General features: G+C 67.6%; 185 protein-coding genes, 2 tRNA genes and 2 riboswitches (1 of these 189 running past the window's edge). Of the genes, 101 read left to right on the forward strand and 86 right to left on the reverse strand.

Annotated elements, in window-relative coordinates; genetic code table 11:
• From RVX_RS06140 to RVX_RS06160, 5 genes are all read left to right on the forward strand, one after another.
• On the forward strand, positions 1-132 hold the full coding sequence (locus tag RVX_RS06140; protein ID WP_268914465.1) for a hypothetical protein: 132 nt from the start codon (positions 1-3) through the stop codon (positions 130-132).
• Positions 133-380: 248 nt separating this feature from the next.
• The gene (locus tag RVX_RS06145; protein ID WP_116305153.1) at positions 381-1,589 is read left to right on the forward strand and encodes an ammonium transporter; all 1,209 of its coding nucleotides are present in this window, start codon (positions 381-383) and stop codon (positions 1,587-1,589) included.
• Positions 1,590-1,673: 84 nt separating this feature from the next.
• The gene (locus tag RVX_RS06150) at positions 1,674-2,012 is read left to right on the forward strand and encodes a P-II family nitrogen regulator (RefSeq protein WP_116306402.1); all 339 of its coding nucleotides are present in this window, start codon (positions 1,674-1,676) and stop codon (positions 2,010-2,012) included.
• A gap of 66 nt (positions 2,013-2,078) precedes the next feature.
• Complete coding sequence (locus RVX_RS06155; RefSeq protein WP_116305154.1) at positions 2,079-5,015, forward strand: bifunctional uridylyltransferase/uridylyl-removing protein GlnD; 2,937 nt, start codon at positions 2,079-2,081, stop codon at positions 5,013-5,015.
• Positions 5,016-5,306: 291 nt separating this feature from the next.
• A complete protein-coding gene (locus RVX_RS06160) occupies positions 5,307-5,975 on the forward strand; it encodes a hypothetical protein (RefSeq protein WP_116305155.1) in 669 nt (222 codons plus the stop codon).
• Positions 5,976-6,340: 365 nt separating this feature from the next.
• On the opposite strand, the gene RVX_RS06165 is transcribed toward RVX_RS06160, so the two are convergent.
• The 5 genes from RVX_RS06165 to RVX_RS06185 all read right to left on the reverse strand — a co-directional run bounded on the left by RVX_RS06165 (position 6,341) and on the right by RVX_RS06185 (position 9,982).
• The gene (locus tag RVX_RS06165) at positions 6,341-7,087 is read right to left on the reverse strand and encodes an amino acid ABC transporter ATP-binding protein (protein WP_116305156.1); all 747 of its coding nucleotides are present in this window, start codon (positions 7,085-7,087) and stop codon (positions 6,341-6,343) included.
• Positions 7,074-7,865 carry an amino acid ABC transporter permease gene (locus RVX_RS06170; protein ID WP_116305157.1) on the reverse strand — a complete coding sequence of 264 codons (792 nt, stop codon included), beginning with the start codon at positions 7,863-7,865 and terminating at the stop codon, positions 7,074-7,076. The genes RVX_RS06165 and RVX_RS06170 overlap by 14 nt, the downstream gene beginning before the upstream one ends.
• Before the next feature lie 90 nt (positions 7,866-7,955).
• The gene (locus RVX_RS06175; RefSeq protein ID WP_116305158.1) at positions 7,956-8,696 is read right to left on the reverse strand and encodes a basic amino acid ABC transporter substrate-binding protein; all 741 of its coding nucleotides are present in this window, start codon (positions 8,694-8,696) and stop codon (positions 7,956-7,958) included.
• Between the two features lie 319 nt (positions 8,697-9,015).
• Positions 9,016-9,621, reverse strand: coding sequence for a lysine exporter LysO family protein (locus RVX_RS06180; RefSeq protein WP_116305159.1), 606 nt, complete (start codon positions 9,619-9,621; stop codon positions 9,016-9,018).
• Positions 9,611-9,982: a LysO family transporter gene (locus RVX_RS06185; RefSeq protein ID WP_116305160.1), complete on the reverse strand. Its 372-nt coding sequence runs from the start codon at positions 9,980-9,982 to the stop codon at positions 9,611-9,613. Before RVX_RS06185 ends, RVX_RS06180 begins: the two co-directional genes overlap by 11 nt.
• A 345-nt stretch (positions 9,983-10,327) precedes the next feature.
• Between RVX_RS06185 and RVX_RS06190 the strand changes: the two genes are divergently transcribed.
• A complete protein-coding gene (locus RVX_RS06190) occupies positions 10,328-10,645 on the forward strand; it encodes a cupin domain-containing protein (protein WP_116305161.1) in 318 nt (105 codons plus the stop codon).
• 254 nt (positions 10,646-10,899) lie between these two features.
• On the opposite strand, the gene RVX_RS06195 is transcribed toward RVX_RS06190, so the two are convergent.
• The 8 genes from RVX_RS06195 to RVX_RS06230 form a co-directional block, all read right to left on the reverse strand.
• Complete coding sequence (locus tag RVX_RS06195; RefSeq protein WP_230404433.1) at positions 10,900-11,685, reverse strand: VacJ family lipoprotein; 786 nt, start codon at positions 11,683-11,685, stop codon at positions 10,900-10,902.
• Between the two features lie 86 nt (positions 11,686-11,771).
• Entirely contained in the window at positions 11,772-12,467 is a 696-nt protein-coding gene (locus tag RVX_RS06200; RefSeq protein WP_116305162.1) for an ABC transporter substrate-binding protein, read from the reverse strand.
• A 2-nt stretch (positions 12,468-12,469) separates the two neighbouring features.
• Positions 12,470-12,916, reverse strand: coding sequence for an outer membrane lipid asymmetry maintenance protein MlaD (gene mlaD, locus RVX_RS06205; protein WP_116305163.1), 447 nt, complete (start codon positions 12,914-12,916; stop codon positions 12,470-12,472).
• A gap of 40 nt (positions 12,917-12,956) precedes the next feature.
• On the reverse strand, positions 12,957-13,778 hold the full coding sequence (locus RVX_RS06210; RefSeq protein ID WP_116306406.1) for an ABC transporter ATP-binding protein: 822 nt from the start codon (positions 13,776-13,778) through the stop codon (positions 12,957-12,959).
• Between the two features lie 15 nt (positions 13,779-13,793).
• The gene (locus RVX_RS06215) at positions 13,794-14,597 is read right to left on the reverse strand and encodes an MlaE family ABC transporter permease (protein WP_116305164.1); all 804 of its coding nucleotides are present in this window, start codon (positions 14,595-14,597) and stop codon (positions 13,794-13,796) included.
• A gap of 115 nt (positions 14,598-14,712) precedes the next feature.
• Positions 14,713-15,549 carry an SPOR domain-containing protein gene (locus RVX_RS06220; RefSeq protein WP_116305165.1) on the reverse strand — a complete coding sequence of 279 codons (837 nt, stop codon included), beginning with the start codon at positions 15,547-15,549 and terminating at the stop codon, positions 14,713-14,715.
• Between the two features lie 24 nt (positions 15,550-15,573).
• Positions 15,574-17,229, reverse strand: coding sequence for an arginine--tRNA ligase (gene argS, locus RVX_RS06225; protein WP_116305166.1), 1,656 nt, complete (start codon positions 17,227-17,229; stop codon positions 15,574-15,576).
• Between the two features lie 441 nt (positions 17,230-17,670).
• Entirely contained in the window at positions 17,671-18,633 is a 963-nt protein-coding gene (locus RVX_RS06230; RefSeq protein ID WP_116305167.1) for an ACP S-malonyltransferase, read from the reverse strand.
• A 345-nt stretch (positions 18,634-18,978) separates the two neighbouring features.
• On the opposite strand from RVX_RS06230, the gene RVX_RS06235 reads away from it, so the two are divergent.
• Complete coding sequence (locus tag RVX_RS06235) at positions 18,979-19,713, forward strand: 16S rRNA (guanine(527)-N(7))-methyltransferase RsmG (protein ID WP_116305168.1); 735 nt, start codon at positions 18,979-18,981, stop codon at positions 19,711-19,713.
• Positions 19,714-19,767: 54 nt separating this feature from the next.
• On the opposite strand, the gene RVX_RS06240 is transcribed toward RVX_RS06235, so the two are convergent.
• Entirely contained in the window at positions 19,768-19,986 is a 219-nt protein-coding gene (locus RVX_RS06240) for a hypothetical protein (RefSeq protein WP_116305169.1), read from the reverse strand.
• A 362-nt stretch (positions 19,987-20,348) separates the two neighbouring features.
• On the opposite strand from RVX_RS06240, the gene RVX_RS06245 reads away from it, so the two are divergent.
• On the forward strand, positions 20,349-22,646 hold the full coding sequence (locus RVX_RS06245) for an STT3 domain-containing protein (RefSeq protein WP_230404435.1): 2,298 nt from the start codon (positions 20,349-20,351) through the stop codon (positions 22,644-22,646).
• Between the two features lie 96 nt (positions 22,647-22,742).
• Here RVX_RS06245 and RVX_RS06250 read toward each other — a convergent pair whose 3' ends face one another.
• Positions 22,743-23,210, reverse strand: coding sequence for a 23S rRNA (pseudouridine(1915)-N(3))-methyltransferase RlmH (locus tag RVX_RS06250; protein ID WP_007522683.1), 468 nt, complete (start codon positions 23,208-23,210; stop codon positions 22,743-22,745).
• Between the two features lie 139 nt (positions 23,211-23,349).
• Between RVX_RS06250 and RVX_RS06255 the strand changes: the two genes are divergently transcribed.
• Complete coding sequence (locus tag RVX_RS06255; protein ID WP_116305171.1) at positions 23,350-23,979, forward strand: L-threonylcarbamoyladenylate synthase; 630 nt, start codon at positions 23,350-23,352, stop codon at positions 23,977-23,979.
• A 385-nt stretch (positions 23,980-24,364) separates the two neighbouring features.
• Here the strand turns inward: RVX_RS06255 and RVX_RS06260 are convergent, their stop codons facing one another.
• Positions 24,365-25,492 (reverse strand): glycosyltransferase family 9 protein, encoded by a 1,128-nt coding sequence (locus tag RVX_RS06260; protein WP_172596533.1) that lies wholly within the window; start codon positions 25,490-25,492, stop codon positions 24,365-24,367.
• Between the two features lie 151 nt (positions 25,493-25,643).
• Between RVX_RS06260 and RVX_RS06265 the strand changes: the two genes are divergently transcribed.
• From RVX_RS06265 to RVX_RS06305, 9 genes are all read left to right on the forward strand, one after another.
• Positions 25,644-26,138, forward strand: coding sequence for an NUDIX domain-containing protein (locus tag RVX_RS06265; RefSeq protein ID WP_172596534.1), 495 nt, complete (start codon positions 25,644-25,646; stop codon positions 26,136-26,138).
• Between the two features lie 145 nt (positions 26,139-26,283).
• Positions 26,284-27,750 carry a glycogen synthase GlgA gene (glgA, locus tag RVX_RS06270; protein WP_116306412.1) on the forward strand — a complete coding sequence of 489 codons (1,467 nt, stop codon included), beginning with the start codon at positions 26,284-26,286 and terminating at the stop codon, positions 27,748-27,750.
• Positions 27,751-27,825: 75 nt separating this feature from the next.
• On the forward strand, positions 27,826-29,754 hold the full coding sequence (gene glgB, locus RVX_RS06275) for a 1,4-alpha-glucan branching protein GlgB (protein ID WP_116305172.1): 1,929 nt from the start codon (positions 27,826-27,828) through the stop codon (positions 29,752-29,754).
• Between the two features lie 553 nt (positions 29,755-30,307).
• Positions 30,308-31,279, forward strand: a complete 972-nt coding sequence (locus RVX_RS06280) for an isoaspartyl peptidase/L-asparaginase family protein (protein WP_116305173.1) — start codon at positions 30,308-30,310, stop codon at positions 31,277-31,279.
• Between the two features lie 171 nt (positions 31,280-31,450).
• Positions 31,451-32,491, forward strand: a complete 1,041-nt coding sequence (pdxA, locus tag RVX_RS06285) for a 4-hydroxythreonine-4-phosphate dehydrogenase PdxA (protein ID WP_116305174.1) — start codon at positions 31,451-31,453, stop codon at positions 32,489-32,491.
• 3 nt (positions 32,492-32,494) lie between these two features.
• Positions 32,495-34,234 (forward strand): hydantoinase/oxoprolinase family protein, encoded by a 1,740-nt coding sequence (locus tag RVX_RS06290; RefSeq protein ID WP_116305175.1) that lies wholly within the window; start codon positions 32,495-32,497, stop codon positions 34,232-34,234.
• Complete coding sequence (locus RVX_RS06295; protein ID WP_116305176.1) at positions 34,231-35,910, forward strand: glycoside hydrolase family 3 protein; 1,680 nt, start codon at positions 34,231-34,233, stop codon at positions 35,908-35,910. Before RVX_RS06290 ends, RVX_RS06295 begins: the two co-directional genes overlap by 4 nt.
• A 158-nt stretch (positions 35,911-36,068) precedes the next feature.
• The gene (locus RVX_RS06300) at positions 36,069-36,527 is read left to right on the forward strand and encodes a tRNA (cytidine(34)-2'-O)-methyltransferase (protein WP_116305177.1); all 459 of its coding nucleotides are present in this window, start codon (positions 36,069-36,071) and stop codon (positions 36,525-36,527) included.
• Entirely contained in the window at positions 36,527-37,615 is a 1,089-nt protein-coding gene (locus RVX_RS06305) for a CobD/CbiB family cobalamin biosynthesis protein (protein ID WP_116305178.1), read from the forward strand. The genes RVX_RS06300 and RVX_RS06305 overlap by 1 nt, the downstream gene beginning before the upstream one ends.
• 142 nt (positions 37,616-37,757) lie before the next feature.
• Here the strand turns inward: RVX_RS06305 and RVX_RS06310 are convergent, their stop codons facing one another.
• From RVX_RS06310 to RVX_RS06320, 3 genes are all read right to left on the reverse strand, one after another.
• Entirely contained in the window at positions 37,758-38,024 is a 267-nt protein-coding gene (locus RVX_RS06310) for a DksA/TraR family C4-type zinc finger protein (RefSeq protein WP_116305179.1), read from the reverse strand.
• A gap of 153 nt (positions 38,025-38,177) precedes the next feature.
• A complete protein-coding gene (locus RVX_RS06315; RefSeq protein WP_116305180.1) occupies positions 38,178-39,563 on the reverse strand; it encodes a hemolysin family protein in 1,386 nt (461 codons plus the stop codon).
• 296 nt (positions 39,564-39,859) lie between these two features.
• Positions 39,860-41,128, reverse strand: a complete 1,269-nt coding sequence (locus RVX_RS06320; protein WP_116305181.1) for an NAD(P)/FAD-dependent oxidoreductase — start codon at positions 41,126-41,128, stop codon at positions 39,860-39,862.
• 284 nt (positions 41,129-41,412) lie between these two features.
• Here RVX_RS06320 and RVX_RS06325 point away from each other — a divergent pair, with 284 nt between their 5' ends.
• Positions 41,413-42,408 (forward strand): YheT family hydrolase, encoded by a 996-nt coding sequence (locus tag RVX_RS06325; protein WP_116305182.1) that lies wholly within the window; start codon positions 41,413-41,415, stop codon positions 42,406-42,408.
• A gap of 227 nt (positions 42,409-42,635) precedes the next feature.
• Here RVX_RS06325 and RVX_RS06330 read toward each other — a convergent pair whose 3' ends face one another.
• The 9 genes from RVX_RS06330 to RVX_RS06370 form a co-directional block, all read right to left on the reverse strand.
• On the reverse strand, positions 42,636-43,001 hold the full coding sequence (locus RVX_RS06330; RefSeq protein WP_116305183.1) for a hypothetical protein: 366 nt from the start codon (positions 42,999-43,001) through the stop codon (positions 42,636-42,638).
• Positions 43,002-43,304: 303 nt separating this feature from the next.
• Complete coding sequence (gene typA, locus RVX_RS06335; protein WP_116305184.1) at positions 43,305-45,143, reverse strand: translational GTPase TypA; 1,839 nt, start codon at positions 45,141-45,143, stop codon at positions 43,305-43,307.
• A 291-nt stretch (positions 45,144-45,434) separates the two neighbouring features.
• Positions 45,435-46,736: a permease gene (locus RVX_RS06340; RefSeq protein WP_116305185.1), complete on the reverse strand. Its 1,302-nt coding sequence runs from the start codon at positions 46,734-46,736 to the stop codon at positions 45,435-45,437.
• 35 nt (positions 46,737-46,771) lie between these two features.
• Complete coding sequence (locus RVX_RS06345; RefSeq protein WP_116306414.1) at positions 46,772-47,482, reverse strand: cytochrome c biogenesis CcdA family protein; 711 nt, start codon at positions 47,480-47,482, stop codon at positions 46,772-46,774.
• Positions 47,483-47,505: 23 nt separating this feature from the next.
• The gene (locus RVX_RS06350; RefSeq protein WP_371682095.1) at positions 47,506-47,775 is read right to left on the reverse strand and encodes a thioredoxin family protein; all 270 of its coding nucleotides are present in this window, start codon (positions 47,773-47,775) and stop codon (positions 47,506-47,508) included.
• A gap of 219 nt (positions 47,776-47,994) precedes the next feature.
• Positions 47,995-48,417 carry a DUF2703 domain-containing protein gene (locus tag RVX_RS06355; protein ID WP_116305187.1) on the reverse strand — a complete coding sequence of 141 codons (423 nt, stop codon included), beginning with the start codon at positions 48,415-48,417 and terminating at the stop codon, positions 47,995-47,997.
• Positions 48,414-48,818, reverse strand: coding sequence for a putative zinc-binding protein (locus RVX_RS06360; protein ID WP_116305188.1), 405 nt, complete (start codon positions 48,816-48,818; stop codon positions 48,414-48,416). Before RVX_RS06360 ends, RVX_RS06355 begins: the two co-directional genes overlap by 4 nt.
• 9 nt (positions 48,819-48,827) lie before the next feature.
• On the reverse strand, positions 48,828-49,061 hold the full coding sequence (locus RVX_RS06365; protein ID WP_007522637.1) for a thioredoxin family protein: 234 nt from the start codon (positions 49,059-49,061) through the stop codon (positions 48,828-48,830).
• An 813-nt stretch (positions 49,062-49,874) separates the two neighbouring features.
• Positions 49,875-50,732 carry a purine-nucleoside phosphorylase gene (locus tag RVX_RS06370; RefSeq protein ID WP_116305189.1) on the reverse strand — a complete coding sequence of 286 codons (858 nt, stop codon included), beginning with the start codon at positions 50,730-50,732 and terminating at the stop codon, positions 49,875-49,877.
• A gap of 138 nt (positions 50,733-50,870) precedes the next feature.
• Here RVX_RS06370 and RVX_RS06375 point away from each other — a divergent pair, with 138 nt between their 5' ends.
• The 12 genes from RVX_RS06375 (at position 50,871) to glpK (ending at position 64,580) form a co-directional block, all read left to right on the forward strand.
• On the forward strand, positions 50,871-51,626 hold the full coding sequence (locus RVX_RS06375; RefSeq protein WP_116305190.1) for a motility protein A: 756 nt from the start codon (positions 50,871-50,873) through the stop codon (positions 51,624-51,626).
• Entirely contained in the window at positions 51,616-52,350 is a 735-nt protein-coding gene (locus tag RVX_RS06380) for an OmpA/MotB family protein (RefSeq protein ID WP_116305191.1), read from the forward strand. Before RVX_RS06375 ends, RVX_RS06380 begins: the two co-directional genes overlap by 11 nt.
• Positions 52,351-52,393: 43 nt before the next feature.
• A complete protein-coding gene (locus RVX_RS06385) occupies positions 52,394-52,909 on the forward strand; it encodes a PilZ domain-containing protein (RefSeq protein ID WP_116305192.1) in 516 nt (171 codons plus the stop codon).
• Positions 52,910-53,018: 109 nt separating this feature from the next.
• Positions 53,019-54,437, forward strand: a complete 1,419-nt coding sequence (locus RVX_RS06390; RefSeq protein WP_007522629.1) for a biotin carboxylase N-terminal domain-containing protein — start codon at positions 53,019-53,021, stop codon at positions 54,435-54,437.
• 186 nt (positions 54,438-54,623) lie between these two features.
• Positions 54,624-56,888, forward strand: coding sequence for an acetyl-CoA carboxylase carboxyl transferase subunit alpha/beta (locus RVX_RS06395; protein ID WP_116305193.1), 2,265 nt, complete (start codon positions 54,624-54,626; stop codon positions 56,886-56,888).
• Between the two features lie 36 nt (positions 56,889-56,924).
• A complete protein-coding gene (locus RVX_RS06400; RefSeq protein WP_116306416.1) occupies positions 56,925-57,575 on the forward strand; it encodes a biotin attachment protein in 651 nt (216 codons plus the stop codon).
• 3 nt (positions 57,576-57,578) lie between these two features.
• A complete protein-coding gene (locus RVX_RS06405; protein ID WP_116305194.1) occupies positions 57,579-57,953 on the forward strand; it encodes a hypothetical protein in 375 nt (124 codons plus the stop codon).
• 311 nt (positions 57,954-58,264) lie between these two features.
• On the forward strand, positions 58,265-58,789 hold the full coding sequence (locus RVX_RS06410; RefSeq protein WP_116305195.1) for a single-stranded DNA-binding protein: 525 nt from the start codon (positions 58,265-58,267) through the stop codon (positions 58,787-58,789).
• Between the two features lie 400 nt (positions 58,790-59,189).
• A complete protein-coding gene (locus RVX_RS06415; protein ID WP_116305196.1) occupies positions 59,190-60,152 on the forward strand; it encodes a sugar-binding transcriptional regulator in 963 nt (320 codons plus the stop codon).
• Positions 60,149-61,777 carry a glycerol-3-phosphate dehydrogenase/oxidase gene (locus tag RVX_RS06420; protein ID WP_116305197.1) on the forward strand — a complete coding sequence of 543 codons (1,629 nt, stop codon included), beginning with the start codon at positions 60,149-60,151 and terminating at the stop codon, positions 61,775-61,777. Before RVX_RS06415 ends, RVX_RS06420 begins: the two co-directional genes overlap by 4 nt.
• Positions 61,778-62,163: 386 nt before the next feature.
• Positions 62,164-62,922 carry an MIP/aquaporin family protein gene (locus RVX_RS06425; protein WP_116305198.1) on the forward strand — a complete coding sequence of 253 codons (759 nt, stop codon included), beginning with the start codon at positions 62,164-62,166 and terminating at the stop codon, positions 62,920-62,922.
• A 164-nt stretch (positions 62,923-63,086) separates the two neighbouring features.
• Positions 63,087-64,580 carry a glycerol kinase GlpK gene (gene glpK, locus RVX_RS06430; protein WP_116305199.1) on the forward strand — a complete coding sequence of 498 codons (1,494 nt, stop codon included), beginning with the start codon at positions 63,087-63,089 and terminating at the stop codon, positions 64,578-64,580.
• A 151-nt stretch (positions 64,581-64,731) separates the two neighbouring features.
• Here the strand turns inward: glpK and RVX_RS06435 are convergent, their stop codons facing one another.
• On the reverse strand, positions 64,732-65,526 hold the full coding sequence (locus RVX_RS06435) for an AraC family transcriptional regulator (protein WP_116305200.1): 795 nt from the start codon (positions 65,524-65,526) through the stop codon (positions 64,732-64,734).
• Positions 65,527-65,759: 233 nt separating this feature from the next.
• On the opposite strand from RVX_RS06435, the gene RVX_RS06440 reads away from it, so the two are divergent.
• From RVX_RS06440 to thiE, 9 genes are all read left to right on the forward strand, one after another.
• A complete protein-coding gene (locus RVX_RS06440; RefSeq protein WP_116305201.1) occupies positions 65,760-66,836 on the forward strand; it encodes a bile acid:sodium symporter family protein in 1,077 nt (358 codons plus the stop codon).
• A gap of 289 nt (positions 66,837-67,125) precedes the next feature.
• On the forward strand, positions 67,126-68,226 hold the full coding sequence (locus RVX_RS06445) for an AraC family transcriptional regulator (RefSeq protein ID WP_116305202.1): 1,101 nt from the start codon (positions 67,126-67,128) through the stop codon (positions 68,224-68,226).
• Positions 68,227-68,368: 142 nt separating this feature from the next.
• Complete coding sequence (locus RVX_RS06450; protein ID WP_371682096.1) at positions 68,369-69,316, forward strand: DMT family transporter; 948 nt, start codon at positions 68,369-68,371, stop codon at positions 69,314-69,316.
• A gap of 380 nt (positions 69,317-69,696) precedes the next feature.
• Positions 69,697-70,113, forward strand: a complete 417-nt coding sequence (locus RVX_RS06455; protein ID WP_116305203.1) for a universal stress protein — start codon at positions 69,697-69,699, stop codon at positions 70,111-70,113.
• Between the two features lie 251 nt (positions 70,114-70,364).
• Positions 70,365-70,468: riboswitch (TPP riboswitch) on the forward strand.
• 97 nt (positions 70,469-70,565) lie between these two features.
• Positions 70,566-70,671: riboswitch (TPP riboswitch) on the forward strand.
• Positions 70,672-70,746: 75 nt separating this feature from the next.
• Positions 70,747-70,947: a sulfur carrier protein ThiS gene (thiS, locus tag RVX_RS06460; protein WP_043608334.1), complete on the forward strand. Its 201-nt coding sequence runs from the start codon at positions 70,747-70,749 to the stop codon at positions 70,945-70,947.
• Complete coding sequence (locus RVX_RS06465; RefSeq protein ID WP_116305204.1) at positions 70,947-71,747, forward strand: thiazole synthase; 801 nt, start codon at positions 70,947-70,949, stop codon at positions 71,745-71,747. The genes thiS and RVX_RS06465 overlap by 1 nt, the downstream gene beginning before the upstream one ends.
• Positions 71,748-71,866: 119 nt before the next feature.
• Complete coding sequence (thiH, locus tag RVX_RS06470) at positions 71,867-73,183, forward strand: 2-iminoacetate synthase ThiH (RefSeq protein ID WP_230404436.1); 1,317 nt, start codon at positions 71,867-71,869, stop codon at positions 73,181-73,183.
• 121 nt (positions 73,184-73,304) lie between these two features.
• Positions 73,305-73,925, forward strand: coding sequence for a sulfur carrier protein ThiS adenylyltransferase ThiF (gene thiF / locus RVX_RS06475; protein ID WP_116305205.1), 621 nt, complete (start codon positions 73,305-73,307; stop codon positions 73,923-73,925).
• A 246-nt stretch (positions 73,926-74,171) separates the two neighbouring features.
• Complete coding sequence (gene thiE / locus RVX_RS06480; protein WP_116305206.1) at positions 74,172-74,825, forward strand: thiamine phosphate synthase; 654 nt, start codon at positions 74,172-74,174, stop codon at positions 74,823-74,825.
• A gap of 196 nt (positions 74,826-75,021) precedes the next feature.
• Here thiE and RVX_RS06485 read toward each other — a convergent pair whose 3' ends face one another.
• The 3 genes from RVX_RS06485 to RVX_RS06495 all read right to left on the reverse strand — a co-directional run bounded on the left by RVX_RS06485 (position 75,022) and on the right by RVX_RS06495 (position 80,989).
• Positions 75,022-76,002, reverse strand: coding sequence for an EF-hand domain-containing protein (locus tag RVX_RS06485; protein WP_116305207.1), 981 nt, complete (start codon positions 76,000-76,002; stop codon positions 75,022-75,024).
• Positions 76,003-76,331: 329 nt separating this feature from the next.
• A complete protein-coding gene (locus RVX_RS06490; RefSeq protein WP_116305208.1) occupies positions 76,332-77,507 on the reverse strand; it encodes a calcium-binding protein in 1,176 nt (391 codons plus the stop codon).
• Between the two features lie 272 nt (positions 77,508-77,779).
• Complete coding sequence (locus RVX_RS06495) at positions 77,780-80,989, reverse strand: DEAD/DEAH box helicase (RefSeq protein WP_007522572.1); 3,210 nt, start codon at positions 80,987-80,989, stop codon at positions 77,780-77,782.
• Between the two features lie 278 nt (positions 80,990-81,267).
• Here RVX_RS06495 and RVX_RS06500 point away from each other — a divergent pair, with 278 nt between their 5' ends.
• Together RVX_RS06500 and RVX_RS06505 are read left to right on the forward strand one after the other, a co-directional pair.
• Positions 81,268-82,998: a peptide-binding protein gene (locus RVX_RS06500; protein ID WP_116305209.1), complete on the forward strand. Its 1,731-nt coding sequence runs from the start codon at positions 81,268-81,270 to the stop codon at positions 82,996-82,998.
• A 193-nt stretch (positions 82,999-83,191) separates the two neighbouring features.
• On the forward strand, positions 83,192-85,360 hold the full coding sequence (locus tag RVX_RS06505) for a RelA/SpoT family protein (RefSeq protein WP_116305210.1): 2,169 nt from the start codon (positions 83,192-83,194) through the stop codon (positions 85,358-85,360).
• 229 nt (positions 85,361-85,589) lie between these two features.
• Here the strand turns inward: RVX_RS06505 and RVX_RS06510 are convergent, their stop codons facing one another.
• The 6 genes from RVX_RS06510 to RVX_RS06535 all read right to left on the reverse strand — a co-directional run bounded on the left by RVX_RS06510 (position 85,590) and on the right by RVX_RS06535 (position 90,032).
• Complete coding sequence (locus RVX_RS06510; protein WP_116305211.1) at positions 85,590-86,477, reverse strand: flagellin; 888 nt, start codon at positions 86,475-86,477, stop codon at positions 85,590-85,592.
• A gap of 467 nt (positions 86,478-86,944) precedes the next feature.
• Positions 86,945-87,421, reverse strand: a complete 477-nt coding sequence (locus RVX_RS06515) for a hypothetical protein (RefSeq protein WP_230404437.1) — start codon at positions 87,419-87,421, stop codon at positions 86,945-86,947.
• Between the two features lie 161 nt (positions 87,422-87,582).
• Positions 87,583-87,786, reverse strand: a complete 204-nt coding sequence (locus RVX_RS06520) for a hypothetical protein (RefSeq protein ID WP_116305213.1) — start codon at positions 87,784-87,786, stop codon at positions 87,583-87,585.
• Positions 87,787-88,049: 263 nt separating this feature from the next.
• Entirely contained in the window at positions 88,050-88,598 is a 549-nt protein-coding gene (locus RVX_RS06525) for a GNAT family N-acetyltransferase (protein WP_007522556.1), read from the reverse strand.
• 272 nt (positions 88,599-88,870) lie between these two features.
• On the reverse strand, positions 88,871-89,656 hold the full coding sequence (locus RVX_RS06530) for a C40 family peptidase (RefSeq protein WP_116305214.1): 786 nt from the start codon (positions 89,654-89,656) through the stop codon (positions 88,871-88,873).
• A 298-nt stretch (positions 89,657-89,954) separates the two neighbouring features.
• Positions 89,955-90,032: transfer RNA gene (locus tag RVX_RS06535), tRNA-Pro, on the reverse strand.
• 298 nt (positions 90,033-90,330) lie between these two features.
• On the opposite strand from RVX_RS06535, the gene RVX_RS06540 reads away from it, so the two are divergent.
• The 7 genes from RVX_RS06540 to RVX_RS06570 all read left to right on the forward strand — a co-directional run bounded on the left by RVX_RS06540 (position 90,331) and on the right by RVX_RS06570 (position 99,681).
• Entirely contained in the window at positions 90,331-91,443 is a 1,113-nt protein-coding gene (locus tag RVX_RS06540) for a protein-glutamate methylesterase/protein-glutamine glutaminase (protein ID WP_116305215.1), read from the forward strand.
• A gap of 226 nt (positions 91,444-91,669) precedes the next feature.
• Positions 91,670-93,595 (forward strand): HEAT repeat domain-containing protein, encoded by a 1,926-nt coding sequence (locus RVX_RS06545; protein ID WP_116305216.1) that lies wholly within the window; start codon positions 91,670-91,672, stop codon positions 93,593-93,595.
• Positions 93,595-94,473, forward strand: a complete 879-nt coding sequence (locus tag RVX_RS06550) for a CheR family methyltransferase (protein ID WP_116305217.1) — start codon at positions 93,595-93,597, stop codon at positions 94,471-94,473. The genes RVX_RS06545 and RVX_RS06550 overlap by 1 nt, the downstream gene beginning before the upstream one ends.
• A 108-nt stretch (positions 94,474-94,581) precedes the next feature.
• Positions 94,582-95,355 carry a ParA family protein gene (locus RVX_RS06555; protein ID WP_116305218.1) on the forward strand — a complete coding sequence of 258 codons (774 nt, stop codon included), beginning with the start codon at positions 94,582-94,584 and terminating at the stop codon, positions 95,353-95,355.
• Complete coding sequence (locus tag RVX_RS06560) at positions 95,352-96,053, forward strand: chemotaxis protein CheW (protein WP_116305219.1); 702 nt, start codon at positions 95,352-95,354, stop codon at positions 96,051-96,053. The genes RVX_RS06555 and RVX_RS06560 overlap by 4 nt, the downstream gene beginning before the upstream one ends.
• A 10-nt stretch (positions 96,054-96,063) precedes the next feature.
• The gene (locus RVX_RS06565; RefSeq protein ID WP_012611924.1) at positions 96,064-96,432 is read left to right on the forward strand and encodes a response regulator; all 369 of its coding nucleotides are present in this window, start codon (positions 96,064-96,066) and stop codon (positions 96,430-96,432) included.
• A gap of 159 nt (positions 96,433-96,591) precedes the next feature.
• Positions 96,592-99,681: a chemotaxis protein CheA gene (locus RVX_RS06570; RefSeq protein WP_116305220.1), complete on the forward strand. Its 3,090-nt coding sequence runs from the start codon at positions 96,592-96,594 to the stop codon at positions 99,679-99,681.
• Positions 99,682-99,768: 87 nt separating this feature from the next.
• Here the strand turns inward: RVX_RS06570 and RVX_RS06575 are convergent, their stop codons facing one another.
• Positions 99,769-100,725, reverse strand: a complete 957-nt coding sequence (locus RVX_RS06575; RefSeq protein ID WP_116305221.1) for a hypothetical protein — start codon at positions 100,723-100,725, stop codon at positions 99,769-99,771.
• Between the two features lie 428 nt (positions 100,726-101,153).
• On the opposite strand from RVX_RS06575, the gene ybgF reads away from it, so the two are divergent.
• The 6 genes from ybgF to RVX_RS06605 all read left to right on the forward strand — a co-directional run bounded on the left by ybgF (position 101,154) and on the right by RVX_RS06605 (position 107,517).
• A complete protein-coding gene (gene ybgF, locus RVX_RS06580; RefSeq protein WP_116306420.1) occupies positions 101,154-102,017 on the forward strand; it encodes a tol-pal system protein YbgF in 864 nt (287 codons plus the stop codon).
• A gap of 58 nt (positions 102,018-102,075) precedes the next feature.
• Positions 102,076-103,743: a DNA-processing protein DprA gene (gene dprA / locus RVX_RS06585; protein WP_116305222.1), complete on the forward strand. Its 1,668-nt coding sequence runs from the start codon at positions 102,076-102,078 to the stop codon at positions 103,741-103,743.
• Between the two features lie 56 nt (positions 103,744-103,799).
• Positions 103,800-104,294 carry a hypothetical protein gene (locus RVX_RS06590; protein ID WP_116305223.1) on the forward strand — a complete coding sequence of 165 codons (495 nt, stop codon included), beginning with the start codon at positions 103,800-103,802 and terminating at the stop codon, positions 104,292-104,294.
• Positions 104,291-105,130, forward strand: coding sequence for an HDOD domain-containing protein (locus RVX_RS06595; RefSeq protein ID WP_007522525.1), 840 nt, complete (start codon positions 104,291-104,293; stop codon positions 105,128-105,130). The genes RVX_RS06590 and RVX_RS06595 overlap by 4 nt, the downstream gene beginning before the upstream one ends.
• Positions 105,131-105,224: 94 nt before the next feature.
• Positions 105,225-106,277 carry a diguanylate cyclase gene (locus tag RVX_RS06600; RefSeq protein WP_116305224.1) on the forward strand — a complete coding sequence of 351 codons (1,053 nt, stop codon included), beginning with the start codon at positions 105,225-105,227 and terminating at the stop codon, positions 106,275-106,277.
• Between the two features lie 133 nt (positions 106,278-106,410).
• The gene (locus RVX_RS06605; protein ID WP_172596535.1) at positions 106,411-107,517 is read left to right on the forward strand and encodes a tyrosine recombinase XerC; all 1,107 of its coding nucleotides are present in this window, start codon (positions 106,411-106,413) and stop codon (positions 107,515-107,517) included.
• Between the two features lie 213 nt (positions 107,518-107,730).
• Here the strand turns inward: RVX_RS06605 and RVX_RS06610 are convergent, their stop codons facing one another.
• The 6 genes from RVX_RS06610 to RVX_RS06635 all read right to left on the reverse strand — a co-directional run bounded on the left by RVX_RS06610 (position 107,731) and on the right by RVX_RS06635 (position 119,597).
• Positions 107,731-108,852 carry an NAD(P)H-dependent flavin oxidoreductase gene (locus RVX_RS06610; protein ID WP_116305226.1) on the reverse strand — a complete coding sequence of 374 codons (1,122 nt, stop codon included), beginning with the start codon at positions 108,850-108,852 and terminating at the stop codon, positions 107,731-107,733.
• A gap of 345 nt (positions 108,853-109,197) precedes the next feature.
• A complete protein-coding gene (locus RVX_RS06615) occupies positions 109,198-112,482 on the reverse strand; it encodes a PD-(D/E)XK nuclease family protein (protein ID WP_116305227.1) in 3,285 nt (1,094 codons plus the stop codon).
• On the reverse strand, positions 112,479-115,922 hold the full coding sequence (locus RVX_RS06620; protein ID WP_116305228.1) for a UvrD-helicase domain-containing protein: 3,444 nt from the start codon (positions 115,920-115,922) through the stop codon (positions 112,479-112,481). Before RVX_RS06620 ends, RVX_RS06615 begins: the two co-directional genes overlap by 4 nt.
• A 205-nt stretch (positions 115,923-116,127) precedes the next feature.
• Positions 116,128-117,474: an ATP-dependent 6-phosphofructokinase gene (locus RVX_RS06625; protein WP_116305229.1), complete on the reverse strand. Its 1,347-nt coding sequence runs from the start codon at positions 117,472-117,474 to the stop codon at positions 116,128-116,130.
• Between the two features lie 398 nt (positions 117,475-117,872).
• A complete protein-coding gene (locus tag RVX_RS06630) occupies positions 117,873-118,868 on the reverse strand; it encodes a glycosyltransferase family 2 protein (RefSeq protein WP_116305230.1) in 996 nt (331 codons plus the stop codon).
• A 171-nt stretch (positions 118,869-119,039) separates the two neighbouring features.
• Positions 119,040-119,597: an HD domain-containing protein gene (locus tag RVX_RS06635; RefSeq protein WP_116305231.1), complete on the reverse strand. Its 558-nt coding sequence runs from the start codon at positions 119,595-119,597 to the stop codon at positions 119,040-119,042.
• A 302-nt stretch (positions 119,598-119,899) separates the two neighbouring features.
• Here RVX_RS06635 and ricT point away from each other — a divergent pair, with 302 nt between their 5' ends.
• The gene (ricT, locus tag RVX_RS06640; protein ID WP_116305232.1) at positions 119,900-121,543 is read left to right on the forward strand and encodes a PSP1 domain-containing protein; all 1,644 of its coding nucleotides are present in this window, start codon (positions 119,900-119,902) and stop codon (positions 121,541-121,543) included.
• 151 nt (positions 121,544-121,694) lie between these two features.
• Positions 121,695-123,677 carry a methionine--tRNA ligase gene (gene metG / locus RVX_RS06645; RefSeq protein WP_116305233.1) on the forward strand — a complete coding sequence of 661 codons (1,983 nt, stop codon included), beginning with the start codon at positions 121,695-121,697 and terminating at the stop codon, positions 123,675-123,677.
• A 147-nt stretch (positions 123,678-123,824) separates the two neighbouring features.
• On the opposite strand, the gene RVX_RS06650 is transcribed toward metG, so the two are convergent.
• The 3 genes from RVX_RS06650 to RVX_RS06660 all read right to left on the reverse strand — a co-directional run bounded on the left by RVX_RS06650 (position 123,825) and on the right by RVX_RS06660 (position 125,890).
• Positions 123,825-124,559: a TVP38/TMEM64 family protein gene (locus RVX_RS06650; RefSeq protein WP_116305234.1), complete on the reverse strand. Its 735-nt coding sequence runs from the start codon at positions 124,557-124,559 to the stop codon at positions 123,825-123,827.
• A gap of 192 nt (positions 124,560-124,751) precedes the next feature.
• Complete coding sequence (locus tag RVX_RS06655) at positions 124,752-125,096, reverse strand: hypothetical protein (protein ID WP_116305235.1); 345 nt, start codon at positions 125,094-125,096, stop codon at positions 124,752-124,754.
• Between the two features lie 71 nt (positions 125,097-125,167).
• Complete coding sequence (locus tag RVX_RS06660; RefSeq protein ID WP_116305236.1) at positions 125,168-125,890, reverse strand: glycosyltransferase family 2 protein; 723 nt, start codon at positions 125,888-125,890, stop codon at positions 125,168-125,170.
• 111 nt (positions 125,891-126,001) lie between these two features.
• Here RVX_RS06660 and RVX_RS06665 point away from each other — a divergent pair.
• Positions 126,002-126,078: transfer RNA gene (locus RVX_RS06665), tRNA-Met, on the forward strand.
• Between the two features lie 133 nt (positions 126,079-126,211).
• Here the strand turns inward: RVX_RS06665 and RVX_RS06670 are convergent.
• The 9 genes from RVX_RS06670 to RVX_RS06710 form a co-directional block, all read right to left on the reverse strand.
• The gene (locus tag RVX_RS06670) at positions 126,212-127,081 is read right to left on the reverse strand and encodes a hypothetical protein (RefSeq protein ID WP_116305237.1); all 870 of its coding nucleotides are present in this window, start codon (positions 127,079-127,081) and stop codon (positions 126,212-126,214) included.
• A gap of 45 nt (positions 127,082-127,126) precedes the next feature.
• Positions 127,127-127,960 carry a carbohydrate ABC transporter permease gene (locus RVX_RS06675; RefSeq protein WP_007522509.1) on the reverse strand — a complete coding sequence of 278 codons (834 nt, stop codon included), beginning with the start codon at positions 127,958-127,960 and terminating at the stop codon, positions 127,127-127,129.
• Complete coding sequence (locus RVX_RS06680) at positions 127,957-128,820, reverse strand: carbohydrate ABC transporter permease (RefSeq protein WP_007522508.1); 864 nt, start codon at positions 128,818-128,820, stop codon at positions 127,957-127,959. Before RVX_RS06680 ends, RVX_RS06675 begins: the two co-directional genes overlap by 4 nt.
• Positions 128,821-129,017: 197 nt before the next feature.
• Positions 129,018-130,313 (reverse strand): ABC transporter substrate-binding protein, encoded by a 1,296-nt coding sequence (locus RVX_RS06685; protein WP_116305238.1) that lies wholly within the window; start codon positions 130,311-130,313, stop codon positions 129,018-129,020.
• A 95-nt stretch (positions 130,314-130,408) separates the two neighbouring features.
• On the reverse strand, positions 130,409-131,461 hold the full coding sequence (locus tag RVX_RS06690) for an ABC transporter ATP-binding protein (protein ID WP_007522506.1): 1,053 nt from the start codon (positions 131,459-131,461) through the stop codon (positions 130,409-130,411).
• 381 nt (positions 131,462-131,842) lie between these two features.
• Positions 131,843-132,817: a formate dehydrogenase accessory protein FdhE gene (locus tag RVX_RS06695; protein ID WP_116305239.1), complete on the reverse strand. Its 975-nt coding sequence runs from the start codon at positions 132,815-132,817 to the stop codon at positions 131,843-131,845.
• A gap of 78 nt (positions 132,818-132,895) precedes the next feature.
• Entirely contained in the window at positions 132,896-133,621 is a 726-nt protein-coding gene (locus tag RVX_RS06700; RefSeq protein WP_116305240.1) for a 4Fe-4S dicluster domain-containing protein, read from the reverse strand.
• 79 nt (positions 133,622-133,700) lie between these two features.
• Positions 133,701-136,733 carry a formate dehydrogenase-N subunit alpha gene (fdnG, locus tag RVX_RS06705; protein WP_116305241.1) on the reverse strand — a complete coding sequence of 1,011 codons (3,033 nt, stop codon included), beginning with the start codon at positions 136,731-136,733 and terminating at the stop codon, positions 133,701-133,703.
• Between the two features lie 461 nt (positions 136,734-137,194).
• Positions 137,195-137,614, reverse strand: a complete 420-nt coding sequence (locus RVX_RS06710; protein ID WP_116305242.1) for a winged helix-turn-helix domain-containing protein — start codon at positions 137,612-137,614, stop codon at positions 137,195-137,197.
• A gap of 410 nt (positions 137,615-138,024) precedes the next feature.
• Between RVX_RS06710 and RVX_RS06715 the strand changes: the two genes are divergently transcribed.
• Positions 138,025-138,861, forward strand: a complete 837-nt coding sequence (locus RVX_RS06715; RefSeq protein WP_172596536.1) for a transposase — start codon at positions 138,025-138,027, stop codon at positions 138,859-138,861.
• A gap of 71 nt (positions 138,862-138,932) precedes the next feature.
• On the opposite strand, the gene RVX_RS06720 is transcribed toward RVX_RS06715, so the two are convergent.
• A complete protein-coding gene (locus RVX_RS06720) occupies positions 138,933-140,552 on the reverse strand; it encodes an amidohydrolase (RefSeq protein WP_116305244.1) in 1,620 nt (539 codons plus the stop codon).
• Between the two features lie 2 nt (positions 140,553-140,554).
• Complete coding sequence (gene aguB, locus RVX_RS06725; protein ID WP_116305245.1) at positions 140,555-141,496, reverse strand: N-carbamoylputrescine amidase; 942 nt, start codon at positions 141,494-141,496, stop codon at positions 140,555-140,557.
• A 445-nt stretch (positions 141,497-141,941) separates the two neighbouring features.
• Between aguB and RVX_RS06730 the strand changes: the two genes are divergently transcribed.
• The 10 genes from RVX_RS06730 to RVX_RS06775 all read left to right on the forward strand — a co-directional run bounded on the left by RVX_RS06730 (position 141,942) and on the right by RVX_RS06775 (position 154,868).
• The gene (locus RVX_RS06730) at positions 141,942-143,444 is read left to right on the forward strand and encodes a sigma-54 interaction domain-containing protein (protein ID WP_230404441.1); all 1,503 of its coding nucleotides are present in this window, start codon (positions 141,942-141,944) and stop codon (positions 143,442-143,444) included.
• A gap of 499 nt (positions 143,445-143,943) precedes the next feature.
• Complete coding sequence (gene gabT / locus RVX_RS06735) at positions 143,944-145,266, forward strand: 4-aminobutyrate--2-oxoglutarate transaminase (protein ID WP_116305246.1); 1,323 nt, start codon at positions 143,944-143,946, stop codon at positions 145,264-145,266.
• Entirely contained in the window at positions 145,263-146,639 is a 1,377-nt protein-coding gene (locus RVX_RS06740; protein ID WP_116305247.1) for an NAD-dependent succinate-semialdehyde dehydrogenase, read from the forward strand. The genes gabT and RVX_RS06740 overlap by 4 nt, the downstream gene beginning before the upstream one ends.
• A 21-nt stretch (positions 146,640-146,660) precedes the next feature.
• Positions 146,661-147,683: an ABC transporter ATP-binding protein gene (locus RVX_RS06745; RefSeq protein WP_116305248.1), complete on the forward strand. Its 1,023-nt coding sequence runs from the start codon at positions 146,661-146,663 to the stop codon at positions 147,681-147,683.
• Positions 147,676-148,587, forward strand: a complete 912-nt coding sequence (locus tag RVX_RS06750) for an ABC transporter permease (protein WP_116305249.1) — start codon at positions 147,676-147,678, stop codon at positions 148,585-148,587. Before RVX_RS06745 ends, RVX_RS06750 begins: the two co-directional genes overlap by 8 nt.
• On the forward strand, positions 148,584-149,384 hold the full coding sequence (locus tag RVX_RS06755; RefSeq protein ID WP_116305250.1) for an ABC transporter permease: 801 nt from the start codon (positions 148,584-148,586) through the stop codon (positions 149,382-149,384). The genes RVX_RS06750 and RVX_RS06755 overlap by 4 nt, the downstream gene beginning before the upstream one ends.
• Positions 149,385-149,387: 3 nt before the next feature.
• Complete coding sequence (locus RVX_RS06760) at positions 149,388-150,431, forward strand: polyamine ABC transporter substrate-binding protein (RefSeq protein WP_116305251.1); 1,044 nt, start codon at positions 149,388-149,390, stop codon at positions 150,429-150,431.
• Between the two features lie 301 nt (positions 150,432-150,732).
• Positions 150,733-152,085 carry a putrescine aminotransferase gene (locus tag RVX_RS06765; RefSeq protein ID WP_116305252.1) on the forward strand — a complete coding sequence of 451 codons (1,353 nt, stop codon included), beginning with the start codon at positions 150,733-150,735 and terminating at the stop codon, positions 152,083-152,085.
• 224 nt (positions 152,086-152,309) lie between these two features.
• Positions 152,310-153,746 (forward strand): aminobutyraldehyde dehydrogenase, encoded by a 1,437-nt coding sequence (locus RVX_RS06770; protein WP_116305253.1) that lies wholly within the window; start codon positions 152,310-152,312, stop codon positions 153,744-153,746.
• Between the two features lie 30 nt (positions 153,747-153,776).
• Complete coding sequence (locus RVX_RS06775) at positions 153,777-154,868, forward strand: agmatine deiminase family protein (protein WP_116306424.1); 1,092 nt, start codon at positions 153,777-153,779, stop codon at positions 154,866-154,868.
• Positions 154,869-155,031: 163 nt separating this feature from the next.
• On the opposite strand, the gene RVX_RS06780 is transcribed toward RVX_RS06775, so the two are convergent.
• The 6 genes from RVX_RS06780 to fdnG (RVX_RS06805) all read right to left on the reverse strand — a co-directional run bounded on the left by RVX_RS06780 (position 155,032) and on the right by fdnG (RVX_RS06805) (position 162,606).
• Positions 155,032-156,327 carry a DUF697 domain-containing protein gene (locus tag RVX_RS06780; RefSeq protein WP_116305254.1) on the reverse strand — a complete coding sequence of 432 codons (1,296 nt, stop codon included), beginning with the start codon at positions 156,325-156,327 and terminating at the stop codon, positions 155,032-155,034.
• Positions 156,328-156,625: 298 nt separating this feature from the next.
• Positions 156,626-157,060, reverse strand: a complete 435-nt coding sequence (locus tag RVX_RS06785; protein ID WP_230404442.1) for a winged helix-turn-helix domain-containing protein — start codon at positions 157,058-157,060, stop codon at positions 156,626-156,628.
• Between the two features lie 301 nt (positions 157,061-157,361).
• Positions 157,362-157,796: a cytochrome c3 family protein gene (locus RVX_RS06790; RefSeq protein WP_116305256.1), complete on the reverse strand. Its 435-nt coding sequence runs from the start codon at positions 157,794-157,796 to the stop codon at positions 157,362-157,364.
• Positions 157,797-157,810: 14 nt separating this feature from the next.
• Positions 157,811-158,776, reverse strand: coding sequence for a formate dehydrogenase accessory protein FdhE (locus RVX_RS06795; protein ID WP_116305257.1), 966 nt, complete (start codon positions 158,774-158,776; stop codon positions 157,811-157,813).
• 75 nt (positions 158,777-158,851) lie between these two features.
• Positions 158,852-159,511: a 4Fe-4S dicluster domain-containing protein gene (locus RVX_RS06800; RefSeq protein ID WP_116305258.1), complete on the reverse strand. Its 660-nt coding sequence runs from the start codon at positions 159,509-159,511 to the stop codon at positions 158,852-158,854.
• Positions 159,512-159,564: 53 nt separating this feature from the next.
• The gene (gene fdnG, locus RVX_RS06805; RefSeq protein WP_116305259.1) at positions 159,565-162,606 is read right to left on the reverse strand and encodes a formate dehydrogenase-N subunit alpha; all 3,042 of its coding nucleotides are present in this window, start codon (positions 162,604-162,606) and stop codon (positions 159,565-159,567) included.
• Between the two features lie 780 nt (positions 162,607-163,386).
• Between fdnG (RVX_RS06805) and RVX_RS06810 the strand changes: the two genes are divergently transcribed.
• From RVX_RS06810 to RVX_RS06855, 10 genes are all read left to right on the forward strand, one after another.
• Complete coding sequence (locus tag RVX_RS06810; RefSeq protein ID WP_116305260.1) at positions 163,387-164,430, forward strand: molybdopterin-binding protein; 1,044 nt, start codon at positions 163,387-163,389, stop codon at positions 164,428-164,430.
• 137 nt (positions 164,431-164,567) lie between these two features.
• The gene (locus RVX_RS06815; protein ID WP_116305261.1) at positions 164,568-167,285 is read left to right on the forward strand and encodes a molybdopterin-dependent aldehyde oxidoreductase; all 2,718 of its coding nucleotides are present in this window, start codon (positions 164,568-164,570) and stop codon (positions 167,283-167,285) included.
• Between the two features lie 113 nt (positions 167,286-167,398).
• On the forward strand, positions 167,399-170,071 hold the full coding sequence (locus RVX_RS06820) for a pyridine nucleotide-disulfide oxidoreductase/dicluster-binding protein (protein WP_116305262.1): 2,673 nt from the start codon (positions 167,399-167,401) through the stop codon (positions 170,069-170,071).
• Between the two features lie 2 nt (positions 170,072-170,073).
• Positions 170,074-171,033, forward strand: a complete 960-nt coding sequence (gene trsM, locus RVX_RS06825) for a DVU_1556 family methyltransferase (RefSeq protein ID WP_420192424.1) — start codon at positions 170,074-170,076, stop codon at positions 171,031-171,033.
• Positions 171,030-171,485: a DVU_1555 family C-GCAxxG-C-C protein gene (locus RVX_RS06830; RefSeq protein WP_116305264.1), complete on the forward strand. Its 456-nt coding sequence runs from the start codon at positions 171,030-171,032 to the stop codon at positions 171,483-171,485. Before trsM ends, RVX_RS06830 begins: the two co-directional genes overlap by 4 nt.
• A gap of 5 nt (positions 171,486-171,490) precedes the next feature.
• On the forward strand, positions 171,491-173,146 hold the full coding sequence (locus RVX_RS06835) for a radical SAM protein (RefSeq protein ID WP_116305265.1): 1,656 nt from the start codon (positions 171,491-171,493) through the stop codon (positions 173,144-173,146).
• The gene (locus RVX_RS06840) at positions 173,143-174,303 is read left to right on the forward strand and encodes a DVU_1553 family AMP-dependent CoA ligase (RefSeq protein WP_116305266.1); all 1,161 of its coding nucleotides are present in this window, start codon (positions 173,143-173,145) and stop codon (positions 174,301-174,303) included. The genes RVX_RS06835 and RVX_RS06840 overlap by 4 nt, the downstream gene beginning before the upstream one ends.
• Positions 174,300-175,418, forward strand: coding sequence for an XdhC family aldehyde oxidoreductase maturation factor (locus tag RVX_RS06845; RefSeq protein ID WP_116305267.1), 1,119 nt, complete (start codon positions 174,300-174,302; stop codon positions 175,416-175,418). Before RVX_RS06840 ends, RVX_RS06845 begins: the two co-directional genes overlap by 4 nt.
• 63 nt (positions 175,419-175,481) lie before the next feature.
• Complete coding sequence (locus RVX_RS06850; protein ID WP_230404448.1) at positions 175,482-176,927, forward strand: DVU_1551 family NTP transferase; 1,446 nt, start codon at positions 175,482-175,484, stop codon at positions 176,925-176,927.
• Positions 176,924-177,694, forward strand: a complete 771-nt coding sequence (locus RVX_RS06855; RefSeq protein WP_172596537.1) for a histidine phosphatase family protein — start codon at positions 176,924-176,926, stop codon at positions 177,692-177,694. The genes RVX_RS06850 and RVX_RS06855 overlap by 4 nt, the downstream gene beginning before the upstream one ends.
• Before the next feature lie 19 nt (positions 177,695-177,713).
• Here RVX_RS06855 and RVX_RS06860 read toward each other — a convergent pair whose 3' ends face one another.
• Positions 177,714-177,893: a hypothetical protein gene (locus RVX_RS06860; RefSeq protein ID WP_230404449.1), complete on the reverse strand. Its 180-nt coding sequence runs from the start codon at positions 177,891-177,893 to the stop codon at positions 177,714-177,716.
• 499 nt (positions 177,894-178,392) lie between these two features.
• Between RVX_RS06860 and RVX_RS06865 the strand changes: the two genes are divergently transcribed.
• From RVX_RS06865 to RVX_RS06885, 5 genes are all read left to right on the forward strand, one after another.
• Positions 178,393-179,679: an efflux RND transporter periplasmic adaptor subunit gene (locus RVX_RS06865; protein ID WP_116305270.1), complete on the forward strand. Its 1,287-nt coding sequence runs from the start codon at positions 178,393-178,395 to the stop codon at positions 179,677-179,679.
• Positions 179,676-180,503 (forward strand): ABC transporter ATP-binding protein, encoded by an 828-nt coding sequence (locus RVX_RS06870; RefSeq protein ID WP_230404450.1) that lies wholly within the window; start codon positions 179,676-179,678, stop codon positions 180,501-180,503. Before RVX_RS06865 ends, RVX_RS06870 begins: the two co-directional genes overlap by 4 nt.
• Positions 180,490-181,641, forward strand: a complete 1,152-nt coding sequence (locus RVX_RS06875; RefSeq protein WP_116305272.1) for an ABC transporter permease — start codon at positions 180,490-180,492, stop codon at positions 181,639-181,641. Before RVX_RS06870 ends, RVX_RS06875 begins: the two co-directional genes overlap by 14 nt.
• Positions 181,642-181,650: 9 nt before the next feature.
• Positions 181,651-182,826: an ABC transporter permease gene (locus tag RVX_RS06880; RefSeq protein ID WP_116305273.1), complete on the forward strand. Its 1,176-nt coding sequence runs from the start codon at positions 181,651-181,653 to the stop codon at positions 182,824-182,826.
• Positions 182,827-183,444: 618 nt separating this feature from the next.
• Complete coding sequence (locus RVX_RS06885) at positions 183,445-184,131, forward strand: tetratricopeptide repeat protein (RefSeq protein ID WP_116305274.1); 687 nt, start codon at positions 183,445-183,447, stop codon at positions 184,129-184,131.
• Positions 184,132-184,565: 434 nt separating this feature from the next.
• Here RVX_RS06885 and RVX_RS06890 read toward each other — a convergent pair whose 3' ends face one another.
• The 4 genes from RVX_RS06890 to RVX_RS06905 all read right to left on the reverse strand — a co-directional run bounded on the left by RVX_RS06890 (position 184,566) and on the right by RVX_RS06905 (position 187,700).
• Positions 184,566-184,952, reverse strand: coding sequence for a response regulator (locus RVX_RS06890; RefSeq protein WP_116305275.1), 387 nt, complete (start codon positions 184,950-184,952; stop codon positions 184,566-184,568).
• Positions 184,953-185,029: 77 nt separating this feature from the next.
• Entirely contained in the window at positions 185,030-185,731 is a 702-nt protein-coding gene (locus RVX_RS06895) for a DUF1641 domain-containing protein (RefSeq protein ID WP_116305276.1), read from the reverse strand.
• Positions 185,732-185,744: 13 nt separating this feature from the next.
• Positions 185,745-186,986 carry an NAD(P)/FAD-dependent oxidoreductase gene (locus RVX_RS06900; RefSeq protein ID WP_007522476.1) on the reverse strand — a complete coding sequence of 414 codons (1,242 nt, stop codon included), beginning with the start codon at positions 186,984-186,986 and terminating at the stop codon, positions 185,745-185,747.
• Positions 186,987-187,004: 18 nt separating this feature from the next.
• Entirely contained in the window at positions 187,005-187,700 is a 696-nt protein-coding gene (locus RVX_RS06905) for an RrF2 family transcriptional regulator (protein ID WP_420192430.1), read from the reverse strand.
• A 633-nt stretch (positions 187,701-188,333) separates the two neighbouring features.
• On the opposite strand from RVX_RS06905, the gene RVX_RS06910 reads away from it, so the two are divergent.
• The 4 genes from RVX_RS06910 (at position 188,334) to RVX_RS06925 (ending at position 194,707) form a co-directional block, all read left to right on the forward strand.
• Positions 188,334-188,858 (forward strand): RrF2 family transcriptional regulator, encoded by a 525-nt coding sequence (locus tag RVX_RS06910; RefSeq protein ID WP_116305278.1) that lies wholly within the window; start codon positions 188,334-188,336, stop codon positions 188,856-188,858.
• A 582-nt stretch (positions 188,859-189,440) separates the two neighbouring features.
• Positions 189,441-191,591, forward strand: coding sequence for a methyl-accepting chemotaxis protein (locus tag RVX_RS06915; protein ID WP_116306428.1), 2,151 nt, complete (start codon positions 189,441-189,443; stop codon positions 191,589-191,591).
• A gap of 36 nt (positions 191,592-191,627) precedes the next feature.
• On the forward strand, positions 191,628-192,338 hold the full coding sequence (locus RVX_RS06920; protein WP_230404453.1) for a chemotaxis protein CheW: 711 nt from the start codon (positions 191,628-191,630) through the stop codon (positions 192,336-192,338).
• Positions 192,335-194,707 (forward strand): chemotaxis protein CheA, encoded by a 2,373-nt coding sequence (locus RVX_RS06925; protein ID WP_116305279.1) that lies wholly within the window; start codon positions 192,335-192,337, stop codon positions 194,705-194,707. Before RVX_RS06920 ends, RVX_RS06925 begins: the two co-directional genes overlap by 4 nt.
• On the opposite strand, the gene RVX_RS06930 is transcribed toward RVX_RS06925, so the two are convergent.
• Positions 194,708-195,814: a LysR family transcriptional regulator gene (locus RVX_RS06930; protein ID WP_116305280.1), complete on the reverse strand. Its 1,107-nt coding sequence runs from the start codon at positions 195,812-195,814 to the stop codon at positions 194,708-194,710.
• Between the two features lie 230 nt (positions 195,815-196,044).
• On the opposite strand from RVX_RS06930, the gene RVX_RS06935 reads away from it, so the two are divergent.
• On the forward strand, positions 196,045-197,676 hold the full coding sequence (locus tag RVX_RS06935; RefSeq protein WP_116305281.1) for an L-lactate permease: 1,632 nt from the start codon (positions 196,045-196,047) through the stop codon (positions 197,674-197,676).
• A 208-nt stretch (positions 197,677-197,884) separates the two neighbouring features.
• Here RVX_RS06935 and RVX_RS06940 read toward each other — a convergent pair whose 3' ends face one another.
• Positions 197,885-200,314 carry a GGDEF domain-containing protein gene (locus tag RVX_RS06940; RefSeq protein WP_116305282.1) on the reverse strand — a complete coding sequence of 810 codons (2,430 nt, stop codon included), beginning with the start codon at positions 200,312-200,314 and terminating at the stop codon, positions 197,885-197,887.
• Between the two features lie 452 nt (positions 200,315-200,766).
• Positions 200,767-203,505, reverse strand: coding sequence for a PAS domain S-box protein (locus tag RVX_RS06945; RefSeq protein ID WP_116305283.1), 2,739 nt, complete (start codon positions 203,503-203,505; stop codon positions 200,767-200,769).
• Between the two features lie 395 nt (positions 203,506-203,900).
• Here RVX_RS06945 and RVX_RS06950 point away from each other — a divergent pair, with 395 nt between their 5' ends.
• Complete coding sequence (locus RVX_RS06950; RefSeq protein ID WP_116305284.1) at positions 203,901-205,079, forward strand: glycosyltransferase family 9 protein; 1,179 nt, start codon at positions 203,901-203,903, stop codon at positions 205,077-205,079.
• A 110-nt stretch (positions 205,080-205,189) separates the two neighbouring features.
• Here RVX_RS06950 and RVX_RS06955 read toward each other — a convergent pair whose 3' ends face one another.
• The 3 genes from RVX_RS06955 to RVX_RS06965 form a co-directional block, all read right to left on the reverse strand.
• Complete coding sequence (locus tag RVX_RS06955; protein ID WP_116305285.1) at positions 205,190-206,005, reverse strand: tetratricopeptide repeat protein; 816 nt, start codon at positions 206,003-206,005, stop codon at positions 205,190-205,192.
• Positions 205,996-206,796 (reverse strand): nicotinate (nicotinamide) nucleotide adenylyltransferase, encoded by an 801-nt coding sequence (gene nadD, locus RVX_RS06960; protein WP_116305286.1) that lies wholly within the window; start codon positions 206,794-206,796, stop codon positions 205,996-205,998. The genes RVX_RS06955 and nadD overlap by 10 nt, the downstream gene beginning before the upstream one ends.
• Before the next feature lie 116 nt (positions 206,797-206,912).
• Positions 206,913-208,226, reverse strand: a complete 1,314-nt coding sequence (locus RVX_RS06965; RefSeq protein ID WP_116305287.1) for a glutamate-5-semialdehyde dehydrogenase — start codon at positions 208,224-208,226, stop codon at positions 206,913-206,915.
• A 413-nt stretch (positions 208,227-208,639) separates the two neighbouring features.
• Here RVX_RS06965 and RVX_RS06970 point away from each other — a divergent pair, with 413 nt between their 5' ends.
• The 4 genes from RVX_RS06970 to RVX_RS06985 are packed head-to-tail and all read left to right on the forward strand — an operon-like array spanning position 208,640 to position 213,407.
• Positions 208,640-209,335 carry a tetratricopeptide repeat protein gene (locus tag RVX_RS06970; protein WP_116305288.1) on the forward strand — a complete coding sequence of 232 codons (696 nt, stop codon included), beginning with the start codon at positions 208,640-208,642 and terminating at the stop codon, positions 209,333-209,335.
• A gap of 4 nt (positions 209,336-209,339) precedes the next feature.
• Entirely contained in the window at positions 209,340-211,217 is a 1,878-nt protein-coding gene (iorA, locus tag RVX_RS06975) for an indolepyruvate ferredoxin oxidoreductase subunit alpha (protein WP_116305289.1), read from the forward strand.
• Positions 211,214-211,819, forward strand: a complete 606-nt coding sequence (locus tag RVX_RS06980; RefSeq protein ID WP_116305290.1) for an indolepyruvate oxidoreductase subunit beta — start codon at positions 211,214-211,216, stop codon at positions 211,817-211,819. The genes iorA and RVX_RS06980 overlap by 4 nt, the downstream gene beginning before the upstream one ends.
• A gap of 4 nt (positions 211,820-211,823) precedes the next feature.
• A complete protein-coding gene (locus RVX_RS06985; protein ID WP_116305291.1) occupies positions 211,824-213,407 on the forward strand; it encodes a sigma-54-dependent Fis family transcriptional regulator in 1,584 nt (527 codons plus the stop codon).
• A gap of 201 nt (positions 213,408-213,608) precedes the next feature.
• On the opposite strand, the gene RVX_RS06990 is transcribed toward RVX_RS06985, so the two are convergent.
• The 7 genes from RVX_RS06990 to RVX_RS07020 form a co-directional block, all read right to left on the reverse strand.
• The gene (locus RVX_RS06990) at positions 213,609-213,905 is read right to left on the reverse strand and encodes a hypothetical protein (protein ID WP_116305292.1); all 297 of its coding nucleotides are present in this window, start codon (positions 213,903-213,905) and stop codon (positions 213,609-213,611) included.
• Between the two features lie 214 nt (positions 213,906-214,119).
• Positions 214,120-214,743, reverse strand: a complete 624-nt coding sequence (locus RVX_RS06995) for a 2-oxoacid:acceptor oxidoreductase family protein (RefSeq protein ID WP_007522439.1) — start codon at positions 214,741-214,743, stop codon at positions 214,120-214,122.
• The gene (locus RVX_RS07000; RefSeq protein ID WP_116305293.1) at positions 214,740-215,573 is read right to left on the reverse strand and encodes a 2-oxoacid:ferredoxin oxidoreductase subunit beta; all 834 of its coding nucleotides are present in this window, start codon (positions 215,571-215,573) and stop codon (positions 214,740-214,742) included. The genes RVX_RS06995 and RVX_RS07000 overlap by 4 nt, the downstream gene beginning before the upstream one ends.
• 7 nt (positions 215,574-215,580) lie before the next feature.
• Positions 215,581-216,729: a 2-oxoacid:acceptor oxidoreductase subunit alpha gene (locus RVX_RS07005; protein ID WP_116305294.1), complete on the reverse strand. Its 1,149-nt coding sequence runs from the start codon at positions 216,727-216,729 to the stop codon at positions 215,581-215,583.
• A gap of 4 nt (positions 216,730-216,733) precedes the next feature.
• Positions 216,734-217,060, reverse strand: a complete 327-nt coding sequence (locus RVX_RS07010) for a 4Fe-4S dicluster domain-containing protein (protein WP_007522432.1) — start codon at positions 217,058-217,060, stop codon at positions 216,734-216,736.
• 485 nt (positions 217,061-217,545) lie between these two features.
• Positions 217,546-217,779, reverse strand: coding sequence for a hypothetical protein (locus tag RVX_RS07015; protein WP_116305295.1), 234 nt, complete (start codon positions 217,777-217,779; stop codon positions 217,546-217,548).
• Between the two features lie 348 nt (positions 217,780-218,127).
• Entirely contained in the window at positions 218,128-220,086 is a 1,959-nt protein-coding gene (locus RVX_RS07020; protein WP_116305296.1) for a DegV family protein, read from the reverse strand.
• 518 nt (positions 220,087-220,604) lie between these two features.
• On the opposite strand from RVX_RS07020, the gene RVX_RS07025 reads away from it, so the two are divergent.
• The 6 genes from RVX_RS07025 to RVX_RS07050 all read left to right on the forward strand — a co-directional run bounded on the left by RVX_RS07025 (position 220,605) and on the right by RVX_RS07050 (position 226,058).
• Complete coding sequence (locus tag RVX_RS07025) at positions 220,605-221,372, forward strand: HAD-IIA family hydrolase (protein ID WP_116305297.1); 768 nt, start codon at positions 220,605-220,607, stop codon at positions 221,370-221,372.
• Positions 221,373-221,619: 247 nt separating this feature from the next.
• A complete protein-coding gene (phnD, locus tag RVX_RS07030; RefSeq protein WP_116305298.1) occupies positions 221,620-222,675 on the forward strand; it encodes a phosphate/phosphite/phosphonate ABC transporter substrate-binding protein in 1,056 nt (351 codons plus the stop codon).
• 381 nt (positions 222,676-223,056) lie between these two features.
• The gene (gene phnC / locus RVX_RS07035) at positions 223,057-223,863 is read left to right on the forward strand and encodes a phosphonate ABC transporter ATP-binding protein (protein WP_116305299.1); all 807 of its coding nucleotides are present in this window, start codon (positions 223,057-223,059) and stop codon (positions 223,861-223,863) included.
• Positions 223,860-224,648 carry a phosphonate ABC transporter, permease protein PhnE gene (gene phnE / locus RVX_RS07040; RefSeq protein WP_007522417.1) on the forward strand — a complete coding sequence of 263 codons (789 nt, stop codon included), beginning with the start codon at positions 223,860-223,862 and terminating at the stop codon, positions 224,646-224,648. The genes phnC and phnE (RVX_RS07040) overlap by 4 nt, the downstream gene beginning before the upstream one ends.
• Positions 224,645-225,439, forward strand: a complete 795-nt coding sequence (phnE, locus tag RVX_RS07045) for a phosphonate ABC transporter, permease protein PhnE (protein WP_116305300.1) — start codon at positions 224,645-224,647, stop codon at positions 225,437-225,439. Before phnE (RVX_RS07040) ends, phnE (RVX_RS07045) begins: the two co-directional genes overlap by 4 nt.
• Positions 225,440-225,533: 94 nt before the next feature.
• Entirely contained in the window at positions 225,534-226,058 is a 525-nt protein-coding gene (locus tag RVX_RS07050; protein WP_116305301.1) for a type 1 glutamine amidotransferase domain-containing protein, read from the forward strand.
• A gap of 154 nt (positions 226,059-226,212) precedes the next feature.
• Here RVX_RS07050 and RVX_RS07055 read toward each other — a convergent pair whose 3' ends face one another.
• Together RVX_RS07055 and RVX_RS07060 are read right to left on the reverse strand one after the other, a co-directional pair.
• Complete coding sequence (locus tag RVX_RS07055; protein WP_116306432.1) at positions 226,213-227,364, reverse strand: DUF362 domain-containing protein; 1,152 nt, start codon at positions 227,362-227,364, stop codon at positions 226,213-226,215.
• 481 nt (positions 227,365-227,845) lie between these two features.
• Positions 227,846-228,997 (reverse strand): MFS transporter, encoded by a 1,152-nt coding sequence (locus tag RVX_RS07060; RefSeq protein WP_116305302.1) that lies wholly within the window; start codon positions 228,995-228,997, stop codon positions 227,846-227,848.
• 246 nt (positions 228,998-229,243) lie between these two features.
• Here RVX_RS07060 and RVX_RS07065 point away from each other — a divergent pair, with 246 nt between their 5' ends.
• On the forward strand, positions 229,244-229,507 hold the full coding sequence (locus RVX_RS07065; protein WP_420192425.1) for a hypothetical protein: 264 nt from the start codon (positions 229,244-229,246) through the stop codon (positions 229,505-229,507).
• A 294-nt stretch (positions 229,508-229,801) separates the two neighbouring features.
• Here RVX_RS07065 and RVX_RS07070 read toward each other — a convergent pair whose 3' ends face one another.
• On the reverse strand, positions 229,802-230,686 hold the 3' portion of the coding sequence (locus RVX_RS07070; protein ID WP_116305304.1) for a Lon protease family protein. The gene runs 1,551 nt beyond the window's last position; the window shows 885 of its 2,436 coding nt (coding positions 1,552-2,436); its start codon lies off the right edge, out of view; the stop codon is at positions 229,802-229,804.

The raw sequence follows: 230,686 nt of genomic DNA on the forward strand, positions 1-230,686 counted from the left end.
ATGGGCGAGGAGCCTTGGCGTTCCGCCACGGCGGAGCCGGGCGGCGGCTGCGTGCCCACGCGCCTGCGGCTGGCGGCGGGGCACGGCGGTTTCATCAAGGCATACCACAATGGCGCGGGCATGGAAACCTGAGTGGGATGAATTTCCGCTCCATACTGCAAAAATGTCTGTTTTTACAAAAAAGGAACCGTGTCTGTTTTTAGTGTTACCAAAATGGAAAATTGCGTGAATATCCGGTTTTTGCAACAGGCTGAATTCATTGGGGCAGACCATTTTGTAGGCAGTGGCACGCTCCTTGCCTTTACAGGGGCATGGTTCGGGTTTGCCCCTGTCCGTTCGGTCCGGCAGGGGGTGTACGTCAACTTTTCGAGGAGGTTCACATGAACGCGGCGGATACCGCCTTCATCCTGGTCTGCTCCGCTCTGGTCATGTTCATGACCCCGGGGCTCGCCCTGTTCTACGGGGGGCTCGTGCGTGCGCGCAACGTGCTTTCCACCACCATGCACAGTTTCATTCTCGTGGGCGTGGCCAGCATCGTCTGGGCGGTCATCGGCTACACGCTGGCGTTCGGCCCCGACATCGGCGGGGTCATCGGCGGGCTCGATTTCGCCTTCCTGAACGGCGTGGGCATGGAACCCAGCGAGACGGTCACCAACATCCCGCACCTGCTGTTCATGGTGTTCCAGTGCATGTTTGCGGTGATCACCCCCGCGCTCATTTCCGGCGCCTACGCCGAACGCATCCGCTTCCGCGCCATGCTGCTGTTCTCCGTGCTGTGGCTGGTGGTGGTGTACGCCCCCATGGCCCACTGGGTGTGGGGCGGCGGCTGGATGTTCGGCATTGGCGCGCTTGACTTCGCTGGCGGCGCCGTGGTGCACATGAGCTCCGCCGCCGCCGCCCTGGCCGCCGCCCACGTGCTGGGCCGCCGCCACGGCTACGGCCGCGAGCCCTTCGTGCCCCACAACCTGCCCATGACCGTGCTTGGCGCGGGCATCCTGTGGTTCGGCTGGTTCGGCTTCAACGCGGGCAGCGCCCTTGCCGCCAACGGCCTTGCCGCCAACGCCTTCGTCACCACCCACCTGTGCGCCGCTGCCGCCGCCGTCAGCTGGATGGCCGCCGAATGGCTGCACAGCGGCAAGCCCACCACCCTTGGCGCGGCTTCCGGCGCGGTGGCCGGTCTTGTGGTCATCACCCCGGCCGCCGGGTTCGTGGCCCCCATGCCCGCCATCATCATGGGTCTCATCGGCGGCGCCCTGTGCTACGGCGGCGTGCTGATGAAGCATGTCTTCAAGTACGACGACGCCCTTGACGTGGTGGGCGTGCATGGCGTGGGCGGCACCTTCGGCGCGCTGGCCACCGGCATCTTTGCCTCCAGTGCCGTGAACACGGCCTCCGGCCTGCTCGAAGGCAACCCCTCGCAGCTCTGGATCCAGTTCATCTCCGTGGTCGCCACCTGGCTGTTCTGCTACGTGGCCAGCCGTATCCTGTTCCATGTCGTTGATGCCCTCGTGGGCCTGCGCGCGGACGTGGAATCGGAAGTGGCGGGCCTCGACGTCAGCGAGCACAACGAAACGGGCTACCAGCTCTAGGCTTGCCGCTGCCGCCGTTGTCGCCTAAAAGGCGGAAGGGGTTATCCCTTCCCTGAACACGAACCGAGCTTCAGGATGGACATCATGAAGAAACTTGAGATCATCATTCGCCCGTTCAAGCTGGACGAGGTGAAGGAGACGCTGGCCGGACTCGACGTGAAGGGCATGACCGTCACGGAAGTGAAGGGCTTCGGCCGCCAGCGCGGCCACAAGGAAGTGTACCGGGGCGCGGAATACCAGGTGGATTTCATGCCCAAGGTCAAGATCGAGGTGGTGGTGGATGACGGACAGGTGAAGGCCGTCACCGACGCCGTGGTCAAGGCCGCCCGCACCGGCAAGGTGGGCGACGGCAAGATCTTCATCTCCCCGGTCGAAGACGTGCTGCGCATCCGCACCGGCGAAACCGGCGTGGACGCCATCTAGCCCCCGCAGACAGCAATCAACGGGCGGCGCCCCGGCAACGGGGCGCCGCCACTCCATACCCACCCCATGATGCAGGCTCACGCGCCTTCAGCCACCTCTCCCGCCGGTGTTTCCGGCACGCCGCGCGATGCCGCCACGGTCCTGAAGGAAGGGCGCGCCGCGCTGCTCGCGCGTCTGGACGCCCCTTCCGCGCCGCCAGACAGTTTGCCCGCCGTCACCGACGCTCCCTCCGCCGTCACCGACGTGGCCGTGGGGGCCGTCTCCGTTTCCGGGGGCGACGCCTGCGGGCCCCGCCCCGACGCGCTGTGCCGCGCCACCGCGCCCGCGCCCACGGGGGCGTCGCGCTTCGAGCGGGCCTACAGCCGCCTGCTCGACGACTATTTTCGCCTTCGCTTCGCCGAACTGCGCGGCGGCCACGACAGGGTGGCCCTGGTGGCCGTGGGCGGCTACGGCCGCGAGGAATTGTGCCTGGGGTCGGACATCGACATCCTGATCCTGTGCGGCCGCTCCATTCCGCCGCAGGCCATCGACCTTGCCCAGCCGCTGTTTCTGCCGCTGTGGGACGCGGGCTACACTCTGGGGCACGGGTTCCGCACCATCGGCGACTGCGTGAAGCTGGCCGCCAAGGACCACAAGGTGTTGGCCAGCCTGCTGGACGCCCGGCTGATCACCGGCAACGAGGCCCTGTTCCGCGAACTGGTGGACCGCCTGAACGACAAGGTGCTGCCCCGCCGGGGGGCTTCGTTCCTGTCCTGGAACGACGAGGAGCACGAGCGCAGGCGCTCCGCCCACGGTGACGGCGCGGTGCTGTTGGAGCCCAACCTGAAGGAAGGGCTCGGCGGCCTGCGCGACTACCATCGCATCTTGTGGATCGGCCGCATCCGCAACGAGGCGGGCACGGTGGAGGAAATCCTGGCCCAGGCAGGTTTTTCCGCGTCCGACGCGGCCCTGCTGCGCGAAAGCGTGGGCTTTCTGCATGACGTGCGCAACCTGCTGCACCACCTGTCGCACCGCAAGAACGACCAGCTTTTTCTGGACCTGCAACCGGAAATCGCCGCGCGCCTAGGCTTTCGCGAATGCGGCAACCTGCTGGCCGTGGAATGCTTTCTGGGCCGCCTGCACCGGTGCATGTCGCACATCAAGGCGCTGTCCGCCGCCTTCCGGGGCATACCCGGCGGCCCGGTGCACCCGGACCAGCCCTGCCCCGAAGTGGAAGGGCCGGTGGTCATGGCCAATGGCACCCTGCACATCTGCCTGCCCGACCCCGAGGCCGTCACCCCGGCCCTGGCCCTGTCCGCCTTCGTGCGCGCCGCCGAATGGCCGGGCAGCGAGGCCCCCGCGCCGGACTGGAACACCCGCAAGGCCATGGAGCAGGTGCTGTTGCAGTCCCTGTCCGGCGAGGCCGGGGCGCTTTCCGGCGCGGACGTGGGCGCGGCCCTGATGCGCATTCTGGCATCGGGCAAGGCGTTTCCCGTGCTCGGGCACATGGACGAGACGGGGCTTCTGCCCGCCATCCTGCCCGCCTACGCCGCCGCGCGCGACCGGGTGCAGTTCGACGGGTTCCACACCTACCCCGTGGGCATGCACACCCTGTTCGTGATCCGCCAGTTGGAGGCGCTGGCCACGGACGACGTGGACCCGTTCTCCGCCCTCTGGCGGGGCGGGTGCCTTGGCATGTGCGAGGGAAGCGCCACGGCCTCTCCGTCCGCGTGCGCCCAGGCGGAAGACGCCGCGCGCGACCGGCTGTGCCTGCTGCTGGCCGCGCTGCTGCACGACCTTGGCAAGGGCGGGGCCGACGCCTCGCACCATTCCGAGGTGGGGGCCGAGATGGCCATGCAGTTGCTGGCAGAATGGGGCGCGCCGCCGGAGATCGTCGACGATGTGGTCTTCCTGGTGCTGCACCACTTGCTGCTCATCCGCACCGCCCAGCGCCGCGACCTCAACGACGAATCCGTGGTGGCCCAGTGCGCGGGCACCGTGGGCAGCCTGCGCCGCCTGAACATGCTCTACCTGCTCACCCATGCCGATTCCATGGCCACCGGCCACAAGGCCTGGAACCGCTGGACCGCCAGCCTGCTGTACGAACTGCACGGCAAGGTGGCCAACATGCTGCGCGACGGGCAGCTTGCGGGCACCCAGACCGCGCAGGCCATCGTGCGCACGCGCGACATGGTGCGCGCGCTGGTGCGCGAGCGGCAGTCGTCGCTGCACTACACGCCGGAGACGGCGGGGCTGTTCTTGGACGCCATGCCCTCGCGCTATCTGCTGGCCATGCCCCCGGAAGACATCGTGCGGCACATGTCGCTGGTCTACCAGTTGAACCGCGACGTGGCCGAATCGCGCCGCCGCCTGCCCGAGAACCGGGCGGAGCGGGGCGTCGTGGTGCTGGAGGGCAGGCCGCTGCACGGCGGGCGCGACAGCGAGCTGTGGGAGGTGCTGGTGGCCGCGCGCGACCAGGCCGGGCTGTTCGCCACCATCGCCGGGGTGCTTTCGCTGCACGGGCTGAACGTGTTCGGGGCCGATGCCTATGTGTGGAGCGATGGCACGGTGCTGGACGTCTTTCACGTCACCGCGCCGCCGGACCCGCTGTATGCCAGGGATTTCTGGGGCAAGGTGCGCGGGGCCATCCATTTCGCCCTGACGGGCAAGCTCTCACTGGATTACCGGCTGGAGCAGGCGCGGGCGTCCAACGCGCTGAAGCACAAGGTGCCCAGCGTGTTGCTGGATGCGGTGCGCCGCCCGCCGGAGGTGCGCATCGACAACGAGTTGTCGGATTTCCATACCGTGGTCGAGGTGTTCACGCCGGACCGGCCCGCGTTGCTGTATGACGTTGCGCGGGTGTTGCAGGCGTTGCAGTTGGACATCCTGTTCGCCAAGATCGCCACCCTGGGCAACCGCACGTCGGACAGTTTTTCGGTGCGCACGGTGTATGGCCAGAAGATTACCGACGAGCAGCAGATGGACGAGGTGCGCGCGGCCCTGCTGCATGTGGTGTCGCAGTAGCGGCTGCGGTTCTTCCTGCGGTGTGGCTGCTCCGCCGGGCGAACACCGGTCCCCTTCGTTTTTTGCAAGCCTCCGGCGGGCAGGGGGCCTTGCCCCCTGCACCCCCTTTTTCGTGCGTTCCGGATGCCGGTGCATCCCTTGGGAACGCACGTTTTTTTTGTTATCCAGCGTGGGCGACGCGACAATGCGGGGCAGGGCGAAGGTGCAATGCCCCGCGAACAGGTTTGCGCGGTGGTCGCGCGGATGGGGCCAGGGCCGGTCGGGCAAGTTTTCACGGCACACGGAGGCAGCATGTTCGAGCGGTATGCCGCGCAGGTGGATGCATGGCGCGACATTCATTCCGGGGTGGACTTCATCAACAGCCGCAAACAGGGCGAGACCGAGGCGCGCGCGCTGTTGGACGCGGCCTTTGGGGCGGGCGGCGGCGGGTCCATGTCCGCCGACGACTTTCGGGCCCTGTGCAGGGCCGTGAACCGTGAATGCATCGAGGGCAGCGTGCCCAAGCGCATCACCTGCACCCGGTTCGGGGCGGGATTTGCCAGTCTGCTGCGGCTTGCCCCGCGCGTGGGCGAGCTTGGGACGTGGCTGGCGGGCCTGTGGGCGCTGCCGGTTGCCGGTGCCCAGAACGCGATGCTGACCGGGGCCTTTCGCCTGCACGAGGCGCGCAAGGCTGTGGGCGCGGGCATCTTCGCGTTGTCGCTGCTGTTATACCTGAAGTCCGGCGCGGATACCGACGCCGACGACGCGGATTTCTTTCTGCCGTGCTCCCCGGCCTTGTGGCGCGGGCTGGCCTTCCTGAAGGGGCAGGCGGTGCGTGACGGCTCCGGCCCGCGCACGCAGGCCGATTACCGGCGCTTTTTGCACGACGCCCATGCCCTGCGCGAGCGGTTCTGCCTGCTGCCGCTGGAGGTGGACTATATCCTGTCGCAAGGGGAACGGTTGCGCATCTCCGGGAACTGAACACATTCAAGTAGCGAGTCCGGAACATGCCGTCTGGCGAAGCGTCTGCTTCCGCCCGGCGGCATGTTTTCGTATGCGGGTGGTTTTCTTTGTAGCGGCGTAGCCTTTCTGTTTGAAACATGGCTGTTGCCTTTTCCCGAATCTACGCGCCAGAAGGTGTCCATAAGGATATATCAAGAAAGGGTATCCAGGGGGGTAGCCGCTCTGCGATCGCCATCCGTAATGCTCGAAACTCGCATAACGGCTGCCGTCCCTGGCCGCCGGAGGCGTTCCCTACCCCCCAACGCGCAAAAACGGGCCGCCCCTTGCGGAGCGGCCCGTATGCATTCGTGCCATGGCCCATGGCCCGTGGCGAGGCGGGCGCGCTACAGGATCTGGTTCAGGAACTTCTGCAGGCGGGGGTGCTTGGGCGCGCCAAAGAAGTCCTGCGGCGCGTTTTCTTCCAGCACCTGGCCGTGGTCCATGAAGATGATGCGGTCGGCCACCTCGCGGGCAAAGCCCATTTCGTGGGTCACGCAGACCATGGTCATGCCTTCGCGGGCCAGGGTCACCATGACGTCCAGCACTTCGCCGATCATTTCCGGGTCGAGCGCGCTGGTGGGCTCGTCGAACAGCATGATCTTGGGGTTCATGGCCAGCGCGCGGGCAATGGCCACGCGCTGCTGCTGCCCGCCAGAGAGCATGGCCGGAAAGACGTTGGCCTTGTCGCTGATGCCCACCTTCTTCAGCAGTTCCAGCGCCCGGCCTTCCGCCTCGGCGCGCGGGGTCTTGCGCAGCCGCATGGGGGCCATGGTCAGGTTCTGCAGCACGGTCTTGTGCGGAAAGAGGTTGAAGCTCTGGAAGACCATGCCCAGTTCCTGGCGGATCTTGTTGATGTCGTTGTCGGGCGAGTTCACGTCCAGCCCGTCCACGATGATGGAGCCCTTGTCCACCGTTTCCAGGCGGTTGATGGAGCGCAGCAGGGTGGACTTGCCGGAACCGGACGGCCCGCAGATGACCACCTTTTCGCCGGGCATCACGTCGAGGCTGACGTCGTTGAGGGCCGTCAGCTCGCCGAAGAATTTCCAGGCGTTGCGGATGCTGATGATGGGTGCGGCGCTAGCGGCGGTCATAGTAGTTCAACCTCGATTCCATGATGCTGACGCCCTTGGACAGGAACAGCGTGATCAGAAGATAGATGAGGGCGATCATGGTGTATGTCTCGAAGTACAGGAAGCTCTCCGAGGCGAATTCGCGCCCGCGCCGCAGGATGTCCGCCACGGCGATGATGGACACCAGCGAGGTGTCCTTCAGCATGGCGATGAATTCGTTGCCCACCGGCGGCAGGATGGTGCGCCACGCCTGCGGCAGGATGACCATGAACATGGTCTCGGCCCGGTTGAAGCCCAGCGAGCGCGCCGCCTCGGTCTGCCCCTTGGAGATGGAGTCGATGCCCGCGCGGAACACCTCGCCCATGTAGGCGCCGTAGCACACGCTGAGCGCGATGATGGCGGCCAGCAGGTCCGGCACCTTCAGGAACCGGCCCAGGGCGTAGTAGATGTAGAACAGCTGCACCAGCAGGGGAATGCCCCGCACGACCTCGACATAGGTGGAGGCCACGAGGTTGATCAGCCGGTTGCGCGACAGGCGGCCGAGCCCAGTGACGAGGCCGATGGGGATGGAGCACAGGATGGACAATACGGTCACCTTGAAGGTGACGGCAATGCCGTCCGGCAGGAACTGGAGCAACCGCCAGTAGGGTTCGGGCCGGCTCGTGCACAGGTAGACGAGCGCGGCCAGCGCGCCCACGAAGGAGATGGACCATGCGGTTATGATCCGCCGCTCCTTCGGGTCCGGTATGATCGCGCCGTCGGTGATGACGATGCGGACGTTCTGGGGTTCGGTGGTCATGGCGTTCCGGATGCTTTGACGTTGTAAAAACGGGGGACCGGCGTCATATCGCCAGTCCCCCCTGATACGCAAGCGTCTAGTGGCGCAAGGCTAGCGGCCGATCCACTTGGCGCGGAGCTGCTTGTCGATGCCCTTGGCCTGCACGGCGGCGATGCCCTTGTTCAGAAGGTCCAGGACTTCCTTGTTCCCCTTCTTCACGGCGATGCCGTAGAATTCCTTTTCCTGGGTCTCGATGACGAAGGCGATCTTCATCTTGGCGGCGTACTGTTCCTGCTGCAGGGCGTAGTTGGCGGCAACGGGGTCGTCGCACACCACGCCGTCGATGCGGCCGTTGAACAGGTCTTCCATGGCCAGGCCGATTTCGTCGTACGACTTGGCGGTGACGCCAGCGGTCTTCTTGATGGTGAAGTAGCCGGTGGTGCTGATCTGGCCGCCCAGGGTCTTGCCCTTCATTTCGTCCAGCTTGGTGACGTTGGTGGCCTTGGGCACCACGAGGGCCTGGCGCACTTCGTAGTAGGGGGTGCTGAAGTCCATGGCCTTCTTGCGTTCGTCGGTGATGGACACCGAGGAAACGATGGCGTCGTAGCTGCCCGCTTCGAGACCGGCGAAGATGCCGTCCCAGGCCACGTTCTTGTGCACGACCTTGAAGCCGGCTTCCTTGGCCATGGCGTCGGTGTAGTCAACGGCGAAGCCGACGATGTTCTTGTTCGCGTCAACGAATTCCATGGGCGGCCAGGTGGCGTCGTGGGCGACGACGATGGTCTTCTCGGCAAAGGCCACGTTGGCGGTGACCAGCAGGGCCGCAAGGGTGAGGACGATCTTCTTCAGCATCCCGGATACTCCTCTGGACATGTGGTTGGTGTGACGGACGGACTCCCTTTTGTGGAGCATAAGTGGGCAGATTGTCAATGAATGAGTGAGAAAACGCCAGACCCCTGCGGCATGATTGACACATTTGTCATCACTTCGCGGGGCGGTCCCGAAGGGGGTGTGCGCTCACTCTGGGCCGTTCCCGCGCGCGTCGCGCGGCCCGCCATGCAGTCTGCCAGCCTCACCGCCGGAATACGCACCGGATAGCCGCCCTGTCCCTCTGTCCGCCGCGCGCCAGCAAAGGGGCGGGCGCTTCTGGCGCACGGATGGTGGCGCGTCCCTACATCCAGGTGAAGATGGCCGTCACCAGAATGGGCACGGCCACTGTAAGCACCATGCCGCTGAACACGGCGATGATGCCGTACCGTTCACCGGCGAAGCGCGCGATGACCGGCAGGCTGGTGTCCATGCTGGTGGCCCCGCCCGCCATGACCGGGGCCAGCCCGCCGAACAGGCGCACCAGCAGCGGCGCGGCCAGCAGGGTGGCCAGTTCGCGCGAGATGTTGGCGATGAGCGCCATGGACCCCAGGGCCGCGTCGCCCATTTTGGTGATCATGATGCTGGAAAGGCTGTAGTAGCCAAAGCCCGCGCCCACGCCCAGCACGTCGCGCAGGGGCATGTCGCCCAAGAGCGCCCATGCCGCCAGCGAACCGCCCATTGTGCCGATGCCCACGAACAGCGGCACCAGCGCCACCTTCACGTGCAGTTCGCGCAGGATGCGGAACGAGCGGGTGTCGAACCCGATGCCCATGCCCACCACGAACAGCAGCATGTACAGCGCCCACGAGGCCAGGTTGCCCGCCTCGGCGGCGCGGGGGATGATGTCCAGCCTACCCAGCAGCACGCCGGACAGGAAGAAGCCGAGGATGACCAGGCTACCCTTCATGCCGCGCCTCCCCGGCGTTTGCGGCGGGATCGGCGGGTACGGCGGCCATCGCGGGGCGCGCGTCCTTGCCGGGGGCGGTGGGGCCGTCCAGCGCGCCGCGCAGCAGCACGTGCTGCAACAGCCATCCGGCGGCCACGCTGCCCGCCAGCGAAGCCATGCTGATGACCACGGCCCGCAGGCCGATGTCCCCGGCCTGGGCCACCAGCCCGTCGTCCGAGCCCAGCGACAGGCCCAGCAGGAACAGCAGCGCATAGATGGACCACGTGGTCAGGCGGTCCACCGCGCCGACCACGGCCGGGCGCGTGCGCAACAGGTAGCCTGCGGGCACGCCCACGGCGATGCAGGCGATTTCGACGATCATGAAAACCTCGGCGCGGCGTTGCCCTGGGAGTGGTTCCGGAAAGGGGGCTGCCGATCGTGCGCGGCAACGGGCCGCCGTTTTTGGGAAAGGCCAAGCGGTAGCCCGCCCCGCCGCGCGCTGTCAACCCGCGCGGGGCACCGATGGACCCACCGACGGCAGGCGCGCGGCGCACGGGGTGCGCAACGCGGCCCCCCGGCAAGAAAAAAGCGCGCGCCCGTGATGCGCGTCACGCACGCATCGCGCGGCGGACCTATTGTATGGTCGAGGGCGGCGGAAACCACCCCCCGCATCAGTCGACAACACACCAGGGCGGCGCGGCCGCCGGGAAAGCAAAAGGAGACCATCATGCGCCACATCCGTCTAGACGACATGCGTACCTTCAAGGATGCCGGGTTCGCCATGAACCTGGTGCACGATTCGGAAAACTTCAAGATCATCAATTTCAACTTCAAGGCTGGCCAGGAACTGCCCGTGCATAGCCACGACATCGACGGGGAACTGGCCATCACCGTCATCGAGGGCGAGGGCGAATTCCTGGGCGCGGACGGCGCGGCCATCCCCGCGACGCAAGGCGACATGCTGGTCTCGGAAATCCGCGTGCCGCATGGCGTGCGGGCGAAGACCGAGATGCGGGTTGTTGTCGTTATCGCCCCTCCCATCTAGGGGCCGTTTCTAAATTGTCTTTTCGCCCGTTGGCTTCGGCAAACTTCGCCTGCCATGTCGGTCAAATACGATAAGAGTATATTCCCTCATGGCAGGCTCGTTTTCCTCGCCAACGAACGAAAATCCTACTTTAGAAACAGCCCCTACGGGCAAACAGCACACTGCCGGTCGGACAGCACCCCCCGACGATAAAAGGGAGGCCCCGCATAGGGCCTCCCTTTGTCGTTTGCTGGTCCGGCAACGCATCCGCCTGGCTACTTGGCCACCTTGGAGCGGCGCAGCTGGATGTAGGCGTTGCGCACAGAGGTGTACGGCTCCACCGCGCTCTTGGTCACGGCTTCGTAGCCCGCGATGGCTTCATCCGCCTTGTTGAATTCGCCGTAGGCGCGCGCGCCCAGATAGACGGTCTGGTCGTCCACCATGTAGCCGAACGGCTCGGCCAGGTAGTGGCCCGCAAGACCCACGCTGTCGCGCAGGGTGCTGGGGCCGATCAGCGGCCAGACGATGTAGAAGCCTTCTCCCGCGCCCCAGACGCCGAGCGTCTGTCCGAAGTCTTCCTTGTCCGGCTCCACGATGGGCTTGTCTTTCTTGGCCACGTCGATGAGCCCGGCCATGCCCACGGTGGAGTTGATGATGAACCGGCCCATCTCCACCCCGGCCTCGCTGGGCTTGCCCTGCAACAGACAGTTCAGGAAGCGCAGCGGAAAGCCCAGGTTGTGGAAGAAGTTGCGCACCCCGCTGCGCAGTTCGTCGGGGGTCACGGCCACGTACCCCTGGTGCACGGGCTTGATGACCTTCAGCAGCAGCACGTCGTTGACGGCGAACCACATGCGGTTCCAGCCTTCCAGCGGGTCGGCCACCATGTCTTCATTGCTGGTGTCGTAGTCGTCAAGGTCCGCCGCCAGCGTGGGCGGGGCATGGGGCGCGCCTTCGGCGGGCGTGTCGGCGAACGCGGCGCCGGGGGCCAGCAGCAGGGCGCAGGCAAGGCAGGCCGCGTACAACAGCGGGGCGATTCTGATGCGGGACAAGCCTTCGGTCATGGAAACCCCCTTGGGAGCGGATGCATGTGGCGACGCACCGGCCCCGGGGGCGCGGTTCCTCGCGGTCCCGGGTCGCGCGGTTCTGGCTACTTGCCCACCTGGGCCGGTTGGGCCGGTTGGGCAGGTTGGGCGGGCTGCTTGCGCACTTCCTCGGCCTTGGCCTTCACCCGGTCGATGAGCTGGTCGGCCGTGCCCTTCTCCAGCAGGTCCTGGAACTGGGTGCGGTAGTTCTTCACCAGGCTCACGCCTTCCACGATGACGTCGTACACCACCCAGTCCTGCTTCTGGAGCATGCGGTAGGCCACGGGCACCTGCTTGTCCTTGACCACCACGGTGGTCTGGACTTCGACCTTGTCGCCCTTGCCGCTGACCAGTTCGCCGGTGAACAGGACCTGCTGGCCGGTGTAGCCGTCGAACTTTTCCAGATAGGTGGCCCGCAGCAGCGAGGCGAACGCCTCGGCGAAGCGTTCCTGCTGGTCCGGGGTGAACGAGCGCCAGTTGGCCCCCACGGTGCGGGCCGAGAACTCGCGGAAGTCGAAAATGCGGCGGATCTCGGACTCCACCTTGTCCATGAGGGCGGGGCGCTGCGCGGCGTCGGTGAATTCCGGACGCTTGATGATGTCCATGATGCGGTCCACGGACGCCTTCAGCGTCTCGCGGGCCGCCCCCGCGTTGTCCGTGCTGCCCGCGGCGGCCGCCATGGCCGCGCCGGTCCAGCAGGAAAGGGTGATGGCGAGCAGCGCGGCAAGAAATGCGCCGCGCAGGATGTTGTGAATGGACATGGTTAGACTCCCCCGAACACGTACTTGCTGATCAGCGATTCGATGTCGATGGCCGATTCGGTTTCCGTGATCTCGTCGCCCTCGCCCAGGGCGTCTTCGGAGCCGCCGGGAGAGAGCTTGATGTACTTGTCGCCTATGAGGCCGCTGGTCTTTACCGAGGCGATGACGTCGTCGGTCAGCTGTACGCCTTCCTTCATGCGCAGGCTGACCACCGCCACCGGCTTGTCCGGGGCAAGGGCGATGCCCGCCACGCGCCCCACGGGCACGCCCGCTATCTCCACTTCAGCGCCCACACGCAGGCCGGTGATGGAACTGAACCGGGCGTGCACGGTGTAGCCCTTGTCGGACAGAAGTTCCATGCGCCCCAGCTTCACCGTGAGGTAGCCAACGCACAGCAGCCCGATGAGGACGAAGATGCCGACCGATGTTTCTCGCGAATACTTCTTCATGATGCCCTTCCCGTATCCGTTGGGGGCTGTTGCAAACCGTTCAGCGGTCCAGCCAGGCGTCCAGAGCCTGCTGCACCTCGGGGGCAAGCGACACGTCCGTCCGTTCGCCCTCGTCGGCCCGCCGGTCCAGAAAACTGCGCACGTACGGGTCGCGCGATGCACGCAACTCGTCCACCGGTCCCGCGAAGGCGGCCGTGCCGTCGTGCAGCATGAGCACGTAGTCGGCGATGGCGTCCAGGCTGCGCAGGTCATGGCTGACCACGACGATGGTCATGCCGGGAAAGTTGGCCCGCATGTCCAGCAGCAGGTGGTCCATGCGCGCGGCGTTGACCGGGTCAAGGCCCGATGTCGGCTCGTCGCACAGCAGGATGGGCGGGTCCATGACGATGGCCCGCGCCAGGCCCGCGCGCTTGCGCATGCCGCCGGAAAGCTGGTTGGGGTAGTAGTCCGCGTAGTCGGCCAGGCCCACCAGGGCCAGCTTGTGCAGCACGATCTGGCGGATGGTGGCCTTGGGCAGCCCGGTGTGTTCGCGCAGGGGCAGGGCCACGTTGTCGCCCAGCGTCAGCGAACCCAGCAGCGCGCCGTCCTGGAACAGCACGCCCATGCGCCGCCGCACCTTGCGAAAGTCGCGCCCGGGCAGGGCGAACAGGTCGCGCCCGCCCACCGAAAGGGTGCCCGACATGGGGCGTTGCAGGCCCAGCACGTGGCGCAGCAGGGTGGACTTGCCGCAGCCCGAGCCGCCGATGATCATGGAGATTTCGCCGGCGGGCAAGAGCGCGTTCACGTCGCGCAGCACCACGTGGTCGCCGTAGCCCACCGTGAGGCCGTCAAGCCGTATGTCCCAACCCGATGTCGCGCGCATGGCCATGGTCTCTTGTTACAGCAGGAACGAGGTCAGCACGTAGTCGGCCACCAGCACGAACACGCACGAAAGGACCACTGCCGAGGTGGTGGAGTTGCTGACGCCCTCGGGCCCCACGCCGTCGCGGCGCATGTGGGTGAAATAGCCCTGGTAGCAGCTTACCGTGGCCACGATGACCGCGAACAGCAGCGACTTCATGAAGCCGCCGGTGATGTCTGCCATCTCGACGCTGGTCTGGATGCGGTAGAAATACACGCCCTCGTTGATGCCGAGCAGGGTGACGCCGGTGACGTACCCGCCAAGGATGCCCACCACGTCGAACACCGCCGTCAGCAGCGGAAACGAGATGAGCGAGGCGGCGATGCGCGGGGCCACCAGGTAGGCCATGGGGTTGATGTCCATGACGTCCAGCGCGTCGATCTGGTCGGTGATGCGCATGACCCCGATCTCGGCGGCCATGGACGACCCGGCCCGGCCCGTGACCATGATGGCCGTGAGCACCGGCCCCAGTTCGCGGATCAGCGAAAGGGCCACGGCCGCGCCCAGCAGCCCTTCGGACCCGAACTTGACCAGCGTGTAGTAGCCCTGCAACCCCAGCACCATGCCGGTGAACACCCCGATGAGCAGGATGACGAACAGCGACTTGGAGCCGATGACGAACACCTGGTTCAGTATCTTGGGTATCTGCTTGGGCGAGGCGAAGATGAGGCGCAGGCCGTCCGCCAGGAACAGGAACATGGCCCCCAGTTCGCCCAGCAGGCGCAAGGTGGCCGCGCCAAGGGCGGTGACGGGGACGAGTATGTTCGGGCCTGTGCTCATGGTGTTCTCTCCCGGCGGGGCGGGCGGCGGAAACGGGGCCTGCCTGGGCAAACCGTTTCCGGCGTTTTTACATCTTTACATGCTAGCCCCGTCGCAACATGCCGTCAAGGCAGCGCTATCGGGAAACCGGCGTCTTGCTGCGCAGGATGACCTTGTCGATGCCGTGCTTGGAAAGCGCGGCGCGCAACTGGCGCGTGTCTTCCGGCGTGCCGCGGAACAGGGCGTTCAGCCGGTACCACGACACGCCGTTTTCCACCGAAGTGTCCAGGCGCACCTTGATGCCGGATGCCTCCAGCCTGGCCTTCAGGGCGTTGGCGGGGTCCGCCGCCTTGTAGGCCGCCACCTGGTACACGTAGTCGAACCGGTCGCCGTCGGCGGGCGGGGCCTCCGCCGCCTTGGCGTCCCTGGAAGCGGGCGCGGCGGCCTTCTTGTCGTCCTTTCTCGGTTCGGGCTTCTGGGCGGCCTTGGAATCCGACTTGGAATCCGTTTTGGCGTCGGGTTTCTTGTCCGCCGCCTTGGCGTCTGCCCTGGCGTCCTTTTTCGCGTCGGCTTTCGGATCGGGCTTCTGGTCCTTCTTGCCGTTCTTGAGCACGATTTCGGTGGCGTTCACCGACACGCCCGCGTTGCCCGATACCGGGGCGGGCTTGGCCCGCAGGGAATCCATGAACTGGAGATCCTCGGGCTTGATGACCCCGCCGGGCATGGGGGTTGGTTGCGAGGCGTTCACGGCGGGCTTGGGCATGATGCGCTCGATGCCCAGGCGTTCTTCCGGATTGTAGCCCCGCCCCACGATGACGCCGAGCACGAATACCCATCCGAAGCCGATGATGGCCACGATGCCCGCCGAAATGAGCGAGGGCAGGGTGACGTGGATAGTGTAGACGCCTTTCTTGCGTCCGCCATCCTTCTGCCCCTGTCCCCCTCCGGGTTGCCCTTGTCTGGGTGCTGCCATGCCTGGTTTCCGCGCCTTGGCGCGCTACATGGCCTCGGGCGCTTCGACGCCGAGCAGGTTCAGGCCGTTGGCCACGGCCCTGCCCACGGCGCGCAGCAGCGCAAGCCGGGCCACGATGGTTTCCGGGGTGTCGGCGTTCAGCACCGGCACCTTGGCGTAGTAGCTGTGCAGCGCGCCCGCCACTTCCATCAGGTAGAAGCTGACGTGGTGCGGGGCCAGCCCTTCGGCGGCGGCGGACAGGGTGTCGGGCATGCGGTCCACCAGGCGCAGCAGGTCCAGTTCCTCCGGCAGGGTCAGGGGGGCCAGCGCCGCCGCGTCCATGCGCGCGGGCGGCACTATGCCGCGTTCGGCGGCCTTGCGCAGCACCGCGCACACGCGGGCGTGAGCGTACTGCACGTAGTACACCGGGTTGTCCATGGAGCGCTGCTTCACCAGTTCCAGGTCGAAGTCGAGGTGGCTGTCGCTCTTGCGCGAAAGGAACATGAACCGCGCGGCGTCGGCGCCCACTTCCTTGACCACGTCGTGCAGGGTTTCGAACTGCCCGGCGCGCGTGGACATGGCGATCTGCTCGCCGCCCTGCAAGAGGTTCACGAGCTGGACGAGAATCACGTCGAACTGCTCGGGCCGCTTGCCAAGGGCCGCCACGGCGGCGCGCATGCGCGGCACGTAGCCGTGATGGTCCGCGCCCCAGATGTCCACGACGAGGTCGAAGCCACGGTCATACTTGTTGTCGTGGTAGGCGATGTCCGAGGCGAAGTAGGTCAGGGTGCCGTCGGACTTGCGCAGCACGCGGTCCTTGTCGTCGCCGAGGGTGGTGGTGCGGAACCACAGCGCGCCGTCCTGCTCGAAGGCGAGCCCGGCGGCCTTCAGCCGCTCGAAGGTCTTTTCCACCGCGCCTTCGCGCACCAGGGAAAGTTCGGAGAACCACACCTGGTGCTCCACGCGGAAGTCGATGAGGTCCTGCTTGATGCCGTCCATGATGGAATGCATGGCGTACTCGAAGCAGCGGTCCTGCCCTTCGGCCTCGGGCAGGTCCACCAGACCGGGGTCTTTGGCCAGCATCTCGGCCGCGATGTCCTTGATGTAGTCGCCGCGATAGAAATCTTCGGGCAGGGTGAACGGGCGGCCGGAAAGCTCCAGCGCGCGCAGCCACACCGAAAGGCCCAGCAGGCGCATCTGCCGCCCGGCGTCGTTGATGTAGTATTCGGTGGTCACGTCGTACCCGGCGAAACGCAGCACCCGCGCCAGGCAGTCGCCCAGCGCCGCGCCGCGCCCGTGGCCGATGTGCAGCGGCCCGGTGGGGTTGGCGGACACGTATTCCACCTGCGCCTTGCGGCCCGCGCCCACGGTGGTGGCGCCGTAGCGTTCGCCCGCCGCTTCCACGTGCAGCACGGTCTCGCGCCAGAAGTCGGGAGAGTAGGTGACGTTCAGGAAGCCCGGCCCGGCGATTTCCACGGCGTCGATGGCCGGATCGGAGTCGCGCAGGGCGCCCGCCAGGCGCGATGCCAGTTCGCGCGGGGGCACGCCCGCGTCCTTGGCGAGCACCAGGGCGATGTTGGCGGCAAGGTCGCCGAACGACTTGTCGCGGGGCGGCTCCAGAGTGGCCTTTTCGGGCCAGGAAAGCCCCATGTCCTTCACGATGGCCTGAAGGGAGGCCAGCAACTGCTGACGTGCGCGCATGGATGTATCTGTGTCCTGTTTTCTTTGGGATGTGATGGCTGCGTGGGCGGTGTCGGCGCGCCCCGAAGGGGGCCGCGCGGACGGAAATCCGCAATCCGGGCGCGGCACGGCCGTCCGGCCCTGGGGGGCGGGCGCGATGCCGCGGCGGCGGGGTGCTTGTCCGAAGTGGGTCGTGTACCAGAAATCGGGGCGACTGCAAAGCCGCATGGGCGTCCGGCGTCAGCGGGCAATTGCCGGAGGGCGGACGCCGGGGCCGGGCAGGTGCGCAGTCCGTTTGAGATCGGCCTGTTCCCGGCCACGGCGCGGGGGCGGCCCGCGCGCGGGACGCACAAGGCCGGGTGCGCAAGCGCACACCCGGCCCGGCGTCATGAAAGGGAATGCGGCGGCCCAGGCGGGTCAGACGGCCCAGGCGGCCCAGGCGGGCCAGGCGGGCCAGGCGGCCTAAATCGTCAGGGCGTCGGCCGCCCCGAGGCTGCCAGCCCCCTCGGCGGCCCATCCGCCTTCCTCGGCGGCGGGCACGCCCGAAGCCGCAAGGATGGGGCCCACCATCTTGGTCAGCACGCCCTTGGGACCGGCCTCCACCCAGCGGCGCACGCCGTCGTTCCACTGGTTGGTCACGGTGGATATCCACTGCACGGACGAAGTCATCTGTTTGGTCATGGCCTCGTGCAGCGATTCGCCGTCGGTGACGGCCCGGCCGGTGACGTTGCAGTACACGGCAAAGCGCGGGCGCGCCCAGGTGGCCGAGCGCATGGCCCTGGCCAGTTCCTTCGCGGCCTCGTCCATGAGCGGGCTGTGAAAGGCCCCGCTGACGGGCAGCACGAGGGCGCGGCCCTTGCGCTCCTTGACCCTGGCGGCGGCGTCGGCGATGGCGTCGCGGGTGCCGGACAGCACCAGTTGTCCCGGCGTGTTGTAGTTGGCGATGCGGATCATCTGGCCGGTGGCCTCGGCGGCCTCGCGCACCACGTCCTCCACGTCGGCCAGCGCCAGCTTGAGCACGGCGGCCATGGCCCCCTTGCCGTCGGGGTCGGCCTCGGCCATCAGCTGGCCGCGCAGGGACACCAGTTCCAGGGTGCGGTCCACCGAAAGCGCGCCGGAAGCGGCGGCGGCGGCGTACTCGCCAAGGCTGTGCCCGGCGGCGCAGGCCGGGGCAACGCGCCCGGCAAGGCGCAGCCACAGGGAAAGATTGACCACGGTCAGCGCGGGCTGAAGGTTGCGGGTGTCGGCCATGGCCTTGTCGTCGCCGCCGTCCCAGTAAATTTCGCGCAGGGGCAGGCCGCTTGCGCGTTCGGCCTTCTTCCACAGGTCCATGGCCTCGGGCATGGCGTCGGCCACGTCACGGCCCATGCCGGGTTCCTGCGAGCCCTGGCCGGGGAACAGTATGGCGAGGTCGGTACGGTTCATTCGGTGTCGCTCCAGAATGTGGGATTTCGCCGGGTGTGTCCCGGTCGATGGATGTGCGGTATCGTGTGTCGGGCGCACGCGGGGCCGTCCCCCTCAGGACGGGTGCGCCAGCTTTGCCGCGCGCGGCGCGTCGCCCGTTCGCTGCATAGTCAAACACGCGCGCCGATGCAAGTGGTGCTGTCGTTTGCGGCCGCGCGGGGCCGTGCCGCAAGGGACGGGAGGGCGCATCGCCGCGCGCGCATCCGCTGGCGGGCCGGTGCTTGCCACCGCCCGCCGGGGCGGCTACAAGGCCGCCAGTTCCCGTGTCCGGCCCGTGCGGACCGGACCCTTTTCCAGGAGATGCCCATGCCCCCCGCTGAAGTCCATGTATCCACGAAGGAACTGGCCCGGCTGTGCGCCGAGGCCGGTTTTGGCCCGGAATCCGTGCCCGATGCCGCGCTGGCCGCGCTGGCGGGCTATCTGGAACTGCTGATGAAGTGGAACCGGGTCATGAACCTGGTGGGCACGCGCACCTGGCAGGCCACCTTCCGCACCCTGATCGTGGACAGCCTGCATCTGGCGCGCTTTCTGCGCACGCTGCCCCTGCCGGAAGCGCCGGAAACGTGGGACCTGGGGGCGGGAGCGGGGCTGCCGGGCATTCCCTTGCGCGCGGTGTGGCAGGCGGGCGCCTATCATCTGGTGGACGCCCGCGAAAAGCGCACCCTGTTCCTGTCCAACGTGCTGGCCCGCCATCCCCTGCCGGGCACCGTGGTGTTCCGGGGCAGGGTGGAGGAATTCATGCCCACCCGCCCCAAGGCGCACTGCGTGGTGAGCCGGGCCTTTCTGCCGTGGCCCGAAGTGCTGGAACTGGTTCGGGGCCACGTGGCCCCGGACGGCCTGGTGGTGTTTCTGGCCAATGAAGGCCCGCCCGCGCAACTGTCCCCCAGCTGGCGGGTGGCGGCACGGGCGGAATACACGGTGCAGGCCCCGCCGGCCCACGGCACGGGGGGCACGGGCGGCACGGGCGGCAAGGCGGTGGGCAGGGGAAGCGTGGAACCCGAATCCACGGTGCGCCACCTGTGGGCGCTGGCCCAGGCGTGACGCGGAACCTGCGGGGGCGTTCCGGCGCGGTGGCTGGACCGACCCGTGGCGGGGTTATTTTTCGGGCGGGGTGCCCATCAGCGCGCCAAGCTGCGATTTGCGGAAGATGAGCTTGGTGGCGGCGGCGTCGGCCTTGTCCGCCACGTCCATGAGGCGTTCGAGGAATTCGAGGATTTCGTGCCGGCGTTCCTCGGGCGAATATTCGAATTCGTCCTCCAGGCGTTCCGACGTAAGGTATTCCTCAAGTTCGTCGAGATACTTCATGTTCAGCATGGCGGCGTCTCCATGGGCCGGAGGGGGCGTCCCTGCCGGAGCGGTGTGGTGGCGGCGTCCCGCGCTGGGCGGGCCGGTTCGCCGCACGGGGCGGCGCTGGTGTCCGGTTCGCGGAAGGCTCTACCCCATTTCGCGCCGCAGGTGAAGCGGCGACTCGCCCCCGCTGCGCGTGCGGCTTCGCATTGTCCCGGCAGCGCCCCGGCGCGGCCGTCCGGCCCGCCCCGCGCGGAAAGGCGTCATGGCCCAACCGTTCCCGCACGTCCCGCCAGCGCGTTCCGGCCCCGCTGGCGATGCGCCGCCGTTTCGCGTATATCCCCCCTGCGCGGCCCGTGGGCCGCAGCCCTTTTTCACGGCAGGAAGCCATGAGCGTGCACGCGTCCGAAACATCCCCCATAGCCGCCTCTTGCGGTGCCCCCCAGAACACCGAAGGCAGCGGCGAATCCGCCTCCCCGCGGGACGGCCGCCGACTCCTTGCCGCTGTGCTGCGCAGCGTCGCAGCCTGGCTGTGTTCGCCGGGCGGGCGCGCCGTGCTGCTGGCCCTGCTGGCCTTCGGCGTGGCCTTCGCCATGCGCATGCTGGAATACCCGGCCTGGCAGACCCCGGAATACCAACTGGACGGTGAATACCTGCTGGCCACCCACGACGCCTACCACTGGACGGCGGGGGCCGACGGCTTCGAATTCGGCACTGGGCACCCCATGTCCGAACTGGTGCGCTACGTGGCCCTGCTTACCGGGGCCACGTCCGGGGCGGTGGGCTTCTGGCTGCCGCCGGTCATGGGCAGCCTGCTGGCGGTGGCGGTGTTCGCCTGGGCGGCGGCGCTGGGCGGCATGGAGGCCGGGCTGTGCGCCGGGGTGCTGGCCTCGCTCGCGCCGGGCTTTCTGGCCCGCACCCTGCTTGGCTACTGCGACACCGACCTCGTGACCCTGCTGTTCGCCCTGGTGTCCGGGCTGGGACCGGGGCTGTGGCTGGCCCCCCGCCTGCACACCCTGCCGGAACTGGCCGTGGCGCTGTACCGGCGGCTGCGGCGCGGCCGCCCGCTTTCCGCATCAGCCCCGCCGGAGACTCCTGATGTGACGGGCGCGGCCGACGATCCCCTGTCCCCCCGCTGGATGGTGGTGCTGCTGTGCAGCGGCCTGCTGGGCTGGTGGTCGCAGGAATGGCATTCCATGTTTCCGTATCTGGTGCGCTACTACGCGCTGCTGGTGCCGGGGCTGGTGGTGGTGTTCGGCATGCGCGGCCGCCGGGCCGACCTGCTGGTGGGCGGGCTGCTGTACGCCCTGCCCGCGCTGGGCGGCTGGCCGGGCTTCGCCGGGGCGGCGCTGCTGGCCGTGGGGCTGCGCGGGCCATGGCCTTTCCTGCGCGCGCTGGCCGAGCGGCGGGTGGTGCACGGGCTGCTGTGGCTGGTGGTGCTGTGGCTGGTGGCCGACGCCGAGGTGTTCCAGACCATGCTGCGCTCGGCCCAGAGCTACGTCAAGCGGGCGGGCGATGCCGTGGCCCAGCCCGACGGCGACGTGCTGGTCTACCCCTCGGTGGCCCAGAGCATCATCGAGGTTCAGGACCTTTCGCTGGCAGAGGTGCTGGCCTACTTCCATCCGTGGATGCCCGCCGCGCTGGCCGGGCTGGCCGGGTTCGGCGTGGCGCTCGTCGCGCGTCCGGCGGCGCTGTTCCACCTGCCGCTGGCGGTGCTGGCCTTTTTGTCCATCAAGCTGGGCGGGCGCATGGTGATGTTCGGCGCGCCGGTGATGGCGCTGGGCATCTGCATGCCGGTGCACTGGCTGGCGGGCCTTGTGCTGCGCGACAACTTCTACCGCACCGCCGGACGGCTGCTGGTTTCCGCCGTGCTGCTCACGGTGCTGGGCGCGCCGTACCTGGAAGTGATTCCGGCCATGACCCAGGGGCCCATCCTGAACAAGCGGCACGCGGCGGCCCTGAAGTTTCTGCGCACCAACACCCCGGAAGATTCCATGATCTGGAACTGGTGGGACTGGGGCTATGCCACCCACCATTTCGCGCACCGCTCGACCATCGCCGACGGCGCGAGCCACGGCGGGCCTTCGCTGTTCGTGCCCGCCGCCGTGTACGCCTCGGACAATCCGCGCTTCGCCCGGCAGCTCATCAAGTACGCGGCCAGCAAGGGCAACATTCCCGGCAACGTCTTCGAGGGCATGAACAACCACGACGCCGACGACCTGATGCGCAAGCTGGCGGCCCGAAAGGAACCGCTGGTGGCCGCGCAGGGCAGGCAGTACCTTGTGGTCAGCTTTGACATGCTGCGACTGGGCTTCTGGATAACCACCTATGGCCGTTGGGACTTCCTGGCCAGGGAAGGGCGCGGCTACCAGATCGCCTCCATCAGCAAGCCGTTGCAGTTCAGCATGGAGAACGGCGTGGTGCTGGTGCAGAACATGGACCCGGTGTACGCCGAATCCATCGACGTGCTGGACGATACCGGTCTGAACCGCCAGATGTATTTCCGCTTCAACGGGCGGCACTTCCTCTTCAACCGCACCACGGGCGACAAACTGGTCATCGACGACGACATGTACAACACGCTGATGGTGCAACTGCTGCTGTCGTCACCGGAAGACCCGCGTTTCACGCCGTACTTCAAGCTGGTGTTCGACAACGTGCATACGCGCGTCTACGAAGTGCTATGACCCGCACCCACCCGCCAACGTGTTCTATTCTTATGATGGGGCGCGCTGGCCGCTAGCGTGTGGGTGCCGGAGTTGCGGCGAAAGCACCCTTCGCGGCTAATGGTGGTAGGGTGAACCGCGCAGTATGCAATCCGCGCGGTACAGCTGTTCCAGCAGCACAACGCGGGCCATCTCGTGGGGAAAGGTCATGGGGCCAAGCGACACGCGCAGGGCGGCCCGCTTGAGCACCTCGCCGTCCAGGCCGTAGGCCCCTCCGATGACGAAGCAGGGCGCGGCCGTGGCGTTTTCCGTCAGTCGGGCGAGCAGGGCGGCGAACTCTGGCGATGTGTGGGCCTTGCCCCGCTCGTCCATGCACACCACGATGTCGGAGGGGCCAAGGGCGGCCAGCAGGCGCGCGCCCTCGTCGGCGTTGCGTTTGGCGGGCGGCAGGGCGGCGTCGCCGTCGCGGACCAGGGTTTCGGTGACGCGCCAGGTGTGGCGCAATCGTTCCAGATAGTGCGCGGCGGCCTGCTGCCAGAACGGCGTCTTCAGCTTGCCCACCGCCAGAAGGCGCAGTGACTTCACGAAACCTCCGGGTGCGTGTGTTTCCGGCCAAGGTCTATCCCGGAGCGGGACGGGCGGCAAGCCGTTGCCGCGCGGGCGGCGCGCTGCCCGGCGATATCGTGTTCCCTTTGCAACATCACGTCCAACAACGGATTCGGGTATGCTGAATATGGAGGCCGCGGCCGCGCTGCTGCGCGCGGGACGGGTGGTGGTGTTCCCCACCGAGACCTTTTTCGGGGTGGGGTGCCTGGCCACCCATGCCGCTGCCGTGGACGAGGTGTACCGGGTGAAGCGCCGCGCCCACCGGCTGGCCCTGCCTGTCATCGTGGGGCACGTGGATCAGTTGGCGCAGGTGGCGGCCCGCATTTGCCCGGTGGCGGAAGATCTGGCCCGGCGGTTCTGGCCGGGGCCGCTGTCCGTGCTGCTGCCCGCCGCGCCCGGCGTGCCCGTGCCGCTTACCGGCGGCACAGGGCGGGTGGCCGTGCGTCTGACCCCGCACCCCGTGGCCCGCGAACTGTGCCTGCTGGCCGGTGGTCCGCTGGTGGCCAGCAGCGCCAACATCAGCGGCCGCCCGGCCGTGACCCGTGCCGCAGAGCTTGACCCGGAACTGACCGCCGAGGTGGCCGGGGTGCTGGACCTTCCGCCCGCCCCACCCGGCGGGTTGCCCTCTACCCTGGTGGAGGTGCTGGAAGGGGATGGGGACGATGAGGGCTCGCCGCGCCTGCGGGTGCTGCGGGCCGGGGCCGTGACGGTGCAGGCGCTGCGCGATGCCGGGTACGCGGTAGCGTGAGCGATTGGGGGTATTCCCTACCTGTGGTACAAAAAATTGCAGGCGGCGCGGGGCACGGGGGCGCGGCGGGACAAAAAAGTTGAACTGATTGGCTGAACGGTTCAGCGGGTCGCCCGGCTGTGGGGTGAAGGTGAAATGTCTTGTACTTCGCTGGGATGTCAATGTTTTTTTCATTCTGAACGGGCGCGAATGCCTGCATTCTAGTACTGGCACGCCGTTTGCTATACCCAGATTACCTTCTTTTCTTTGCAGAGAGCCGGTCCTACAGGGGTGTGGGGCCGGTTTTTCTTTTGTGGTTCGCTTGCCGCCGCCTGCCGTGCCTCTGGCGGCCCCGTTCGCGTGAGGCCGCGCGGGTACGCCTGCGTGCACGCTGACGGGCGTGTGTTCAGGCGCTGCGTTCCAGCAGATCCCATATCGCTTCCAGCACGGCGTCCACCTCGATGCCCGCCATGCAGGGGGCCGCGCCAAGCGCGGCATCCACGCCGCCGCAGCCAAGGCTGCGCAAGGTGGCGGAGCAGGGCGCGCAGGCAAGCGGGCTGGCCAGCGCCACGGCCCCGTGCGGCCTCCACGCGGCGGCGGGCGCGGGACCGAACAAGGCCAGCACCGGCGTGCCGTGCAGCGCGGCAAGGTGCAGCGGGCCGGAATCGTTGCCCACGATCAGCCGCGCGCGGCGCAGTAGTTGCGCCAGTTCGTCGTGGTCGGCGGGGGTGATCACGGCCGCTTTCAGGTCGGGGGGCAGCAGTGCGGTGCGGTCCAGCCCGCGCTCCAGTTCCGCCGGGCCCAGCACGTACAACGGATTGTACCCGGCTCGCGCCAGCGCGTCCGCCACGGCGGCGAATCGTCGGGGCGGCCACTGCTTGGCCCGGTGCCCAGCGCCGGGCACCAGCACCACGGTGCGCGAAGCCGCGCCCTCCCAGCCGCCGAAGAGGCGTCGCCATGCGGCGGGCCAATCCGCGTCCCAACGGGGAGGCCAGGGAAGGCTGGCCGGGGCCGCGCGTTCAAGGTAACCCCGCAGCGCGTTGGTGACGTGCTGCCCGTGGCAGGATTCCCGCGCTGTGGCGTCCTGCCTGTCCGTGTCCTGCCCCCCTGTCAGGCAGGGCAGGGGAACGATGCGCGGGTGCGGGGCCGCCGCAACCCGGTCGAGGCAGAACCACGCCACCGTTGCCCCAGCCAAGGGTTGCGGCCACTCCGTGGCGTTGTGTGCACCATCTTCGCCGCAACCTTCACGCCCGCAGCCGTACAATTCTTCCAGCGCCCGGCGCATGGCCGGGGGGCAGGGCGCGTACCCCAGCGGGGCCAGCCAGGGCAGGCGCTCGGCGCTGCCCGCGAACAGCAGGCGCGGGGTGTCGTCCTGGCTGGCCTCGGCCCGTTCGGGGGGCACGGCCGCACCGGACCCGGCCGTGCTGGATTCGCCCGCTGCCATGCCTCGCGCCAGGGCCAGCAGGGCGGGCCACGCGCACAGGAAGTCGCCCAGCGCGCCGTTGTGCACGGCTATCAACTTGTCACTTTTCATCTCTGCGCGTACTCTGTGAAAGTGGTGTCGTATCCTCGCCGCCTACCGGGACAGTGCGTTCCGGTCCGCGGGGGCGGGGCGACGACCCGGCGACGGCCGGGACATCCCCCGCAACCCCATTCCGGAACCGGCAAGAACGGATTCGCCCGCCATGGAACATCGCGTCCCCTGCCCGCACTGCGGCGGCCCGGTGGTCATGTACCGCAACCCGGCGCCCACCGTCGACATCCTCATCCACGAGCCGGGGCGAGGCATCGTGCTCATCCGGCGGCGCAACGAGCCGCCCGGCTGGGCGTTGCCCGGCGGGTTCATCGACTACGGCGAATCGGCCGAGGCGGCGGCGCTGCGCGAGGCCCGCGAGGAAACCGGGCTGAACGTGGAACTCACCGGGCTTGTGGGGGTGTATTCCGAACCGGGGCGCGACCCGCGCCACCACACCCTCAGCGTGGTCTATGCCGCGCGGGTGCGGGGCGGGGCCGCAGCCATACCGGCGGCGGGGCCGGTGGCCGGAGACGACGCGGCGGACGCGCGGTTCTTTGCGCCGGACGACCTGCCGCACCCCATGGCCTTCGACCATGCAACGATCATCGCCGACTGGCTGCGCGGCCGGGCCGTCTGCCCGGAGCGCGTGGGGGAAGGGAATTGAGGGCGGCGCACCACGGGGCTTTCAGGGCGTGAACGGTTGCTGCCGGGCCGCCTCGCGGCGCAGGCATTTTCGGGACGCACGCGCCTGACGGCGCGCAACGCATCGCGCGGCCATGCCGCGCGCGCAAGGGGAGGAACGCGCGATCATGCGACGTGAGGTCGTTTTCGTCACCTCGGAAATGTATCCCTTCTCCAAAAGCGGGGGCCTTGGCGACGTGCTGGGCGCGCAGCCTCTGGCCCTGCACCGCATGGGCGTGCCCACGTCGGTGATCACGCCGTTCTATGGCCGCCTGCGCACGGCGGACTACGGCATCCACCTGACCATTTCCGACTGCCACGTGGGCTACCCGTGGGGGCCCATCACCTGTGAGGTGTACGAGGCCGACTACCACGGCATGAAGGTGTACTTCGTGCACCGTGGGGAATACTTTGACCGCCGCTATTACTATAACGACCACAAGGGCGACTATTTCGACAACTGCGAGCGGTTCATCTTCTTCTGCCGCGCCGCCCTGTCGCTGCTGCGCCGCCTGGGCACGCCGCCCGCCGTGCTGCACGCCAACGACTGGCAGACCGCGCTGGTGCCCGCCTACCTGCACTTCTGGCGGCAGACGGACCCGTTCTGGGCCGACACCCGCAGTGTCATGACCATCCACAACCTGGCCTTTCAGGGGCGGTTCGCCTCGCGCCTGTTCACGGGCTGCGGGCTGCCGCCGCAGGCATGGGCCATGGACGGGGTGGAATTCTGGGGCGACTTCAACCTGCTGAAGGCGGGCATCGCCTACGCCGACATGGTCACCACGGTCAGCCCCAGCTACGCGCGCGAAATACTGGGCCCGGCCTACGGCAGCGGGCTCGACGGCATCCTGCGCGCCCGCCAGCGCTCGCTGCACGGCATTCTCAACGGGGCGGACTACGGCATCTGGAACCCGGCGCAGGACAAGTTTCTGCCGTGCCGCTACGGTCCGGACGACCCGCAGGGCTTTGCGGGCAAGCAGCGCTGCAAGACGGCCCTTCTGGATGAACTGGGCCTTGATCCGGCACTGGCCCACCGGCCGGTGCTGGGCTTCATCGGGCGGCTGCGCGGGCAGAAGGGCATAGACCTGCTGCTGGACATCGTGCCCCGGCTCATGGAGCACAACGTGGGCGTGATCATCCTGGGCGAGGGCAACCTTGCGCACGAGGCCCGCGCGCTGGACCTGATGGAAACCTACCGGGGCAGGCTGTGCGCCATCGTGGGCTACACGGAAGATCTCGCCCACCGCATCCAGGCGGGCAGCGACATCTTTCTCATGCCTTCGCGCTACGAGCCCTGCGGCCTGACCCAGATGTACGCCCTGCGCTACGGCACCCCGCCCGTGGCCACGGCCGTGGGGGGGCTGCGCGACACCATCGTGCCGTGGCCGTCGCCCGAATCCACGGGCTTCACCTTCGGGCGGCCCGAGCCGCAACTGTTCCTGGAGGCCATTCTCGACGCCGTGCACTACTGGGAGCACGACAGCGAGGGCTGGCGCGCCATGATGACCCGTGCCATGCGCCAGGACTTTTCGTGGGAGCGGGCCGGGCGCAGCTACGTCAACCTGTACCGGCAACTGGGCTTCGACTTTTCCTGATTTCGGCCTGCCGCTGCCGCAAACCGCCCGTCTCCTTCCGAACCGGTTGACTCCAAGCCACTGGACGCACACGCCATGCAGCTTACCCACCCCGCCTTCATCGAGCCCTTCGACCTGTACATGTTCGGCAAGGGCGAACACTGGGACCTCTACCGGGTACTCGGGGCGCACCCCATGGCGCAGGACGGCGCGGAAGGTTACCGGGTGGCCGTGTGGGCCCCTTCCGCCCGCGAGGTGCACCTGGTGGGCGACTTCAACGACTGGCGCTGGGGCGAGTACCCGCTCTATCCCGTGGGCGTTTCCGGCGTGTGGGCGGCCTTCGTGCCCGGCATGCGCAAGGGCGCGCTGTACAAGTTCGGTATCCGCACCGGTGACGGCGACAACGGCGGCGGGCGCATCGTCTACAAGACCGACCCCTTCGCCCTGTATGCCGAAATGCGCCCCGGCGTGGCCGCCGTGGCCTGGGACATCGACAACCACCAGTGGGCCGACGGCGACTGGATGCAGCGCCGTGCCGAGGCGGGGCCGCCGCTCCGGCAGGCCGTGTCCATCTACGAGGTGCACGCGGGCTCGTGGCAGCGCAAGACCGACGGCTCGGGCGTGGGCGGCCATCCCTTTCTGTCGTGGGACGAACTGGGCGACGGGCTGATCCCGCACGTGCAGAACCTGGGCTTCACCCACATCGAACTGCTGCCCGTGGCGGAACACCCGCTGGACCAGTCGTGGGGCTACCAGACCGGGCACTATTATGCGCCCACCTCGCGCCACGGAACGCCGGAAGACTTCAAGCGCTTCGTGGACCGCTGCCATCAGGCGGGCATAGGGGTCATTCTCGATTGGGTGCCCGCGCACTTTCCCAAGGACGATTGGAGCCTTGGCCGCTTCGACGGCACGGCCCTGTTCGAGCACCTGGACCCGCGCCGGGGCGAGCACCCGGACTGGGGCACCTTCATCTTCAACTACGGCCGGCACGAGGTACGCAACTTTCTGCTGGCCAACGCCCTGTACTGGCTGCGCGAATTCCACATCGACGGCCTGCGCATGGACGCCGTGGCCTCCATGCTCTACCTCGACTATTCGCGCGAGGACGGCGACTGGCTGCCCAACGAGCACGGCGGGCGCGAGAACCTGGATGCCGTGGAATTCCTGCGCCAGCTGAACGTGGTGGTGCACGGGCAGTTCCCCGGGGCCATGACCATCGCGGAAGAATCCACGGCCTGGGCGGGGGTGTCGCGCCCGGTGTATACCGGCGGGCTTGGCTTCACCTTCAAGTGGAACATGGGCTGGATGCACGACACGCTGGACTACTTCCGGCACGAGCCGGTGCACCGCGCCTACCACCACAACGCGCTCACCTTTTCGCTGCTGTACGCCTTCACCGAGAATTTCGTGCTGCCGCTCTCGCACGATGAAGTCGTGCACGGCAAGGGCGCGCTGCTGTCCAAGATGCCCGGCGATGCGTGGCAGCAACAGGCCAGCCTGCGTGCGCTGTATGCCTACATGTGGGCGCATCCGGGAAAGAAGCTGCTGTTCATGGGCGGCGAGTTCGGCCAGTGGAACGAATGGGACGAAAGCAGGGCCCTGGATTGGTGCCTGTACCAGTTCCCCGCGCACGGCGGCATCCACGCCCTGCTGCGCGACCTGAACGGAATCCTGCGGCGCGAACCCGCCCTGCACGCGCACGACCATGACTGGACCGGCTTTCGCTGGATGGACTTTTCCGACTGGGGCGGCTCGGTGATCAGCTTCGTGCGGCAGTGTGACGGCGCCCCGCCCGTGCTGTGGGTGTTCAATTTCACCCCCGTGGTGCGCCAGTACTACCGGGTGCCCGCGCCCAGGGGCGGCACGTGGCGCGAGGTGCTGAACACCGACAGCGAGTATTACGGCGGCTCCAACGTGGGCAACGGCGGCGAATTGCAGGCCCGCACCGACGAGTGGAGCGGGGGGCACCATCTTGTGCTTACCCTGCCGCCGCTGGCGGGGGTGGCGTTGATGCCGGGGTAGTTCGAACGCAGCGTCGGAGGCGTAGCGACAGACTGCTGGCAAATCCAGATTCTTGCGGGGGAGGGACCCTTTTGACGCGCTGCGGTCGCCATCTGTAAGCCTCACGCTTCGCGTTCGGCTACATCTGCCGCAAAAGGGTCTCCTCCCCCGCACCCCCGCTTTGCTGTCTTTATCCGTAATGCTCGAAGACTCGCATAACGGCTAAAGCTCCCCCAAAAACTTTCATTTGTGTTTCCTGCGTATTACGAGAATACAGAATGTGGGGTTCCAAGGGGCGGCAGCCGCTCTGCGATCGCCATCCGTAAGGCTCGCAAGCTCGTCTAACGGCTGCCGTCCTTGGCCACCGGAGGCTCACAAGAACAGATTTTGTCAACAACCTGAGCGATTCGTGTAGTGCACAAAGGGGCCACTTCGTCCCTGAATATCCGCGCGTCCTGTCTTCCTTCCCCGTTCTTTCCCCCTGCCTTTCCGCTTCACCTTCGGGCCGCAATTGCGTAGATTCCGCCCGCCCGCGCACAATGCGCGGGCGCATTCCGGAACCGCAGAGACACACATGACCGAACCGAGAATCATCGTGCACGGCGGCGCGTGGACCATCCCCGCCGACCGGCGGAAGGCCCACATCGACGGTTGCCGCGCCGCGGTGGACGCCGTGTGGGGCGAACTGCAACGCGGCATGCCCGCGCTGGAGGCCGTGCGCCTGGCCGTCAACGTGTTGGAGGCCGACCCCACCTATGACGCGGGGCGCGGAGCCGTGCTGAACGCCGACGGCCAGATCGAGTTGGACGCCGCCATCATGGACGGAGCCACACTGAACTTCGGGGCCGTGGCGGCGGTGCGCAGCTTTCTGCACCCCGTGGACATCGCCCGCAAGGTCATGGACACGGAATTCTGCTTCCTGGTGGGCGAAGGGGCGGAACGCTTCGCCCGCGAGTCGGGCATTGCCGCCATCGACCCCGCCGAACTGGTGGTGGAGCGTGAAGTGCGCCTGTTCAACGAACTGCGCGCCCGCGCGGGCTTTTCCACCCACGACGCCTTCCGGCCCCAGGCCGTGACGGCGGACGGCACTGCGTGCAACTGCCCGGTGGGGCCGGAACCGGCCATGCCCAAGGGCACCGTGGGCGCGGTGGCGCTGGACGCGGCGGGCAACATCGCCGCCGCCACCTCCACCGGCGGCACCCCCATGAAGCGGCCGGGCCGGGTGGGCGATTCGCCCCTGTGCGGCGCGGGCACTTACGCGGACAACGAAACCGGCGGGGCATCGGCCACCGGTTTCGGCGAAGGCATCATCCGGGTGCTGATGACCCGCTCCGCCTGCGATTTCCTGCGCGATGGGGGTGCATCCCCCGATGAGGCCGCCCGCAAGGCCATCGACCTGCTGCACCGCCGCGTGTCCGGCCACGCCGGGCTGATCATGCTGGACCGGCAGGGGCGCTACGGCGTGCACTGCAACACCGAACACATCGCCCATGCCTATGCCCTGCCGGGCGGCGGCATCCACGCGGACGTGGACGTGCGGCGCTGACGGCGCAATGCAAAAGCGAAACTGCATGCGGGCGGCGGCGGACTTTGGTCCGTCGCCGCCTTTCGCGTGCAGCCGCCAAGCCTGCCAACCCCCGCCAGGCCCGCCGTCCGGGCAGGGGGCGCGTCCATACGCATATGGACAGCCCGCGCGATTGCGCATAGCCTGTGCGGCATGCGTGCGGAACCGTTGCTGATAACCCTTGGCGACGCCAACGGCCTCGGGCCGGAGCTGGCCTGCCGCCTGCTGTCCGGTCCACAGGCCGCCCCTCTACCCGCTCATTTGATGGGCAGGGCGCTGCTGCTGCTGGGGGCGGAAGCCTCCTTGCGGGCGCATCTTTCCTTTGCCGGGGGCACTCCCTTCTGGACCCGGGTGGACGACCCGGCGCGGGCGCTGGCGGCTGACGCAGCCCCCGGCGTGTACCTGTACGAGCCGCCGGGGCTTGCCGACATCCGCGTGCAGGTGGGCCAGGCCACCCCGGACGGCGGCAGGGCGGCGGGCGTGGCCCTTGCCACGGCCTGCGACCTGCTGCTGGCCCCTGCGCCTGCTGGTGCTCGGTTCCCTCGTGCTCTCGTCACCCTGCCGCTGCACAAGGCCATGCTGCATGCGGCTGGCTACGACGTGCCCGGCCACACCGAGTATCTTGCCCGGCGCGCGGGCCTTGGCGACGACGAGGTGTGCATGCACCTTGGCGGCGACGTGCTGCGCGTCAGCCTGGTGACCACCCACCCGCCGCTGCGCGAGGTGCCCGGCCTGATCACCCGGCAGCGGGTGCTGCACTGCCTGCGCCTGACGGCGGCCCATGCGCGGGCCATCGGCGCCGATGGCCCGGTGGCGGTGTGCGGGCTGAACCCCCACGCCGGGGAATCGGGCCGCATCGGCCGCGAGGAGATCGAGGTCATCGCCCCGGCCGTGGCCGACGCCGTGGCCGAGGGGTTTCAGGTCATCGGGCCGCTGCCCGCCGACACGCTGTTCGTCAAGGCGGCGCGCGGGGCCTATGCCGCCGTGCTGGCCATGTACCACGACCAGGGGCTGGCCCCCCTGAAGATGCTGCATTTCTCCGACGCCGTGAACGTGACCCTGGGGTTGCCCTTCGTGCGCACCTCGGTGGACCACGGCACGGGCTTCGACATCGCCGGAACCGGCGCGGCGGATCTCGGCAGCTTTGCCGCCGCGCTGCGCCTTGCCTGCACCCTCTGCGACGGGAAGGACTGAGCCATGTACCTGGGAATCGACGTCGGCGGCACGCATACCGATGCCGTGGTCATGGATGGCCGCACCATAGCGGCCAGCGCCAAGGTGCCCACGAACCACCACGACCTGCTGGCCTCGGTGCGCGCGGCCATGCAGGGCCTGTTGCGGGTGGTGGAACCGGGCCGCATCACCCGCATGAACCTCAGCACCACCCTGTCCACCAACGCCATCGTGGAAGGCAAGACCGAGGACGTGGCGGTGGTGGTGTCCGCCGGGCCGGGCATCGACCCGGAGCACTTCCGCGTGGGGCGGTTCTACTTTCCCGTGGGCGGGTCCATCGACCACCGGGGCGAAGAGATTGCTCCCCTCGACCCGGCGGAGATGGGCCGGGTGGCCACCGCCTGCTGCGATGCGGGTGTGCGCTTGTTCGCGGCGGTGGGCAAGTTTTCCACCCGCAACCCCGCGCACGAGACGGCCATGGGCGAGGCCCTGGGCGCACGCGGCGGCGGCAGCCCCGCACGCTGCGGCTGCGGCGACTTCGTCTCGCTGGGGCACCGCCTGTCGGGCCAGCTGAACTTTCCGCGCCGGGTGGCCACGGCCTACTACAATTCGGCCGTGTGGCGGGTGTACAACCGCTTTGCCGACGCCATAGAGCAGTCGGCCCGCGAATTCGGCATCACCGCACCCATCCACATCCTGAAGGCCGACGGCGGCACCATGCCGCTGGCCGTTTCGCGCGAGCTGCCGGTGGAATCCATTCTGTCCGGCCCGGCGGCCAGCGTCATGGGCATCATCGCCCTGTGCGACATCCGCGAGGACTGCGTGATCCTGGACATCGGCGGCACCACCACGGACATCGCCGTGTTCGCCTGCGGGTCGCCGGTCATCGAGAAGGACGGCATAGAGGTGGGCAGCTATCCCACACTGGTGCGCGCGCTGAAGACGCGCTCCATCGGGGTGGGCGGCGATTCTCGCCTGCACGTGGCCGCCGGGGCGGTGCGCGTGGGGCCGGAGCGGGCCGGGGCCAGCATGGCCATGGGCGGCAGACGGCCCACGCTCATCGACGCGCTGAATTTTCGGGGCCACGCCGCCGTGGGCGACGTGGCGGCCTCGGCCCGGGGCATCCGCGAAATGGCCGGGCTGTGGGACCTGTACCCGGAACGGCTGGCCGACGACGCCATTGCCGAGGCCGTGGCGCGCATCCGCGCCGCCGTCGCCGACCTGGTGGACGAGGTCAACGCCCGTCCGGTGTACACCATCATGGAACTGTTGCAGGGCAGGGTGGTGGAGCCAGCCGCCGTGTACCTGATGGGCGGCCCGGCGAAGGTCATGCAGCCGCTGTTGGCCCCGGCGCTGGGCAAGCGGGTGGAGGTGCCCGACGACTTCGCCGTGGCCAACGCCATTGGCGCGGCGCTCACCCGCACCACGGCGGAACTGGAACTGTTCGCGGACACCGAAAAGGGCGTGCTGTTCATCCCCACCCTGGGCGTGGAGCGCAAGACCGAACGGGGCTACGACCTGGAACGGGCCAGGGCGGAAGCGCGCGACGCCCTGCTGGAGCATCTGGCGGGCCTTGGCGTTACCGGCGGCGAAGCGGCGGTGGAGGTGGTGGAGGCCTCGTCGTTCAACATGGTGGGCGACTACGGCACCGTGGGCCGCAACATCCGCGTGAAGTGCCAGGTGCGGCCCGGCATCATGGGGGATGACGGCGGCCGGAACGTGTGCGGGTGCAAACCCTGCCCCGATGGCGGTGACGGCGCGTGAAAAAGGATGTTTGCCGGGGCGCGGGGCGGATGGAGTTCGTCCGGCGCGCCTGCCTGCCGTTGCTTGTCGCTGTCTTCGCGCTGGCCTGCACCGTGCTGCCGGGCGGCGGAGGGATGCCCCACGGCCTTGCTGGCGTGTTGCGTGCGCCAGCGGCCCTGGCCGCATCGGCCAACGCCACGGTGGCTACGCCCAAGGCACCGACGGCTCCCGCGGTTGCCGCGCCCGTGGTGGCCGCGCCCAAAAGCCCGGCAGTGCCCGGCGTCACCAGTCCCACGGTGCCCAAAGGGGCGGCGGCCGCAACCCCCGAGGGGGCCAAGGCGCAGACCGCCACCCGCGCGGGAACGCCAGCGGGCGCGTCTTCCCCCTCGCTTTCCGCCATGATCGGCCAGATGCTCATGGTGGGGTTTCGCGGCGCGCAGCCGCAGGCCGTGGCCCCTTCCGCAAGCGACATGCTGGGCATGGGCGCGCTGCTGCACCAGGGCCGCGCCAAACACAACGCCACCACGGCCGATGCCGCCAGGGCAGGTGCCGCCGGGACCCCCGCAACCGGGGCCAGCTACGGCGTCAACGAGGTGCTGTTCGATATCCGAGCCGGGCGCGTGGGCGGGGTTATCCTGTTCGACCGCGACGTGACCACCGGCAGCCCGGAGCGCAACGTCATCTCCCCCAAGCAGGTGCGCGCGCTGTCCGCAGCCTTGCAGGCGGCTGCCGGGGCATCCCCCGCCGGGCTGCCGCTGTTCGTGGCCGTGGACCAGGAAGGCGGCCGGGTGCAGCGGCTGAAGCCGGAACGCGGCTTCACCCAGTACCCCCCGGCACGCCAACTGGGGCAGGGCACGACGGGTGAAACCCGGCTGCGCGCCGTGGCCATGGGGCGCGAACTGGCCGACGTGGGCGTGAACCTGAACTTCGCGCCGGTGGTGGACGTGGACGTGAACCCGGACAGCCCGGCCATCGGCAGGCTGGGTCGGTCCTACGGGCGCGACCCGCGCGCGGTGGCGGCACACGCGGCGGCGTTCATCAACGGCATGGCCCATGCGGGCGTGGTTTCGTGCCTCAAGCACTTTCCCGGGCACGGCAGCGCCCGCGCCGATTCGCACCTGGGCGTCACCGACGTTTCCGCCACTCGCAGGCCCGAGGAACTGTGGCCCTACCGCACGTTGCTGCGCCCGACGGGCAACGCCTGGGCCGACGGCTGGGGCGGCATGGTCATGGTGGGCCACCTGTACGACAACCGGTTGGATGCGGCGCACCCGGCCACCCTGTCGCGCGCGACCATCGACGGCCTGCTGCGCCGCGACATGGGCTGGCGGGGCGTGGTCATCACCGACGACCTGCAGATGGGGGCCATCACCGAGCGCTACCCGCTGGAAGAGGTGGTGTTTCGCGCCGTGGACGCCGGGGCGGACATCCTGCTGTTCGGCAACAACCTGCGCTGGCAGCCGGACCTGGCGGCGCGGGTGCATGCGACGCTGACCGGCCTCGTGCAGTCGGGGCGCATTTCCGAAGAGCGCATCCGCCAGTCATACCAGCGCATCGCCCGGCTGAAGGGGCTGCTGCGCGCGGGCGATGCCCCGTTGGGCGGCAGCGGCCTTGGCGTGCCCGTGCTGCCGGATGCCGGGGACGATGCCGAACAAGGTCGGGTGGGCATCGGCGTGGGCACCACCACCGCGCCGTAGCTGCTGTTGGGCGTTGTCGGCTGTTCGGTGCGCCGGAACGCGTGTGCCATCCGGTCTTTTCTTCCCCCTCCATCGCGGGTAGGGTGCGCCCCGTTCCGGCACGTCCCGCTTCCGGCTTCCGGCCGCACGGCGCAACCCCTCTTTCATGGTGCCACCGCATGCATATCGTCCTGTATCATCCCGAAATTCCTCCCAACACGGGCAACGTGGCGCGGCTGTGCGCGGCCACGCGCACCGCGCTGCACCTCATCGAGCCGCTGGGCTTCAGCCTGGACGACCGCTACCTGAAGCGGGCCGGGCTGGATTACTGGCCGCACGTGGACCTTTCCGTGTGGCCGGACTGGCAGACCTATCTTGACGGGCCGGGGCGCGAGCGCCGCCTGGTCATGACCAGCGCCCGCGCGGGCGCTGCCGTGCACCGCTTCGACTTCACGGACCGGGACGCCCTTGTCTTCGGGCCGGAGACCACCGGCCTGCCCGCCGAGGTGCTGGACGCCACGCCCCACCACGTGCGCATCCCCATCTGGGGCGAGGTGCGCAGCCTGAACCTGTCCACGGCCACGGGCATCGTGCTGTACCAGGCGCTGGCCCACACCGGGGCGCTGGAAGGGCGCTGATGGATTCCCTGTGGGGCGCGTGGGGGGCATGGGGCCTGCTGGCCGTGCCGCCGCTGGCCGTGGCCCTGGACCTGTGGCTGGGCGACCCGCGCGGGCTGCCGCACCCGGTGTGCGGGGTGGGCCGGGTGTTGCGCCCGGCGGAGGCATTTGCCCGTCGCCATGCCAATGGTCTGCCGGAAGGGGAACGCCCCGCCGCGTTGCGCCGGGCGGGCGTTCTTGCCGTCGTGGCCGTGGCGGGGGGAACCGCGCTGGCCGTGTGGGGGCTGGTCAGCCTTCCCTGGCTGGGCGCGCTGGCGGCCGTCTACTTCGCGTGGGCCGGGCTGGCCCTGGGCAGCCTGTTGCGCGAGGGACGGCGCACCCTGCACGCCATCGAACACGGGACGCCGGCCGAGGCCTGCGCGGCGGTGTCCATGTTGGTCAGCCGCGACACGGCCGCGCTGGACCGGCCGGACCTGCGCCGCGCGCTGGCGGAAACGCTGGCCGAGAATTTCAACGACGGGTTCGTGGCCCCGCTGTTCTGGCTGCTGGCGGGCGGCCCCGCCGCGCTGTGGGGCTACAAGGCGGCGAGCACCATGGATTCCATGTGGGGCTACCGCACGGACCTATGGCGCGACCTTGGTCGGGCCTGCGCCCGGCTGGACGACGTGCTGGCGTGGCTGCCCGCGCGGCTGTCCGCGCTGTTCCTGTGGCTGTCGGCCCCGATGGTTCTGACGGGCGGCGGGCGCGGCGGCTGGCAGGGCTTCGGCCCCATGGCCCGCGATGCGCGCAGCATGGAATCGCCCAACGCGGGCTGGCCCATGAGCGCCGCCGCGTGGCTGCATGGCGCGCCCATGGGCGGGCCTACTCCCTATTTCGGGGTGGTGAAGCACAAGCCGGTGCTGGGGCCGCGTTCCTGCCCCGGTTCCTGCGCCTGCGGGCACGCGGAACCCGCTGGTGGCGCACCTTCCGTCCCAGCGTCTGGCCCCGCGTTCGATCCCGCATGGGACGCCGACCGGCTGGAAGGGCTGCTGCGCCACCTGCGCGTGGCCGGGCTGGTGGCGGCGGGCTGCCTGTGGGGAGCGGCGCTGCTGCTGCGTTTGCTGGCATAGCGGACAGGCGCACCGCAAGGCAGCGGGCGAAAGAATACCGACCGGAAATGCAAAGGGAGGCGCTTCGCAAAGCTCCTCCCTTCCTTTTGGCCTCGTGCCGAAGTACCGGGCGTTTACGCTCCCCCCGGCAGATCCGTTGCGGTCAGCGCAGTTGGCTGTCCTTGCTGCCCTTGCGATTGTACAGCGAAACCACCCGGCTGTCGCGGTCGGCCTCCTGCTGGCAGGTCACGCACAGGCGCACGCCGGGCAAGGCCTTGCGCCGGGCTTCCGGAATGGGGTCGCCGCATTCCTCGCAGAAGTCCAGGCCCGGCCCCTTGGGCAGGCTGTCCCGCGCCCGCTGCACTTCGTCGGCGATGGAATCGCGTATCTGATCGTTGACGGCGCTGTCGCCCGCCCATCCGGTGGCCATGTTCGTCTCCCCGCGCGGCGTACTGCCCGCGCACGGATAGTCTGTAATGCCTTCGTCCGCACTTGCAAGGGCAGGGGGGCGCTGGACGGCAAAGGGAAGCGCACGGGTCCGCAAGAGGGGCAGGGGCCGCGCACGGGGTGGGCAGACCGTCACCTACGGCGCGTCGTCGCCCACGTCGTCGGCGCGCTCGGGATCGGGGGTCACCAGCACGCGGTCGATGCGGCGGCCGTCCATGTCCACGATCTCGAAGCGGTGGCCGCGCCAGCGCAGGGCGTCGCCCATGGCGGGCATGCGCCCCAGCCGGTGCAGCATGAATCCGGCCAGGGTCTCGTACGAGCCGGGCCGGTCGCCTCGCCCGCCCCGTCCGTCCGTCCCGTCCGATTCGTCGGGCACGCCCAGCCCCGCCAGCGAGCACATCTCGTCGAAGGGCAGCAGCCCGTCCAGCAGCCAGCTGCCGTCCTCGCGGCGCACGGCCGCCGGGTCGGGGTCGCCGCTTTCGTCGGGCAGTTCGCCCACCACGGCTTCCAGCACGTCGTTGGGGGTGACCACCCCCTGCACCTCGCCGTATTCGTCCACCACCAGGGCGAAGGGCAGCCCTTCGGAATGGCGGAACAGGTCCAGCAGGGTCAGGGCGCGAGCCGTTTCGGGGATGTACAGCGGCTGCCGGATGAACCCGTCCATGGGAATGTCCGGGGTTGCCAGCCGCGCGGCCAGGAAGTCGCGCGCCTTCAGCACACCGGTGGCGGCGGCGATGTCGCCCCGCGCCACGGGAAAGCAGGAATGGGACGACTGCGCGATGCGCAGCATGTTTTCCTCGTCGGGCATGTCCAGGTCCAGCCATTCCACCTGCGAGCGGTGGGTCATCAGCGACCCCGCCCGCCGGTCGCCCAGCCGGAAGATGCGTTCCAGCATGTCGCGCTCGGCGTGTTCCACCACGCCCGACGCCGCGCCCTCGCCGATGAGCCCCCGGATGTCTTCTTCCGTCACGGCCCGGTCGCCGCCCTCGGGCAGGCGCAGCAGGCGCGAGGCCGCGCGCGACGACGCGCTCAGCAACTGCACCAGCGGCATGGACACGCGCAGCAGCAGGGCCATGAACGGGGCGGTGCGGCGGGCGCATGCCTCGGGGTTGCCGAAGGCCATGCGCTTGGGCACCAGTTCGCCCAGCACCAGCGTGAGATAGGTGATGGCCAGGATCACCAGGCCGAAGGCCAGCGGGCCGCTGTAGGGGCGCAGCACGTCCACGCGGGACAGCGCGTCCGCCAGGTGCTCCGAAAGCGACGCCCCACCATAGGCCCCGGTAAGGATGCCCACCAGGGTGATGCCGATCTGCACGGTGGAGAACAGCCGGTCCGGCTCGCGCAAAAGCCGCAGGGCCGTGGCCGAACGCTTGTCGCCGCGTTCCGCGTCCTGGCGCAGGCGCACCTTGCGCGAGGCCACCAGCGACATTTCCGCCAGCGAGAAGAACCCGTTGATCAGGATGAGCAGGACGATGACGCCTGCCTCGAAATAGATGGAGCCGGATGTGCCTGTGTCGTCCATGAGCGTGTGGGGGGTGCGAGGGCGCGTTGCTCCAAGTGGGCCAGCCGGGCCGGTCTGGCCGGTCTGGTCAGTCGGGCCGGGCGCGGGTGGTGGCCGCCGGAAGGGCCTGTGGAATGGGGGCGCGGGTCCGTCCGGTCTGCATCATCGGACCGCGCACGTGTCATTCCGTGATGTTAGGACGCGCGCGGCCCGCAGGCAAGGGCGCGGGGGAAAATTCGTGGAAATGCCATGGAATGGGCAGGAAGGAACGTTGAAAGGTCAGGGGCTGTTTCAAAATTCTGAGTTAGAAACAGCCCCTACGCCACCTCTCCGGCTGCCTTGCCGCTGGCCCAGGCCCAGTGCAGGTTGTAGCCGCCAAGCTGCCCGGTGACGTCCAGCACCTCTCCGGTAAAGAACAGGCCGGGCCGCAACGCGCTTTCCATGCTGCGCGAGGAAATGTGCTCCACGCTCACGCCGCCTGCTGCGGCCTCCGCCTTGCGCATGCCTTCGGTGCCTGCGGGCACGGCGGCATGGGCGTGCACGGCCGCGTGCAGGGCGGCGCGGGCGGCCTTGGACAGTTCCGCTATCTTGCGGTTTTCGATCTCCGGCGGCAGCAGCCGCTCCGCCAGTCGGTCGGGCAGCAGGCGGCCCAGCAGGGTGCGGGCCAGCAGCTTGCCGTGTTCCGGCGCGCGCAGCAGTTCTTCAAGGTTCTGGCCGGGCAGGAAGTCGATTTCCACCGGCGCGCCGGGATGCCAGTAGCAGGATGCCTGCAACGTGGCCGGGCCGCTGATGCCCCGATGAGTGAACAGCAGGGGCAGGGTGAACGCTGCCCCCCCCGTGGCCACGCGGGCGGGCAGGGCGATGCCCGCAAGGCCGTGCAAGGGCCACTGCGGGTCCATGACCAGCGGCACCAGCACCGGGCGCGGGGGCGTCACCTTGTGCCCGAACTGCCGGGCGATGCGATGGCCTATGTCGGTGGCCCCGATTTGCGGCCAGGCCTGGCTGCCCGTGGCCACCACCAGCGATGCGGCGCGCAGACGGGTGGCCTTGCCGGAGGCGACAGTTGAGCCTCTTGGCGTACCCCCTTGCGTGGTGTCGTCTCCATCGGCGGCAGCGGCCTGCGCGGGGGCCATGGTCACCACGAAGGCGTCCCCGTCGTGCTCCACGTCCTCGATGCGCTGACCCAGCAGAAAGCGGCAGCCCGCCTTGCGGCAGCGCGCTTCCAGCATGTCGGCCACGTCGTCGGCAGAACGCAGGCAGAACAACTGGCCGTGCTCGCGCTCTTCCCAGGCGATGTCCTGTTCAGAGACCAGGCTCACCATGTCCCACGGGGAGAAACGGGCCAGGGCCGACTTGGGAAAATGGGGGTTGCCGCCCACGTAGTGCCTGGCGTGCATTTCCAGGTTGGTGAAGTTGCACTTGCCGCCCCCGGCGACGCGCACCTTGCGCCCGGTGGCGCGGGCATGGTCCACCAGCGCCACGCGGCGGCCGCGCGCGGCGGCGGTCATGGCGCAGAACAGGCCGGAGGCCCCGGCCCCCAGTATGATCACGTCGGTGGCGATTACGTCGGTAGCGGTGCTGGTCACGTGGTGTACGGTATGCCGGGGGTGCCCGGCGCTGCCAGAAGGTTGGGGATGGCGCGGGATGCGCCCGTGGCGGCACTCCTACCCGAGGGCGGGCCGCTTGTCACCCCGCGTGCGGGTGGGGCGGCATGGCGGGTGCGCAACCGCCCATCGACAGCCCTGGCCGGGTGCCGTATGGTCGCCCCGCCGCGATTCCACGTTCATCCGCGCCCGGAATACTCCGCCTGAAAACGCCCCGGAATGCCCACCCGGAAGACGCCCCGAGAAGCTCCCAAGGACCGCCCCCCATGCCCGTTTCCTTTGCCTCCAGCTACCGCGCGCCGTTCTTTCTGCGCAACGGGCACGCGCAGACCATTTTTCCCGTGCTGTTCCGCCCCCGCCCGGAGGTGGAGCAACGCCGTGAGCGCCTGACCCTGCCCGACGGCGACTTCATCGACCTCGACCTGACCACCGCCGACCCCTTCGCCCCCTTTCAGGGCGTGGCCGTCATCTCGCATGGCCTGGAAGGCAATTCGCGCCGCCGCTACGTGCAGGGCATGGCCAGCGCTCTGGCCGCCACCGGCTGGGACGTGGTGGCCCGCAACTTTCGGGGCTGCGGCGGCGAAACCAACCGCCAGCCGGGCATGTACCACAGCGGCGAAACGGAAGACCTGCACGCCACCGTGGAATTCTGCCTGGCCCGTGGCTACCGGCGCATCGCGCTGGTGGGCTTCAGCATGGGCGGCAACCAGACCCTGAAGTACCTGGGCGAGAATCCCGGCCGGGTGCCCGCCGAAGTGGCCGGGGCGGCGGTCTTTTCCGTGCCGTGCGATCTGGTGGGCGCGGCGGCCGTGCTGGACCGCCCGGCCAACCGCATCTACATGGAATACTTTCTGCGCTCGCTGCGGGTGAAGATGCGCGAGAAGGCGGCCCTGTTCCCCGGCATGTTCGACCTGACCGGGCTGGACGCCATGCGCACCTTCGCCGAGTTCGACGAGCGGTTCACCGCGCCGCTGCACGGCTTTGCCTCGGCCATGGACTACTGGACGCGCAGTGGATGCCTGCCGGTGCTGCACGCCATTCGGGCGCCCACCCTGCTGGTGAACGCCTGCGACGACCCGTTCCTGTCGCCAGGCTGCTTCCCCGAGGCCGAAGCCGCGCGCAATTCGGCGCTGCATCTGGAAATGCCCAAGGCGGGCGGCCACGTGGGCTTCGTGACGCTGAACGGCGGCAACCGCTACTGGTCCGAGGCGCGGGCGGCGGATTTTCTGGCGGGATTGGGCGCGGGGCAGGCCGGGCAGTGAGGCGGCGCGGCCGGAACTGAAGCCAGAAGCCGGGCCGGAATGCAGCCGGGACGCCGCAAGACGTCGCCGGGCGGCCTTTCGCCCTTAACCGCCATTTGCCGCAAACGACGCGACGACGGGACGATGCATGCGCATCGCTCCGTCGTCGTTGCGTTCCGGGGCGGAAACGGTGGCGGGCCGCTAATGAGGCTGCCGCAGGGGGCAGCGGGTGGGCCGCCTGTGAAGCGTTAATTGAGCCGCTTGTTGTGCTCGGGCATGACCGCCAGCAGGGTGTCCTTGTCCAGCGCCTCGGACCGGGCCAGCAGGGTCTGGCCGCGCAGGGCGGAGGCCCCGATGCGCCGCATCACCGACTGGTAGGCGGGGTGGGCCTTGTCGGGCAGCGTTTCCAGAAAGCCGTGGCGGTTCAGCAGGGTCAGCAGGCTGCGCACAGACTCGGCCATTTCGGCCATCTCGGCGCACAGGTCTGCCCGCAGGTCCATGTCCAGCGCGGGCTTGGTGCCGTCGGTGCGGGTGGCCTCGCCAAGGCGGCGGAGCATGTCCTGGTCTTCGGTGGTCAGGTTTTCGGCGGCCTGCCGCATGATGTTCTGTTTCATGAGTGCGCCTCCTTGGGCTTGCAGCCGGAAAAGCAGGAAGCGTGCCGTTGGCGTATTTTGCTGAAATTGCATGTGTTGTCTGTTGAAATGTCGGAAACCGGACAGCCCCGTGGCGCACCGGCGGACGGTTGGCTGACGCAGCCGCGCCGGGCAGCAGCAGCGCCCGTGCCCTTTGCGGCAACGCGCCGCAGGTCACAACGCAAAGGCGGCCGGAACCCTTTCGAATTCCGGCCGCCGTGCATTGCGATGCGGCTGGCGTCGGCACGGCTGCCCGCGCGAGTCGGCCCTGCCGTTTGCCTTCGGCTACTTGCCCTTCTTTTTGGCGGCTTCCATCTGGTAGCGCTTCTGGGCGGCCAGGATGGACTTGCGCAGGCGGATGGACACGGGGGTTACCTCCACCATTTCGTCCTCACGCACGAAGTGCAGGGCGCGCTCAAGGGTCATGGGCCGCACGGGGGTAAGGATGACGTTCTCGTCCTTGCCCGAGGCGCGCATGTTGGTGAGCTTCTTTTCCTTGGTGGGGTTCACGTCGATGTCGTTTTCGCGGTTGTGCTCACCGCAGATCAGCCCTTCGTACACCGGGTCGCCGGGCACGCAGAACATTTCTCCGCGCGGCTCCAGGTTGAACAGGGCGTAGGCCACGGCGTTGCCCGCACGGTCGGACACCAGCGAACCGGTGAACCGGGTGGGGAAGTCGCCGCGATACGGCTCGTACCCTTCCAGGTACGAGTTCATGATGCCGGTGCCCTTGGTGTCGGTAAGGAATTCGTCGCGGTAGCCGATGAGCCCGCGCGAGGGCACGGAAAACTCCAGCCGCACGCGGCCGGTGCCGTTGTTGGCGCAGTTGGTCATGCGGCCCTTGCGGATGGACAGCTTTTCGGTGACCACGCCCATGAACACCTCGTCGCAGTCCACGTACAGGTGCTCGATGGGCTCAAGGCGCTCGCCGTCCTTCTCGCGCATGATGACTTCCGGACGGCCCACGCACAGTTCGAAGCCTTCGCGGCGCATGGTCTCGATGAGGATGGCCATCTGGAATTCGCCGCGGCCCTTCACGATGAAGCTGTCACGCTCCTCGGAGTCTTCCACGCGGATGGCCACGTTGGACAGGGCTTCGCGCAGCAGGCGTTCGCGGATCTTGCTGGACTGCACCAGCTTGCCTTCGCGACCGGCCAGCGGCGAGGTGTTGATGGTGAAGCGCATGGCCACGGTGGGCTCGTCCACGCGGATGCGGGGCAGGGCGCGCGGGGCTTCGCGGGTGCAGATGGTGTCGCCGATCTTCACGTTCTCGATGCCCGCCACCACCACGATGTCGCCGGGTTCGGCCTCTTCGGCGTCGCGCAGTTGCAGCCCTTCGTAGACCTGCAGGCGGGTGACGCGCAGGGGGTTTTCCTTGCCGTCCTCGTCGATGCAGACCAGGGTGTCCTTGGCCTTGACCGAGCCGTGGAACACGCGGCCCACGGCCATGCGGCCGAGGTAGTCGGAGTAGGCAAGGTCGGCCACCAGCATCTGGAAGGGTTCCGCCGGGTCGTACGCCGGGCCGGGCATTTCCTTGACGATGGTCTCGAACAGCGGGCCAAGGTCCACCTGCTCGTCCTCAAGGCCGTGCATGGCCACGCCCTCGCGGCCGATGGCGTACAGCACGGGAAATTCCAGCTGCTGTTCGTTGGCGTCCAGGTCGATGAACAGGTCGTAGATCTCGTTCAGCACTTCCTGCGGGCGGGCGTCTTTGCGGTCGATCTTGTTGACCACCACGACCACCTTCAGCCCGGCTTCCAGCGTCTTGCGCAGCACGAAGCGGGTCTGGGGCAGGGGGCCTTCCGAGGCGTCCACCAGCAGAATGGCGCCGCTGGCCATGGACAGGGCGCGCTCCACCTCGCCGCCGAAGTCGGCGTGGCCGGGGGTGTCGATGATGTTGATCTTCACGCCCTGCCACGACACGGCGCAGTTCTTGGCGGCGATGGTGATGCCGCGCTCGCGTTCCAGGTCCATGCGGTCCATGACGCGGTCGTCCACCTGCTGGTCGGCGCGAAACACGCCGCTCTGGCGGAACATGGCGTCCACGAGGGTGGTCTTGCCGTGGTCAACGTGGGCGATGATGGCGACGTTGCGCAACCTGTCGTTGTGCACTGCGGTGCTCAAGGGAAATTCTCCTGGCGGGATGGGCTTCGGCCACGGGCGGGGCAGGGCCTCTGGCCCGGCGCGGCTGGTGGCTTGTGGGGGAAGACGCGTTCCCGCATGCGGCGGGGAGGCGGGGCGGGGCGACGGACCCGACCACGGCGACCCGGCGAGGGGTCTGGCAAAGGCGGTCACGGCATGTCGCGGACGGCATGCATACACCTACGCGGGCCGGGTGGCAAGCGTGTGTCGGCGGATTGGAATGATAAAGGAAAGCTGTGGCGGGCCACCGGCTTTCATTTCGAATGGCTGCCTTCAACCTGCAATCCCACCGAACAGGATGCCGGTCAGGGTCGCCATCACGATAACCAGCGAGACATAGACCACCGTCTTCTGCGTTCCCATGACCGACCTGATGACCAGCATGTTGGGCAGGCTCAGCGCGGGGCCAGCCAGCAACAGGGCCAGTGCGGGGCCCTTGCCCATGCCGCTGCCCAGCAGCCCCTGCACGATGGGAATCTCGGTCAGCGTGGCGAAGTACATGAATGCCCCCAGGAACGAGGCGGTGAAGTTGGCCATGAAGGAGTTGCCCCCCACGGAGGACGAGACCCAGGCGGAGGGAATCAGCCCCTCGTTGCCGGGACGTCCCAGCAGCATGCCCGAAACGAGCACCCCGAAGAGCAACAGCGGCAGTATCTGCTTGGCGAAATCCCAGCTTGCCCGAAACCACTCGCCGGTTTCGTCCTCGCGCACGCTGATGATGGCCGAAAGGCCCACCACGCCCGCTACGAAAGGAACCAGCGGCAGATGCGGCAGCGCACCCGCCAGCATGGCCACCACGCCACCCACCCCCACGACGCGTGAGAGGGGCAGGTCGAACCACCGCACAAGGGCCATGCCCAGCAACAGGCCAAAAGCGCCCGCCGTCCACCAACGCCACGTGTAAATCATCGCCCACAGCCCTTCCGATTCTGCGGGCCGCCCCCAGTTGGCGAACACGAGAATGCCCACCATTGAGGCGAAATACACGACATCCTGCCCCAAGGTGCGGCGTGTTTCCGGAATGGGCATGGCCGCCATGCCCTCCGCCTTTTCCGTCTCTTCCTTGCGGTATATCCAGTGCATGGCCAGCCCGATCACCACACTGAACAGCACCGCCCCGACGGCGCGCGCGATGCCGATTTCGGCGCCAAGGATGCGCGCGGTGAGGAATATGGCCAGGATGTTGATGGCGGGGCCGGAATACAGGAAAGCCGAGGCAGGCCCCAGCCCTGCCCCGCGCCGGTAGATGCCCGCGAAAAGCGGCAGGATGGTGCAGGAGCACACGGCAAGGATGGTGCCGGAGCAGGAGGCCACGGCATAGGCCACGGCCTTGTTGGCCTGCGGCCCAAGGTACTTCAGCACCGAGGCCTGGCTGACGAAGACGGAAATGGCCCCCGCGATGAAGAAGGCGGGCACGAGGCACAGCAGCACGTGTTCCTGTGCGTACCACTTGACCAGGTGCAACGCCTCCAGCACGGAATCGTCAAACCGGGCCACGCCCACGGGCAGCCAGAAGCAGGCCACGAAAACAACCAGCATGACCGCAAGCGGTTTCCATTGCTCCTTCCAGAACATGATACCCTCCGGGCGGCAAAGCCGTCGGTTTCGGGTTACGAATCGAGAAACGGGCGGATGATGAAATAGCCGCCAAGCAGCCCCACGGCGATGCCCGCCAGACGCCGGAACCAGGCGCTGCCGCGCTGCATGGCGCGGGCAGCCAGCAACCGCTGCACCAGCGCGGCGGAACTGCCCGCCGCCACGATGGGCAGGCAGTGGCCAAGGCCGAACAGCACGACAAGCACGATGCCTTCGGCCACCCGCTGCTGCACCGTGACCACGGCCAGCAACGGCGCGATGAACCCGAACGTGCACGAGCCGGAAAGCACCCCGTAGGCAAGTCCCAGCACGAACGCACCGCCGTGCCCGCGCACCCGCAGCCTTGCAATCAGGCCGCCGCCGGACATGGTGCAGGCGGCAACGCCCAGCATGCCGAAGGCCACCCACAGCAACAGCGCCCCCACCGGAATGGTCCAGTATGGCCCCACGTCGCCAAGCATGCGCCCGAGCAGGGTACAGGCCACCCCGATGAGGGCTATGGTCATGAACAGCCCAATCGTGAACAGCGCCGCATAGCCTGCCGCCTGCCGTCCCTCCACCAGTCGGCCCTGACCGGCCACGTAGCCGACGATGAGCGGGATGGAGGCCAGATGGCACGGGCTGAACAGCACGCTCACCAGCCCCCAGAGAAAGCTGCCCAGCGCGGCCACAAGGAACCCGCCGGAAAGCCACGTGGCGACCGCAAGCAGGAAATGGTCGAACATGCCGTACACCCCGGACACGGCGGTCAGCCCTTCAGAAGCACGTCAAGCATGCGCCGGATGCTGTCCTTGTCCATGAAGCCTTCGTGCCGGTACACCTCGGCCCCGGACTTGTCGTAGAATATCTGGGTGGGAATGACCCGGATGCCGTAGGCCTCTGATTGGTCGGGGTTCTCCCATACGTCGATGAACACGACGTCGGCCTTGCCCGCATATTCCACCTTCAATTCCGACAGGATGGGGGCCATCATCCGGCACGGGACGCACGACTTGGCCCCCAGGTCGATGACCGTCACCGTCCCCTTGGCGGGGTGGGCGGCGTTTCCGGCATATGCCGGGAACGCGACCGCACCCAGTGCAAGCAGACACAACAGGGCAACTGGCAGCACATGTCGCGTCACATCAGATGTCCGCATTGAAGAACCCTTGATGGTAAAAAGTCATGGCGTGTCAGGCGGCCACTGGCGGAAAGGGAGTGCTGCCCCATACTGCCAACGCAGCGCCACCCGCCGATGCTAGCCGCCGTGCGCGTCGCCGCCGGGCTTGCGGTTGGCCAGCGCGGTCCGCAGGGCCGTACGTATCACGTCCGCCGGAATGGTCTCGTACAGAGCGCCACCCAGTTCCAGGGCACGGCAGTCCGTGGCCGCGCCGAGCAGTTCGCCGCAGGAATCGCAGCAGGTTTGGGTAACCCGTGCGCCCGGCAGCAGGCGTTCTATGGGCACCCCGTCCACGAGAATGCCGTTGGACGCGGCGATGTCGAAGGGGTCCAGCCGGGTTTCCCGGTACTCTATGTGCACGCCGTCTCCGGCGAATTCCGCGGAGAGCGCCTTGATGGCACTCCGCAGTTCTGCCCCGGTGTCGCGGCACCGGTCGCAGGTCTGGCCCTGCACGTCGAGGTGCCGCCACTCCACGACCATGGCCCGCGCCTCCGCGCTCATGCACAGCACCCGGTACCGCTCGGGGTGGCGGGGTGCAGCGCACGCACGGCGGCCTTTGCCTGCTCCACCAGACCGACGGGGATGGCCAGTTCGCGGTCCTTGACCTTTTCGATGCCAAGGTCCGTCAGGACAAGGTATTCCCAGCCGGACACCTGGGCATTCTCCATGATCTTCCTGGCGCACCCAACGGGACAGCCATCGAGCACGACGATGCGCGACGTATCCTGCGCCGACTTCACGAACCCCTGCAATTGCGCCCCGATGCCCGCGAGGCAGAACATCTTGCCGTGTCCTTCGCGCGTGAGTTCCACGGCGGCCTGGTTGGTGATCTGCCCGACGTTGGACCCGCCGGAACAGGCCAGGATCATGACTTCACCCGCATTGCCGCAACAACCGCTCATGGTCGCCTCCTACCTGCCCAGCCAGGACAAGACGTCTTTTTTCGAGGGCACCTTGCCCACGCACTTGACCTCGCCATCAATGACCACGGCTGGCGTGGTGAAAACGCCGTGCATGGTGATGTCCTTGATGTCGGACACCTTCTCCACGTCGGCGGCTACCCCCGCCTCCTGCACTGCCTCGCGCACAACCTTTTCCGCCTCTTTGCACTTGGGGCACCCCGGCCCGAGAATCTTGATCAGCATTGTTCCTCCAATGTGTTGTGAACTAACGAAAATCTGAACTGCAATCGGGCATGTCCAAGGCACATCTGCACATGCCCACGTCTTGAATGCCGCGGGTGGCGTCCGTGCACCGACCCAGCGCCGCCGCAGCCATCCCCTGCGACCTCCCGCGAGGTTATGGCTCCAGAAACAGGCCCTGCTGAACCTCCCCGGCTGCCTCAATTTCAAGGCAACCGCATCATTACTCTATTTGGCAAAATTGCCAAGTAAATAGATGCTCACATTTTGCCGAATGTCCAGCAAAATAGCTGGGCAGTGCGGAGGCTTTGCTGCTTTTAATGAATTATTTCGGAAGGATTCAGAGTAAGCGGGGTCTTGTCGGCATTGAACGAACGGCAGGCACCCTCTGCGGTGCGCGATCATGGGAGGCGGTGGGTGCGCCTTTTACCCACAAGCACGGGGGTGCGGATTGTCAACCAAAAGACAGGCCGATGGGCGGGATAGGCGGAAACGCTGAAACAAGGTGGATTTTTTTGTTACCCGGAAGCGCAGCACACCTGACAAAAACGTACGGAACAGGGCAAGGAACAAGGCAGCATCTGCCCAAAGCGTTGCACGTGTGCCCAAGCAAGGGGGAGAGGGCGGGTTTGCATGTGGCGCCCTTGAGTAATCGCCTTGGCCGTACTTTGGAAAACCTTAACGGGGCGGTCTGTCGGGCATGCGAGAAATCCGTCTTTACGGATGTGTCCGAGATTGCCTGCAGCACATCCCGTCATGAAAAGCAGAATGCGCGCTCCACCAACAGTGGAGCGCACTTCTCTTCCAACCTCCCCCCTACACCCTCTCCACCACCGCCGCCACCAGCCGGGTCAACTTGTCCCCGGCCTCATTGGCCACGCGGATCACTTCCTCCAGCGGGGCTTCCTTCATGCAGTCCGGCAGGTTCTTGTTGGTCAGGCACGAAATGCCCAGCACCCGCAGCCCCATGTGGCGCGCGGCGATCACTTCCAGCACCGTGGACATGCCCACGGCATCGGCCCCCAACTGGCGGTACATGCGGGTTTCCGCCGGGGTTTCCATCTGCGGGCCGGGCACGCCCACGTACACCCCGCGCTCCAGCCGCACGCCAAGGCGCGCCGCCTCTTCCATGGCGATACGGCCCAGCGCCGCGTCATAGGGGGCGCTCATGTCCGGAAAGCGCGGCCCCCAGGCGTCGTGGTTGGGCCCGGTCAGGGGGCTGCGGCCGGTGAAGTTGACGTGGTCGGCGATCAGCATCAGGTCGCCCGCGTCCCAACGCGGGTTCAGCGCGCCCGCCGCGTTGGTGATGACCAGGGTTTCCACGCCCAGCGCCGCCATCACCCGCACGCCCATGCACACGTCTTCCGGCGCGTAGCCTTCATACAAGTGGCAGCGCCCCTGTTGCAGCACCACCTCTACCCCGCCGATGCGCCCGAACAGAAACCGTCCCTCGTGAGAGGCCACCGTGGACTGCGGAAACCCCGGTATCCGCGCGTAGGGCAGGGCAACGGGGGCGCTCAGGGCGTCGGCAAGCCCGCCAAGGCCGGTGCCGCACACAACCCCCACGCGGGGGGCGTGTCCGGTCTGACCGGTCTGTCCGGTCTGGCCGGGCATCTCGGACAGGGTGGAAGCGATAACGGATGCCGCATTCTGGACATTTTCCGGGTTTTGCATAAGATCACCGACATTATTGATTGTGCGTGAACGGTGGGGGGCCACCAGACCGGTCAATCCGGTCCGCACTGCCTGCGTCCGCATTGGGGGGAACCGGCGGCGCAGCACAGCGAACAGGCAGGATATTAGGCCGAACCTATGGATATAGCAACTTTTTTCGGGGTGCTCACGGGCTTCGGCCTGGTTGTCGGGGCCATCATGATGGGTCCCGAGCCGGGGAAGTTTTTCGACATCGCCAGCGTGATGATCGTGTTCGGGGGCACCGGCGCGTCCATCCTGGTCACCTTTCCGCTGGAAGAGGTGCTGCAGGCGGTGCGGGGCGGCTTCAAGGCGTTCGGCTCCAAGCGGGTGCAGGCGCAGGACGTGGTGAACACCATGGTCCGCATCGCCGAGATAAGCCGCCGCGAAGGGCTCATCGCCCTTGAGAACGTGCAGACCGAGAACGCCCTGATCAAGAAGGCCTGTCAACTCATTGCCGACAACGCAGACCCCGGGCTTATCCGGGGCACCGTGGCCATCGAAATCGCCTCCATGAAGCGGCGGCACAACGTGTCCATCAGCGTGTTCAACCGGCTGGGCGGCTACGCCCCGGCGTTCGGCATGATCGGTACGCTCATCGGCCTCGTGCAGATGCTCGCCACGCTCAACGACCCCTCGTCCATCGGCCCGTCCATGGCTGTCGCCATCATCACCACCTTCTACGGGGCGCTGCTCTCGAACCTGCTGTTCCTGCCCATCGCGGGCAAGCTGAAGGCGCGCAGCATGCAGGAGGAACTGCACCTGCTGATCATTTTCGAGGGGGCCAAGTGCATCCTTGAAAACAACAACCCCAGGCTGGTGTACGAGAAGCTTTCCTCGTTCCTGCCGCCCAAGGAGCGCAAGGATGGCCGATGACGACGAACTGGACATGGAAGTCGAAGAGGACGAGCCGCCGACCGAATGGCTGGCCACACTTGCCGACGTTTCCATGCTGCTGCTGTGTTTCTTCATTCTGCTCTTCGCCCTGTCCACCATCGACAAGACCAAGATAACCGAGACGTTCGACGCCGTGCGCACGGTGTTCGGCGGCAAGGACAAGGAACTTGCCACCTCGTCCGTGCGCAGCGAGGACACGAGCGCGCTGCTTGAATCGGTGCGGCTGCAACGCCAGATCATCGAGGCCCAGCGCAACACCTATTCGGAAATGCGCACCTACTTCAACAAGCAAGGGGTAGAGGGCGTTATCGGTTCGGTGTTCGACGAGGGCGTCATAACCCTGCGCATTCCCGCGGAAGTCATGTTCGCCCCCGGCGAGACGGACCTGAGCCCCCAGGCCGAGCGCTACCTGAAACCGCTGGCCGATCTGTTCGTGCGCAAGAAGGACCAGTCCATTAATATCCGGGGGTTTACGGACGACTCACGGCCTAGTCAAACCTCAAGATTCCGGGATAATTGGGAACTTTCTTCGTTGCGCGCGGTGAGCGTATTACGCTATTTCCTGAAAGCGGGCATCGACTCCAAGCGGTTGACAGCCACCGGGCTTGGTGAGTTAGACCCCCTGTTCCCGAACACCACGGAAGAAAACCGTGCGCGCAACCGGCGCGTGGAATTCATGCTGGAACGCCGGGTGACCAAATGATGCCGGGGGGCTTCACAATCCGGGGGTGGCAGCGGGGATGGCGATGACACACGACGAATTCGACGATTTCGACTTCACGCTGCCTTCGGACCACGAGGGCGAACGTCGGGCCTACCGCACGTCGGTGCCCGGTCTCGAGGCACGCGTGGCGGGGAAGGACGGCACGTTCCCCGTAGAGAACGTGAGCGCGGTGGGCATTGCCATGCATGCCGCCGGCCACGCCTTCACGGAAGGGGAGGTCCTCAAGCTCGATCTGCTGATCCAGAACAGGCCCTACATTCCGGCGCTGCCCGCAAGGGTTGCGCGGCGGGTGAACGACGGCCTGGTGGGCTGCGAATTCACCGCGCTGGATTTCTGGCAGGAATCGCGCCTGGACAAGCTGGTGCTTGAGGTCCAGAAGCGGATTATCGCCCAGCGCAAGGCGGAATCCGAAAAACGTGATGCGCAGGCCGCCGGGCAACCCCGGATGAACGGGGATGCCCCCGGCGCACCCGCCAATGCGGGCAGCGCCACCGTGATCACGGTGGACAGCGCCGCCGGGACGGAACTGGACGTCTGACGGTCCGCGCGGGCATGAGGGTGCCCGCGTTGTGGCCCGCGATGTTCGTGCGTCGCGGTGGCGATGTTGTGCGGCCTTTGAACATGTACAACCATATCGAGGGACATTGGTGCAGACGAAAGACCACAAGGTGCTGGTGGCGAACAGAGGGGAAATCGCCATTCGCATCGTTCAGGCCTGCCGCAAGCTGGGCCTGGCTTTCACGTGCGTGTACACGGCGGAGGACGCCGCGTCGGGCCATGTGCGCATCGCCCGCGAACTGGGGGGCGACAAGAGCCTCTACCGCGTATCCTCCTATCATGACGCCAACGAACTGATGGCCGTAGCCGACGATGCGGGCGCCACCGCCGTGCATCCGGGCTACGGCTTTTTTGCCGAAGACTATCGCTTTGCCCGCCGCGTGTCCCAGCGCGACAGAAAGCTCATCTTCATCGGCCCTTCGTGGCGGGTGATTCGCGAGCTGGGCGACAAGATCAATACCAAGCGCCTCGCGCGCAGCCTGGGCGTGCCCACCGTGCCCGGTTCCGACCGGCCCATCTACGACGAGATGGAAGCGGAAAAGGTGGCCCAGAGCCTGTTCGAATTCCAGGAACAGCAGGGCATCCGCAAGCCGCTGGTGCTGGTCAAGGCATCGGCGGGCGGCGGCGGCATGGGCATCGAAGAGGTGTACGACATCGACCTCTTCCGCTCGGTGTACCGGCGCATTCGCAACTACGCCCTGCGCCAGTTCAAGGACGAGGGCGTGCTCATCGAGCAGCGCATCCGCGACTTCAACCACCTGGAAGTGCAGGTGGTGTCCGACCGCAGCGGGCGCAACCCCGTGCATTTCGGCACCCGCAACTGCTCCATCCAGTCCACGGGCCTGCAGAAGCGCATCGAGATCGCCCCCGGTTTCGATCCTTCGTCCATCGAGTACGGTTTCGACGCCGCGCAGGTGCTGCGCGACATAACCCAGCACTCGCTGGCCATGGCGCGCAAGGTTGGCTACGATAACGTAGGTACCTGGGAATGGATCGTCACCCGCGACGGCCGCCCCTTCCTGATGGAAGTGAACACCCGCATCCAGGTGGAGAACGGCGTGTCGGCCACCATCGCCCGCGTGCGCGGGCAGAAGGGCGTGGATATCATCGCCGAGCAGATCCGCATCGGCCTTGGCGAACCGCTGGGCTACGGGCAGGAGGACATCACCTTCGAGGGCGTGGGCATCGAATACCGCCTCATCGCCGAAGACCCGGACAACCGCTTCACCCCGTGGGTGGGCCGCGTGGACGGCTTCGGCTGGCCCGAGCGCCCCTGGCTGGCCATGCATACCCACGTGCCCAGCGACGACCCCTACGACATCCCCACCGAGTTCGACCCCAACCTGGCGCTGGCCATCATCTGGGGCAAGGACCTTGCGGAAGCCAGGGAACGCGGTGTCGAATTCCTTGACACGCTGGTGCTGGAAGGCGCCAACAACGCGGGCGAGCCGCTGCGTTCCAACGTCCGGTTCCTGCGGGACAACACCGGGCGCATCCTCAAGTTCTAAAGGGTACCTTCCAAGGGTCACGTCGCTTTCCAGTCTGTCTGGAAGGCGCGGCCCGGCCCCGGCCATCGCCGTCCGCCATCCATACCGGCGGACACGCGGCAGCCTTCGCCCGCCACGGCACCGGCGCGCGAACGTCCACCGCCAAGCATGCTACCCGACCCCGCCGGAACTGCGGGAAAGCGACATATGGATACCGAAAAGAGAACGCAGCACCTCGCCGAACGCCTTGGCTACATCCGCGATGTTTTCGGCGGCAAGCACAACGAAAACATCGCGCTCCTCGAGTCGAAGTTGCAGGAATTCAACCTGCGGCTGTCGGAAGGCTCCATCAGCGACGAAAACGCGGCGCTGACCACCCTGGAAGACCTGTTCGACTTCGTGGAGCGCAAGCTGGAAGCCGAGCTGACACCCATGGACAAGGTGCGCATCGTGCGGCACCCGCAGCGCATCTGCCTGCGCGACATCCTGGAAAACGTCTACGACAACTACACCGAAATCGGCGGCAAGGACGAACACTCCATCGATCCTTCCATGCTCATCGCCCGCGCCTACATCACCCGGCGCAGCGGCAAGAAGACCATCAACCAGCCGGTTCTGGTCATCGGGCAGGAAAAGGGCCACGGAGAGGAATTCCGCAACGGCGGCTCGGTGAAGCCGTGGGGCAACGCCAAGGCCCTTCAGTACATGAAGGTCGCCGAAACCGAAGGCATCCCCATCCACACCTACGTGTTCACGCCTGGCTCCTACCCGGTGGAGGACTACCCCGGCGCGGCCCAGCAGATTGCCCGCAACCTGTATGAAATGGCGGGCCTGCGCGTGCCGGTCATCGCCGTGTTTTCGGAAGGCGGCTCCGGCGGGGCAGAGGCCATCGGCCTTTCCGACCGCCGCCTGATGCTTTCGCACGGGTACTATTCGGTCATCTCGCCCGAAGGGGCGGCGGCCATCGAGGGCCGCCTGCGCCACGGGCAGCGCGCCGCGCCGGAACTGATCGAAAAGTGCGCCCAGCAACTGCGCATCACGGCCGAAGACAACCTGCGCATGGGCTACGTCGACCATGTGGTGACGGAACCGCCCCTCGGCGCGCGCCCGTACCACTACGACTTCTTCCGGGGCCTGCGCCAGGAGATCATCCGCGCCACGGACGAGGTGATCCTGGGCGTGAAGGGCTTTGCCCCGTTCCGGGCCATGGTGCTGCGCCGCCGTCGCGGCAAGGCCGAAACCATGGACCTCGACAACATGTACGTGCGCTGGAGCCTGTCGTCGTCCGCCAAGGACCGGCTGGTCAACCGCCGCCACCGCAAGTTCAATCGCCTGGCCCGCAACGCCGCGCGCGACAGGCGCCCCGTGCTGCGCAAGCTGTCCAACATGGGCTGGGACGCCTGGTGGGACATCTACTCCTACTTCAAGTACGACCTGCTGCGTAAGCACCAGCAGAAGATCGCCTACCTCGTGGAAGAGGTGGAGGCCGAAGCACAGGTGCTGATGGAAAAGGTGGCCGCCCCGTGGCGCAAGATCACCTGCGCGCTGCCCGGCGGCGCGTGCCAGAGCAGCGAGCAGACCGAGCGCGAGCTGACCACCCTGTCCGACTGGGACGAGGAAGGCCAACGCAACGGCAACTGGAGCTACGTCAGCCCCCGCGCCAAGGAAGACCGCGCCATCACCTGCCCCAACGCGGGCAGCCACGGCTGCCTCGATCTGTGGGCCCCCGACCTGTTCGGCGAATTCGCCGGGGTGTGCACCTACTGCGGCCACCACTTTCCCATGGAATACCAGTGGTACCTGCACAACGTGTTCGATGAAGGCTCCATCTTCGAGTTCAACGCCGAGATCGAGGCGGGCAATCCGCTTGGTTTCGAGGGCTTTGACGTCAAGCTGGAGCAAGCCAAGAAGCAGACCGGCCTCAAGAGCGGCTGCGTCACCTTCGAGGCGCGCATCGACAACGTGAAGCTGGTGGTGGCCATGCTGGTGGCCCCGTTCCGGGGCGGTTCCGTGGGCGCGGCCGAGGGCGAAAAGTTCGTCCAGGCCGCCGAGCGCGCCAAGAAGAAGCGCTATCCCTTCCTTGCCTACGTGCACGGCACCGCCGGCATCCGCATTCAGGAAGGCACCAACGGCGTCATCCAGATGCCCCGCTGCACCATGGCCGTGCGCCGCTACATAGAGGCCGGGGGCCTGTACCTGGTGCTGTACGACACCAACTCGTACGCCGGTCCGCTGGCCAGTTTCCTCGGCTGCTCGCCCTACCAGTTCTCCATCCGTTCGGCCAACATCGGCTTCGCCGGGCCGGGCGTCATCAAGGAGACCACGGGCGTGGACATCCCGCCGGACTACCACCGGGCCTACCGGGCCCTGTCGCGCGGGCACATCCAGGGCATCTGGGACCGCCGCGACGCGCGCGCCAACCTGAAGCAGGCCCTTCTGACCATGGGCGGCCGCAACCTCTACTACCGGTAGCCCGCGCGCCGCAGCAGCAAGGAACAGGTGACATCCGTGTTCGACATCACGCAATTGCTGGATGAGATAAAGGCGTCTCCCTACGAGGAGATCGTCGTCACCGCGCCGCATACCGGCGTGGTCACGTTCGCCGACGTGCGCGAAGGCGCCCGGGTCATCGGGCCTTCCGGCACGTGGAAGGAAAAGAAGGGCACGCTGCTCGCCACCATCGAGCGCGAGCGCAACCAGAAGCCCATCCACGCCGTGGAAAAGGGCGAGGTCAAGGAAGTGCTGCGCCACCTGGAAGGCACCTTCGTGGAGGCGGGCACCCCCCTGGTGCGCCTGCGCCATTTCCTGTCCAAGGACGAGGTGCTGGCCATCATCCTGAAGAAGGCCCTGCACCTCTTCGTCGCGCCGGAGCGCGCCAAGTACTACTTCGCGCCCGACGTGGACAAGAAGGTCAAGGCCTCCGGCCCGCGCTCCGTCTCGCTGCACGAGGGCATGGACCTGTTCATCATGTCGCGCATGAAGCGCGAGGCCTCTCTGGCCTATTCCGGCCCCAGCGGCGTCATCTACGCCGTGTACTTTCAGCACAACGAGAACGTCGATGCGGGCCAGCCCCTCATCGGCGTGTGCCCGCCGGACCAGCTGTCGCTCATTGAGGACGTGGTGGCCCGCGTGCAGACCGAGTGGGAAGAACGGGAGTAAGCCATGGGCAAGGTGTTGCAGGTGCGCGTGTGGGCTTCCACCTACCGCGACGAGGACGTGGAAAAGGCCTGGCCGCTGCTCGTGGCCCTTGTCTGGCCCGAGCCCTTCGTCCGGCCCGTGGCCGGGCAGGTGCTGGGCCCGGCCGACCGGCGCGGCGTGCTGGAATTGGTGCAGGCCCTTGACGACGGGCTGCGCTTTGCCGGGTGGGACGCCCCCGTGCGCGACGCCCTGGCCGATCGCGTGCCCGCCATCGTGGCCCTGCGCGACAAGCTGGACGCTGCCCTCGCCGAATGGGACGCCCGCACCGCCAACCGCATCACCGATGAACTGGAAGAAGCCCTGGATCAGGCCGAAAAGGCCATGGTGAAGGCGAAGTAGAGATAAAGCCTGAAAAGGCGGAAAAGATAACGGGGGAAGGGGAGGACACTTTGAAAAGTGCCCTCCCCTTCCCCCGACCCCTTCCCCTCCCACAAACTTTTCAGTTGTGGGGTAGGGTAAGCAGATGGGGCGAGCAGTCGGCATTCCGGGTTGTGTGCGCCCCCGCTCGGGCAGGGCAGGGGATGGCCCCGGCCCGCCTTCGCCGCGCATCACGGTTGCGACAAAATGCATCCCACGGTATCACCCCATAGGGATGGCGCATGCCGTCCCGCCCCCACGCATACAAAGCAGACCATCGCAAGGAAATACGCATGCTCAACAAGGTCATGATCATAGGACGTCTCGGCCGCGACCCCGAACTGCGCTACGCCCAGAACGGCACCCCCATCGCCAACCTGCGCATCGCCACCGACGAATCGTACACCGACCGCGACGGCAACAAGGTCGACCGCGTGGAGTGGCACACCGTGGTGGTCTTTCAGCGCGCGGCGGAAAACTGCGCCAACTACCTCGGCAAGGGCAGCCTTGTCTTCGTCGAGGGCAGCCTGCAAACCCGCAAGTGGCAGGACCAGAACGGCCAGGATCGCTACTCCACCGAAATCAAGGCCCAGCGCGTCCAGTTCCTTGACCGGCGCGGCGAGGGTGCGGGCGCCCAGCCCGCCGAAGGCGGCGGCGCTCCCCGCCGGTCTTATCAGCAGCCCAGCCCCGGTGGTCAGGGCGGCGGGCAGGGCGGCCAGCGCCGTCAGGCCCCGCAGGGCGATCCCTACGGCGCGGACGAGGATCTCGGGCCAGCCTTCCCCTCCGAAGCCAGCGGCATGGACGACGTGCCGTTCTAGCCAGTTTGCATGGGGCCGCCGCAGGGCGGCCCCTTTGCCTTGCGCACCCCGGCGGCTCCACCCGAGCCGTCGGGGTTTTCTCATGTCGCAAGAAAAAAGATGTGCACACGTCAGAAGGCGGGAGTGATTATTTTCGTGCTTCGATGGAAAATTGGCTGTTTAGTTGCTTGAAATTGCGAGGAATGATCTTTTTTGACAAAAAAATCCTGTGCGCCATATCAAGATTTCTGTTGCCATGACGCGGAAAGGTGACATATGTACGTTCTGTGAACAAAAGTGCCGAGCAGGCCGCGCGCCATGACGGAAACCGGTGTTTCGCACCGCTTCCGGGCACGAAGCAGGGAACGCGCGCAGGGTCTGCGGTACCACCTTCCGCCGCCATGCGCGGCAGGAGACGCAGATGATGCACGATCCCATGGAACGCGGGCTGCTCAGCCGCATAGCATGGGCCTACTATGTCGAGGGCATGACCCAGTCCGACGTGGCCGATTGGCTCGGCATCAGCCGGGTTCGGGTCAACAGGCTGCTTCAGGTCTGCCGCGACGAAGGCTATGTGCAGATCCTGGTCAACGCCGATCGGGCTGTCTGCTACGAGCTTGAGCGCAGCATGGAGGCCGCCTTCGGCCTGCGCCGCGCCGTGGTCATCCCCACGCCCCCTTCGCAGAAATCGCTCAACCGCAACCTTGGCCACGCTGCCGCCCAGTACCTTACCGGGGTGCTGCGCGATGGTTGCTCATTGGGCCTCGGCTGGGGCACCACCGTTGCCGCAGCCGCCACCGCCGTGCCGCGCAAACCCGCCCAGGGGCTTACCGTGGTCTCCCTGTATGGCGGCCTGCCCTACAGCGTGGTGATCAATCCCTACGAAATAGTCGCCACCTTCGCCCGGCGGCTGTCCGCCGCGCAGACCTACTACATTGCCGCGCCCATGTTCGCCCCCAGCCCGGAATCGTGCCGCCTGCTGAAGTCGCAGGAGCTGTTTCGCTCCGTGTACGCGCGGGCGGTGCGGGTGGACGTGGCCCTCATAGGCATAGGCCAGCTTGCCACCGACGCCACCAACGTGGTGCTCGGCGCCATAACCCAGGATGACGTGCGTTCGTTGCAGCGCACCACCGCCGTCGGCGAGGTGTTCGGCACCTTCGTCGACGCATCCGGCGTGCCCGTCGACCACCCCATGAACGCCTGTTTCATGGGGCCCAGCCTCGACGAGGTGCGCTCCATACCAATGACCATCGCCGCCGCGGGCGGCGAGAACAAGACTGCGATCATAAGGGCGGCGCTTACCGGCGGCTTCGTCAACGTGCTGGTCACGGACGAGGGCACCGCGCTGCGCCTGCTCGATCGGGAACATGGAGGAGATGCATGAACAGGTCAGGGTTGCTGGAACGACTGAAGTCCGGCCGCGAATTCGATCTTCTGGTGATCGGCGGCGGGGCTACCGGTTGCGGCGTGGCCGTGGATGCGGCAACGCGCGGGCTGGACGTCGCGCTGGTCGATCGGGCCGATTTCGCGCAGGGCACCAGCAGCCGCAGCACCAAACTGGTGCACGGCGGGGTGCGCTACCTGGAAAAGGCGGTGCTGCAATGCGACCGCGAACAGTTCGGCCTGGTGCGTGAAGGACTGCGCGAACGCGGCTTTCTGCTGGCCAACGCCCCCCATCTGGCCCACGCGGTGCGCCTGCTGACGCCCGTGCCCACCTGGAAGGACGCGGGCTACATGTTTGCCGGGCTTACCCTGTACGACCTGCTGGCTGGCCGCCTTGGCCTTGGCCACAGCAAGTTCGTGGGCAAGCGGGCGGCGGAACGCATGTTCCCCACCCTGCGCATGGGCGACTACAAGGCCGCCGTCACCTACTGGGACGGCCAGTTCAACGACGCGCGCATGGCCGTGGCCCTGGCCCGCACCGCCAACGCCCACGGCGGCACCTGCTGCAACCACGTGGAAGTCACGCACCTGATCAAGGAAGGCGGGCGGCTGCGCGGCGCGGAACTGCGCGACATGCTGACCGGTGAAACGTGGACCCTGCGCGCCAGGGGCATCATCAACGCCACCGGCCCCATGGCCGACACCGTGCGCCGCATGGACGACCCCGGCGCGGACGAGATCCTCAAGGTCAGCTCGGGCATACACATCGTGCTCGAGGCGGGCTTCACCCCGCCGGACCTGTCGCTGATGATTCCCAAGACCGAGGACGGCCGCGTGCTGTTCATGATCCCGTGGCAGAACCACGTGGTCTTCGGCACCACCGACGAGCACGCCAACCCCGAGCACGATCCCGTGCCCGACGTGGCCGACATCGACTACCTGCTGCGCTACGCCAGCAAGTACCTGTCGCGCCCGGTCACGCGCGGCGACGTGCGCGCGGTGTGGAGCGGGCTGCGGCCGCTGGTGTTCGCGCCCGGCAAGGGCAGCACCCAGGAACTGGCCCGCACCCACGTCATCGAGGTTTCGCCCGCCGGGCTCTTGACCATCGCGGGCGGCAAGTGGACCAGCTACCGCATGATGGCCCAGGACACCGTGGACCGCGCCGACGTGGCCTTCGGCCTGAACCTGACGCGCCCCTGCGTGACCCGCCATCTGAAGGTTGTCGGCGCGCGCGGGTTCATCCCCGGCGGCCACACGGAAATCGCCCGCGAATTCGGCGTGCCGGTGGAACTGGCCAAGGCGCTGCACGGAACCTACGGCGACGAGACCGGCCAGGTGCTGACCATCGCGCGGGACGAGAACCTGGGCGACCGGGTGCACCCCGACCACCCGCACATCATGGCCGAAGTGGCCTTCATCGTGCGCAACGAACTGGCCATGCGCCTGGTGGACGTGCTGGTGCGCCGCCTGCCCATGGGCCTGCTGGACGTGGAGCACACGCTGCAGGCCGCGCCCGGCGTGGCGCGCGTCATGGCCGCCGAACTCGGCTGGGATGCGGCCCGCACCGACGCGGAACTGCAATACCTTGAAGCCTATCTTGCAAGGTGGCGCGCGCCCAGGGATTGAGGTTTGCCACGCGGGGCGGGGGGCGTCACACGGCGCGCCCCGTCCCCGTGATACGGAAGATGCGTGCGGCGCAAGGGTCGCCACGGGACAGTCACCGCGCCATGCCAGGCAGAACTTCCGGGCGGTTGCCCGGAACATGGCGCGAGGCAGCCTGGCCCGCCGCGCATGATGGATTTGAACCGTCAACGGATTCACCGGGTTGGTGCAGGCCTGGCGAGTCGCAAGGAGGGATGTGGCGTTCAAGCCGCCCCTGCCCGGTGGTTGGGCCGCATGGCCCAGGCAGAGCCGGGAAGGGATGCCGCACCCGCAAGGGTGTCGATCGTCGCGCGGAGAACGCAGGGTACTCCGCGTATTCGTAAGAGAGGGTGTATCATCAGGAGGATTCTATGAAGGAACTTTCGCTGGGCCGGGAAATGCTGTCCGAATTCATGGGCACCATGGTCCTGATCATCTTCGGCGCAGGCAACGTGGCCATGACCGTGCTTTTCGGCAAGGGCCTGAACATAACCTGGGACAACATCACCTTCGGGTGGGGTCTCGCCGTGCTGCTGGGCATCATGGCCGGCCTGCCCTCGGGCGCGCACATCAACCCCGCCGTCAGCCTGGCGCTGGCCGCCACCGGCCGCTTCCCCTGGAAGAAGGTGCTGCCGTACTCCATCGCGCAGGTGGCGGGCGGCTTCGTCGGCGCGGGCATCGTCTTCGCGGACTTCTACGCCAAGTGGATCGGCGTCGACCCGCAACTGGCCAGCACCGCGGGCATCTTCTGCACCTTCCCGGCCATCACCACGTCCTACCTTCCCGGCTTCATCGACCAGATCATCGGCACCGCCGTGCTGATGTTCGGCATCCTTGCCATCGGCGACTTCGCGGGCAAGAACAACATCGGGTGGATCGGCGGCATCCTGGTGGCGCTGCTGGTGGTGGCCATCGGCATGAGCCTTGGCGCCATGCACGGGTACGCCATCAACCCCGCGCGCGACTTCGGCCCGCGCTTCTTTGCCCTGGTGGCGGGCTTCACCCAGCCCAACCTGATGGAACCCGGCATCGTGCTGGTGCCCATCGTCGGCCCGCTCATCGGCGGCCCGCTCGGCGCGTTCATCTACGACTGGACGACGGGTGCCGTGCACAAGGCCCAGTCCGCCTAATGGTGGTGCAAACCGCCTTTTTTCCGCCCGTCCCGGCTGATGTACGCCGACGGTGGAGGGAACCCCCGGTTTGCATTCGTTGAAAGTGTTCCCGGCGGGCGGCCGGGCCACCAAACCCCGAGCCGCCCGTGCCGCAATCCCCCCAACCCAGGGAGTAGCACGACATGACCAAGTACGTTCTCGCACTTGACCAGGGCACCACCAGTTCGCGCGCCATCCTTTTCTCGCGCGAAGGCGACATCATCCAGATTTCCCAGAAGGAATTCACCCAGATATACCCGCAGCCGGGCTGGGTGGAACACAACGCCAACGAAATCTTCGACACCGAATCGTGGGTCATGCGCGACTGCCTGAAGCAGGCGGGCATCGACGCCTCGCAGGTGGTGGCCGCGGGCATCACCAACCAGCGCGAAACCACGGTGGTCTGGGACAAGGCCACCGGCGCGCCGGTGTACAACGCCATCGTGTGGCAGGACCGCCGCACGGCGGGCTTCTGCGACGAACTGAAGGCGCGCGGCCTTGCCGACACCTTCCGCCAGAAGACCGGCCTTGTGCTTGACGCCTACTTTTCCGGCACCAAGGTGCGCTGGATTCTCGAAAACGTGCCCGGCGCGCGCGCCAAGGCCGAAAAGGGCGAACTGCTGTTCGGCACCATCGACACCTGGCTCATCTGGAACCTGACCAAGGGCAAGGTGCACGCCACCGACGAATCCAACGCCAGCCGCACCCTGCTGTTCAACATCAACACCGGCCAGTGGGACGACGAACTGCTGGGCATCCTGGGCGTGCCGCGCTCCATGCTGCCCACGGTGACCCGCTCGTCCGAAGTGGTGGGCGAGATCCATCCGGAGTTCCTGGGCAAGGCCATTCCCATCGCGGGCAACGCGGGCGACCAGCAGGCCGCCACCTACGGCAACGCCTGCCTGAAGCCCGGCATGGCCAAGAACACCTACGGCACCGGCTGCTTCATGCTCATGAACACCGGCAAGGAAGTGCACGCCAGCAAGAACAACCTGCTGACCACCATGGCCTGGGCCACCCCGTCGGGCCGCTACTTCGCCCTGGAAGGCAGCGTGTTCATCGCCGGTGCGGTGGTGCAGTGGCTGCGTGACGGCCTTGGCATCATCAAGGACGCCCCCGAGGTGGAACAGCTGGCCCTGAGCGTGCCGGACAACGGCGGCGTGTACCTGGTGCCCGCCTTCGCGGGCCTTGGCGCGCCGCACTGGGACCAGTACGCGCGCGGCACCATGGTGGGCATCACCAGAGGCTCCACCAAGGCGCACATCGCCCGCGCGGCGCTGGAATCCATCGCCCTGCAAACCCTGGACATCATGGATTGCATGCAGAAGGACGCGGGCATCAAGCTGGCGGCCCTGCGCGCCGACGGCGGGGCCACCCGCAACAACCTGCTCATGCAGTTCCAGGCCGACGTGCTGGGCGTGCCGGTGGAACGGCCCAAGGTGACGGAAACCACGGCGCTGGGCGCGGCGTACCTGGCCGGTCTGGCCGTGGGCTTCTGGAAGAGCGAAGAGGAAATCGAGGCCATGTGGCAGCTTGACCGCCGCTTCGAGCCCAACATGTCCGCCGAGGCGCGCGAAAAGCTGGTGTACCAGTGGCAGCGGGCCGTGGAGCGGGCCAAGGCCTGGGCTCAGGAATAAAGCGCAACGCCTCGTTCTGCCAACGCATGACCGACGCCGGGAAGGGAAACCTTCCCGGCGTTTCGCGTTGCCAGTGGTGCAGGAACATGTGCCGGGCATGCGCGTCGGCAGATGTGAGGGCGACGGGGCGTGAAATGGGGAGCGGGCGCGACTACTCCCGCGCCGCACGGCTGAAGAATTCGCCCGGCGTGCGGCCCATCAACTGGCGGAAGGCGGCAATGAAGGCCGAGGTGGAATCGTAGCCCATGTCCAGCGCCACTGCGGTGACCCCGCGCCCGCGCTCCAGTTCCGGCAGGGCGGCCAGCATGCGTGCCTGCTGACGCCATGCACGCAGTGAAAGGCCCGTTTCGGCCCGGAACAGCCGGGTCAGGGTGCGCTCGCTCATGCCCGCGCGCGCGGCCAGGCGCGGCAGCGAATGGTCCTCGCCGGGGGCGTCCAGCATGGCTTCGCACAGGGCGGCCAAGCGGGCATCGGCGGGCAGCGGCAGGGACAGTCCGGCCTCGGGCAGGGCCACCAGTTCATCCAGCAACACGGCAACCAGCCGCCCCTGCGCGCCGTGTTCGTCGTAATCCCTGGGCAGTTGGGTAAAGGCCAGCACCAGTTCTCGGGCCAGCGGGGTTACCTCCACCACCCGGCAGCGGGCGGCGGCATCGGCCACTAGCCCTGCCACGGCTGCGGGGTCGATGTACAGGCTGCGCTGCTCCGCCGGGCCGCTGGTCATCACCTCGTGCGGCAGCCCGGCGGGAATCCAGATGGCCCGCTGCGGCGGGGCCATGTGGCTGCCCTGGCGGGTACGTATTTCCAACACCCCGTGCACGGCATAGCTGAACTGCACCCAGCCGTGGCTATGCGGGTGGGTCCACGATCCGGCGGCCAGCGATTCGGCCCGTGCGAACACGGGGCGGGGCAGGGCGGCGATGTCCGGTATGGCGCGGGGGATGGTCATGGCGGACTCCGGTGGCGGTGCACGGGCGGTTCGGGTGTACGGGCCGTGCATGGCCGGTACGGGCCGGAGCACGGCAGGTTGGACATACGCGGGAAAGACGTTTTGGCGTATTCCCGACATATCTTGTCTCCGTGTCGATAGCAGGAAGGCGCGCGGGTGGCTAGATGACTGGTGCGGGCGGCGCACGGCCGTCCGACGATCCCCGGACCGCCGGACCACACGGAGAGACGACCATGTTTGCAAAGTACGCGCGAAGAATGGCCAGGGACTGGTTTCTGGCTGGCATGCTGGGCGCGGTGGCGCTGGCCACCCTGCTGCCCGACCTGGGGGCCAGCGGCGGCGCGCTGCACGCCGACATGCTGGGCAACGCGGGAATTTTCCTGATCTTTCTGTTCCACGGTGCGGGCATCTCGCCCGAAAGCATGCGCCACGGCATGTCCCGTTGGAAGCTGCACACCATGGTGCAACTGACTACCTTCGTGGTGTTCCCGTTGCTGTGGTTCGGCTTCCGCTTCGCCTTCGACGGTCTTGTCCCGGCGGACCTGATGCTGGGCTTCCTGTACCTGTGCGCGCTGCCCTCCACCATTTCCTCGTCGGTGGCCATGACCGCCATCGCCCACGGCAACGTGCCCGGGGCCATCTTCAATGCCACCCTGTCCAGCCTGCTGGGCATCTTCCTGACCCCGGTGATCATAGCGCTGGCGGCGGGCGCGCAGGGTGGGGCGCTGTCGCTCACCGACGCCATGATCAACATCGCCGGGCTGCTGTTCCTGCCCTTCGTGCTGGGGCAACTGGCGCGTCCGTGGCTGGGCCGGTTCATGGCCCGCCACAAGAAGAAGGTGAACACCTTCGACAAGCTGGCCATCCTGATGCTGGTGTACAACTCGTTCTGCGATTCCGTGCGCGGCGGCCTGTGGCGCGACCACGGCATGGACCTGCTGGCCCTGACCATCGGCGGCGCGGCCCTTATCCTGCTGGTGGTGCTGGTGCTGAACACCGTGGTGGCCCGCGCCCTGGGCTTCGACAAGCCCGACGAGATCGCCGCCGTGTTCTGCGGCTCAAAGAAGACCCTGGCCTCCGGCGTGCCCATGGCCCGGTTGCTGTTCGGCGCGCATCCGGCTCTTGGGGTCATCGTGCTGCCCATCATGTTCTACCACCAGTTGCAACTGTTCGTGTGCTCCATTCTGGCCGAACGCTACGCCCGCGAGATGCAGCACGCCGGGCGGCAGGGCCCCGACACCCCCTCTGCGGAAACCGCCGCCCTGGCCGACGAGTCCGCCGTCCCCGCGCAGGCCGCGACCCGTTCGTGAATGTTGCCGGGGCCGCAAGGCTTCGGCACGGGGCGGGCACGGGGAGAACCGTGCGCAGCATCCTCGCGCGGCGTGCCCGCCCCATCCCCACCGGCCTCGACAGCCAGTGTCCATCGGCCCGGTGGTTCCCCTTGATTCCCCTTGATTCCCTGTGATTTCCCTTGATCCCGCTGACCTGAAAGGCCGATGTCCCTCGCCGTCTCCCTCCGCCTCATCCCCTCGCCGCCCCTCCGCGCGCCTGCACGCGGAGGGGCTTGCGTTTCCGCGCCGTCTGCCGCACAGGAGGGACATGCGTGCACGCACCGCCATATCCGATACCCCGCCCGCACCCCGCGCCCCAAGGGACGACACGGCCCCAAAGGGCGGCGTGGCCCCGAAGGAAGATGTGGCCCCGAAGGAAGATGTGGCCTGGATGGCCGCCTCGCGCCTGCCGGGGCTGGACCTGCTGCGGGCGCGCTACACGCGTCAGGTGTTCGCCCGGCACTTTCACGAGGGATACGCGCTGGGCGTCATCGAGGGCGGGGCCTTGCGCTTCCGCTATCTGGGGCGCGAGCATGTGGCCGCGCCCGGCGCGGTGAACCTGGTGGCCCCCGGCGAGACGCACGACGGGCAGGGCCATGGCGACGCGGGCTGGGCCTACCGGATGTTCTACCTCGACCCGGACATCGTGCGCATGGCCGGTGAAGAGGCGGGCCTGCCGCAGGGCGCGCTGCCCGATTTCGCCAGCGGCGTGCTGGACGACCCGGAACTTGCGGCGGCCATCGACACCCTGCACCGCGACATGGAACGCGCCGGGCCGTGCATGCCCACCCTGGCGCAGGAAACGCGCCTTTCCGCCGTGCTCATCCATTGGATAACCCGCCATGCGGCCCAGCGCGCGCCCGCCGCCCGCCCGCTGCGTGCCGCGGGCGAACCCGTGGCCGTGCGCCGCGCCCGCGACTACCTGGACGCCCACTGCGCCGACGACGTGCGGTTGGCGGACCTGGCCGGGGTGGCCTGCCTCAGTCCGTTTCATCTTGCCCGCGCCTTTGCCGCCGCCGTAGGCCTGCCCCCGCACGCCTATCTGGTGCAGGCGCGGGTGCGCCGGGCGCGCGGCATGCTGGCCGCAGGGTCCACCCCCGCCGAGGCGGCGGCAGCGGCGGGTTTTGCCGACCAGAGCCACCTTACCCGCGCCTTCCGGGCGCAGGTGGGCGTGACCCCGGCCAGATTCCGCAAGATGCTTCAAGACGCGCGCGGCACATGGGCCGTAGCCTTCGTGGAAAACAGGACTTCCACGGAGGATTCCCATGACCACGCATGCACCACGCCGGATGGCCGGGCAGACGCGGACGCCTGCCGCCCAGATAGTGGAGATGACGGAGATGGCGGAGGCAGCGCTCCCCGCCGCTGAGCTCCAGGCCTCGGGCACGGCGCGTTCCGTCGCCACGCCTTCCGTCACAACGCCTTCGTCCGCGCCTGACACCGTTGCGCCTGACACGCAACCGCATTCCACGCCATCAGCCCCCATCCCCGCATGCTCGTCGCGCGTCGTCGTGCGCTTGCCGCAGCCCACTGCCGGGGCGTCGCACGGCCCCGCATGGGGCGCGTACTTCGACCTTGCCGCCGCCATGGTCATCGTGGGCTCGTCGGTGGCGGCGGCGCGCTTCGTGTCCCTGTCGCTGCCGCCGCATCTGGTGCAGGAACTGCGCTTTCTGGTGGCCGCGTGCATCGCCGTGCCGCTGCTGTACCGGCGCGAGGGCGGCCTGCCGCGCCTGCCCGCGCGCGACTGGGGCGTGCTGTTCCTGCAGGCTGCCGCCGGTTCGCTGCTTTTCAACGTGCTGCTGCTGGCCGGGGTGGCCCGGCTGGACGCGGCGGCGGCGGGGGTGGTCACCAGCACCACCCCGGCGGTGATGGCCCTGGCCTCGCTGGTGCTGCTGCGCGAGCGCCCCAGCCTGCGGACCCTTGCTGGCATTGCCTGCTGCGTGGCCGGGGTGCTGGTGCTGCGGCTGGCCCCGGTTTCCGGCGCGGGGGCGGGCGACGCCATGCACGCCGCATCCGGCACCTTCGCCGCGTCCGGGGTGGATGGCGTGGGCCTGCTTCTGGTGCTGGGCGCGGTGTGCTGCGAGACGCTGTTCCTGCTGCTGGGCCGCACCCTGCGCACGCCCGTGTCGCCGCTGGCGGCGTCCACGGCGTGCACCCTGTTCGGGGCGGTGCAGTTTCTGCCGCTGGCCTTGCCCGAGGCGCACCGGGTGGCGGAACTGGACGTCACCGGCTGGCTGCTGGTGGGGTACTACGGCGCGGTGATCACCGTGGTTGCGTACATCTTCTGGTTTCGGGGCGTGGCGCGCGTGCCCGCCGGAACTGCCGGGGCCTTCACCGCCGTGCTGCCGGTGAGCGCATTGGGCTTTTCCGCGCTGTTGCTGGGCGAGCCGGTGGGATGGGCGCACTTGGCCGGGGTGGCCTGCGTGTTGTGCGGCATCGCCTGCGTGACGCGCCGTTGAAGGGGCGGACCGCCGGGGAGGATGTCTCGCGCGGGCGTCCTCCCCGGTCCGTCCCTTCCGCCCCTTCCGCGTCTTCCGCAGCGGTTGCGCGGGCCTTGTCCGGTGCGCCTTTTTGCCGGTGCGTGATGAAAGATGACGGCGTGGAGCGGAAATTCATTGCCGCTGACAGTATGACGTCATATAAGGAAAGTGAGGGAGAGTGGATACTTTCCCCGCGCGTCCGCGCTTGTTCCTGACGTCACGAAGTCGGCGGGCCTGACAGCCGCCGACGCCCCTTCCGCCTGATGCTTCACGGACGCTTCCTCCGCTGCCACGCGCGCCGCCCGCTGGGGTGCGGCACGCTTTTGACCGGAACGCCGGAACATCGGAAAGGAGGAGCCATGAAGATTCTCGTCGCCGTCGATTCGTCGCAGTTTTCCGAAAAGGCCCTGGCCAAGGCCGTGGACATGGCCCAGAAGGGCGGGGCGGAGTTGATCGCCCTTGCCGTGGCCGAACAGCCCTTGGACATGGGCGAGATCGCCGTTCCCGTCGATCTTTCCGCCCACTACAAGGCCGTGGCCGCCAAGGCCCTGGACAAGGCCGCCGAAGTCGCCAAGTCCAAGGGCGTTGCCCTGCGCCCGGTGCTGGAAGGCGGCAGTTCGCCCGCCGACAACATCATCGAACTGGCGAAGAAGGAAGGCGTGGACCTGATCGTCACCGGCAGCCGTGGCCGCACGGGGCTTGAAAAGTTCCTGCTGGGCAGCGTGGCGTCCAAGGTGGTGTCGCACGCAGCCTGCTCGGTGCTGGTGGTGCGGTAAGGCTGGGGCTTCCCTGCGGGAGCGCTTCTGGCCTTCCGGCAGCCCGATTCATTATTCTGCACAGGGCGGGCGCGCATGCAGCGCCCGCCCGTAGTGACGCCCGTTCGGGGGCAGTCTGAAGGCATTGCGGTGCATCCATGCGGATGCATTCGTGAAAATGGACCAGATGCGGCTGGCCGCGTTATCGCGCCATCCGCCGCACCGTCTGCATTTGCCGCTTTACATCCTCCCGCCTAGGGGGTATTGATCGCTCATTCAGCTAGGGGAGCCCGTAGGGCTGAGAGTGGAGCACGCCTCCAGACCCTCTGAACCTGAAGCAGTTCACACTGCCGTAGGGAAGCTGAGCGTACCGCGCCCGAAATGCCGGAAACGCCCGTCCACCCTGCGACGGGCGTTTTCTTTGTTCGCCCGCCGCAAGGATGAAGGGCGGACCGCACGGCGGGCGCGCCATGACGCGAAGCTGGGGGAGCCCGCACGGGCTGAGAGGGAAGGGCAGCCTTCCGACCCCGAGAACCTGATGCAGGTCATCCTGCCGTAGGGAAGCTTCCTCGCCCTCGGGCCATCAAAGGGGAGCTTGCCATTCGCAGGCTCCCTTCGCTTTCTCGAACGTCGCGGCAGCGGAGATTTACGGCAATGACGATACGCGTGAACGGACAGCAGATGGAATGCGAAACCGGCACGACGCTGCTCCAGTTGCTGGAGCGGATGGCCCTGCGGCCCGAGGCCGTGGTGGTCGAGCGCAACCGCGCCATCGTGAAGTCCGGGGAGTACGGGGCCACCCGGCTCGATCAGGGAGACGAACTCGAACTACTGCACTTCGTGGGAGGGGGCTAGTGACGCACGACACGCACGACAACGATACGCTGGTGATCGGAGGGACGGCTCTGACAAGCCGCCTCTTCATCGGCACCGGCAAGTACGGCACAGACTCCCTCATCCCTGACGTGGCCGGGGCCTCGGGCTCCCAGGTCATCACCGTGGCGCTGCGGCGCGTGGACCTGGCCAACCCCAGGTCCAACGTGCTGGCCCACATTCCGCCGCACATGCGGCTGTTGCCGAACACCTCCGGCGCGCGGACGGCCGACGAGGCCGTCCGCATCGCCCGGCTGGCGCAGGCCGCCGGGTGCGGCAACTGGATCAAGATCGAGGTCATTTCCGACAGCCGCTTTCTGCTGCCGGACGGCTACGCCACGGCCCGCGCCACGGAAACGCTGGCCAAGGAAGGCTTCGTGGTGCTGCCGTACATGAACCCCGACCTGTACGTTGCGCGCGACCTGGTCAACGCCGGGGCCGCCGCCGTCATGCCCCTTGGCGCGCCCATCGGCACCAACCGGGGGTTGCGCACCGCCGAGATGATCGGCGTGCTCATAGAGGAAATCGACCTGCCGGTCATCGTGGACGCGGGCATCGGCAAGCCCTCGCAAGCCTGCGAGGCCATGGAGATGGGCGCTGCCGCGTGCCTCGTGAACACGGCCATAGCCACGGCGGGCAACCCGGTGGCCATGGCCCGCGCCTTTGGCCAGGCTGTGCGCGCCGGACGCGCGGCATACCTTTCGGGCGCGGGACCTGTGGCTGCGGCGACTGCGGACGGGGCCAGCGCCTCGTCGCCGCTGACGGGTTTTCTGGGGGAATAGCCGGGCCGGGTGGGGCAGGAGAAGGGCCGCTGCATGCGGTATTCCACCGGATGCCCATCCCGTCCGTCCAGTATCCGCGTTCGCCGTCCCCCCGCGTCTTCCCGCACAAGGAGCAGGACATGAGCATGTACGACGTGGTCCGCGAATGGACCCCCCGCGTGGCGGACGCCCCCCTGCGCGCCTTCATGGATGCCGCCACGCCGGGTGACGTGGCCCGGGTGCTGCGCAAGGAACGCCTTTTTCCGCACGACCTGCTGACCCTGCTTTCTCCGGCGGCGGCCACCCAACTGGAAGCCATGGCCCGCCGCGCCCGCGAACTGACCGTGCGCCACTTCGGCCGCACCATCCAGCTGTTCACCCCGCTGTACCTTTCCAACCACTGCACCAACCAGTGTCGCTACTGCGGCTTCAACGCGCGCAACCACATTCCCCGCCAGCGTTTGACGGACGAGGAAATAGTGGCCGAGGGCCGCGCCATTGCCGCCACCGGGCTGCGCCACCTGCTGCTGCTCACCGGCGACGCGCGCCACGTTTCCGGGCCGGAGTACATCGCCCATGCCGCGCGCCTGCTGGCCCCGCTGTTCCCCTCGCTGTCGGTGGAGGTCTATTCGCTGGCAGACGAGGAATACGCGCTGCTGGTGGACGCGGGCATCGACGGCATGACCATGTTCCAGGAGACTTACAACGAGACCCTGTACCCGGACCTGCACCCCGCAGGCCCCAAGCGCGACTATCATTTCCGCCTGGACGCGCCGGAGCGCGCCGCCCGCGCGGGCATGCGCAGCGTGGGGTTGGGCGCGCTGCTGGGGCTGGACGATTGGCGGCGCGACGCCTTCTTCACCGCCCTGCACGGCGAATGGCTGCAACGCCACTATCCCTACGTGGATGTAAGCTTTTCCGTGCCGCGCCTGCGCCCGCACGCCGGGGCCTTCCAGCCCGCGCACGCGGTGTCCGACCGCGACCTGGTGCAGGTCATCCTGGCCTACCGTATCTTCATGCCCAGCGCGGGGATTACCGTATCCACCCGTGAACGGGCGGACCTGCGCGACAACCTGATTCCCCTCGGGGTCACCCGCATGTCCGCCGGGGTGAGTACCGCAGTCGGCGGCCATGCCGGTCGTGCGCAAGACGGCCATGCCGTCCGTACGCAAGACGGCCACGCCGTCCGCAAGGATGTGGAAGGGCAGGGAGATGCCGATGGCGCCACCCCGCAGTTCGTGATTTCCGACCCGCGCAGCGCCGACGAAATGGCCGTCGCCATTGCCGCGCGCGGCTACCAGCCGGTGTACAAGGACTGGGAATCGGTGCTGGACGGCGGGTATGGGTGTGGGATAGCGTGCGCCGCGCGACGCACCCCGTCTGGTGAGCGTACGGATGAGCTTGCCGGGCAGCCAGCAGGGGCATCTGCCCCGCCCCCCCGCCCGGCAGCCTGCTGACCGGCAGCCCCCGCGCGCCACGGCTCGACCGTTTCGTCGGCCGCCGGACACGCGAAAAAGGGCGGGCAGGCGGACCTCTCGCGAGGTGCGGCCATCGCAATCCCCCCTTTCAGGAGCTTTCGTGAGCATTCTCTCCGACGGTCTCGCCCGGTATCTCGAACATGACCACCTTGAACGCATGGCCGCGGCCCGCGTGGGCATCGCGGGGGCAGGGGGCCTTGGCTCCAACTGCGCCGCCATGCTGGTGCGCAGCGGTCTGCGCCGTCTCGTGGTGGCCGACCGCGACGTGGTCGAACCCTCCAATCTCAATCGCCAGCAGTACCAGCCGTTTCATCTGGGCAAGTCCAAGGTGGACGCGCTGGCGGAAAGCCTGCGCATCATCGAGCCGCGTCTGGTGGTCACCGCCCGGCGCGTGGAACTGACCCCCACCAACGTGGCCGACGTGTTCGCCGGGTGCGACATCCTGGTGGAAGCCCTGGACGAGCCCGAGGCCAAGCGCATGTTCGTGGAAGCCGCGCTGGAAATGGGCGCGTTCGTGGTGTCCGCATCCGGCATGGGCGGCTGGGGCGGCCCGGCCATGCAGATGCGCCGCATGGGCGAGCGCATGGTGCTGGTGGGCGATTTCACCAGCGAGGTGGGGCACGACCTGCCGCCGCTGGCCCCGCGCGTGACCATGGCGGCGGCCATGCAGGCGGATGCCGTGCTGCACCACATACTCGGACCTTGCCCCGGCTTTGTGTAATCGGCGTCAGGGTGGGCATATGCTGCGTCAAACAGGCTTTCCGCGCGGGTCACGTACCGACGACGTACGCTCCCCTTGCGGAGAGCCTGTTTTCCTTGCCTCTACCCACCCTGACGCCGATTACAGGCGAGGTGCCGAACCAGAGGGGCGTATTTTCGGATGGCTGTCCGGCCTGACTTTTGCCAGGTCGGCACCCGTGGCAAGAAAGCGAGTTTTTCCGTTCCATCAACCCCCAAGGAGCATCCCATGCCGCGCATCCTCCCCGGCAGCACGCCGGAAGCCGACATCTACTGCCTGACCGACGAGGGGCTGTCGCGGGGGCGGTCCGCCGTGGACGTGGTGGACGCCATGCTGCGCGGGGGGGCGCGCATCGTGCAGTACCGCGAGAAGGACAAGCACGCCGGGGAGATGCTGCGCGAGTGCATGGAACTGCGCCGCATGACCCGCGAGGCCGGGGCCTGTTTCATCGTCAACGATCACGTGGACATCGCCATGCTGTGCGATGCCGACGGCGTGCACGTGGGGCAGGAGGATCTGCCCGTGCAGGCGGTGCGGCAACTGATGGGGCCGGGGCGCATCATCGGCCTTTCCACCCATTCGCCGGAGCAGGCCCGCGCCGCCGTGCAGGGCGGGGCGGACTACATCGGCGTGGGGCCCGTCTTCGCCACAAAGACCAAGAAGGACGTCTGCGCGCCCGTTGGCTTCGAGTACCTGGATTGGGTTGTGGGCAACGTCGAGTTGCCGTTCGTGGCCATCGGCGGCATCAAGCTGCACAACATCGGGCAAGTGGCCACCCACGGCGCGCGGTGCTGTGCGCTGGTTTCGGAAATCGTGGGCGCGGACGACATTGCCGCCCGCTTCGCGGAGGCGCGAGCGGCCATGCGCACGGCGCGCGGGTAGCTGTCCGTCTGTCCCGGCGCAGGGCGTCGTACCTCGCCGTTTGGTAATCCCCCTCCTTGCCTCTCTTTCAGTATCCCGCCCGGCAATGTAAAAACGCGGCGCTCCCGAAAGGGCAGCGCCGCGCTGTTCATTGCATGCAGCAACGGCATTGTATTGTTGCCGCCCGGATGGATTGCCGGGCGGGCCGCCGGATCGGCTAGGCGATTTCCTCCAGCAGCCCGGACACTCCGGCCGACGTGGTGGTCGAGTCCGAGGAGGCGAACAGGCTGGTGAAGTCGAACCCTTCCGAACTGCCGTAGGCGTTCATGGCCCGCCTCAGTTCGGCGGTGGAACCGGAGCCGTCCTCGCCGCGCGCAAGGCGGAGGGCCTCGGCATAGCCGGGGATGGCGGCGGCCAGTTCCTCGGTGGAGACCATGCCGTCCTTGTTGGTGTCCAGTTCGTCGTATTCTTCCTCTTCATCGTCTTCGTTCGACGAACTGGACGAACTGGCCGAACTGGCCGACGAGCCGGAAACCGCCGCCGTCAGGCTGGAATCGGACGAGGATGCCACGCCGTTCTCGATGGCGCTGGACAGTTCGTCGCCGGTGATCACGCCATCGCCGTCAAGGTCGTACTGGCTGAAGGTGTCGTCATCCAGTCCGGATTCCTCCTGCGTCAGGTCGCCGCTTTGGTCGGAGTCCGCAAGGCCCATGATCATGGCCGTGAGGGACGAATAGGCCTGCGCGGCCGCGTCGGAGGCGGCAGAGGCGTCCACGGTGAGCGTGCCGTCGTCGCCGATGCTGGCCACGCCGGAGTTGAGGGCGTCTTCAAGCTCGAAGCCGGTCACGGTGCCGTCGCCGTCCGCGTCCAGGGCGTCGAACGAGTCCTGCTCCAGCCCGGATTCCTCCAGCGAAAGCCCGCCGCTGATGTCGCTGTCCAGTTGCCCAAGCAGCGAGGCGGTCTGCGCGAAGGCCGAGCCTTCGTCGCCTTCGCTGAGCATGGCGATGAGCTTGTCGCGGTTGCTGAACAGCCCGGTTGCCTGGGTGGTGCTGCTCTCGCTGTCTTCACCGCTTGAGCCGACAAGGCTGCTGAACGTGGACGTGGCGCTCTGGGTGGCTTGCGACGCGTAGTCGCTGCTCCAGGACGCCAGCAATTCCTGTAGCGTGGAACTGCCGGAACTTATTCCCGAAATGCTCATGAGTACCTCCTATCGTACCTCATGTGCGCAGCGCCGTGCTCGCCCGCAGCCCGAGGGCAGGAAAACCGTGCCGCACCATGCGGCACGGTCGCGGAAAAGCAAGAATCGCACCAGCGGCAAAGCCTGCCGGGTGCGCGATGGGCGGCGGTCGTTGCGAGAGGGCTACACCCGCCGATAACGGCGGGGACGGGCACGAGGCGGAAGGGAAGGCCAGGGCCGGGGACGGTGAAGTTCCGTTACGGCGGAACATGGCCTGCCGGGCGGCATGGCGAGGTGGGCCGCAACGAACCCACCCGGCAGGCGATCAGTGATGGCGAGGTGCGCGCGGATCAGGCCGTCACGCCCTCTGCGGCTTCGGTTCCGGCCTGCGCAGCCTCTGCGGCGGCCGCGTCCGCCAGCACGTCGGTCAGGTCGCCCACGGCGTCGCTGGCGCCGTCGGTGGTGGTAGTGGACGAATCACCAGTGGCCGCCACGCCGCCCGAGGCGCCGGTGGCTTCAGCGCTGGTGGAGCCCGTGGTGCCGGTGGGGGCGGTTTCGAACAGGGCGGTCATCAGGCCGCCCATGTTGCCCTCGTACCGTTCCACGGCCTCTCGCGCGGCCATGCCGTAGGCCTTGCGGCCGTAACTGTTGCGCGCCACGGAACTCATGGCGTGCAATGCGCTCATGACGTCCAGCATCTGTTGCAGCGAACCGCCGAACTCGTTGGCGGTGACGCTGCCGTCGCCGTCCGCGTCGATCTGCGCGAAGCGGTCTTCGTCAAGGCCCGATTCCGATTGCGACAGGCCGCCGTTGTCGTCGGCGTCCAGCCGTTCCACGATGCGCTGGGCAATGCGCGAGGCCAGCGCCCCCACCGTAGTGGACGCGGTGTCGGTGGCAGCCGTACCGGCGGTCGTGGCGGCGGTGGTGTCCGTGCCCCCGTCGGTGGTTGTGGTCGTGCCCGTGTCCTGCTGGGCGGCCGGGGCCGTCAGGCGCACGGCCAGCTTGCCGTCCAGGGTGGCGGCAATGGCGCCCGCCAGCGCGGCGGTGGAAAGCTCGCCGGAAGAGAGCAGTCCATCGCCGTCGGTATCCAGGCCAGTAAACACGTCGCCCGCAAGGCCGGTTTCGGCGGCGGAAAGTGCGCCGTCGCCATCGGCGTCGCCTTTTTCGATGAGCAGCCCGGCCACCGCCCCGGCCTGTTCCGCCGTGGGGCCGGCGGCATCGGGCGTTTCGCCCGTGCCGGTTTCGCCCTCGGACTCGGCGCGCATCAAATCGATCAACTCGTCACGCTTGCTGCGCAGCCCGGCGCGCAGTTCGCGGGTGGTGACGGCCCCGTCGCCGTCCTCGTCCAGCGCGGCGAACGCCGCCTCGGACAACGGGGACTCGGTGGCGGAAAGGCTGCCGTCGTCGTCGGCATCCAGTTCCTCCATCATGGCCCTGGCCAGCCGGGCAGTGGCCCTGCCCCGGCCCCGGTTTCGCCACGGGCCCCATCCGTCGCACGAAACTCCTCCGCAATGTTCGATGCTCATGCGTACCTCCGTCTGCCCTCCCAGGTCTGCCCGGGGCTAGCCCCCGGGGTATCAAGCCGCAACAGGAACGGCGGCAGGTTTTTCCCCGTTTCCGGAGTGCCCCGGAAGAGGCAAGTTTCGTTCCGGGGGCGTTATTTTCCGGGCTGGAACCTGACGGCGCAATGGCGGGGGGCGTGGCGGGCATGAAAAACGGCGCGCCTCCGACATGGGGGCGCGCCGTTGTTCGTCGCATGGGGCTGGCAGGGCAGGGGCGGGCAGTGGGCAGCCGTCCGCTACACGTCGAACAGCATTTCCAGGTCTTCGCGGGTCAGCGACTTCCAGGCTTCCTGGCCGGGGATGATGGCCTCGGCCACGCCGCGCTTCATGTCCTGCAACTTCAGTATCTTTTCTTCCACCGTGTTTTCGCAGATCAGCTTGTAGCTGAACACCTGCCGGGTCTGGCCGATGCGGTGCGTGCGGTCGGTGGCCTGGCTTTCCACGGCGGGGTTCCACCACGGGTCGTAGTGGATGACGTAGTCGGCCGAGGTCAGGTTAAGGCCCGTGCCGCCCGCCTTCAGCGAAATGAGGAAGATGGGAATCTCGGGCGTGTTGTTGAAGCGGTCCACCTGCTCGAAGCGGTCCTTGCTGGTGCCGTCCAGGTAGCAGAAGGGAATGGCGTTGATCTGCAGCCACGAGCGGATGATGTGCAGCATCTGCACGAACTGCGAGAACACCAGCACCTTGTGGCCTTCCTCCACGATGTCGGTGATCATGTCCTTGAAGGCGTCGAACTTGCCGGAGGGCAGGTTGGTGGTCAGCCCCGGCATGTCCAGCTTCAGAAGGCGCGGGTGGCAGCAGATCTGGCGCAGCTTCAGCAGCGCGTCGAGGATGGACATCTGGCTCTTGGCGATGCCCTTCTCGTCCACGTCGGCCATCACCTGTTCCTTCAGCTTGCGGGCAAGGGCGGTGTACAGTTCCGCCTGCTCTTCGGCCAGGGCGCAGTAGTAGGTGTTCTCGATCTTGGGCGGCAGGTCTTTGGCCACCTCGGACTTGGTGCGCCGCAAAATGAACGGGCGCACGCGCGTGCGCAGGTAGTCCAGGGTTTCGCTGTCGCCGTCCTTGATGGGCTTGATGATGCCCCGCTGGAAGGCGTGCTGCGACCCCAGAAAGCCGGGCATCAGGAACTCGAACAGCGACCACAGCTCGAACAGGTTGTTCTCGATGGGCGTGCCCGACAGGCACAGCCGCATGCGGGCGTTGATGCGCCGCACCGAACGCGCCGTGATGGTGTTGGGGTTCTTGATGTTCTGGGCTTCGTCCAGGATGATCGAGTTGAACTCGTGCTCCTGCAACTCTTCCAGGTCGCGTCGCAAGAGGGCGTAGGTGGTGACCACCAGGTCCGATTCGTCGATGCGGCGGAACATGCCCTCGCGCCGGGTGCCGTAGATGATCAGGCGGCGCAGCTCGGGCACGAACTTCTGGGCTTCACGGTCCCAGTTGGGCAGCACCGAGGTGGGCACCACGATCAGGTTTGGCCCCTCGGCCCCGCGTTCCACCATGTGCTGGATGAACGAGAGGGTCTGGATGGTCTTGCCGAGGCCCATTTCGTCGGCAAGGATGCCGCCGAAGCCGTATTCGCGCAGGAAGTTGAGGTACGACAGCCCCTGCTGCTGGTAGCCGCGCAGCGAGGCGGTAAGCCCCTTGGGCGGATCAATGGGCCGGATCTCGCGGAAATTGCGGATCTTGTCGCGCAGGCTGTTCCAGAAGGGGTCGGTCTGGGCGTCGGGCAGGTCGTCCAGCAGGCTGTCCAGCACCGGGGCCTCGAACTGCTGGAACTGCTTCTGCGGCGGCTTTTCCGGGTCCAGGCCAAGGGCCTGCAACTTGTGGGCGATGCGCTTCAGCCAGGCCTCGGGCAGGCTGGTGTACGAGCCGTCCTTCAACTGCACGTAGCGCTTGCCCTGGCTCCAGGCCTTCCAGATCTTGTCGATGGGCACCTTCTGGCCATCGTACTCCACGGTGATGTCGAGCGAGAACCACTTGTCTTCCTCGCTGCTTTCCACCTTGGCCGTGATGATGGGCTGCGACAGGCGCACCTTGTAGCGCGACAAGGCCTTTTCGCCGTACACCCGGTACAGTTCCACCAGCTTGGGGTACGCATCGAGCAGGAAGTTGATGGCCTCTTCCGGCTCCAGGAACCACATGCGGTTGCTGCGCGGCTGAAAGCGCATTTCGGCCAGCAGCGCGGTAAGCGACGCCTCTTCTTCCTGATGGCGGCGGATGAGGCAGGTGTGGCCGTCGATGGTGTAGCTGCCGGTCTGGAAGTCGGGGTTGGGGCCGGGCAGGTAGAATTCGCCGTGCACCGTCTCGTAGATGTTCTGGATTTCCAGGGTCAGCAGGCTGCCTTCCTCGTCCAGGAACAACTTTGGGTTGTACGTGGCCGGCTGGAAGATGGGTTCCATGTGCTTCAGGAACTCTTCCTGCCCGTACAGGTCGCTGGTGGGCAGCTTGGTCCACACCCGGTCGAGGAATTCGGAAATGTCTTCCTGCGGGATGACCGGGGGCTGGCGGACGAGGTCCTGCACCAGTTGCGAGTTCAGGCTGGTGTGCACGGGGTAGAACCCCTTGTTCCAGCACACCCACAGCGGCATCTGGCCGTGGAAGGTCACCTCGCTGCCGATGATGGAGAACGGCTGCTTGCCCTCGCGGTGCAGCATCACGTCGAACGACAGCCCGTCATCGGCCAGTTGCGGCTTCAGCTTCAGGCGCATGGAGGTGCGTTCGATGCGGCAGGGCTGGTCGGTGTCGCCCCAGAACAGGTAGTATTCGTTGCGGATGGCCCACAAAAACCAGGTCAGCAGACCGTCCGGCACCTCTATGCGGTGGCCGTAGTAGTCCACGATCTGGCCGATCTGCTGCGCCACCTGCGCCAACTGGGGCGAAAGTTCGCACCAGTCGGGGTTGCGCAGGATCTGTTCCAGCGTGATTTCGTTGTGCACGGTGGACAGGCCGGACTTGTTCTGGCGGCCCCGGAACAGCGAAACCAGAAGCCTCCCCGGCTCGGGGTGAAAGCGGAAGATCAGGTAGTGCTGGCCCGCCTCCGGCTCGATGGCGGTAGAGAAGAAGGCGCGGAAATTCTGCCGCCATTCGGTCTTGGGCCGGGCGGGTTCCTCGCCGCCGGGGCGCGTGTCCAGCGTCGAGAGCATCTTGAGGGCGGTGGCCCCCACGTGTCTGCACACCCCGGAGAACGAGTCCGGGCAGTTGCAATGGTACGCGGTGGTGCCCTCGCCAAGGCTGATGGACAGCCTGGGCGAATATATCTGGAAGTCTTCCCCCTGGATGCTCCCTTCGACTTCCCAATAGCCGTCGGCCTTCTTCAGGCTCAGCTTCTGGACGCCGCCTTCGGCGAGGATGTCCTGCGACCCGTCCAGGATGTATTCCGGGATGGAATCATGGACGAAGTCCTGCAGGAGCGAACGGACGGATTGCTCCTCGTTCAGTTCCATATGCTCGTGTGCTCCTCTGGAGTCGCAACCGGAAGGGGAGGCGCGCGGCCGAATGCAGGCGGGGCGCGCTTCGTGTGTGTCCCCCCGTACGAAGCGCAATTGACTAGTTTAGTCCAAAATTGCGCCATTATCAATAGCTGGGGCGTTTGCTCACGGCGCTGGACAATGATATCCAACGCGCTCGGGGTGGTTCCGGCGCGCCACGCGCGGGAATGCGCCCATGCTATCGTGAAATCATACCCCATCCACGGGAATAGGCAATAGCCGGAGGCAAACGCATGACCCGCACCACCCCGCCCGCGCCGCGCGCCGCGCGCCAGGGCGCATTCCCCATCGCCCTGCTTGCCGCGCTGCTGCTGTGCCTGCTGCTGTCCGCCTGCGGCGATTCCGCCCCCCAAGGCGGCAAGGACGGCGACAAGGCCGCCGCCAACGCCACTGCCGCCGGGGGCAACGCCACCCTCCCGCAGGGCGCGCCCGGGGAGCCAGTGACCGGCGACCGGATCATCCTCGGCACCATCGGCGAACCGTCCAACCTCCTGCCGTTCATCGCCTCGGACGCCTCGTCGCACGAGGTCAGCGACCAGATCTTCGTGGCGGCCCTGCGTTACGACAAGGACCTGAACATCGAGAAGTGGGCCGCCGCCTCGTACGAGGTGCTGGAAAACGGCACCCTGTTGCGCTTCACCCTGCGCGACGACATCCGCTGGGAGGACGGCAAGCCCCTGACCGCCGACGACGTGGAGTTCACCTACAAGCTGATGGTGGACCCCAAGACCCCCACCCCCTACGCGGAGGACTACCTGGCCATCAAGGAGTTCCGCAAGACGGGGCCGCTCTCGTTCGAGGTGCGCTACGCGAGGCCCTTCGCCCGTTCGCTGATCACCTGGATGCACGGCATCATGCCCAGACACCTGCTGGAAGGGCAGGACCTGATGAACACGCCCCTGTCGCGCAAGCCCGTGGGCGCGGGGCCGTACCGGCTGAAGGAATGGGAGGCGGGCACCCGCCTGACGCTGGAGGCCAGCCCCACGTACTTTCTGGGCCGCCCCTACATCGACGAGGTGGTCTACCGGGTCATCCCCGACCTTTCCACCATGTTCCTGGAACTGAAGGCCCAGCGCCTGGACATGATGAACCTGAGCCCGCAGCAGTACCTGCACCAGACCAACGGGGCCGAATGGGACATGGCCTGGCGCAAGTTCCAGTATCTGTCCTTCGGCTACAGCTACCTTGGCTACAACCTGTCGCTGCCCATGTTCAAGGACGTGAAGGTGCGCCAGGCCCTGGCTTGCGCCATAGACCGCAAGGCGCTGGTGGCCGGGGTGCTGCTGGGGCAGGGCATGCCCACCGTGGGGCCGTACAAGCCCGGCACCTGGGTATACAATGACAAAATTGATGATTATCCGTATGATGCTGCCAAGGCCAGGGAACTGCTGGCCCAGGCAGGCTGGGCCGACACCAACGGCGACGGCCTTCTGGACAGGGACGGCGCGCCGTTCGCGTTCACCATCCTGACCAACCAGGGCAACGACCAGCGCATCAAGGCGGCCACCATCATCCAGAGCCAACTCAAGGCCGTGGGCATCGACGTGAAGATCCGCACGGTGGAATGGGCGGCCTTCATCAAGGAATTCGTGGACAAGGGGCGCTTTGACGCCGTGCTGCTGGGCTGGAACATTTTGCAGGACCCGGACCTGTACGACGTGTGGCATTCGTCCAAGGCGGTGCCCGGCGGGCTGAACTTCGTGGGCTACAAGAACCCGGAAGTGGACGACCTGCTGGAGCGCGCCCGCTCCACCTTCGACCAGGCCGAGCGCAAGAAGCTGTACGACCGGTTCCAGGAAATCCTGCACCGCGACCAGCCGTACTGCTTCCTGTACGTGCCCTATTCGCTGCCCATCGTCAGTTCACGCTTCCAGGGGCTGGAACCCGCGCCGGCGGGGCTGACTCACAACTTCACCCGCTGGTGGACCCCGAGGGAGCAGCAGCGGTATCGCATGCAGCAGTAGGGTATTGATTCCAAGGATTTTTTCAGAAACAGCCCATTAAGAAGTATATTCGGCTTCCTCCTCCGCACCCGGCCCCGCACCCGGCCCCGCCGCCGGGTGCGCGCGGTTTCGCGTCACCGGTCGGCGGGAACACACAGCCAACTCCGGCCATGGCGGCAGTCCGCCGTGGCCGACATACACAGGCCCGAACCGCATGATCCGCATCCAGGACGTTCTCGACAAGGTGGCGTCGGTCAACAAGGACGCCGACCTTGCCCTCATCCAGAAGGCCTACGTGTACGCGGCCGCCGCGCACGCGGGCCAGACGCGCCTTTCGGGCGAACCCTACCTGTCGCACCCGCTGGCGGTGGCCTATTCGCTGGCCGAGATGCGCTTCGACGAGGCGGCCATCGCCGCCGGTCTGCTGCACGACACGGTGGAAGACACCACCGTGAGCATCGAGGACATCGACACCCTGTTCGGCGAGGAAGTGGCCGACGTGGTGGATGGCGTCACCAAGATCAGCCAGATGACCTTCGAGAGCAAGGAAGAGGCCCAGGCAGAGAACATCCGCAAGATGATCCTGGCCATGGCGCACGACATCCGCGTGCTCATCGTGAAGCTGGCCGACCGCCTGCACAACATGCGCACCCTGGACTTCCAGAAGCCGCACAAGCAGAAGCTGATCGCCCAGGAAACCATGGACATCTACGCCCCGCTGGCCAACCGGCTGGGGCTGCACCGCATCAAGCTGGAACTGGAAGACCTCAGCTTCCGCTACGAGAAGCCCGACGTCTACGCCCAGATCAACGAATGGCTGGACACCAACCAGGTGGTGGAAAGCCACTACATCGAGCGGGTCATCACCCGCATCAAGGAGATTCTGGACAAGAACGAGGTCAAGGGCGAGGTGCGCGGGCGCATCAAGCACAAGTACAGCATCTACAAGAAGATGGTGCAGCAGGACCTGACGCTGGACGACATGCACGACATCATCGCCTTCCGGGTGATCGTGGACGACCTGCGCGACTGCTACGCCGTGCTCGGGCTGATGCACGCCCAGTGGAAGCCGGTGCACGGCCGGTTCAAGGACTACATCTCCATGCCCAAGGCCAACGGGTACCGCAGCCTGCACACCACGGTCATCGGGCCGGAGGGCGAGCGCATGGAGATCCAGATCCGCACCGAGGAGATGCACCGCCTGGCCGAACACGGCGTGGCCTCGCACTGGCTGTACAAGGAAGGCGGCCGGGTGAACCCGCGCGACCTTGAACAGTTCACCTGGCTGCACGAGATACTCGACCGCCAGAAGATGGAGACCGACTCCAAGGAATTCATGCAGTCGCTGCGCCTCGACCTGTTCAAGGACGAGGTCTACGTGTTCACCCCGCGCGGCGACGTGAAGGAACTGCCCGAAGGGGCAACCCCCATAGATTTCGCCTACCTGATCCACACCGAGGTGGGCAACCGCTGCGCCGGGGCCAAGGTGAACGGCAAGCTGGTGCCCCTTGGCACCGCCCTGAAAAGCGGCGACACCATCGAGGTCATCACCGACAACAGCCGCCGCCCCAGCCGTGACTGGCTGAAGTTCGTCAAGACGGCCAAGGCCCGCAGCCGCATCCAGCACTACATCCGCACCGAGGAGCGCGAACGGTCCATCGCGCTGGGGCGCGAGATGCTGGAAAAGGAAGGGCGGCGCATGGGCGTCAACATCACGAAGGCCCTGCGCGACGGCGACCTGTTGCCCGTGGTGAAGGAACTTTCGCTGGGCAGCGTGGAGGACCTGCTGTCCAGCGTGGGCTACGCCCGCTACACCCCCAAGAAGGTGCTGAAGCGCCTTCTGCCCAAGGACGAGGAGGCCGCGGCCGAGGAAGCCGCCAGGGCCGCAGAGGCCAACGCCGCCACGGCCGCCACGCGCGAGGCCAACCGCAGGGCCGACAGCGTGAGCATCAAGGGGGTGGACGACATCCTGGTGCGCTTCGCCCGCTGCTGCAACCCGCTGCCGGGCGATCCCATCATCGGCTTCATCAGCCGGGGGCGCGGCGTCACCGTGCACACCTCCGACTGCGCCAACGTGCAGACCATGGAGCCGGAACGGCTCATCTCGGTGTTCTGGGACGGGCAGGAAGACAAGCCCTACCCGGCGCGCATCCACCTGGTGTGCCGCAACGAAAAGGGCGTGCTGGCCCAGATTTCCGCGCTGCTGGCCGAAGAGAACGTCAACATCGACTCCGGCACCATGCGCTCCATGGTGGACGGCAAGTCGGAAGTGGACTTCACCGTGGAGGTGCGCGACGTGGCGCACCTGTACCGGGCGCTGGACAGGCTGCGCAAGCTGCCTGCGGTGGTGGAGGTGCTGCGCTCCACCTCGACCATCGAATAGGGGCGGGTACGCTTGGTGCCGGGCTGCGGCCCGGCGCACGCATTTTTTCGCAATCCGCGCGCATTTCCTTGCAACCCGTGCGACAAAAGAGGGGCCTCCTTGCGGAGGCCCCTTTTGCTGGCGCTTGTGAGTGGAGAGGCTGGCCGATTCCCTTGGGTTTGCATGCCCGCGGCCCCGGCGTGGTCTGGAAGTCTTGTCGGGATTGACGATGTCCTTATCGTCCGTTCGGCTAGGTGCCCAACAGGTTCAACGCGAGACGGGGCAGGGCGTTGGCTTGCGAAAGCATGGCCACCGACGCCTGCGACAGAATCTGCTGGCGCACAAATTCCGTCATTTCCATCGACACGTCCACGTCCGATATGCGCGACTCGGCTGCCTGAAGGTTTTCGGCCTGGATCTGCAGGTTGCTGATGGTGTTCTCTAGGCGGTTCTGAAGCGCGCCGAGCGAGGCGCGAATCTTGTCCTTGGAGATGATGGCGTTGGTCAGGCCTTCAAGGGCCGCCTGCGCCGCGGATTGGGTGGAGATGGACTGCCCCTTGCCCGCGGCGGCCTGGCTGCCCACACCAAGGGCGGACGCGGTCGCGTTGCCGATCTTGATGTAGTAGTAGTCCTCGGCGCAGTCGTTGGCGGAGCCGAAGTGCACCTTGAGCTTGCCGGTGGACTCGATGCCGGAGCCGTCGTGGGTGCCGGAAAGGTGCCCGTTCAGCAGGTGCACGCCGTTGAAGTCGGTGGAATTGGCGATTCGGGTGATTTCCGAGGCCATGGCCTGGTATTCCGAATCGATGATCAGCCGTTGGTCCGACGTGTAGGTGCCGGTGGCGGCCTGTTCGGCCAGTTCCTTCATGCGGATCAGCTTTTCGTCGATGACGCCCAGGGCGCCGTCGGCGGTCTGGATCAGCGAGATGGCGTCGTTGGCGTTGCGCGCGCCCTGGTTGAGCGACGCGATGTCGGCCCGCATCAGTTCGCGAATGGCGAGGCCCGCGGCGTCGTCGGCCGCCGTGCCCACGCGCAGGCCCGAAGAGAGCCGACGCACGGAAGTTGCGAGCTTGCCGTACGACTGGCTCAGGTTGTTGGTGGCGTTCATCGCCATCAAGTTGTGATTGATGATCAGTGACATGACCATTCCTCCTTGAATGTGTCGTCACGACTTCCATCGCCAATAAGGGGGACGCGGCCTTGCGCTTGTGGCGCGGTATCACCTCCGGCTGGCCGTAGATTCTCCCCTCCCCACTCGCAGGTCCTATCGGCGGCTATAAAAATCGCTTTAGGGTCGGGTGGGCATTTTTTTGTTTTTTCATGAGTAATATTTTCCAATATGCTGGAATGTAATGGCTTATCCGTCGCGTTATTTTTTGCGGAGGGTTGCGCGGCCCGCCCCTTTTGCCCGGTTGCCCCATAACGGCGGGTGGGCCGGGACCGGCACGGTGCGGGAACAGTTCCGGGGTATTGGCGCACGGCGGGCGCAACGAAAAGGCCCGCGCACATCACCTCGAAGAGGTGGCGGGCGGGCCGGGGGGGGCGGACGGGCTGGACGAACTGAGCGGGCAGAAGGCGGTTGCGCCGTCCGGCCGTGGGGCAATGTGGTTATTTCAGGAATTCCGCCAGGGTGCCGTGCCGTTCCTTGAGCAGGCGCAGCATCTGCTCCTGCTGGCGCAGCCTGCGCACCGCCCGCAGCGACAGCCATGCCCCCAGCACCAGCAGGGCGAGGTTCAGCGCGCCCACCGGCAGCAGGAAGTGCAGCACGTCTTCCGTGTCGTAGTAGCGCGAGGTGGCGATGAGGAAGGTGGTCAGCGACATGGGCAGCGCCACGATGGCGATGCCCGTGCGCAGCGCGGCCAGCGAGGTGCGCTTTTCCGCCAGGATCAGTTGCGCCTCGTTGATGATGATGGGCGCGGGGGGCGGTGGGCAGGCGGCGTCGTCATGCTCCGCCGGGGCGGCCGGGGCCACCGCCTGAAAGTCCACGGGCGAGGGCTGCTTGGCCTGTGCGGGGGCGGCCTGGCTGCCGGGGGACGTGCCGTTGGGCGAGGTGACTGTTCCGGCTGGCGGGGTGGGTTGGGTCATGGCGTCGCGCGGGGTGGGGGTGAAAGGGATGAGGCAGAGTTGCCGGAACCAAAAGCGGGCGGATTGCGGGGCCAACCAGGCCCAACTGGGGCCAGACCGCGCCGGGGTCATGACCGGGCGCGGGAGGTGGCGCGGAGCGTGGCGCGGGCGTTCGGACGGGTTCAGGGGCGGGTGGTCTTGCCCGCGCTCACGTCATACTGGCCGCGCGAACGCACGGTGCAGCCCGCATCCAGCACGAGGCCCAGCGCCAGGACGCACGCCAGCGCCAGCAGCGCCCAGCGCGATGCCCCGCGCGTCAGGGCGGACCCGCCGGGCGTGGCGCGGCACGGGCCGTGCGTGGCGTTCTGGGTGGGCATGAAAGCCATGGCATGCCTCTGGCCGTTGCATGGTGCTTGTCTGTTCGTGGATAGTAGCGCGCGCGGCGAAAATGGCAACCCCGACCCGCTGCGACGGGGCGATGGCGCAAGGCCGCGCGTTCGCGTCGGGGAGGCACCCGCGCAGGCGGCATCGCCGTTCCGGCCTTGCATATCAACGCCCGGCGTAGCGGATGCGGTAGATGGCCCCGGCGTAGTCGTCGGCCACCAGCAGGGAGCCGTCCGGCAGCACCAGCAGGGCAGCGCGGCGCGCGTCAGCGTTGCAGCACGGCGGGCAGGGGCCGCCACCAGAAGTCGGTGCCCGGCAGGGCGGCGTAGCCGATGCGCTGGTAGAACTTGTTCAGGCTGGCCAGCGAGCGCTTGGGGTCCACCCCGATGCACTGCGGGCCGATGAGCGCCAGGTCTTCGGGCCGCAGCCAGTCCAGGCAGAACTGCAGGGGGCACGGGCGCAGCAGCGATGCGCCGCAGTCGGCGTGCAGCCACGAGCGCTCCAGCAACTGGCGGGCCAGGCCGTAGCCCCGGTAGGCGGGGGCCACCAGCAGCACGTCCACGTAGGAAATGGGGGCGTCGTGGGTGGCGGCCATGGCGAAGCGCACGGCGTTCACGGCCTCGCGCAGGTCGTCGTGGTTCAGCCCCGCCAGCGCGGCCACGCCTTCAAGGTTGTGGTATTCAAGGACGAAGCCCCGCAGACGGCCCACCACGCGCCCGTTGTGGTGGGCGTCGATGGTGTAGGGATGGATTTCCGGGTCGGCGGTGGGTTCGACGGTCAGGTGGGTGACGCAGCTTGCGTGTGTCGGGTGCATGGGAGGGTGGGTTTTGGTTGCGGGCGGCGAATGCCGCGCGGTTTCGGCGTACCAGAGCGCGGCCCGGCCCGCAACAGTGATGAAGGGGGGATGAAGACAGGTGGATGAAGAAGAGTGGACGCAGGCGGGGCGGTTGCGGTTGAGCCCGGGCACGCGCCGGGCGCTGCTGCCCGCGATGAAAGCGGCGAAGGGCTGGCCGCGGGGCGCGCCATCAAAAAAAGAACGCGCCGGGCAGGCCCGGCGCGTGTGGATGCGAGATGGAAGGCCGCGCGTCAGAACACGCGCTTGGCTCCGGCCCACTGGTTGCACCACGGCTTGGCGTCCAGCTTGGAGATGACCACGCCGTCGGATGAACTGCTGTGGATGAACTTGCCGTCCTCCAGGTAGATGCCCACGTGGTGGATGCGGCGCTTCTTGTTGCGCTTGAAGAACACCAGGTCGCCGGTTTGCAGTTGCTCGCGGCGAATGGTGCGCCCTTCCAGAAATTGCGACTGCGAACTGCGCGGCAGGTCCACGCCCACGTTATCGTACACCCACCCGGTGAAGCCGGAGCAGTCGAAGCCGGTCTCGCCAACGCCGCCCCGGCGGTAGCGGGTGCCCAGCTTGGACATGGCCACATTGACCAGCCGCATGCGGGCGTCGATGGCCGACATGTCGTCGTCGGCTTCTTCCACCTTTGGATGATGACCGGCGGCTTCGTCCATGGCGTTCAGGGCTTCGTCCAGGTCGGCGATGTCGCTGAGCACGCCGTCGGCCATGGTGTCTTCGCCTTCCTCTTCGTCCTCGGCGTATTGGGAATCGGCATTGCCGAGGCGGGGCGCGATGTCGCAGGATGCGCCCGCGTCCCCTTCGGCGGTGGGGGCGGCGGAGGAGTCCACGGCGGCGGATGCGTGCTGGTCCGCGTCATGCGCGGACTTTGTGATCTGGGTGGGCTTTACGGACGGGGCACCCTGTCGGACGCAGGCGGGGCCGGAAAGGGCAATGGCAAGCAGCAGTGGCAACAGGCGGGCGCAGGCGCGGAATAGTGGCGACGGTCCTAGCTTTGTCGTCATGTGCATGGCGGCGTTCGGTGGTGTTTGCGGTGTTGGCGGATTTTGAGGCGAATTCGCCGTGCTCGGCTGCGTGCCTTGCGTTGCAGGGCCAGCGGCCGTCCGGCGTGCGGAGGAACCGGTGTGGTCCGAGTACTGTATGCGGCTGGCGGAAACGGATGTTTCAGGCCGACGCTTCCTTGGTGCCAAGAAAAAGACATTTTGGCAACCCGCATGTGACGGCGGGCGCAAGCTGCCGCCCGTGTGCCCGCCGCTGCGCACCAACGGAAAAGGGCTTGTGGCGGTAACCACAAGCCCTTGACCATTCTGGTCGGGATGAGAGGATTCGAACCTCCGGCCTCAGCGTCCCGAACGCTGCGCTCTAGCCAAGCTGAGCCACATCCCGTCGAGGAAGTGGTGTTTAGCGCGGGTGGGTGGGAATGGCAAGCGTTTTTATGGGCGGTTGTCAAAAAGAGTGGGTTCACCTATTGTACATACGGCCCAGTTTACTGGCAGTCCCGCCGCCAAGGGGCGCGGGCGGAAGGCCCTGTCGGCGCGGCCCGCACGCATTCGGGCCGCCCGCCTGCCGGTAGCCGGCCACGACACGAACAGGCATTGCGAATCGCACGCGAGTTCCGGGGTCGGAACACCTCGTTCCGGTAGAGGGAGGACCCCGACGCCCGGACGTTCTTTAGGAGAGACGAGTGATCACGGTTGTCGTTGTTGATGATTCCGCCTTCATGCGCAAGGCGCTTTCGAGCATGCTCGAGAAGGACCCCGAAATCAAAGTGGTGGCCGTGGGCCGCGACGGCGAGGAAGGGCTTGAACTGGTGCGCAAGCATAACCCCGACGTGGTGACGCTCGACATTGAGATGCCGCGCATGGACGGGTTGACCGCGCTGCGCCGCATCATGATGGAAATGCCCCGCCCGGTGCTGATGGTCAGTTCGCTGACCACCGAGGGGGCCGAATCCACCCTGAAGGCCCTTGAACTGGGCGCCGTGGATTTCATCCCCAAGCAGTTGTCCAAGGTGTCGCTGGACATCGTGCGCATAGAGGATGAACTGCGCGAGAAGGTGAAGGAAATTTCGCGCCGCAAGTTTCTGCGCGCCCCCCGCGCCCTGCGTGCCCCCCGCCCGGTGGGCGATGGGGGCGCTCCCGTTTCCTCCGGGGCGGCGGGGGCAGGCGGCGCGGCGGCTGACGGCGCGCCGCGCCCGGTGCTTACCCCGCGCAGCGGCCGCCCGGTGCGCGACATCGTGGCCATCGGCGTTTCCACCGGCGGGCCGCCCGCCGTGCAGAAGGTGCTTTCGCAGCTTCCGGCGGACTTTCCGGCCAGCATCCTCATCGCCCAGCACATGCCCGCCGCCTTCACCGGCCCCTTCGCCAAGCGGCTGGACGGCGTGTGCCGCATCACCGTGAAAGAGGCGGAAAACGGCGAGCGCCTGCGCCCCGGCACCGCGTACATCGCGCCCGGCGGCAAGCACCTGCGGGTGGACCAGCGGATAAGCATGGTGGAGGTGGTGGTTACCCCGGAACCTGCGGAGGCGCTGTACAAGCCCTCGGCCAACGTGCTCATCGAATCGGTGGCGCAGGCCATGGGCCGCCGCACCCTGGGGGTCATCCTTACCGGCATGGGCAGCGACGGCCTGGAAGGCGTGCGCGTCCTGAAGCAGAAGGGCGGCCGGGCCCTGGCCCAGAGCGACGCCACCTGCGTGGTCTACGGCATGCCCAAGGCCATCGTGGATGCGGGTCTGGCCGATGAAATCATAGACATAGACGACATGGCCTCTGCCATAATGTCGGGACTGTACAAATAGCCTACCCCGCGATTCGCCCGGTCCGTCTGGCTCGCCTGGCCGTCTGGGCCGAGCACAGCGAAGGCGTCCCGGTGGACGCGGAGCAGGCCCGGAGTGCCAACGGGCGAACGGTCGCGAAGGTACGTGGACGCAAGACGCGGACGACGTGAACGGCAGTCGGGGCGGGAAGCCGCAGGGCGGCATGGGGTAGGCAATAAGGCCAGCCATTCCACGGAAGGACGGGAGTATGTCCGAACAGCAGATCATCGAGCAACTCCAAGGCGACAACGTCGAGGAAATCCGCGAGGCGGCCTACGCCGCCGGGAACCTTCGGCTGGAAAGCGCCGTGCCGCATCTGGTGGCGCAGATTCAGAGCCACAACATCGGGGTGCAGGAAGCGGCCGACCGGGCCATCCGCAAGATACGGGGCGCGGCCGCCGTGCGCGGGGTGCTGCCCCTTTTGCGGTCGGATGACGCGCCCATCCGCAACATCGCCATGGACGTGCTGCGCGAGATCGGGGCCGACGACTTCGACTCGCTGAAGCAACTGCTGCATGACGACGACGCGGACATGCGCATCTTCGCCTCCGACATCCTCGGCACCTCCGGCAGCATCCTTGCCGTGCCCTCGCTGTGCGAGGCGCTGCTGCGCGACCCGGAAGTGAACGTGCGCTACCAGGCCGCCGTCAGCCTGGGCACGCTGGCCTTTCCCGAAGCGGCGGAATGCCTGAACAAGGCCATGATGGACGAGGAATGGGTGCAGTTCTCGGTCATCGAGGCGCTGACCAAGATCCGGGCCGAATCCTCGGTCAATGCCCTGGTCAAGGCGCTGGACGCGGCGTCGGACCTGGTGGCCTCCATGATCGTGGACGCCCTGGGCGAGATGGGCAACATCAAGGCCGTGCCTCTCCTGCTCAAGCGCCTGGACAAGTCGCCCGGCCCGCTGCGCAACAAGATCGCCAAGGCCATCGTCAACGTGCTGGGCGGCAAGTCGCTGTCCCTGCTGGGCGAGAAGGACCGGCTGCGCCTGCGCGACTACCTCTTGGCCGCCATGGACGACGAGGACGAGGACGTGCAGAACGCCGCCATGCGCGGCCTTGCCAGCATCGGCGGGGCAGAGGCCACCGAGGCGGTGCTGAAGGTTGCCGTGGCGCTGGACCCAGACCGCGACCACGAGCGCCTGGTGGACTGCGTGCAGAGCCTGGCCGACATCGGCTTCAACAGCGCGGTGGACCGGCACGTGCGCGGCGACGACGAGCACACCCTGCTCATCCTCATAGAGGCCATCCGGGGCATGCCCAGCCGCCACGGCATAGACCTGCTGCGCGGGGTGTTCTGGGACAAGCCCCGCGACGCCCAGCGGTCCATGTCCACGGTGCTGTCCGAACGCTGCGACCCCAGCGACCGCGATTTCTTCATCGACGTGCTGGACCGGCACAACGACGCCCACGTGCTGAAGGCCGCGCTGCTCTACCTGGGCCGCAAGGCCAAGGCGGTGGAAGCGGGAGAGCGCATGCTGGCCCTGCTGGAACACCCCTACGACGACGTGAAGGAAGCCGCCCTCAACGCGTGCATCGCCCTGAACGACCCGGGCATGAACGCCCGCTTCCGCGAATCGTTCCGCAGCCCCGACCCGCTGCACCGCATGATGGCCGTGTACGCCATGGGGCGCTTTGACGTGGACGAGAACCTCGCCGAACTCACCGAGGCGCTGGAGGACGAGGTGCCCGACGTGCGCAAGGTGGCGCTGGAGGCGGTGGCCAACGTCTGCCCCTTCACCAGCGAACGGCTGGAACTGGTGGTGCCCCGGCTGCACGACGAAAACCGCGAGGTGCGCCTGGCCCTCATCGAACTGCTGGGCAATTGCGGCGAAGGCAACGTCTTCCCTTATCTGCTCCAGGCCCTGGGCGACCCGGATGACTGGGTGCGGGTGCGGGCCATCGAGGCGCTGGGTACGCTGAAGGATTCCGACGCGGTGCCGCAACTGGTGGCGCTTACCGAAAACGCCGGGCATCTGGTGCTGCTGAAGGTGGTGGAGGCGCTGGGGGCCATCGGCGGCAACGTCGCGTTCAGGGCGTTGCTGAACCTGATGGAGTCGGAGGATCCGGAAGTCCAGCAGGCCGCCGAGGCGGCGGCCGCCCGCATCCACGAAGAACAAGGAGTGGATGACTGATGTCCTCGCTGTTTTCCAACTCCATCAGCCTGCGCAAGGAACTGAAGATCTCCGACGAGGAGTTCGTGCAGCTGCGCGACTTCATCTACCAGCAATGCGGCATCTACATCGCCGAAAACCGCAAGTACCTGGTGGAAAACCGCCTGTCGAACCGCCTTAAGGAACTGAACCTCAAGAACTTCGGCGAGTACTATTACTTCCTGCGCTACGACGCCAACAAGCGCGTTGAGCTCAACCGGCTGTTCGAGGTGGTGACCACCAACGAGACCAGCTTCTATCGCAACCCGCCGCAGTTGCAGGTGTTTCAGGAACACGTGCTGAAGACGACCCTGAACGACCTGCGTTCCAAGGGGCAGAAGCGGCTGCGCATCTGGTCCGCCGGGTGCTCCACCGGGGAAGAACCGTACACCCTCGCCATCATCCTGCACGAGGTGCTGAAGACCGAGCTTGCGAGCTGGGACATCAAGATCACCGCCAACGACCTGTCCGAGGCGGTGCTGGCCTCGGCCCGGCGCGGTGTCTATTCCGACTACGCCCTGCGCACCACGCCCAAGGAGATCACCGACCGTTATTTCATCAAGGAAGGCACCCAGTTCAAGGTGGACCCCAAGCTGAAGCAACTGGTGAATTTCGGGCAGATCAACCTCAGCGACCGCGCCGGGCTGAAACGGGTGGAGCGCTCGCACATCGTGTTCTGCCGCAACGTCATCATCTATTTCGACGACGAGATGAAGAAGCAGGTCATCGGCTCGTTCTACGACAACCTGCTGCAGGGCGGGTACCTGCTCATCGGGCATTCGGAATCGCTGCACAACATCACCCGCGCCTTCAAGCCGGAACACCATACCGGGGCCATCATCTACCGCAAGCTGGAGTGACGGCGGCGAAGGACAGGGAGACGGCAACGTGACGGAACGGAACAGGCCCGCGCCCGGTGCGCTTCGCCCCATGGGGCGGGCGTTGGCGGGCGGCGCAAGGGATGGTCGATGGGCGCGCGCGTAGTGGCCATCGCCAACCAGAAGGGTGGGGTGGGCAAGACCACGTCCACCCTGACGCTCGGCGCGGCGCTCGCGCGCCGGGGCCAGCGCGTGCTGATCATGGACCTTGATCCGCACGCCAACGCCTCGGTGCACCTCCGGTTCTATCCGGAGGACCTGGACGTGACCATGTACGACCTGTTCATGGTCGACGAGGCGGCCTGGCCCGCACTGTGGAAGCGCATGGTGCGCCGCAACGAGGGGCAGGCCTGGGACGTGGCCCCGGCAAGCATCCAGCTTGCCGAACTGGACGTGGACCTGAAAGGACGCAAGGGCAAGGGAGCGATACTGCAACAGGCCATCGCGCACGTGCGCGACGACTACGACTTCATCATCATAGACTGCCCGCCGCATGTGGGCATCCTGCTGGTGAACGCGCTGGTGGCCTGCGATTTGCTTGTCATTCCCATCCAGACGGATTTTCTGGCGCTGCACGGCCTGAAGCTGTTGTTCGACACCATCCGGGTGCTCAACAAGGTGCTGCCGCAGCCCATACGATACAGGGCCCTGGCCACCATGTTCGACAAGCGGGCGAGGGCGTGCAACAGGGTGCTCGAACTGCTGGCGCAGAAGATGGGACCGAAGATGTTCAACACGGTGGTCGGCATGGATACCCGCTTTCGCGAGGCCAGCGCGCAGGGCAGGGTGATCTACGATCTCGACCCCGACAGCCGGGGCGCGCGCGCCTACGACGCGCTGGCCGAAGAGATGCTGCAATCATGACCCAACGTTCACCCGAGGAATACTTCCGCCAGCACGACTTCGGCTCGGAAGCGGCCACGGGCGGCGGGGGCGAGTTCACCGCCGCCGAACGAGCCTTCATGCAGAAGTATCTTGGCGTGGAGGAAGGCGACATCCTGCGCCGCATCGGCATCGACCCGGCCCGTGCGGGCGCTGCGGGCGTCGCCGCCGGACTGGAGGACGAGGCGGAAACGCTGGAAGCCCGTCTGCGCCGAGAACCCGTGCTGCAGATGGTGGGATTTTTCCTGGGCGCCCAGGAATTCGCCGTGCCCACAGAGGCCGTGCAGGAAGTCATCAAGTTTTCCACGCCCACGCGCCTTCCCGCCGCGCCCTCGTTCGTGGCGGGCATCGTCAACCTGCGCGGGCGGGTCACGCCGCTGGTGCGGCTGCGCGAACTGCTGGGCGTGTACGAAGGCGGCGGCGAGAACGCCGCAGACGCCGGGGGCATCGGAGGCGAAGACAAGTTCATCATCGTCTGCCGCAGGCGCGGCCTGCAAATGGGCATGATGATCGAGCGGGTGCACACCATGTACCGCGTGCCGCAACAGGATATCGACTGGGCCATCGAGGCGCATCTCGGCATCAGCGTGGATTTCGTGTCCGGCCTGCTCAAGGCCGACGAACGCCTGGTGAGCATCGTTTCGGTGGACAAGATACTCGACTGTGTTCTGAAACGCTGAGGAGGCATGCATGAGCAAGCATATATTGATCGTGGACGACTCCAAGACCGTTCGCAACCTTGTCGCCTTCATAATGAAAAAGGAAGGCTTCAAGGTGACCACGGCGGAGGACGGGCTCGACGGTCTGGAGAAACTGTACTCCTCCGAAAAGGTAGACCTGATCATCTCCGACGTGAACATGCCGCGCATGGACGGGTTCACCTTCATCAAGACGGTGCGCGAGCAGGAAGCCTACCGCGACCTGCCCATCGTGGTGCTGTCCACCGAAGGGCAGGAAAAGGACATCCAGATGGGCATGAGCCTTGGGGCCAACCTGTACATGGTCAAGCCCGCCCAGCCGGAAAAGATGGTCAAGAACATAAAGATGCTGCTCGGTTGACCGATAGGGACATGTGTAGCGGAACGCAACGCGCGGCATGCCGCCGCGCCAAGGTTTTCTGGGGGCCCGGGGGCCCCGGCGGACGCGGCCGTCGAGCCGCGCCGGACGGCATCCCGGCTATCGACCACGGCCACGCCCCGGCCTACCTGAGGTGAGGGTATGAGTCAGGATTTCATGGATCCGGAAATATTCGCCGATTTCATCGTCGAAGCCAAAGAGCACCTCGAGACCATCGAGCCCAACCTGCTCGAACTCGAGAAGGCGCCGGACAATCTCGCGCTGCTGAACGAGATATTCCGCCCCATGCATTCGCTGAAGGGGGCGTCCGGCTTTCTGGGGCTGAACCGGATCAACGGCCTTGCGCACCGTGCCGAAAACATCATGGACGAGTTGCGCAAGGGGGACATGACCGTCACCTCCGAGATCATGGACGTCATCCTTTCGGCCACGGACGCGTTGCGCCAGATGGTGGACAACCTGGATTCCACCGGCGGCGAAGGCGACGTGGAGACCGAATCCATCATCACCACCATCGACGCCATCATGGCGGGCGATGCGCCCGCTGCGGCCCCGCGCCCCGCGCCCGCCGCACCGGTGGCGGCCCCCGAGCCGGAGCCGGAACCCGTCGCGGCGGCCGAGCCGGAGCCCGTGGCGGTTGCCGCGCCCGTTGAACCGGAGCCAGCGGCCATTCCGCCCGCAGCGCCGCCCCGGCAGGAGCCGGAGCCCGTCGCCCAGGCCGAGGGCGGATCCGCCGAGTGGATCGCCACGCTGGAGCCCATGGAGCCCTACGCCCTGACCGCCTTTGGCGAAGGGCATCTGAAGGACTTCATCGACGAGGCCCGCGAGATGGCGGAAAACCTCAGTTCCGGGCTGCTGGAGCTGGAGCGCAACCCCACCGAGCAGGGCGAACTGGTCAACGATCTGTTCCGCTTCTTCCACAACCTCAAGGGCAACAGCGGCATCATCGGCTTCGCCGAGTTGAACAGCCTGACCCACGAGGCGGAAACCCTGCTCAACAACGTGCGCCGGGGCGAGATGACCGGCTCGCACGAGCTGGTGGACCTGCTGCTGCTGGTGGTGGACCTGCTGGAGGCGCTGGTGTCCCGCATCGACCCGGCCACCGGCAACGTCACCCCGTTCGATATTTCGGCCATCCTCGACTGCCTGCGCAAGGCGGTGGCGGGTGAAGAGATAACCCTGCCCGCAGGCCTTGGCGGCCGCCGCAACGGCGGCCCCGCGCCGGAAGCCGCGCAGGCGCACAGCACGTCTGACGCAGATGACGACGAGGATGCGCTGTCCCCGCCCGTGGCCCCCGGCTACGACCCGGACGACGTGGCGCTGTTCGTCAACACGGTGCGCCAGCAGATGGACAATATCGGCGTTGCCCTGAAGACCCTTGCCGGTGACGGCACGCAGCGCGAGTACATTGATGCGCTGTACCGGTGCCTGGTCACCATCCAGAATTCCTCGGGCTACATGGGGCTGGACGAGGTTCGCGTGTATGCCGAGCGCACCGCAGGTCTCGTGGATCAGGCGCGCTTCTCGGGCATGGATTTCAGCCTGATGGTGGACCTGATGGAGCAGGAAACCTCCATCATCGGCGACATGCTGGAAAAGCAGATCGCCCGCATCAGCACGCCAGCGCCCGAAGCGGCGGCACCCGCAGCCGCCCCGGCGCCCCAGCCCAAGGCTGCGGCTGCACCTGCCCCTGCCCCAGCCGCGCCCACCGCCGCCACGCCGCAGGGCGACGACGAGGACGAGGAGCCGGAAGACGACGATACCGCCGTGGTCACCATTTCCTCGGTGACCGGGGCCACCGCGCCGACCGCTCCGGCCGAAGCGGTGAAGCCCGCCGCGCCCGCCGCCGCTGCCGCGCCCGTGGCCAAGCCCGCTCCGGCAGCGCCCCCCAAGCCTGCCGCCCCGGCAGCGCCCCCCAAGCCAGCAGCGCCCGCTGCCCCAGCAGCCCCCGCCGCGCCCGCGTCAGCAGGGGGCCAGGGCGGCGCCGCAGCAGCGGCCCAGGTTCAGCAGGCTCAGCAGGCCGGTACGGCCAAGGCCTCGTCCACCATCCGCGTGGACCACGAAAAGCTCGACCACCTGATGAACCTCATCGGCGAACTGATCATCAACCGCAACCGCTACACCATGCTGGCCCGCCGCCTGGAGGACGACACCAACGTCGTCATCGCGGAAGTGGCCCAGGACCTGTCCGAAACCACCTACGCCATGGCGCGCATTTCGGACGACCTGCAAGACACCATCATGAAGGTGCGCATGGTGCCGGTGTCGTCGGTGTTCTCGCGCTTTCCGCGCCTGGTGCGCGACCTGTCGCGCAAGAGCGGCAAGGAAGTGGACCTGCTTCTGGAAGGCGAGGAGACGGAACTGGACAAGAGCGTGGTGGAAGTCATCGGCGACCCGCTGGTACACCTCATCCGCAATGCCGTGGACCACGGCGTGGAGTCCGAGGACGAGCGCGTGGCCAAGGGCAAGAAGGCCAAGGGCAAGGTGACCCTGCGCGCCTACCACAAGGGCAACTCCGTCGCCATCGAGATAGAGGACGACGGCAAGGGCATCGACCCCGAGAAGATGCGCGAAGTGGCCGTGCGCAAGGGCATCATCACGCCCGACGAAGCCAAGGCCTTGGACGACCGCGAGGCCATGGAGCTTATCTTCGCCCCCGGCTTCTCGTCGGCGGAGAAGATCACCGACATTTCCGGGCGCGGCGTGGGCATGGACGTGGTGCGCACCAACATCAAGAACCTGAAGGGCAGCGTCAGCATCCATTCCGAGATTGGAAAGGGCACGCGCTTCACCCTGTCGCTGCCGCTCACCCTGGCCATCATCGACGCGCTGATGGTCAACGTGGCGGGCGAGATGTACGCCATCCCGCTGGACGCCGTGTCGGAAACCACCAAGATCGAGGCGCGCCGCCTGACGGACGTCAAGGGCCGCAAGGCCGTGACCCTGCGCGGCGAAGTGCTGGGCATCGCCTCGCTGTCCGAACTGCTTGGCCTGCCCAAGGGCGACAAGCAGGAGGTGCTGTCCGTGGTGGTCATCCACGACAACGACCGCAGGCTGGGCCTGGTGGTGGACCGGCTGCTGGAACGCCAGGAGATCGTCATCAAGCCCCTGGGGGCCTACCTTGGCGACCTCAAGGGCATCTCCGGCGCGACCATCATGGGCGACGGCAGCGTCATCCTGATCCTGGACCCGCATGAGGTGTACATGATGGCCACTTCAAAGGCCATCTAGGGCTCGATCAGCCGTAGCTGCACAATCAGAACGCCCCCGTCCGGCAGCACCGGGCGGGGGCGTTTTTCTTTGGATTCGGGGATACCCCTACATGGGCGCGTGCAGCCGCACCACGTAGGCCAAAGTGCTGGCCTCGCAGCCGCAGGCCACCATCAGCAGCACCAGCGCGCTCACGATGCCCACCTTGTGGCGCAGCGGCGTGGCGGAGCGGATCACCGTGCCCCACAGGCCGCAGGCGGCCAGCGGCAGCACCAGCGTGCCCGCCAGGGGCAACAGGGGGGGCAGCATGGTCAGGTCCGGGCTGGTGAGGGTGGCGGCGCGGTACAGCACGTACACGCCCACGGGCACTGCGCACAGGGTGCCGCCCAGCGCCCAGCGGGCGCACACGCCCAGGGCATAGTTGTAATAATCGCGGCCGAAGTCGTCCTTTTCGCGCCGGGTCAGCAGCCAGGCCAGGCACAGCGCCCCGGCGGCCCCGGCGGCCACGAAGGTCGACTGGCCCAGTACCGCCCACAACAGGGAATCCGCGGGCGCGCCGATCATGGCGCGCATGGTGTCCATGGGAGATGCGTCGGTGGGCAGTGGATGCCCCGGCAGCAGCAGGGCACGGGCAAGGGCAAAGCCGGACACCGTGGCCTCTATGCCGCCAATCCCGGCGGCAAGGCCCACGAAGCGGTGCATGGCCGAACCCTTGATGTATTTCCAGCCCACCAGGTACAGGGCGGCGCAGGCCGCCGTGCCCACCAGCAACGCGGGCAGGGAGAGCAGCGGCACGCGGAACGGCCCCGCCATGAGGTCGGGCTGCAACTGGGCCATGCGGAAAACCATCACCGCGCTCACGGCCACCAGCAATGCGGCGGCAAGGGCGGCCAGCAGGGCCCCCTGGCGGGCCAGCTTGTCGGGGAACGAGGTGCGTTGCGTCACGGCAAGACGCTGGGCGGCCAGGCACAGGAAGGGAATGCCCGTCACGGCCAGCAGCAGGCAGGCCAGAATGCCGCCCGGCAGCGCCAGCGACCAGACGGCGGCATCGGGAAAAAGGGTCATGCGCGAAAGCTCCGTTGGGGTGATGCGGCGGCGCGCGCGGGCGTTGCCGCACCGGTCTTGTGCCCCAAAACCGCTTGGGGCGCAAGGTGCCGGGGCCAGCGGTGGCGCGGCGGGGCGCGGGGAGCCGGATGGAATCAGGCCGGGCCGGGCAAGGCTGGGTTAGGGATGGCCGCGTTATGGATGGCTGGTCGGGCCGCTCCGGTGTGCTGCAGGCAGGGCGGAGCCGACGTTTGCCCCACGGCGTGGGCGGAAACGCGCGTCCGCCCGTCCGGAGCGCCGCTGCGCATTCATTTCCTTGAAAAAATGACGGCCATCGCCTATGGAGGGTACAGTTCCGTCAACGTACTCGGCCAGTTCGGAGATTCCTCATGCAGCATCGGCGGCTTCGCGCATCGGCGGCATCGCTTGTCCCGGCCCTTCTCCTTGCCATGGCTCTTTCTTCCGGCTGCGCCGGGCAGGGCGGGGCGCAGGGCAGCACCGAATGGCGGCTGCGCATGCTGGAGGAAAAGTACCTGTCCTACGAAGAGGCCCGAAAGGCTCGCGATGGCTCCGTGGACGAACGGTTGCAGGCGCTGGAGGAAAAGCAGGCCGCGCTGTCCGCGCGCGTGGACGGCGACCGCGAATCCGACGGGCGCAGGCTGGACGCGCTGGAAAGCGCCCTGACCGGGGTGAAGCCCGGGCGCGCCGCCGTGGCTGCACCCGCATCCGCACCCGCGCCCGCGCAGGAGGCTGCCACGGCCCCGGCTCCGTCCGCCGAAACGGTGGAGTCGGCCGGGGACGCCGCCGTGTCCGTTCCCTCGGTGAACGCCGACGACCTTGGCAAGGGGGGCCGCCGCGTGCAGCCCGAGCCCGCCAAGCCCGCTTCCCCCCCCGCCAAGGCAGTCCAGAAGGCCGAACCCGCGCCCAAGCCCGCCAGGGGCGTGTCCGACAAGGCCGCCTACGAGGCCGCGCTGAGCCTGCTGCAACGCGGCAAGACCGAAGAGGCCCGAGTGCGCTTCGACGGGTTTCTGGGCGATTACCCCAACAGCGCGCTGGTACCCAACGGGCTGTACTGGAAGGGCGAGGCCCTGTACGCGCAGCGCCGCTACGCCGATGCCATCGTGGCCTTCAAGGAGGTCACGGCGCGCTTTCCGAAGCATCACAAGGCGGCGGATTCGCTGCTGAAGACGGCGCTGGCCTACAAGCAGCTTGGCGACGACGAGAACGTGCGCTTCCACCTGAAGGCGCTGCGCGAAGACCACCCAGATTCCCCCGCCGCCAAGCTGGCGCGGCAACGCTTCCCCAACGGGTAGCGGCCCCGCGTCGCGCATGGCCCCCGCTTCCCCGGCGTCCTCCGCCAAACGAACACCCGTGGCTGCTTCCACGCGCCCCGGTTCCGCCGTGCTGCCCGCCTTCGTCGATCTGGACGAGGCGGGCCGCGCCGAGTTGTGGGCCGCCCTGGCCTTGCGCCACAGTCCCGGCATCGGGCCGCGCACCGTGCGCCGCCTGCTGGCGGGGTTCGACTCCGCGCTGGCCGCCGTGCAGGCGGCCAATGGCGGCGGGCGCGAATGGGCGCAAGCCGGAGTGCGCCCGCACATGGCCGCGCCGGTGGCGGAAGGCCGCTGGCGCGAGGCCGCCCGACAGGAGTGGGACGCGGTGCGCGGATGCCGCTGCGCCATCCTGCTGTGGACCGATCCGCGCTACCCGGCCCGGCTGCGTGAAGTTCCGGATGCCCCCGCCGTGCTGTACTGCCGGGGAGACGCCTCGCTGCTGGCCAACCACGCCGTGGCGGTGGTGGGGTCGCGCCTGTCCTCGCGGGCGGGGCGCGGCGTGGCGGCGGACATCGCCTACAGTCTTTCCTCGGCTGGCGTCACCGTGGTGTCCGGCCTTGCGCGCGGCATAGACCGCGAAGCCCACGTGGCCGCGCTGGAAGAGGTGGGGTCCACCATCGGCGTGCTGGGCACCGGCATCGACGTGGTCTATCCGCCGGAGCATGCGGATGTGTTCGAGCGCATGGAATCCACGGGGCTGCTGCTGTCGGAATACGCCCCCGGCACGCTGCCTCTGCCCGGCCATTTCCCCGTGCGCAACCGCATCATCAGCGGACTTTCCGTGGGGGTGCTGGTGGTGGAGGCGGCGGCCCGCAGCGGCAGCCTGATCACCGCCCGCCTGGCCCTGGAACAGGGGCGCGAGGTGTATGCCGTGCCCGGCCCGGCCACGGCGCAGTACACCTGCGGCTGCCGGGGGCTCATCGAGCAGGGCGCGCGGCCCGTGTCCACGGCCGAAGAAGTGCTGGCCGACCTCGCCCCGGTGCTGGGCATGGAACTGGCCGCCCTGGCCGCACCGTGCCCCCCGCCGGGGTGGGACGACGACCCGCTGGACGACATCTTTCCGGCGGATGTCCCGCCTGCGGCAGGGGGCGAAGCGCGGCCTGCCGCGGCCAGTGGTGCCGAAACCTCGTCGGCGGACCATTGTTCCGCCCACACCTCGCGGGCTGCCCCGTGCGCATGCCCCGACCCGCGCGGCGCGGCCCCGCAGGGGTTAAAGTTTTCCGGCGAATCCGCCGTTTCTTCCCACGATGGTCATGCGGCGCGGGCAGCGGCGTACCCTGTCGATACCGCGCAGGCGTCGGCCCGTCCGGCCAATACGGCCAATGCGGGCAATCCCGCCAATCCGGCCAGGCCGGAACCCGCGGGAACGGCCACGGATGCCTTTACCCCAGCCACGCCCGGCATCCCGTCGCCCCCGTCGCCGAAGGCACCGCCCGCATCGCCCGCACCGGCCGCACCGCGCAAGGCGGTGCGATCCGCGCGCGGCCACCGGGCAGCACCGGTGGGTGTTCCCGCGCCCGTCCCCGCGTCAGGCGGCAGCCCCGAAGACGCCATCCTCGCCTTTTTGCGCGACAGGCCCGGCGCGCACGCGGACGACGTGTGCCGCGCGCTTGGTCTGGGCGCGGCCGACGTCAGCGCCCGCCTTGTGTTGCTGGAGGTAAAGGGCGCGGTGCGCCGGTTGCCCGGCATGCGCTACGAGCGTATGTAAGGGAACGCCCCAACGGCAGATCACGCGGCGGCGCGCATGCGCCGCCGGAGAGAGACATGCAGAAGATACCGCTAGACCTCGCCGCGCCCGGCATGAAGCTGGCCAAGCCCGTCACCAAGTCCGACGGGCTGGTGCTGGTGGGCGCGGGCGTTGAATTGACCACCACCATCATTTCCCGTTTCCGGGCCAGCGGGGTGCAGTCGCTCACCGTGCAGGGCCGCCCCGTGGACCTTGGCGACGACGGCGGCAACGACCTGGAGCGCATCGCCGGGCGGCTGGACCACCTGTTCCGCAAGCACGGGCAGGACCGGTTCATGACCACCCTGCGCAACATGCTGCGCCGCTTCTTTGCCGAACGCATCGCAGCCGCCAAGGCGGCGGAAGAGGCCGAGGCCGCCGCCATCGCCGCCGCCGCCGAAGCCGCGCGGGAAGAGGCGGAAGCCCAGGCCGCGCAGAACCGCATTTCGCTCGTCGATGACGAGCCGGACGGTATGCCCGCCCGGCCCGAAATGGCGGACGGCAACGGCGCGTCGCGGGAGAACGGGCGATGAGCGAAGATCTGCGCACCACCTACAAGGGGCGGCTGCTGGCGGTGAAGGACCTCCCGACGCTGCCCACGGCCCTGCAGGAAGTTTCGCGCCTGCTGGAGTTGCCCAACACCACCACCGACCAGGTGGCCAAGGTCATTTCCTTCGACCAGGTGCTGGCGGCCAAGGTGCTGAAGATGGTCAACTCGCCCATCTACGGCTTTCCGGGGCGCATCGGCACGGTGAAGCACGCCCTGGTGCTGTTGGGTTTCAACGTCATCCGGGGGCTGATCATCTCCACCTCGGTCTACGACGACATGAACCGCGCCATGCGCGGCCTGTGGGACCACAGCGTGGGCTGTTCGCTGGCCTGCGGCGAACTGGCGCGGGCGCTGGGCATGAAAGACCCCGAGGAATACGCCGTGGCCGGGCTGCTGCACGACCTCGGCAAGGTGGTGTCGGCCCTGCAACTGCCCGAGGCCAAGGCCCGCGTGGACGGCGTGGTGAAGGAACAGGACCTTTTCTACATCGACGCGGAAACCCAGGTGCTCGGCTTCGGGCACGACCGCATCAACGCGTGGCTGGCCGAACACTGGAACCTGCCCCCGGCCATCCGCGAGGGCATGGCCTTCCACCACAAGCCCATGAGCGCGCGCATCTACCCGCAGATGGCCTGCGTGGTGCACGTGGGCAACTTCATGGCCCGGCTGTTCGAGTACGGTTCCGGCGGCGACGACAACGTGCCCCCGCTGTCGCCCCACGCGCTGAAGCTGCTGGGCATGAACCAGCGTTCGCTGGAGGCGCTGCTGGACAACCTGTGCGAGAAATTCGCCGACGCCGGGGAACTGGGCTTCGCATGATCCGTGACGCCGCCGTTATGCCGCCAACCTTCCTGCCCCACATGTTGCGGGCGGTTTGGGCGTTGCGCATGACCCGCCCGGCGGGGACGCCGTCGTGAGCACGCGCCCCCCTGGTTTCGGCGACGCCGCGCCGACGGGCGTGCCGCGCTGCTGGCTGGTCACCGCCGACGGGTGCCTGTCCGCCACGGTGCGCGCCCTGTGGTCCGGCGAGGGCGGCGCGGCTTCGGGCCGCCCCATGGATTGGCGGGTGTTCGACAACGGACGCGCCGTGCTGGAGCAGTTCTTTCTCGACCCGCCGGACCTGCTGCTGGTGTCGGCCACACTGCCGGACATGTCGGGCGTGTCGCTGATCCAGCTGGTGAAGGGCGAGAACGTGTATCGCCAGGTGGCCACGCTGCTGTGCCTGGATGCGCCGGGCGTGGCCGGGGTGGAGTGGTCGTCCATCGATGCCGATGATTTCATGGTGCTGCCCACGCAGGCAGCACCGCCGACGGAGGGCGACGTGGCCTGCGCGCCGCTGCCGCCGCCGCTGGCCACGGAACTGCGGGCGCGCGTGGACCTGGCCCTGACCCGCGCGGGCCGCGCCCTGGACGCCAGCCCGCTGACCAAGCTGCCGGGCAACACCTCGATCATCAAGTACATTCAGGGGCTCATCGACCGGCGCGTGGATTTCGCGCTGGCCTACGCCGACCTCGACAACTTCAAGGCCTTCAACGACAAGTACGGCTTTTCGCGCGGCGACGAGGTGCTCATGCTCACCGCGCGGCTCATCGCCACCACGGCGCGCGAGGTGCGCGGCCAGCCCGCCTTCGTGGGGCACGTGGGCGGCGACGACTATGTGTTCGTCACCCCGGTGGATGAGGCGGAAGACGCCTGCCGCCGCGTGGTGGGGGCCTTCGACGCCATCGTGCCCGGCTTCTACGATGCCGAGGACCGCGAGCGCGGTGCCATCGTGGCCCACGACCGCCAAGGGCAGGTGCGCAGCTTTCCGCTGATGGCCGTGTCCATCGCCGTGGTGTGCAACCGGCCCGGCGCGGGATTATCGCTGGCCCACTACGGCGAGGCCTCGTACCGGGCCAGCCAGGTGAAGAAGCTGGCCAAGGACAGGACGGGCAGCTGCTATGTCTTCGACCGGCGACAGACCTGACCGTGGCGACGGCAGGAACGGCGGTGGGGGGAAACTCCCCCGTCGCGCGCAGCCTGCCTCCGGCCATCCCGCTGCCGGTGAAGCCGCTGCCCCCGACACCTTCCTCCCCCATGCCCGCGCCGAACTTCTGGACATGTTCCTGGCCCATCTGGGCATGGAAAAGGGCTACTCCGCAGCCACGGTGACGGCCTACGGCACCGACATGGACCAGTTCGCCGCGTTTCTGTCGGGCACGGGCGACGGCCCGGCCATTCCCGGCAGGCCGTCCTTGCCGAATCTCGCGTCGTCCTCCGCCTCGCTTTCGCTGGATACCCCGGAACTCATCACCAAGCGCCACGTGCAGCGGTTTCTGGCCGAACTGCATCGCCTGCGCATCGCCAAGTCCAGCGTGGCCCGCAAGCTGTCGGCGCTGCGGGCGTTCTTTCGTTTTCTGCTGCGGCTGCGCCGGGTCACGGCGGACCCCACGGCGGGCGTGCACAACCCCAAGCAGGAACAGCGCCACCCCCACGCCCTGAACGTGGACCAGGCCTTTGCCCTGCTGGACGAGCGGCGGCAGCGCAAGGGCCTTGCCATTGCCCACGCCGGTCAGGCCACGGATTCGGGACCTGCCGACGCGACACTGCTGGCGCGCGACCTGGCCCTGGCCGAACTGCTGTACGGTTCCGGGCTGCGCGTGTCCGAGGCGCTGGGACTGGACGTGCTGGACGCGGACCCGGCATCGGGCGTGGTGCGGGTGATGGGCAAGGGCGGGCGCGAACGCATGAGCCCGCTCAGCGATACCGCCCGCGACGCGCTGTCCGCTTGGCTTGCGGTGCGCCACGAGGTGGACGAGGGCCGGGGCGAAGCCGCCCTGTTCCTGGGAGCGCGGGGCGGCCGCCTGAACCGGCGGCAGGCCGCGCGGATCATCGAGGCGCTGTGCTTGCGGGCCGGGCTGCCGCAGGCCATATCCCCGCACGGGCTGCGCCACTCCTTCGCCACCCACCTGCTGGAGGCCGGGGCGGACCTGCGCAGCGTGCAGGAACTGCTGGGCCACGCCCGGCTTTCCACCACCCAGCGCTACACCCACCTGACCCTTTCGCGCCTGGTGGACGTGTACGACAGGGCGCATCCCCGATCGGACATGGCGAAACCCGCGGACCCGGCAGACCGTGCGGCTCGGCGCAAGCCCGTCGCAACGCCGGAAAAAACGGCCCGCGCCGCCACGCCCCGCAGGGGCGGCAAGTCCACGCCCAAGCGGTAGAGGCCTTTTCCACTTTTCCCTTCGCCAACGAAAACGGGCCGGAACCTTGCGGGGTTCCGGCCCGGTGTTTTTGGGAGGGGGGCATTGCGGGCGTTGCGGAAATTTCGCTCTCCGGCAAGGAAGGCAAGCCGGTTGCGACGGGAGCGCACTAAAGGTGCGTGACCAGAGCAAGCGGCGCCGCCTGACGCGGCCCGAGAGCGAAAGAACGCAACGCTAAGCGCGCAACATGCCAAAGCGCTTGCTGATAGCCTCTTCGAACTCCTGCTGGAGCGAGGACACCAGTTCGTGCACCGACTGGATGCGGTCCACCCGGAACACGTTGGCCCCGGAGAAGGCAAACCCCTTCTCCAGATTCCCCTTCATGGCGTTGATCAGCGCGGCGGCGATGCAGTACGGGGTCTGCTCCTGCTCGCAAGTGCTGATGCACTTGAACACGCACTTGAAGGGTTTTTTCGCGCCTTCGCGCATGGACTCGATGAACGAGTTGCCGATGGCGCGGCCCGGCATGCCCACGGGGCTCTTGATGATGGTCACGTCCTGCTCGGTGGCGTCCACGTAGGCCTGTTTGAAGCGGTCGTCGGCATCGCATTCATGGGTGGCCACGAAGCGGGTGCCCATCTGCACGCCAGCCGCGCCCAGTTCCATGAACCGGGTGATGTCCTCGCCGGTGTACACGCCGCCAGCGGCGATGACCGGAATGCGGCGGCCCTTTTCGTCCTCGAAGGGCTTCACCGCCTCCACCACCTGCGGGATGACCGTTTCCAGCGAATGGTTGGGGTCGTCGATCTCCTCGGCCTTGAAGCCAAGGTGCCCGCCCGCCTTGGGGCCTTCCACCACGAAGGCGTCGGGCACGTAGTCGAAGCGGGATATCCACTTCTTGGCGATGACCGAGGCCGCGCGGGCGGACGACACGATGGGCACGAGCTTGGTGCGGAATTCTTCCTTCTTCTGGTCGCAGGCGTCGCGCAGGTGCTTGGGCAGGTCCAGCGGCAGGCCCGCGCCCGAGAAGATGATGTCGGCCCGTTCCTCGATGGAGGTGCGGACCATTTCGCCAAAGGTGGTCAGGGCCACCATGATGTTCACGCCCACGATGCCCTGGGTCATTTCGCGGGCCTTCTGCAACTCGCGGCGCAGGGCGCGGACGTTGGCTTCGATGGGGTTTTTGGCCACGTCGGGCTCTTTCATCCCGATCATGGCGGCGGCGATGACGCCGATGCCGCCTTCGTTGGCCACGGCGGACGCCAGGCGCGACAACGAGATGCCGACGCCCATGCCGCCTTGCACGATGGGTATGCGGGCGACCAGGTCGCCAATGTTCAGGGTCGGGAAAGGCATGATTCAGTCCTCCGGTGCGGTGCGTGCGTGCCGGTGAGGGCACGCGGAATGAACCGGGCCCGCGCGCGCCTGGAATGGGCGTGGGCGTGGGCGCTCCGGTGTGCCGCCATGCGCTGGCGGCGTGCGGAAGGTTGCGCGGTCCGGCGGTATGGCCGGAGGCCGCATGGCCTTCGTGGGCGGCATCGGAGTCTTTCGGGCAGCGAACGCTGGGTGGCGTCGTGCGGTGCGGTGGCGGCGGTGCGTAGTTTCCCGTGCAGTCCCCACTGCATGGGCGCAACCGCCGCCGGGCCGAAGCCGGGCGGACGCCGCGCTGGCGGCGCGGAAGGGCCGATGCGGCCCGTTCCCTCAAGCACGCATTTTACACAGTTTTGCGCAAGAGCACCAGTCGCAATGTTTGCCGTCGCGCGGCAGCAGCAACGGCGCTTCGGCCATGTGCCGCAACAGGAAGGAGAGCAGGGCGGGGATGCGGGTGGTGATGGCCGTGTCGCGGGCTTCGTCGTCCACGCCGTCTCCGAACAGGGGCAGTTCCTGCCCGGCGTCGCGCAGGATGACCCAGGCGGCGTCGTGCACGTCATGGCCGGAATGCTGGCCGTACATGTACACGTAGGCGGGCAATTGCACGCCGTGCAGGGCGCCGGCCACGTCGGCCAGCAGGCCGGGGTCGTGGTCCGGGGTCCACACCTCGATGCGTTCCCACAACGCGTCGTCGGACCACGCGCGGGTGGACCATTCCACCTTGCCGGTCTTGTAGTCCAAGATCACCGCGCCTTCGCCGTCTTTGAATCCGCGCAGGTCCACCCGGTCCACCCGGCCGTGCAGGCGGCGCACGCGGTGGCCCGCGCTGCCAGGCACGTCGATGGTGGCCTCCACCGGCTCTTCGAGGTCCAGCACGGTGAATCGTTCCGGCTGGCGGGACAGGTAGCGCCCCAGGCGTTCCGGACCGGCCACCTCCAGCATCAGCAGGGCGTCGGGCGGCAGGCGGCCAGACAGGCCAGACGTTGCCAGCCGTTGCAGGAACAGGCGGGCGAGGTGCTCGGCGGAAAGCTCGTCGCGGCGCACCTCGCGCCCCTTGTGGGGCAGGTGGAAGTCCTTCAGCACCTCGTGCAGCAACTCGCCCACGGCCAGCGGGTCGTCGCCCTCGTTCACCTCGTCCGGCGGGGCCAGTCCGGCCAGCCGTTCGTGAAAGAAGCGCACCGGGCAGGTCAACCAGGCGTCGAGGGTGGAGGGCGACACGGGCGCGTCCAGCAGCCGCTCCAGCGCATCATTGATGGCGGTGGTGCGTTCGATGGGGCGCAGCGCGGAACGGAACGGGCGCACCGTGCAGGCGGCGGCATGCAGCGGGGGCTGGCCGGGAGAGAGCAGGCTGCCCCGCGCGCGTTCCTCGCGCCACAGCAATTCTTCGACAAAGCGGCTGCGGATTTTCTTTTCGTCCAGCAGGCCGCTGCGGTCCACGCCCGTCTGGTAGCACAGCACGGCCTCTTCCGCACCGGCCAGCAGGCGGTGGAAGTTGTGCGCGGCCACCCGTTCGCGGCGGCGTGAATCGGGCAACCCGGCCATGGCGCGCAGGCTGTCGGGCAGCAGCGGGTCGTGCCCCGGCGCGCCGGGCAGGCGGTCTTCGGTGGCGTCCAGCACGATGATCCGGCGAAAGCGCAGCAGGCGCGTTTCCAGCATGCCCAGCACCTGCAACCCGGCCAGGGGCGTGGCCTCGAAGGGTACGCGTTCCTCGCGCAGGGTTTCGCGCAGGATGGTGTGCAGCACCTCGCGCGGAAAGGGGGTGTCCGCCAGTTCGCAGTCGCGCAGGGCGGGGATGACCCGCTGCATGAGACGGAACAGGCATTCCGCGTCGATGGGAAAGCGTTCCCACAGGGTGCCGCCGTGGGCCAGCAAGAGGTCGCACAACGCGCCCACGGCCTCGGCTACGCGGGCCGGGGTGTCCGCCGTTTCCCAGCGGGTCAGGCACAGCTCCAGCACGCGGTGCAGCAGGGCGGCTGCCGGGCCGTGCTCACCGCCGGGGGCCTTCTGGGCCACCTGGCGGGCCAGCGCGCGCGGTTCCACGAAGCTGGCCCCGCCGCGCACCGCGTTTTCCATGAGGTGGAACAGGTCGCGCAGGGGGCGGTCGCCATCTAGTTCCAGCATCTTCAGGTAGGGGTGGCGGATGCACTCGATGACCGTGCGCCAGTGGTAGTGCATGGCAGACGGCGCGGCGTCCGCTGTGCCTGCGGCGGGGCTGGCCCCGCCTTCGCCCGGCTGTTCGTCCTGCCCCTCTCCCAACCCGGCCAGCGAGGCGGCGGGCCGGGCGGTCTCCTGCAGGCGCATCAGGGTTTCCACCAGCCGCACCAGGGTGGAGCGCACCAGCGGATACCCCATGGAGATGTTCACGTCCTTGTCCGGCAGATGGTGCAGCACGGGCATGAGCAGCCCGGTATCGGGCAGCACCACCGCCGTGCCCGCCAGTTCGTCGGCATCCGGCGCGGGGGGGATGGAACTTTCGGTGCTTTCGATTGCTGGCGTTAGACTTGATTCCTTCAAGTTGTCGGAACCGGGCGCGCTTTCCCTTTCGGAACGCAACTCCCTTTCCATGACCAGCAATTGGGAATGCAGGTCGTAGCCTTCGTGAAACGCGATCGAAGGGATGTGCCCGGAAGGGTGGCAGGCCATATCGGCGCCAGCCCGCCATGATGTCAGCCAGCGCACATGGTCCTCGCAGGTCCAGTGCACAGGTCGCGCCCCCAGTTCCGCCACTGCCGCGTCGGTGTGCAGGCACACCGTGGCCCCTTCGTGCCGCCACAGGTGCAGGAACAACGCCTCTTCCGTGCCGGTGAGGGTGGAGAACCCGGCCACGAACAACCGCTTGCCCGCCAGCAGCGGGGGCAGGGCGAAGCCGTCGGGGCGTTCGGTGGCGCGCCCCGTTTCACCGGGGCCGGGCAGCAGACGCACGGAACGGAAGGCGTCGAAGCCCGGCGTGGTCCAGCCGAGCTCGGTCAGCGCCGCCGCGTACGCCTCGTGGATGCGGCCCAGCGCGCCCAGCAGGGCGGCGGCAAAGGGGGCCACCTGGCCTTCCATGTACTGGTAGTCTTCCGGCACGCGGTTCTGGACGAAGAATTCCTCCATCAACGCGGCAAGGCGCACGCCCCAGGGAAAGAAGCGGCGCTGGTCCGTGGCGGCGAGGTGCGCGTACAGTTCGTCGCCGGGTTGGGCCAGACCGCGCACGCAGTCCATGAGCAGGCCCACCCGGTCCAGCAGGGGGATGGGCCGGGCCGGGCGCGCGGCGGGGTCTTCCGCGTGGGCGCGCAGCAGCGCGAACATCTGGCGCACCGTGAACACGCGGGGCAGCAGGCAGGGCCGGGCGGTGTCCGGGGCGCGGCGGATGCGGTCCACCAGGTAGCGGCCGGGGCGGCCGTGCGGAAAGACGAACACGGCGTCGCCGGGGCGGCCGCCGGTGACCTTGATGAGCGTCTTGGTGAGCCCGGCCAGGAAATCCGTGTCCCACGGAAAGATCAGGAACGGGCGTGGGCCGGACCCGTCATGCGGGGCGCGGGATGACGCGCGCGGGGCGGCGCGGCGGGCGGCTGACCGTCTGGGCCGGGCGGCGGCCGCGCCGGGCATGAGGATGTCGTCTGGGCCGGTCACGGGCGGTGTCCTTCATTGGCATCATTCGGAGGGGCGTCACTATGCGGGGCGGCGTCGGTGGCGCGCAGTTCCACGGGCCGCACCGTGCGCCCGTCAAGGTACACCAGCACGCCCCGCACGCCGGCGGAGCCGCGTCCGGTGGCCTCGGCCAGCAGGCCGAGGTAGCGGCGCACCTGGGCCACGTGGTCGTCAGAGGGGCGGCCCGTCTTCCATTCCACCACGGTGCAGGATTCCCCGTCGTCCACCATGAGGTCGGTGCGGTGGATGCTGCCCTGCGCATCCATGATGGACTGTTCCGGCACGCCGTGGGTGAACCAGTGCGCGGCCTGCGGCAGCGCCGCCAGCCACGCCAGCATGGCGGTGAGCTCGCGGGCGGTGCCCTCCGGCTCGGGCACCGGCAGGGGGAAGGCCCGCATGCCGTGGCCCACGGCCCGCGCGGCGTCCTGCTCCGGGTTGCCGGTAAGGCGCAGTTGTTCCAGGCAGGCGTGCACCAGCATGCCGCGCCGCCGTTCGGTGAAGGTGAATTCCTCCAGCTGGTTGCGGAAAATCTTCAGGCGCGGCAGCCACTGCATGGGCCGCCACGGGGCGGCGTCTGGCAATTGCTCCGGTGATTGGGCAGACGGCGCGTGCGGGGTGGCGGGTGGCGTGGTCTGCGGTGCGTCTGGTGCGGCATGCGGCACGGCTCGCGCGTATTCCATGTCCTGCGGGACTTCCGGCGTCGCATCACTCGGCGTGTCTTCCCCCTGAGCCGGGGGCACCGCGCCGGTCACGTATTCCTGCTCCGTGTCGATGCCGCACCCGGTGAGCAGGGCGCGCACCCCGGCCAGCAGCGACGAATGCGTATCCGCAAACGGGGTGGAGGTGACGTAGGCGTGCAGTTCGTCCACCGGGCGCGTCCAGCCCACGTACAGCAGATGCAGCTTTTCGGCGGCGGCGGCCGCCTGCGCGCGGTGGTAGCGGTCGCCCATTTCCGGGCACAGCGGGGCCAGCAGCGGCTGGCCGTCCAGTTCCGCCACCACCAGCGGCGGGTCGGTGCGGTCGGGCTGATGATGGAAGGGAATGACCACCACCGGAAATTCCAGCCCCTTGGACTTGTGCTTGGTCATCACCCGCACGGCGTCCATGGCCTCGGGCATGGGCACCTTTTCCTCGCCGCCGCTTTCGACCCAGAATTCCAGAAAGGTCGCCAGCGAGGTGAGCCCGCGCGATTCCGCGTTGTGCACCACTTCCAGAAAGCGGCGCACGTAGCCGATGTCCTCGGGGTGGCGCTGCGCCACGCGAAAGCGCTCGAAGATTTCGCGCACCGTGTCGTAGGGGCCCATCAGCCCGGCGCGGGCGTAAAACGGGGCCAACCACGTTTCCCAGGCGGCCGGGAACGTGGCGCGGAAGTCGGCCAGCAGCCCCTTGCCGCCGCGCGGGTCATCGGCGGCGCGGGCGGACCGCTCCGCCAGCCAGTCGCGCAACGCGCGGTCGGAAAGGCCGCTGACTTCGCCGAACAGTTCCGCGCCGGTCAGCACCTCCCACAGGGCCAGCGCGTTGGGCGGGTAGTCCAGAAAGGCCAGCAGGGCCACGGTTTGCGTTACAAGGGGATGGTCGGCGAGGCGCAGGCTGTTCTCGGTGACCACCGGCACGCCCCAGTCCATGAGCCACGAGGCCACAAGGGCGGATTCGTCGTTCTTGCGCACCAGTACGGCCACGTCGCGCCACGGGCGGCGGGCGGCCAGATCGTCCAGAAACAGCGCGCGCAGCTGCTGGCGCACCTTGTCGCGCAGGTCTCCGTTGTCCTCTCCGTGCACGGGGACGATGCGCACCAGCCCGCCTTGCGCGGCGGGCCTGTCGGGCACGCCCTGCGCCGCCCCGGCAAAGGCCCGCGCCACCGAAGCGGCGGCCTCGTCCAGCACGTGGCCGGGCGTCTTTTCGCCCAGCATGGCCGAAAGCACGCCCCGCGCGCGCAGCGGGTCGTCCAGTTGGGCGAACACCGTGTTGTTGTGCTGCACGATGGCCACGCGGCTGCGCCAGTTGCGGGGCAGGGTGTCGCGCTCGGGCGTCGGGACGATGGCGGTAAGCGCCGGGGATGCCAGGATGTCGTCGAAAAGGGCGGAATCGCCGCCCCGCCAGCCGTAGATGGCCTGCTTCACGTCGCCCACCCAGGTCAGCCCGCCCCCGCGCGACAGGCATTCCACGGCCAGCGGCTCGATGGCGGCCCACTGGTCGCGGCTGGTGTCCTGGAATTCGTCGATGAGGATGTGCGCGAGGCGCGTGCCCATGCGGCAGAAGGCTTCGGACACGCCGAATTCGTTGTTCAGGATGTCTCGGGCGTGCAGCGGGATGAGCGGCTGGGGCAGCTTGCCCTCGCGCCGCTGGAAGTCGGGAAGATGGGCGGCGATGGCGCGGGCAAGGCCTGCCAGCGGAGCCACCTGCAAGGCGCGCTGGATGAGCCGCCCGCGCATGGCGAAGTCGTTGCAGGCGTCGCGCCAGGCATCGAAGGCCGCGCGCGCGTCGTCGCTGCCCTTGCCTTTGGACGCCTTGAGCAGGCAATCGTCCAGCCCGCCCTTTTCCAGGTAGACAGACTTGGACAGCGGAGAAAAGGCGCTGTTCTGCGCACACTTGTCCAGAAACTTGTGCAGGGTCGCGGCGGCGGAAAGCTGCTCTTCGGCCAGGATGCGGGCCAACGCGGCCGTGGCGTCGCGCATGTCCGCGTGGATGGCGACCAGCTTGGCGGCCAGCGCGTCGGTATCGATATCGGGCAGGCCGCCCCGGGGCGCATCCTCATTGAAGGGGCTGGGGGCGGACATGCCCCCTTCGGCCAGATGCAGCTGCAACAGCTGCGAAAGGCGCACGCGCAGCCCGGCCCCAACGGTGAATCCCTTGAGGTCGGTGTGGAAGAGCAACAGGCGGCAGGCGTCGCGCACGTCATCGCGCAACTGGGCGTCGCCCCGGCGGGCGCGGTCCAGCACCAGGTCGTAGAGCGGATCGAAATACTCGTCGGGCGAGAAGGACGGCTCGAAGTCGGGCGGCAGGGACAGTTCCAGCGCGGCAAGGCGCACCAGCATGGTCAGCAGGCTGTCGATGGTGCGGATGTTCAGCGCGCCGTAGCGCCGAAGGATGATGTCCACCCAACGGGCCGCGCGGGCCGGGGGCCATGCGCCACCGCTGCTGTCGCCCCCGCCTTTTTCCGCCCGCTTGGCCTTGTCCGGATCGGCCAGGGCGTGCTCCTTGAGCAGACGGATGACCCGCTCCTTCATTTCCGACGCCGCCTTGTTGGTGAAGGTCACCGCCAGGATGTCGGGCCAGCAGTGTCCGCCCTCCGCGGCCAGCGCGCAGGCCCGTCCGTCCTCGTCGCGCGCCCCCGCCAGCAGCGACAGGAACCGCCGGGTCAGGGTGTAGGTCTTTCCCGATCCGGCGGAGGCCTTGATCTGCGTCAGTGTTGGCGTGGGCATGGGGTGAGATTCTTGACTATTGGGAATTAGCGATTTGGAAAAGGCAGGCAAAATTATTGTGTATGAGCGCGACACCGTTTCCGGACGGGGATTTCGTCATCTGGCAAGGAAGCCCCGTGTTCCGTGAGGGGAGCGTATCTTCGGTACGTGACCCGAGCGGAACACGGTGGCTGACGCCGCCAGAGGGGGAAAGCCCCTCCGGAAACTAGATTGGGCAGGCGCGAGTGGTATCCGGCACCATCCCCGCCAGATCCACCTGCCCGGTGGACTCCAGCACCGCCCGCCAGTAGTCGGACGCCACGTTCAGCCTGCGCCGGGTGCGCGTCACCAGGTCCAGCGGCAGGTGCACGTACCTGTCCATCAGCTTGGACACCACCATGCCGGTGCGGCCCGCCATGGCGGCGTGCACGGCGTGCTGGCCCAGAAAGCCGCAGTAGACCCGGTCGTTGGCGTTGGCGGGCACGGACCGGATGATGTAGCTGGGGTCGATGTACTTCAGGGTGAAGGGCAGGCTGCGTTCCTCGCAGTAGCGCTTGATCTCGGTGCGCAGCAGGGTGGAGATGTCGCCCAGGATGGGGTTGCCCGAGGCGTCGGTTTCGCCGGTGCCTTCCAGCAGGTGCTGGCCCGCGCCCTCGGCCACCACGATCACGGCGTGGGCGCGCGAGCGCAGCCGCTTTTCCAGGGCGGGCAGCAGACCCCCTTCGCCATGCAGGGTAAAGCCCACCTCGGGGATGAGCACGAAGTTCACTTCCTTCAGCGAAAGGGTGGCGTGCGCGGCGATGAAGCCCGACTCGCGCCCCATCAGCTTGACCAAGCCCACGCCGTTCATGGCTCCCAGCGCTTCCACGTGGGCGCACTGGATGGCTTCCGTGGCCTTGTACACGGCGGTTTCGAAGCCGAACGACTGGCTGATGAAGTTGATGTCGTTGTCGATGGTCTTGGGAATGCCGATGACCGAAATGCGCAGGTTGCGCCGCGCGATTTCGGCCACGATGCCCGATGCCGCGCGCATGGTGCCGTCGCCGCCGATCATGAACAGGGCGCTGACGTTCATGCGTTCCAGCGCGTCCACCACGTCTTCGGGGGGCTGCGGCCCGCGCGACGAGGCCAGGATGGTGCCGCCGAACTGGTGGATGTCCGACACCCTGTCCGGGGTCAGTTCCATGAACTCATGCCGGAACTTGGGGATGAACCCTTCCAGCCCGTAGCGGATGCCGATGACGGCGGGCACGTTGTAGGCGTGGTGCGCCTCCATGACGATGGCCCGGATGACGTCGTTGATGCCGGGGCACAGGCCGCCGCAGGTGACGATGGCGCACTTGGTCTTGGAGGAATCGAAATACAGGTGGCTGCGCGGCCCGGCGGGCTCGAACAGCAGGGGCACGGATTCCGAGCCCAGTTCCGCGATGTGCTCGCGGTCCAGGAACAGGGGAATGCCCTGTTCGTCGGCGTAGCTGCCGTAGCAGAGCGGGGTGGGTATCTTGGCCGGTCCCAGGACGGGAATGGCGGTGTCCAGTTGCAGGGAGCCGTTGTCGAAATGCGTCGAGGGCATGGGGTGTCCTCCGAATTGGCCGAATTGGCGGTATGGGCGATGGTGGCGGCGTTGGCCGGGGCTGAAGGCTTGGGGCCGACCCTGTGCCGGATAGGAGGCGAACGTCAGGGGCGGCTGGGCGTGGGACGCCGCGCGGGTGCGGCGTGGGGCCGCCCTGGGCGGCACGCCCCGCATTACGCATATTCTTCACAGGATAGCACGGGGCGCGCCATAAGGCCAGCGCGCGGCCCGTGCCACGAAGGGCGCCCGGCATCTGCGGCGGGTGGTAATCAGCCCGGTTCGGGGGGGCGACCGGTGAAAACGCAGGAGCGGACGGCTTGCGCCGCCCGCTCCGTTCGCATCGTCGGGTCCGGCAGCCCCGCGCGGGCAATGCCCGACGGGGGGGTCGCCGCCCGGAACTACCAGGGGGTGGTGGGGTACTGCATGCCCAACTGGGTATCCAGCATGGCCCGCGAGGTTTCGCGCAGCACGGCCGTGTTGTGGCGGGCGCACTTGTCGCAGCCGATGCCGGGCAGCATGGACACCACGTAACGCACGCTGGTGCCCGCCAACTCCAGCAGGCTGTTGCCCAGCGAGGTGAGCACGCAGTAGTTCTTCCACACGTACAGCATCTCGTCGCGCACGCGGGTGCGCACCACGCCGTCTCCGTTCAGGTCGAAGTCCTCGACTTCGGGGCGCAGGACAAAGGCGTCCTGCGCGCAGGCGCGGGCCTGCGGCACCACGGCCACGTTCCAGTCGAACATCACCGCGCGGCGGATGCGGCGGCACAGGTCGTGCCCGGTGAAGGCGTCGCCATGAAAGCGTTCGTCCAGCGGGCCCAGCTTGCGCAGGGCGGCGGCCTTCACGGCGGCGAAGGCCAGCGAGACGGCCTGCACGCGGGTGGGCTGCTGGAAGTGCTTTTCGCCGTAGGCGGGCCAGTTGAACCAGGTGCGCGGCAAGCGGCCGGGCAGGCCGCTGAGGCGGGCCAGCTTGACGATGAGGCCGGGCAGGCGTGCCGCGCCGCGCAGCACGGCGTCCTTGGGGCCGGTGACCATGCCGCCCGCCACCATGCAGGCGGGGGTGGTGTCCATGTGCTCCGCCAGGCGGCGGGCCGCGCCGGGGCACAGGGTGACGGCCGGGTCCACGAAGATGAACACGTCGCCGGTGGCGCGGGCGATGCCCAGGTTGGCGGCGGCGGCAAAACCCAGGCCCGCCGGGGCGTCCACCAGCACGGCTTCGGGCGCGGCGTCGCGCACGGCCTTGGCGGTGGCGTCGGTGGAGGCGCGGTCCACCACGATGATGTCGGCGGATTCGGCAAGACCCGTCATTTCGGACGCGGCGGCGCGGACCGAGGCAAGACAGTCGCCGATGTACTTCGCCGCGTTGGCGGCGACGATGACGAACGAGAGCTTCATGCGGGGTTCCTTGAGGGCGGTTGTGTGGTGTTGCGGTGCCGTTGTCGGCGAAAGGGGCGCGTCCGTGCGCATCCGTGCGCATCAGTGCGCGTCCGGGCAGGGCCCGGCGGCACCGTGGGTCGGGCGCTGGCCAGCGGCTGTTTCCGGATGGGGGTTTTCGAGAAGCAGCCCCTAGCGGGCCAGGCCCAGTTCTGCGGCCGCCGGGGTCATGGCGTCGATGGCGATGGTCAGGAACTCGCCGAGTTCAAGGCCGATGGCCTCGCACTCGCGAATCCGCTCGCGGCTGACGCTGGCGGCGAACGCCTTGTCCTTCATCTTCTTCTTCAGGCTGGAGGCCTGCATGCCCTCCATGCCCGTGGGGCGCACCAGCGCGGCGGCGCTGACGAGGCCGGTGACGCTTTCGCCGCAGCGCAGGGCGCGGTCAAGCAGGGTGGCTGGCTCGCGCCCGGTGCATTCGCTGTTGTGGGCCACGATGGCGTTCACTGCCTCGGGCGGCAGCCTGTCGCCGATGAGGTCCACGGCCACCAGGCCGTGCCGGTCGGGAGCGTCCTTGGTGAGCGGGTAGTCGATGTCGTGCAGCAACCCGGCCATGCCCCACAGTTCGGCGTCCTGCCCCAGGCGCGCGGCCAAGCCGCGCATGACGGCCTCCGAGGCAAGGGCATGCTGGACGAGGTGGGGTTCCGGATCGTGCGAACGCAACAGGTCGAGAGCTTCGGCGCGGGGGAGCATGTGGGCCTCCGGTGTGCGGTCTTCGTGAAACGGGTCACATGGGCTTCGGACCTTGTACGGCACGAGCACGGGCATTGACAACCGGGTCGGACGCCTTCCGTCCGGCGCGCGGTGCCGCCGCCGGGGCCGCGCGGGGCGTGGCTTTATTGACACGTGCCCCATAAAAGCGGAAAAGAGGAGGTTATTTCGCCAAGGAAGGCGGGGATGGCCCGACACGCGGCCATGCGGCGGTTTTCGCACGCATCCCCCTTCCGCCGGAATGTTTCCGGACGGGCGTCAACCGGCTGCGACCGGCGAGCATGATGGAACGAATACTCGGCATAAAGTTCCGTGAATACGGACAGATATACTATTTTATTTCCGGTGGTCAGCCCGTTGTCGAAGGCGACAGGGTGATTGTGGAAACCGACCAGGGCCAGGGCATCGGCGAGGTGGTGGCGTTGCGCGACGACCTGCCCGAAGACGCGGGCGAAGCCGAAGGCGACCTTCGGCCCATTCTGCGCGTGGCCGTTGGCGAGGACCTGGAGCAGGCGGCGGAAAACGAGAAACTGGGCGACGAGGCCCGCGCCTTCTGCAACGAGTGCATCCGGGGGCGCGACCTGGAGATGAAGCTGGTGGACGTGGAGGTGTTCTTCGACCGCAGCAAGATCATCTTCTATTTCACCGCGCCCACCCGCATAGATTTCCGCGAACTGGTCAAGGACCTGGTCAAGAACTACCGCACCCGCATCGAACTGCGCCAGATAGGCGTGCGCCACGAAACGCAGATGATCGGCGCGGTGGGCAACTGCGGCATGGTCTGCTGCTGCCGCCGCTTTCTGCGCAAGTTCGCCCCGGTCACCATCAAGATGGCCAAGGAGCAGAACCTGTTCCTGAACCCGGCCAAGATTTCGGGCATCTGCGGACGCCTGCTGTGCTGCCTGAGCTACGAGCAGGAAAACTACGAGGAATTTCACCGGCGCTGCCCGCGCCTGGGCAAAAAGTACCTGACCTCGCGCGGCGCGGTGAAGGTGCTGCGCGCCAACATGTTCCGAAGCAGCCTGGCCCTGCTGACCGAGACCAACGAAGAGGTCGAGGTCACGCTGGAGGAATGGCAGCAGATGGAGCCGCGCCGTCCCGACCAGGGCGGCGGGTTTGGCGGCGGTGGCGGCGGTGGCCGCCCCGAAGGTCCGGAGGGCCATGGCCCGCGCGACGGCCGTGACGGGCGCGACGGGCGCAGGCCGGAACGGGGGGACCGCCCAGAGCGAACAGACCGTACAGACCGGCCAGACAGGCAGGGCCGGAGCGGCAACGGCGAGCGTGGTGACAGGCCCGACAGGCCCGACCGATTGGACAGGCGCGATGCCCGCGTCCCGCAGGAAGGCCAGCCCCCCTTGCGGGAAATCGTGCCGTCCGGCGCGGCGTCCGCTCCGGCGGGCAGCATCGCCCAGGCCGCATTCGCCGCCACCTTCGACACGTTCATGACCGGCGACCCGGCGCCGCTGGCCGAAGAGGCAAGCTCTCCGCAGGCTGCGGCGGGCGGGGTCGGCATTGCGCCGGAAATTTCCGGAACGGCCGGGGCAGACATCACCGTGGCACCCGTCCAGGGCGGCTCGGACACGGCCCCGCAGGGTGCAGCGCCTTCCTCGCCTTCCGCGCCCATGGGAGCTGCGGGCGGAGACGCGCCGCAGGCCCCCGCGGCGGAGGCTCCGGCTGGTACGGCAACCATGGCACCCCAGGCAACCCCGGCGGTTTCTTCCGGGACAGCCCCGGCCAGTGGCGCTCCTGCCGGTGGCGCACCGGCGGCCATCGCCATGCCGCGCGCGCGCGGCCCGCTGAAAAACACCGATCCCTCCACCCTGCGCTCCAGCAGGGGGCGGCGCAAGCGCAAGCGGCGTCCCTCCGGCCACCGTGACGGCGGACAGGGCGAAGGCGGACAGGGCGGCGGTGGCGGAATGAACGACTAGCGCCCGCCAGGCCCCGCAAGGGCGCCAAGGCGCTGCGATTACACAGGCGACAGCTTCCGCCCCCGGCACGCGCCGGGGGCGGCCATCATATCGGAACGGCGGCGCGGCGGGTCCGCACCGCCCGCATCGCCCCAATCGGGGGGAGACCCACGTGGACCGCTTCTACATCACCACACCCATTTACTACGTCAATGCCAAGCCGCACCTCGGCCACGCCTACACCACCATAGTGGCCGATTCGCTGCGCCGCTTCCACCGCCTGCTGGGCAAGGACACCTACTTCCTCACCGGCACCGACGAGCACGGCGACAAGATCGTGCAGGCCGCCGAAAAGGCCGGGTGTTCGCCGCAGGAATTCGTGGACGGCGTGAGCACGCAGTTTCGCGACCTGTGGCCGCACCTGGGCGTGGAGTACGACCAGTTCATCCGCACCACCGACGCGGAGCACAAGAAGTGCGTGCAGGATGTGCTGCAGAAGGTCTACGACAGCGGCGACATCTACTTCGGTGAGTACGGCGGTCACTACTGCTACGGGTGCGAACGCTTCTACACCGAGAAGGAACTGGAAAACGGGCTGTGCCCCCAGCACCAGGTGAAGCCGGAATACATCAGCGAGAAGAACTACTTCTTCCGCATGTCCAAGTACCAGGGCTGGCTGCGCCAGTACATTCTGGACAACCCCGACTTCATCCGGCCCGAACGCTACCGCAGCGAAGTGCTGGGCATTCTGGACAGCGGCGCGCTGGAAGACCTGTGTATCTCGCGGCCCAAGTCCCGTCTGACCTGGGGCATCGAACTGCCGTTCGACAAGGACTACGTGTGCTACGTGTGGTTCGACGCGCTGATCAACTACATCTCCGCGCTGGACTGGCCCGGCGGCGAGAAGTTCGGCCGTTTCTGGCCCGGCGTGCAGCACCTGGTGGCCAAGGACATCCTGAAGCCGCACGCGGTGTTCTGGCCCACCATGCTGAAGGCGGCGGGGCTTGAGCCCTACAACAATCTGAACGTGCACGGATACTGGCTGGTGCGCGACACCAAGATGTCAAAATCGCTGGGCAACGTGGTGGACCCGCTGTCCATGATCGACAAGTACGGCCTGAGCGCCTTCCGCTACTTTTTGCTGCGCGAGATGCATTTCGGCAGCGACGCCAGCTTTTCCGAAGACGCGCTGGTGGCCCGCCTGAATGCGGACCTGGCCAACGACCTTGGCAACCTGTTCAGCCGCGTGCTGTCCATGACCGCCAAGTACTTTGGCGGCGTGGTGCCCCCGCAGGGACCGCTGACCGAGGAAGACGAGGCCATCCGCACACTGGCGGAAGAGGCCCAGCGCAACTACGTGCGGTTGTTCGAACGGGTGCGTTTTTCCAACGCGCTGGAATCGCTGTGGGAGCTGGTGCGCGCCCTGAACCGCTACGTGGACCATGCCGCGCCGTGGACCCTGTTCAAGCAGGGCGACACCGAGCGCCTGGGCACCGTCATGTATGTGATGCTGGAATGCATGCGCAAGGTTGCCGTGCACCTGTGGCCGGTGATGCCCGAGGCGTCCGCCGTCCTGCTGGGCCAGTTGGGCCAGACGCTGGACCCGGCCACGGTTGACCTGGCCGGAGAGGCCGACCGCTGGGGCGGGCTGCCCGCCGGTACCGCCGTTGCCGCCTCGTCCAACCTGTTCCCCCGCGTGGAACTGGAAAAGACCGAAGAGGCCAAGCCCGCCAAGGCGGAAGGCAAGAAGAAGGACAAGGGCGCAGCCCCCGCGCAGGCCGCTGCGTCTGGCCCGACGCCTGTTGCGCCCGTTGCTGGAGACACGCCCCCGACCATCGAGTTTGCCGATTTCCAGAAGCTGGACATCCGCTTCGGCACGGTAGTGGTGGTGGAGCGCCACCCTAACGCCGACAAGCTGCTGCGCGTGGAAGTGGACCTTGGCGAAGCGGCCCCGCGCCAGATCGTGGCCGGGCTTGCCGAGTACTTCGAGCCCGACTTCCTGTTGGGGCGTCAGGTGGCCGTGGTGGCCAACCTTGCCCCGCGCAAGCTGCGCGGCCTGGAATCGCAAGGGATGATCCTTGCGGTGCGCACCGAAAGCGGCATGCAGCTAGTGGCCGCGTCCGGCCCCGTGGCTAACGGGGCCAAGGTGTCGTAACGGGGCCGTAGCCGCCACCGTCCGGAAGTTTGAAACGCAAACCGCCCGCCGAAATGCATCGGCGGGCGGTTTTGCGTTGCGCGAAGGCGTATGCAACGCGCCGGGCGGATGGCCGGACGCGGAAAAATTCGGGGTGTTGCTGCCAGGCTATTCGCCCTTGCGGACGGCGCTGCCGTTGTCGTCGCCGTCCCCCGGCTCTTCCTCGGGGACTTCCAGGGTGTCGTCCACCCGGTAGCGGCGGTACAGCAGGTAGCCCAGCAGGCTGGACACCACGAACAGCAGCGCGCTGGCGGTGGTGCGCAGTTCCGGGGACACGCGCACGCCGCTGCCCAGCAGGGCGAAAATGAAGGTCTGCGGCACGTATCCGGCGGCCGACCCAGCGAAAAAGGGCAGCGCGGGGATGGCGCTGACCCCGGCCAGCAGGTTGGTCAGCATGTTGTTGCCCACCGGCAGGCAGCGGATGATGAACGACATGGCGAACGGGTCGCGCCCGAGAAAGGCGTTGATCTTGGCCACCCTGCGGCTGAAGCGCCGCGCCACGAACGACTGCCCGCCAAGGCGCGCGTAATAGAAGGTGACCACGCAGCCAAGGGCGGTGGCCAGCGTGCCCCACACCGTGCCCAGCGCCGCGCCGAAGGCGTAGCCGCCCAGAAAGCTGACCACCTGCCGGGGCATGCCCACGGCGGTGAGCAGGCAGCCCACGCCAAGGTACAGGGCCAGCCCGGAGACGCCATGGTCGCGGATGTTGGCGTCCACCCAGGCTGTGTCCAGGGCGTCGTGCAGGCCGGAAAGGCGCAGCAGCGCGATGGCGGCCGCAAGGCCGAGAAAGACGAACGCGCCCTTGAGCACGCGTTTGAGCAGTCGGGCGGGGGGATTGGTCATGCGGGCTATGGCAGCGGCCGGGTGAAGGTGGATGAGCTGCCGCCGGAACGGCGCGGGATGTCTTCGCCACACCACCCGAACAGGGTGAGCGGCATGCGCCGCATGTGGGCAGTAGCGGCAACGGGCCGCAACGTCAAGAAGATGCGGCCGCGCGGGCGGCGTGCCCGGCTGCGGGCGCTGGAACACGCCGGATCAGCGCAGGCGCGGCCATAGCAGCGGCAGCACCAGCGCCTGCCCGGCAAGCAGCAGCATGTCGCGCTCCAGCAGGGCAAAGACGGCCACGAGGCCGCAGCCGGTCAGCAACAGCCCGCGCAAGATGCGCAAAGCGCTGGCGGCCGTAACGGATGGGGAACCGTCGGCCGGTCCGGGGTCGGGCGCGGCAGAGCTTTCAGGCTGGCGGATGCGAAGGGGTGATGGTGTGGCGCAAGTCCGCGCAGTTGCCCGGCGCATGAGCGCCAACGCGGCCAGTTGCGCCAGCAGGCCAATGGTCAGGATGGCCCAGCGGGCGGGCCAGAGCATCCATTCCAGCGTGTCCATTACCGCAATCCCTTGGAAAGATGAGGGGCGGTCCGGCCAGAAACATGGCGGCGGCGCACCCCGCCCTTGCATCAGTTGCGGTCGGCGATATCGTAATTGATGTAGCGGCGTTTCATCCATGCCACGGCCAGCAGGTCGAAGGCGGCGGTCTTGGCGCGGCTGAAGGCCCCGTACTTGGAAACGCCGTGCAGGCGCGGGCGGTGGTTCACCTTCAGCTCGGAAACGGTGGCTCCCTGCATCTTCATGAGCGTGGGCAGAAAGCGGTGCATGCCGGTGAACATGGGAATGCGCCGGGCCATGGCGGTGCGCAGCACCTTCAGCGAGCAGCCGGTGTCCTTCACCGTCTCGCCGGTCAGGCGGTTGCGGATGGCGTTGGCCCATTTGGAGGCGATGCGCTTGGCAAAGGTGTCCTTGCGCTTGGCGCGCCAGCCGATGACCATGTCGTACCCGCGCTCGTATTCGACGAGCATGGCGGGGATGTCGGCGGGGTCGTTCTGCAGGTCGGCGTCCATGGTCACGATGACCTCGTGGCGCGCGGCCTGGAACCCGGCGGCGAATGCGGCGGATTGACCGCAGTTCTTGCGGAACGACAGATAGCGCACCTGGGGGTGTTCTGCCGCCAGGGCCTTGATGACTTCCAGGCTGCGGTCCTTGCTGCCGTCGTCCACGAACAGCACTTCCCACTCCTTGCCAAGGTTGGCGACGGAGCGGCGGATTTCCTCGAACAGGGCGGGCAGGTTGTCCTGTTCGTTGTACACGGGCAGCACGACGGAGAGTGAGGTGATGTTCTGCATGGCCCGCACTACATAAGGAATTTGCCCGGTGATGTAAATGTGCTGTTGACAGCCCGACCACCCCCGCGTATACACACCTTCTTCGCTGGGGAGGCAGTCCCCACATCGTGTCGCGGGGTGGAGCAGCTCGGTAGCTCGTCGGGCTCATAACCCGAAGGTCGTCGGTTCAAATCCGGCCCCCGCAACCAGAATATCGAAACCCACAGGTTTGCGCCTGTGGGTTTTTTGTTTTTCAGCCAAAGCACGGGTGGGCATCGTGCCGTTTTCTTACTGGTTTTCTTTGTTGAGAAAACCATTTTCGGGACAAGGTTCAGCCTCTTCCTACCCGTCCTTCCCCATCCTTTCCAGCAGCCGCGCCATGGCCAGTTCCCGGCCCATGTCCTGCAACAGCCCATCGACGTGCTCGAAGCTGAAGCGTGAACCCAGGTACAGGTGCATGTACCCGGCGGGCACGCCGCACAGCGGGGCCATGCCCTCGGCCAGTGCGCGTGTGCGCTGCTGGGCGCGCCCGCTCCAGGGCCAGTCGGAATCGGCCAGAAAGCCGATGGCGTGTTCCGCCCGCACGTCCTCTGCCCGCATGGTCAGGCCGGTCAGGCCGATGTCCAGATAATGGTTGACCACGGCCAGCGGCTTCACCCCTTCGGCCAGGCTCACGTCGTCCAGCCCGTGCATGGCGGCGGTGGCCAGGATGATCTCTTCGTCCGCTCCGCGCGCGGCCAGTTCGCGCAGCACCCATGAGTGGTGGTCCTCGTTGCGGGCGATGAATGAGTCTTCGGACTTGTGCAGGGTGTAGTCCGCGTCGAAGGCGTACACGAAGCGCTTCAGGCAGTCGTGCAGCAGGATGGCGGCGTAGAGCAGGCCGCGGTCCAGCGGCAGGCCGCGCGCCTCGTGCGCGTCGCCCAGGGCGCGGGCGTTGCGCAGGTCTTGCAGCACGTGCAGGGCCAGCCCCCCGATGTGCCCGTGGTGCGCGCCGGAGCCTGGCGAGGCGGCAAAGCTCCACGCCGGGTGCCGGGGATGGGCATAGGGCGTCAGGGGCTCTTCCAGTTCCATGAATTCTTCCACCAGGCCGCGCCACACCGGGGTGGTCACGGCGGGCACGAATTCGCGGCGGATGGCGGCCAGGGCCGGTTCACCCTGATGGCGGGCCAGGCGGGCCAGTTCGTGCGGCGGAATGATGTCGAGTTGCGGCATGGCTGTTTCCCGGTGGGCTGTTTCCCGATCCCCTGCTTTCCGGCCCTACTTGATGCCCGCCCGCATGAACGACTGCACGAACTGGCGCTGGAACAGCAGAAACCCGACCAGCAGCGGGCCCGAGGTCATCAGGGTGGCGGCGGTGATGATGGACCAGTCCACACCCTGCTCGGTGGACGAGAACACCTGCAAGCCCACGGTGAGCGGGCGCGAGTTGGTGGTGTTGGTGACGATGAGCGGCCACAGGAAGTTGTTCCAGTGGTAGCTGACGGAAACCAGCGCGTAGGCCAGGTACACCGGCTTGCCCAGCGGCACGTAGACCTTCCAGAGAATCTGCAGGGTGCTGGCCCCTTCCACGGCGGCGGCCTCGTCCAGTTCCTTCGGTATGCTCTTGAAGGTCTGGCGCAGCAGAAAGATGCCGAAGGCAGAGGCCATGTACGGCAGGCCGATGGCCAGGGTGGAATCCAGCACGCCGATGGCGCCCATGGTGCGGTAGTTTTCCACCACCAGCACGTCGGGCATGATCATCAGTTGCATGAGAACCAGCGCGAACAGCACGCCCTTGCCAGGGAAGTCGTACTTGGCGAAGGCATAGGCCCCCAGCGTGCACAGCACCAGCTGCGCGGCCAGCACCATGGTCACCAGCAGCACGGTGTTGACCAGGTAGCGGGCAAACGGGGCCGCGTGCCAGGCCGACACGAAATTCTCCAGCGTCAGCGGGGCCGTGAGCGTGAACCGGGTGGAAAATTCCGAGGGGTGGAAGGCCGTCCACACGGCGTACAGCAACGGCAGGGCCCACAGCAGGGCCAGGGTCCACGCCGCGGCGGTGTCCAGCAGGCGGGCCAGGCCCCGGCTGTCGTAGATGTTGGTCTGGCTCATCTGTAATGCACCTTGCGCTCGAGAAAGCCGAATTGGCCGATGGAGGCCAGGGCCAGAAAGCCCAGCAGCACCATGGTAAGCGCCGCGCCGTAGCCGGTATCCCAGTATTTGAAGCTGACTTCGTAGATGTAGTAGAGCAACAGGGAACTTGCGTTGTTGGGCCCCCCCTGCGTGAGCACGAACAGGTGATCCACCATGCGGAAGGCGTTGATGGTGGCGTTCACCAGCACGAACAGGGTGGTGGGCATCAGCAACGGTATGACCACCTTGCGGTAGTAGTAGAAACGCGATGCCCCCTCCAGCATGGCCGCCTCACCCAACGAAGGCGGTATCTGCTGCAACGCCGCAAGATAGAAGATCATGAAGAAGCCAGCATCCTTCCATACCGCTACGGCGATGACGCACGGCAGGGCCGTGGCTTCGCTGCCCAGCCAGTTCACTCCGGTGAGACCCAGCGCCCCGCGAATCTGCTCCAGCAGGCCGTATTCCGGCGTGTAGAAGAACAGCCAGATGTTGGCCACCGCGATCATGGGCAGCACGGTTGGCACGAAGTAGCACAGCCGCAGCGCCGACTGCCCGGCCAGCCCGGCGTTGACCAGAAAGGCCATGGTCATGGCCAGGCTGATGGACAGCGGAATGGTGCCGCAGGCGAAGAGCAGGTTGTTCACCAGCGCCTTGTGGAACACCTCGTCCTCCAGCAGGTACTGGTAGTGCTCCAGCCCCACGAACTGCGCGGGCGCGCCGCCCCTGCCATCCAGGAAGAAACTGTGGATGAAGGTATTCACCGCCGGGTAGTGGGTGAACGCCGCGATGAAGGCCATGGCGGGCAGCAGCAGGAGCCAGGCGTGGATGTTGCGCATGGCGGCGGGGCTGCGGACGGCTGGTGGCACGGATGAACCTCCGGATCAGGCTGTGCACGGCGTGCGGTGAACGGCCGATGCCGTGCGCTGCCAATGTAGTGCTGGTATCCCCCTGCCGGGGCGGAGCGCGCGGCCCCGCCCCGGCAGGGGTGTTCGGTCAATCATTCGGACAGGCAGTCAGTCAGCGGGAGTGCGCCCTACTTGCCGTAGCGGCGCAGGATGCGTTCCGCTTCCTTCTGGGCGTCCTTCAGGGCCTCGGCGGGCTTCTTGGAGCCGGTCACGGCGGCTTGGATGGCGTCGTCCAGGGCCTTGGTCACGCGCTGGTTGTCGTGGGTGGACAGTTCCGGCACGGCGTGGGCCAGTTGGTCGCGGGCCACGGCCGCCACGGGGAACTTGGCCACGTAGTCCTTCATGGCCGGGGTTTCCCAGGCGTCGGGGCGCACGGCCACGTAGCCGGTGTCTATGCCCCACTGGGCGGCGCGGTCCGCGCTGGTCATCCACTGCACGAAGGCGACGGCCGCCTTGCGCTCGGCGGGGCTGGCCTTCTTGAAGATGTAGAAGTTGCCGCCGCCCGTGGGCGAGCCGGGGCGGGCGCTGGCGGGCAGCATGCCCACGCCGAAGGGGAACTGTGCGTTGTTGCGCACGTTGGTCAGGTTGCCGGTGGTGGTCCACATGATGGCGGTCTTGCGCTCGAAGAAGTCGCGCGGGGTGGTGGCCCAGTCGATGGTGCCCTTGGGCGAGACCTCGTGCTTGTGGGCCAGATCCACCAGGAATTGCAGCGCCTCGACGGCCTTGGGGGCGTCGAAGAAGGTCTTGGTGCCTTCGGCGTTCATCAGTTCCACGCCGTTCTGGATGGCCAGGGCCTGGAACATCCAGTAGGCGTACCCGGTGGAGGGAATGGCCACGCCCCACTGGGTGACCTTGCCGGAAGCGTCACGCACGGTAAGCTTCTTGCCCATTTCCACCAGCTCGTTCCAGTTGGCGGGGCCCTTTTCGGGGTCCAGCCCGGCGGCCTTGAAGGCTTCCTTGTTCCAGTACATCACGATGGTGGAGCGCTGGAAGGGAATGCCCCAGGTCTTGCCGCCGGTCTGGCTGTTGCGCATGAAGCCCGGGAAGAACGCCTTGGTGAAGCCCATTTCCTCGGGCTTCAGGATGTCGTCATAGGCCACCACCGCATCTTCGTCGATGAGGGTGTACATGTCGGTGGACAGCAGCACGGCCACGTGCGGCGGCTCGCCCCCGCGCAGGGCGGTAAGGGCCTTGGTCAGGGTTTCGCGGTAGATGCCCGCGTACACCGGCGTGACCTGGATGTCCGGGTGTTCCTTCATGAACTGCTCGGTCATGCCTTCCACGATCTTGGTGATGGGCCCGCCCACGGAAACGGGGAAGTAGAAGGTGAGGTTCACCTTTTCCGCCAGCGCGGAGCCCGCCAGCAACGTCAGCGACAGCAGGGCCGCCGCCATCACGGTGCACGCTTTTCTGAAACCGGTCATGTGTGATGCCTCCTGCGATGTTGCGTTGAATATGGTCGTAAGCCGCCGGAATCACCCATACGGGGCGAATGTGTCCGTTGTGTCGCGGGGGGGTGTCAACGGCAGGTGCCGCGCCGCTCTCCGGTTGCCGCGTCGAAGACGTGAATGTGCTCGTCCGGGCAGTGCAGGTATATTTCCGCCCCCACGGCGATGGGCGACACGCCGTCCACCACCACGGAAAGCTCTTCGCCGCCCACGCGGCAGCCCAGTACCGAACTGGAGCCCAGATATTCCACGCTTTCCACCACGGCACGCCAGCCTTCGGGCGCGATGCGCACGTGCTCCGGCCGGATGCCCAGGATGTGGTTTGCGCTGTCCACCACGCTCACCGTGCCGGAGCGGCTGCCCGCCACGCAGACGCTGCCGCGCGCGTCGTCCAGCCGCACCAGGTTCATGGGCGGCGTGCCGATGAAGCTGCCAGCGAATGTGGTGGCGGGGCGGGAGTACAGTTCCGACGGGGTGGCGTTCTGCACGATGCGCCCGCCCTGCATCAGGATGATGCGGTCGGCCATGCTCATGGCCTCGGTCTGGTCGTGGGTGACGTAGACCATGGTCATGCCCAGGGTCTGCTGCAAGGCGCGGATCTCGCGCCGCATCTCGTGGCGCAGCTTGGCGTCGAGGTTGGAGAGCGGCTCGTCCATCAGGCACACGGCGGCCTCGGCCACCAGGGCGCGGCCCAGGGCCACGCGCTGCTGCTGCCCGCCGGAAAGTTCGCCCGGCTTGCGCAGCAACAGGCCGCCCAGGCCCAGGATGTCCACGGCGCGGGTGAGGCGCTTTTCGCGCTCGGCCTCGGGCACCTTGCGCACGGTGAGCCCGAACAGGATGTTGTCGCGCACGGTCAGGTGCGGGAACAGCGCGTAAGACTGGAAGACCATGGCCAACTGGCGCTGGGCCGGGGGCAGGTTGGTGACGTCGCGCTCGCCGATGGTGATGCGCCCGGACGTTACGGATTCCAGTCCCGCGATGAGCCGCAGGGTGGTGGACTTGCCGCAGCCCGAAGGCCCCAGCAGCACCAGCATGGTGCCCTGTTCCACCTCGAAGGACACGTCGTCCACGGCGCGGACGTCGCCCCAGTGCCTGCTGACGTTCAGAAGTTGAATGGCGGACAATGCGACCCCCTGTCGCTTGGGTTGGGCGGGTGTGGCGTGAACTGGTATGGCGGGTGTCGAAATAGATGAAGTGTTACACAGAATTACATCAGTGCCCGTGAGAGGGCACTGCTATGGGCAGGGTATGTTGCTCATATTTGCAGTTTCACGTCAACATTCCGAAGTTGTATGGTTAATCAGTCATGCAACCCGATATGGTGGCGTTCGCGTGGCAAATTGGTGCCGACGGATGTGGGTGGACGGAGCCGCACCGTCACTTGACACGGCAGCCCCCGCTGGTGGCGGGGGCTGCCGTGTAAGGAGGGCGGAAGGAATGCAAGGGGGGCGGGTGCGGGATGGCCCGCCGGGGACGTGGAGATTGTGGTGTGCGGCGCGCTGTGGTTATCCCGCGCTCCACGGGTGTGGAGCCAGAGGGGAGTACCCGGCCTGCCGCGCCAGCAGTTCCAGCGGCAGCATGGCCAGCGCCGCAATGGTCGCATCGGGCAGGTTGATGCATTCCGTGGCATCCAGACACAGGATGTACCGTTTGCAGTCGTCGCAGGTATCGGCCCGTTCGAAGGGGCGTTCCCGCGTTGCCAGCAGGCCCAGCCGTTCCGGTTCCTCGTTGCCGCAGCCGGGGCAGGATACCCGTTTGTAGCGCCATTCAGTGGCGCAGGCGGCGCAGTGCAGGAAACGCACGCCGCCGTGCCCGGTGATGAATTCACTGTCGTCCCGTTCGCGTTGCAGGCGCGAAACGTTGGGTGCTCCTCCGCATGTCGGGCACACAGGTCGTGCCCAGGGCATGGCGCGCAGGACGGGCGCAAGGTCGCGGGCTTGGCGTTCGATGAACGGGCGCACGGCCTCGCTCGCCACGAAGGATGCCACCTCGGCGGAGACGCCGGAGGGCAGGGTGATGGCGCGTCCTTCGGCGAGGGCGGACAGCGCAGAGGCGTTGATATCGCCGACGGCAAGAGCCCGCCGCAGGGCTGCCAGTTCCGGCGCAAGGGCGGGGAACGCCTCTTCCATTACCGGCAACAATTGTTCGAGGGCGGCGGGCAGGTGTTCCGTCACATCCTGAAAGCCGATGCCTGACAGCAGGGGGATGCCCTTGACGGATGCGTCCGGCGTCGGGGTCGGCAAGGGGCCGACCCAGCCGGGGGCAGCATCGCGCAGCGTGGCCCGGGCCTCCAGCAGGGGGACGAAGGCGTCCAGCAGCGGGCGCAGGGGGGGCACCTCGCGCACAAGGCGTGCGGCGTCCTGATGCAGGCGGGTGGGGGCATCCGGCATGGGGCCGTGGGGTGCGGCAGGCGTTTTTTCGTCAGGCACGGGCGTGGCGGTTATCGTTGCAGCAGGTGTTTCGGGCGTGGCGGCGTGCATGCATGGCTCCCTTGCGAATGCGGTGCGAATGGCCCGTGCGGCAGCCCGCAGTGGGCCGCCGCACGGGGGATGTCATGGTCAGCTGTTGGCGGTGTCGGCTAGCCCCCGCAGCGGGGCGGCCAGCCGGGCCACGAACTGCTTGCGGGTCATCTGGCGGGGTGCGGCATCGGCCACGGCGTGGGTGTGGTACTTCTTGGGGTCGTCGGCCACCAGGAAGATCACCGAGACGTCCTTCACGTTCAGCAGTTGCGCCGCCGGGAAGGTCTTCTTCACCGCAGCCAGCCGTTCTTCGGCCAGTTGCAGCATGGCCGCGCGATCACCGAAGTTCATGGCCCCCATGGCGCAGCTTTTCACGCACATGGGCAGCATGTTGGCGCGCACGCGGTCAATGCACATGTCACACTTGACGATGCGCCCGGTGGCCGGGTCCTTGCGGGGGATGTCGTACGGGCAGGCCCCCCGGATGTCGTCGAAGTTCTCCTTGGCCGTCAGTTCGGTGTAGATGACCGCCCCGGTATCCGCGTCCTGGATGATGGCCTCCGGGTTGGAGGCCACCAGCATGCACGGCGCGTCCACGCAGTGCCTGCACTGGTCCGGGAAGAAGTACCATTGCACGGCCCCGTTCACCATGTGCTCGCTGAAACGCACCAGCTTGTAGTTGTAGGGATTCAGGTCCGGCGGGTTCTGGTGGGTGCCGGTCTGTTTGGTGGGTACCGGGGGCAGGTTCTTCCATTCCTTGCAGGCCACCTGACAACCCCGGCAGGCCGTACACCGCGTGGTATCTATCAGAAACGCCTTGGGCATTTCGGTTCTCCTTGGCTTTTGCGCCGTCAACGTCCGGCCGTCTCGGGGCGGTTGTCCCACCCAGCGACGGCGGATGCGGCTACAGTTCGGTCACCTTGGCGGCCTTGCGCAGGTTGACGAGGCTGGCCTTGTATTCGGGAATGGTGGTGTTGGGGTCGCCCACCGAAGGGGTGAGGCGGTTCACCGAATCCCCGCACTTGGGCTTGGTCCACCCGAAGCAGAAGGGCATGCCCACGAGGTGCACGGTCTTGCCCTCCACCTTGAAGGGCCGGATGCGGATGGTGACCATGGCCACCGCCTGCACCACGCCGCGAATGCTTTCCACATCCACAACGTCGCCGTTCTTGATGCCCTTTTCCTTGGCCAGTTCGTGGCTCATCTCGATGTACTGCTGCGGTTCGGCCTCCAGCAGGGGCGGCGCGTTGCGCGTCTCGGAGCCGGAGCACCAGTGCTCGGTCAGGCTGTAGGTGGTCAGCACGATGGGGTACTTGGGGTCGCCGTTGGCGGCCAGCCTGTCCATGTCGCTGGTGGCCACCTTCATGCAGGGGTTGCTCATCTGCTTCGAGAAGGGGTTGACCTTCAGCGGCGTTTCGGCGGGTTCGTAATGCTCGGGGAAGGGACCGTCCTCGCGGCCCGGCCCGTACAGCTGCGAGCGGCCTTCGGTGGTCATGATGAAGGGATAGGTGCCCTTTTCCATGGCCATGGGCGGGGCGGCCCCGTCGGGCACGTCGCCCAGCCACTTGCCGTCCTGCCATTCGATGACCACGCGGTCGGGGTTGTACGGCTTGCCCTGCGGGTTCACCGAGGCGCGGTTGTACAGCACCCGCCGGTTCATGGGCCATGCCCAAGCAAAACCGGGATACATGCCGATCCTGGCCTGCATGGGGGTCTGGGTCAGGTCGCGCCGCTTGGCCAGGTTGCCTTCGTCGGTATAGCCGCCGCAGTACACCCAGCACAGGCTGACGGTGGAACCGTCGTCGCGCAGGTTGGCGAAGCCGGGCACCTGCTGGCCCTTCTTGTATTCCTTGTCGCCGATCTTCACGTCGCGGGTGAACCAGCCGTTGCACTTGCGGGCCACGGCGTCGGCGTCGAAGGTTTCCGGGTAGTCCATGTGCAGCAGGGCTTCCGGCAGCGCGCCGCCCTCCTTGGCGTACAGAGCGCGCACCCGGCTCATGATGGCCGTGCACATTTCGCCCATGTTGCGACTGTTGCCGTAAGGTTCCACGGCCTTGTAGTGCCACATGTGCCAGCGGCCGCTGTTGGAGATGGTGCCTTCCTTCTCGGCGCGGTAGGCCGAGGGCAGCAGGAACATCTCGGTCTTCACCTTCTTCGGGTCCACGCCGGGCCTGCGCCAGTTGTCGGTGGTCTCGTTGTGGAACACGTCGGCCATGACCAGCCAGTCCAGGTTGTCCAGCGCTTTTCGCACCTTGTGGATGTTGGGGAAGCTTTGGGCCGGGTTGTGCCCGAAGATGAACCCGCCCTTGATGGAGCCCTTGTACATGCGGTCGAAGATGAACAGGTGCGAGCAGTCCATGCCCGCGTCCAGCTTGGGCAGCAACTGGTAGCCGAATTCGTTTTCCGGCGTGGCGTTGTCGCCATACCAGCCCTTCAGCAGGCTGACCACGTACTTGGGCCGGTTGCCCCACCAGTTGACGCTTTTCGGGTCCTTGCTGACCGGGGTGCTGGCCTTCAGGTAGTCGGCCAGGGTGGGATAGTTGGCCGTGAACATGTTGTGGTAGCCGGGCAGGTAGCCGTAGAGCAGGGCGTGGTCCGTGGTGCCCTGCACGTTGGGTTCGCCGCGCAGGGCGTTGATGCCGCCCCCGGCGATGCCGATGTTGCCCAGCAGCAGCTGCACCATGGCCGAAAGGCGGATGTTCTGCACCCCCACGGTGTGTTGCGTCCAGCCCAGCGCATAGATGACGGTGCCCGCCTTGTCCGGGCGGCCCGTGGCGGTGAAGGCCTCGTACACCCGCTTGATGTCCGCCTGCGAAACGCCGGTCACGGACGAGACGCGCTCCATGGTGTAGCGGTCGTAGTGCTTCTTCAGCAGGTTCAGCACGCAGCGGGGGTGGGCTAGGGTGGGGTCGCGCCTGGGCAGGCCCGCCTCGTCTTTTTCAAAGGCCCAGGCGGCCTTGTCGTACTTGCGGGCCTTGGGGTCGAAGCCGGAGAACAACCCGTCGGTGAAGGAATACTTTTCGCCCACGATGAACGCGGCGTTGGTGTACTCCATCATGTACTCCTCGAAATACTTCTTGTTTTCGAGGATGTACTTCACCATGCCGCCCAGGAAGGCGATGTCCGTGCCCGAACGGATCGGCACGTGGAAGTCGCTGCGGGCCGAGGTGCGCGAAAACTTGGGGTCCACGTGCATGACCACCGCGCCCTTTTCCTTGGCCTTGATCACCCACTTGAAGGTCATGGGATGGTGTTCGGCGCAGTTGCTGCCCATGATCAGCACGGCATCGGCATTCTGGATGTCGTTGTAGTGGTTGGTCATGGCGCCGCGCCCGAACGATTCGGCCAGCGCGGGCACGGTGGAGCTGTGGCACACCCGGGCCTGATGGTCGAAGTGCACGATGCCGAGGCCGCGAATCATCTGGTGCAGCACGGCGGCTTCCTCGTTGGAAACCTGCGAGGACCCGAGGTGGAAGACGGACTCCAGCCGGTTCACCACCTGCCCGGCGTCGTTTTTGAGCCGGAAGTCCTTGTCGCGCTGGTCCTTCACCTTGCGGGCGATGCGGTCGAGCATCCATTCCCAGTCCTTTTCCTCCCACTTGTCGCTGCCGGGGGCGCGGTACAGGGGCCTGGACAGGCGGTTCTCGTTCACATGCAGCGAACGCAGGGCCGCGCCCTTGGCGCACAGCCCGCCGCCGCTGACGGGGTAGTCCGGGTCGCCTTCAACGTTGATGATCTTGCCGTCCTTGACGTGGACCAGCGTGTTGCATCCGCAGGAACAGAAGGGACAGATGGAGATGTACTCCTTGGCCCCCTCGATTTTCATTCCAGCGGCATAGGCCGAAACCGGCCCCAGATCGATCCCGAACCGGCCAAGCGCAAGCCCTGCGACTCCGGCGCTGGTCAGTTTCAGGAATCCTCGACGTGACAGTCCCATGGCAGCCTCCTTGATGTGGATGCGCGCCCGATGCGCCCGATGCGATTCGTGCAATTGGTGCGATCGATACGCGCGATGCGCCCCCGTGGGACATGCCGCTCGGCATGGTCTTGCATCGGGCTGGCCGTCGCGCGACGCTGCGCGCTGCGCAACGCTCGCGTCTGCCGCGTCTTCAGCGTTGGGGTGCGGCAGGCCGTTTCGTGCGTTTCGGGCAATCCCGTTTGGGGGTGGTGGAGCCATTGGTATGCCGCACAATGCGCTGGCGTCAATATTTAAATTCAGAATTTTCAAATAGTTATATGTATTTTTTGCAATACATATCCGCAGGGATGGTCTTTTGGAATGGCACGTGTCAAAGGCTATTGATGCAAAAAATGACACGACCCGGAATGGTCCGGGTCGTGCGGCCTGGCTATCAGGGCCGTGGCGTGGGGTTCCCGTACCGGGAACCGGAAGACGGTTCAGGTCGTGAGCGCGGGCGGTGGCAGGGTGCAGGCCAGGCAGGGGGCAAGCCCTTCGCCAAGCACGGCAAAGGGCGATACCGGCCAGGGGAACAGGCCATCGGCCCGTTCCAGGGCGAAGCGCTCCACCTCTTCGAACCACTGGCGGAACGAGGCGCGCAACGCCTCGCCGTGTGGGGTCAGGCGGCATCCGTCGCGCTTGTGCCCTGCTGCTTCCACCAGGGCAACGCCGAGGGCGCGTTCCGTCGCGCGCAGCTTGCACCACGCGGCGCGGTACGACATGCCCATGGCCTGTGCCGCCTTGCGGAGCGAGCCATGCCGTTCGATCATGTCCAGCAGGTGTACCCGGCCCAGGCCGAAGACCATGGAATCGTCGTTTTCCAGCCACAGGTGCAGCCGGACCGTGGCATTTCGGGACATGCGTCTACCTCCTTTGCCCGCGCGCGGGCGAGCCGCTGCGCCCCGGCCTTGCCGTCCGGAAGGTGGCGTCCGGGAAAACCGGGGCAGGATGATGCCGCAATCCTACGGTGGCGCGGGGCAGGCTTCAAACGGCAGGCAGGGGGCAACGCAACGGTCTGGCAGTATGGCACGGCAGGCACGCGGCACAAGGGGGCTGCATGGCCGGGAGACTGCCGGGCCATGCGGCACTGGGCCTAGCGGGGCGTGTGAGGGGCGGGGGCGAGGTGTGCGGGCGTTCTCAGGAAGCGGAATGGCCCGTTTCATCACGAATGATGACAAAGGCGTGGCATCCGGTGCATAGACAAGGCCGATACGGCCACCTGGGCGATTTCATGCCATGGACGCGCCGCAACGGGGCAGGAAGCAAGCAAGTGGATATACTTGCCTTCAATGACTTGGTTTCTTCGGAAACCAGAGCACGCCGCTACATTTTGGGATTCTGCTGGAAAAACCATCAGCGATTCTGTCCCAAATGCCGCGAACGCAAGCTGTACCCCGTGGACGGCGGCGACAGGCGGCGCTGCGCCCGCTGCGGGTACACCTTTCACGATTTCAGCCGCCGCTTCCTGAACGGATGTGCGTTCGACGCCCGGCGCTGGCTGTGGTTCCTGAAGCTGTTCGAGTTGGGCGTGGCCCCGGCGGACATGGCGGCACAACTGGGCGTTGCCTATGCCACGGTGCTGAAGGCGCAGGACATTGCCCGCAGGGCGGTGCTGGCGCAGGCGCTGGACGCCCCGGCGTTGTACCGGGCGGGGATATGGCCTGGCCCCGGCGCGCCCCGCCCCAAGGAGAGCGCGGCGGATTCCCCGGTGTTCGGCATCATCGACCTGAACGGCATGGTGGTGTGCGACGTGTTGTCGGAGATCACGCCCAATACCCTGCTGTCGTTCAAGCTCAATTTCGGCCTGCGCACGGCGGCGCTGGGGCGCGTGGTGTATACAGCGCCGTATCGGCAGTACCGAGCCCTGCTCTGTTGCGGGGAATCGTTGTGGCCCAGCCGTCTGGTGCGGCACGACGACAGAAAGCTGGCCGCCGAGGCTGCGGGGTTCTGGGGTTTTGCCCGGCAGCGGCTGGCGCGGCTGCGCGGCGTGACCCCGGCCCAGTTTCCCCTGCATCTCAAGGAGCTGGAATTGCGCTACAACCAGCGCGAGGGAGGCCTGTTCGAGTTGCTGGTACGGGCCGTGTGCGGCTTTGTGCCAGATGGCTGACGCCCGGCAGCGCATGCGCCCATCGGTGATGGGCCGTCGCTCCGTTTGGCCGCCACGGCCAGCCCGCGCTCCTATTCCGTGGTCACCGGCTGTCCGTCCACCCATGTGCCCAGCACGGCAATGTCCGCGACGGCGGCCACGTCCGCCGGGGTATCCGGCACATCCAGCGGGTCGTGGCCCAGCAGCACCAGGTCGGCCAGCATGCCGGGGGCCAGGCGGCCCTTGTCCCACTCCTCGAAGGCGGAGAACGCGGCCTCGACGGTGAACATGCGCAGGGCCTCGGCCATGGTGGCCGCCTGTTCGGGGAAGGGATGGTTGACAGCGGCGGCCATGCCGCGCAGCGGGGCGTAGTTGGTCACCGGGCTGTCGGAGCCGCCGCACACCCGCACCCCGGCGTCCAGGATGGCGCGGTAGGGGTGCAGGCGGCGCACCCGGTGCGGGCCGAACAGCGAGGTGCAGTGGGCCAGCCGGTGCCCGGCGATGAACGATTCCACGAACGCGGGCTGCATGGAGGCCACCACCCCGGCGGCGGCCATGCGGTCTATCTGGTCCCACGTGGGCAGTTCGAAATGCTCGATGCGGTGGCGGCAGTCGATGCGCGGCTCCAGCCGCTGGGCGCGCTCGATGGCGCGCAGCACCTGGTCGATGGCCCGTTCCGACTCGCAGTGCACGGCCACCTGCAACCCGCGCGCGTGGGCCTGCAGCACGAAGTCGTCCATTTCCTGCTGGGTGTACAGCAGGGTGCCGTCGTTGTCCGGCTCGTCGCTGTAGGGCTCGAACAGCGCGGCGGTGCGCGCGTCCAGTTCGCCGTCGGCGCAGATGCACCCGCCCACGCGCGGCAGGGCCAGTTGCTCCACCTCGGCAAGGTCCATGCTCTGGTTCCAGCACACCACGCGCAGCGGCAGGCGCGCCGCATTGTCCAGCAGCACCGGCGAGCAGCCGGGGGTCAGTTCACCCCCTTCCATGGAATGCGCGGTGGTGATGCCCACCCGCAGCGCCGAGCGGGCGGCCACCAGGGCGGCGGCGTCCAGGTGGCTGCGCTCCATGGAGCGCAGCATGGCCGGGAAGACCCAGGTGAGAATGCCGGGGTCGCGCACCAGCCCCGTGAACGGGGCGTTGCCGCGCCCGCCCTCGGTGTCCGCGCCGGGCAGCCCGCGCGGCACGGCCAGTTGCTTAAGCGCCAGCGAATTCATGATGCAGCGGTGGCAGGTGGCGTGCATCAGCAGCACGGCCCGGCCGGGAGCGGCGGCGTCCAGTTCCTGCCGCGTGGGCATGCGCCGCTCGGCCAGGTCCAGTTCCTCCAGCCGGAACCCGCGCACGAAGCCGCCGGGGGGCAGGGCGCGCGCGGCGTCGGCCACCATGTCCAGCACGTCGCCCAGGGTTTCGGCCACGGAAAGGTCCATGCCCAGGTCCATGATGCCGGTGAGCAGCAGGTGCGAATGGCAGTCGATGAAGCCGGGCAGCACCGTCGCCCCGCCAAGGTCGGTGCGGATGAACCCCCGGTCGGCGAAGGGGGCCAGTTCCGCCGCGCGGCCGACGGCCACGATGCGCCCCCCCTCCACGGCCATGGCGTCCGGCAGGTCGGCCCCGTGCAGGCTGGCGGGGGGCAGCGGGTCGCGGAACCGGGCGTTGACGAGCAGGCGTGCTTCCGCGTGGGTGCGCCCGCCATCCGGCGGGGTTGCGTCGGCCATTGTTATGCCTCCCCGCCGCAGTTGCAGCCATCGCCGCACCCGCATCCACCATGTTCGTCCTCTTCGCCGGGCATGCCGTCCAGCCCGTCGAAGGTCAGCAGCGGGTGGTACAGGTCGGGCCTGCGGTCGCGGAACAGGCCCCACCCGGCGCGCTGCACTCGGATGGCCTCGAAGTCGAAGGCCGCCGTCAGCACGCCTTCTTCGGCGCGTCCGGCCTGCCGGACCAGTTCGCCCTGCGGCCCGGCGATGAACGACGAGCCATAGAAGGTCATGGAAAAGCCCTGTCCGAACTCCTCGCCCACCCGGTTGGACGCCACCAGCGGCATCATGTTGGCGGCGGCGTGCCCCTGCATGGTGCGCATCCAGTGGCCGGACGAATCGCACGACGGGTCGGCGGGCTCGGTGCCGATGGCCGTGGGGTAGAGCAGCACGTCGGCCCCCAGCAACGCCATGGACCGGGCGCACTCCGGAAACCACTGGTCCCAGCATACGCCCGCGCCCACCGTGCCGTAACGGGTGCGCCAGACGCGAAACCCGGTGTCTCCGGGGGTGAAGTAGTATTTCTCTTCGTAGCCCGGCCCCTGCGGAATGTGCGACTTGCGGTACAGCCCCAGCACCTTGCCGTCGGCGTCGATCATGGCCAGCGAGTTGTAGTAGGCCTGGTTGGAGCGCTCGAAGAAGCTCACCGGAATGACCACGCCAAGCTCGGCGGCCAGGGCCGACATGTGGCGCACGGCCGGGCTTTCGTCCAGCGTGCGGGCCAGCGCGAAATGCCGGGGCAGTTCGTCCTTGCAGAAGTACGGGCCGGAGAACAGTTCCTGCGGCAGCACGATATGCGCGCCAAGGGCGGCGGCCTCGCGCACCAGTTCGCAGGCGCGGTCGATGTTGCGGGATTCGTTGTCGGTGCAGGCCATCTGGGTGGCGGCGACGATGACTTCGGCCATGCGATCCTCCGGCGGTGTCGGGCGCGGTGTGTGGTGTGTGGCGGTGTGTCCCGGCGGGAAGGTGAATCCGCACCCACTCGCGTGGGGAAGGGCGGGCGTGCCGGACGTGACGGCCCGAACCTAGACCCGCGCCACCTCGGCTTCAAATGAAAATTTCATGGGACAAAGGGGGAAAAGGGCCGGAATCTGCCCCAAAGGTTGGGGCATGTTGCCGAAATGAAAGAATGTATGTCTGTTTACAATTTTCGTAATTCACAGTGCTTTTTTGGGGGGTAGAACGCAAGCCGCGTCGTTGCCGGTTTGACGAGGGGTGCGCTAGAAGCAGGATGCGGCGCGGCGGTGCGCCGTGCCGGTCCCTGGCAACCACCCCCCGCCGCCGTGAAAAGCCCGCACCCGCCGGATGTCGCGTTTGCCGCGCCAGCTTTCATCCATGCCCGGAGCAGCCATGACCAGACCATCCCGTACTAGTGACAGGGGCGTCGCCGCCGAATCCGCTTCCGCCGAGGCCTCGTCCGCCCCCGAACTGGCCGCCTGCCGGGACGAGGTGCGCCGCCTGCGCGCGGCCTTCGATTTCGCCAGTGACGGCATCTGGATCACGGCGGGCGACGGCACCGTGCTGGACGTGAACAAGACCTCGTTGGCGCTCAACCGCATCCGCGCGGAAGAAGTGCTGGGGCTGGACGTGCGGGCCATCGTGGAACTGGGCATCGTGGACCGCTCGGCCAGCATCGAGGTGCTGCAACACCGGCGGCAGGTGGGCTTCGTGCAGCAGGCGGGCCGCACCGGGCGGCACCTGTTTGTCACCGGCATTCCCGTGTTCGACGAGGCCGGTGAAATTTCCTTGGTGGTGGTGCACGAGCGCGACGTGACCGACCTGCGCAACATGCGCGACACCATGGAGGAAACCCGCCGCGCCTTCCGCAAGGCAGAAGAGGAACTGACCGAACTCAAGCTGCTGGAACTGGCGGACCGGGACATCGTGGCGGAAAGCAAGGAGATGCGCCAGGTGCTGTCCATCTGCCTGAAGCTGGCCCGGCTGGATGCGCCCGAGGTGCTCATCCTGGGCGAATCGGGCACCGGCAAGGGGCTGCTGGCCAAGTTTCTGCACCGGCACGGGCCGCGCGCCGAGGGGCCGTTCATCCAGGTGAACTGCGCCGCGCTGCCGCCCGCGTTGTTCGAGGCCGAACTGTTCGGCTACGAGCGCGGGGCCTTCAGCGGCGCGCAAGAGGCGCGGGCCGGGCTGCTGGAACTGGCGCGCGGCGGCACCTTCTTTCTGGACGAGGTGGGCGACATGCCCCAGGAAGTGCAGGCCAAATTGCTGAAATGCCTGGACGAGCGTGAATATTACCCGCTTGGCGGACGCGAACCGCGCTCCGTGGACTGCACCATCGTCACCGCCACCAACCGCGACCTGGAACGGGAAGCCGCCGGGCGTCGTTTTCGGCAGGACCTGTACTACCGCCTGTCCACCTACGTGGTGCGCATCCCCCCGCTGCGCGAACGGCCGGAGGACATGCTGGCCCTGGCCCAGCGCGAACTGGACCGCCTGAACGGCGAATTCCGCACCAGCAAGCGGCTGACCCCGGTTTCCATGAGCCTGCTGCAGGCGCATCCCTTCCCCGGCAATGTGCGCGAACTGTCCAACCTGCTCAAGAAGGCCGTGGTCATTGCCGAGGGGGACCAACTGGACGCGGTGCTGGCCGAAACGCTGGGCGCCCGGCCGTCCTTCGCAGGGGCCGCCGGGGGCGCGGTTGGGCTGGAGGAGGAGCTGGCGGCGGTGGAGCGGGAACTGCTGCTCAAGGCCGCCGCGCGTTGCCGTACCACCCGGCAGATGGCGGAATACCTGGGCGTCAGCCAGCCCACGGTGGTGCGCAAGATGGCCCGCCACGGCGTGCGTCTGCCGGAGCGCGGAAAGGAAAGGCCCGGAGTGCGAGTTGGTCGGAAATGACGATTTTGTTTATTTTGAGCTATCCATAACATGCTGAAAAAACATGCGTCAGCATGGTGTGCTTTGCAGGCGTAGGAGCCCATGCCATGCAGAAGCGTGAATTTGCCAAGCCAAGCCTTCAAAAGGAACATTTTTGTAATTTTAAAAATATACATGGTAACACTCTAAAATAAAACATTTTATCTTCACAGTTTCAAGTTTTTGAGCGTCACTGCTTGTCTCTGCTGCGGTAAAGGGCACGGCACTATTTTAGAAAATTACGTTTATGTAACCGTGTTGTTTTGATTCAATAGGGAATCATTATAATATCATGTAAGATAGCTATATTATGTGCGTTATTGATTCAATATAGAATCATAACGGTTTTGATCCTTGTGGTGCTTCTCTGCAAAAGTATAAAATATAAAGATATTTTTCTGTTGGCCCGCTGCTTGCTTTTACGCAGTCATCCCCCTTGCGCTGGCGGGGGGGCAATTCTGCGAAACAGGCGGCACCATCCATGTCCACTTCCTCTTCTCTCCTGGAGCGTCGTCGCACCGCCGTCCCGCGTGGGGTCGGGAACCTCTGCGACTGTTTCGCCGCATCCGCTTCGGGTGCGGTTATCCGCGACGTTGAAGGTCGCGAATACATCGATTTCGTCGGCGGCATCGGCGTCAACAACGTGGGGCATTGCCACCCGGACGTGGTGGCCGCCGTGCGCGACCAGGCCGGAAAGCTGCTGCACTCCTGCTTTCACATCGCCATGTACGAGCCGTACGTGGCCCTTGCCGAGCGCCTTGCCGCGCTGACCCCCGGCGACTTCCCCAAGAAGACCCTGTTCCTGAACAGCGGCGCCGAGGCCGTGGAAAACGCCGTCAAGATCGCCCGGCGCGCCACGGGGCGGCAGGGCGTCATCGCCTTCGAGACCGGCTTCCACGGCCGCACCCTGCTGGCCATGAGCCTGACCAGCAAGGTCAACAACTACAAGCGCGGCTTCGGTCCCTTCGCCCCCGAAGTGTACCGCATGCCCTACGCCTACTGTTACCGCTGCCCCATGGGTCGCACCCACCCCGAATGCGGGCTGGCCTGCGCCGAACACCTGGAAAGCTTCTTCATCGACCACGTGGCCCCGGACCAGGTGGCCTGCATGATCGTGGAACCGCTGACCGGAGAGGGCGGCTTCATCGTTCCCCCGCCCGGCTACTTCAAGCGGCTCATGGAACTCTGCCACAAGCATGGCATCGTCTTCATTTCCGATGAAATCCAGACCGGCGTCGGCCGCACCGGCACCATGTTCGCCATGGAGCAGCACGGCGTGGCGGCGGACATCACCCTGGTGGCCAAGAGCCTTGGCGGCGGCATGCCCATTTCCGCCGTGGTGGGCCGGGCAGAGCTGATGGATGCCCCCGATCCCGGCGGCCTTGGCGGCACCTATGGCGGCAACCCGGTGTCCTGCGCCGCGGGCCTGGCCGTATTGGACGTGTTCGAGAAGGAACGGTTGCTGGAAAGGGGCCGCGCCCTTGGGGATTCGCTGCGGGCCATCTTCACCGCGTGGGCGGGCGAGATGGACTGCATTGGCGACATTCGCGGCCTTGGCCCCATGCTGGCGCTGGAACTGGTGCGTGACCGCGCCACCCGCGAGCCCGCCGGGGCGGAGACCAAGGCCATCGTGGCGCGTTGCCTGGAAAAGGGCTTGCTCATCCTTTCCTGCGGCCACCACGGAAACGTGCTGCGCATGCTGATGCCGCTGGTCATCGGCGACGATGAACTGGCGCGCGGCCTCGCCATCCTGCGCGACGCCCTGGCCGAAACCTTCGGCGGCAAGGGCCAGGGGGCCGCATGACCATCGCTTCCATCAGCCCCACCACCGGCGAAACCCTCGCCACCTTCGAGGAATGGACGCCCGAGGCCACCCGCGCGGCACTGGACCACGCGGGCGCGGCATGGCGGCACTGGCGCGCCGCCGCACTGGAACAGCGCACCGCCGTGCTGCGCGGTGCGGCGGAGATTCTGCGCCGCGACGCCTCCCGTCTGGCCCGCATCATGGCCGACGAGATGGGCAAGCCCGTCAGCCTGGGCGAGGGCGAGGCCGTCAAGTGCGCCGCCGTGTGCGACTACTACGCCGACAACGCCGCCGCCTTCCTGGCCCCCGTGCCCCTGCCCAGCGACGCGACCCGTTCCTACATCGCCTACGAGCCGCTGGGGGTGATTCTGGCGGTGATGCCGTGGAACTTCCCGCTGTGGCAGGTGTTCCGCATCGCCGCGCCCGCGCTGGCCGCCGGCAACGGGATGGTGCTCAAGCACGCCTCCAACGTGCCGCAGTGCGCGCTGGCCATCGAAGCGGTGCTGCGCGAGGCGGGCCTGCCGGAACACGTGTTCCGCACGCTGCTCATCGGCGCACGGCAGGTGGAGTCGGTCATCGCCCACCCGGCCGTGGCCGGGGTGAGCCTGACCGGCAGCGGCCCGGCCGGGGCGCAGGTGGCCGCAGCCGCCGGACGCCACCTGAAGCGCAGCCTGCTGGAGCTTGGCGGCAGCGACCCCTTCGTGGTGCTGGCCGACGCAGACCTGGAGGCCGCCGCATCCGTGGCGGTGACGGCCCGCTTCGCCAATTCCGGGCAGACCTGCATCGCGGCCAAGCGGTTCATCGTCGAGGACGCGGCGCACGACGCCTTCGTACGGCTTTTCGCGGCAAAGGCGGCGGCGCTGGTCATGGGCAACCCGCACGACCCGGCCACCCAGCTCGGCCCGCTGGCGCGCCCCGCCTTCGTCGCGGAACTCGACGCCCTCGTTGCCGCCAGCGTGGCGGCCGGGGCCACGCTGGCCCTTGCGGGCGGCCCGGTTTCGGGTCCGGAAGCCGGGGCAGGCGCGTTCTACCGCCCGGTGATCCTTACCGGGGTGACCCCCGGCATGCCCGTGTTCGACGAGGAAACCTTCGGTCCCGTGGCCGCCGTCACCCGTGCCCGCGACGCGGAGCACGCCGTGGAACTGGCCAACGCCACCCCCTATGGCCTCGGCGGCTCCGTATGGACGCGCGACGCGGCCAAGGGCGAGGCCGTGGCCCGGCGCATCGAGGCCGGTGCCGTGTTCGTCAACGGGCAGGTCAAGAGCGACCCGCGCCTGCCCTTCGGCGGCGTCAAGGCCTCGGGCTACGGGCGCGAACTGTGGGCCTGCGGCATGCACGAGTTCATGAACGTCAAGACCGTGTGGGTTGGCTAAGCCCATCCGGAAGGAGCACGCATGAGTCTTGAGGCATACGCCATCTACAAGAATTACGGCGAGGTGGAGGCCCTGCACAACGTGGACCTGGTCACCGAGCGCGGCGAATTCTTCACCCTGCTGGGGCCTTCGGGCTGCGGCAAGACCACCCTGCTGCGCATCATCGCGGGGCTGGAGCTGCCCGATTCGGGCACGGTGATGCTGACCGGCGGCAACGTGACCACGCTGCCCGCCAACGAGCGCAACGTGAACACCGTGTTCCAGAGCTACGCGCTGTTCCCGCACCTGACCCTTTTCGAGAACGTGGCCTTCGGCATGCGCTCGCGCCGCCTGACCGGCTCGGTGGTGACGGAAAAGGTCATGGCCGCCCTTGCCATGGTGCACATGGAAGACAAGAAGGACCGCCTGCCCAGCCAGCTTTCCGGCGGCCAGAAGCAGCGCGTGGCCTTGGCCCGCGCCCTGGTCAACGAGCCGGAGGTGCTGTTGCTGGACGAGCCCATGTCCGCGCTGGACGCCAAGCTGCGCCACGCCGTGCAGGCCGAGCTGCGCCAGTTGCAGCAGAAGCTGGGCAAGACCTTCATCCTGGTCACCCATGACCAGGAAGAAGCGCTGACCGTGTCCGACCGCATCGCGGTGATGCGCCAGGGCAGGGTGGTGCAGTGCGCCCCCGCGCGCGAACTGTACGAGCGCCCGGTGAACCGCTACGTGGCCGACTTTCTGGGCAAGGCCAACATCATCGCCGGTCGGCGCGCCGAGGGCGGCGTGGAGACGGAACTGGGCCTGCTGCGGCTGGACGCCCCGCCCGCGTGGGAACAGGGCGAACTGGCCATCCGCCCCGAGAACATCGTGTTCCACCCGGAGCGCCCGGCCGTGAACGGCCTGCGCGCCCGCGTGAGCGAGGCGTTCTACCGGGGCGACAGGGTGGAGGTGTGGCTGGAGCCCGGCAACCTGCGCATGAGCGCCGCGCCGCGCCGGGGCATCGCCAAGGGCGACGAGATCTGGATCGAACTGCTGCCGAGCGCGCTGGTGCCCCTGCATGAGTAGCCAACACCATCTCGTCTGGAACGGCGAACTCACCACCCGCCTGCGGCTGATCCGCCGGGGCATGTACCTGGCCGCGCCGGGCATGCTGTGGATACTGCTCTTTCTCGCGCTGCCCAGCGTGCTGCTGATCGTGGTCAGCATGACCACGCGCGGCGACTACGGGCAGATCGAGTGGGTGTTCTCGCTGGACAACTTCACCCGGCTCATGGGCTACAGCAGCTACGGCTGGTCGGCCGACTACCTGTGGATTCTGTTCCGCAGCGTGTGGGTGGCCTTCTGGACCACGCTGGTGTGCGTGCTGCTGGCCTACCCGCTGTGCTTCCACATCGCCAACCGCGCGCCGGAAAAGCGCTATTTCTGGCTGACCCTGATCATCATTCCGTTCTGGACCAACCTGGTCATCCGGGCCTACGCGTGGCTGCTGGTGCTGGCTCCGCAACTGCCCCTGGCCAGGTTCGCGTCCGTGCTGGGCATCATCCCGGACGGATCGCCGCTCTACCCCAGCGCGTTCGCCGTGTACCTCGGCATGGTGGCCACCTTCCTGCCCTTCGTGGCCATGCCGCTGTACGCCAACGTGGAAAAGCTGGACTGGGCGCTGGTGGAGGCCGCGAAAGACCTGTACGCCGGGCCCGCGCGCATCTTCTGGCACGCCATCTGGCCGCAGACGGTGCCCGGCCTTTCCGTGGGCATCACGCTCACCTTCATTCCGGCCATGGGCATGTTCGTGGTGCCCGACCTGCTGGGCGGGGCCAAGTACATGCTGGTGGGCAACCTGATCCAGCAGCAGTTCGGCACCAGTCGCGACTGGCCCTTCGGCGCGGCGGTAAGCCTTGCGCTGATGGTGCTGACCCTGGTGGGCCTGCACATCCACCGCACCAAGGGCGGGGAAGGGGGGGGGGCATGAGGCGCTTTCACTGGCTGGTCCCCTTCCTGGCCGTGGGTTCGCTGGCCTTCCTGTACGTGCCGCTGCTGGCCATCGCCGTGTATTCGGTGAACGCCTCGCGCTTCGGGCTGACCTGGCAGGGCTTCACCCTGAAGTGGTACCAGCGCTTGTTCGCCAACGAGCAGATCCTGGAGGCCGCGTGGAACACCCTGTTCCTGGCCGGGGTGTCCACCGTCATCGCCACGGTGCTGGGCACGGTGCTGGCCATCGGGCTGAAGCGCTACCCCTGGTCGCGCCGGGTGTACGCCATGCTCGACATCAATCTGCACCTGCCCGTGGTGACGCCGGAAATCGTCTTCGCCGCCGCGCTGGCCGTGGCCTTCGGCCTGCTGCGCCTGGTGTTCTCGGTGTTCGAGCCGGGCATGCTGAACATGATCATCGGGCACGTGACCTTTCAGGTGTCCTTCGTGGCGCTGGTGGTGGGGGCGCGGCTGGCCTCCATTTCCACCGACATCGAAGAAGCCGCGCGCGACCTGTACGCCGACAACGCCTACATCATGCGGCACGTCATGCTGCCGCTGCTCAAGCCCGGCATCGTGGGCGGGGCCATGCTGGCCTTCACCCTCTCGCTGGACGACTTCGTCATCAGCTTCTTCACCGCCGGTCCCACCTCGGTCACCCTGCCGCTGTACATCTACGCCACCGTGCGGCGCGGCGTGACCCCCGAAATCCACGCGCTGTCAACGCTGGCGCTCTGTGCCACCGTCATCCTGGTCATGCTCTCGGAGCGGATAACCCGCAAAACCAACAAGGAGTGATCCATGCGCAAGATTCTTCTCATGGCGCTGGCGATGGTCCTGCTCGCCGCAAACATGGCTTTGGCCGCGGACAAGGAACTCCGCATCTTCATCTGGTCCGAGTACATGCCCGAGGACTACATCCCCAACTTCGAGAAGGCCACGGGCATCAACGTGCGCGTGGACCATTACGAGTCCATGGAAGAAATGATCGCCAAGCTCCAGGCGGGCGGCGTTTCGCAGTACGACATCGTGGTGCCTTCCGACTACGTCATGCCCACCATGATCAACCTTGGGCTGCTGGCCAAGATCGACCACGCCAAGGTGCCCAACATCAAGAACCTGGACCCGCTGTTCGTCAGCCCCAAGTACGACGCGGGCAACACCTACAGCGTGGCCTACCAGTGGGGCACCCTGGGCATGATGTACAAGAAGGGCAAGGTGCCCGGCGACCCGCCCTCGTGGTCCGTGATGTTCGACGAGAAGAAGCAGGTGGGCCCCTTCGTGCTCATCGACTCGGTGCGTGAAATGCTGGGCAGCGCCCTGGTCTACATGGGCAAGGACGTGAACACCACCGACCCCGCCGACCTGAAGGCCCTGGCCGAGTTGATGCTGAAGGTGAAGAAGAGCAAATACTTTCAGGGTTTTGAAGTAGGCACCGGCGCGCGCAGCAAGGTGGTGGCTGGCACCGCCGTGGCCGCCATCGTCTACAACGGCGACGGCCTGCGCGCCGTGGCCGAGGACCCCACCTCCGGCTTCGCCAACCCCGCCGAGGGCGCGGTGATGTGGGTGGACAGCATGTGCATCCCCGCCAAGGCTCCCAACCCCGAAGCGGCCCTGAAGTTCATCAACTACGTGATGGACGCCAAGAACGGCGCGGACCTGTCCAACTGGACGCAATACCCCACGCCCAACAAGGCCGCCATGGAGTTCATCACCCCCGACGACCTGAAGAATCCGGCCATCTACCCGCCCAAGGACTACATCAACAAGCTGCAACTGCTGCGCGACTTGGGCAAGGACAACCGGCTGTATGACGAGCTGTGGACCATGATCAAGACCCGATAGGCAGCACGCTTCGTCCTTTCGTTCTCCAGCGTGGTCCGGTTCCGGTTTTCCTCGCCGGAGAACGAAAGTCCTGTCACGCGCCGTCCGGGTGCGTGCAGGGAACGGGGAACAGCACCGCCGCCACGGCGGCGGGATTCGCGACAGACCGTACCAGACAGTTTTTCGATTTCCCGGGGGCGCGTCCCTCCGGCTCCGCAGCGGACCCCGAAAGGGGGGAGCGGGGGGCTACGGCCCCCTGCCCGCCGGAGGCGTCAGATACCAAGGCATACCTGCCCCCCTCACCCCAACACAGGAAGGCCGTATGAGCCGCGACATCGCTCTCGCAAAGCAGGAAGCTACACGCATTCTCGACATCATCCGCCGCCCGGCGGACGCCATCACCCGCGAGGAGCGCGAACGCATCGCCCGCGACACCGCCGAAAATTTCGCCAACCACATCAACAAGGGCTTCCTGCAGTACCGCAAGTCCGTCACCGAATCGGGCGGCTTCGCGGTGACCGAATGGGTTGGCAGCGGGTCGGTCATGCGCGACGCGCTGGACCGCGAATACATCGACATGCTGGGCGGCTTCGGCCTGTACAGCCACGGCATGCGCCACCCGCGCATCGTCGAGGCGGTGAAGGCCCAGCTCGACCGGTCGCCCCAGTACAGCCAGGAGATGCTGGACCCCCTGCGGGCGCAACTGGCCAAGGTGCTGGCCGCGCTGACCCCCGGCGACATCCAGTACGGGTTCTTCGCCAACAGCGGCACCGAGGCCATCGAGGGCGCGCTGAAGCTGGCCAAGTTCTACACCGGCAAGTCGGGCTTCGTGTCCATGCTCAAGGGCTTTCACGGCAAGACGCTGGGGGCGCTGTCGGTCATGGGCAAGTCGGTGTTCCGCGAACCCCTGCTGCCTCTGCTGGGCGGCGTGCAGTTCGCCCCGTTCGGCGACGCCGACGCGGTGGAACGCATTCTTGCCTCGGCCCAGGCCGTGGGCGCGGGCATTGCCGCCGTCATCGCCGAACCCATTCAGGGCGAGGCCGGGGCCGTGGTGCCGCCCGACGACTTCTGGCCCCGGCTGCGCGAAATCTGCACCAGATACGGCGTGCTGCTCATCGCCGACGAAGTGCAGACCGGCTTCGGCCGCACCGGCACCGTGTTCGGCGTGGACCACTGGAACGTCGCGCCCGACATCATGTGCTTCGGCAAGGCCCTTGGCGGCGGCGTGGTGCCCATGTCCGCCTTCATGGCCACGCCGGAAATCTGGAAGGTCATGGAGCCCAACCCGTTCATGCACACCACCACCACGGGCGGCAACCCGCTGGCCTGCGCGTCCGCCCTGGCGGGCATAGAGGTGATGCTGGACGAGGATCTGCCCGGCCAGGCCAAGGCCAAGGGCGAGTACATGCTGGAGCGCCTGCACGACCTGCAGGAACGCTACCCCGGCATCTTCCGCGAGATTCGCGGCAAGGGCCTGCTCATCGGCATGGACTTCCTGGACGGCGAGACCGGCTACAAGGTGGCCGCCGGGCTGTTCGCCCGCAACGTGCTGACTGCGGGCACCCTGACCAACTCCGAATGCATCCGCATCGAGCCCGCCCTGAACACGCCCATGGAACTGCTCGACGAAGTGCTCAACCGGCTGGAGGATGTTCTCCGCCACATCCGTGCCTAACTGATGGCAACTCGGCCTTTTGCCCGCTGGCATCGTCAAACTTCATCAGCCGTTACGGTCAAATACCATAAGAGCGCGATGCGGTCGCCATCCGTAATGCTCGAAGACTCGCATAACGGTTGCCGCATGTTCCCTCCACGGCAGACTCGTTTTCCTTGCCAGCGAACAAAAATCCGAATTGCGGCCGAGACGTTAGTGCTGCACGCCGCCAAAGGAGGCCAGCAATGGACATGAAGCTCTGGATCGACGGCGCGTGGACCGAAGGCGCCGAAGGGCGCACCCTGCCCGTGGAAAACCCCGCCACCCGCGAGACGGTGGGCACCGTCATCGCCGCCACGGCGGCGGACGTGGACAAGGCCGTGGCCGCCGCCAAGGCCGCCTTTTACGACGGGCGCTGGTCGCGCCTGTCGCCCGGCGCGCGCTCGAAGGCGCTGTGGAAGCTGGCGGACCTGCTGGAGGCCAACATGGAGGCCTTTGCCCGCGTGGAATCGGAAGACACCGGCAAGCCGTACGAGTTCCTCAGCCTGGGGGGCGACCTGCCGTTCTGCGTGGACAACCTGCGGTTCTTCTCCGCCGCCGTGCGCGACACGCACGGCCACCATGCCGGAGAATACCTGCCAGGCTACACCTCCATCTACCGGCGCGAGCCGGTGGGGGTGGTGGGCCAGATAGCCCCGTGGAACTACCCGCTGCTGATGGCGGTATGGAAGCTGGGGCCCGCCCTGGCGGCCGGGTGCACGGCGGTGCTGAAACCCGCCACCATCACCCCGCGCACCGCGCTGATGCTGGCGGAACTGACCGCGCAGGCGGGCATACCCGACGGGGTGGTCAACGTGATCACCGGCAACGTGGGCGAGATGCTGGTCAAGCACCCCGACGTGCGCATGGTCAGCCTGACCGGGGCCACGGAAACGGGCCGCTCGGTCATGCGCACCGCGGCGGACACCCTGAAGCGCGTGCACCTGGAACTGGGCGGCAAGGCCCCGTTGCTGGTCTTTGGGGACGCGGACGTGGAACTGGTGGCCGCCAAGGCCTCGCTGGCCGCGTTCTGCAACACCGGCCAGGACTGCACTGCGGCCACCCGCGTCTACGTGCAGCGCGAGAAGCTGGCGCTGGTCACCGACGCGCTGGTGGCGGCCATGCAGGGCGTGGTGGTGGGCGATCCCTTTGACGGGGCCACCCAGATGGGCCCGCTGGTGTCCGCCGGGCACCTGGCGACCGTCGGCGGCTTCGTGGACCGTGCCCGCGCCGCAGGGGCAAAGGTGCTGTGCGGCGGCAAGCCCGCTGCGGGTGCCGGTGCCGGATACTACTACGAGCCCACCGTCATCGTGGATACGGACCAGAAGTCCGAGATCGTGCAGGAAGAGGTGTTCGGCCCGGTGCTGACGGTGATGCCCTTCGACACCGAGGAGGACGCCGTGCGCCTTGCCAACGACGTGGTGTTCGGCCTGGCCTCGTCGGTGTTCACCAGCGACGTGGGCCGCGCCATGCGCGTGTCCGCCGCGCTGGAATTCGGCACCGTGTGGGTCAACGACCACCTGCCCCTGACCTCGGAAACGCCCCACGGCGGCTTCAAGCAGTCCGGCTTCGGCAAGGACCTGTCCAGCGAGGCCGTGGGCGATTACCAGATCACCAAGCACGTCATGATCAACCAGGGGTAGCCCATGTTCATGACACAGGAGGATACCGACGTGAGGCGCACCGCACTCACGCCGCCACGTTTCGCGCCGGTGCGGCTGCCGGTGCGCGCCCCGGCCTGCGACGGGCTGCACATGCCCGCCGAATGGGAACCGCACGCGGGCTGCTGGATGGCCTGGCCGTGCCCCGGCCCGCTGTGGCAGGACGCGCTGGAACCCGCCCGCGCGTCCTACGCGGCGGTGGCGCGGGCCATCGCCCGGTTCGAGCCGGTGACCATGCTGGCCCGCCCGGAAGACGCCCAGGCCGCCGCCACCCTGTGCGGGGCCGCCGTGCCGGTGGTGCCCGCGCCCATCGAAGACGCCTGGATGCGCGATTTCGGCCCCACCTTCCTGGTGGACGGCGCGGGCGGCGTGGCCGGGGTGCACTGGCTGTTCAACGCCTGGGGCCATACCTACGACGAACCCACCCACGACGACGGGGTGGCCCAGCTGATCCTGTCGCGCCTGTCCATGCGGCGCTACGCGGCCCCGTTCATCCTCGAAGGCGGGTCCATCCATGTGGACGGGCAGGGCACCCTGATCACCACCGAGCAGTGCCTGCTGGACCCGCGCCGCAACGCGGGCATGACCAAGGCCGACTTCGAGGAACTGTTCGCCGCGTATCTGGGCGTGCGCAAGGTTGTCTGGCTGGGAGAGGGGCTGGAAGGCGACGACACCCACGGCCACGTGGACATCGTGGCCAGCTTCGCCCGGCCGGGCGTGGTGCTGCTGCACCGCTGCGACGACCCGGACGACCACAACCACGCCGTCTACCAGGACAACCTGCGGCGGCTGGAACTGACCACCGACGCCTGCGGCAGGCCGTTCGAGATCATCACCATCGACCAGCCCGCCCGCGTGGACCACGGCGGCAAGCGGATGGACCTTTCGTACATCAACTTCTACGTGGCCAACGGGGGCATCGTCATGTCCGCCTTTGGCGAGCCGGGCGACAAGCTGGACCGCGCGGCCTGCGAAACCCTGCGCCGGGTTTTTCCGGGGCGTGAGGTGGTGCAGGTCGCCTCGCTGGACATCTTCCGGGGCGGGGGCGGCATCCACTGCATCACCCAGCAGCAGCCCACGGGCAGGCCGTTGCCCCCGTTCTGATCAGACCGACGACATCGCGCTGTCTTCCCTTCCGACAGCGGGCGGCCCGTGGCGCAAGCTGCGGGCCGCCGTGCGTTGGCGCTGCGGCGGGGAAGGAGGGGGGCGCAACCGCGCGGTACGGGTGGTGTGGGCCGTCCAGGACGAGTGAAGGCGGAGAGGGGCGTCAGTCGCGCTTTTTGCGGAACAGGTGGAAGGGATTGGGAATGCGGCCTCGGGCGGAAGGCGTGGTCGCCTCGTCCGGTGCGCGGGCGGGTTCTCCCGCGCGGGGTGCATGGCCGTGCGGCGGCATGCCGGTGCGCGGCGGAGCGCCTGCGGTATCGCTTCCGGCGTCTTCCGGGTGGGCATCGTCCCGGAAGGGCATGGCCTTGGCCACGGAGGTGGCCATGTCGCCCGCCAGATGCACCACGCCGCCCACCCCGTGGGCGGTGGCGCGCGCCCCCTTGCGCACGGCGTCCGCCGTGCGGCGGGCGGTGCCTTCCAGCCCCGACCGGATGCCCGAGGCCACGCCGCCCATGGCCGCCTTGACCACCGCGCGCACCAGCCCGGCGGTCATGCGGCCCAGCAGCGCGGCCGATTCCCGGTATGGGTTCGGGCGCGCCGGGCAGCCGGGCAGCACCGGCGAGAGCATGTTGCGGGTGACGATGCCCACCCGCAGGGCCAGCAGGGCGTTGGCCGATCCGTCCACCAGCGCGGCGGCCAGCAGTGTGCCCACGTGCGAGGCCCCCGGCACCGAGGCCAGCGGCGATGCCGTCAGCAACGGGCCGAGCAGGGCGTGGACATGCTCTTCCAGCCCCGCCTCTTCCAGCGCGCCCGCCGCCAGCGCGGTGCCCGCCACGTTGACGTACAGGCGCACCATGTCGCGCGGGTGGGGCCGCTGGTCGTAGATGGACGAGACGCGCCACACCAGCCGGGCCAGCAGCGCCAGCACGATGAGCGTGTCCAGCCGCCCGTTGCGGGCCACGGCCGTGGAAAGGAAGATGCGCGAGGCGGTACGCTTGGTTTCGCGCAGGGCGGCGGCGTCGAGCAGGCGCAAGAGCGCGGCGGCTTCGGCCACCTCGGCGGCCAGGCCGGGGGGCGGGGTCGATGGATCGGCCCTACCGGTGCGGGAGGCCGTGCGGCCGTCGGGTTCCGCCGCCACATGGGCCACGCCGCCCTCGCGCAGGTGCGGGTTGGCCCGCAGCCGCGCGGTCAGGCGGCGCAGGTAGTCGCGCAGTGCATCCGGGGTGGGGTCCTGCGGCAACACCAGCGGCCGGGGCCGCAAAAACCAACTGGCCCCCAGCCAGGCCAGCGCGGCGAGAAAGGTGGTCATGCCCACCCAGAACACGGCCTGGCCCAGCAGCGGGTGGATGCGCGCTGCAATGTCGGCAAGGGTCAGCACCTGCCCGCCGATGAACACGAGCAGGCTCGCGCACAGGGCGGCGAGAAACAGGAACACGGCTCGGGGAACGAACTGGCGCATGGGAATCCTTGCTGCGGTGTAGCCCGGAGAGGTGCGTGGCCGGGCAACAGACCGGCCACGGCCCGATATGGGGATGTCCTTTCTAGGTGCGACAGCAAGGGGGCATCGTCAAGCCCGGCGGGCGGGCGGCGGCATGGGGCGCGGCGTGTCCGGCCTGGTGTGTCCGGGCGGGTGTGTCCGGGCGGGCGTGTCCGGGCGGGTGTGTCCGGCCGGACGTGTCTGGGCGGGCATGTCCGGACGCATCCGGCTGGGGGAGAGGTCGGAGGGACGTGCGGAGCAGGGGGCGGCGTGCCCTGGGCTACGTATCGCCGTCGCGCGGCTTGTCCTCGAACTGGCGCACCGGCCATGGCAGCACGGCGGCGGCGCTTTCCACGGCGCAGCGCTCCACGGTGGCGAACCAGGCGCGAAAGCGGTCCATGGCCTCGCGCCCGACCGGGGTCAGCCGGTACCCCTCGCGGTTGCTGCCTGCCTTCTCCACCAGCCGCAGGCCCAGGGCCGTCTCGGTTTGTTTCAGCTTGCCCCACGCGGCGCGGTAGGACATGCCCAGCGCCTCGGCCGCCTTCTTCAGCGAGCCGTGTTCGTCGATGGCCATCAGCAGCATGGCGCGCCCCATGCCGAAGACCATCTCGCCGTCTTCCTCCAGCCACAGGTGCAGGCGGACAGTGGGACGGGGGGGGCGAGGGAGGCGAGGGGGGCGCGGAGCGGGGTCCGGGCGGTGGGGCGTGGTGGTCATGCGCGTGTCTCGTGTAGGAAGGGATGCTGTCGGGTGCAACAACGCAACGGATTGGCATGTCTTGACATGTCACGGATGTTGGGCGTCGCGTGACTTGCGTGGATATGTGCTGGTCCGGGCATACGTGCTCATTATGACATAATTGCGGGCCGGTGAAAACCGGCCGCAAGGCCGGGGTGGCGCGCACGTGCCGCCCCGCAGGGGGATGAAACCTGCGGGGCGGGCCGTCGGTGCCCTTACATTCCAAGGAAAGCGCCGACCGGGGGCCGGTCGGCGCTTGTGAACGGCAGGGGCCGGAAGGCTATTTCTTCTTGGCGGTCGCGGCTTCCTTCTTGGCCTGCGCACTCATGTGGCAGGGGCGGCAGCCCGAGAACTGCGGATTCTCGGCGGCCAGCTTCTTGTGGCAGCCGTAGCAGGAACGGTCGGTGTCCTTGGCGTGGTAGGCCACGAACATGCTCATGGTGTCGCGCTCACGCGGACCGGGGGTCGCGTGGCAGTCGGCGTTGGTGCAGGAAACGAAGGGCTTCTTGGGGTCGGGCGTGTCGTGGTGACACTGGTCGCACGCCACGTCCTTGTGGGTGGCGTGGTTGAACATCACGTGCATCCGCTTGGAGGTGCCGTGCTTTAGTTCCATGGCCTTCTTCGGGGCCTTGGCGGCGTCCCCGGCGTCGGCCGCCAGGGCCGTACCGGCCACGAGCAAGGTCAGTGCAAACAGGGAGATGACCAGGTATTTCATCAAACTGCTCCTGCTCAATACATATTCCAGAAGGAAGGTCTGAGCGGGCGCAACTTTTTGCGCGCCGCCACCATGTCCAGGTGCATCATGCCCAGCGCCAGGGCGTCCAGGTTGGGGACGGCCTCGCGTTCCCGCAGGTCCACGGCGGGGCAGTAGGTGTTGCATTTGGTGCACCAGTCCAGCCGTTCGCCACGGGAGGCCTCGGTTTCACGCAGCATTTCCATGGTGCCGCTGACCTCTTTTCCGCACGAGGGGCAGGCCCCCCGCAGGTACTTCCAGCCAGCGCCGCACAGGGAGCAGTGCAGGTGCTTCTTGCCGCCGCCGCCCGCCAGATAGGCGTTTTTCTCGTCCAGCAGGGGCTTGTCCAGCCAGGCGATGGTGGGAAAGGCGCCGCACACCGGGCAGTAGCCCTGTTGCCATGCCCCGTCCTTGTCCCAGGGGGCTTCCCCGTCTTCGGGCAGGGCGTTGGCGACCATGGCATGCAGCACCGGGGACAGCACGAAGCCGGTGACGAACGCAAGCACGTCCGGCTCCACGCCGCCATCCCTGGCGATGGATTCGATGGACCGGCCCGCCACTGCGGCCTCGGCCAGGGCGTCGCGGCTGTCATTGGAGCCCACTGGGGCTTCCGCCGGGGTTTCCACCGGGCGCAGGAAGAAGGCCCGCAACGCTTCCGCGTGCGGCGCCACGGCCTCTATGGTGGTCAGCAGCGGCAGCAGTTCTTCCGCCGCCTGGCGCATGGGACTGGCGGCGCCGGTCAGGGAAACGCCCGCCAGCAGGGATGCCCCTTGCTGGGCGCGGTCCCACTGGAGTTCCGGCAGGCGCAGGCCCGCCTTGCGTACGGAATCCGCCAGCTTTCCGGCCAGCGCATCGCCAGCGGAAAGCAGGGGCTCGAAGGTCCGCAGCACGGGTTCAAGGACAGGACGACGGGCAGTGACATCAGCCAGCGTATCCGCGACACTTTGACGTTTGGCGGCCATGAATGCTCCACGAGAACCGGAGGCCGGGGCCTCCATCAGAGGGTGAACGCGGCGCGCAGGGCGCCCGCAAGGCAGCTACATGAAGCTGGCGTATTCGTAGTAATGCTCTTTTTCTTCCGCCAGCAGGTAGATGACGCTCACGTCCTCCATGTCCACCAGGTGGGCCTTGGGGAAGCGTTCCTTGGCGACCGCCAGGCGCTTCTGCGCCACGGCCAGCACTTCTTCGCGTTCGCCGAAGACCATGGTGCCGGTGGGGCAGGTCTTCACGCAGATGGGCTGCATGCCGGCGGACACGCGGTCGAAGCACATGTCGCACTTGGTGATGCGCTTGGTTTTGGGGTCGATGCGTGGGATGTTGTACGGACAGGCCTCGGCCACGGCCTTGGCGTCGGCCGGGCTGAGCTTGGCCGACTTTTCGGTGGCCAGCACCGCGCCGGTCTTCTTGTCCTTGATCATGGCGCCGGGCAAGGCCATGTCGGCCACGTCCACGCACACCGGGGTCACGCAGTGGCGGCACTGGTCGGGAAAGAAGTTCCAGACCACCACCCCTTCCTTGGTCAGCCGCTCGTTGAAGCGGACAATCTTCAGGTTGTTGGGGTTGAGGTCCGGCGGGTTCTGGTGCGAACCGCGCTGCTTGGTGGCGTTGGCGGGCAGGTCGTGCCATTCCTTGCAGGCCAGCTGGCAGCCGCGACATGCCGTGCATCGGGTGGTATCTACTAAAAATGCCTTGGGCATCGTAGTGCTCCTTGGAGGGGGCGCGCCCCGCGGCGGGGCGCGCCCTGTTCCGGTTAGGCTATTTCGGTCAGCTTGTCGGCCTTGCGCAAGTTGACGAGACAGGCCTTGCTTTCGGGAATGGTGGTGTTCGGGTCGTACGCGCCAACGGTAAGGCGGTTGGTGGAGTCACCGCACTTGGGCGTGGTCCAGCCGTAGGCGAAAGGCATGCCCACGAGATGCACCGTCTTGCCCATGACCGTGAAGGGCCGGATGCGCACGGTGACCATGGCTATGGCCTCCACGCGCCCGCGCGCGCTTTCCACGATCACGCCGTCGCCGTTGTTGATGCCCTTTTCCTTGGCCAGCTCGTGGCTCATCTCGATGTAGAGCTGAGGCTCGGCTTCCAGCAGGTTGGGCACGTTGCGCGTTTCGCCGCCGCCGCACCAGTGTTCCGTCAGGCTGTAGGTGGTGAGCACGTACGGGTAGTTGGGGTCGGCCGCCTTGGCCATCTGGTCCATGTCCGAGGTGTGGAACTTGTACACCGGGCTGGACAGCTGCTTGGAGAACGGGTGGCTGTCCAGCGGGGTTTCCGCGGGTTCGTAGTGCTCGGGGAAGGGACCGTCCAGCCGCCCCGTTCCGTAGAACTGGGCGTAGCCGTCCTTGTTCATGATGAACGGCAGCTTGCCCTTTTCCTTGTCGGCCACGGGCGGCCACGGGCCGTCGGGCACGTCGCCGATCCACTTGGAACCGTCCCATTCGATGACGGCGCGCTTCGGGTTGAAGGGCTTGCCGTTCACGTCCACCGAGGCGCGGTTGTACAGGATGCGCCGGTTCACCGGCCAGCACCACGACCAGTTGGGGAACAGGCCGATGTTGGCCTGCATGGGCGTCTGGCTGGCGTCACGCTTTTTGGACTTGTTGCCGGCTTCTTCGGTGAAGCTGCCAGCGTACAGCCAGTTCAGCGACGAGGTTGTGCCGTCGTCCTTCAGTTGGGCGAAGGCAGGCACCAGTTGCCCGCGCTTGTATTCCTTGTCGCCGATCTTGGTGTCGGCCCAGAAGAAGCCGTTGATGCGGCGAGTCCATTCTTCCGGTTCGAACTTTTCGGTCCAGTGCAGCTTCTGGACGGGGTCGGGCAGGGTGCCGCCCTCCTTCCGGTACAGGTCGCGGATCTTGTTGACCAGCGGCACGAAGATGTCGGCGAAGTTGCGGGCCTGTCCGCCCGGCTCCACCGCCTTGTCGAACCACTGCAACCAGCGGCCGCTGTTGCTGATGGTGCCCGCTTTTTCGATGCGGTGGGCGGACGGCAGCAGGAAGACCTCGGTCTTCTTGGTCTTGGGATCAACGCCGGGGCGCTGCCAGTTGTCCGTGGTTTCCGAGTTGTGCAACTCGGAGCAGACCAGCCAGTCCAGCTTGTCCAGCGCCGCGCGCATCTTGTTGGTGTTGGAGAAGCTGTTCATGGGGTTGACCCCGAAGATGAACCCGCCCTTCATCTTGTCATGGTACATCTTGTCCATGACGTACATGTACGAGTAGTCCACGCCGGGTTCGAGCTTCGGCAGGTAGTCGTAGCAGAAGTCGTTTTCGGGCGTGGCAGCGTCGCCGTACCAGCCCTTCAGCTGGCTGACCACGTACTTGGGCCGGTTGCCCCACCAGTTGGCGCTGTTCTTCAGCGTGGTGACCGGGGTGTTGGCCTTCTGGTATTCTGCCAGGCTCTGCAGCGGAGCCGAGGGCATGGGGTTGTAACCCGGCAGGATGTGGTACAGCAGCGCGTGGTCGGTGGAACCCTGCACGTTGGGTTCGCCGCGCAGGGCGTTGATGCCGCCGCCCGCGATGCCGATGTTGCCCAGCAGCAGCTGGATGAGCGTGGAGGTGCGGATGTTCTGCACGCCCACGGTGTGCTGGGTCCAGCCCAGCGCGTACAGGATGGTGCCCGCCTTGTCCGGCGTGCCGGTGGCGCAGAACGCGTCGTACACGCGCAGCAGGTTTTCTTCAGACACGCCCGTGACGTCCGAGACGTTCTTCAGCGTGTAGCGTTCGTAGTGCTTCTTCATCAGGTTGAAGACGCACCGTTCGTTCTTCAGGGTTTCATCGATGACCGGACCGCCGTCGGGACCCTTTTCAAAGGCCCACTTGGACTGGTCGTACTTGCGGGTCTTGGGGTCGTACCCGCTGAAGACGCCCTCGTTGAAGGCATAGTCCTTGCCCACGACAAAGGCGGCGTTGGTGTAGTTGAAGACGTAATCCTTGAAGTAGAGTTCCTTTTCAAGGATGTGCTTCACCATGCCGCCCAGGAAGGCGATGTCCGTGCCCGAACGCAGGGGCACGTGGAAGTCGCACCGGGCGGACGTGCGGGAGAACTTGGGGTCCACGTGCATGAGCACTGCCCCGTTGTCCTTGGCCCGCATGATCCACTTGAAGGCGACAGGATGGTGTTCCGCGGCATTGCTGCCGATAATGAGCACTGCATCGCTATTCTTGATATCGATCCAGTGGTTCGTCATAGCCCCGCGACCGAACGACTCTGCCAGAGCCGCAACAGTGGGACTGTGTCAGACCCGGGCCTGGTGGTCCATATGGACAACACCCAGGCCGCGCATGGCTTGATGGATGACGGCGCATTCCTCGTTGGAGGCGTGCGACGTGCCCATCATGAAAATGGATTCAAGGCGGTTGACGGTCTGGCCCTTTTCGTTCTTGAGGATCATGTCCTTGTCGCGGGCGTCCTTTACGCGGCGCGCGATCTGGTTCAGGGTCCAGTCCCAGTCCTTTTCCACCCACTTGTCGCTGAACGGAGCGCGGTACATCGGCTTCGTCAGGCGGTGCGGGTTGGTGTACATGGAGAACAGGGCGGCGCCCTTGGCGCACAGCGCCCCTTCGTTCACGGGGAAGTCGGGGTCGCCTTCGGTCGAAACGAGCTTGCCGTTGCGCACGTAGGCGATGATCTGACAACAGACGGAACAGAAGGGGCAGACGCTGCCCACTTCCTTCGCGCCCTCGATCTTGAGCTTGCTGGCATACGCCTGCGCTTCAGCAAGATCGAACCCAAGCTGGCCGAGCGAAAGGCCGACAGCGCCCACGCCCACAAGCTTGAGAAAACTCCGCCGCGTAGTTTTCATGATCCTCTCCTTGTTATGGCCCTTCACACACCGGAGATGGCCGGTGGCCCCTCCTTGCAGGGTCCGTAGACCATGCAGAATCCGTCGAACCGTGCGCGCGGCCGTGCGCGCTTTCCCCTTGCGGGGCGGGGAAACGACACGATGCCGCCGGGCGCGTACGGGAGGCGACGCCGTTGCGGTTCCGCAGGCCCACTGGTCAATCGCGTGCGCCTGCTTCGGCTGCGCGCGGTCGGTACGACCCCTCGGTTCTGCGGGGATGATGGCCCGGAGCCAACTCCGCATCGTATCTTTGCGGTCACCATAACAGAAATTTGGGCGATTACAAGAAAATATTAATACAAATCGGATAGTTAAATGCAGCATATGCGCAGATTTTGTCACGGGACAAGAGATGCTGTTGTCGTCTTTGGTGCTTTAGAGTTATTATTAGTGATAATTTATCGATATTTGACGTTTTATGTTGTTATCCGCTGTTTTTATCGCCAAGAATTGCCTGAAAATACTAAAAGTAACCCATGCTATGGATGATCCTAGCCTGATATAGGCTGTCACTCCGGATGGTTGTTTAGGAGATGATGTGTTGTTTCTGTAACATGGTGTCATGTTTTAATTAACATTAAGCGTGCGTTGACCGTGACATGCCAGGGCTGATACATATCCAAGCTAGGAGTGCCTGCATACCCAGTCCGGCCATGCCCTTCTCTTTGCGTCCGAGAGGGCTCCACACACGACTGCGGCAACGCCGGAATGCTGCCTGTCCCTTCACGGGAGCAGAAGCACATGCAAGGTCACGAGCACGATCTTTCGATCGTACCGGTCCACGATGCCGTGGGCATGATGCTGTGTCATGACATGACGCGCATCGTGCCCGGCGTCGAAAAGGGGCCGGGGTTCCGCAAGGGGCACATCATCGCCCCCGAGGACATTCCCCTCCTTCTGCAAATGGGGAAGGAGCACGTCTACGCCCTGCGCCTTGGCGCGGGCCAACTGCACGAAGACGATGCCGCCATGCGTCTGGCGCGCGCCGTCGGCGGTGCGGGCGTGGCCCCCGATGCCAAATGCGAGGGGCGTGTCAACCTCATCGCCGAGCACGACGGGCTGCTGCACGTCGATGTTCCCGCCCTGGGCCGCCTGAACGGCCTGGGCGAGCTTGCCGTGTCCACGCTGCACGGCCTGTGCGCGGTGCGCGCGGGCCAGATGGTGGCGGGCATGCGCGTCATCCCCCTTGTCGTCCACGAACGGTTGCTGCACGAAGCCGAACGCGCCCTTGACGGTGCGCCGGTGGTTTCCGTGCTGCCCTTCCGCCGTGCCCGCGTGGGCATGGTGACCACGGGCAGCGAGGTGTTCCACGGCCGCATACAGGACAAGTTCGGCCCCGTGGTGCGCCGCAAGTTCGCCGAACTCGGCAGCGAGGTGGTGCGCCAGGTGCTGGTGGCCGACGACCGCGAGGCCACGGCGCGGGCCATCCGCGAATTGGTTGACGAAGGGGCGGACATGGTCGTCGTCACCGGCGGCATGTCCGTGGACCCAGACGATCAGACCCCGGCGGGCATCAGGGCCGCCGGGGCGCGTGTCGTCGCCTACGGGGCCCCGGTGCTGCCGGGCTCCATGTTCATGCTGGCGTATCTCGGCGAGGTGCCCGTCATGGGCCTTCCCGGGTGTGTCATGTACCACCGGGCGTCGATATTCGACCTGGTGGCGCCCCGGCTGCTGGCCGGGCTTGCCGTCACCAGGGAGGACATCACCGCGCTCGGCCATGGCGGCCTGTGCCTCGGCTGCCAGGAATGCCGGTATCCCGCCTGCCCGTTCGGCAAGGGGGCGTAGCCCCGCCGGACCGGCGGAACGGGAGGGGCGGCGGCCAGCCGCCCATGCAGGAAAGGGCGAACCATTCGCCCGCGACGGATTGGGCGGCATGCCCGCCCGCGCAACATGCAACGGACAGATCCACGGAGGCCAGGCTCATGATCAACAAGCATTTTATCGTCAACGGCATACCCCGCAACCTCGTCGTCGATCCGGAAGCGACGCTGGCGGACGTGCTGCGCGGCCAACTGCTGCTCACCGGCGTCAAGGTGGGTTGCGGCGAAGGGCAGTGCGGCGCGTGCAGCGTCATCCTTGACGGCAAGGTGGTGCGTTCGTGTGCGTACAAGATGCGCCGCCTGCCCGACGGCGCATCGGTGACCACCATCGAGGGCGTGGGCAGCCCCGACTGCCTGCACCCGCTGCAGCTGGCCTGGGCGGCCCACGGCGGCGCGCAGTGCGGCTTCTGCGCGCCGGGGTTCATCGTTTCGGCAAAGCAGTTGCTGGAAGAGAACAAGAGCCCCAGCCGCGACGACGTGCGCGACTGGTTCCAGAAGCACCGCAACGTCTGCCGCTGCACCGGCTACAAGCCTCTGGTCGATGCGGTGATGGACGCCGCAAAGGTGCTGCGCGGCGAAATGAAAGCCGACGCCCTCGCCTTCAAGATTCCCGCAGATGGTCGCATCTGGGGAACCAAGTACCCCCGCCCCTCCGCCATTGCCAAGGTAACGGGCACCTGCGACTACGGTGCGGACCTGGGCCTGAAAATGCCCTCCGATGCGCTGCACCTTGCGTTGGTGCAGGCGGAAGTGTCGCATGCCAAGATCCTGTCCATCGACACCGCCGAAGCGCAGAAGATGCCCGGCGTGCACAGCGTGCTCACCCACAAGGACGTCAAGGGCAAGAACCGCATCACCGGCCTGATCACCTTCCCCTCCAACAAGGGCGACGGCTGGGACCGGCCCATCCTGTGCGACGAGAAGGTGTTCCAGTACGGTGACGCCATCGCCATCGTCTGCGCCGACAGCGAAAAGCACGCCCGCGCCGCCGCCGAAAAGGTGAAGGTGCAACTGGAAGAACTGCCCGCCTACATGAGCGCTCCGGCCGCCATGGCCGAAGACGCCATGGAAATCCACCCCGGCACCCCCAACGTGTACTTCACCCAGAACATCGCCAAGGGCGCGGACACCAAGCCCATCTTCGACGGGGCCGACGTGGTGGTGGAAGGCGACTACTACGTAAGCCGCCAGCCGCACCTGCCCATCGAGCCGGACGTGGGCTTCGCCTACACCGACGGCGAAGGCCGCCTGGTCATCCACTCCAAGTCCATCGGCCTGCACCTGCACCTGTACATGATCGCCCCCGGCCTTGGCCTTGAACCGGAAAAGATCGTCATGGTGCAGAACCCCACGGGCGGCACCTTCGGCTACAAGTTCAGCCCCACCATGGAAGCCCTGGTGGGCGTTGCGGCCATGGCCACCGGCCGCCCGGTGCACCTGCGCTACAACTATCGCCAGCAGCAGAACTACACCGGCAAGCGCTCGCCGTTCTTCGTCAACGCACGCTACGCCGCGGACAAGACCGGCAAGATCAAGGCCATGGAAACCGACTGGACCGTGGACCACGGCCCGTATTCCGAGTTCGGCGACCTTTTGACCCTGCGCGGCGCGCAGTTCGGGGGCGCGGGCTACGGCATCGCCAACATCCGGGGCCAGGGCCGCACAGTGTGCACCAACCATGCTTGGGGGGCCGCCTTCCGGGGCTACGGCGCGCCGGAAATCGAGTTCCCGACCGAAGTGCTGATGGACGAACTGGCCGAAAAGCTGGGCATGGACCCGCTGGAACTGCGCTACCTGAACGTCTACCGCAAGGGCGACACCAACCCCACCGGGCAGGACCCGGAAGTGTACAGCCTGCCGGAAATGATCGATATCCTGCGGCCCAAGTACAAGGCGGCGCTGGATGCGGCCAAGGCCGGTTCCACGGCGGCGGTCAAGAAGGGCGTGGGCGTTTCCGTGGGCGTGTACGGCTGCGGCCTTGACGGGCCGGATACCTCGGAAGCCGATGCCGAACTGAACCCCGACGGCACCGTGACCATCTACAACTGCTGGGAAGACCACGGCCAGGGCGCGGACATGGGCAGCCTGGGCACCGCCCACGAGGCGCTGCGTCCGCTGGGCATCGCGCCGGAGAACATCCGCCTGGTGCTCAACGACACCAGCAAGGCGCCCAACAGCGGCCCGGCGGGCGGCAGCCGGTCGCAGTACGTCACCGGCAACGCCGTGCGCGTGGCCTGCGAAAACCTGGTGGAAGCCATGCGCAAGCCCGGCGGCTTCCGCACCTACCAGGAAATGGTAGACCAGAAGATCGCCACCAAGCATCGCGGCGCATGGACGGCGGCGGGCACCCACTGCGATGAAAACGCGCAGGGCAAGCCCTTCACCTCCTACATGTACGGCGTGTTCATGGCCGAAGTGGCCGTGGAACTGGCCACCGGCAAGACCACGGTGGACAAGCTGACCCTGGTGGCCGACATCGGCAAGGTCTGCAACAAACTGGTCACCGACGGCCAGTTGTACGGCGGCCTGGCTCAAGGCGTGGGCCTGGCCCTGTCCGAGGACTACGAGGACCTCAAGAAGCACGCCACCATGGCGGGCGCAGGCGTTCCGTACATCAAGGACATTCCCGACAACATCGAACTGATCTACGTGGAAACCCCGCGCGGCGACGGTCCCTTCGGTGCGTCGGGCGTGGGCGAGCTGCCACTCAGCGCGCCGCACGCGTCCATCATCAACGGCATCTACCACGCCTGCGGCGTGCGCATTCGCCATCTGCCCGCCCTGCCTGAAAAGGTGCTGGCAGGCCTGAAAGGCGCGTAAGACGTAAGGAACACGGCCCCGGGGTGGACGCGCTCCGCCCCGGGGCATCATTTTTCGGTGCGTGGGGTTATGCCGCACGCTCCGGCCGCCTGGTCAGAAAGGGGAGGCACGGCATGGACCAGACCCCGCTGCGCGACTGGGAGTCGCGCTGCATACAGGAAGAACCGCCCCGCTGCCAGGCGGCGTGCCCGCTGCACGTGGATGCGCGCGCCTTTCTGGGACATGCGGCGGAAGGCCGCTGGCGCGAGGCGCGCGGCGTGCTGGAACGTATCATGCCCCTGCCTGGCGTGCTGGCCCGGCTGTGCGAGGCCCCGTGCGAAGCGGCCTGCCTGCGCGGCGAGGTTGGCGGGGCCATTGCCGTGGGCGCGCTGGAGCGGGCCTGCGCCGCGCTGTCCGCCCCGGCGGCGGACCCGCGCCCCCTGCCGGGCCGCGGGCTGCGCGCCGCCGTGCTGGGCGGCGGACTGGCCGCGTTGACCGTGGTCTGGGACCTGGCGAAGAAGGGGCATGCGGTGACCCTGGCCGGGTGGCTGGAAGACAGCGGAGAGCATGGGGGCGAGAGCGATCCCCGGCTGGCCGCCGCTGGCCGCCTTGCCGCCATCCCCCCGGATGTGCTGCCGCCGGATGCCCTGCGCAAGGAACTGGACCGGCTGGCCGGACTCAAAGTGCGCTTTGCCGCGCCGGTCGCCCCCACGACGGCGGTGCTGGAAGAGATGCGCGCCGCGCACGGGGCGGTGTTCGTGGCGTGGAGCCCGGCTGCCGCCAGTGCGCTGCACCTGCCGGGCCGCGACCGGTGCGACGCGCTGACCCTGGCCCACCCCGACCTGCCCGGCGTATTTTGCGGCGGCTGGCCCGTGCGCGGTTCGGCAGATGCGCCGCGTTGCATCGACGAGGCGGCCGATGGCCGTCATGCCGCCACGTCCATGGACCGGCATCTTACCGGCGTGTCGCTGGCGGCGGGCCGCGAGCGGCAGGGGCCGTTCGAGACGCGGCTGTTCACCAGTCTGGAAGGCGTGGAGACGGTGGCGCCCGTGGCGCTGCCCGCGCAGCCGCTCGCAGGGGAGGGTGGAGCAGCAGGTAACGGCAACGACGAGGGCGATCCCGCGCCAGACGTCGCATACATGGCCGAAGCCGCCCGTTGCCTGCAATGCCAGTGTCTGGAATGCGTCAAGGTGTGCCCGTACCTCGAAAAGTATGGTGAATACCCCAAAAAGCACGCCCGACGCATTTACAACAACCTGTCCATCGTCAAGGGCGTGCATCAGGCCAACCGGTTCATCAACTCATGCAGCCTGTGCGGACTGTGCGGCACGGTGTGCCCCACCGGGTTCGACATGGCCCCGCTGTGCCACGAGGCGCGGCGTACCCTGGTGCATGACGGCAAGATGCCGCCCTCCACTCACGAATTCGCGTTGGACGACATGGCCTTCAGCAACGGGCCGCATGCCGCGCTGCTGCGCGCCCCGGCTGGGGCGGAGACCTGCGCGTGGCTGTTCCTGCCCGGTTGTCAGCTTGCGGCGTCCGCACCGGACAGGGTGGCGCAGGTGTGGGGCATGGTGGCCGACCGACTGCCCGGCGGCACGGGCATCGCCCTGCGCTGCTGCGGCGCGCCCGCATTGTGGGCCGGGCGCGACGACCTGGCCGCTGCCGCCGCCGAGGAACTGCGCCACGGCTGGGAAGCCATGGGCCGTCCCACGCTGGTGGTGGGGTGTCCGTCCTGCGCCACCACGTTGCGTACGCTGCTGCCCGATCTGCCCCAGACCATGCTGTGGACCGTGCTGGCGGAATACGGCGTTGACGGGCTGAAGATGCCCGCACCGGCTGCGCTGACCCTGCACGACCCCTGCGCCGCACGCGAGGACGAACCCCTGCGTGCCACGGTGCGTGGCTTGCTGACCGCGTGTGGGGTGGCGGTGCACGAGCCGGACCTGACCGGGCACCACACCGAATGTTGCGGCTACGGCGGCCTGATGGCCGAGGCCGACCCAGATTTGGCCCGCACTGTCATCCAGCGCAGGGCCGATGCCTCGGACCTGCCCTTTGTCACTTACTGCGCCATGTGCCGCGACCGGCTGGCCGAGGCGGGCAGCTCCGCCAGCCATCTGCTGGACCTGCTGCTGCCCCCCCTGCCCGGCGGCAATCCGGACCCGGCAGCGCCGGGACCGAACATCACCGCCCGGCAGGAGAACCGCGCCCGTCTGCGCGACCGCCTGCTGCGCGAGGCGTACGGCGAAATCCCGTCCGGCGCTTCGCCGGAAGTGGCGTTGCGCATCGGGCCGGACATGCGCGTGGTCATGGAGCGGCGGCGCATTCTGGATGATGACCTTCGCGGAGCAATCGCCGAAGCCGAACGTGCCGGGCGCTATTTCATCGATGCCGATACCGGTATGCGTCTGGCCTGTTTGCGCCGGGTGCGCGTTACCCATTGGGTGGGGTACGAGCCCGTGCCCGGTGGAATTGGGGGCGTAGCGGGAGGCAGGGCAGGGGGCGACGACACGCCCGCGTACGCCATCCGGCAGGCCTATGCCCACCGCATGGTGCTGCCACAGGGGCCGCCCGCCGGAGGATGGAAGGAATCGCCCCATGAACCGGCCTACCTGCCCGCGTCCGGCAACTGGACCTGCGCCTGCGGCGGCACGCCGCGCCCGCTTTCGGTGGAACTGACCTACCTTGGCAGCACCTTCAACGTGCGGTTACTGACCTGCCCGGACTGCGGGCAGGTGCTGGTGGACGAGGCCCTGGCGCTGGGCAAGATGCTGGAAGTGGAACAGTTGCTGGAGGACAAGTGACCGTGCCGTCCGCCGTCGGTGTCACCATGCCCGGGGGGCCTCCCGCGCCGAAGGTGGCCGCAGCGCCTGCGGATGATGGTGGGTCGGTCATCGGACAGTGCGGCCCGTGGGAACATCCGACCCTGCGCGGCCCGTGGGAGCATCCGATGCTGCGCGCCGTGGCCGGTCCCACGTTGCGCCCCGGTGGTGTGGCCCTGACCTGGCGCGCGCTGGAACTGGCGCGTCAATTGACGATGTTGCCTCATGACGCGCGGGTGATGGATCTGGGCTGCGGCCCCGGCGAAACCGTGGCCCTGCTGCGCGAAGGGGGCATGGCTGCGGTGGGACTGGACCTTTCCGCCAGCCTGCTGGACGAGGCGCTGGCACGGAATGGGCGCATGCCCCTGATTCGAGCCGATGCGGGGGGCGGTGACGGGGCCGGTGCGGATGCTGCCCCCGGCCTGCCGCTGCGCACCGCCACACTTGATGGCGTGTTCTGCGAATGCGTGCTCTCGGTGCTGCCGCAGCGGCAGGGCGTGCTGGCGGAACTGGCGCGGGTGCTGCGTCCCGGCGGGGTGCTGGTCTGGACCGACCTGTATGTGCGTCCGGGCCGTTCGTCTGGCGTGTGGCGTGGCGAGAACGGCTGCCCGGACAATTGCCCAGACGGCTACGCGGACGGCTACGCTGCCCGTGGTGAATCCCGGTGTTCCGGCCCGCAGCCTGGCGTACTTTCCTGCCGGGCCGGGGCCATGCCGCGCGCGGACATGGAGGCCATGCTGCGTGGTGCCGGGTTCACGGTGCTGGCGTTCGAGGATCACAGTCGTCTGCTGGCGGAACTGGCGGGCAGGCTGCTGTTCGCTGGGGCGGACCCGGCGGAATTGTTCGGGTGCGGCGGCGCTGGCGGCGGGCGACCCGGCTACGCGTTGCTGCTGGCCCGGCGCAATGGCCCGGCACGGAGCGAATCACAAGGGGACGAGGCATGAGCGACGATGCGTTCGGACGGGTGTTGGCCCTTGGTGCCTCCGGCTACTGCTGCACCCAGATCATGATTCAGTTGCTGCTGGACGTGCAAGGGCGCGATGCGCCCGACGCGGTGCGCGCCGCTGGCGGGCTGTGCCGGGGCTTCGGTCTGGCAGAGGGCACCTGCGGCATCCTGCTGGGCGGGTGCATGGCCATGGGCCTGTGCGCGGCCAAGGGGCACGATGGCGAGGACGCCCACGAGGCGCTGGAGGCCATGACCACGGACTTCGCCGAATGGTTCCGCGAGCGCACTGCCGCAAGCGGGGGCATCTCGTGCGGGGCCATTCTCGGCGATACCGGCGGTGGCCGTCCGGATTTCGGCAAGTGCCACGGCCTGCTGCTGGAGGCGCATGCCAGGATGTTCGAAGTTCTGGCGGCCTACGGCGTGGACCCCACCCAGCCGCGCGAGGGCTAGGCGACATGGCCGGGCGCGACGTCCTTTCGGCGGATTGTGGCCGCCGTGCCGATGACGCGGGTGGAGCCGGGCTCTCCGCGCATCCGCACAGCCGCGTGCTGGCGCGCACCGCCAGCGTGTGCCCGGTGTGCCTGGGCCCGGCCCCTGCCGAGCGGGTGGCCGTGGGCGACATGGTGTTGCTGGTCAAACGCTGTCCGGAACATGGCGAATTTTCCGCGCCGGTGTGGCGGGGCGAGCCTGCCTTCACCGGCTGGGTGCGCCCCAAGATTCCCACCGCCCGGCGCGGCACCGGTACGGAGCGCGCCCTGGGCTGCCCGCGCGACTGCGGGTTGTGCCCGGACCACGGGCAGCACACCTGTACCCTGCTCATCGAGGTGACGCAGCGTTGCAACCTGCGCTGCCCGGTGTGCTTCGCGTCGGCAGGGCAGGGTGGCGGACAGGCGGGCGGGCAGGGCGGGGAACAATGTGCCCGGCGGGGCGAAGGCGATGCCCGCGCATTCCGCCGCGAGGACGATCCCACCCTGGGCGAACTGGTTTCCCGGCTGGCCGTGTTGCGCCCGCGCGCGGGCGACGCCAACATTCAGCTTTCCGGCGGCGAGCCGACGTTGCGCGACGACCTGCCGCAGCTTATCGCCGCCGTGCGCGGGCTGGGCTATCCCTTCGTGCAACTGAACACCAACGGCCTGCGTCTGGCGCGCGAGACAGGCTACGCCGGGCGTCTTGCGGCCGCCGGGCTGGATTCGGTGTTCCTGCAGTTCGACGGGCCGGACGACGCGGCCACGGCCCGGCTGCGCGGCCTGCCCCTGCACGCGGACAAGGTGCGCGCGGTGGATGCCTGCGCGTCGGCGGGGCTGGGGGTGGTGCTGGTATGCACCGTGGCGCGCGGGGTCAACGACCATTGCCTGGGCGACATCGTGCGCTTCGGCTTGTCCCGCGTGCCCGTGGTGCGTGGTGCGCACTTTCAGCCGGTGAGCTTTTTCGGCCGGTACGAGGGGTTCGGCGCGCCGGGCGGCGACGGTGGAAAGGGTGGGGAATCCGCGCGCGAGGCGGCCCGCATCACCCTGCCGGAGGTCATGCGCGCCGTGCGCGACCAGACCGACGGGCTGATTCCGCTGTCCCATCTGCACCCGCCAGGGTGCGAGCATGCCCAGTGCTCGTTCAGCGGCACGTTCACGGCCCACGGGGATGGCACGTTGGAACCGGCGGGCGGGGCCTGCTGCGGGACTGGCGGAAGTGGCGGAAACGGCACGGCGGCAGGCGGCATGTTCCCGGCCCCCATCCCCGCCGCGCTGGGCGCGGAGCGGGCGCGGGCCTTCGTGCGCCGCCAGTGGAGGGCGCCCGACCCGGCGGCAGGCCCGGCAGGCCCGGACGGCGCCATGGACGCCGCGCCGCCGCGTGACGATTTCGAGCGCTTCCTGGCGCGGGCCGGGCGGCGGTTTACCGTGTCCGGCATGGCCTTTCAGGATGCCTGGACCCTGGACACCGAACGGCTGCGTGGTTGCTGCATCCACGTGGCCGCGCCCGATGGGCGCATGGTGCCGTTCTGCGCGTGGAATCTGACCTCGGTTGACGGCACGCCGCTTCACCGTAACGGCGCGCCGGGCAGCCTGGGGTCGGTTGGCGGCAGTTCGATCGGTTCTGGCGAAAGGGAGGGAGCATGACCCGGCCCGCCGCATTCCCCGCAGCGCAAGGCGGCAACGTGGCTGCCCCGTGCCCGGCGTGCGCCGCGCCCGAGGCGCATGGGCAGGACACCTTTTTGCCGGTTGCCCCGGCACGCTCCCCGCTGGACCCGTGGCTGGCCGCGCGGCTGTCCATTCCCGTTGATAACTTTTCCCCGGCCATGGTGCGCGCCCGGCAGGACGACCTGCTGCGCGAGGCGGTGCGCCGCGCCCTGGATGCGCCGTTCTACCGTGCCAGGCTGGCGGGGCTGCCCTTGCCGCAGTCGCTGGATGATCTCGCGGGCTTGCCTTTCACCACGCCCGAGGACCTGCGCGAGGGGGGGGATGCCCTGCTGCGCGTGGCCGATGACGCCGTGGCCCGCATCGTCACCCTGCCGACATCGGGAAGTACGGGGGCACCCAAGCGACTGCGCTTTTCCGATGGGGACATCGAACGCACCGTGGATTTTTTCGCCGTGGGCATGACCACCCTGTGCCGCCCCGGCGACGTGGTGGCCGTGCTCATGCCCGGCCAGCGGCCGGACAGCGTGGGCGATCTGCTGGACCGGGGCCTGCGCCGCGCGGGCATGCAGCCGGTGCTGCTGCCCCCGGCGGCCAGCGGGGTGGAGCATGCCGCCCGGCTGTCTGATACGGGGGCGCAGGTCTTCGTGGCCACGCCCACCCAGGCCCGCGCCATGGCGCAGGCCGTGTTGGCGGGCCAAGGTCTGGCAGCTCGCCCGCGCGCCTGTCTGCTGAGCGCGGAGGCCACCCCGCCGGAAACGGCGGACAAGGTGCGCACGGCCTTCGGCTGCGAGGTGTTCGACCATTGGGGCATGACCGAAACCGGCTACGGCGGCGGCGTGGAATGCGCCGCCCATCACGGCTTTCACCTGCGCGAGGCGGACATCCATGTGGAAATCGTCCACCCGCTGACCGGCGCTCCGCTGCCGGATGGCCAGACCGGCGAGGTGGTGGTGACCACCCTTGCCGCGGAAGCCATGGTGCTGCTGCGCTACCGTACGGGCGACGCGGCGGCCATGCTGCCCCCGCCGTGTCGTTGCGGCAGCCCGTTGCGGCGGCTGGGGCCGGTGCGGGGGCGCATCCGGCGCTACGGAAACCATTGGGACATCATCACCCTTGCCAAGGGGGTACGACCATGACGCAGTTCTTTGGACAACTGGCCGACGCGCTGGAGCGCGACGGTGCTGCGGTGCTTGCCACCATAGTCACGGCGGAAGGGTCCGCCCCGCGCATGGCCGGGGCGCGGCTGTTCGTGCGCGGCGACGGGCAATCCTTCGAGGGTACCGTGGGCGGGGGCATCCTGGAGGCCCGGGTGCTGGACGCCTGCCGGGCGGCCCTGAACGACGGGCTTGCCCGGCTGCTCACCTTCGATCTGTCGGCCGATGAGGCCGCCGGGTCGGACATGATCTGCGGGGGCAGGGTGCGCCTGTACGTGGAGCCGCTGCGCGACTCGTCCTGCCCGCATCTGGCCCCGCTGCTGCGCCAGGCGGACCGCCTGACCATGCAGGGGCGGCGTTGCGTGCTGGTGAATATGCTGCATCCCGACGCCGCGCCGGACTGCCGCCGCCTGCTGTTGACGGGCGAAGGGCAGGGGGCTGAGGCCAGCGGCGACCTGACGCTGGAACCGGCGGAGCTGGCCGAACTGCGCGACGCCGTGGCCACGGCCAGCGGCCCGCTGTGCGTGGAGGCGGGCGGTCTGTCCCTGCTGGCCGACCCGGTGGCCTCGCCGGGACGGGTGGTCATTGCCGGGGCCGGACACGTGGGGCGGCAGGTGGCCCTGATGGCCTCGCTGGCCGGGTTCCGGGTCACCGTGCTGGACGACCGGCCCGATTTCGCCAGGGCCGATCGGTTGCCCGGCGCGGACGAGGTGCGGTGCGTCACGCCCGGCGGCGACTGGCTGGAGGGGCTGGGGATGCACGAGGACTGCTACGTGGTCATCGTCACGCGCGGGCACCGCAATGACGGCGAGGTGCTGGCCAGCGCCCTGCGCACCCCGGCCCGCTACGTGGGCATGATCGGCAGCCGCCGCAAGCGCGATGCCGTGTACCGCAGGCTGGAAGAGGCGGGCACCCCGCGTGCGGCCATCGAGCGGGTGTATTCGCCCATCGGGCTGGACATCGGCGCGGAAACGCCGGAAGAGATAGCCGTGAGCATCGTGGCGGAACTGGTGCAGGCGCGCGCCGCCAGCCGGGTGCGTCACGCGGTGCCGCCCATGCAGGCAGTGACCGCGCTTGATGTGCCGGGCAGAGCGTGAGCTTGGACGGCGCGTAGCGCTAGTGCACCACCTGAAGCAAAAGTTAAACCTGTGGTTTCGATAGTGGCGCGCAAACCAATCGAAAAGAACGAACAGGATGGGCCGAGCATCGTCGCGCCCAGCGCCGTTTCGGCTGGCGCCACGCGCGCCGTGGGCGTGGTGCTGGCGGCCGGGGCGTCGTCGCGCATGGCCCCGGACTTCAAGCCGCTGTTGGATCTGCATGGGGCCACGGTGCTGGCCCGTTGCGTGGAGACGTTGCGGGCCGGTGGCGTGGCCGATGTGCTGGTGGTCACCGGCCACCGGGCGGAGGAGGTGGCAGCCGAAGCCGGGCGCCTTGGCGTGGCCACGGTACGCAATCCGGCGTGGCGCGAAGGGGGCATGTTTTCTTCGGTGCGCACTGGCCTTGCGGCGGTGGCCGGGCGCGTGGACGATGCCGGGGCGCTGCTGCTGCCGGTGGATGCCGCGCTGGTGCGCCCCCTGACCGTGCGTTTGCTGCTGGAGCGCGCGTCCCTTTGTCCCTGCCGGGTGCTGCTGCCGGTGTTCGACGGGCAATGGGGGCATCCGCCGCTGCTGCCTCCCGCGCTGTTATCGATCGTCCTTGCCGATAATGGCGAAGGGGGGCTGCGCGGCGCGCTGCACCGGCTGGGGCGGGAGAAGCGCGCAGAGGTCGCCGTGCCGGACCGGTTCATCCTGCGCGACATGGATACGCCGGGCGACTACCGCGCGGCCCGCGCCGACTGGCCAACCCGCGACGAGCCCACACCGCAGGAGGCGCGCGCCCTGCTGGCGGTGCGGTCCGTTCCCCCTGGCGGCATGGCCCACGCCGAGGGGGTGGCGGCCGTGGCCGTGCGCCTCGCCGACGCCCTGAATCGTGTGCGAGGTGGCGGGCTGACTGGCGGGAAGCCGGTGAACGTCCCGCGCCTTGACCGCGACCTGGTCGAGGCCGCCGCGCTGCTGCACGACATCGCCAAGGGCCAGCCCCGCCACGAGGCGGCCGGTGGCGCGCTGCTGCGCGAACTGGGGTTTTCCGGCGTGGCGGACATCGTGGCCGCCCACCGGGATAGCGCGCTTTCCGACGATCAGCCCCTGACAGAGCGGGAACTGGTCTATTTCGCGGACAAACTGGTGCGTTGCCATATGGTGGTGGACGTGGAGGCCCGCTTTGGCGAAAAGCTGGCCCAATGGCGGCACGACCCGGAGGCGGCCGTCGCCATCGAGGGGCGCTTGCAGCGTGCCCTGGCCTTGCGGGCGCGTCTGGAGGCCGAGGCGGGCCGCCCGCTGCAGGACATGCTGTTTCCGTTGTGCGTGGGCCAGCCTGCATGGGCACCGGCGCTGGACGGATCGGCGGCGCTTTCCGCGTGCCCCGCGACTGCCCCGTTACTCTTCGCCGGTCCGGGTGTGTCGGCCGTACCGGCCGTTCAGCATGTGCAGACGGAAACCTCTGCCAGTTCGGCCATCGGCCCTGCCGGGGGGCGCGGGCCAGCGAGCCGGAGCGGCGGGCGCGCATGACCCGGCTGCCGGATATCCTGCTGTTTCGCCACGCGGCCACGGACATGGGCAAAGGCCCGCGCCGGTACATCGGCCGCACCGAAGTCCCCCTGTCCGACGAGGGCCGGGCGCAGGCGGCGGCATGGCGGGCGCGCATGGCCGGTCTGGCGGTGGCGCGGGCCTACGCCTCGCCGCTGGCGCGGGCGCGGGACACGGCCCGGCTCATGCTGGGGCAGGCTGGGTGCGTGCACGGCGGCGGGCGAAACTGCGCCGTCGGCGGCAACGGTTCGCCGCGCGTGCCGGAACCGTGCGATCCCTCGGGCATTCCGCTCGCCATTCTGTCCGACCTGGCGGAAATGGACCTTGGGGAATGGGAAGGCCTCGTGCAATCCCAGGTCCGGGAAACGCAGCCCGAAGCCTACGCACGGCGCGGCCGCGAACCATGGACCTTTCGTCCGCCGGGGGGGGAATGCTGCGCGGATGTGGGCGCGCGCGGGCTGCGCGCGCTGGCCGCCATGCTGCGGGATTGCGCGGGAGAGGGCGCGGAAGGTGAGGGAGTTTGCGCGGTGCGGGGTGGGGCGTGGCCGTCACCGTGTGTGGGCACGGCCGACAGCGGCCCTTTCGTGCTGGGCGTTACCCATGCCGGGCTCATCCGCGCCGTGTTGTGCGCGCTGGGGCGCATTGGCCGGGACGAACTGTTCACCCTGCCGGTGCCCCATCTGCACTGCGTGCGGCTGCGCGCCCATGACGCGGGGTGGCGCGTGGTCTCTGCGGACTGGACTCCGTAAGGGGTAGGCGCGCGTGCGCCTAGTCCATGTCTTCCACGGAAAGGATTTCCCATCGCAGGTTGTCGTCGGAAACGCGGAACGTGGCCACGGCGCGTGCGCCGCAGGCGCGGCAGATGAGCACCCGGCGGTGCTCGCCGTTTTTCTGGCCCGCCCACGAGGTGTCGGGGGGGCCGAAGTGGCAGCGCGTGCAGCGGAACATGGGGGCTACGTTTGTCTTATGCAGGCTGAGCGTGTCTGCTTCGAAACTGGGCATGTGCAAACCTGTGCTGTTCGTTGGTCGTGTCGTCCGGAGGACGCATGGTCCCGTGCCCGTATCGGAAAGGTAGGGCGATGCCGCATGAATCGGTATGCCGTGTGCGGGCTGAACCGGAGTGTCCTGTGTGCTATCGCCTTTCCATTTTTCGGTCAAGTATCAGAGAAATTTTCATCTGCAACTTCATCATGCAGTAACGCTTTATTTTTTGCGGCACGCCATGTAACGGCGAATGTTGTGGGTTGTGAGACAGTAACGGATGGGCGCGACGTCCGCCACGGGATGGGGAAAACGGCAACCGGTGAAACGCGCGGCCACGCGACGCGGGCTATGCGTTTGCGCGCAAAGCATGTTCTGGTATGGTGCCGGTGCCCGCTGCATGCCGCCATGTGGCCGTTGCGCGGGGCATATCCCCTTCATGGACCGTGATGCCGTGCGAGCCCACATGACATCTTCCGACGCTTCATCCACCACTTCTTCGGCTGGCGGCGCAGCTTCCGCCGCTCCTCGGGCGGGCGAAACCGCGCAGCCCGACCTCGGCAGGCTGTCCATCGACAAGACCGGCTGGCAGTCGCCCCGGCGTTCGTCCCGGCGGCGCTGGCCGTGGCTGCTGCTGGCGGCGGCGCTGGTGGGCGCGGCCGTGGCCGTGCGGCTGCTGTTTCCGTCCGAGCGCGAGGTGCGGCTTGCCGTGGTGGCGCGGGTGTACCCCACCCAGTCCATGACCACGCTGGTTTCCAGCGGCTACGTCACCGCGCAGCGCAAGGCGTCGGTGGCTTCCAAGATCACCTCGCGGCTGGAATGGCTGGGGGTGGAGGAGGGCAGCCGGGTGACCGCCGGGCAGGTGCTGGCGCGGCTGGAAAGCGACGACGCGCGTGCCGCCCTGGACCGCGCCCAGGCCAACGAACGCGGCGCGCGGGCCGACATCGGCCGTGCCGACGCGGAACTGCTGGACGCCAACCGCAACCACGCCCGCATGCGCAAGCTGCTGGCGGAGAACGTGATTTCTCGGTCCGATCTGGACACGGCGGAAACCCGCGCGCTCACGGCCGCCGCCGCCGCGCGCGTGGCCCGCGAGGCGTTGGACGCCGCCGCCGCCGCCCGGCGCGAGGCCGCGACGCAACTGGAATACACCTTTATCCGCGCTCCCTTCGATGCCGTGGTGCTGACCAAGAACGCCGACGTGGGCGACATCATCACCCCCCTTGGCGCGGCGGCCAACGCCAAGGCCAGCGTGGTGACCATCGCCGACATGGGTTCGCTGCTGGTGGAGACGGACGTCAGCGAATCCAGCGTGGGCCGGGTGAAGCCCGGCGCGCCGTGCGAAATAGCGCTGGACGCCCTGCCCGACGAACGCTTTCCCGGCCGGGTGCACGTCATCGTGCCCACGGCGGACCGCAGCAAGGCATCGGTCATGGTCAAGGTGGCCTTCGACGCGCTGGACCCGCGCGTGCTGCCGGAAATGAGCGCCCGCGTGGCCTTTCTGGACCGCGCGCCCACCCCGGAAGAGCGACGCCCCCGCCCGGCCGTGCCCGCCGCCGCCGTGCGCGGGGAGGGCGAGTCCCGTTTCGTGTTCGTGGTGCGCGAGGGCGTGGCCCGGCGCGCTTCCGTGCGCACCGGCATGGCCCTTGGCGATGCGGTGGAACTGCTGTCCGGCCCGGCGGAGGGCGACCGCGTGGTGGCCGACCCGCCCGCCGACCTTGCCGACGGCGACCGCGTGCGGATGCAGCCATGACCAATGGGCGCGAAGTCTTACGGCAGGGCATCGGGCGCGCCGTTCGTCAAGGCGTGGCAATCGGCCAACCCGATAATGTTGCCGCGCCGGGGCACGCCGCCGCGCCCGGCCCTGGCGGCGCAGTGGGGCGCACCGCCACGGCCAGCCCGCCCATCCGCCTTGCGGGCGTGTCCAAGTCTTACCGGCGGGGCGCGCAGGTGGTGCCGGTGCTGACCAGCGTGAACCTGACCGTGGCCCCCGGCGAATTCCTGGCCCTCATGGGGCCGTCCGGCTCGGGCAAATCCACCCTGCTGAACCTCATCGCGGGCATCGACAGGGTGGACGCCGGGTCCATCTTCGTGGGCGAGACGGACATCACCACCCTGGACGAGGCGGACCTGGCCCGCTGGCGCAGCCGCAGCGTGGGGTTCATTTTCCAGTTCTACAACCTCATTCCGGTGCTGAACGCGCTGGAGAACGTGGAACTGCCGCTCTTGCTCACGCCCCTGTCCGGGCGCGAACGCCGCGAACGTGCGCGCACGGCGCTGTCCATGGTGGGCCTGGCCGACCGCATGGACCACTACCCCGGCCAGCTTTCCGGCGGGCAGCAGCAGCGCACCGCCATCGCCCGCGCCCTGGTGGCCGACCCCGACATCCTGGTGGCCGACGAGCCCACCGGCGACCTTGACCGCGTGTCCGCCGGGGAAATCCTGGACCTCATGGACGGGCTTAACCGCACCATGGGCAAGACCATCATCATGGTCACCCACGACCCGCGCGCGGCGGAACGGGCGGGCCGCCTGCAACTGCTGGAAAAGGGCGAACTGGCCGATGCTCACCCTTAGGTTCGTGCTGCGCAACCTGGCCCGGCACCCGCTGCGCAACGCGCTGACGGTGCTCGGCATCGCCATTTCCATCATGGCCTTCGGCCTGCTGCGCACCACGGTGGAAGCCTGGTACGCCGGGGTTTCCGCATCCGCCGCCAATCGCCTGATCACCCGCAACGCCATCTCGCTGGTGTTTCCCCTGCCCATCGCCTACGCGGGCAAGATCCGCGCGGTGGAGGGGGTGACCCACCTTTCGTGGGGCAACTGGTTCGGCGCATACTACGTGGACGAGAAGAACTTCTTCGCCAACTTCACCGTGGACATGCGCAGCTACCTGGACCTGTACCCGGAATTCGTCATCCCCGCCGACCAGAAGGCCGCGCTGCTGCGCGACCGCAAGGGCATGGCCGTGGGCGCCAAGCTGGCCCGCCGCTTTGGCTGGAAGCTGGGCGACACCGTGCCGCTCAAGGGCACCATCTACCCCGGCGACTGGAACCTGGTGGTGCGGGCCATCTACACCGGGCGCTATCCCAACACCGACGAGACGCAGGCCTTCTTCCACTGGGAATACCTGAACGAGCGGATGAAGGTGGAGCGCCCTGCCCGCGCCGACCACGTGGGCTTCTACATGATCGGCGTGGACCGGGCCGAAAACGCCGCCCGCGTGGCGGGCGACACCGACGCCCGCTTCCGCAACTCGCTGGCCGAAACCCTGACCGAGACGGAACAGGCCTTCCAGATGGGGTTCATCTCCATGAGCGAGGCCATCATCGTGGCCATCCGGCTGGTGTCGGGCATCGTCATCGTGATCATCATGGCGGTGGCGGCCAACACCATGGCCATGTCCGCGCGCGAACGCATGGGCGAATTCGCCACCCTGAAGGCGCTCGGCTTCGGCGGCGGGTACATCGCCCTGCTGGTGACGGGCGAGGCACTGGCCCTGTCGTTGCTGGGCGGGCTGGCCGGGTGCGCGCTTTCGGTGCCGGTCACGGGCGTCATCTCTCGGGTGCTGGGCGACTACTTTCCGGTGTTCCTGCTGTCCGGCGAAACGCTGGCCCTGCAAGGCGGGGCGGCGGCGCTGGTGGGGCTGGTGGCGGGCGTCGTGCCCGCGCTGCGGGCGCGGCAGGTGCGCATCGCCGACGTGCTGGGAAGATAGGGAAACGGCATGGCCTCGCTCTTTTCCTACAGCCTGCGCAACATGCTGGCGCGCCGCCTGACCACGGCCCTGACCGTGGGGGGCATGGCACTGGTGGTGTTCGTGTTCGCGGCCATGCTCATGCTGTCCGAGGGGCTGCGCACCACGCTGGTGCTTACCGGTTCGCCCGACAACGCCGTGCTGCTGCGGCAGGGGGCCAAGTCCGAGATGGAAAGCGCCGTGGACCGCGACCAGGCCCCGCTGGTGGAAAGCCTGCCCCAGGTGGCCCGCGCCGCCGATGGCGGGCCGCTGGCCGCGCGCGAACTGGTGGTGCTGATCACCCTGAACAAGCGCGGCACCACCAAGCCGTCCAACGTGGTCATCCGGGGCATCGGCACCCATTCGCTGGAGCTGCGTCCGCAGGTGAAGCTGAAGGAAGGCCGCATGCCCCGCTTCGGCACCTCCGAAATCATCGCCGGAGAAAGCATCGCCCGGCGGTTCAGCGGCACGGGCATCGGCGAAAGCCTGCGCTTCGCCATGCGCGACTGGACCGTGGTCGGCGTCTTCGAGGCCGGGGCTACGGGCTTCAGTTCAGAGGTGTGGGGCGACGTGGACCAGTTGATGGCCGCCTTTCGGCGCAGTTCCTACTCGGTGGTGGTGGCCCGCATGCAGGAGCGGGACGGGCTGGCGGGGCTTGATGGGCTGCGCGCGGGCCTTGCGGCGGACCCGCGCCTGCAACTGGAGGGCAAGCGCGAAACCCGGTTCTACGAGGAACAGTCGGAAATGATGGCCAAGTTCCTGGGGGTGCTGGGCACCATGCTGCCCGCCATATTTTCACTGGGGGCCATCATCGGGGCCATGATCACCATGCACGCCGCCGTGGCCAACCGGGTGCGCGAGATAGGCACCCTGCGGGCCATCGGGTTTCAGCGGCGGGACATCCTGCGCGCGTTTCTCGTGGAGTCGCTGCTGCTGGGCGGCAGCGGCGGGGCCATCGGGCTGCTGCTGGCTTCTACCCTGCAATTCGTGACCATCTCCACCATGAATTTTCAGACCTTCTCGGAGCTGGCGTTCAGCTTCACCCTCAGTCCGCGCATCGCCCTCTGGTCGTTGATGTTCGGCACGTTCATGGGCTGCCTGGGGGGCATTCTGCCCGCCATCAAGGCTGCGCGGCTGGTTATCGTGGACGCGCTGCGCGCGGCCTGATGTTAGAGTCGCGCTGCGCGCGGCCTGATGGTTGAGTCGCGCTGCGCGGCGTGACACCGTAATAGCATCCTGTTTTGGTAGGGCTTGTTGTCGCTACCGAATCGTGACTGTGTTATTTCAGCTGATTACAGCAGGGGGCAGGGCAACGCCCCAGTCAGGGCAAAAGCCCTTGCAAAGGGATGGCTCCGCAGCATGCAAGAGCGCCGGAATGAAGGATTCCGGCGCTCTGGTTTTTTATCATGCTGAAAAATAGCAACATATTTTTTGAAGAAATTTTTGGAAGTCCCGTTGACAATATCCCACCAGCTAGGTAGGAAATAACCCATACCAGCACGGTAGGAATTAACGGAACACGCGGACTGCCACCCGCACCTCCGTGCCGGTGACTGAAGGTCTACGCTGGATCACCCCGGTCAGCACGCGGAACCATGCCCCCGCGGCCGCCCGGATACCGGAACAAGGCGATGAGGTTTCCCAAGCTGGCCCGGCGGTGCACCCGCCACGGTCCCCGCAGCCGGATGGCGCTGGCAGCGGGGACCAGACGGAAGCACCGGGGCAGGATTTCCCAACCTTTCAGTACACAGGGGCAAGCCAATGCAAGTGCAGGAGATGTTCGCGATGGCTGAGGCGGGCGACGCAAGCGCCCAGTTCAATCTTGGCATGTTGTACTACGAAGGCAACGGCGTTGCGCAGGATTTCGGCAAGGCCGCCCAGTGGCTGGGCCGCGCGGCCAAGGCCGAGCATCACGAGGCCCTCAACTTCTACGGCGTGCTGCACGCCACCGGCAAGGGCGTGGCGCAGGATTTCGGCAAGGCGCTGGAACTGTTCCGCAAGGCCGACAAGTGCGGCTACAATTGCGAACCGGTGTACGACGATCTGCCCACCGACTTCCGCGACAAGCAGTACGGCATGGAACTGGTGGCCGCCAAGCGCGACTTCGTGCGCAAGGCGCGCCTGCTGGCCGCCGAGGCCCGCTGCAACGTGGGGCTTGCCTACCACGGCGAAGCCACCGATGCCACCTCGCGCAAGGTGGCGCGCGAACTGTTCCTCAGCGCCGCCACCCTGGGCAACGGCAAGGCCATGCACCTGCTCGGCACCATGTGTCGTGACGGCGCGGGCGTGCCTGCCAGCGACGTACGCGCCTACATGTGGTTCGACCTGGCCGTGGCGGCGGGCTTTGCCAAGGCCGGGGAAGCCCGGCGCGAACTCATCGACAGGATGAAGGACAAGGACGTGACGCGGGCCGAGAAGCTCGCGGCGCGTTGGCTGCGTTGTTTCCCGCTGCCGGAGGGTGCGGCCCAGTAACCGGCGGCTGGCGGCGCGGCGGGTTCCTTCACGCCTGCCGCGCCGCCGCGCACAGGCCGCGCGCGGCGGTTCCCTCCTCCTTGTGCCGCACAACGGCCGATGCACGCGACGCACGGGGCTCCCTGCCGAAAGGCAGGGGGCCCCGCATCGTTTGCGCGCGGTCATGTTCTGTCGCAGGCAGCCCCGCTGCCGCCGCGCAGGATTCCGGGGCGGGCCGTGCGGCAAATTCCTACTTGCTGCGTATGAATTTGACCAATTTAGTCCGAATTGCGCAGGTGAACCGGGATCGAGGTGCAGCGGAGCTAGCGATTCGGTGAAGAGCGGCGAGCCGGAGGAGGATGGCTCACCTGCGCGGGTAGGGGCGGGCGGAGCGGATGCGGCAGTCCGGGGGCGGTCTGCGCTGTACGCGGGAGCGGCCCACGGAGACGGCAATGCTAGGCGTGGGCGGGAACGGCCTTGCGGATGGCGTCCAGCAGGGCGGTGGGCATCACCGGCTTCTGGTGGGTGGGCACACGGCGGGCCAGGCGCGCGGGGCGGGGGCCCACGCCGCTGACTACCACCACGGGGGTTTCGCGCAGGGCGGGGCTACGGCGCAGCCGGGCATAGAACACCGTGCCGCCGGGGCTCGGCAGGTCCATTTCCAGGGTGATCACGTCGGGACGGAAGCTGGCGGCGGCCTCGAGAGCCTCGGGCGTGGAGGCGGCGGTGCGCACGGCGTGTCCTTCCGCCGTCAGCAGCCCGGCAAGGCGTTCTCGCTCGGCGGGGTCGTTGTCGACGACGAGCACGCGGCGGTGGGCGGCACTCATGTTGGTCGCGGACATTGATAACTCCTTCACAAGATGAGGGTAAAAAGGACCCGCCGGGCCTGGGTGGGCGACGGCGGGTCCGTTCGATGTCGCTAGTCGTTCTTGGCCGGGACGTGCGCGGCGCAGCCGCAGGCGCAGCAGCCGTCGCCCTTCAGCGCGCCGAGAGCCTTCAGCACTTCCATGGCAACGCCAAGGCCTTCCTTGGCTTCCTTGGAACCGAGGGCGCCGACCATGCCGAACATGCCCACGGGCTTGGCCTGCGACAGGTCCAGCTTGGCCAGCATGTCCACCGCGCGGGCCAGGAAGGCCTGCACGTTGGGATCGGCCAGCTTTTGCAGCAGCACGGTCATGAAGGCGAGCGCGTCGCCCATCTTCTCGATGCCTTCGGGGGTGTTGGCGTCCAGCACCTTGCCGCCCGCGCCCTTCAGGGCCGCCAGCTTGGCGAACACGCCTTCCTGCTCCCACTTGCCCAGCCCTTCGATGATGTGGGGCCAGGTGGGGGCCACCGCCGGGTGCATGGTGCGCCACAGGTCGATGAGGTTTTCCAGCTGGTCAAGGCAGTAGTTGAGGTTGGGGACGCCGCGCAGGCCGCGACGCAGCAGCTCGAAGATGTCGTCGAGATGCACGTGGCCGTGCACGTCCTGCAATTCTTCCACCATAAGGCGGAAGGCATGGTTGCCGATGGGCGTCACTTCCTCGATGAAGTATTTGGTGCCCATCGCGCGCTCGTGCAGGAAGGCGATCCGCTCTTCCATGGCCTCGAGGCGCTGGAGAATGAGTTCTTCATTGGTCATTGGTGCCTCCGGCTTACTTCTTCCGCATCAGGGAAGTGTCCTTGCCGTGCAGGTACATGTTCGGCTCGAACGGCAACTCGTGACCCTTCAGCATCAGGCTGTAGTACACCCACTTGAACATCAGCTTGCCCCAGTAGTTGATGTGGCTTTCGGCCAGCAGCGCGCAGGGGCCAACGCCGGGGAAGGGGAACATGCCGGGCAGCGGTTCCACGTCGTAGCTGAAGTCGATGAGCGAGGCCTTTTCGTAGCCGGTCACGATGAAGCAGGTGGAGTGACCGTCGAAGTGGTGGTAGTGCTCGCTGCCGTCGATGTCGGACATCAGGTTTTCGGCGATGATGTCGGCCTCGTAGTGGGCCACGGAGCCGGCCTTGGAGGTCGGCACGTTGGTGGTGTCGCCGATGACGTACATGTTGGGATACTTCTTGGACTTCAGGGTGCCCTTGTCGGTGTCCATGAAGCCCATGGGGTCGGCGATGTCCGAATCGATCAGGAACTGCTGGCCCATGTTCGGGGGAATGGTGACGAGCAGGTCGTAGTTGATCTCGTCGCCGGTGACGGAGGCGATGGTCTTGTTGCCCGCGTCAACGCTGTCCACCACGAAGTTGGGGGTGACCTTGATGTTCTTCCTGTCGCACAGTTCGCCCAGGATCTTGGCGGCCACGGGCTTCGTGAACGCGCCGGTCAGCGGGGTGACCAGTTCGATTTCGATGTTGTCGCGCACGCCCATCTTGGTGAAGTACCAGTCGGCCAGGTAGATGAACTCCAGCGGCGCGACGGGGCACTTGATGGGGGTTTCGCAGATGTGGTGGACGAGGCGGCCCTTCTTGAAGTTCTTCAGCTTGGGCAGCAGGGCGGCGGCGCCGTCGGGGGTGTAGAAGTCGTGGATGTTGCCGCGCCAGTCGTCCAGCAGGCCTTCCACTTCGTCGGGGGCGATGCGGCAGCCGGTGGCGATGACCACCCAGTCGTAGCTGTACTTGCCACCTTCACAGGTGACCACCTTCGCTTCCGGATCCACGTTGGTGATGGTATCCTTCACGAAGTTGACGCCGCGGGGGATGAAGTCCTTCTTGGGCTTCTCGCAACCCTTGGGGGTGTCGATGCCGAAGGGTATGAACAGCCAGCCGGGCTGATAATGGTGGGTGAGGTCGCGGTCGATGACCGTGATCTCCCATTCACGCTCGCTGAGCTTTTTCCTCATTTTGGTGGCGAGCATGGTGCCGCCGGCACCTGCGCCAAGAATGAGCAGTTTCTTCATGCCAGGTTTCTCCTTCACTTATTGGCTTTGATGAGAGCAGGTTCGGGTATTGCAGTCCCGCAGGGCACGGGGTGTTCTGCCGTATCGTGGCGTGTTCAGCGGCTTGTTGCCGTTCAGCCTGGTGGAGGGCGCCGGGCGGGCGTCCTTGTCGGCGTCGGTAGCCATGTGGGCGCAGTCGTCGGGGCGTTCCGCGCCGTGCATGATGTCGGTAAGGGTGAACTGGTCCAAGGTTTCTTCCAGGGCCTTGGCGGCGCTGGTCCATGCCGCCTTGCAGCGGCAGGGGGCGTCGTCGCAGTCCGCGCCCACGCAGCAGTTGGGGGGCTGCACCCCGCCTTCCACCACGCGCAGCACGTCGCCAAGGGTGACGTCGTCGGGGTTCATGGTCAGCACGTGGCCGCCAGCCGCGCCGCGCACGCTGCGCACCATGCCTGCCGTGCGCAGTTGGCGGATGATCTTTTCGATGAACTTGACGGAAATGCCGGTGTGCTCGGCCAGCTCCGACGCGGAAAGGGGCCCGTCATGCGGGCCGTGCAGGGCAAGGTTGACCAGCAGCCGGGATGCGTAATGCACCGTGGAGGAAATTCTCATGCCGTTCTCCAGTGCCTGTGCGGGGCGGCGTTGGCGGAGCGCCGGTTCGCGGTATGACTGTTGACCGGGTGATTCCGGTATGACGCGTATGTATATTGATGCAATTTTGTTCGCGTTAATCTGAATCTCTACGAATCAGATTAATTTCGTATGAATTAAACCCATCCGAATTTAGGTGTCAAGCACCCCCTTGAAAATGGGGTATTTTTCAAAATTCTGAATTTATTGTGATATTTTGTTATTGTGAAAAAAATCTTGTTTTGGCCGCAAGGCGCAAGCGATGCGAGGAGCACCTGTGGTGCGCTGCGTGCGCACCTTCGGCAAGGGCTTTTGGGAGGGCTAGACGGCAGAGCGGGTAGTGCTGCGACCGTTCGCAGGCTGTGGCTTTCGGCTGTGCCCATCAGCGCGGCATGGGCCCTGAACCGTATTGCTCCCGAATGCTGTACGATGCATGCTTTTGAGTGAGTACATGCATCATTTCGGGGGAGCTGCGGTTTTGCCAGTCCGCGAGAGTGGCGCTGCACGATGGCAAAAGGGATTGTTTTTATTTACCCATTTGCCTGAATTTGGTGGTTAATGATTACTAACATGTTGGCGTTCCAGCGATTTTTTCCGCGTGGAGTGAAAGCGAATTTTTTTAATTCCTATTGACAAAGGAGGATATTTTCTGTAAGAAGTTTCCTATACTTATGTAATAGCTCACTCATTTTCGCCGTGCCGTGGGGCGCGGCGTCGAGTGACCGGCGCGGGACCCATACAATGAAGCTTGCAGCAAAGACCCGATACGCGGCGCGCATCCTTCTTGCTCTGGCCATGCACGGCGAAGACGCCCCCATGACCACCACGGCGCTGTCCCAACACACCGGCGTGACGGTCCAGTTCATCGAGCAGATACTCAAGACGCTGAAGCGCGGCGGACTGACGCGCAGTTCCCGGGGTGCCTCGGGTGGGCACATGCTGGCCCGCACGCCCGAGGACATCACCCTTGGCGAAATCGTGCGCCTGATGGAAGGCGGCATCCAGCTCACCGTGTGCTGTTCGGGCGATGCCAACGCCTGCGCGCGCCGGGCCTCGTGCCTGACCAGGTCCGCCTGGGTGCGGGCGTCGCAGGCCCTGGAACGCTCGCTGGAAGAGACCACCCTGGCCACCCTCATGGAGGGCGAGCAGCCGCTGTCCCCCCATGACGAAGCGGTCTGTCGCACGGCGGACGGCGACACGGCCGGGGCCAGGCGTTCCGCGGCCCGTCGACCCGCCAGGGCGACGAACCCGGCTGAACTGTACTGACCTCAGCCCGCGCATTCCTGCCGGACCGGCTCCATGCTCCCGCATTCGGGGGCGCTGCGCCTTGGTTGCGCACTCTCGTGCAGTTGTCCCGCCTTGAGCCGGAGCAACACCGCGACGCACCACCGCCGGATTTCTTCCGGCGGTTTCTTTTTCTCTTCCGGGTGGCCGCGTTGCCGCCATGGCGCGCGGCCTGCTTCCCCCCGTCCCGCGCATGTTTCCGGGCGTGGCAACCTGCCATCGGTCGCCAGGTTTCGTCCGCATGCGGACCGGTGCTTGCGGGGTTGGGCGCGCCGGTGCATGACCGTGGCGTCAGAGCTATCCCGGCGTGGTTTTTGCAAGATTCCGTGACGCCATGCACCCGCCCAGGCACAATCTGCCGGAATCCTGCGGTGACATGGTTGTGCTGTGTCTTGAAAATCACTGTGAATACGAATTGTTAAATGCGCTCCTTGCGCATGGGCACGCGGTTTGCCGCACTCCGTGAAATGCGATAGGGGTGAGGCCCGGCGCGCCCTGGCGCACGCCGGTTCAAATTCTCGACGGGCAAGGGGTTTCCGGATGCTCAAGAATTGCAGTCTGTTCATGAAGCTCAGTCTGGGATTCGGCTCGCTGCTGCTGATCGTGGTGGTGGTGGTCGCGTTTTCGTGGCGTCAGCAGCGACACCTGTTGCGCCAGTCCGAGATCACCAGCAATGCACAGGCGCTGGTGGCGGGCATGGAGCATTCGCGCGTGGAGGTACTGTACTACCTGCTCAACCGGGGGCGGGAGCATGTGCGCGCCTTCGAGTCGCAGCACGGCAAGGACGTCGAGGGCATTGCCGCGCTGCGCGAGCGTCTTGCGGCGGACGGAGTGCGCGGCGGCGGCATCGACATGCTGGGCCCCATGCACGCCGACTACCGGCGCAAATTCCTGGAACTGGACGGTGCGCTGACCCACCGCGAGCAGACCATCAGGAACGCCGTCCAGGCCGCCAATGCCCTGCAGGAAGGGGTGGAACGGCTGCACGCCGCGCGCCTGAACATGATCGTCCAGGCCAACCCCGCCCTTGCGCCCCGGCGCGACGAACTGCAAACCCTGATGGGGCTGGAGACGGAGTTCCTGCAGTCGCGCGTGGACGTGCTCTATTATCTGTGGCGGGGCGATGCCGATGCCCTGGCGCGCGCCCGCATGCGCCTGGACAAGGCCATCGCCGCATCGGCCGGGCTTTCGGCCAGCGAGGGGCCGGGCGAAAGCTGGAAGTTGGCCTCGTCCGTGCTGACCAGCGCGCGGGCCTACCGCGAGCAGGTGGAGGAACTGGTCAAGGACGAGACCGAGCGCGACGGCAGGTTGTCCGGTATGGCCAGCGTGGCCGAGGGTGTGCGCAACACCGTCATCGCGGTGAAGGACGCCCAGCAGGACCGCATGGAAGACGAGGTGCGACGCGCGTCCATGATCTCGCTGGCCGTGGCTGGCGGGGCGTTGGTGCTGGGGCTGCTGTTCGCCATCCTCATCGGCAAGTCGGTGCGCGGGGGCATTGCCCGCGCGGCAGCCGTGGCCGAGGCCGTGGCCCTGGGCGAGACCTCGCTCGAGGTGGAGGTGCAGGGCACCGACGAGGTGGGCAGGCTGCTGCAGGCCATGCAGGAGATGCTGTTGGCCGAGCGCCGCGTGGTGGAGACGGCCCGCGAACTGGCCCGGGGCAACGTGGACATAGAGGTGGTCATGCGCGGCCCGCGCGACGAGTTGATGCGCGCCCTTGGCGAGATGGTTGCCGTGGAGCGCTCCATTTCGCGCAACGCCTCCACCCTGGCCACCGGCGACTTGCGCGTATCGCTGGAGCCGCGCGGCGACAACGACCGCCTGCTGACCTCGTTGGGCAACATGGTGCGCCGCCTGTCCGACGTGGTGCGCGACGTGCAGGTGGGCGCGGAGAACGTGGCGGCGGGCAGCGAGGAACTGAGCGCCACGGCAGAGGCCCTGTCGCAGGGGGCCACCGAGCAGGCGGCATCGGTCGAGCAGTGCTCCGCCTCCATGGAAGAGATGGTGGCGCGCATCGCCCAGAACGCCGACAACGCTCGCACCACCGAATCCATCGCCGTGCGCGCGGCCGACGACGCCCGCGAATCGGGCGAGGCGGTGTCCGCCACGCTGAAGGCCATGCGCGAGATCGCCAGCAAGATTTCCATCATAGAAGAGATCGCCCGGCAGACCGACCTGCTGGCCCTGAACGCCGCCATCGAGGCGGCCCGCGCGGGCGAGCAGGGGCGCGGCTTCGCCGTGGTGGCCTCTGAAGTGCGCAAGCTGGCCGAACGCAGCCAGGCGGCCGCCGCCGAGATCACCCGCCTTTCCGGCGCCAGCCTGGAGGTGTCCGAACGGGCCGGGGGCCTGCTGGGCAAGCTGGTGCCGGACATCGAGCGCACGGCGGAACTGGTGCAGGAAATCGCCGCCGCCAGCATCGAGCAGCGCGAGGGCGCGAGCCAGGTCAACGAGGCACTGCACATGTTGGATCAGGTCATTCAGCAGAACGCGGCGGCCTCCGAAGAGGTGGCGTCCACGTCCGAAGAGCTTTCCGCCCAGGCGGCGCATCTGCAACGCACGGTGTCGTTCTTCCGCCTTGGCGCGGACATGGCCCCCAAGATGCAACGCATGGCCGGGCCGCAGTCGCCCGCCGTGGCGGCGCTGTCGGAGAGCGATCCGCACAAGGTGCGCATCGACCTGACGGATGATGCGGATGACCAGGATTTCGAGCGTTTCTAGCGGAACGTGTTCCGCGCCCAGGGCGGATGGCCACGGATGGACGACGTGCAGCAGGCAAACCACGGACAGGGGCCGCAGGGCAATGCGGACGACAGGGGCGCAACGGCAACGCCGGGCGCCCCCGCCGCGCCGCGCGCGTCTCGGCCGGGGCAGGGGCAGGGGCCGCTGGCTCCCGTCCGCAGGCTGCTGGCCCTCACGCTGGGTGACGAGCGGTTCGCCCTCGACATCGGCGTGGTGCGCGAGGTGCTGGATTTCGGCGCGTTGACGCGCATTCCCCGCATGCCGCGCCACGTGCGCGGCGTGGTGAACCTGCGCGGCGCGGCCGTGCCGGTGGTGGATCTGCGCACCCGGCTCGGCATGGGAACCGTGGAACGCACGGTGCATGCGCGCATCGTCATCGTGGAGGCCCCCGCGCCGCCCGAGGCGGGAGGCGGCGTAACCCTGGTGGGCGCGCTGGCCGACGCCGTGCGCGAGGTCATCGAAATCACCGCCGCCGCCGTGGAGCCACCGCCGCGCATGGGCACCCCCGTGCCGGTCGAAGTGCTGGCGGGTATCTTCCGGCACGACGGGCGGCACGTGCTGCTGCTGGACGCCGATCGCCTGTTCGACGATGAAGAACCGGGCGCGGCCATGGCCCTGGGCGATGCCCGCACGCTTTCGCCAGCGGCGGAAGGCGCGGCTTCGAACGCGGGCCAGGCGGAAACTCATCGGCTGGCCGCCACCCTGCGCGGCGGAGGCGGCGCATGAACCCCGGCGGCACCGCGCGGCGCGTGTTCACCGAGGAAGCGCGCGACTTGCTCATCGACCTCGAAGAAGCGCTGCTCGAACTGGAGTCGCACCCCGGCGACGGCGCGCTCATGGCCCGGGTGTTCCGCGCCCTGCACACCCTGAAGGGCACCGGGGCCATGTTCGGCTTCGACGCCGTGGCCCGCTTCACCCACGTGGTGGAAGACCTTTTCGACAGCGTGCGCAAGGCCGCCGCACCGGCCACGCCGGAACTGCTGGCCCTGGGCCTGGACGCCAAGGACCACCTGCAGGACTTGCTGGCGGCGGGCGTTTCCGGCCAGCCCGGCCAGCCCGTTCAGCCCGGCCAGCCGACGGGGGACGCTCCCGGCCAGGATGGCGCGGAACATGCGGCCAGGGCCGCCGCAACCGCCGCGCGCGAACGCGACCTGCTCGACCGCATCGCCGGGCTGGCGGCGCTGTGGGCAGCACCCGCGCCGCATGATGTCGCGCCGGTCGCGCCTGCGCCGTCGGATTGGTCCGGCGGCGGAGCAGGGTTTGCCGCCCCGGCAGTGCCAGGTCATGCTGGCCATGCCGGTTCGTCCCCGCATCCAACAGAAGGTGATGGCGCGGCCTTACCCTTCCTGCCGCCCGCCAGCGGCCAAAGCAGCACGGCCAAGCCGCTGGTGTACTGGCTGCGCTATGCCCCGTCGGCCGACGCGCTGCGCCGGGGGCTGGATCCTTCCCGCCTGCTGGACGGCTTGCGCGCCCTGGGCGCACTGCAACTCTGGCCTCATTGCGAGACGGTGCCCGGTCTTGACGGGCTGGATGCGGAAGCGGTCCATCTGCGCTGGGATGCCGTGCTGGTCACGGAACACCCCGCCGTCATGGTGCGCGAGCCCTTCGCCACGCTGATGGACGATGGCGGGTTGGACGTGATGGTGCTGGGCGAGGAACGGCTGCTGCCCCCGGCCGAATTGTTGTGCCGCATCGCGGCGCAGGGCGGCGTTGCCGACGCGGCCGGTCTGCTGGCCGCCGCCGGAGCTGGCGGCGAGGCGTTGCGCGCCGTGGAGGGACTGGCCTCCATGGCCTCCATGGCCACCATGCCCGCCACTGGGCCTGTCCGCCCCGTGCTTCCGCAAGCCGCGGCGTCTGGGCGCTCCGCCTTGGAATGCGCCCCGGCCCTGGGCGACGACGCTTCTCCGGTGGGCGCCCTGCGCCCCGGCGGCGACGAAGGCCCCACCACCAGCCTGCGCGTGGACAGCGCCAAGGTGGACCGCCTGCTGGATAACGTGGGGGAATTGGTCATCTTGCAATCGCGCCTTTCGCGCATTGCCACGGACCATGACGACCCGCGCCTGCGTGAACTGGCCGAGGGGCTGGAGCGGCTTACCGAATCGCTGCGCGACAGCACCATGTCGGTGCGCATGGTGCCGCTGGACGCCACCTTCCACGCCTTCCGGCGACTGGTGCGCGACCTTGCGGCGCGCCTTGGCAAGGATGTGCGCTTCGTGGCCGAGGGCGGCGAGACGGAATTGGACAAGACCGTCATCGACCACCTGCGCGACCCACTGCTGCATCTGGTGCGCAACGCCATGGACCACGGGGTGGAAACGGCCGAGGCGCGGGTGGCGGCGGGCAAACCCGCCGAAGCGGTGCTGCGCCTGTCCGCCGCGCATGCCGGGGGCGAGGTGCTGATTACCGTTGCCGACGACGGCGCGGGCATCGACCTGGACAAGCTGCGCGCCGTGGGCGTGGCCCGTGGACTGCTGGCCCCCGACGCGGAACCCGGCGACGCGGAACTGCTGCAACTGCTTTTTCTGCCAGGCTTCAGCACGGCCAGCGGCGTGTCCGACCTTTCCGGGCGCGGGGTGGGGCTGGACGTGGTCAGCACCGCGCTGGGCGCGCTGCGCGGCAGCGTGGACGTGGTCACCCGGCGGGGCGAGGGCACGTCCTGGCGGCTGCGCATTCCCCTGACCCTGGCCATCATCGACGGCCTGCGCGTGCGGGTGGGCGACGAGACGTTCATCCTGCCCCTGACCCAGGTGGAGGCGTGCCTGGAGCGCTTCGTGGACGGCGAGGCCGCCACGCTGGGCCTGGTGGAATACCGCGACCGGCTTGTGCCGTGCCTCAGCCTGCGCCGCTTTCTGGATGTGCCGGGTCAGCAGCCCGCCTACGAGCGCATCATCATCGCCAACGTGGACGGCCAGCCCGTGGGGTTTGCCGTGGATGGCGTGACCGGGCTGGAACAGGCGGTCATCAAGCGCCTGGGCGGCCCGTGCCGCCGCGCCGCGTGGATTGCCGGGTCCAGCGTGGACGCCGAGGGCGGCATCTCGCTGATTCTCGACGCCGCGCAACTGGTGCGCGTGGCGCAGGCCATGCAGGAACGCTGATCAGCGCTTCCGTCCGTTCTTCCCGTCCTTCCTGCCCGCCGCGCAACATTGCCCCGCCCCTGCTGGCGGGACTTTTTTGCTTGTCGTCCTTCCCCCCGTCACTTCCGCAGTACCGCAACATGCCATGCCCTCCGTGCCCGGCCCGACTTGCCTGTCGGGCCTGTCTTGCTTGCTCGGCCTGTCTGGCGTTGCCATCAGCGCCTGGCCGCCGTCCCTGCCGCACGAGATGCGCGGCGGCATCTCGTGCATCAGTTCCAGCCATGCGGCCGCCGCCGGGGACAGGCTGTGCCCCTTGCGCCAGGCCAGCACCGCGCGCCAGCGCAGTTCGTCGTCGTCCAGCAGGGCGCGGTGGACGCCGTCGGGCAGCGGTTCCGTCAGCATCAGGCGCGGCACCAGCGCCACGCCAAGCCCGGCGGCCACCAGGCTGATGATGAAGGGTATCTGGCCGCTGCACAGGGTTTCGTCCAGACGCACCCCCTGTTTCAGGCAGCGGTCGCGGATGCGCGCGTTGAGCGCGAAGCCCTGCTCGAACTGGATGAACGCGCTGCCGTCCAGGTCGTGCAGGCACAGGGCCTCGCGGCCCTGCAAGGGGTGCCCTTGCGGCAGCAGGGCCATGAGCGGCTCGTCGCACAGGGGCGATACCTCGAACTGGCCGGATACGGGCAGCAGGGCCAGGGCCATTTCCAGTTCGCCGCGCAGCACGTCCTCTTCCAGCGCATAGCAGCCCTTTTCGCGCAGTTCTATGCGCACCCCCGGGTAGCGGCGGCGGTATTGGGCGAACTGCCGGGCGAAAAGCAGGGTGCTGCCCACCGGCGGCACGCCGAAGCGCAGCGTGCCCCGGCGCACGTTGCGCAGGTCGTCCAGTTCCGCATCCATGGCCTCCTTTTCGGCCAGCATGGCCAGCGCGCGGCGGTAGGTCACCTCGCCCGCCGCCGTCAGGGTCACTCCCGCCGGGGTGCGTTCCAGCAGGATGGCCCCGCAGTCCTCCTCCAGCCCGCGCACGGCCTTGCTGACCGTGGATTGGGTGGCGCACACGGCCTGCGCGGCGGCGGAAAACCCGCCCGCGCGAACCACCTCCACAAAGCTGCGCAATACCCTGAGGTGCATGGCTATTCCGTTTTCGACTGGGGTTCATGAAGACAATTCATTTCACAACTGCCAGACCCCTTGGCTAACAGCAGAAGCAGCGAGGTTCAAGCGGCCACGGTGCCGTTTCCGCCGCCCGGCATCGCGCGGGCGGACGGGAATGTGGCCGCGCCACGCACCATGCGGCCAGCCGCCGCGCACGCGGTGCGCGCGCGGGGTCGTCCATGCACGTCAAACCACAGGGGGCATTCATGAACTGGGTGCAGCAGTACGATCCGTTTTCCAACATCGCCGCATCGGCCTGCGTGGCCATGCTGCCGCTGGCGATACTCTTCTACATGCTGGCCGTGCGGCGGGCCAAGGGCCACATGGCCGCCGCGCTGGGGCTGGCCGGTGCGCTGTGCGCCGCCGTGGGCGTGTGGGGCATGCCCGTGGGCCTTGCGGTCAACGCCACGCTGTACGGCATGGCCATGGGGCTGTTCCCGATCATCTGGATCGTGCTGACGGCCGTGTGGCTGTACAACATGACCGTGGAATCGGGCGAGTTCGAGATCATCAAGGGCTCGCTGGCCCGGCTTACCGACGACCGGCGGTTGCAGGCCCTGTTCATCGCCTTTGCCTTCGGCGCGTTTCTGGAAGGCACGGCGGGTTTCGGCACGCCGGTGGCCATCACGGCGGCCATGCTGATGGGGCTGGGCTTCAGCCCGGTGTACGCCGGGGGCATTTGCCTGGTGGCCAACACCGCGCCCGTGGCCTTCGGGGCGCTGGGCATCCCGGTCATCGTGGCCAGCCAGGTCAGCGGCCTGGACGTGACCACGCTCAGCCAGTACGTGGGGCGGCAGCTGCCGGTGTTCGCGCTGGTGGTGCCGCTGTGGATGACCGTGGTCATGTGCGGTTTCCGCCGGTCCATGGAGGTGCTGCCCGCCATAGTGGTAGCCAGCGTGTGCTTCAGCGGCACGCAGTTCCTGTTCGCCGAACTGCATGGCCCCACGTTGCCCGACGTCATGGCGGCCATCGTGACGATCATCGGCCTGCTGGTGCTGTTGCGCTTCTGGAGGCCTGCCAGCACCTGGCACTTTGCCGATGAACAGCCCGCCAGCGCGGCGGCCAGCGCCCACCACTCCACCGGCGAGATCCTGCGGGCCTGGGCTCCGTACGCCATTCTGGCGGTGTTCGTCTTTTTCTGGGGGCTGGACGGCGTGAAGGCCGGGCTGAACAAGGTGTACATCCAGGCCATCGAATGGCCGGGCCTGCACGGCGCCATCGCCAAGACCGTGCCCATCGTGGCCAAGGATGCGCCTTATGCGGCCAAGTACACCTTGAACCTGCTGTCGGCCGGGGGCACCGCCATCCTGCTGGCGGGGTTGCTGTCGGTGCCCATAATGCCGGGCTACGGCATGAAGCGGGCCATCGGCTGCTTCTGGCGAACCTGCCACCAACTGCGCTTTCCGGTGCTGACCATCATGCTCATCCTCGGGCTTGCGCAACTCATGAACTATTCCGGCATGAGTTCGACCCTCGGCATCGCCTTCACCCACACCGGCGCGCTGTTCCCGTTCTTCGCGCCCATCATGGGCTGGCTTGGCGTGTTCCTGACCGGTTCGAACACCTCGTCCAACGCGTTGTTCGGCAGCATGCAGCAGGCCACGGCCCGCGCCGTGGGCGTGGACCCGTACCTGACCGTGGCCGCCAACGCCACCGGCGGGGTGACCGGCAAGATGATCTCGCCGCAGTCCATCTCGGTGGCCACGGCCTCCACCCACACCGTGGGCCAGGAAGGGGCGCTGTTCCGCTTCGCCCTTGGGCACAGCATCGCCATGACCCTTGTGATCAGCGTGCTGGTGACGCTGCAAGCCTACGTCATTGGCTGGATGCTGCCCTAATTCGGGAAACAGCCCTGACGGGGTGATTCAAAGACGTCCGCCGCCCGTCGCGCCTGGCGTGACGGGCGGCGCAACATTCGTCCGAAAGCACGGAGCCGTGCGCTCCTCCTGTGGGCTCCGTGCCCGCGTGCACCCGCCGGACGGACAAGCCCCCCCGCGTTGCACCGTGGGGGGGCCGTCGTGTGCGGAGCATGGCAGCCGCGTGATTTCAGTGCAGGGCGCGCATCTGGCACACCCCGCATTCCAGCACGTAGGCGTTGCCGGGAATGGCCTTGGCCAGGTGCTTCACGTGGGCGGCCCGTTCGCCGATTTCGTGCAGGTTGCTGCGTTCGTGGCAATCCAGCACGGCCAGCGACACCGAGACGAAGGGAAAGCGCCGCTCCATGCCGTCGCGCCCGCGCGCGGTGATCCACCCGCGCACCTGGTCGTCGCCGCAGTAGCAGCCGCGCACCAGCCGCCCGAAGCAGCGCGTGGCGGCCCGGCACACCCGCTCGGCGTGGCGGGGCGAGGTGATGCACACGAAGTCGTCGCCGCCGATGTGCGCCACGTAGTCGCCCTTGGCCCCGTGCCGCTGCACCGCCCACGACAGCACCTTGGCCAGCAGCAGGATGATCCTGTCGCCGTTCTTGAAGCCGTAGGTGTCGTTGTAGCTCTTGAAGTTGTCCAGGTCCGCGTACAGCAGCGAAAAGGGCTGCCCTCCGGCCAGCCGGGTCTCCAGTTCCTTCTCCAGCGCCACGTTGCCGGGCAGGCCGGTGAGCGGGTTGGTGCCCTTGGCCAGTTCCACCTGCACCTGGGCCAGCTTGTGCAGCAGCCGCTGCACCGAAACGGTGCCCGTCAGGGCGCCGCCCCGGGTGACCAGGATGTCGTCGTAGGCCTGCAACCGATTGCGCGACATGGCCCGGCGCGCGGCGTCCTCCACCGGGGTGGTTTCCTCCACCACCAGCGGTTTGGTGTCCATGACGGCCGACACGGGCCGCTTGAAGTACAGCGCCACCCCGTACTGCGCCGAAAGCTGCCGGTTGAGGTGGTAGTCCATGATCAGCCCCAGCGGCTTGGAGCGTTCGTCCACAACGGCGATGCTGGTCAGCGGATCGGACGTCTCGAACAGTTTGCGCACTTCCCCGGCCAGGGTGGTGGCGGGCACGGTGTGGGCGGGTTCGGCCAGTTCGCCCACCGGCATGGAGCAGGCCAGGCCGCCCACGCTGGGCAGTTGCGCGGCGGGGCGCAACTCGCCGATGTCCACGTGGGTTTCCGGCTTGGGGTAGTCGGGGCGCCCCAGGTAGTAGCCCTGCCCGTAGTGCGCGCCGATGGCCATCAGGGTGGCGGCTTCCTCGCGGGTTTCAATGCCTTCGGCGATGACCCGCGAGCCGATCTTTTCGGCGAAGCTGACGAGCGTTTCCATCAGTGCGCGGCGCACCGGGTCGCGGTTGATGTTGCGGATGAGCGACATGTCGATCTTGATGAAGTCGGGCTTCAGTTCGGCGATGGTGGCGAGGCCGGAATAGCCGGTGCCCGCGTCGTCGATGGCCACCTTGAAGCCTTGGCCCCGGTAATGCGAAAGCGTCTTGTAGAACACCCCGAAATCGCGGATGGAATGCCGCTCGGTGATCTCGAACACGATGTTCTCGGGCGCAAGGCCCATGGCCCGTACCGCTTCAAGCGTGCTGCCGGGGGTAAAGCCGGGGTCCGTCAGGGTGCGCGGGTGGATGTTCAGGAACAGCTTCTGGTCAGGGGCCAGGGTGCCCGCGCTGGCGATGGCCCGCTCGCGGCAGATGCGCTCCAGCGCGAAGAGCATGCCCAACTCCTCCGCGATGTCGAAGAGCATCATGGGCGAATGGAAGGGCGTGTCCACCGGGCCTCGGCTGAGCGCCTCCCAGGCCATGATCCGCCCGGTGGGAAAGCGCACGATGGGCTGGTACAGGGTGCGGATGGCGTTGTCCTGCAACACGGCCTTGAAGTCGCGCGCAAGGCGCAGGTCGGAAAGGTCCATCTCCTTGCGGGCCATGGTGCGCGCCTCGCGCACGGCCTGAAAGAAGTCCTGACGGGGCTCGCCATCCGGGCGGCGTCGGTAGGTGGCGCAGCCCACGCCGATGTTCACCTCGCGCCCGGTCCAGCGCAGCACCGAATCCTTCAGGTGGTGCTGCAACTTCAGCTTCATGGTGAAGGCGGCGTCGGCCAGCCGTTGCGGGCGGGTTGCCGGTTCCGGCCAGAACACCAGGAATTCTCCCGATTCCAGCGGCAGCAGATGGTGGGCAGAGGCGGGCTGCCCGCTCAGGCCGGGCACCGCCGCCCACAGTCCTTCCACCAGCAGCGACTCGATGCCGACGGTGACTTCCTCTCCGTACAGGTCGCGCACCAGCACGTGATCCACCATGCGCACCAGCAGCAGGTGCAGGGCGTCGTGCCGGGTGACCATGTCGCGCACGGAGGCGTCGACGGATTTACGGGAATGCGGCGAATCCTGAAGGGCCGGGGCATTGGGGCCGCCGGAGCCGGAAACCTCGAAGGGGTTCAGGTCCATCAGGGTATGCGGCGCGGGCACGGCATCGGAGCGCGCCCAGCCGACGTGCGGATGGGCGGCGCCGTCGCGCTTGCGGCCGAGCATTTCCAGAAACGGCTCAAGCCAGGTGTGTTGCATGTATCCCCCCGGATACGCGCCAGATGGGCTGGGTGATTCCCCGTGGCGGACATGCGCGCATCACTCCGCCACAGCATCCAGGAAGGGGCGCGCCGGGGCTGCGTCCGGTGGCGGCGGGCGGAAGTCGGCGGTCCGCGCGGAAGCGTGAAAGGCGGCAACCGTGGGCAGGCGGTGAGTGTGTCGCCCTGCCGCGCCCACGCCGGGCGTGGTGACGGTTGCGTGACGCCGCGTGGCGTCCTGTACGTCTTGCGTCAGGTAGTTAGCACGGAAGCGTGGGTGACGGCGGTGACGGATGTGTGACGATTTGCAGAAGCCCCGGCGCTGGTGCGGCAACCCATGGCACGGGCGGGGAAAGAAGAGTGGGGAACCTTCAGGGCAGAGGCTGGGCGGGGGCAGGCGCGGGGGGCGAGAGTCCGACACGCCGTATGCGAGCCAGGGAGTAGGGGGCTTCTTCAAACCTGGGGCAGGCGCACCACGAACACCGCGCCGCCATTGGGCGCTTCCTCTATGGTGATGGAGCCCTTGTGGTTGGTGACCACGATGAAGTAGGCCACGGAAAGGCCAAGGCCGGTGCCAGCGCCCGCCTCGCGCGTGGTGAAGAAGGGCTCGAAGGCGCGGCGGCGTTCTTCGGGCGACATGCCGGGGCCGTTGTCGGCCACTTCGACGCGCACGTGGGCCGGTTCGCGGGCGGTGGTCAGGGTCAGCACGGGGGGCGGTCCGTCGTCGCGCTGGGTCAGCGCCTGCGCCGCGTTCTTGAACAGGTTCAGGAACACCTGCTCCATCTCGCTGGCGGAACAGCGCACCGGCGGCAACTGCGGGTCGTAGCGGCGCACCACGGTGATGCGCTTGAAGTCGTAGTTGCGCGCCAGACTGTAGTCGGTGACGGCCAGTTCCAGGGTGCGTTCCAGCAGATCGTTGATCTGCACAGGCAACCGCGAAGGGTCGCTGCGGCGGCTGAAGGTGAGCATGTTGGCCACGATGCGCGCCGCCCGCTCGCCTGATTCGCGGATGCCGTCCAGCAGGCTGGCGATGCGGCGTTCCACGGCGTAGGCGGACACGCTGTCAAAGGTCATGCCGTGCTGCTCCGCCGCCGCCCGGTTGGCGGGCAGGTCGTCAAGCAGCCTGCGGCGCAGGTTCTGCACACCTTGCAGGATGCCGGCGAGGGGGTTGTTGATCTCGTGGGCCATACCCGCCGCAAGGCTGCCCACGGAAGCCATCTTTTCGGCCTGCACCATCAGGTCTTCCATGGCGGCCCGTTCGCTCACGTCGTCCAGGCGCAGGATGCCCCAGGTCTCATCGCCGGTTTCCAGCGGGATGGCGGTCACGTCCTCAACCCGGCGCACCTCGCCGGGCTGCGTGCCCGCAGGGGTATCCGTCCGGGTGACCACCCGTTCCGGCGGCGTGGCCGCGCCGTTGCGCCGCGCGGCGTGCAGCCGGGGCAGGTGGCGACCCATCTCTGGAGCTACCTCCGCCAGGGGGCGGCCGTGTGCCGCCTTTGCCGTGACGTTGAAGCGCCGTTCGGCAGCCGGGTTCCACAGCACCACCCTGTCGGCGGCATCGGCCACCACGATGGCCGAGGGCATGGCGTCCAGCACCCCCTGCAGATGGCGCTGGGCGCGCGACAGGGCGCGGTTGGCGCGCGTCAGGTCGGCCAGCAGCATCTGCCGTTCGCGTTCCGATTCCATGAGCACGGTCAGGTCGTGCAGCACGAAGGCCACGGCATCGGGTTCGCCAGCTGCGCCGCCCACGGGGTACAGGCGCAGGGCCAGCCAGCGGGCTTCGCCGTCCGGTGTGGCGTCTGGCGGAAATTCCAGCGGTTCGGTAACGATGGCCTCGCCAGCAAGGGCGGCCTCGGCCAGTCCGTGCAGCCCCGCGCGCAGCACGTACCGATCCTGCGCCAGCGTGTACGGGGTCAGGGTGTCGGACGGGCTGCCGGGCAACCCGTTGCGCCCGGCGTGCAGCCCGTGCAGGGCCAGCCATTCGGCGTTGGCCTCGCGCAGGGAGCCGTTGGGGTGCAGCAGGGCCATGGCGAAGGGGGCCTGGGTGAGCACTGCGCGGAACTGCTGTTCGCGCGCGTGCAGGGCCTGTTCGGCCTCCTTCAGGTCTGTGATGTCGGTCAGCATCACCAGTACCGCCGGGCGACCGTCCCATTCCAGCAGCACCCCGGTGCCGAACACCCAGCGTTCGCCCTCGGGCACGAGGATGCGCAGGGGGGGATAGGTGCCCAGCGCCTCTCCCTGCAAGCGGCGCATGTAGCGGTCCTGGGCCACGGCGCGGTCGTCGGGGTGCAGGTGCTCGATGAACGGGGTGCCCGCCACTTGCTCTATGGGGCGGCGCAGTATGTCGCCGATGCGCGGATTGACGAAGGTGAGCAGCCCATCCTGGATGACGATGATGCCTTCCTGCGCGTTCTGGAAGATGGAGCGGTACTTCAGCTCCGCCTCGGCCAGGCGCTGCTCCGTGGCCTTGCGTTCCTCCACCTCGCGCTCCAGTTCCGCGCCGCGCCGGGCAAGCGCGCCCAGGGCGGTGACGAAGGTGAGCCCCAGCAGCAGGAACACCGTCACGGCCAGGGCGGCCGTGGCCAGAATGTAGCGGCGTTCCCCCGCGTGCACGTCGCCGAGGTAGGTGCCGGTGCCGATGTAGCAGGACAGCTCGGGCAGGGGCAGCACGAACGACAGCTTCTTTTCAGGGGAGTTGCCGCCGGGGGGCGTGTAGCGGTAGGTGAAAAACCCGCCATGGGGATTTTCACGCGCGGTGCGGATGAGCTCCACGATGATGGCAACGCCGTCGGCATCTCGCAGCCCCAGGCCGCTGCGTCCCTCCATCTGCGGTTCGTAGGGCTGGACCAGCACGGTGCCGTCGTACCCGCTCATGAAGATGTAGTTGGGGCCGCGCGTGTCGCTGAAGGTCATGGTGCGCACCCGTTCGCGCGCCAGCACCAGGGCGTGGTCTCGCCCGTAGGCACCGGCGGCCAGCTCGTCCAGCACCGGTTGCACCTGGTTGCGGGCCAGCAGCACCATTTCGCGCAGGTGGTTGCGGCGGTATGTTTCCGCCGTTTCCCAGAAGGTGTGCACCGCGTGCAGCAGGAACAGGGTGAACACGCCGCACGCCAGCACCAGCAGCAGCCACAGTCGCCGGACGTGCGGGCTGCGCAGCAGCGAGGACAAGGTGCGGGGATGGATGGCGTTCATGGTCTGTCCGGGCTGTTCGATGCGTCTTCGTTGCGGATGCCGGGGCGGCGGGCAGGGTTATCGCCGGACATGCAGCCTAGCATCGCGCGGTGCGGCCCGCCGTGATAAGGTGATGCCCACGTGGGGGCGTTGCGCGGCCAGACCGACACGGGCCAGTTAGAGCCTGTTTGGGCCGACTCCGGCATGGCGCGCTTTTCTTTCCGCGCCGCTGCTGGTAGTGCTGTGCCCCACCGGCCTGCGGGTTGCGCTGGACAGGGTGCGTAAACCCCGTTGATACCTGAAACTTGCCCCGATGGGAACAGTACCGGCGCTTCCGGGTGTTGCCGTGAGCGCTATATCCGGCCTTCGTGGGCCGCGCAATACTACCCGTGCCGGGGAGGCCCGGCGGAGAAAGGATGGCCCTGCCGAAAACATGGGTTGTGGTGCGCCTGAGCGCCCTTGGGGACGTGGTGCTGACCACGGGCGTGCTGCTGTGGCTGCACCGCACCCGTGGCTGGCGCTTCGTGGTGCTGACGCGGCCGCAGTGGGCTCCGGTATTCCGCAACCACCCGGCCGTGGACCGCGTGGCCGCTGCGAATCCGGCGGACTTGCGTCCCGCGGCGCTGCCCGGCTTCGTGCGCGGGCTGGCGGCTTCGCTGCCCGGCGCGGGGCTGCTGGACCTGCACGGCACCCTGCGTTCCCGCCTGATGGGCCTGTTGTGGCCCGGCCCGGTGCGCCGTTACCCGAAACTTTCCCTGGAGCGCCGTCTGTTCCTGCGTTCCGGCGGGCGGCTGTTCCGCGACAGGCTGCGCGCCTGCAACGTGCCGCAGCGCTATGCCCGCGCCGTGCAGGCCACGCCCCCCCCGCGCGGCGAACTGCTGCCCCGCATCCTGCTTGACGATGCGGAACGGGAACGGGGCAGGGCGCTGTTGCGCGAGGCCGGGCTGGCGCAGCCCGCCATGGCCCCATGCGACGCGGACGGCGTCCGCAGCCCGCTGGTGGCCCTGCATCCCTATTCCACCCACCCGGACAAGGCCTGGCTGGCCGAATCCTGGCGCGAACTGGCCCGACGGCTCTCCGCCGCCGGATATGCGTGGTTCGTGGTGGGGCGGTCCGGTGGCGCGGAAGGCGGGGAGGATAGGCCCCTGTCTGAACTGACTGGTCTGACCGGCCTTGCTGGTCTGTCGCATATGGCGGGGCAGGGCGGCCCGGCTGATCTGCCGGGTTCCCCTGAAGTGCTCGCGGCGGATTTCACGGATAGCACCGACCTGCGCGAAACCTGCGCGCTGCTGGCCGCCGCCGACGTGCTGGTGACCGGCGATTCCGGCCCCATGCACCTGGCCGCAGGGGTGGAAACACCCGTGGTGGCCCTGTTCGGCCCCACCACGCGGGAATGGGGCTTCTACCCCGAAGGCCCGCGCGACGTGGTGCTGGAGACGGACGACGCCTGCCGTCCCTGCTCGCTGCACGGCAGCAGGCGTTGCGCCCATGCCGGGCGGTGCATGGCGGGCATCACGCCGGACGCGGTATTCGCGGCGGTGCGGCGGGTGTCGGGCGGCGCGTCAGGGGAAGGAGCCGAACCGGAAAGCCGCTGACGGCACATGCCATCGGCGGCGTCCGGACGGTAGCGGCATTGCCCGGCGGCACGGAAGAAAGGAGCGGCGGGTTGACGCGCGGGCGTCGGCCCGTCGCGTCGTTTCGGCCTTCAGCGCATCAGCCGGGCCACCAGTTCGCGGGCCTCGGTCAGGGAAGGGTCGGCCTGCGCGGCCCGGTTGGCGTATTCGTACGCCTTGTCGCGCTTGCGCCATTCCATATACAGCTTGGCCAGGTTGAGCATGGTGCGCGGGTGCGACCCGAACTGGCGCAAGGCGCGCAAATACACGCTTTCGGCCTTCTGGTATTCGCGCAGATCCATGTAGGCGGCCACGGCACCGGAATAGGCCTGGGCCTCGCCGGGAAAGACTTCCAGCGCCGCCTCGAACAGTTCCGCCGCCTCGTAGAACAGCCGAGCCCGCAGGAAGCGCTGCCCGATGTCGCTGAGCACCCCCGGCTCGTGCCCCCACTCCTCGGCCACCCGCCGCAGCAGCGCCCGGCCGCGCGGCAGGTCGCCCGCGTCCAGCCGGGCCTGGCCGTTGCCGGTCAGTTCCATCTTGCGCATCAGCACCTTCTGGGCCTGTTCGGCCGCGCGAGCGCGTTCCTCCTCCAGCATGGCGTGGCGGATGGATTCCAGCCGCTCGGCCAGCGGCAGTTCCTCGCCGGGCATGTACGCCACGTAGGGACCGGCGAACACCTTGCGCTGCTCGAAGAACTTGCGGACGGTGTGGTTGCGGTTCAGGTCGTTGACGAATTCGTGGATGTGCACTTCCGTCTCGAAGCGCGGCTGTCCGATGAGGGTGGTGCCGGAGTAGGCCCGCAGGGCAGTTTCCATGGCCTCCAGGGCGCGCGTCAGGTAGCCGCGCGTCAGATAGGCGCGGGACCGGGCGATGTTGTCGCGCACGGCTTTGGGGGCGGTCATTCGCATGGGGCGTCCTTGTCGGAGCAGTGGGGTCCGGAGCCGTGCGGCGTGGGAGCGGCATGGGGAACCGGGGCGGAGTGTGCCCAGCAGCGGCGCACCGCGTCGGCGTGGGCGCGCAGCAGTTGGTCCACCCCGTCGGGCACCAGCAGGCGGATGTCCGCGCCGCGCAGCCATTTGCCGCGCAACAGGGATGCGCTGATGTCCAGCCGGGGCAGGGGCAGGAAGGTCAGGGTGGTGTCGCCGTAAAGGCCGCCGGGCAGCAGGTGGCGCTCCATGCCCGGCACGGCATGGGCGGGCCCGTCCGTTTCCACTGGAGTGGGCGGGGCGGACGGCAGCGGCGCGGCATCCGGCCAGTGCGCTGCCAGGGCGGCTCGGAAGGCTTCCGGCCCGCTGCCCGCGCGGGGCACCACCACGAAGTCGGCGATGCGCGGCAGCTCCGCGCCCCTGTGCCAGTGGGGCAGCATCTCGAAATCCTCGCCGCCCAGGATGAAGAACGGCGCGGCGTCCGGCTCGGCGGCACGGTAGGCGCGCAGGGTGTCCCAGGTGTACGAGGGCCCCCCGCGCCCGCCTTCCAGGGCGTTCACCGCAAGGGCGGCAAAGGGGTGCACGGCGCTCTCCAGCAGGGCCAGCCGCAGATCGAAGGGCAGCAGGTCGTGCCCGCTCTTGTGGGGCGGTACGGCGCACGGCACGAGGTCGATGCGTTCCGGCCGCAGCGCCTCGGCCACTTCGATGGCCAGGCGCAGGTGGCCCGCATGGACCGGGTTGAAGCTGCCGCCGAGTATGCCGATGCGCCGCATGAAGGTTTCGCCGTCTCCGTGGTGTTCTGTCGGTGCAGCAAGCGCTTGCGTACCGCGCGGGGCGCGGCAGGACGCCCGCCGCCCGCGCGCCGCTTTCGCGTGTTCCGCTATTCCCGCTAGTCCCGGACCTGGCCCGCGCCGAATACCACGAACTTGGTGGTGGTCAGTTCCTGCACGCCCATGGGGCCGTAAGAATGCAGCTTGGACGTGCTGATGCCTATCTCCGCGCCAAGGCCCAACTGTCCGCCGTCGTTGAAGCGGGTGGAGGCGTTCACCGCCACCATGGAGGCGTCGGCCTCGCGCAAGAAGCGCATGGCGTTGGCGTGGTCGCGGGTGCAGATGATTTCGGTGTGGTTGGACCCGTGCGCGGCGATGTGGGCCAGCGCCTCGTCCATGTCGTCCACCACCCGCACGGCCAGGATCAGGTCGTGGAACTCCATGCCGTAGTCTTCCGGCGCGGCGGCGGTGGCCGATGCGCCCAGCAGCGGCAGCGATGCCGGGCACGCCCGGAAGGTCACCCCGGCCGGGGCCAGCCGGGCGGCCACGGCGGGCAGCAAGGCGGCGGCCTCGTCCTTGTGGACCAGCAGGCATTCCAGCGCGTTGCACACGCCGGGGCGCTGCACCTTGCCGTTGAAGACGATCTCCACGGCCTGTCCCAGGTCCGCGCCCGCGTCAACATAGGCGTGGCACACGCCCTTGTAGTGCTTGAGCACGGGCATGGTGGCCTGCTGCACCACGGCGCGGATGAGCGTTTCGCCCCCGCGCGGGATGATCACGTCGATGTACCGTTCCAGCGCGCACAGCGCGCCCACGGCGGCCCGGTCGGTGCGCGAGACCACCTGCACGGCGTCGCCGGGCAGGCCCGCCCCGGCCATGGCCTCGGCGATGAGCCCGGCCAGCGCCAGGTTGGAGTGGATGGCCTCGGACCCGCCGCGCAGGATCACCGCGTTGCCCGCCTTCAGACACAGGATGGCGGAATCTATGGTCACGTTGGGGCGCGATTCGTAGATGATGGCGATGACGCCGAGCGGAATGCGCATGCGGCCCACCAGCAGGCCGTTGGGGCGCTGCCACTGGGTTTCCACGGCGCCCACGGGGTCGGGCAGGCCCGCCACGTGGCGGCAGGCGGCGGCCATTTCGGCCATGATGCGCGGGGTAAGGCGCAGGCGGTCCATGCGCGGTGCATCCATGCCCGCCGCTTCGGCGGCGGAGAGGTCGCGCGCGTTGGCGGCCAGCATGTCGGCCTCGCGCGATTCCAGCAGCCCGGCCAGGCGGAGCAGGGCGTCGATCTTGGCGGCGGGGGACGCGGCGGCCAGCTTGCGGGCGGCGGCCTTGGCGCGCTTGCCCATGGATTCGACGAGCAGGGCGATGTCGCCCGTGTCGGCGTCCCGAGTGGTGCCGGGGGCGGGGGAAATGTTCTGCGTGCTCATGGCGGCTCCGGCGCTCTGGCGTTCCGCGTGGCGACGGAACGACGTGAAGGTTGCGAAAGATTGCTATAGCCGCAGCCCCCCGGCAACGCAACAGGCCAGCCGTGCCCGTCCGGCAGGCGCGCGGGCGCGCGCGGGACGGGAAACGGGCGGCCGGAGAACCGTGCGGAAAGGGTGGGACGCCTGGTCTGGAATCGGGGCGTGCGCATCGCGCAATGCATCTTGCATGATTTGCGCCCCGTGAGCCGCCGGGTGGTAAATGCCCTTGTCAAAACCCGCGCGGCCAGACGGGCCGCGAGGAACGGCCTTCCGTCCGGAATCCTTTTGACATTTCTGTAATGGGCACGTAAAAGTATCGGGCTTCGCCATTACCAGCCACAAAGCGGCCATGCGCCGCATTCCAAGGAGCAATTCGCATGTCGGAGAACACAATCCGGAAAGGCCTGCCGCGCGCCCCGCAGCAACCCGAAATTCCCCAGCCGCTGCAGGGCGAGGTGGCCGGAGAGGCCGCGCCGCTGCTGCGCTTCGTGCTTGACAACGCCCGCACCATCGCCATCGGTCTCGGCGTGCTGGTGCTGGCCGCTGGTGCTGGCGCGGGCTACCGCTGGTGGGACGCCGAACGGACGCGCGAGGCGCAGGCCGACCTGGGCATGATCATCGCCACCAAGACCGGCTCGGAACGCGTGCAGGCGCTGGACGCCTTTGCCGCCAAGGCCCCGGCTGGCGTGCGCAACGCCGTGCTGCTGGACCTTGCCGCCGCCGCCATGGAGCAGAAGGACTACGACAAGGCCGCCGCCACCTGGGAACGCCTTGCCGCCGCCGACGGCGCCACCGGCGTGGTGGCCCGCATCGGGCGCGCGCAGGCCCTGTCGCAGGCGGGCAAGGACGCCGAGGCCCTGGCCGTGCTGGAAGGCCTGGAGGGCTCGGTGAGCGAGATTTCGCGCAACGCCGTGCGCGGTCAGTTGGCAGTCGTGGCAGAACGTGCGGGCAAGCTGGAACGCGCCGTGGCCGCCTACGAGCAACTGATGGCTTCCGATTCCGCGGGCAACAAGGACTACTTCAAGAGCCGCGTGGAAGCGCTGAAGGCGCGCATGCAGAAGGGGGGCGCGTAAGTCCATGAGCGAATCCACCGCAAACCCGGCCCCGCGCCCGGTGAATCCCCTGCTGGTCGACGAGCCGGGCGCACGCCGCCTGCTGCTGGGCAACGAGGCCATCGTGCGCGGCGCGCTGGAGGCGGGCGTCAACCTGGTTGTCTGCTACCCCGGCACGCCCTCGTCCGAAGTGCCCGACACCTTCCGCCGCATCGGCGGCGGGGGCCGGTACCGCCTGGAATATTCGGTGAACGAGAAGGTGGCCATGGAAGTGGGGGCGGGCGCGTCGCTGGCCGGGGCCCTGACCCTGGTGACCATGAAGCACGTGGGCGTCAACGTGGCCGCAGACCCGCTGCTGACCATGACCTACACCGGGCTGCCCGGCGGCTTGGTGCTGCTTTCCGCCGACGACCCCGGCTGCCACGCCAGCCAGAACGAGCAGGACAACCGCACCTACGCCCGTTTCGCGGGCATGCCGTGCTTCGAGCCCGCCACCGCCCAGGAAGCCAAGGACATGACGCGCGACGCGCTGCTGCTGGCGCGCGAGCTTGAACAGCCCGTGCTGCTGCGCACCACCACCCGCGTCAACCACCTGCGCGGCGCGGTGGAATACGGCCCGCTGGGCCAGCCCGCGCCCATCGTGCCCTTCCAGCGCAATCCCCGGCGTTTCGTGCCCGTGCCCGCCGTGGCCCGGGTGCGCCACGCCGAACTGGTCAGGCATCTGGGCATGGCCCGGGAGAAGGCCGAGCACTCCCCGTGGAACACCGTGCGCGGCGACGGACGCATCGGCGTCATCGCCAGCGGCATCAGCCGCGCCTACCTGTCCGACGCCCTGCACGAGACGGGCTGGGCCGACCGGGTGAAGGTGCTGGACCTTGGCATGACCTGGCCCCTGCCGGAAGACCTGCTGACCGACTTCCTGTCCGAATGCGACGCCGTGCTGGTGCTGGAAGAACTGGAGCCCCTGCTGGAGAACGACGTGCGCGCGCTCGTTCAGCGCAAGGGCCTGCCCGTGGCCGTCAGCGGCAAGGGAGGCGCGCTGACCATCTACGGCGAATACTCCACCCAGACCGTCACCCAGGCTCTGGCCGACCTGCTGGGCGAAACCGCCCGGCTGCCCATGGCCTGCGACCCGGAAACGGCCCTGCCCGTGCGCCCGCCCAACCTCTGCCCCGGCTGCTCGCACCGCGCGCTTTACTATGCCGTGCGCAAGGTGTTCGGCGACGACGCCGTGTACTCCAGCGACATCGGCTGCTACACGCTGGGTCTGCTGCCGCCCCTGCGCATGGCCGACTTCCTGTTCTGCATGGGCTCGTCGGTATCCTCCGGTTCCGGCTTCGCCACGGCCTCGGGCAAGCCCACGCTGGCCTTCATCGGCGACTCCACCTTCTTCCACTCCGGCATCACCGGGCTGGTCAACGCGGTATTCAACAAGCACGACCTGATCGTGGTGGTGCTGGACAACGGCACCACGGCCATGACCGGCCACCAGCCCAACCCCGGCGTGGTCCAGGACGTGCTGGGCAACGCCTGCGTGCACCTGGACATAGAGGCCGTGGTGCGCGGCTGCGGCGTGGCCGACGTGGTCAAGGTGCGGCCCTTCAACGTCAAATCCACCATGAAGGCCCTGGCGGAGATGAAGGAACGCTCCGGCGTGCGCGTGATCATCGCCGAAGAGCCGTGCGTGCTCTACGCCCGGCGCACCCTGAAGAGGCCGCGCAACCAGGTGGCCTACGTGGCCGAGCAGGGGCCGTCCGTGTCCGACTGCCTGGAACACCTGGCCTGCCCCGCCTTCTTCCGGGACGACACGGGCATCCACGTGGATGAAAACCTCTGCGGCGGCTGCATGGTCTGTCTGCAGGTCGCGGACACCATCAAGGCCCGCAAGAGGAGCGACGCATGAGCACCGCAGCACGCATCCGCATTTATCTTACCGGCGTGGGCGGGCAGGGCACCCTGACCGCCACCACCCTGCTGTCCCGCACCGCCCTGGACCAGGGGCTGGAGGTGACCTCCGGCGAAATCCACGGCATGGCCCAGCGCGGCGGGGTGGTGGAATCCACCATCCTGCTCGGCGGCTGGATGAGCCCCAAGATCGGCCATGGCGAGGCGGACCTGATTCTTGGCTTCGAACCCCTGGAAACCCTGCGCGGCATGACCCACCTGGCCGCCGGGGGCAGCGTGTTGTCCAACACCGAGCCGCTGCCGCCGGTGGGCGTTTCCACCGGGCGCGAAGCCTACCCCGAGATGGAGCGCATCCGCGCAAAGGTGGAAGGCTGCGCCGCGAAATCGTGGTTTCTGCCGTGCCGCACCCTGGGCCTTCAGGCCGGTTCGGTGCAGGCGGGCAACAGCGTGCTGCTGGGCGCGGCCTGCGCCACGGGGCTGCTGCCCTTTGGCCCGGAAGCGCTGGAAGCCGCCATCCGCACCCATCTTGCCCCAAAACTCATGGACATGAACTTGAGGGCGGTCGAACTGGGCGTTCGGGCCGTAGCCTCCGCGAGCTGACCGCATGACCACCATCACCGACGACAAGCGCCTTCAGCCCTATCTCGGCACGCTCCAGAAGATCGTGTCCGACATGGGGCCGCAGCGGCCGTTTCAGTCCACCCTGAAGTCGCTGCTCCGCACGCTGGCTGAAAACCATGACTTCCAGCGGCCGCATATCGTCATCTTCGACCCGGAAACACGCACCCTCAAGCTCAGCCTGTCGCAGACGCCCGCCAAGGCGGACCACGTTGAATACGAGCCGGGCGTGGGCGTGACGGGGCAGGTATTCTCGACGGGCCAGCCGGTCATCGTGCCGCGCATCAAGGACCACCCGGCGTTCCTGAACAAGGCCTTCGGCCGCACGGACGAGGAGCAGGAAACCCTGGCCTTCATCTGCGTGCCGGTGCTGGGCCCCGCCGACGAACCTCGGCAGGGCCGCGAGGTCATCGGCACCCTGAGCGTGGACACCCCCTCGGTGCCCATGCCGCAGTTGGAATCGCACTGCCGGTTCCTGGAGGTGGTGGCGGGCATGATCGCCAACCACGCCTCGTACCTGCAGGAGGAAATGGCCCGCCAGAAGCACCTGATGACCCAGGGCCTCATCGTGGGCGACAGCAACGACATCGGGTTCACCCCGTCCAACGTGGTTGCCGCCTCCAAGGCCATGCGGCTGGTGCTGAACCAGGCGGCCCAGGTTGGCCCCAGCCGCGCCACGGCGCTGCTGCGCGGCGAATCGGGCACCGGCAAGGAACTGCTGGCGGAAGCCATCCACCAAGCCAGCCCTCGGCGCGAGATGCCGCTAATCAAGCTGAACTGCGCGGCGCTGCCCTCCGAACTGGTGGAAAGCGAACTGTTCGGCTACCAGAAGGGCGCCTTCACCGGGGCGGTGCACACCAAGAAGGGCCTGTTCGAACTGGCCAACAAGGGCACCCTGTTCCTGGACGAAGTGGGCGAACTGTCGCCCAACGCTCAGGCCAAGGTGCTGCGCGCCATCCAGGAGCAGGAAATCCAGCGCCTGGGCAGCGAGCAGACCATCACCGTGGACGTGCGCCTGATCTGCGCCACCCACCAGCCGCTGGAGGAACTTGTCGAGCGCGGGCTGTTCCGCGAGGACCTGTACTACCGCATCAACGTGTTCCCCATCTTCATTCCCCCGCTGCGCGAGCGGCGCGAGGACATCCTGCCGCTGGCGGAACACTTCCTGCGCATCTATTCCGACGAGTATTCGCGCAGCATCAAGCGCATCTCCACCCCGGCCATCGACCTGCTGACGCAGTACCACTGGCCCGGCAACATCCGCGAACTGAAGAACTGCATCGAACGCGCCGTGCTGGTGTGCGACGAACAGGTCATCCGCACCTACCATCTGCCGCCCTCGTTGCAGACGGCGGAATCCACCGCCACGGACACCAACCTCTCGTTCTGCGAGGCGGTGGCCAAGTTCGAGCAGGAACTCTTGGTGGACGCGCTGAAGAAGGCGCGGGGCAACATGCTGCAGGCCGCCCGCGACCTGCGAGTGAGCTACCGCATCGTCAACTACAAGGTGAAGAAGTACGGCATCGACGCCAAGAAGTTCGCCGTGGCCAAGGCGCGCGGCATGAAGTAGGCGACGCCCGTCCGGCTGACGCACGCATGTGATGCGACCGGCTTCCGGCGACGGGAGCCGGTCGTTTTTTATTGCCTGGCGAAAGTCGGGCGTTCACGTGCTGGCGACAAAAGAAACGGACGGGTCACGCGATGTGTCGCGCGATCCCGCCCGCAGCATTTCGTTGGCGTCAGGCGGCAAGGGCTGGCTGGCCGGAATCGCCTAGGCCGAGGGAGCTTCGTCCAGCCAGCCCTGCAAGGCCTCGATGATCTTGCGGGCCTGGTCGGCGCTGGAGATGTTGAACTTGGACTGGGCGCGGTATTCGCCGTTCATCTTCTTGTAGCGCTTCACCACGTACTTGTCCGCGCCGTAGTCTTCGGTCTTGGGGTCCCACTGCTGGTAGCGGAACAGGATGGTGGTCCATGCGCCCTTGGAGAGCACCGACTTGTCCAGTTCCTTGACCACAAGCTGGCCGTCTTCCTCGTAGTTCACCGTCAATTCTTCAATGGTCGTGCTCATGGTCTGGTCCGTCTGCGCCCGGCGAGGGGCGGAAATGCGTTGTTTCTGGCGGGTTGTTTGCGTCCCGCCTTCGGCGCTCTTTCTTGCGCGCGGCGTGAATTTCGTTCTCCGGCAAGGAAGGGGAGTTCGCCGCGATGGGAACGTACTCTTTGGTACGTGACCGGAGCGGCGAACGAAGCCTGACGAAGCCGGAGGGCGAAAGCGCGCCGCGCGCCTACACTATGATGTCGTCTTCAGAGTGCGCCCCATTCTCCTCCGCCGCCGCCCAGATGCCGCCCGCATCGCCGAAGTGGCGCTGCGCCTGCTTCAGCCCCAGGGCGAAGGCCTTGGCGTTCACCTCGCGGATCTTGGCGGGCAGATTGGCCTCCAGGCTCTTGCGCATCACCCGCGCGTCGGCAAAGGGCAGCAGGTGCGTCACCGCGCCCATGACCATGGTGTTGATGGTCATGGGATTGCCGATCTGCTCCTTGGCCATCTGCGTGAACGGCAGGCCCAGGTAGACGTTGGTGGGCGCATGCTTCACCAGCGTGGTGTCCACCAGCAGCAGCCCGGTCTTCTTGAGCAGGCGGTAGTAGCTGTTGCACGCCTCGGGGCTCAGCGCCACCAGCAGATCCAGGCTTTCGGTCTTGGGGTAGCTGATGGGGCGCGAACTGACAACCACGTCGGCGCGGCTCGATCCGCCGCGCGCCTCTGGGCCGTAGCTCTGGGTCTGGGTAACGTAGTAGCCGTGGCCCAGCGCCAGCGCCGAGCCCAGCAGGCGGCCCAGGGTGATCAGCCCCTGTCCGCCCAGGCCGGAAAGGCGGATTTCGAAACGGTCTATGGGTTGCGGCGCCTTCATCGGTTCTGCCCCATGAGTTTGCGTTGCAGCTCGAAGTAGCGTTCCTCAAGCCCCGGCTCGTCCACGTCGCGGAACACCCCGATGGGTATGCGTCCGTCGTCCGGCTTCTGCGTGGGGTCCTTCAGGGTTTCCACCTTCACGGTGTTGGACTTCAGCCACTTGTACATGTCCACGGCGTTGCGGAACTTGTTCTTGCGCCCGTACTGGGTGGGGCAGGGGCTGAACACTTCCACCACCGAAAAGCCGGGGTGCATGATGGCCGAGCTGATCAGGCGGTCCAACTGGATGGCGTGGAACGATGTGCCCCGCGCCACGTAGCTTGCCCCGGCGGCGCGGCACATGTCCGCGATATCGAAGGCCTTTTCCAGCGAGCCGAAGGGCGTGGTCATGGAAATGTCGCCCTGTGGGGTGGCGGAGGAACACTGCCCGCCGGTCATGCCGTAGATCTGGTTGTTCAGGATCAGTGCGGTGACGCCGATGTTGCGCCGCGCGGCATGGATGAGGTGGTTGCCGCCGATGGACAGGGCGTCGCCATCGCCCATGACGCAGATGACCTTCAGCTTGGGGTTGGCCATCTTGATGCCGGTGGCGAAGGTAAGCGCCCGGCCGTGGGTGGTGTGCACGGTATTGAAGTCGACGTACACGGCCATGCGGCCGGAACAGCCTATGCCCGCCACCAGCACCACGTCGTCCTTGGGCAGGCCCAGGGCGTGCACGCTGCGGATCAGCGATCCCAGCACGATGCCGTGGCCGCAGCCCGCGCAGAACACGTGCGGGAACTTCTTGTTATGGCGCAGGTAGTCGTGGATGAGTTGGGTAACGTCCGCCATGGCCCACCTACAATATGGCTTTCAGGATTTCGGAGGGCGTGATGATCTGCCCGTCCACCCGGTTGATGGTGCGCACCTTGGTGCGGCCGTTGTTGACGCGCTTCACCTCGCGCGACATCTGCCCCATGTTCATTTCGGGCACCACCACGGTGTGGCAGCGGTGGGTCAGCTTTTCCACCGCCGGACGGGGGAAGGGGAACAGCGTCTTCAGAGTGAGCAGCCCGGCCTTGGCCCCGCGCTCGCGGGCCTGTTCCACGGCCAGATGGGCGGAGCGCGCCACGCTGCCGTAGGCCACCACGGCCACTTCCGCGTCGTCCATCATGTATTCGTCGCTCATCTGGATGTCGCCGTAATACTGGTCGATCTTGCGGAACAGGCGCAGCATGGCGTCCTTCACTTCGTCCGGGCGCTGGGTGGGGTAGCCCATCACGTCGTGGGTCAGGCCGGTGACGTGGGTGCGGTAGCCGGAGCCGATGGGGGCCATGGCGGGCACGCCGCGCGCCGTGTCGGCATAGGGCTTGAACCATTCCGGCGGCACCGTGGGGGTGACGCGGGAAAGGATTTCCACCTCGTCCGGGTCGGGCACGGTGATCTTTTCGCGGGTGTGGGCCGTCACCTCGTCCAGCAGCAGGATGACCGGGGTGCGGTACTTTTCGGCGAAATTGAAGGCCGTCACGGTCATCTCCAGGCATTCCTGCACGTCGGAGGCGGACAGCACGATGATGGGGTGGTCGCCGTGGGTGCCCCAGCGGGCCATCTGCACGTCGGCCTGGGCGGGGCTGGTGGGCAGGCCGGTGCTGGGGCCGCCGCGCATGACGTTGACCACCACCAGGGGGGCCTCGACCATGCAGGCGTAGCCGATGTGCTCCTGCATCAGGGCGAAGCCGGGGCCGGAGGTGGCCGTCATGGCCTTGCGGCCCGCCAGTGACGCGCCGATGGTGGCGCCCATGCTGGCGATTTCGTCTTCCATCTGGATGAACACGCCATCCTCTATCAGGGGCAGGCGGTTGGCCATGACCTCCATGATTTCTGTGGAGGGGGTGATGGGGTAGCCGGCGTAGAACGAGCACCCGGCCAGCAGTGCGCCCTCGGCCACCGCCTCGTTGCCGAGCGCGAACAGTTCGCGTCTCTTGCGTTTCTTGCGTTGCACCGCCATGGCGTCACTCTTCGGGGTTGGGGTTCGGTTCGGGCGTGGGCTCGGGCGGGGAGGCGCGGCCGTGTTCGGACTCGGGGTCTTCCCAGCCGCTGCGCGGATCCGGCTGGGCGGCTCCGTTGCGGGCGCGCGGCTTGATGGCGATGGCGAAGTCCGGACAGTGCAGTTCGCAGAATCCGCAATTGATGCACTCGTCCTCGTTGGCCACCTCGGCCTTGCCGAAGGCGTTCAGCACAAGCACCTTGGCCGGGCAGAAGGCCACGCACAGGCCGCAGCCCTTGCACCAGTCGGGATAGACGCAGACGCGGGTCTGACCTTTTTGCTTCTTTGACATGGGCACACCAGTGGTGGCTTTGGGTGCAACGGAGCAGGGCGTCCGTTCCATGGTGGCCGGGCCGCTTGGGCCGGGAAGATGCGCGCGGTGAAAGTGCCGCCCCTGCGCGCGTTTGGGCCATCAATAAACGCAACCACGGGTCACGGCAAGAAAAATCCGGCATGCTGCACGGTTGTGCGAACAATGGAAGAATGGCGGGGGCATGCCGGGGCTTGGCCGCGGTTTGACGGGCAAGGCGGTAGATGCAGCGATGGCGCGGCCCCGGCGGCGGGCAGCCCGGCGGTTCTGGCCGGACATTGGGCGCGAGCGTGTTGGGCGATGCGGCAAGGGGCCGAAGGACAAGGGAAGCTGGATTGCGTGGCGGGCGGATGGTGCGTGGTTCCTTTCGGAACGACGAGGCCGGGCCGGGCAGGCCGCCCGAGCGCACGTTTCGGGCCGCTCGGGCATGAGAAAGGCGGCCTCCAAAGAAGCCGCCGTGAATGCCGTCAGATGGACCAGCTTGCGATGAGCCCCCGGAGTATTTCCGGTGGAACCCCGCGTTGCGAGGCCGTCATGACCTTGGTGGGATACTGCTCCGCTATCTTCAACGAACGCAGGTAAAGGGCGATGATCTCGTCGGTGACCTGAAGGCGTGCACCGGCGCGCACCTGCTGCCCAAGAACCATCTCCAGCATCCTGCGGCCGGAGAAGGTGGAGATGTCTGAATAGACGTACGCCATGGCGCACCCCCTTTGGCACGAAGCCATGGCGGCACGGTGCGCGTCCCCCGCGTTCATCCGGAATGCGGGGCGGGACGCCTTCGTGTCCGCCAGTTCGGGGCTGCCTGTCCGTGGCTGCCTGTTATGCCTGCGTGAAAGGCCATGCGGAACAAGCCCGCTGCCAGCCATCCATAAGGAACAGATAGCCGCAAGCGGGGCGTCTGACAAGGGTGCTGCGGCGAAAAGCCGCATCCGGCGCATGATTATCGGGGCAAAGGGGGCGGCCTTGACCGTATCGGCCCCGATGATGTTCCCTGCGGCGCTTCACGCAGTGCAGGCTGGCCCGGCGCAACGCGGCCGGGCGCGGAATCAGGCGTCTTCGGTGTCGCCCAGCAGGGCCACGGCGCATGCGCCGGGGCCGCTGTGGCAACCCAGCACCGGCGAGGCGGGCACCACGTACAAGGGGGCCACGCCGAAGCGGGCCTCTATTTCACGGGCGTAGCGGGCGGCGGTTTCCGGCGCGCCCACGTGGGCAATGGCGAAGCGGGGGTTGGAAAGCCCGGCCAGTGCCTTGCCCAGCAGCGCGAACAGCTTTTCCCCGGCGCGGCGCGGGCCGATGCCCTTGCCCGCCACGTCCACCTTGCCGCCTTTGCGCGGGTCGAAGCACAGCAACGGCTTCACGTGCAGCAGCTTGGCCACCATGCCGGTGCCCCGGCTCATCCGGCCGCCGCGCACGGCGAAGTCCAGCGTATCCATGGAAACGTACACGTGCAGGTTGTCGGCGTCGCGCGCGGCCAGGCGGGCCACCTCGGCGGCGTCCATGCCCTGCCTGGCGCGGCGGGCCGCCTCCAGCACCACCAGGCCCAGGCCCACGGTAAGGGTGCGGCAGTCCACGGCGGCGATGCGCGGCGAAACCATGCGGGCCACGGCGGCGGCGGACTGATGGGTGCCGCTGTACATGGCGGTGACGTGCAGCGAGGCCACCTCGGCATGGGTGGTCAGCACGTCGTCATAGACGGTGCGAAAATCGGCGGGCGCGGGCTGCGAGGTACGCGCGGAGCGGGACGAGGGCAGGCGGCGGTTGAACTCTTCCGCCGAGATGCTCACCTTGTCCACGAATTCCTCGTCGTTCAGGAACAGGCGCAGCGGCACGGTGCGGATGGCGTATTCGTCCAGCAGTTCGCGCGGCAGGTCGCAGGTGGAGTCGGTGACGATGGCGGTGCCGGTGGGGGCGGGCGCGGCCTGCGGCGTGCCCGGGGAGGCGGAAGCGGCCACGGCGGCCAGCAGGTCGCGGTGCTGGCGCAGCATGTCCTCCGCCTTGTGGTGCGAAACCTCGCCGTATTCGGCGGCGATGGCGAACACCGCGTCCGGCGTGTCGGTGTGCACGTGGACACGGGTCACGGATCCGGCCCCGGCCACCACGATGGAATCGCCCAGATCTTCCAGCCGGACGCGCAACTCTTCGCGGTCGATGGGCTGGCCGCCTGCGTCGCGGATGAGGCATTCCGTGCAGAAGGCGTAGGTCAGTGCTTCCACGGCCACCCGTTCCTGGGCCTGGCCCAGGGGGGCGTGGTTGCCGCCGTCCGTTGCATCCGCTGCGCTGGCCGCATCGGGCGCGTCAGGCGCACCGGCTCGCCGCCGGTTGATGGTGCCCCGCTCGGTGAATTCCACGATGCCTTCCAGCAGGTACACGAAGCCAAGGCCACCCGCGTCCACCACGTCGGCGGCCTTGAGCGCGGCCAGCTTTTCGCGCGTTTCCTGCACCGACTGGCGGGCACGGTCCAGCGAATCGTGCAGCAGGTGGTGAAAATCCTTGTAGGAGTGGCAGTTGTCGCGCAGGTGGTCGGCCCAGTCGCGGATGACCGTGAGGATGGTGCCTTCCTTGGGGTGGGCGATGGCCTCCACCGCGCGGCGCGCCGCCAGCGAAGCGGCCTCGGCGAAGTCGCGGGGGCTGACGCGCGAAAGATCCTTCACGCCTTCCGAGAACCCTGCCAGGAACTGGGCCAGGATGACCCCGGAATTGCCCCGCGCGCCCATGAGCGCCGATTCGGCCACGATGGAACTCATGCGGCCGATGGAACTTTCCAGCGTGGCCGTGGTGGAGGCCACGATGGACTTCATGGTGCCGGCCATGTTGCTGCCCGTGTCGCCGTCCGGCACGGGAAACACGTTGATGGCGTTGAGGTGGCCGTGCTTTTCGATAAGGCGGCGCGCAGCCGCGCGCACCACCCGGCGGAAGCGGATGCCGTCAAGGTAGCTGATGCGCGAAGGCGGGGTCTGGCTTCCGGATTCCGGGAGAGCCTGGGGCTGGGTCTGCCTGTCCTGCAAAGTGTGGTCGCTCCTGGCGGGGCAAGGTGTGTTCTTGGCGCGCGGCATGCCGTGTGGCGGGGCATGCGGTGCCCCCGTGGGGGATGCCGCGCGCGCCTTTGGTACGGCTGGCCCGCGCGGCGCGTTAGCTATAATGGAGTTGCCGTGTCACTGCAACATTGTTGTAACACTGCGTAATGGAACGGAAACATCTGCGCGATGCGGCGTCTTGGCCACCCCCGCACCGCAAAATCGGGCCGTCGTCGTTGACGCAGGGGGCCGGGCGTGCGACATGCTGCGGGGGGCGCTTCGGCCCGCCGGGGGCAGGCTTGCCGGGCATACGCCGGATCTGCCGCGCCAGCGGGGTGTCCGCGAGTGGGGGGCAGCGGGTTGTCGGACAACAGCGCCGAACCTCTTCGCCCGCACCGCCGCCTTTGCCGCGCCAGTACCCCCGCCGGGGGCCGAGGTCTCCCAAGCATCCCGGCGGCCCCGCGCCGCGCATCCTTGAATACCATACGCACCGCACCCACGGATAACTCATGAATCTCGACCAGAAGCGCTGCATCATCTTCGACCTGGACGGAACGGTGTATTTGGGCGACAGGCCCATTCCCGGCACGGTGGACTTCATCCGCCGCAACCTGGGGGTACGCGACATCCAGTTCCTGACCAACAACACCTCCAAGAATCTGGCCGACTACACGGCCAAGCTGGCGGGCATGGGCATCCACATCGGGCTCGACCGCATGCTCTCGCCGCTCTTGCCGCTGGTGGACCATCTGCGCGAACACGGCATCACCCGCGTGTACCCGGTGGGCAACGCCAACTTCACGGCCTTCCTGTGCGAACGCATGCCCGACATCGTGTTCACCGCCGGGGACGACTGCCAGGCCGTGCTGCTGGGCTACGACACCGAACTGACCTACCGCAAGCTCACGGAATCGTGTCTGCTGCTGCAACGCCCGGACGTGGCCTTCCTGGCCACCCACGCCGACAGGGTGTGTCCTTCGCCGCAGGGTCCGCTGCCCGACGCGGGCAGCTTCATGGCCCTGTACGAGGCGGCCACGGGGCGCACGCCGGACGTGGTGTTCGGCAAGCCCAACACCATCCTGCTGCGGTCGCTGCTGCAAAAGTACCAGCCGCACGAGATGGCCATGGTGGGCGACCGCATCTACACCGACAAGCTGCTGGCGGAAAACGCGGGCATGGATTTCATCCTCGTGCTCAGCGGCGAGACCCGGCGCGAGGACCTTGCCGCGCTGGAGCGCCAGCCAGCCCTGGTGGTGGACGACCTTGGCGGATTGTAGACCCGCTGGCCGGTTGCTGCCTTGCCTATGCCCGCCATCGGAATGTCGCTTGCTTCGCCGCGCCGCGTTCTGGCAGGGTCGCCCGGTTGGCCCCGCCCGTTCCCGCCGCATGTCCGACGGGGAAAAAATGCTTTGAGAATACGTGGCTCCGGATTATAATGTGACGATTTTGCGGCGTTTCGGTGACGGAAATGAGGCGCCGCAGGGGCCGTTCATTCCAACGTCAACGCCAATCGAGGAGAAGGCAATGACAAAGAAGTGGATGCAGTTGCTGCTCGCTCCGGTCATCGTGGCCGTGGGCCTGTGCGTCATGTCCGCCAATATCGCCAAGGCCGCCGATGACTGCGCGAACCGTGGCTCGCTGGACAACATGTTCTGCGACGAGAACAAGGACCTCGTGGCCGACACGCCCAAGGACAAGGGCAAGTGGAAGGACCCGGGCACCCTGGTGTTCACCTACACCCCCGTCGAAGATCCCGCCGTGTACAAGGACGCCTTCGCCGACTTCCAGGCCTTCCTGGAAAAGCGCACCGGCAAGAAGGTGATCTACTACACCGTGCAGTCCAACGCCGCCGAAGTGGAGGCCATGCGTTCCGGCCGCCTGCACATCGCGGGCTTTTCCACCGGCCCCACCTGCTACGCCGTCAACCTGGCGGGCTACGTGCCCATGGCGGTGAAGGGTGACGCCGAAGGCTTCCAGGGCTACCGCCTGCTGCTGATCGTGCGCAAGGACAGCCCCATCCAGACCATGGCCGACCTGAAGGGCAAGAAGGTGGCGCACACCTCCGCCTCGTCCAACTCGGGCAACCTGGCCCCCCGCGCGCTGTTCCCCAAGCTGGGCATCACCCCCGAGAAGGACTACACCGTGGTCTACTCGGGCAAGCATGACCAGTCCATCCTGGGCGTGGGCTACGGCGACTACGACGCCGCCCCCGTGGCCGGCGACGTGTTCAAGCGCATGGCCCAGGCCGGGCGCATCAACGAGGCCGACTACCGCGTCATCTGGCAGAGCGACGTGTTCCCCACCTCTTCGTTCGGCTACGCGCACGACCTGAACCCCGAACTGGTGAAGAAGATCGTCGCCGCTTTCAACGAATACCGCTTCACCCCCGAAATGCAGAAGACCTTCGGCGGGGCCGACCGGTTCTTCCCGGTGACCTACCAGAAGGATTGGGCGGTCATTCGTGACATCGCGGAAGCCAATGGCGAAACCTTCAACCAGAGCGGTCTGCAGAAGATCGCCGAGAAGGAAGCCGCCGAGGCCGCCAAGAAGAAGCAGGAAGCCGAAGCCAAGAAGCAGTAGTTTTGTCTGAACGACGGGTGCCGGGCGCAGTGCCTGGCACCCGTCTTGTTGTTTGTCGGCAGACGGGGTGCCGCTGCCGCCGGACGGATGCGCGCCGCGCGCCGTTCGGGGCCCGACCGTGAGGTCGAAAGTCCGGCCAGACCGCAAGGTCGAAAGTCCGGCCAGACCGCAAGGCCGTCATGCCCGTCCAGACCGCGAGGTCGAAAGGTCCGGCCAGGCCCATCCGCATTCCGGGGCGTGCGTCGTGCGACGCACAGCGGAGTGAAGTGGGCATCCCGCCAGGGAACGCGCCATGCCTGTCGGCAATAGGTCCGCCGCGCGCGCTCCGATTAGCGTCGGGTCGCGCCTTCACCCGTAGCCTTGGGAATACGCAACGTGCACATGGCAACCGATTCCACCGCCAGTCCCCGTCGCCCCGCCTGTACCGGCGGCGACAAGTCGCTCGTCGTCGAGAACCTGCGCAAGGAATACACGCGCGGCAAGCCCGTCCTCAAGAACATCAGCCTGACCGTGGCCGGGCAGTGCACCACCGCCATCATCGGCCCGTCCGGCACCGGCAAGAGCACGCTGCTGCGCTGCATCAACCGGCTCATCGAGCCCACGTCCGGCCGCATCCTGGTCAGCGGGCAGGACATCTGCACCCTGCGCGGGGCCGCCCTGCGCGCGGCGCGGCGGCGTATCGGCATGGTGTTCCAGGAATACAACCTGGTGGAGCGCCTGTCGGTGATGGAAAACGTGCTCTGCGGCCGCTTGGGCTACATCTCGCCGTGGCGCGCCTGGCTGCGCAAGTTTCCGCAGGAGGACATCGAGCGCGCCTACGATCTGCTGGACATGGTGGGGCTGACGGAATTCGCCCGCGCCCGCGCCGACGAGCTTTCCGGCGGCCAGCGCCAGCGCGTGGGCATCGCCCGCGCGGTGATGCAGCAGCCGCACATCCTGCTGGCGGACGAGCCCACCTCGTCGCTGGACCCCAAGACGTCTGTGGAAATCATGGAACTGTTGCGCGAGGTGGCCGCCGCCAACGACATCCCCGTGCTGGTGAACATCCACGACGTGTCCCTGGGCCGTCGCTTCGCCGACCGGGTCATCGGCATGTCCAAGGGCGACGTGGTTTTCGACGGGGTGCCCGGCGACCTGACCGACGGCCACCTCAAGCTCATCTACGGCGGCGAGGACTGGCTGGCATGAGCGCTGCAACCGTCGCCCGTCCCGCGCCCTTCGCGGTCAACTGGTGGGCCCGCCTGGGCTACCTGCTGGCCGTGGTCTACTGCGTGTACGCCGTATCCATCCTGGACATTTCCTGGGACCGCCTGCTGGCGGGCCTGGACAACGGCGCGCGTTTTCTGGGGGCCATGTTTCCGCCGGAATTCAAGCGCTGGAAGCTGCTGATCGACAACCTGCTGGAGTCGATGCAGATAGCGCTCATCTCCTCGCTGTTCGGGGTGCTGATTTCGCTGCCGGTGGGGCTGTGCGCCTCGCGCAACCTGATGCCCGACTGGCTGACCTGGCCCGCGCGCGCCTTCATCGCCGTGTGCCGCTCGTTCCACCCGGTGATCTTCGCCATCCTGTTCGTGAAGGCCGTGGGCTTCGGCCCGCTGGCGGGCATCCTGACGCTGATCTTCGCGTCCATCGGCTTTGTGGCCAAGCTGTTCGCCGAGGCCATCGAGGAAATCTCGCTGAAGCCGGTGGAGGCCGCCCGCGCCGCGGGCGCGCCGTTTCTTTCGGTGCTGACCTTCGCCGTGCTGCCGCAGGTGCTGAACCGGTTCATCGGCTTTTCCACCTACCAGGTGGACTCGAACCTGCGTAACTCCACCATGATCGGCATCGTGGGCGCGGGCGGCATCGGCGGCACCCTGGCCGCCGCGTTCCAGCGCTTCGACTACAGCTTCGTGTGCGCCATCCTGCTGGCCATCATCGCGCTGATCATGGTTTCCGAGTATGTGGCGGTGCGGGTGAAGGGGGTGTTCCAATGAGCGCGGCGCGCATCTGGCAACGCTTCACCCCGGCGGAGCGCATGGCGCGCTTCGTGGTGTTTCTCGTGGCGGGCATCCTGATCGCATGGTCGCTGCGCACGGTGGAGATCATCCCCGAGTTCCTCATGGACGCCCCCGAACAGGTGGCCGACCTGTTCAAGCGCATGTGGCCGGTGGACTTCGCCTACTACGAGCGCGGCGTGCACGCCGTGCTGGTGGAAACGCTGCACATCGCCACGGTGGGCACCATCCTTACCCTTGGCATTGCCATACCCGTGGGCATCATGGCGGCCAGCAACGTGTGCCGCGTGCCCGTGCTGAACTGGCTGGCCACGTTCATCCTGGTTTCGTCGCGCTCGGTCAACACGCTGGTCTGGGCGCTGCTGTTCGTGGCGGTGTTCGGCCCCGGCACGCTGGCGGGCACGGTGACCATCGCCGTTCGCTCCATCGGTTTTGTGGGCAAGCTGTTCGGCGAGGCGCTGGAAGAATCCGCCCCCGGCCCCATCGAGGCGCTGCGCGCCGCGGGCGCGCCATGGATCAGCGTGTTCCTGAAGGGCTACTGGCCGCAGGTTTCCCCGGCGTTCTGGGGCATCGCCCTGTTCCGGTGGGACATCAACGTGCGCGAATCGTCGGTCATCGGGCTGGTGGGCGCGGGCGGCATCGGCATGGCTCTCGACGAGGCGCTCAACCTGTTCCATTGGGACCGCGTGGCGCTTATACTGACATGCATCTTCGCGGTGGTGGTCATCGCGGAGGTGTTCGTCACCCACATCCGGAAGCGTATTATTTAAACGCAACACGCGATGTTCATGGGGCGGCGAAAGCCGCCCCTTTTCGTTTGATGGTCGTATGGACGGCCCCGCCTGGGCGGGGCGGGAGGGACACATGGAACGTCTGAAGGGAAAGCGCGTCCTCATGTTCGTGGACGACGTGTATGAAGACCTGGAACTGTGGTACCCCAAGCTGCGCCTGATCGAAGAAGGCGCGGAAGTGGTGGTGGCCGGGCCGGAGAAGGGCCGCACCTACACGGGCAAGAACGGCTACCCCTGCAAGGCCGACGCAGCCATCGCCGACATGGAGGACATCAGCTTCGACCTGCTGGTCATCAGCGGCGGCTTCGCCCCGGACAAGCTGCGCCGCGACCCCAAGGTGCTGGAACTGACCCGCCGCATGCACGAGGCGGGCAAGGTGGTGGCCCACATCTGCCATGCCGGGTGGATTCCCATTTCGGCGGGCATCATGCGCGGCTTTCGCTGCACCTCCACCCCCGGCATCAAGGACGACCTGATCAATGCCGGGGCCATCTGGGAGAACGCCGAGGTGGTGGTGGACCGCAACCAGGTCAGCAGCCGCAAGCCCGACGACCTGCCCGCCTTCTGCAAGGCCATCATCGAACTTGCGGCCGGGTAGCCCGCATACGGCCAGGGATCGCCTGACCCGGACCACCGCCGGAAATCGGCACCGAGCGGTGCCGGACCCCATGCAACGCAAAAGGGGAGGGACGTCGGTCCCTCCCCCTCCTGTTCTTTCTTCTGGCAGGCAGCATGCCGCCCCGCGCGCATGGCTACTTGATGGTCACCAACTCGTAGGTTCCGCTGCCAAGCCCGATGGCCTCGGCATGTTCGATCTGGCTCCGCCAGTTGGTGGTGGGGTGGACGAAGCGGAAATGGTCGTGCTGCCCTGTGTGCCCGGTGTGTCCTGCGTGACGGGCACACCCGCAGGCGGATTCGCCCTGGCCTTCCGTCTGTTTGCCTATCCTGTCGCCCAGCGCCGACCCGGGGATGACCGGTGCGGCATTGACCGCGTCGATGCAGGCCTTGTCCAGGGCCACGGGGTCGAAGCTGGCGAAGATGCCGATGTCCGGAATGATGGCGGCATCGTTTTCGCCGTGGCAGTCACAGTTCGGCGAGACGTGGTTGACCACGCTGATGTGAAAGTGAGGACGCCCGTCCAGCACGGCCTTGGCGTATTCCACCATCCGGATGTTCACGTCGTCGCTGCTGCCTTCCCACGGCGTGTCTATCGCGTCGAAGTTGCAAGTGGCGATGCAGCGTCCGCAGCCCACGCACAACTCGTGGTTGATGGACGCCTTCTTCTCTTCGTTGAAGCTGATGGCGTCCTGGTTGCAGTATCTGGCGCAGGTGCGGCAGCCCACGCACTTGTCGTGGGCGACGCGCGGCTTGCCGTTGTTGTGCATGATCATCTTGCCGGCCCGGCTGCCGCTGCCCATGCCGATGTTCTTGATGGCCCCGCCGAAGCCGGTAAGTTCATGCCCCTTGAAGTGGTTCAGGGAGATGAAGATGTCGGCATCCATGATGGCCCGGCCGATCCTGGCGGTTTTCAGGTGCACGCCGCCCTCGATGGGCACCTCCACATCGTCCGCGCCCTTCAGGCCATCCGCGATGATCACGTGGCAGCCGGTCGAAAACGGGGTGAAGCCGTTTTCATAGGCGGCGTCCATGTGCAGCAGGGCGTTGTTGCGGCGGCCCACGTACAGCGTGTTGGCATCGGTGAGAAAGGGCATGCCGCCCAGCTTCTTCACCCTGTCCGCGACGGTCTTGGCGAAATTGGGGCGCAGGAACGCAAGGTTGCCCGGCTCGCCGAAATGGATCTTGATGGCCACGAAGGCGTTCTGGAAGCTGATCCGCTCCATGCCCGCCGCCAGCATGAGCTTGTCCAACTTGTCGAGCAGGCTGGTGCCGATCCTGCACCGCATGTCGGTGAAATACACTTTTGAGGGTTCCGGGCCCGTTCCCTTTTTCCCGGTATCTTTCGCGCCGTCCTTCGCGGCGCGGCGCCCGCGCGCGGGGCGTTCGTTCTTTCCGGATGCCGGAGATGCGTGCGCTTTTCTGGGTTTTGCCGTTTCGCTCATCGTCATGTGCCTCCATGATAGGTATGCGCTGCCGTGGAGCCGCACGTGCCGCGCGGGATGTTCCCTGTCCGGCTGTCTTTTGTTCTGCCGGGGCAATGGCGTTTCAACCATGTTTCTTACCGCAGGGTGGCAGGCTGTGAAAGATACGATTCCACCTTTCTTTTGCACATTCCTCTCATTTGCGCCTGTATGCGAAGGGCGGACCAGTTGTGTCCCGGCGCGGCATGTCGCGGCAAACGGAGACTGGGGGAAATGCACCAGGGCCTTGCGGACAACATCCGCAAGGCCCTGGTGCATTCGGCTGGTCCGGGAGGCCGATGACGGGTTAGTGCAGCCGCCACGCCGCCAGCGCGAGCATCAGGCAACTGACAACGGCCCCGCCCGTGAACACGGCGGGCAGGTCGCCCCCGGCGTACAGCAGGCCGAACAGCAGCGGGGCGATGGTCTGGCCGAGGCGCAGCAGGGTGCCATTGACGGCCATGATGGCGGCGCGCTGCTGCGTGGGGGCCAGCGATGTAATCATGGTGGACAGGTTGGGCAGGTTCAGCCCCTGGGCCAGGCCGAAGCACAGCACCGGCCCAAGCAGCCACCACAGGCCGGGCATCAGCGGCAGCAACAGCATGGCGACGGCGTACAGCACATGGCTGAGCATGATCAGCCAGCGGGCCGGAAACCGCTCCGACAGCCGCCCCAGTTGCGAGGCGATAAGGGCCGTGCCCAGCGAGGACACGGCGAAGATGGCGCCGATGCGCGAGGGCGCGGCGTGAAAGCGGGTGTCCGCCAGCACCGGGAAGAAGGTGACCATGGGGCCGTACAGTTGCACGAAGGTGAGCAGGGACAGGCCGAACAGCACCAGCGCGCGCGGTGACAGCACGATGCCCAGGGTGGAGCGGAAATAGTCGCCCAGGGTCTGCGTGGCGCGCGAGGCGGGCAGGCGCAGCCGCGCGGCGGCGATCATCAGCGGCAGCACGGCCAGCGGCAACAGGAAGGGCACGTTCCAGCCCAGTTCGGCCAGCAGCCCGCCCACGGCCGGGAAGATGGCCGTGCCCAGGCTGAGCACCCCCGCGTTGTAGCCCATGGCGCGCACTCGGTCGTTGCCTTCGTACAGGTCGCCGATGAGGGTGGTGTACAGCACGCCCATCGGGGCCGCGCCAAACCCCTGCACGAAGCGGCAGGCCAGCAAGGTGGAAAGGTCGCGTGCGAAGAAGCAGGCCGCGCCGCCTATGATGAACAGGGCCATGGCGGGCAGCAGGACGCGCTTGCGGCCCAGACGGTCGGCCAGCACGCCCGCCACCGGGGCCAGCACGATGCCGGGCAGGGTGAACGCCGTCAGCACCAGGCCCACAGAAGCCAGGGGAATGCCCAGTTCCCGCGCCATGAGCGGCAGGGCGGGCATGACGCTGGAAACGCCCATGATTACCGTGAGGGTGATGCCGAAGATGGTGTGCAGGTTTCTGTCGCGCAGCAGCGGATGCATCGGGCTCCCGTGGGGGTTCGGACGTTCGGGGGGTTCTACGCCCCTCCGCGCGGCGAGGTCAAGGCGGGTTCCGGCCCGTGCGGCACGCGTGGGCGCGTGTCGCCCGTCTGTCGCCCTGTCTGGCGTTTGTTTGCCGCGCGCGGCGCTGGCAGGGCCGCATCCTGCCGTCATTGTTGCATCGCTGTCGGTTACCGGATAGGAAGAAAGAAGGGGCCAGCATCTTGTCGCCGTTTTCCGGCGTCGGGCATGCAAGATTTCGGCGGGGGGGCAACCGCGTTCCTGGTTGCAGGGACATGCAAGGGTACGCAAGGGGAGAACGTGATGCAGGCGGCCGATCAGGAAGGCGTGAGAATTCGCTGCCCGTACTGTCAGAAAGTGTTCATGCTGCGCAAGAAGCAGCCGCTGTCCGAGTCGGGCAAGCTGAAGATGAAATGTCCCCACTGCGGCGAAGAGGTGCTGCTCCCCTGCGAAACGCTGGCGAAAACCTGCAAGCCCGCGGGGAAGGGGTAGGCTGTCGCCCGTGGCGTGCAGCGCCGGGATGTGCCCGGTGGTCGCGGGGTGACGGTTACCTTGGCTGCATGCTTTGGGTAATATCCTTACCGCGTCGTCGGTGGGCCTGATTGGCCGCGCGGATTTCCCGCGTGCGGGGTAATGATGTTCCGGCAATAGCGCAATGCTCCGATGACGGCGGCCACGCGGGCCGCACGGTGCGAAGCCCCGGCACGCCATGCGTGCCGGGGCTTCGTGCGTTGCCGTATATGGGGTATGCCGCCAATCTGGCGGCGGCGCGGGCCGCGCCGCCCGCTACCGTTTGCGCTTCTGCTTGAAGGCGTCCTTGGCCAGGCGGCCCAGTTCGGCCAGCCGCCGGTCCACCTTGTCGTAGAGGGTGCCGGGGGTGAAGGTGGAATCGGCCCGCATGCGCCCGGCGGGCATGCCGGTAAGCAGTTCCATGGCCTCGGTGATGTGCGCCACCGGCCAGATGGAAAAACGCCCCTCGTTCACGGCGGCCACCACCTCCTGCTTCAGCATCAGGTGGGCGATGTTGTCGCGCGGCAGGATCACGCCCTGCTCGCCGGTAAGCCCGTGGCGGCTGCACACCTCGAAGAACCCTTCCACCTTGCGGGTCACGCCGCCCACGGCCATGATCTGGCCGGACTGGCTGACCGCGCCGGTGAAGGCCAGAGAAAGCCGGATGGGCACATCCGCGATGGCGGACAGCAGCGCCGCCAGTTCCGCGCCGGAGGCGGAATCGCCCTCGATGCCCGCGTAGCTCTGCTCGAAGCACAGGCTGCCGGTCATCACCAGCGGCTTGGTGCGGGCAAACTGGCTGACCAGGTAGCTTTTCAGGATCATCATGGCCTTGGTGTGGATGGGCCCGCCAAGCTCGGCCTCGCGCTCGAGGTCGATGATGCCCCCGTGCCCCACGCCCACGGTGCAGGATATCTGGTGTGGCAGGCCGAACTCGAAGTCGCCGTACCAGGTCACCGAAAGCCCGTTCACCCGGCCCACCTCGCTGCCGCTGGTGCGCACCTTGATCAGTTCGCGGTCGTACTCGTCCATGAAGTTCTGTTCGACGAGGTTGGCGCGGTAGGTGCGGGCCACCATGGCGTCGTGCAGGGTGGTGCGGTCCACCAGCGGGCTGCCCTTCATGGAGGCCAGGGCGGACGCCTCGATCATCAGTTCGCGCAG

The sequence above is a fragment of the Nitratidesulfovibrio sp. HK-II genome, from assembly GCF_003402415.2.
Classification (GTDB): Bacteria; Desulfobacterota; Desulfovibrionia; order Desulfovibrionales; family Desulfovibrionaceae; genus Cupidesulfovibrio.

Bases quoted from the DNA above. Each gene is read 5' to 3' on its own strand.
- RVX_RS06140 (WP_268914465.1), top strand. From the start codon at position 1: ATGGGCGAGGAGCCTTGGCGTTCCGCCACGGCGGAGCCGGGCGGCGGC.
- RVX_RS06145 (WP_116305153.1), top strand. From the start codon at position 381: ATGAACGCGGCGGATACCGCCTTCATCCTGGTCTGCTCCGCTCTGGTC.
- RVX_RS06150 (WP_116306402.1), top strand. From the start codon at position 1,674: ATGAAGAAACTTGAGATCATCATTCGCCCGTTCAAGCTGGACGAGGTG.
- RVX_RS06155 (WP_116305154.1), top strand. From the start codon at position 2,079: ATGATGCAGGCTCACGCGCCTTCAGCCACCTCTCCCGCCGGTGTTTCC.
- RVX_RS06160 (WP_116305155.1), top strand. From the start codon at position 5,307: ATGTTCGAGCGGTATGCCGCGCAGGTGGATGCATGGCGCGACATTCAT.
- RVX_RS06165 (WP_116305156.1), bottom strand. From the start codon at position 7,087: ATGACCGCCGCTAGCGCCGCACCCATCATCAGCATCCGCAACGCCTGG.
- RVX_RS06170 (WP_116305157.1), bottom strand. From the start codon at position 7,865: ATGACCACCGAACCCCAGAACGTCCGCATCGTCATCACCGACGGCGCG.
- RVX_RS06175 (WP_116305158.1), bottom strand. From the start codon at position 8,696: ATGCTGAAGAAGATCGTCCTCACCCTTGCGGCCCTGCTGGTCACCGCC.
- RVX_RS06180 (WP_116305159.1), bottom strand. From the start codon at position 9,621: ATGAAGGGTAGCCTGGTCATCCTCGGCTTCTTCCTGTCCGGCGTGCTG.
- RVX_RS06185 (WP_116305160.1), bottom strand. From the start codon at position 9,982: ATGATCGTCGAAATCGCCTGCATCGCCGTGGGCGTGCCCGCAGGCTAC.
- RVX_RS06190 (WP_116305161.1), top strand. From the start codon at position 10,328: ATGCGCCACATCCGTCTAGACGACATGCGTACCTTCAAGGATGCCGGG.
- RVX_RS06195 (WP_230404433.1), bottom strand. From the start codon at position 11,685: ATGACCGAAGGCTTGTCCCGCATCAGAATCGCCCCGCTGTTGTACGCG.
- RVX_RS06200 (WP_116305162.1), bottom strand. From the start codon at position 12,467: ATGTCCATTCACAACATCCTGCGCGGCGCATTTCTTGCCGCGCTGCTC.
- mlaD (WP_116305163.1), bottom strand. From the start codon at position 12,916: ATGAAGAAGTATTCGCGAGAAACATCGGTCGGCATCTTCGTCCTCATC.
- RVX_RS06210 (WP_116306406.1), bottom strand. From the start codon at position 13,778: ATGCGCGCGACATCGGGTTGGGACATACGGCTTGACGGCCTCACGGTG.
- RVX_RS06215 (WP_116305164.1), bottom strand. From the start codon at position 14,597: ATGAGCACAGGCCCGAACATACTCGTCCCCGTCACCGCCCTTGGCGCG.
- RVX_RS06220 (WP_116305165.1), bottom strand. From the start codon at position 15,549: ATGGCAGCACCCAGACAAGGGCAACCCGGAGGGGGACAGGGGCAGAAG.
- argS (WP_116305166.1), bottom strand. From the start codon at position 17,229: ATGCGCGCACGTCAGCAGTTGCTGGCCTCCCTTCAGGCCATCGTGAAG.
- RVX_RS06230 (WP_116305167.1), bottom strand. From the start codon at position 18,633: ATGAACCGTACCGACCTCGCCATACTGTTCCCCGGCCAGGGCTCGCAG.
- RVX_RS06235 (WP_116305168.1), top strand. From the start codon at position 18,979: ATGCCCCCCGCTGAAGTCCATGTATCCACGAAGGAACTGGCCCGGCTG.
- RVX_RS06240 (WP_116305169.1), bottom strand. From the start codon at position 19,986: ATGCTGAACATGAAGTATCTCGACGAACTTGAGGAATACCTTACGTCG.
- RVX_RS06245 (WP_230404435.1), top strand. From the start codon at position 20,349: ATGAGCGTGCACGCGTCCGAAACATCCCCCATAGCCGCCTCTTGCGGT.
- RVX_RS06255 (WP_116305171.1), top strand. From the start codon at position 23,350: ATGCTGAATATGGAGGCCGCGGCCGCGCTGCTGCGCGCGGGACGGGTG.
- RVX_RS06260 (WP_172596533.1), bottom strand. From the start codon at position 25,492: ATGAAAAGTGACAAGTTGATAGCCGTGCACAACGGCGCGCTGGGCGAC.
- RVX_RS06265 (WP_172596534.1), top strand. From the start codon at position 25,644: ATGGAACATCGCGTCCCCTGCCCGCACTGCGGCGGCCCGGTGGTCATG.
- glgA (WP_116306412.1), top strand. From the start codon at position 26,284: ATGCGACGTGAGGTCGTTTTCGTCACCTCGGAAATGTATCCCTTCTCC.
- glgB (WP_116305172.1), top strand. From the start codon at position 27,826: ATGCAGCTTACCCACCCCGCCTTCATCGAGCCCTTCGACCTGTACATG.
- RVX_RS06280 (WP_116305173.1), top strand. From the start codon at position 30,308: ATGACCGAACCGAGAATCATCGTGCACGGCGGCGCGTGGACCATCCCC.
- pdxA (WP_116305174.1), top strand. From the start codon at position 31,451: ATGCGTGCGGAACCGTTGCTGATAACCCTTGGCGACGCCAACGGCCTC.
- RVX_RS06290 (WP_116305175.1), top strand. From the start codon at position 32,495: ATGTACCTGGGAATCGACGTCGGCGGCACGCATACCGATGCCGTGGTC.
- RVX_RS06300 (WP_116305177.1), top strand. From the start codon at position 36,069: ATGCATATCGTCCTGTATCATCCCGAAATTCCTCCCAACACGGGCAAC.
- RVX_RS06305 (WP_116305178.1), top strand. From the start codon at position 36,527: ATGGATTCCCTGTGGGGCGCGTGGGGGGCATGGGGCCTGCTGGCCGTG.
- RVX_RS06310 (WP_116305179.1), bottom strand. From the start codon at position 38,024: ATGGCCACCGGATGGGCGGGCGACAGCGCCGTCAACGATCAGATACGC.
- RVX_RS06315 (WP_116305180.1), bottom strand. From the start codon at position 39,563: ATGGACGACACAGGCACATCCGGCTCCATCTATTTCGAGGCAGGCGTC.
- RVX_RS06325 (WP_116305182.1), top strand. From the start codon at position 41,413: ATGCCCGTTTCCTTTGCCTCCAGCTACCGCGCGCCGTTCTTTCTGCGC.
- RVX_RS06330 (WP_116305183.1), bottom strand. From the start codon at position 43,001: ATGAAACAGAACATCATGCGGCAGGCCGCCGAAAACCTGACCACCGAA.
- RVX_RS06340 (WP_116305185.1), bottom strand. From the start codon at position 46,736: ATGTTCTGGAAGGAGCAATGGAAACCGCTTGCGGTCATGCTGGTTGTT.
- RVX_RS06345 (WP_116306414.1), bottom strand. From the start codon at position 47,482: ATGTTCGACCATTTCCTGCTTGCGGTCGCCACGTGGCTTTCCGGCGGG.
- RVX_RS06355 (WP_116305187.1), bottom strand. From the start codon at position 48,417: ATGAGCGCGGAGGCGCGGGCCATGGTCGTGGAGTGGCGGCACCTCGAC.
- RVX_RS06360 (WP_116305188.1), bottom strand. From the start codon at position 48,818: ATGAGCGGTTGTTGCGGCAATGCGGGTGAAGTCATGATCCTGGCCTGT.
- RVX_RS06365 (WP_007522637.1), bottom strand. From the start codon at position 49,061: ATGCTGATCAAGATTCTCGGGCCGGGGTGCCCCAAGTGCAAAGAGGCG.
- RVX_RS06370 (WP_116305189.1), bottom strand. From the start codon at position 50,732: ATGCAAAACCCGGAAAATGTCCAGAATGCGGCATCCGTTATCGCTTCC.
- RVX_RS06375 (WP_116305190.1), top strand. From the start codon at position 50,871: ATGGATATAGCAACTTTTTTCGGGGTGCTCACGGGCTTCGGCCTGGTT.
- RVX_RS06380 (WP_116305191.1), top strand. From the start codon at position 51,616: ATGGCCGATGACGACGAACTGGACATGGAAGTCGAAGAGGACGAGCCG.
- RVX_RS06385 (WP_116305192.1), top strand. From the start codon at position 52,394: ATGACACACGACGAATTCGACGATTTCGACTTCACGCTGCCTTCGGAC.
- RVX_RS06395 (WP_116305193.1), top strand. From the start codon at position 54,624: ATGGATACCGAAAAGAGAACGCAGCACCTCGCCGAACGCCTTGGCTAC.
- RVX_RS06405 (WP_116305194.1), top strand. From the start codon at position 57,579: ATGGGCAAGGTGTTGCAGGTGCGCGTGTGGGCTTCCACCTACCGCGAC.
- RVX_RS06410 (WP_116305195.1), top strand. From the start codon at position 58,265: ATGCTCAACAAGGTCATGATCATAGGACGTCTCGGCCGCGACCCCGAA.
- RVX_RS06415 (WP_116305196.1), top strand. From the start codon at position 59,190: ATGATGCACGATCCCATGGAACGCGGGCTGCTCAGCCGCATAGCATGG.
- RVX_RS06420 (WP_116305197.1), top strand. From the start codon at position 60,149: ATGAACAGGTCAGGGTTGCTGGAACGACTGAAGTCCGGCCGCGAATTC.
- RVX_RS06425 (WP_116305198.1), top strand. From the start codon at position 62,164: ATGAAGGAACTTTCGCTGGGCCGGGAAATGCTGTCCGAATTCATGGGC.
- glpK (WP_116305199.1), top strand. From the start codon at position 63,087: ATGACCAAGTACGTTCTCGCACTTGACCAGGGCACCACCAGTTCGCGC.
- RVX_RS06435 (WP_116305200.1), bottom strand. From the start codon at position 65,526: ATGACCATCCCCCGCGCCATACCGGACATCGCCGCCCTGCCCCGCCCC.
- RVX_RS06440 (WP_116305201.1), top strand. From the start codon at position 65,760: ATGTTTGCAAAGTACGCGCGAAGAATGGCCAGGGACTGGTTTCTGGCT.
- RVX_RS06445 (WP_116305202.1), top strand. From the start codon at position 67,126: ATGCGTGCACGCACCGCCATATCCGATACCCCGCCCGCACCCCGCGCC.
- RVX_RS06455 (WP_116305203.1), top strand. From the start codon at position 69,697: ATGAAGATTCTCGTCGCCGTCGATTCGTCGCAGTTTTCCGAAAAGGCC.
- thiS (WP_043608334.1), top strand. From the start codon at position 70,747: ATGACGATACGCGTGAACGGACAGCAGATGGAATGCGAAACCGGCACG.
- thiH (WP_230404436.1), top strand. From the start codon at position 71,867: ATGAGCATGTACGACGTGGTCCGCGAATGGACCCCCCGCGTGGCGGAC.
- thiE (WP_116305206.1), top strand. From the start codon at position 74,172: ATGCCGCGCATCCTCCCCGGCAGCACGCCGGAAGCCGACATCTACTGC.
- RVX_RS06485 (WP_116305207.1), bottom strand. From the start codon at position 76,002: ATGAGCATTTCGGGAATAAGTTCCGGCAGTTCCACGCTACAGGAATTG.
- RVX_RS06490 (WP_116305208.1), bottom strand. From the start codon at position 77,507: ATGAGCATCGAACATTGCGGAGGAGTTTCGTGCGACGGATGGGGCCCG.
- RVX_RS06495 (WP_007522572.1), bottom strand. From the start codon at position 80,989: ATGGAACTGAACGAGGAGCAATCCGTCCGTTCGCTCCTGCAGGACTTC.
- RVX_RS06500 (WP_116305209.1), top strand. From the start codon at position 81,268: ATGACCCGCACCACCCCGCCCGCGCCGCGCGCCGCGCGCCAGGGCGCA.
- RVX_RS06505 (WP_116305210.1), top strand. From the start codon at position 83,192: ATGATCCGCATCCAGGACGTTCTCGACAAGGTGGCGTCGGTCAACAAG.
- RVX_RS06510 (WP_116305211.1), bottom strand. From the start codon at position 86,477: ATGTCACTGATCATCAATCACAACTTGATGGCGATGAACGCCACCAAC.
- RVX_RS06515 (WP_230404437.1), bottom strand. From the start codon at position 87,421: ATGACCCAACCCACCCCGCCAGCCGGAACAGTCACCTCGCCCAACGGC.
- RVX_RS06520 (WP_116305213.1), bottom strand. From the start codon at position 87,786: ATGGCTTTCATGCCCACCCAGAACGCCACGCACGGCCCGTGCCGCGCC.
- RVX_RS06525 (WP_007522556.1), bottom strand. From the start codon at position 88,598: ATGCACCCGACACACGCAAGCTGCGTCACCCACCTGACCGTCGAACCC.
- RVX_RS06530 (WP_116305214.1), bottom strand. From the start codon at position 89,656: ATGCACATGACGACAAAGCTAGGACCGTCGCCACTATTCCGCGCCTGC.
- RVX_RS06545 (WP_116305216.1), top strand. From the start codon at position 91,670: ATGTCCGAACAGCAGATCATCGAGCAACTCCAAGGCGACAACGTCGAG.
- RVX_RS06550 (WP_116305217.1), top strand. From the start codon at position 93,595: ATGTCCTCGCTGTTTTCCAACTCCATCAGCCTGCGCAAGGAACTGAAG.
- RVX_RS06555 (WP_116305218.1), top strand. From the start codon at position 94,582: ATGGGCGCGCGCGTAGTGGCCATCGCCAACCAGAAGGGTGGGGTGGGC.
- RVX_RS06560 (WP_116305219.1), top strand. From the start codon at position 95,352: ATGACCCAACGTTCACCCGAGGAATACTTCCGCCAGCACGACTTCGGC.
- RVX_RS06565 (WP_012611924.1), top strand. From the start codon at position 96,064: ATGAGCAAGCATATATTGATCGTGGACGACTCCAAGACCGTTCGCAAC.
- RVX_RS06570 (WP_116305220.1), top strand. From the start codon at position 96,592: ATGAGTCAGGATTTCATGGATCCGGAAATATTCGCCGATTTCATCGTC.
- RVX_RS06575 (WP_116305221.1), bottom strand. From the start codon at position 100,725: ATGACCCTTTTTCCCGATGCCGCCGTCTGGTCGCTGGCGCTGCCGGGC.
- ybgF (WP_116306420.1), top strand. From the start codon at position 101,154: ATGGCTCTTTCTTCCGGCTGCGCCGGGCAGGGCGGGGCGCAGGGCAGC.
- RVX_RS06590 (WP_116305223.1), top strand. From the start codon at position 103,800: ATGCAGAAGATACCGCTAGACCTCGCCGCGCCCGGCATGAAGCTGGCC.
- RVX_RS06595 (WP_007522525.1), top strand. From the start codon at position 104,291: ATGAGCGAAGATCTGCGCACCACCTACAAGGGGCGGCTGCTGGCGGTG.
- RVX_RS06605 (WP_172596535.1), top strand. From the start codon at position 106,411: ATGTTCCTGGCCCATCTGGGCATGGAAAAGGGCTACTCCGCAGCCACG.
- RVX_RS06610 (WP_116305226.1), bottom strand. From the start codon at position 108,852: ATGCCTTTCCCGACCCTGAACATTGGCGACCTGGTCGCCCGCATACCC.
- RVX_RS06620 (WP_116305228.1), bottom strand. From the start codon at position 115,922: ATGCCCACGCCAACACTGACGCAGATCAAGGCCTCCGCCGGATCGGGA.
- RVX_RS06625 (WP_116305229.1), bottom strand. From the start codon at position 117,474: ATGCCCTCGACGCATTTCGACAACGGCTCCCTGCAACTGGACACCGCC.
- RVX_RS06630 (WP_116305230.1), bottom strand. From the start codon at position 118,868: ATGAAGCTCTCGTTCGTCATCGTCGCCGCCAACGCGGCGAAGTACATC.
- RVX_RS06635 (WP_116305231.1), bottom strand. From the start codon at position 119,597: ATGCTCCCCCGCGCCGAAGCTCTCGACCTGTTGCGTTCGCACGATCCG.
- ricT (WP_116305232.1), top strand. From the start codon at position 119,900: ATGGAACGAATACTCGGCATAAAGTTCCGTGAATACGGACAGATATAC.
- RVX_RS06650 (WP_116305234.1), bottom strand. From the start codon at position 124,559: ATGACCAATCCCCCCGCCCGACTGCTCAAACGCGTGCTCAAGGGCGCG.
- RVX_RS06655 (WP_116305235.1), bottom strand. From the start codon at position 125,096: ATGGACACGCTGGAATGGATGCTCTGGCCCGCCCGCTGGGCCATCCTG.
- RVX_RS06660 (WP_116305236.1), bottom strand. From the start codon at position 125,890: ATGCAGAACATCACCTCACTCTCCGTCGTGCTGCCCGTGTACAACGAA.
- RVX_RS06670 (WP_116305237.1), bottom strand. From the start codon at position 127,081: ATGCCGCAACTCGACATCATTCCGCCGCACGAACTGGCCCGCCTGGCC.
- RVX_RS06675 (WP_007522509.1), bottom strand. From the start codon at position 127,960: ATGAGCCAGACCAACATCTACGACAGCCGGGGCCTGGCCCGCCTGCTG.
- RVX_RS06680 (WP_007522508.1), bottom strand. From the start codon at position 128,820: ATGCGCAACATCCACGCCTGGCTCCTGCTGCTGCCCGCCATGGCCTTC.
- RVX_RS06685 (WP_116305238.1), bottom strand. From the start codon at position 130,313: ATGACCGGTTTCAGAAAAGCGTGCACCGTGATGGCGGCGGCCCTGCTG.
- RVX_RS06695 (WP_116305239.1), bottom strand. From the start codon at position 132,817: ATGCACGCCGCCACGCCCGAAACACCTGCTGCAACGATAACCGCCACG.
- RVX_RS06700 (WP_116305240.1), bottom strand. From the start codon at position 133,621: ATGCCCAAGGCGTTTCTGATAGATACCACGCGGTGTACGGCCTGCCGG.
- fdnG (WP_116305241.1), bottom strand. From the start codon at position 136,733: ATGGGACTGTCACGTCGAGGATTCCTGAAACTGACCAGCGCCGGAGTC.
- RVX_RS06710 (WP_116305242.1), bottom strand. From the start codon at position 137,614: ATGTCCCGAAATGCCACGGTCCGGCTGCACCTGTGGCTGGAAAACGAC.
- RVX_RS06720 (WP_116305244.1), bottom strand. From the start codon at position 140,552: ATGGCCGACGCAACCCCGCCGGATGGCGGGCGCACCCACGCGGAAGCA.
- aguB (WP_116305245.1), bottom strand. From the start codon at position 141,496: ATGGCCGAAGTCATCGTCGCCGCCACCCAGATGGCCTGCACCGACAAC.
- RVX_RS06730 (WP_230404441.1), top strand. From the start codon at position 141,942: ATGACCAGACCATCCCGTACTAGTGACAGGGGCGTCGCCGCCGAATCC.
- gabT (WP_116305246.1), top strand. From the start codon at position 143,944: ATGTCCACTTCCTCTTCTCTCCTGGAGCGTCGTCGCACCGCCGTCCCG.
- RVX_RS06740 (WP_116305247.1), top strand. From the start codon at position 145,263: ATGACCATCGCTTCCATCAGCCCCACCACCGGCGAAACCCTCGCCACC.
- RVX_RS06745 (WP_116305248.1), top strand. From the start codon at position 146,661: ATGAGTCTTGAGGCATACGCCATCTACAAGAATTACGGCGAGGTGGAG.
- RVX_RS06750 (WP_116305249.1), top strand. From the start codon at position 147,676: ATGAGTAGCCAACACCATCTCGTCTGGAACGGCGAACTCACCACCCGC.
- RVX_RS06755 (WP_116305250.1), top strand. From the start codon at position 148,584: ATGAGGCGCTTTCACTGGCTGGTCCCCTTCCTGGCCGTGGGTTCGCTG.
- RVX_RS06760 (WP_116305251.1), top strand. From the start codon at position 149,388: ATGCGCAAGATTCTTCTCATGGCGCTGGCGATGGTCCTGCTCGCCGCA.
- RVX_RS06765 (WP_116305252.1), top strand. From the start codon at position 150,733: ATGAGCCGCGACATCGCTCTCGCAAAGCAGGAAGCTACACGCATTCTC.
- RVX_RS06770 (WP_116305253.1), top strand. From the start codon at position 152,310: ATGGACATGAAGCTCTGGATCGACGGCGCGTGGACCGAAGGCGCCGAA.
- RVX_RS06780 (WP_116305254.1), bottom strand. From the start codon at position 156,327: ATGCGCCAGTTCGTTCCCCGAGCCGTGTTCCTGTTTCTCGCCGCCCTG.
- RVX_RS06785 (WP_230404442.1), bottom strand. From the start codon at position 157,060: ATGACCACCACGCCCCACCGCCCGGACCCCGCTCCGCGCCCCCCTCGC.
- RVX_RS06790 (WP_116305256.1), bottom strand. From the start codon at position 157,796: ATGAAATACCTGGTCATCTCCCTGTTTGCACTGACCTTGCTCGTGGCC.
- RVX_RS06795 (WP_116305257.1), bottom strand. From the start codon at position 158,776: ATGGCCGCCAAACGTCAAAGTGTCGCGGATACGCTGGCTGATGTCACT.
- RVX_RS06800 (WP_116305258.1), bottom strand. From the start codon at position 159,511: ATGCCCAAGGCATTTTTAGTAGATACCACCCGATGCACGGCATGTCGC.
- RVX_RS06810 (WP_116305260.1), top strand. From the start codon at position 163,387: ATGCAAGGTCACGAGCACGATCTTTCGATCGTACCGGTCCACGATGCC.
- RVX_RS06815 (WP_116305261.1), top strand. From the start codon at position 164,568: ATGATCAACAAGCATTTTATCGTCAACGGCATACCCCGCAACCTCGTC.
- RVX_RS06820 (WP_116305262.1), top strand. From the start codon at position 167,399: ATGGACCAGACCCCGCTGCGCGACTGGGAGTCGCGCTGCATACAGGAA.
- RVX_RS06830 (WP_116305264.1), top strand. From the start codon at position 171,030: ATGAGCGACGATGCGTTCGGACGGGTGTTGGCCCTTGGTGCCTCCGGC.
- RVX_RS06835 (WP_116305265.1), top strand. From the start codon at position 171,491: ATGGCCGGGCGCGACGTCCTTTCGGCGGATTGTGGCCGCCGTGCCGAT.
- RVX_RS06840 (WP_116305266.1), top strand. From the start codon at position 173,143: ATGACCCGGCCCGCCGCATTCCCCGCAGCGCAAGGCGGCAACGTGGCT.
- RVX_RS06845 (WP_116305267.1), top strand. From the start codon at position 174,300: ATGACGCAGTTCTTTGGACAACTGGCCGACGCGCTGGAGCGCGACGGT.
- RVX_RS06855 (WP_172596537.1), top strand. From the start codon at position 176,924: ATGACCCGGCTGCCGGATATCCTGCTGTTTCGCCACGCGGCCACGGAC.
- RVX_RS06860 (WP_230404449.1), bottom strand. From the start codon at position 177,893: ATGTTCCGCTGCACGCGCTGCCACTTCGGCCCCCCCGACACCTCGTGG.
- RVX_RS06865 (WP_116305270.1), top strand. From the start codon at position 178,393: ATGACATCTTCCGACGCTTCATCCACCACTTCTTCGGCTGGCGGCGCA.
- RVX_RS06870 (WP_230404450.1), top strand. From the start codon at position 179,676: ATGACCAATGGGCGCGAAGTCTTACGGCAGGGCATCGGGCGCGCCGTT.
- RVX_RS06875 (WP_116305272.1), top strand. From the start codon at position 180,490: ATGCTCACCCTTAGGTTCGTGCTGCGCAACCTGGCCCGGCACCCGCTG.
- RVX_RS06880 (WP_116305273.1), top strand. From the start codon at position 181,651: ATGGCCTCGCTCTTTTCCTACAGCCTGCGCAACATGCTGGCGCGCCGC.
- RVX_RS06885 (WP_116305274.1), top strand. From the start codon at position 183,445: ATGGCTGAGGCGGGCGACGCAAGCGCCCAGTTCAATCTTGGCATGTTG.
- RVX_RS06890 (WP_116305275.1), bottom strand. From the start codon at position 184,952: ATGTCCGCGACCAACATGAGTGCCGCCCACCGCCGCGTGCTCGTCGTC.
- RVX_RS06895 (WP_116305276.1), bottom strand. From the start codon at position 185,731: ATGACCAATGAAGAACTCATTCTCCAGCGCCTCGAGGCCATGGAAGAG.
- RVX_RS06900 (WP_007522476.1), bottom strand. From the start codon at position 186,986: ATGAAGAAACTGCTCATTCTTGGCGCAGGTGCCGGCGGCACCATGCTC.
- RVX_RS06910 (WP_116305278.1), top strand. From the start codon at position 188,334: ATGAAGCTTGCAGCAAAGACCCGATACGCGGCGCGCATCCTTCTTGCT.
- RVX_RS06915 (WP_116306428.1), top strand. From the start codon at position 189,441: ATGAAGCTCAGTCTGGGATTCGGCTCGCTGCTGCTGATCGTGGTGGTG.
- RVX_RS06920 (WP_230404453.1), top strand. From the start codon at position 191,628: ATGGACGACGTGCAGCAGGCAAACCACGGACAGGGGCCGCAGGGCAAT.
- RVX_RS06925 (WP_116305279.1), top strand. From the start codon at position 192,335: ATGAACCCCGGCGGCACCGCGCGGCGCGTGTTCACCGAGGAAGCGCGC.
- RVX_RS06930 (WP_116305280.1), bottom strand. From the start codon at position 195,814: ATGCACCTCAGGGTATTGCGCAGCTTTGTGGAGGTGGTTCGCGCGGGC.
- RVX_RS06935 (WP_116305281.1), top strand. From the start codon at position 196,045: ATGAACTGGGTGCAGCAGTACGATCCGTTTTCCAACATCGCCGCATCG.
- RVX_RS06940 (WP_116305282.1), bottom strand. From the start codon at position 200,314: ATGCAACACACCTGGCTTGAGCCGTTTCTGGAAATGCTCGGCCGCAAG.
- RVX_RS06945 (WP_116305283.1), bottom strand. From the start codon at position 203,505: ATGAACGCCATCCATCCCCGCACCTTGTCCTCGCTGCTGCGCAGCCCG.
- RVX_RS06950 (WP_116305284.1), top strand. From the start codon at position 203,901: ATGGCCCTGCCGAAAACATGGGTTGTGGTGCGCCTGAGCGCCCTTGGG.
- RVX_RS06955 (WP_116305285.1), bottom strand. From the start codon at position 206,005: ATGCGAATGACCGCCCCCAAAGCCGTGCGCGACAACATCGCCCGGTCC.
- nadD (WP_116305286.1), bottom strand. From the start codon at position 206,796: ATGCGGCGCATCGGCATACTCGGCGGCAGCTTCAACCCGGTCCATGCG.
- RVX_RS06965 (WP_116305287.1), bottom strand. From the start codon at position 208,226: ATGAGCACGCAGAACATTTCCCCCGCCCCCGGCACCACTCGGGACGCC.
- RVX_RS06970 (WP_116305288.1), top strand. From the start codon at position 208,640: ATGTCGGAGAACACAATCCGGAAAGGCCTGCCGCGCGCCCCGCAGCAA.
- iorA (WP_116305289.1), top strand. From the start codon at position 209,340: ATGAGCGAATCCACCGCAAACCCGGCCCCGCGCCCGGTGAATCCCCTG.
- RVX_RS06980 (WP_116305290.1), top strand. From the start codon at position 211,214: ATGAGCACCGCAGCACGCATCCGCATTTATCTTACCGGCGTGGGCGGG.
- RVX_RS06985 (WP_116305291.1), top strand. From the start codon at position 211,824: ATGACCACCATCACCGACGACAAGCGCCTTCAGCCCTATCTCGGCACG.
- RVX_RS06990 (WP_116305292.1), bottom strand. From the start codon at position 213,905: ATGAGCACGACCATTGAAGAATTGACGGTGAACTACGAGGAAGACGGC.
- RVX_RS06995 (WP_007522439.1), bottom strand. From the start codon at position 214,743: ATGAAGGCGCCGCAACCCATAGACCGTTTCGAAATCCGCCTTTCCGGC.
- RVX_RS07000 (WP_116305293.1), bottom strand. From the start codon at position 215,573: ATGGCGGACGTTACCCAACTCATCCACGACTACCTGCGCCATAACAAG.
- RVX_RS07005 (WP_116305294.1), bottom strand. From the start codon at position 216,729: ATGGCGGTGCAACGCAAGAAACGCAAGAGACGCGAACTGTTCGCGCTC.
- RVX_RS07010 (WP_007522432.1), bottom strand. From the start codon at position 217,060: ATGTCAAAGAAGCAAAAAGGTCAGACCCGCGTCTGCGTCTATCCCGAC.
- RVX_RS07015 (WP_116305295.1), bottom strand. From the start codon at position 217,779: ATGGCGTACGTCTATTCAGACATCTCCACCTTCTCCGGCCGCAGGATG.
- RVX_RS07025 (WP_116305297.1), top strand. From the start codon at position 220,605: ATGAATCTCGACCAGAAGCGCTGCATCATCTTCGACCTGGACGGAACG.
- phnD (WP_116305298.1), top strand. From the start codon at position 221,620: ATGACAAAGAAGTGGATGCAGTTGCTGCTCGCTCCGGTCATCGTGGCC.
- phnC (WP_116305299.1), top strand. From the start codon at position 223,057: ATGGCAACCGATTCCACCGCCAGTCCCCGTCGCCCCGCCTGTACCGGC.
- phnE (WP_007522417.1), top strand. From the start codon at position 223,860: ATGAGCGCTGCAACCGTCGCCCGTCCCGCGCCCTTCGCGGTCAACTGG.
- phnE (WP_116305300.1), top strand. From the start codon at position 224,645: ATGAGCGCGGCGCGCATCTGGCAACGCTTCACCCCGGCGGAGCGCATG.
- RVX_RS07050 (WP_116305301.1), top strand. From the start codon at position 225,534: ATGGAACGTCTGAAGGGAAAGCGCGTCCTCATGTTCGTGGACGACGTG.
- RVX_RS07055 (WP_116306432.1), bottom strand. From the start codon at position 227,364: ATGCGGTGCAGGATCGGCACCAGCCTGCTCGACAAGTTGGACAAGCTC.
- RVX_RS07060 (WP_116305302.1), bottom strand. From the start codon at position 228,997: ATGCATCCGCTGCTGCGCGACAGAAACCTGCACACCATCTTCGGCATC.
- RVX_RS07065 (WP_420192425.1), top strand. From the start codon at position 229,244: ATGCAAGATTTCGGCGGGGGGGCAACCGCGTTCCTGGTTGCAGGGACA.